This window comes from Streptomyces sp. WM6372 (assembly GCF_001279655.1).
Classification (GTDB): domain Bacteria; phylum Actinomycetota; class Actinomycetes; order Streptomycetales; family Streptomycetaceae; genus Streptomyces.
On sequence record NZ_LGDB01000115.1, the window covers coordinates 1 to 208182 of the forward strand.

Sequence of the window (208182 nt, forward strand, 5' to 3'; positions counted from 1 at the left end):
GGCGCCCTGTGGGCGCTGCGCCTGCCGTCCGTCGCCGCCACCGCGCTGGCCGCCGCCGGGGTGGCCGCCGTCGCCCACCGGCTCGCGGGGGAGCGGGCCGCGCTGTGGTCCGGCGCGGCCTACGCCGTGCTGCCGCCCGTGCAGATGTACGCCCAGGAGGGCCGCTCGTACGCCCTCGTCGCGGCGGCCGTGGTGTGGGCGACGTACCTGATGCTGCGCGAGCGGTGGGTCGCGTACGCCGTGGTCATGCTGCTGGGCTGCTGGCTGCACGAGTTCGCCGTACTGGCCCTCCTCGCGCACGGGGTCAGCGCCCGGCGCTCGCGCGGCTGGCGGTGGAGCGCCGCCGCGGTGGTGGCCCTGCTGGTGCCGCTGGCCGTGGTGAGCGCCCGGCAGGCGGAGCAGCAGCTGGGCTGGCTCGGCCGGCCGAGCTGGCGGGACTGGGCGGCGTACGGGGTGGTCGCGGCGGCCTCCCTGCTGCTCGCGCGGGGCCCGGCGCTGCCGCGCGAACTGGTCCGGGTCGCCCTGCCGCTGGCCCTGATCCCGCCCGGCCTGCTGATGGCGGTCTCCCTCGTCCACCCCTGGTACGTGGACCGGTACGTGCTCTACGCGCTCGCCGGGCTCGCCCTGCTCGCCGGGACCCGGCTGGCGGCGGCCCGGGGGTGGTGGCCGTGGCTGCTGGCGGGCGCCCTGCTGGTGCCGTTCGGATGGTGGTCGCTCTGGCTGCGCACCCCCGAGAGCCGCAAGGACGACGTGCTCGCGGTGGCCGCCGCCGTACGGGAACGGGCCCGGCCGGGAGACGCCGTGCTGTTCATGCCGTCGCGGCGGCGCGAATGGCTGCTGTCCTCGCCCGAGCTGTACGCGACCCTGCGCGACCCGGCCCTGGACCGCACCCCGGCGGCTTCGCACAGCCTCCAGGGCACGGAGCTCCCCACGGCGCAGATCTGGGCCCGCCTGGTGGACGCCCCCCGGGTGGTGGCCCTCCGGGACCCGGCGGACCAGCCGCTGGACCCGTACCCCCGCGAGGCGGTCAAACGCCAGACGCTGGCCTCGCACTTCGACCTGTGCTCGGTGGACGAGGTCCGGGGCGCCCGCATCGCCGTCTACGCCCGGCCGGGCCACTGCACGTGAGCACCGCGTTCCGTGCGCGGACCCGCTAGACCCGGCGGAAGTCCAGCATGAGGAACACCTTGTCGTAGCGGCGGTCCCCGACGGCGACGAAGTCGGGGAGGCGGCCGTACTCGGTGAAGCCGAGGGAGCGGTACAGCCGGAGCGCGTGGGTGTTGTCGCCGCGGGCGTCCAGGGTGAGGACCTCGATGCCCGCGGCCCCGGCGTCCGCGACCAGGGCCGCGGTCAGCGCCCGTCCGATGCCGCGCCCGTGGGCGGCGGCGTCCACCGCGACCTTCTCCAGATCGGCGTGCGGCCGGTGCGTCGGCCGGGCGTGGCGCCGCCAGTAGCCCAGCCCGACGAGGCGGCCGCCCAGGCAGGCGACGCGCAGGGCCGCGTCCCCGGCCTCGGCCGCCGACAGCACCTGGTCGAGCAGCTGCGCGACCTCGTCCCGCGAGGGCGGGTCGACCCAGCCGAGGGCCGCGCCGCCGGCGACCAGGTCCGCCAGGACGCGGTGCACCGGCTCCGGGTCGCGGGCCCACTCGCGGCCGTCCAGGACAGTGATCGTTTCCGGCTCCATGGACGCACCCTAACGACCCCTCCCCCTTCGCTCCGCGGCCCTACCCGCCGAAGAGCGCCATCACCCGGCGGACCGCCTCGGCCACCGGGAGGCCGACCTCGCCGACCAGGAGGGCGACCCCGGAGATGCTCCCCAGGGCGCGGCGGAACGCGCCGCGCTCCACGCCGTCCTCGGTCAGGGTGTCCAGGGACTCGTCCAGGACCGCCCGGTCGTCCTCCTGGACCCGCCCCCGCAGCACCTCGACGAGGCTGATCAGTTCCTGGAGCGCCGCCCGCGGGTCCTGCGGCGCGTTGTTCTGCGTACCGATCTTGCCGATGTTGTGCGCCCCGTCGACCTTGAAGTTGTCGCCGACCTGCCCGATCCAGACGTTCTCGTCGCCGGTCAATTCCTCGCCTTTCCGACGTTGCCGGTACCGGAGACGCTGAAGTTGTCCCCGACCTGGCCGATGTAGTTGTTGACCTGCTGGTGGAAGTTGGCCTGCGGGTTGTCGATCGCCTCCATGATCATGCGGACCAGGTCGTGGGCGAGGTCCCGGTCGGTGGTGACGAGCGCCGTGTTCGGCGTACCCGCGGTCTCGATCACCAGCGCGTAGTACGTCTTGCTCAGGATGACGCCGCCCAGTTGCGCCACGAGGAGGCCGAGCAGCACGAGCGCGACGACCACCGCCCCGTCCTGGTAGTCCGACGGGAGCACGACGAGGAGGACGAACGTCAGGACGATCACGGTCACGGCGGATTTGAGGAAGCGCGCGATCGCCTGCCTGCGCGCAGGGTCGACGCTGACGGTCGTCGCCCTCGCGATGTTGTTCAGCGGATACGCCTCCGCGCCGATCCACAGGACTCTTCGACTGACGACGACATCGGTCACGACACTCTTGGCCATACGGCTCCCCCCACGCCCGGATGTAGGGCACAGGATCCTCGCCAACTCCCCTTCCAGCAAGGCGCTTTGCGGGCAATTTCGGCCCTGTAGGAGGATGTGCGGCGGGCCCCTTCGCCTGCGCGGCCCGCCGACCCACTCGGAGGTGCCGTATGACCCGGATGACCACGTCCCGCTCCGCCGCGGACGCTCCCGCCCTGCCAGGACCGCTGGTCGGGGCCGACTGGCTGGCCGGCCGGCTCGGCGAGCCGGGGCTCGTCGTGTTCGACGCCTCCGTCGGCGCCCACCGCGGCGCCGGCCGGCGGATCCCGGGGGCCCGGCCCTTCGACCTCGACGGAGCCCTGTCCGACCACGACGCCCCCGCCCCGCACACCATGCCCGGAGCCGCCGCCTTCGAGGAGGCGCTGCGCGGGCTCGGCGTCGACGGCACCAGCACCGTCGTGGTCTACGACGGCGCCGGCGTCTACTCCAGTGCGCGAGCCTGGTGGATGCTGCGCGCCATGGGCTTCGACCGGGCGGCCGTCCTGGACGGCGGACTGCCCGCCTGGACGGCCGCCGGACTGCCCGTCGAGGAGTGCGGACCCGCGTACGAGGGCCCGCGCGGCTCCTTCACGGCCCGGCCGCGGCCGGGGCTGCTCGTGGACTTCGCCGCCGTCGGGGCGGCCCTCGCCGATCCGGCGGCGCTCGTACTGGACGCCCGTACGCGCGAACGCTTCACCGGCGCGGCCCCCGAACCGCGGCCGGGGCTGCGCGGGGGCCACATGCCGGGCGCGGTGAACCTGCCGTTCGGGGACCTCCTGAGCGGCGCCGGCCTGATGCGGCCCGCCGGGGAACTCCGCGAGGCCTTCGCGGCGGTGACCGGCGACCGGGAGCGTCGGCTGTACTTCAGCTGCGGTTCGGGGGTCACGGCCTGCGTCCTGGCCCTGGGCGCCACCCTCGCCGGCTACTCCGCCCTGGCGGTCTACGACGGCTCCTGGACGGACTGGGCCATGCGCCCGGAGCTGCCGGCGGCGACGGGCTGACGGGACGGGCCCGGACCGGGCGGCCGTGGGATCGCGTGGGCAGCGGCGTAGCCCGCCCGTCGGCCGTGGCCGGCGGGGCGAAAGGTCAGGCGGCCCGACCGGAGTTCCGGACGGTCACCCCGTCCTCGGACCTCCGGTGGCCGCAGCCGGGTCACGGTCCGCCAGGCGGGAGAGGACTTTGGCGTACACGATCGTCGCCGCCGCGGAAACGGTCGCCACGGTCGCCAGCGCGAGGACGCCCAGCAGCGCCGGCCACTGGTGCAGTGCGTCGCGGCACTGCCTGTCCTCGGACAGCGGGCCGACCAGCGGCCCTCGGCACGCGGCCTTGCCCCCGAACTCGGGGCCGTAGTCGGCGAGCATCAGGAAGGCGAACCACCCCCAGATCGCCAGGGCCAGGAGCATCCACGCGATCGACCACGCCTCCATACGGCGTGCGCGCCGGTGTTCCCGTTCGGCACGCGCCGCTGAGGCCTGGGAAGCCTGTGGGGCCTTTGGGGCCTGTGCGGGATCGGGCGCTCGCTGGGCCGCCACGTCGGCCGGCACGTCGGCAGTCATGCTCTCCCCTTCTCAGGCGACGGTGAACGGACGGCAGTTCATCACACCGCGCGGGTCCAGCACGGTGTCGCCCCCCTGCACGGAAGGGGGCAGCAGGACGGTGGCGGGGGTGTTCGCCCCGGGCGAACGGGGAGTGGGGAACATTGGGCGGCGCACATGCATTGAGTCGGCATAGCTCAACTTCACTGCCGGAGGGAAGATCATGGCTTCGACGTCCGTAACGCTCACTCTGCCCGTGCTGCCGCTCGACGACGAGGTCGTGCTGCCTGGGATGGTCGTTCCGCTGGACCTGTCCGATGCCGAGGTGCGGGGGGCCGTCGAGGCCGCCCAGGCGGCGGTCCGCAGCGGCAAGCCCCGGGTGCTGCTCGTACCGCGGGTCGACGGGAAGTACGCCGGCACCGGTGTGCTCGGGACCGTCGAGCAGGTGGGGCGGCTGTCCGACGGTGACCCGGGCGCGCTGATCCGCGGTGTCGGCCGCGTCCGGATCGGGGCCGGGACCACCGGGCCCGGCGCCGCGCTCTGGGTCGAGGGCGAGAGCGTCGACGAGAGGCTGCCCGATCCGCTGCCGGGGTCGGTCACCGAGCTCGTCAAGGAGTACAAGGCGCTCGCCACCAGCTGGCTCAAGAAACGCGGGGCCTGGCAGGTCGTGGACCGCGTCCAGCAGATCGAGGGCGTCTCGGCCCTCGCCGACAATTCCGGGTACTCGCCCTTCCTGACCGTCGCGCAGAAGGTCGAGCTGCTGGAGACCGCCGACCCGGTCGCCCGGCTCAAGCTGGCCATCACCTGGCTGCGCGACCACCTCGCCGAGCAGGACGTCGCCGAGTCCATCGCCAAGGACGTCCAGGACGGCGTCGAGAAGCAGCAGCGCGAGTTCCTGCTGCGCCGCCAGCTGGAGGCCGTCCGCAAGGAACTGCGCGAACTCAACGGAGAGAAGGACGGCGAGGAGTCCGACGACTACCGGACCCGCGTCGAGGGCGCCGACCTGCCCGAGAAGGTACGGGAGGCCGCGCTCAAGGAGGTCGACAAGCTGGAGCGGTCCAGCGACCAGTCCCCGGAGGGCTCCTGGATCCGCACCTGGCTGGACACCGTGCTGGAACTGCCCTGGAACGAGCGGACCGAGGACGAGTACGACATCCGCGGCGCGCGGGCCGTCCTGGACGCCGAGCACGCCGGGCTGAGCGACGTGAAGGACCGCATCACCGAGTACCTCGCCGTGCGCAAGCGGCGTTCCGAGCGCGGCATGGGCGTCATCGGCGGCCGCCGCGGCGGCGCCGTACTGGCGCTCGTCGGCCCCCCCGGCGTCGGCAAGACCTCCCTCGGGGAGTCCGTCGCCCACGCGATGGGCCGCAAGTTCGTGCGCGTCGCCCTCGGCGGCGTCCGCGACGAGGCCGAGATCCGCGGCCACCGGCGTACGTACGTCGGCGCCCTGCCCGGCCGGATCGTACGGGCCATCAAGGAAGCCGGTTCCATGAACCCGGTCGTCCTGCTCGACGAGATCGACAAGGTCGGGTCGGACTTCCGCGGAGACCCGGCGGCCGCGCTGCTGGAGGTCCTGGACCCCGCCCAGAACCACACCTTCCGGGACCACTACCTGGAAGTGGAGCTGGACCTGAGCGACGTGGTGTTCCTGGCCACCGCCAACGTCCTGGAGGCCATCCCGGAGGCGCTCGCCGACCGCATGGAGCTCGTGCGCCTCGACGGGTACACCGAGGACGAGAAGGTCGTCATCGCCCGCGACCACCTGCTGCCCCGCCAGCTGGAGCGCGCCGGACTCGGCGCCGACGAGGTCGTGCTGGAGGAGGACGCCCTGCGCAAGCTGGCCGGGGAGTACACCCGCGAGGCCGGCGTCCGCACCCTGGAGCGCTCCATCGCCCGCCTGCTGCGCAAGGTGGCCTCCCAGCACGAGCTGGGGGAGCGGGAGTTGCCGCTGAGCGTCGGCGCCGACGACCTGCGCGGGCTCATCGGACGCCCGCACCACGTCCCGGAGTCCGCCCAGGACCCCGCCGAGCGGCGCACCGCCGTCCCCGGCGTGGCCACCGGGCTCGCCGTGACCGGCGCGGGCGGCGACGTCCTCTTCGTCGAGGCCTCGCTGGCCGACCCCGAGACGGGGGCCGCGGGACTCACCCTCACCGGCCAGCTCGGCGACGTGATGAAGGAGTCGGCGCAGATCGCGCTCAGCTTCCTGCGCTCGCACGGCGCGGAGCTGGAACTTCCGGTCGCCGACCTGAAGGACCGGGGCGTGCACATCCACTTCCCGGCGGGCGCGGTGCCGAAGGACGGCCCGAGCGCGGGCATCACGATGACCACGGCGCTCGCCTCGCTGCTCTCCGGGCGGCAGGTGCGGACCGACGTGGCCATGACCGGCGAGGTCTCGCTGACCGGGCGCGTCCTGCCGATCGGCGGGGTCAAGCAGAAGCTGCTGGCCGCACACCGGGCCGGTCTGACCACCGTGATCATCCCGAAGCGGAACGAGGCCGACCTGGACGACGTCCCGTCCGAGGTGCTGGAGGGCCTGGAGGTCCACCCGGTGACGGACGTGCGCCAGGTCCTGGAACTGGCCCTCGCGGCGGACGCCGTCCCGGTGACCGCCGCCGCCTGACCGGCCCGTCCGACCGGCAGCCCGACCGGCCCGGCGGCTGCGGCCGCCGGCCGGAGCGTACGGCCCGGAATCCTCCCCCAGACTCCGTCCGGGGGAGGGTCCCGGGCCGGTGGCGCGCCCGCTGCGAAATACTGGTGCCTCGGGACACCATCGATGGGAGCGGACGTGCACGGAAGCGAAGACCAGGAGTTCCTCGCCCTGGAGCGGGAGCTGTCCGTCTTCCTCCGGCGCGCCCGGGCCTCGTCCGGGGAGATGGCGCGCGCGCTCCATCCCGAGCTGGAGCCGGCCGCGTACGGGCTGCTCGTACGGCTGGAGGCCGCGGGCCGTCAGCGGGCCACCGAGCTCGCCGCGTACTTCGGGGTCGGCAAGGCCACCATGAGCCGGCAGCTGCGGGCCCTGGAGGTGCTGGGGCTGGTGGCGCGCGAGCCGGATCCGGCCGACGGCCGGGCCTTCCTCGTCGGCCTCACGGACGAGGGCAGGGAGCGGTTCCTGCGCGTACGGGGGGCCCGGCGCGAGCAGTACATGCGCAAGCTCGCCGACTGGGACCGGGGAGAGGTCGCGGAACTGGCCCGGCTCCTCCATCAGTTGAACCAGGGCGAGGAGTAGCCGCCCGAGCGGCCACGGCGGCCACGGCGGCGGCCACGGCCGCCGCCGCACCTACACCTACAACTCCGCGTACGCCGCCGAGGCGTCGTCGTGGCGCTTGCCGCGCGCGCGGGGGCGGTCCGGGTCCGACTCCAGGGTGCGGACCCGGGCGATCAGGGACTCCGCGCCCTCCTTCCGGAGCACCGCGAGGCACTGGGCCCAGTCGCCCTCCCCGAACGTGTCCGTCCACCGGCTCGCCCCGTCGGTCAGCGCCGCCAGCGCCCGGACCCGCTCGCGCGGGGTCCGGCCCGTCACCGCCCGGGAGGCGACGTCCGGGTCCGCCGCCGCCGTGAAGAAGCCGCCCTCCGCGTTGCGCAGCGCGTCCGCCGAGGCCTGCGTCCGCAGCAGCTCGCGCGGGATCCGGTCCAGCCGGTCGTCGAGCACCGCCGTCACCTCACCGCCGGGCGCTTGGAGGAGCAGTACGGAATCCGAGAGCACGAGGTGCTCCACGTACTCCTCGTCCCACCGCGCCATCACCACCGTCGCCTGCGGGGTCCGTACGTGAGAAAGGTCACAGGTTTCCCGGTGCGCGTCGGCCGTGCCGCGGATGGACTCCGCCAGGATCCGGTCCAGCGGCATGTCCCGCCGCGATCCGGACAGTTCGGTCAATCGGCCTCCGAGCCGGGCCGCGAACCAGGGCACGCCGTGCGAACACCCCACCTCGCCGCCCGGCGGGGTGACCCCGTCCAGGGCGACCAGGACTCCGCCGCCCGCGGCGGGTATCGCCGCCGATAGCCAGTCCTCGTTGGGGCGTTCCGGGTTGCCGGGGGCCGAGGCGAGGTCGATGCGCATACGGACATTCTGCCCGCCCCGCGGGCGCCGGAGTGCCGGAATGGAGCGAAAGGTCCGTACCAATAAAGAGGCCGTCGGATGTACGGCATCCGTGCGGCCGGCGCGGTGCTCGGCGGGCCCGTGGCGGCTGTGGGCGGGCATATTGCCAAAGCCCTCACCGATCTTTCAACCACCCGTCCATGACGGACCCCTGTGGGAGCACCGCCGAGTTGGTCGCCAACTCATCCGTGATGTTCACTCGTTCGAGTGGCCGGGTGGGCGATGTCAGGCTCTCTCCCCAACACACTGCAAAGGTCTGAGGCGGTACGAGGGGGCAGGGGGCGTTTACTTGTTGACCGGCCGTTACCTCGGCCACACGAGTAGACGAGCACGAGCACACGTACAGGATTGCGAGCACCGGTGCAGAAGAAGCGGTCTCGGAAGAACGGCACCGCCACCGACGGACCAGCCCCCGCAGGACGTCCCGTCCGCGTGCGCAGCAGGCTCGTCATCGGCGTAGCCGTCGCCGGCCTCACCGTCCTCGCGGCCGGCGCCCCAGCCGTGGTCTCCGCGACACGGGAGCTGAACGACTCCCAGCAGCTGGTCACGCTCGCCGAGCAGACCCAGCACACCCTCACCCTCGCGCACCTCCTCGGCGACGAGCGCGACGCCGTCGTCGAGTACGTGGCCAAGGGCCGCCCCGGCGCCCAGGCGAAGGGCCCCGTCCAGGAGCGCACCGCGCTCACCGACCGCCAGCTCACCGAGGTCCAGAACGAGGCCGACGAGACGCTCGCCCGCGCCATCGGCCGCGTCCAGGCCGTCCGCACCGAGGCCGTCGACGGCAAGGGCAGCGCCCTCGCCGCCCAGCAGGCGTACGCGGGCGTCATCGCGGAACTGCTCGCGCCGGGGGACCGGCTCGCCGAGCTGACCCCGCCGCGCGCCGTCGCCGCCCTCGCCACCACCCGCCCGCTGGCCCCCCTCGGCCAGGCCGTCGAACAGGCCTCCGCCACCCGCGGACTGCTGCTCGCCGCGCTGGCCGTCCCCCGCGGCGAGCAGCCCTCCAACACGGCCGCCGCGGACGAACTCAGCACCGCCGCCCAGCGGGCCCGCGTACGGGAGCAGGCCGCGCTCGACGACTTCAACCGGGTCGCACGGCCCGACGTACGCCAGATCCTCGCCGCCACCGTCACCGGACCCGACGTCAAGACGGCCGACGACTACCTCAAGCGGCTCACCGAACGGCCCACGCTGTCCACGGCCGACCGCCGGCTCGACGGCGCCGCCGTCGCCCCGTCGCTCACCGCCCGCATCGACCGGATGCGCTCCGTCGAGGCCACCCTCGCCGGGCAGCGGGCCACCGCGCTCGCCACCCTGCGCGACGACGACGTGACCCGGCTGGAGATGCTGGTCGCGGTCCTCGGCCTGCTGTTCCTCGTCGCCGTCGGCTTCTCCACGGCCGTCGCGCGCTCGCTGACGCGGCCGCTGTCCGTACTGCGCCGCGGCGCGGCCCGGCTGGCCACCCCGGAGGGCTCGGTCGAGCCGGTCCGCTTCACCGGCCGCAACGACGAGTTCGCCGAGGTTGTACGCCACCTCAACGCGGTCCGCGACCAGACCGTCTCCCTGCACACCCGGATCGCCGGCCTCGACGCCGACGGCCGCCGGCTCATCGGCCGCAACGAGGCGCTCTCCGCGGCCCGCGATGCGCTGGAGCAGGAACTGACCGCGGGCCGCGAGACGCTGGAGCAGGAGCTGACGCAGCTGCGGGCCCACCTCGAAGAGCACCGCCGCATCATGTCGACGACGTCGGTCTCGCTCTCGCTGCGCACGCTCGGGCTCGTGGAGCGCCAGCTCGCGGTCATCGAGGAGCTGGAGTCCAAGGAGCAGGACCCGGACCGGCTGGCGACCCTGTTCAAGCTGGACCACCTGGCGACGGTCATGCGCCGCCACAACGAGAACCTGCTGGTCCTGGCCGGCCAGGAGCACGGCCACGGCGCCGGTGCCGGGCCCGTCCCGCTGGTCGACGTGATGCGCGCCGCGGTCAGCGAGATCGAGCGCTACGAGCGCGTCGACCTGGCGGCGCTGCCGCCGTTCACGCAGGTCGCGGGGCACGCGGCCGACGACATCTCGCACGTGCTCGCCGAACTGCTGGAGAACGCGACGACGTTCTCGCCGCCCGAGGCGAAGGTACGGGTCTCCGGCTGGCTGCTCGACTCGGGTGACGTGGTGCTCTCCGTCATGGACCAGGGCATCGGTGTCACCGGCGACCGGCTGGAGGCGCTGAACGCCCGCCTGGCCACGCCGGAGGCGTACGACGAGGAGCCGGAGGCCGAACACGGCCTGGGCCTCGGCCTGTACGTGGCGGGCCGCCTCGCGGCCCGGCACGGGGTCACGGCCGAGCTGCGCGCCGGCCGGCACGCGGGCACGGAGGCCCTCGTGGTCGTCCCGGCCTCGCTGCTCCCGGCCACGCCGCCGAGCTCGCCGGTGCACACGTACGCCACGCCGGCGCCGGGTGTGCCGGAACTGCGGCTGCCGGGTGTGATCGCGGAGGCGAACGAGAACACGATCCCGGGGCGGCGGATGCCGGAGCCCCCGGCGGTGGAGCGGGAGGCGGAGGCGTCGGCGCAGGCCGGCCCGGCCCCCGCCCCGGCTGCCGAGCCCTTCCGGGACCCGGGCCCGGAGGCGGACGCCGAGCTGCTGCGGGGCATGGAGTGGGACCCGGACCCGGCCGTAACGGATGTCGCGGACGAGCTGATGGCTGCGGGTACGGACCCGGACCCGGACGCGGATCCGGCTTCGGAGGCGGCTCCGGACGTGGATCCGGCCCCGGACCTCGCGCCGGCCGTGGAGCCGGCCCCGGTCTCGGAGTCGGCCCCCGTCTCGGAGCCGGACCCGGTCTCGGACCAGGACACGGCCCCGGCCCCGTCCCCGGCCCCTGACCCCGCCCCGGAGTCGGACTTCGCGCCGGGCGCGAGCCTGGCTCCGGACTTCGGGCCGGACCTGGCCGGGGGGCTGGAGCCCGACGCGGACCGGCACGCCCTGGCGGAGGTCGGCCAGCTGCCGCCCGCCGACCAGGTGTTCACCGCCGGCCAGGGCTTCGGGGACCCCGCGGACGTACTGCCTCCGGCCGACCAGGTGTTCACCGCGCCCGGCGGACCGGCCCCGGCGGAGGAACTGCTGGCCCGGGTCGTTCCGGACGCCGCCCCGGCGGCGGAGCCCGAGCTTCCGGGCGCCGACCAGGCGCTCACCGCGGCCGGCAGCCCCGAAGAGGTCCCGGGCGAGCCCGATCCCGGCGAGGAACTCCTCGCCCGGGTCGTCCCCGACGCGGGACCGGAGGGTTTCGCCGGGCCCGACCCCGACCCGGCGTCCCCCGACCGGCTGCCCGATGCCGGCCCGCGGGCCGACGTACCGGAAGCAGGACTGCCGCTGCCCGGGGAGTCCGCCACCGCCGTCGCCCCCGACGGCCCGGCGGAGCCCCACCGGCACGCGCCCGACGAGGCCGACTGGGTCCCCCGGCAGGGGAGCCACCCCGACTCCGGGCCGGAGGCGGCCGTCACCGACAAGGGGCTGCCCAAGCGGACCCCGCGCACGGTGGGCGCGAGCCGCCCCGAGGCCGTACGGCCGCCCGCGCCGGCGCGCCGCGTCGACGCCGACGAGCTGCGCCGCCGGCTCGGCGGCTTCTACCAGGGGACGCGGGACGGACGGCGCGTCGTGGCCGCCGAGCTCGCACAGGACACCGACCAGGGGGACACCGCACAGGAGGCACGCACATGACCGCGCCCAGTACGTACGGACTGAGCACCCAGGCCCGCAACCTGCAGTGGCTGCTGACCGACCTGGTCGAGGAGGTGCCCGGCGTCAACTCCGTCGCCGTCGTGTCCTCGGACGGGCTCCTGCTGCTGTCCTCCGACCCCGGGGGAGCGGCCGCGGGCGCGAACCCCGCGCGCACCAAGGGCCCGCGCGGCGCCTCCGCCGACCTGGCGACCATCGTCTCCGGCCTCGGCAGCCTCACCACGGGCGCCGCCGAGCTCATGGAGGGCGGCGCGGTCAAGCAGACGATGGTGGCCATGGAGCACGGCTCCGTCTTCGTCATGGCCATCAGCGACGGCTCGCTGCTCGGCGTGCACGCCACCCCCGACTGCGACATGAGCGTGGTGGCGTACCACATGGCCCTGTTCGTCGGCCGGGCCGGCCACGTCCTGACCCCCGAAGTCCGCAGCGAGCTGCGCCAGTCGATGGAGAAGACCCCGTGAGGAGTACGGCCCCGGCGGCGTCCGCGTCGGCGTCCGACCGCCTGCCGATACGCGGAGCCGACCGCCGGCCCGCCCGCGTCCGTCCGTACTCCCTCACGGCCGGCCGCACCCGCTTCGCGCAGGTCCTGCACGTGGAGACGTTCGTCGCCGCCTGCGACACCCGGGCGTCGGAGCCGCAGCGGCCCGACCCCGACGACCGCATGCCCGAGATGCCGGCGATCGTCGAGGTCTGCCGCCGCATGCGCACCATCGCGGAGATATCCGCGCTGCTGAAGCTGCCGCTCGGGGTGGTCCGCGTCCTGGTCAGCGACCTCGCCGACCAGGGACGGATACGCGTCTACGGGACGGGGCACGGCCCCGGGCGACCCGAACGCGCGCTGCTGGAAAGGGTGCTCAGTGGTCTTCGCAGTCTCTGACCCGCCCGTCGGCACACCCGCCGGCACGCCCGGCCACGCCGGGACCGGCCTGGACGACGAGCCCGTCCAGCCCTGGCAGTACGACCGCTCCCGCGCGCCCGTCGCCGTCAAGGTGCTGGTCGCGGGCGGCTTCGGCGTCGGCAAGACCACCTTCGTGTCCTCCGTCTCCGAGATCACCCCGCTGCGCACCGAAGCCGTGATGACCCAGGCCGGCGCTCCGACGGACGACCTGTCCGGCACCCCGGACAAGAGCACCACCACCGTCGCGATGGACTTCGGCCGCGTCACCCTCGCCGACGACCTCGTGCTGTACGTGTACGGGACCCCGGGCCAGGAGCGCTTCTGGTTCATGTGGGACGACCTGGTGCGCGGCGCCGTCGGCGGCATCGTCCTGGCCGACACGCGCAGGCTGCGCGACTGCTTCCCGGCGCTCGACTACTTCGAGAGCTGCGGGCTCCCGTACGCGGTCGCCGTGAACCACTTCGAGGGCTCGCACGCGTACGAGCCGCAGGACGTGCGCGAGGCGCTGACCGTACCGCCGCACGTGCCGGTGCTGATCATGGACGCGCGGCGCCGCGACACGGTCGTCGAATCCCTCGTGACGCTGGTGGGCCACGCGCTGGACGCGACCCCCGAATAGGTCCCCGCCACCGCCGAAGCGTCGAACCGCCGAATTTCCGAAGCACCGAAGCGCCGAACCGCACACCCGAATCGAGAACGTGAGATGCGCAAGATACTCGTCGTGGGGGCCGGCCAGTCCGGTCTCCAGCTCGCCCTCGGCCTCCAGGCGAAGGGGTACGAGATCACCCTCATGTCCAACCGGACGGCGGACGAGATCCGCACCGGGCGGATCATGTCCACGCAGGTCATGTTCGACACGGCGCTCCAGCACGAGCGCGACCTCGGGCTGAACTTCTGGGAGCGGCACGCCCCGCGGATCGAGGGCATCGGCGTCTCCGTGGCCGCCCCGGACGGCTCGCGCCCCGTCGACTGGCTCGGCCGCCTCAAGGGGTACGCGCAGTCCGTCGACCAGCGCCTGAAGATGGCCGGCTGGCTCGACGTCTTCGTACAGCGCGGCGGACAGCTGGTGATCCACGGCGCGTCCGTCGCCGACCTGGACTTCTTCTCCCGTACGTACGACCTGGTGCTGGTCGCCGCCGGCAAGGGCGAGCTGGTGTCGATGTTCGGGCGGGACGCGGCGCGTTCCCCGTACGACGCACCGCAGCGCGCGCTGGCGGTCTCGTACGTGCACGGGCTCGAACCGCGCCCCGAACACCCGGAGACGGAAGCGGTGCGCTGCAACCTGGTCCCGGGGGTGGGCGAACTGTTCGTGATGCCCGCGGTGACGACGTCGGGGCGGGCGGACATCCTCTTCTGGGAAGGACTCCCGGGCGGCCCGCTCGACGTGTTCCGCGGGGTGAAGGACCCGGCCGAACACCTCGCGCTCACGCTGGAACTGATGGAGAAGTTTACGCCCTGGGAGCACGCGCGGGCGGCGGACGTGGAGCTGACGGACGCGGGCGGCACGCTGGCCGGCCGGTACGCGCCGGTGGTCCGCAACCCGATCGGGCGGCTGCCGGGCGGCGGGCTGGTGCTGGGCGTCGCCGACGTGGTCGTCGCGAACGACCCGATCACCGGCCAGGGCTCCAACTCCGCGTCCAAGTGCGCGGCCTCGTACCTGTCGTCGATCCTGATGCACGGGGACAAGCCGTTCGACGAGGCCTGGATGAAGGCCACCTTCGACAAGTTCTGGTTCGCGACGGGCAAGCCGGTGACCCAGTGGACGAACGCGATGCTGGGCGTCCCGCCGGAGCACGTGCTGAACCTGATCGGGGCGGCCGGGCAGTTCCAGCCGGTGGCGGATCGTTTCGCCAACGGCTTCGACAACCCGGCCGACTTCGACGCGTACTTCTACGACCCCGAGGACGCGCAGGACTACCTGTCGGAGGTCGCGTCGTCGGCCGGAGCCTCCTCGGCGGAGTAGCCGGCGTCGCCGCCGTCCGTCGGCGGGGCCGCGGGGAGCGGCGGTGCGGTGAACTCGGCGAGCGGGGCCGCGTCCGGATCGGGCCGTACGGCGCCGAGCAGCGGATTGGCCGCGATGGGGGACACCTTGACCTTCGCGCCGGGGCGCGGGGCCTGGATCACCTTTCCGTCGCCGACGTACAGGGCCACGTGGGTCGCGGTCGGGAAGTAGACCACCAGATCGCCGGGGCGCAGCTCGTCCAGGGGCACCTTGGGCAGCTGCGCCCACTGTTCCTGGCTGGTCCGGGGGATGGACCGGCCGGCGTGCGCCCAGGCCTGTGAGGTGAGCCCGGAGCAGTCGAAGGACCCGGGCCCCTCGGCGCCCCACACGTACGGTTTGCCGAGCTGCTCGGTGGCGTAGGTCAGGGCGGCGCCGCCGGCGGCCGTGGGCGTACGGGGGGTGTCCGCGAGCCGGCCGGATCCGAGCAGCTCCCGCTGCGCGGTGGCGGTGTTCGCGGCCTCGCGGGAGCCGAGCCCGGCGAGCTGCTCGGGGGTGAGCGAGGCGAGGACCTGCTCGACCTGCCTGAGCTTGAGTTCGGCCTCCTGTTTGTGCCGCTTGCGCTGCGCGGTCAGGGTCTGGCGGGCGTCGAGGGACTTGCGGGCGGCGGTGGCGAGGAGGTCGGCCCGGTGCTCGCTGCGGGTGAGCCGGGTCAGCACCCCGGCCCGCCGGGCGCCCTCGCGGGCGGCGAGCCGCCGCTGGTCCTGGGCGGCCTGGGGGTCGCCGGTGAGCAGCATCCGGGCGTACGGGGAGAAGCCGACGGCGCCCTGGTACTGCTCCCGCGCCACCCGCCCCGCGGCGGCCTTCTCGGCGCCGAGGTCGGTACGGGCCTTCGCGAGCTCGGCACTGAGCCGCCGCTCCTCGTCCTGCCCGGCCTTGAGGGCGAGCTCGGTGGCCTTGTACCCCTCGGCGGCGGCTTCGGCGTCCCGGTAGAGACCCTGCAGCCGCGTGAGCAACTCCCCGACACCGAGCCCCTGAAGGGCGGCGGCCCCTGCACCGCCGGGCCCCTGGGGGGTGGTGGTCCCTGTGGTGCCGGGCCCCTGGAGGGTGGTGGTCCCTGTGGTGCCGGGCGCCTGAGGGGTGGTGGTACCTGCGACGCCGGGTCCGGGCGGCGCGCCGGCGCCTCCGGTGCCGGGGCGGGGAGCGGCGGCGGTGCCTGCGTCGGCGGGGCCCCGTGTGGTGGCTGCGTCCGCGGTGCCGGGGTTCCGGGTGGCGCCTGCGCCCGCGGTGCCGGCTCGCTGCCGGTCGGTGGCATCCGCCGCGCCGGTGGCCCGCGCGCCGGCTCCGTCCCCTGAGCCGGGCCGCTGAGAGGCGGTGGCCCCGCGGGCGCCGGGGGTCCGCCCGGAGGCGCCGTCTCCTGGGTCGGGGTTCTGCGTCGTCTCGGCGGCGTCCGCCGAGCCGTGGGCCTGCCGGGCGGTGGCGCCTCCGGGGGCGGCGGGTTCTGCGGTGGCACGGGGCTGCCGGGTCGTGGCGGCGGCCGAGTCCGCCAGGAAGTCGGGTACGGACCCGGCGTGGGTGACGGGGAGCGGCCCGGCCGACACGAACAGGGCGGCGATACAGGCGGCACGGAGCACGCGGCGTGACATGTGATCACCTCCAGGCCGCCGATGCTGCCATGCCCGGTATGACAAATTCCCCACCCGGAACGGCCAGTTCCCCACACCCACCCGTCCGGCCCACCGCTGCCGGGCCGCTGCCGCCCGTCCGGCCCCCCGGGTACGCCCCGGCCAACACCCCACCCACCCCCGACCCCGGCCGGTTCGGCCCCCGGCGCATCCGGCCCCCTGCTGCCGGAGGCGCCGACCCGTCCGGCCCCTGGGCACGGGTCCGGGCGCAGCCCTGGGGGCACCTCCCAGCGGTGGCCGGGGGAGAAACGGAGAAAGGGCGGGGCGGGGAGAAAGCCCCAAGCGCAGCGGGGCCCGCGCCACCGACCGGTACGGGCATCCGCCCCGGGTGTAGCCCGTGCCGGGCCGTCAGGAGTGGAGGAGGCGGGTTTTGGCCTCCTTGAACTCCTGGGGGGTGAGGAGGCCTTCCTTGGCCAGGTCGGCCAGTTGTGCCAGCTCCGTGGCCAGGCCGGTCGGCGGGGGCGTGGTCCGGCTGCCGCCGCTGGGCATCCGGCTGTCCGGAGCGGCCGACTTGGCTGGAGCCGTTTCGGGTCCTGACGTCCCCCGTCCCGCCGCCTGTGGGCCGGCGGGCTCGGCTCCCGGGCCCCCGGGGCCGGAGGACCCGGCGCCGGGCGCGTCGGAATCGGCGGACTGCGCCACCGGCGGCCGGCCCGCCGCTCGGGCGAGGAGGCCTTGGAGGAGGGGGCGGCCCGTGGGGCGGCGGGCCGGGTCCACTCTCGTGCCGACCGGGCGGATGAACATCAGGCCGCCTCCGTCCGCTCCGGCGGGATCCGGACCGAGCCCACGATGCGCCCGCCCGCCGCCCGTACGGCGATCGCCGCGTCCTCGGCCCACACGTGCTCCACGAGCAGCAGCAGCGCGCAGCTGCCCCGCTCCAGCAGCTCCGCCGACTCCTCGACGTCCTCCGCCCCGATCAGCTGCGCGGCCTCCCGGTGCCGCAGCAGCCCCTGCAGCTCCATGAACTCGTCGAACTCCGCCGCCAGCACCGAACCCGCCGCCGTCTTGGTGACCACGAGCCCGTCGATCAGCCGTACGACCCCCGCCTTGCGCAGCCCCATCACGGCCTCGACCGCCGGCACCCGCAGCTGCTCCTCCGGGAAGGCCAAGACGATGAATTCCACTGGTCCCATGTCTCGCCGCTCCCACTCGTGACCGATTCTGACTGCTCCTCGGCACTCTATGACATAAGCGGACATACCATCCGTCCGCTTGCTACGTTTCCGATATGACCGCTCTGACGGCAGAGGTGGCGGAGCCCGCGCCGCCCCCGCCCCCCGACGGCTCCGCGTCCGCGCGCAGAGGCGTCGAGCTGACGCTCCTCGTGGGGGCCGTCCTCATCTGCGTCCTGGGCCACCTCTACGTCGGCCTCGCCACCACCGGCCGCGCCCCCGGGTCCGCCGGCCGCTACGCCGCCGGGCTCGGGGGCGCGGCCCTGCTCGCGCACCTCGCCGTCCGCTTCCGGGCCCCGTACGCCGATCCGCTCGTCCTGCCCATCGCCGTCCTGCTCAACGGACTCGGCCTGGTCCTGATCCAGCGACTCGACCTCGCCACTCCCGCCCACCTCACCGCCGGTGACCAACTGCGCTGGTCGGCGCTGGGCGTGGTCCTGTTCGTCCTCGTCGTCGTGCTGCTGCGCGACCACCGGGTGCTCCAGAAGTACGCGTACCTCTCCGTGGCCGGCGCCCTCGTCCTGATGCTCGTCCCCGTCTTCTTCCCGGCGGTCAACGGGGCGCACATCTGGATCCGGTTCGCCGGACTCTCCTTCCAGCCCGGCGAGTTCGCCAAGATCCTGCTCGCCGTCTTCTTCGCCGCCTACCTCGCCGCGAACCGCACCGCCCTCGCCCTCACCGGCCGCCGGCTCTTCTGGAAGCTGCGCCTCCTGCCCGGCCGGGTCCTCGGCCCGATCCTCGCGATCTGGCTGCTCAGCGTCGGCGTGCTCGTCCTGGAGCGCGACCTCGGGACCTCCCTGCTCTTCTTCGGGCTCTTCGTCGTCATGCTGTTCACCGCCACCGGCCGGATCGGCTGGATCGCGATCGGGCTGCTGCTCGCCGCGCTGGGCGCGTACGCCGTCGGCGCGCTGGAGCCGCATGTGCACAGCCGCGTCGAGGACTGGCTGAATCCCTTCGCCTCCATCGAGAGGGGGGAAGGACCGGGCCAGCTCGCCCAGTCCCTCTTCGCCTTCGCCGCCGGCGGGCTGCTCGGTTCCGGGCTCGGCCACGGGCAGTCCTTCCTCATCGGCTTCGCCGCCAAGTCGGACTTCGTCCTCGCCACCGCCGGCGAGGAGCTCGGCCTCGTCGGCATCACCGCGATCCTGCTGCTCTACGGACTCCTCGTCCACCGGGGATTCCGCGCCGGGCTCGCGCTGCGCGACCCCTTCGGCCGGCTCCTCGCCACCGGGCTCGCCTCGATCGTGGCGCTCCAGGTGTTCGTCATCGCCGGGGGAGTCACCGGGCTGATCCCGCTCACCGGCATGGCCATGCCCTTCCTCGCCCAGGGCGGCTCCTCCGTCGTCACCAACTGGGTCATCGTCGCGCTGCTCGTCCGGCTCGGCGACAGCGCCCGCCGGCCCCGCCCGGCCGAAGGGGGCGGCGCGTGATCCGGTACATCCGCTGGTGCGCGTACTTCTGCGCGCTGCTGCTCGCCGCCCTGCTCGTCAACGTGGCCCGGGTGCAGGTCTGGGAGGCCGCCGCGTACGGGGCGAACCCGGCCAACAAGCGCCCCGCCATCGAGCGCTACGCCGAGCCCCGCGGGGACATCCTGGTCGACGGGCGGCCCGTCACCGGATCCCGGGACAGCGGGCAACTGCTGCGCTACGAGCGGACGTACGCGAACGGGCCGCTGTACGCGCCGGTCACCGGGTTCTCCTCGCAGACGTTCGGGACCAGCCTCCTGGAGCGGGCCGAGGACGCGATCCTCTCGGGCACCGATCCGGGGCTCTCGGCCTTCCCGCTCTGGTACGACCTGGCCCGCGGCCGTCCGTCCGGCGGCAACGCGGAGACCACCGTACGGTCCGGCCCGCAGCTGGCCGCGTACACCGGGCTGGCGGGCCGGCGCGGCGCGGCCGTCGCCCTGGAGCCCGCCACCGGCAGGATCCTCGCGCTGGTCAGCAGCCCCTCCTACGATCCGGCGGCGCTCTCCGGCACCGGCGGGCCCGTCAAGACGGCCTGGGCCCGGCTGAACACGGACCCCGCCCGGCCGATGCTGAACCGGGCGCTGCGCGAGACGTACCCGCCCGGCTCCACCTTCAAGATCGTGACGGCGGCCGCGGCCCTGGACGCGGGCGTGGTCACCGATGTGGACGCGCCCACGCAGACCCCCGACCCCTACCCGCTGCCCGGCACCAGCACCCTCCTGCCGAACGCGGCCACCGGCTGCCAGGACGCCTCGATGGCGGAGGCGGTGCAGTGGTCCTGCAACACGGTGATGGCGAAGATCGGGGTACGGGTCGGACTGCGCGCGATGGTGGACGCGGCGCGCCGGTTCGGGTTCAACGAGGAGGGGCTGCGGGTGCCGGCCTGGGTGTCGCGGTCGAACTTCGACACGGACATGAGCCCGGACCAGCTGGCGCTGTCCTCGATCGGGCAGTTCAACACGACGGCGACGCCGCTCCAGATGGCGATGGTCGCGGCGGCGGTCGCGAACGGCGGCGAGCTCAAGTCCCCGTACCTCGTCGAGCGGACCACCCAGGACGACGGGGACCAGGTCCGGCGCGGGCAGCAGCACGGCCTGGGCCGGGCGATGAACCCGGCGACCGCGCTGCGGCTGCAGGAGATGATGGTGCAGGTGGTGGAGAACGGCACCGGGCGCAACGCCGGTTTCCCGGGTGCGGTGGTCGGCGGCAAGACCGGCACCGCGCAGCACGGCGTCGGGAACGCGGGGACCCCGTACGCGTGGTTCATCGGCTGGGCGAAGGCCGAGGACGCGCCGCAGCCGGGGGTGGCGGTGGCGGTGGTGGTCGAGGACGCGGAGGCGCACCGCGGGGACATCAGCGGCAACGGCGCGGCCGCCCCGATCGCCCGGGCGGTGATGGAGGCGGCACTCGCCGCCCGCTGAGCCCGGGCCGGTTGAGCCCGGCCGGTCGAGCCCGGCCGGTTCCTGCGGATCCGCCCCTGCGCGGAATCCGCCCCTATGCGGGATCCGCTCCCTCCGCGGGATCCGCCCCCTCCGCGATCGTCGCCTCCACCTCCGCCACCCGGTCCGCCTCCTCCGCCGCGAAGCGCTCGCGGTCCAGTGCCTCGGCGATCTCCTCGTCCTGGCCCATCAGCAGGTCCAGGTTGGAGTCGCCCATCTCGAAGACGCCCATGTCCAGGTACGCCTTCTGCAGCCGCTCGCCCCACAGCCCGATGTCCTTCACGCACGGCACGATCCGGCTGAACAGCAGCTTCCGGAACAGGTGCAGGAACTCCGACTGCTCGGTGAACTCCGCGGCCTCCTTGCGGGAGATGCCGAAGTTCTCCAGCACCTCCACCCCGCGCAGCCGGTCCCGCATCAGGTAGCAGCCCTCGATCACGAACTCCTCGCGCTCGCGCAGCTCGGCGTCCGTCAACTGCTTGTAGTAGTCCCGCAGCGCCATCCGCCCGAACGCCACGTGCCGGGCCTCGTCCTGCATCACGTACGCCAGGATCTGCTTCGGCAGCGGCTTGTCGGTCGTATCGCGGATCATCCCGAACGCCGCGAGCGCCAGCCCCTCGATGAGCACCTGCATGCCCAGGTACGGCATGTCCCAGCGGGAGTCGCGCAGGGTGTCGCCGAGCAGCCCCTGGAGGCTGTCGTTGATCGGGTAGAGCATCCCGACCTTCTCGTGCAGGAAGCGGCCGAAGATCTCGGCGTGCCGGGCCTCGTCCATCGTCTGCGTCGCGGAGTAGAACTTCGCGTCCAGGTCCGGCACCGACTCCACGATCCGCGCCGCGCACACCATCGCGCCCTGCTCACCGTGCAGGAACTGGCTGAAGTTCCAGGCGGCGTAGTGCCGGCGCAGCTCCCCCTTGTCCTTCTCGGTGAGTCCCGCCCAGTGCCGGGTGCCGTAGAGGGTCAGCGCCTCGTCCGGGGTGCCGAGCGGGTTGTACGGGTCCACCTCCAGCTCCCAGTCGATGCGCTTGGCGCCGTCCCACTGCTTGTCCTTGCCCTTCTGGTACAGCGCGAGGAGCCGCTCGCGGCCGGAGCCGTTCTCCTGGCCGACAAACATGGCCTCCCAGCTGAAACGGGCCGCGCCGGAGGCCGGAACCTGCCAGACGTCCGCGCCCGGGTCCTTGGTGTAGAGCTCGTGCGTCGACACTGACGCCCCCTCGGCTCGTGTACTTCCGTACAGGACTGGATGGTTGGCAGCGTCACACGTTGGTAGACGCGGGGTCAACAAGTCGTGCGCAGGGGATTGACGGTCTTGCTGACAAGCAGTCTCATAACTACTGACCGCCGGTAACCCGATGAGCGAGGTATCCGAAGCCATGACGACCGTGACCGATCGAGGCGCGCTGCATGACGTGCTCGGCCTCCTCAAGGACCGCGAAGAGATCGCCGCACGACTGCTCGAATCCTCGGCCAAGCACTCCTTCGACCCCGACAAGGAACTCGACTGGGACGCCCCGCCCGTCGACGGCGCGTACTACTGGCCGCCCGAACTGCTCTCCCTCTACGACACCCCGCTCTGGAAGAAGATGGGCGAGGAACAGCGCATCGACCTCTCCCGCCACGAGGCCGCCGCGCTGGGCTCCCTCGGCATCTGGTTCGAGATCATCCTGATGCAGCTGATGGTCCGGCACATCTACGACAAGTCCCTGACCAGCAATCACGTCCGGTACGCGCTCACCGAGATAGCCGACGAGTGCCGCCACTCCATGATGTTCGCCCGCATGATCCAGAAGGCCGGCGCCCCCGCCTATCCCGTCTCCCGCACCAACCACAACCTCGCCCGCGTCCTCAAGACGATCTCCACCACCCCCGGTTCCTTCGCCTGCACCCTCCTCGGCGAGGAGATCCTCGACTGGATGCAGCGCCTCACCTTCCCGGACGAGCGCATCCAGCCCCTCGTCCGCGGCGTCACCCGCATCCACGTCATCGAGGAGGCCCGGCACGTCCGCTACGCCCGCGAGGAACTGCGCCGCCAGATGCTGACCGCCCCGCGCTGGGAGCAGGAGCTGACCCGCGTCAGCTGCGGGCAGGCCGCCCGCGTCTTCTCGCTGGCCTTCGTCAACCCGAAGGTCTACGAGAACGTCGGGCTCGACCGGCGCGAGGCCCTCGCCCAGGTCCAGGCGAGCGGACACCGGCGCGAGGTCATGCAGACGGGCGCCAAGCGCCTCACGGACTTCCTCGACGACATCGGCGTCCTGCGCGGAGTCGGCCGCAGGCTCTGGAAGAGCTCGGGACTCCTCGCCTGAACCGGCTGTTTCGGGGCTACCCTGCGGGCATGACGACCGTACGCGCGTACCGCAGGCTGAGCGTCGAGGAGCGGCGGGCCCAGCTCCTCGACGCCGCCTTGTCGCTGTTCGCGCACCGGGCCCCGGAAGAGGTCTCGCTCGATGACGTCGCCGAGGCGGCGGGCGTCTCGCGGCCCCTGGTCTACCGCTACTTCCCGGGCGGCAAGCAGCAGCTGTACGAGGCGGCCCTGCGCTCGGCGGCCGACCTCCTGGAGCAGTGCTTCGCCGAACCGCAGGCCGGTCCGCTCACCCAGCGCCTCTCCCGGGCCCTGGACCGCTACCTGGCCTTCGTGGACGAGCACGACGCGGGCTTCTCGGCCCTCCTCCAGGGCGGCAGCGTCGTCGAGACCTCCCGTACGACGGCCACGGTGGACGGCATCCGCCGGGCCGCGGCCCAGCAGATCCTCTACCACCTGGCCGTCCCGGCCCCCGGCCCGCGGCTGCGGATGATGGTCCGCACCTGGATCACGGCGGTCGAGGCGGCCTCCCTGATCTGGATCGACGAGGGCAAGCAGCCGGAGGTCTCGGCCCTGCGCGACTGGCTGGTCGACCAGTTCATAGCCCTCCTGACGGCGACGGCCGCCACCGACCCCGAGACCGCCGCCGCGGCGCGGGCCGCGCTGGCCCTGGAATCGGCGGACGGTCCCGTCGGGGTCCTGGCCCGCCGCGTGATCCCGGTGGTCTCCGAGGCCGCCCACCTGCTGTGACACTGGTGGGGTGAGAAGCGAATCCACGCCCTTCGAGGGCGGCCCGATGGACGGCCGGGTCCTGCCGATCCTCGTCGGCCCGACCGGCCACCCGCCGAAGTGGTACGAGATCCCGGTCCCGTCGGCCGACGGCGGCCCCGCGACGGTCCTGCTGTACGAGCGGGTCCCGGCGGGCTATTCCAAGCGGCTGCACCTCCAGAAGGGCTGGAAGTACACGTACTCCCCGTCCGGCCAGAAGCCCAGGCTCCGCTGGCCCTGGACGAAGCCGACCCCGCCGCAGAAGGACACCCCCTAACGGGACACCCGCGACAGCAGGACACCCCTGGCGCAACTCCGCTGGCGGAACACCCCTGGCGGGACATCCCTCGCAGGACATCCCTGGCAGGGCGCGCCTCCCTAGAGTGAGTTTGGCGGGGGCTCCGGGAGCGTCAGGACGGCCAGCGCCCCGCCGCCCTCCACCTCCCGGAACTCCAGCCGCGCGCCGATGACCTCCGCCTGCCCCACCGCGATGGTCAGCCCCAGCCCGTGCCCCTTGCCCGTCCCCGCGCCACCGGTCCGGAACCGCTGCGGGCCGTGCGCCCTCAGGTACTCCGGGAACCCGTCCCCGTGGTCCCGTACGGTCACCACCGGACCGTCCACCGTCAGCACCACCGGTGCCCGCCCGTGCTTGTGGGCGTTGGCCACCAGGTTCCCGAGCACCCGCTCCAGCCGGCGCCGGTCCGTCTCCACGTGCGCGTCCCGGAGGACCACCAGCTCCGTCTCCGTCCCGGACGCCCGGACCACCCGCCGTGCCAGGCGCCCCAGCTGGTGCAGATCCGTCTCCACCACCTCGCGCCCCGAGTCCAGCCGCGAGATCTCCAGCAGGTCCTCGGTCAGCCCGCGCATCGTCCGGACCCGCTCCTGCACCAGCTGCGTCGCCCGCCCCTCCGGCAGCAGCTCCGACGCCGCCTGCAAACCCGTCAGCGGCGTGCGCAGCTCGTGCGCGACGTCCGCCGTGAACCGCTGCTCGCTCAGCAGCTTCGCCTGCAGCGTCCCGGCCATCGTGTCGAGCGCTCCCGCCACGGTCGCCACCTCGTCCTGGTGCCGGGTGGGGTCCTTCGTCCGCGGATCGTCCACGCGCGCGTCGAGATCGCCCTGCGTGATCCGCCGGGCCACGGTCGCCGTCTGGTGCAGCCGCCGCGTCACCCGGGTCACCGCGAAGGCGCCCACCAGCAGCGTTCCGCCGATCGCCAGCACGGACGATCCGATGATCGCGTTGTCCAGGCCGCTGATCGTCCGTGCGCTCTGCGAGTAGTCCACGGCCGTGGCCAGGGCCCTGCCGTCCGCCGGGGCCGCGGCCCACATCGTCGGCCGGCCCTCGTACTCGGCCACCATCGTCGCGCGCTGCCCGGACAGCGCCAGGGCGCGCAGCTCCGGGGGCAGCCCCACCGGGTCGATCCCCGCGTCGGGCGGGAGGGCCTCGCCGGCCTCGTACTCGCGGGACACGTCGTGCAGCTTCTCCAGCGCCTTGTCCCGCGCCGCCGCGACGGTCTGCCGGGTCACCTCCACGTGCACCAGCGCGCCGAGCACGGCCGCGAGCGAACAGCACATCACGACGATGAACAGCCCGGACTTCCAGGTCAGCGTGGCCGTCCACGCGGGCAGCCGCCCCTGCACCCGCTTCACGGGGTCCCCTCGGCGGACGGCTTCAGGGGCGGGGACGGGGAAGGGCTCTGCGCCGTCCCCGGCAGCCGTACGATCTGCTCGCGCGTCGGCAGCATCGTGCGCTGCTTCTCGTCCCAGGACCACGCGGTGATCAGCTCGTAGCCCGGATTGCCGCTCGGGACGCGCAGGATCACGTCCTGCCCGGCCAGCTCCACGGTGACGACGGTCTGCGTGGTCGCCATGATCCGGTTCAGGCGTCCGTCCGGGTCCGCCGTGTACGCCCGTACGGACATCATCCGGTCCGGCATCTCGATGCCGATGACGAGCTCGTCGCGGCCGTTGCCCGTCAGGTCCCGGTAGTACGGGGACAGCACCGGGCACTTCCCGCGCGGCTGCCCTCCCTGCTCCGCCGGCCCGCACGCCTTGATCGCCGCGACGGTCTCCGGGGGCATCCCGTCCGGGCCGACGTCGGTGTTCGGGTGGGCGGCCAGCTCCGCCTGGACGAGGGCCACCGGATCGACCCCGTGCACGTTCTGGTCCGTCACGGGAGCCAGCCCCTGCACGTACTCCGGCGGCGCGCCGCCGGGATCGGCGGGCGGTACGGAGGCCCCTTTGCGCTCCGGCCACAGGTGTACGGGCCCGCTCGCGGTCGGGGTCGGGCCGGCGCCCACCGGACCGCCGGTGTCACCGCAGCCGGCGAGCAGGGCCAGCAGCGGGATGAGCGGCAGGGCGAACAGGGCGGCGCGGGCACGGGCACGGGGGGAGCGGCCGCGGGCACGGGCACGGGAGGCGGCGGCCGGGAAGGACATCGCATGCACAGCCGGCTGGGCCTCCTCTCCACGGGCACGACGCCTCATCGGCGCATCTTAACCTTATGAGGAGATATGACCGTTTCCGGATGCTCCCGAGGGGTCCTCGCGGATCAGCCCTCGGTGCGGCCGCGGCGCAGCATGGCGAAGCCCAGCCCGGCCGCGCCCACGGCTGCGATCCCGCCGCCCGCGGCGAGCAGCAGCACCCCGTCGCCCGGCCCGTCGGCCAGCGTGTCCAGGGTCCCGCCGGCGAGCGTGCGGGCGTGCCCGGCGGAGGCCTGGACGACCCTGCCGTCGCGGACCCCGGTCTTGTACCCGTCGGCGACGGGCGTGGCGGTCCGGCCGTCCGCGTCGCCCGTCTCGCCGACCCAGGAGGAGAGTCGGCCGTCGGGCTGCAGGGCCGTGTGCAGCGGGCCCGAGCGGCCGATGCCGGCGACGCCGTCACGGCTGGTCAGGGTGGCCGACTTGGTGCCGTCGGCAGCCAGGATGTCGGCCTGGAAGCCGCCCTGGGCGATCCGGTAGACGTTCGCCTTGGACACGCCGTCCGCGAGGGCGAGGCTCTTGACCAGGGTCCGGGGCGCGCCCGCGGACCGCGCCGCCGACGCGGCGGGCACTCCTTCGGCGAGCGCGGCCGCGGCGGGCAGCGCGAGGAGGGTTCCGGCGCAGGCGGTCACTGCGGCGGCTCGTACGAGAGTGCGGCGGTCGACGGTGCTCACGGGAAATCCTTCGGTCCGGTCCAGGTGCGACCAACCTAGGAGCCCGCTGTGTCGGTACCGCGATGAGCTTGTAACAGACACCCGGCGGAGTCCCGTAGAAGCTGTTACACGGCCGAGAACTCCACCGGGGGATTGCCGCGAGGCGTCCGGGCTGCTCCCATGTACGGCGGGGGGTGAGGTCCATGCGTGGACTCAAGGTGCTGCCGAGCGGCCGCCCCGGCCGCGGCCGGCTCTACGTCAACCTGCCCGACGGCCGGGCGGTGGCCTGGTACGACCGGCAGACCAACCGGATCAGCGTGCTCGCCGACCAGCACCGCGAGGCGGTCGTGGCGGCGTTGCGCCCGTACCTGGCCGGCCCGTTCACGGTCGGTCCGCCGCCGGTGCCCACACCGGCGGACCTGCGCAGACTCGCCCTTCCGCCGGACGAGGACCTGGCTCCGAACCGCCCCGGCGAACTCCTGCTGGGGGAACTGGAACACGGCTCGGCGGGCAGCCGGACCCGGCACCGGATCCGCCAGGACCTGACCGCTCAGCAGCGCATGGGCGACCTGCTCGACGCCCTCGAACCGGACGGCTGGCGGGTCCTGCACGGCGTCCCGCTCCCGGGTCTGGGCGGCGTCGACCACCTGCTCATCGGCCCCGCGGGGATCTTCTGCGTCCGTACGCTCCCGGGCCGCCGCCAGCGTGCGGCCGTCGGGGACCTGCTGCTGACGGTGGGCCGGGCCGAGCCGCGCCCGGACCCGCGCTGGATCCGGCGGGCCGCCGCCGCGGCCACCCGGGCGCTCGCGGCCCCGGTCCTGCCGGCCCTGGCCCTGGTCGACGCCTCCCGCGTCGAGGTGGCCCCGACGGTCCGCGACATCCGCGTCCTGGAGCCGGCCACGGCCCGGGCGCACCTCGCGTCGGCCCCGACCACCCTCAAACCCCCGGACACGGAAGCCCTGTTCACCCAGGCCCGCGACGCCCGCACCTGGCTCCCGCCCCTGCCGCACCGGCCCCGGTCGCGGTCCTTCCCGGTCCGCAAGCCCCGCGGCGCCACTTAAGGCCGCAGTGCGCGCGGGCCCTTGCCCACGCGGCGGCGCAGGAGCGCCCGCAGGGCGCCCGGGCTCCCGTACCCGACCCGGCGGGCGACGACCGCCAGCGGCAGGCCGGTGGTGCGCAGGAGGTGCTCCGCCTGCTCCACCCGCAGGTCCTGCACCAGCCGGATCGGCGGGCAGCCGAGCGTACGGGCGACCGTGCGCTGGAGGGTGCGCTCGCTGACCCCGAGGTCGCGGGCCGCCTCGGCGATGGACAGCGGCTCCGCGATGCGGGCGCGCACCCACTGCTCGAAGGCGGCCACCAGCGGGTCGTGCCGGGCCAGGGCGCTGGGGATGGCGTACGCGGCCTGGGAGGCCCGGTCGTCCACCACGAGGTAGTGCCGTACGAGGTCGGCGAGGGCCGGGCTGCGCATGCCCACGATCGCCAGCGCGAGATCGAGGTGGCTGAACGCCGCCCCGGCGGTGGTCATCCCGTCCGAGGTGGTGACCATCCGGGTCTCGTCCACGGTGACTTCGGTGTAGCGCTCCCGGAAGACCGGGGCGAGCCACCAGCTGGTGGTGGCCCGGTGACCGTCGAGCACCCCCGACTCGGCCAGCAGGAACGTTCCGGTGCAGGCGGTGGCGAGGGGGGTGCGCCGCTCACGGGCCTCGGTGAGCAGTCGGCGCGCGGTGCGGTGCGCGGCGCTGGACACGGTCTCCACCAGGACCTCGGGGCGGCGCTCCATGAGGGCGGGCACGACGAGGAGGTCGGCGTCCTCGGCGGTGCGGGCGGCCTCGGTGTCGATCCGGTGCCCGAGGCCGGTGCGGACCGTGCGACGGACGCCGACGGTACGGATGTCGAAGGCGGGCGGCGGGGCTCCGGGCAGCCGGCCGCGCAGGGCGTTGGCCGTGTGCAGGACGTCGAGGACGGCCGAGACGCCGGAGTCGAACGCTCCGTCAAGGACCAGGACGGCGGTTTTCACCCGCCCACCCTACGGGGCGACGCGTGTCGGAATCGGTGTGGAAGGTGCCGGATCCGTCACTCCCGCGGCGGGTGGGGCCCGCCTAGGCTCGGGGCCATGACCACGACCACCCCGTACGCCGCCGCTGCCGCCGACCGCTCCCGCACCCACACCTGGCATTCGCGCCCCGAACCCACCCCGGAGATCCTGGGCATGAGCGGGCTCGAAATCCTCCGGGCCTGCATCAAGGGCGCCCTGCCCGAGGCATCGATCATGAGCACCCTGGGCTTCCGGCTGGTGGAGGCCGAGGAGGGCTTCGTCGTCTTCGAGGGGGATCCGGGCGACCACCTCCTCAACCCGATGGGCACGGTGCACGGCGGGTTCCTTGCCACGCTCCTCGACTCGGCGCTCGGCTCGGCCGTGATGAGCCGTCTTCCGGCCGCCACCGCGTACACGACCGTGCAGTTGGGCGCGCACATGATCCGCCCGGTGCTGGCGGAAACGCCGACGCTGCGGTGCGAGGGGACGGCCCTGCACGTGGGGCGGACCACCGCGACGGCCGAGGCGCGGGTGATCGGCGCCGAGGACGGCAAGCTGTACGCGCACGGCACGACCACCTGTGTGGTCCTCAGGCCCTGAAGGGTGTCGCCCACGCGGCCGATCGGCTGACCGACCCGTCGAAGGGGCTCCCCCCGGGGCGCCTCAGGCCGAGGCCCGCTTGCGCGGGGCCGCCTTCTTCGGCGCAGCCGCCGTCTTCTTCGCCGAGGCCGCCTTCGAGGCGGACTTGGCGGTGGACTTGGTGGCCGTGGACTTGGTGGCCGTGGATTTCGTGGCCCTCGACTTGTCCGCAGTGGACTTGGCCGAGGTCGACTTGGCCGACACGGTCTTCCTCGTACCGGCGGCCGCCGTCTTCTTCGTCGCGGCCGTGGACTTCTTGCCGCCCACCGCCTTCGGCGCGGCCGCCGCAGACTTCCGCCGGATCGGGGTGACCTCCGCCTCCGGGCCCGCCTCCCCCCGCGAGGCCTTCGCCGCGCTCACGCTCTTCTCCAGCGCCGCCATCAGGTCGATGACCTTCCCGCCGGCCGGCTCCACCTCGGCCTCCGCCGGGGGCTCGAACGCGCCCTCCGACTTCGCCGAGACCATCGCCTCCACGGCCTCCCGGTACTCGTCCGTCAGCGAGTCCATCTCCACCTCGCCCAACGTCGCCATCAGCGCGTCCGCCAGGTCCAGCTCGGCCTCCCGCACCGACACCTTCCCCTCCGGAGCCACCCCCTCCGGCACCCGGATCTCGTCCGGCCACAACAGGCCGTGCATCGCGATCACGTCGTCGACCACCCGCAGCATGCCGAGCCGCTCCCGCCCCCGCAGCGCGTACTTGGCGATCGCGACCTTCCGGCTCCGCTTCAGCGCCTCCCGCAGCAGCGTGTACGGCTTCGCCGACGTCGGCCCGTTGGCCGCGAGGTAGTACGCCGCGTCCATCTGCAGCGGGTCGATCTCGTCCGCCGGTACGAACGAGACGATCTCGATGGTCTTCGCCGTGGCGATCGGCAGCTGCGCCAGGTCCTCGTCCGTGATCGGGATGATCGACCCGTCCGCCTCCTCGTACCCCTTGCCGATCTCGGCGGTCGCCACCTCCTCGCCGTCCAGCTCGCACACCTTGCGGTAGCGGATCCGGCCGCCGTCGTTCAGATGGATCTGGCGAAAGGAGATCGAGTGGCTCTCGGTGGCGTTCACCAGCTTGATCGGAATGCTGACCAAGCCGAAAGAGATTGCCCCGTTCCAGATGGATCGCACGGTTCCTCCCGTTTCATGGCAATCTCATCGTATGACGCCGATCACCATGGTGGAGGGGCGTCGCATCCCGCTCTCCAACCTGCACAAGGTCCTGTATCCCGAGACCGGCTACACCAAGGGCGAGGTGCTGCACTACTACGCCACCGTCGCCGGTCCGCTGCTGGCCCACGTCCACGACCGGCCGGTGTCGTTCCTGCGCTACCCCGACGGCCCCGACGGCCAGCTCTTCTTCACGAAGAACCCGCCGCCCGGCACACCCGCCTGGGTGAAAACCACCCCGGTGCCCCGCTCCGAGGACGCCTCCGCGCAGCAGGTGGTCATCACGGACCTGCCCTCCCTCATGTGGGCCGCCAACCTCGTCGTCGAGTTCCACACCCCTCAGTGGCCCGCCGGCAGCCCGGCCGTCGCCGACCGGCTGATCATCGACCTCGACCCCGGCGCCCCCGCCACCGCCGTCGAGTGCTGCGCCGTCGCGCTGTGGCTGCGCGAGCGCCTCGCCGCCGACGGGCTGGAGGCGTACGCCAAGACCTCCGGCTCCAAGGGCGTGCACCTGGCCGTGGCCCTGGAGCCGACCCCGTCCGACCGCGTGTCGGCGTACGCGAAGGGCCTCGCCCAGGAGGCCGAGCGCGCGCTCCCCGACCTCGCCCTGCACCGCATGGCCAAGGCCCTGCGCCCCGGCAAGGTCTTCGTCGACCACAGCCAGAACGCCGCCGCCAAGACCACCGCCGCCCCCTACACGCTGCGCGCGCGGGCCCGCCCGACGGTCTCCGCCCCCGTCTCCTGGGAGGAGGTCGCGGCCTGCCGCGCCCCCGCCGACCTGGTCTTCCTCGCCGACGACATCCCGCCCCGGCTGGAGCGCGACGGGGACCTCTTCGGCCCGCTGACCGACCCCGACCGCGCCCACCGGCTGCCCGCACCCCCCGGGGCCCGGCCGTGATCCGCGTCGCGCTCGCCGCCACCGTGCGCACCCTCCCGCGCGGGGCGGGCCTCGCGTACGAGCCGAAGTTCGACGGCCACCGCCTCGTCGTCGTGCGCACCGCCGAGGGCGTGGCGCTACAGGCCCGCTCGGGCCGCATCGTGACCGCCGCCTTCCCCGATCTGGCGGCCGCGGCCCGGCAGTTGCCCGCCGGGACCGTCCTCGACGGCGAGGTGGTCGTCTGGCACGCCGGCCGTACGGACTTCGCCCTCGTCCAGCGCCGGGCGGCGGCCACGGCCGCGCGGGCCGCCGTACTCGCCCAGAGCCTGCCGGCCTCGTACGCGGCGTTCGACGTGCTGGAACTGGCCGGGCTGGACCTGCGGGGGCGCACGTACGAGCGGCGTCGGGCGCTCCTGGTCGATCTGTTGCTCCCGCTGGGGCCGCCGCTGCAGCCGGTCCCGATGACGACCGATCCGGAACTGGCCGCCACCTGGTACGAGACCCTGCCCGCCAGCGGCATCGAGGGGCTGGTTGTCAAGCGGATGGACCAGACGTATCCGGCGGGCCGGCGCGGCTGGCAGAAGCTGCGGCACACGGAGGTGCGGGACGCGGCGGTGGTCGGGTACACCGGCACCCCGCGCCGCCCGCTCGCGCTGGTCCTGGTACTGCCGGTCGGGGACGAGACCCCGCTGGTGTCAAGCCCGCTGACGGCGGCGCTGCGCGCGGACGTGGTGGCGGCGGTCGCGGAGCGCGAAGCCCCCGCCCGCACCCCGGCCGGGTCCCGGGCCGGCGGGGCCACGGTCACCGCGATCGGGCTCGGCGAGGTGCCGTACCGCCCGCTCGACCCGCCGCTGACGGCCGAGGTCCGCCACCCCTCGACGGCCCGGCATCCGCCGCCGGAGGTGCTCAGGCTGCGGACGGAGCTCTGACCCGCGCCGTGGGGCGGCGCAGGTCAGAGGGGACCGGCCCGTCGGGGTCCGGGTTCAACTGTGCGCGCCGCGCCCCGCGTCGGGGGGAGCGCCGGGCTGTACGTGCGGATGCGGCCCGTCCACCTGCTTCCAGCCGGACTCCCGCTCGGCCCGGACGTCCTCCGGATGGCTGGAGGTCGTGGAGCCGAAGTTCCCGTAGCCCTGCATCTCGTGCGGGCGCAGCCCGCCCTCCGGGATCTCCACCTGGTCGCGTTCCTCGCGGACCTCGTAGACGGCGCCGCCGGCGGGCAGGTGCGGCTGGCTCTCCGCGGTGGGCGGCGGGGGCTCCTTGGCCCGGACCCGCTGGCCGAGCTTGAAGCCGGCGAGCAGGAAGCCGACCACAGCAATCCCGACGACCAGGAACCACACGATGTGCGTCACTGTCTGGTCCAGACTCAGGGTCATGTCCATACGTACTATTTTCCCTGAAAGGTGCCGATTCGGCGTGGGGCTGGGAAGATCCCCTCATCCGACCCACGGGTGACTACCGGGCCGAATCCAGGGCAGGTGCCGGGGACGACCGCCTCGAAGGGAGCCGCAAAATGCCCCGCGGATCTTCACCCAAACGAGAACGCCAGTACGAGCACATCAAGGAGAGCGCCGAGCAGCGCGGCGCATCCGAGCAGCGGGCCAAGGAGATCGCGGCCCGGACCGTCAACAAGGAACGGGCGCGGGCCGGCGAGTCCGAGACCGCGAGCCGGGAATCGCTGGAGGACATGTCCTCCGGCCGGCGCGGCGGCCTGCACTCCCGTTCGGGCGCGCAGGGGCCGACGTACGAACAGCTCTACGCGGAGGCCAGGCGCCGCAACATCCACGGCCGCTCCGACATGAACAAGACGCAGCTCAAGCGCGCCCTCGGCAGCTGAGTCGGGCTGAGTCGGGCTGAGTCGGGCTGCGCCCGGCCGCGTCCGGCCGGGCGCAGCCCGACGCCCCGGCGCCTACCGAAGCGGCCCGTCCGAATCCCGCAGCGCCCGGACCTCGTACCCCCCGAGCACGGCCAGGATCTCCGCGCAGATCGCCAGCGCCGTCTCCGGGGGCGTCCGGGCCCCCAGGTCCAGCCCGATCGGCCCGTGCACCCGCGCCAGCTCCGCCTCGGACGCCCCGGCGGCGATCAGCCCCTCGCGCCGCCGCGCGGTGGTCTTGCGGGAGCCGAGCGCCCCGACGTAGGGAACCCCCAGCGCGAGCGCGCCGCGTACGGTCGGCACGTCGAACTCCGGGTCGTGACTGAGCATCACCAGGCAGGCGGCGTCCCGGCGCGCTTGCAGCAGCTTTTCGGCCTCGGCGACGGAACCGACCAGTCCGGCCCCCCAGCCCAGCAGCAGGGCCTGCGCCTCGATGATCTCGGCGAGCTCGCCGCCCCCACCGATGACCACGTACGGGGCGGACGGGTAGGCCTCCACGAACACCAGCCCGCGCTGCCCGTACAGCGCGTCCCGGCCCGGCCGGCGCGTGGCCAGCAGCTCGCCGGCCCGCCGCTCGGCGTCGTCGGCCGGCACGTCGACGGCCCGGACCACCTCGCTCACCGCGTGCTCGGCGTTCTCGTCGAGCCGGGTCACGAGCGCGACGCCGACGCCCTCCCCGAGCAGGTCCCACCACGCGGCGGGCACGGCCGACAGCGGCTGGAGCAGGATCTCGGCCCGCCCGCCGCAGGTCAGCTTCGACGCGACGGCCTCGTCCGCCCCCACCGAGACCTCGCACACCCGCGCGGTGGCCCCGGCGGCCACGGCCCCGGCCTCGGCCACCAGCTCGGCGTCGAAGACCCCCCGGTACAGGGCCCCGACGCACTCCCCGCGCGCGTCCACGAGCAGGGCCCCGGCCGGGTCCCGCGGCCCGAACCCCTGCTCGGCCACCGGCCGGGCCAGGAACGCGGCCCGCCCCTCGGCCGCCCACCGCCGCGCCGTCTCCACCAGCTCACGCATCGCGCTGCCCCATCCTCGTCGTCAGAGCCCGCCCCATGGCACCAGGTCAGCGGCGCACCGCGGCCTCACGGCCAACCTACGCACGCACCGCACCCCTACCCATCCCTCAAAACCCACAGACCCGGACCCACCTCCCTCGTACGGACCACCGGACCTGACTTGCGCGCGGGCGCCGGGAGGCGTTGTTTCGAAGTACGGCAGGGAACCGTCGGGGACGACCCTTGGGGATGACCCGCAATGCTCTTCACGGACCGCGACGACGCAGGCCGAAGACTCGGTACGGAGCTCGCGAGGTACGCGGTGGACGACCCCGTGGTCCTGGGGCTGCCGCGCGGCGGGGTCCCGGTGGCCTTCCACGTGGCCCACGCCCTCGGCGCCCCGCTCGACGTGATCGTCGTCCGCAAGCTGGGGGTCCCGTACCAGCCCGAGCTGGCGTTCGGTGCCATCGGGGAGGGCGGCGTACGCGTGATCAGCGAGGACATCGTCCGGCGCGGGGGACTCCGCCCGCAGGACATCGCCGCCGTCGAGGAGGCGGAACAGGCGGAGCTGACCCGCCGGGCCGCCCGCTACCGGGCGGGGCGGCCGCAGGAGGAGCTCCGCGGCCGGACCGTGATCGTGGTGGACGACGGCATCGCGACCGGCGCCACGGCGGCCGCCGCCTGCCAGGTCGTACGGGCGCAGGGCGCGGCCCGGGTCGTCATGGCGGCCCCGGTGGCCCCGCCGGACGCGCTGGGCCGGGTCGGCGCGGTGGCCGACGAGGTGGTCTGTCTCTCCGCGCCGCCGGGGTTCTCGTCGGTCGGCCAGTGGTACCGGGACTTCTCCCAGACTCCGGACGAGGAGGTCGTCTCCCTGCTCGCCCAGTCGCCGCGCCGCCCGGCCCCGGCGGAACGGGCCGGGACGGAGGTGGAGGTGGCCGTGGAGGCGGCGGGCCTGCACCTGCCCGGCGACCTCACCCTCCCGCCGGGCGCGGGCGCGGTGGTCGTGTTCGCGCACGGCTCGGGCAGCAGCCGCCACAGCACCCGCAACCGCCAGGTGGCCGCGGTCCTGAACCGGGCGGGCCTGGGCACCCTGCTGTTCGACCTGCTCACCCCGGCCGAGGCGGCGGACCGCTCGAACGTCTTCGACATCGACACCCTGGCCGCCCGCCTCGCCGCCGCCACGACCTGGCTCGGCACCCGGACCGGAGCCCCGCCGGCCTACTTCGGCGCCAGCACGGGCGCGGCGGCCGCCCTCGCGGCCGCGGCCTCCCCGGACTCGCCGGTCTACGCGGTGGTCTCCCGCGGCGGCCGCCCGGACCTGGCCGGATCCCGCCTCGCCGGGGTGCGGGCCCCCACGCTCCTGATCGTCGGCTCGCAGGACCACCAGGTCCTCACCCTCAACCGCGAGGCGCAGACCCGCCTGCGCTGCGAGAACCGCCTGGAGATCGTCCCGGGCGCCACCCACCTCTTCGAGGAACCCGGAGCGCTCCACCAGGTGTCTGCCCTCGCCGAGCGCTGGCTCACCGCCCACCGCCCGCGGCCAGAGACGGGCTCAGGAGCGGGGCCGCTCGGGTGATCGTTTACCGAGACATGGGCCGCAGAGTAATGATTTGATCGCAGAGAGTTAACAATGGCTTCGTTCGTAGCCAGAGGCGCGCGCTTGCGGGCGCGACCCCTCCCAGTCCCGTGAGGACGGTTCTCTTGAGTCATCGAACGATCCGAACCAGACGCCTGAAGTCCGCCACCATGGTCGGGGCCGGTGTGCTCGCCGTGGCGCTCAACGTCGTCCCGACCACGACGGCCATCGCCGACGCGATCCACCGGTCCGGCACCGACAGCGCCGTGGCACTGCCCGGCCCCGCCGGCGCGGTCACGGGCGGTGACCACGGGGGCAAGGGCCGTGGCCCGCAGGGCCCCCAGGGCAAGCCGGGGCGGCCCGGCCACCCGGGCCGGCCGGGCCACCAGGGCCCGCAGGGCTACCAGGGAGTCCCGGGTGAGCAGGGCAACCAGGGCTCCCAGGGCAACCAAGGCAACCAGGGCTTCCAGGGGAACCAAGGCAACCAGGGCTTCCAGGGTGTGCCGGGCACGGGAAACCAGGGCAACCAGGGATTCCAGGGCAACCAGGGCTTCCAGGGCAACCAGGGGTTCCAAGGCTTCCAAGGGAACCAGGGATTCCAGGGCAACCAGGGCTTCCAGGGTGAGACGGGCACGGTGACCACCTACGTCAACGTCTCCGACCCCGTCACCAACGGCACGTCGACCGTCTTCTGCAACCCCGGAGACCAGGCCACCGGCGGCGGCTTCCAGACCGCCAACGGCATCGTGCGCCAAAGCCAGCCCGTTGCTCCCAACGGGTGGCAGGCCACCACCGTCACCATCGGGGCCAGCCAGCCGATCACCACGTACGTGGTGTGCGTCGACACGACGCCGTAACCCTCCCCGCAGAACGGCGGCGCCCCGGGGCTTCGGCCCCGGGGCGCCGCCGTTTCCGTGGCGGGGCGCCTACACGAGCAGCGGTCCGCCGCACCGGGCGGCGCCCTCCTTCATCGCGATGAGGTTGGCCACCACGTACGAGATGTCGTTCCTCGAGTGCCAGTCGGTCGGGAAGTAGGTGACCAGCCGCGAGGACTGGAACCTGGCCTCGATCGTCGGCACGAAGGTGCGGTACTGGTCGTCCGTGTAGTACCAGAACGAGTTCTCGTTGTAGTACGCGACGTGCGTCGGGTCCTGGTAGGCGCCGCGCCCGTCCGAGCTGGGCGTCATCGTGAGGAGCATGCCGCCGGGTGCCAGCAGCCGGTACAGCTCGTTGATCAGCGGCACCTTCGAGGGCACGTGCTCCAGGAAGTCCACCGCCCGCATCAGACCCACCGAACCGTCGGGCAGGTCCAGCTTCCCGGGCAGCGTCGCGACGATGTCGACGCCCTGGCCCGGGTACTGGTCCACGCCCAGGTAGCCGGGCGGCTTGCGGTGGGCCGCGCCGAGGTCCAGCGCGAGCAGTCCGCGCCGCTGGGTCCACGCGAGGGCGTTGGCCTCGATGTACTTGTCGTACAGGACGACCGTCTCGCGCTGGATGTGCGCGTTGATCTCCGGGTCGCTCTGGGTGTTCGCCGGGTGCACCCGCTGGAGGTACAGGCAGCGGTTGATGTGGTGGAAGTCCCCGATGTGGAAGAGGCGGCACATCAGGTCCTGGTCGTCCAGGACCGTCCGCGCGGCGTCGTACCCGCCGGCCTGCTCGTAGCTCTCCTTGCGGAAGGCCCGTACGTGGTTGGGCGCGTACCAGATGTAGGAGACGTTGTGCGGGGTCGGCGCCATCGAGATGATCTGCTGCAGCTTGCGGCCGTCGACCTCCACCTCCTCGTACTGCCAGCCGCAGGATTCGTCCCACCGGCTGTCGTCCCGGCTCCCGTCCTCGGCGATCTGCGCGGTGTTGCTGTAGACGAACACGGCCTCGGGGTGCTCGTCGAAGGCCGTGCCGAGTTCCGCCAGGCAGGACTTCGCCAGCAGGTCGTCGTGGTCGAGTTCCACGAGGATCTCTCCGCGCGCGAGTTCGCAGGCCCGGCGCTTCGCCGCTCCGACGCCCTGGACCTCGTCCGCGATCACCACGCGGACCCGGTCGTCGGGGCGCTCCGGCCGCCATCGGGCGCCGCTGTTGAGAAGAACGATCCACTCCCAGTCCTGGCAGGTCTGCGCCTGCAAGGTCGTCAGGCACTCGTCGAGGAAACGAGGGCGGTGGCTGGGCGTGAAAACGGAGAACCTCGGGGTCGCGGTCGACGTCATCTGGTGCTCCCGGCTGGGGGTGTCTTTCCGCGCGACGTTACGAGGGCGCCCGGGTGCTGCCGCCGAATGGCAGGCGGTCGGGGCGCAAGACCACTCGAATGTACGTTGAGACGAGCCGGCCGGAGTCCAGGCCGGCCGGCGTCTAGACCAGCCAGCCGGCGTCGCGGGCGATGCGGATCGCGTCGACGCGGTTGCGGGCCTTCAGCTTCATCACGACCGTCGTCAGGTAGTTCCGTACCGTCCCGGTGGACAGGTGGAGTTCGCCGGCGATCTCGGCGGCCTCCGAGCCCTGGGCGGCCATGCGCAGCACCTCGGTCTCGCGGTCGGTCAGCGGGCTCTCCAGACCGTTCCAGGCGGCCACGGCCAGCTTGGAGTCGATGACCCGCTGGCCGGCGACCACCCGGCGGATGGCGCTGGCCAGTTCCTTCGGGGAGTCGTCCTTGAGGAGGTACCCGGAGACCTGGGCCGCCAGGGCCCGGCGCAGGGTTCCGGGGCGGCCGAGGCTGGTGAGCATCAGCGTCCGGCACTCCGGGAGGTGCTCGTGGATCTGCATGGCCGCGCTCAGCCCGTCGAGCCCGGGGAGGTCGATGTCGATGATGGCGATGTCCGGCCGGACGTCGAGGGCGGCGGCCAGGATCTCGTCCCCGCGCGACAGTTCGCTGACGACCTCCAGGTCGTCCTCCAGGTCGAGCAGGGCGACCAGCGCACCGCGCACCATGTGCATGTCTTCGGCCAGCAGGATTCTGATCACCGTGACGAGCCCCCCGTCCGCGCGGTCGATCTTGTACTTCCGATCATAGCAACCGGGCCGGTCCGGCAGCCGGTTGGCCGCCGGTGTGCGCCGTCACGTCAGGCGACGAGCCACGACCGTTCGCCCTCCGCCGGTTCGTCCGACTCGTCGAGGTCCGGGTCGACGTCCCCGTGCGCGGGAACCTGCGCGACCACCCGGAACAGGGTGCCGGGGCCCCGTTCGACCGTCAGTTCCCCGCCGACCGCCCGCAGCCGCAGCCCCAGGTTGCCCAGGCCGCTGCCGCTGTGCGGCGAGGTGTCGCGGTAGCCCTCGGTGACGCCGTCGTTGGTGACCGACAGCGTCATCAGGCCGTCCTCCTCGACGGCGGTGATCTCGCAGTGCACGGCGCGGCTGTGGCGCAGCACGTTGGTGACGGCCTCCCGCAGCACGGTCGCGAGCACCGTGTCCACGGGTGAACTGACCTCTCCCATGCGGATGTCGGTCACCGCGTCGACCTCGGCGGCGCCCAGCACCGACTTGGCCGAGGCGATCTCCTCCTCCAGCGACATGTCCCGGTATCCGCTCGCCACCCGCCGCACGTCGGCCAGCGACTGGCGGGAGATGGCCAGCACGTCCTCGATCTCGTCCATGGCCCGGGCGGGATGGGCCGGGATCAGGCGGTGGATGAGCTCGCCCTTGAGCTGGATCGCGGAGAGGCTGTACCCCAGCAGGTCGTGCAAGTCGCGCGCGAAGCGGAGCCGTTCGCGGGTGACCGCGGCGCGCGTGAGCTCACCGCGGCTCTCGTGCAGGACGCGGACCAGCTCCGACAGCCTGGTCAGCCCGAAGGTGACCAGCCCGGTCAGCAGGGTGCTCTGCGCCAGGTAGATGCCGTCGAGGACGGGCCGCCCTTCCAGCAGCGGGGGCAGCAGCATGCTGATGCCCACGAAGCCGTACAGGATCCAGCCCAGCCGCGGGGGCAGGAGCAGCAGCAGGGAACCGGCGAGGAAGCCCGCCATGGCGCCCCACTGCGATTTCAGGGCGATGAGCGGCAGGTAGGTGAAGGCGACCTGGGCGCCGAGCGTCAGCGCCCTGCGGGGGGTCGGGACGCGCTGTGTGCTCGTCCGGGAGTGCAGGAGCTGGAGGGCGAAGACGGCGCCGAGGCAGCCGAAGGCGGCTGCCAGGGCGGGCCCCTCGACCCCGGCGCTGAGGATGTTCAGGGCGGTGATGCCCACGTAGCAGAGGAGTGCGGCGACGAGGATGACCTGGGCCATCCGGGGCGCGGGTAAGTCCCGGCTACGTCGCAGAATGCCCTCGACCAGGACCGCCTCGGACGGTCCATCCGAGGACTTGAGGCGGCCAGGCATGTCAATCCCCCTTAAGCGTTCCTCTGTTACATGCCAGGTGTGAGCATAGGGGAGGGGCGTGGGCAAGGGGCGCGAATCGTTCCCTCACACGAACAGCGGGACCGGGTTGAGCTGGTCGTACGGAGTGGGTTCGGCCAGTCGGCCGAGGCCCACGGGGACGTCGAAGAGGCGGCCGGACCCGTACCGCGCCCAGAAGTGGCGCAGTCCCGGTACGACCACTTTCGTCACGGGAAGTCCGAGGTCAGGTCGGCTCTGGTCGAGGACCAGCAGGTCCATACCTTTACCCCGGACCAGCTCGGTGATCAAGCGTACGTCGTCGAGCAGATCGGCGCTCCGGACCGACGGCCAGTGGCCCGGCGTGCGGGTCTGCGCCGTCGGATCGGCCGCCAGATATGGCTGGTTGCCGATGGTGGCCCCCCGCCACCAGGACAGCGGCTCCGGGTCGGTGATCCGGTATCCGAGGCCGTCCGGCCGTGCGTCGCCGACGGCGGGGAGCAGCTGCCCCAGCTCCGACACGGCCCGGGACAGCGCCACCCGGGGGTCGAAGTGGGCGCCGAAGCCGAAGATCACGTCCTCGCTGGGCTTGTCGGTCCGCCGGGACAGCGCCGCGAACACCGGAATGCCCAGGTCGGAGGTGAGGTCGAGCGCCCACACCTCCCGGTTGGCCCGGCGCAGTCCGTGGCGGACCCGCTCGACCCACTCGTCCTCGAAGGAGCCGAGGTCCACCCCGGGCTGGCGGGTGCGGTTGTACCACCACAGGGCCACCGCGTCCCGTTCCACCAGCTCCAGGAAGCCCTGCACCAGCGCGTCCTCGGGGCTGCTGCCCGCCGCGTTGCCGTTGGAGTCGGCCAGCGGAGCGTCCCCGGCACGGCCGCCGGCGCGATCGCCGGAGGAATCCGCTCCCCGCCCGAAGTACAGCATCGAGGTGGGGAGCAGCCGCTGGACGCCCCCGGTGAGCGACCACACCGGCGTCCAGTCGGTCGGGCGGGTCTCGTCGAACGGCGCCGGGACGTGGTGGAAGCGGGAGTGCCGCGCGTTCCACCGCTCCCGCTCCGCGAACTGGCGGGGGCTGTAGAGCTGGCAGTCGTTGGGGTGCACGGCCGCCCCGCCCAGGCCGCGCAGGGAGTCGCGGACCACCGGCTCGTCACCGTGCCGCGTACCGCTGTAGCGCTCGACCGCCTCGCACAGCGCGCTCGTACGGGCTTCCTCGGCGGTGCGGCCCTTGCCGCCGCTGAGCGCGCGCAAGCCCGAGCTGAGACCGGCGAAGGACGCCGACTCCATCGCCAGGTTGTGCCCGGAGGTGTACGCGTGGACGAAGTCCGGGGCGCCGGAGGCCTGCCGGATCTCCTTGACCACCCCGGTCACCGGGTCCACGAGGTGCCCGTACGCACGCAGCACCTGCGCCGGGGTCAGGGCGCGGTCCCCGCCCCCGGTCGCGGCGGCCTTGGGCCGGGACACGGGGACGAAGGGGGCGCCGACCCGGCGGGCCACCAGACCGGGGTCCCCGCAGCCCGCGCACTGCGGGAGCCGGCTCACCGGGTGGCTGGCGGTGCGCAGGCGCAGCGTGTCGAAGGTACGGATGTGGGTCTGCTCGGGATGGCGCAGCCCGGCCAGCCACTTGGCGGCCTCCAGGACGGCGAGGTTCACCGCGAGCGCCGTCCCGGCGGCCAGCCCGGCGGGCGGCCGCGGTACGGGACCGTCCAGGCCGAGCGCGCGCCGTACCGGCACCTCCGAGTGGCGGTGGCCGCGCAGCCGTACGGCCAGGCAGTGCCAGCAGGGGCCGGAGCCGGGCCGGAAGAACGGGCCCACCCAGGGGTCCGTCCCGCACAGCTTGGCCGGCACCCACGGCCGGCCCGCGGCGCGGTGGCGGGCGTCGGCGTCGGCCAGTCCGGGGGAGAGGTAGTCCTCGCACAGGACGAGGACCAGGTCGGCGGCGCCGGGGTCCGCGGCGACCGCGATGCCCGACTCCCGGCAGGCCTCGGCCACCGGCCGCGGGTCCAGGCCGGGCAGCGCCTCGATGGCGACGGCGGCCCGGGCCAGCCCGGCGGCGGCCATGCCGCCGTCCAGCCCGGCCAGATCCCAGTACGCCTCGGCCTCGGCCTCCGCCTCGGCGGGTGCGGCCGCCGGGGCGGTGGAGCGGATCAACCCGGCGTCGGCCAGGGAGAGGAGGGCCGCCTCCGCGTCCTCGGCGCCCAGGACCCGCGAGGCCTCCTGCCGGACCGCCAGGGCGGTCCGGGTGCCGTCGAGCAGCGGTACGAGGACCTCCGCCTCGCTCCCGCTCAGGGCGGTCACCCCGCGCCGGGACACCAGGTAGGCGGCGTCGCCGGGGACGACCGTCGGCCGCAGATGGGACTTGAAACCCACCAGCGCCTCGGCGGTGGCCGGCGGCGGAGTGAGCGCCGCGGCGGGCCACTCGCGCTCGGCAGTGCTCATGCTCCCAGCCGTCCGGCGATCGGCGCCGCCGGGCCCGTGACCTGCGTCTGGCTGCAGACGCTGAACAGGGCGTACGCGGTGTCCGGCAGGGCGTCGAGGTTCTCGATCACCAGGCCGGGCTTCGAGGGGCGGGCGGGTATCGGTACGGATCCGGTGCTGGGGCTGATGCGGGCGTTGGCCGAAAGGCTGGTCATGGCGGTGGAGTTCCCTCTGCGTCGTCGTGGCGCGGGTCGGTCCGTTCACTGACGATTCTGCGAGGATCCGGTGATCGCGGGACAGTGCCCCGGTCACCAGCGCAAGGTGAAGTTTTCACATGGTGCGCTGCCGCCGGCACGGCTGAACGTTCAGGCCGGCCAGCGGACGGGCAGCTGCCGGGGACCGCGGATGAGGAGGCCCGTGCGCCAGGCGAGGTCACGGGGGTCGGCGTCCAGGGCGAGGCCGGGGCAGCGGGCCAGGAGCGCGGTGATGGCCGTACGGGCCTGGAGGCGGGCCAGCGGAGCCCCCAGGCAGTAGTGGATGCCGTGGCCGAACGCGATGTGCCCGCCCGCGGGCCGGCGGATGTCGAAGCGGTCCGGATCGGGGAAGCGCGCGGGGTCCCGGTCGGCGTCGGCGAGCGCGACCAGCACCAGTTCGCCGCCGCCGGGTATCGGGGTCCCGGCGATCTCCACGGGCCCGGTGGTGAACCGGTACGTGGTGGTCTCGACCGGCCCCTCGTACCGCAGCATCTCCTCCACGGCGTTGTCGATGAGCGAGGGGTCGGCGCGCAGCGCGGCGAGCTGGCCGGGGTGGCGGAGCAGCGCGAGCACGCCCGTCGAGATCAGCTGGACGGTGGTCTCGAACCCGGTGACGAGCAGGAGCCAGGCCATGCCGATGAGTTCGTCGGGCGAGAGCCGGCCGCCGTCCTCGTCGGTGGCACGGATGAGGGCGCTCATCAGGTCCTCGCGGGGCCGCTCGCGCATCTCGTCCACCATGGCGACGAGGTAGCGCGTCATCGCCGCCGTGGCGGCGGTCCTGGTGGCGTGGTCCGGGGAGCTCAGGGCCTGTTCGGCCCAGTCGCGGAAGGCGGTGCGGTCGAGGGCGGGCACCCCGAGGAGTTCGCAGATGATGCCCATGGCCAGCGGGAACGCGAGGGCCTCGACGAGGTCGGCCGCGCCGGCGGGCCGGGCCAGCATGGCGTCGAGGAGCTCGCCGGCGAGGGCCCGTACCCTCGGGGCGAGTGCCTCGACGCGGCGCGGCGTGAACTCCTTCACCACCAGCTTGCGCAGCCGGGTGTGGTCGGGCGGGTTCGAGCTCAGCAGGTTCTCGCCCGCGGAGAGCCGCGCCAGCGGGAGCGCGGGGGAGGCGTCCCGCCAGGACTTGGACAGCAAGGGCTCGGTGAGCGCGGCGCGACAGGCCTCGTAGCCGACCACGAGCCAGGCCTCGGCGCCCTCCGGCACGCGGATGCGGTGCACCGGGCCCCGGGCGCGGAGCGCGGCGTACACCGGGTGGGGATTCCTGGTGAACTCCTCGCCGAGCGCCCCGAAGTCCGCCGCGACGTCCACTGAGTTGTCCGCCGAGTTGTCCGCCGAGATGTCCGGCGCGATGTCCGTTCCCACGGATCAGCCCTCCTGCCGTCGTACGTCCGGTGGTCCTGACGTTCCGTCCCCCTACCGCACCGGGGCGTTCCGCTTCTCGAACACCTCCCTGGCCACCCCGATGGCGTTCAGCACCCGCGGGAAGCCGGCGTACGGCACCACGTGGATCAGCGTCTCCACGACCTGCGCCGGACTCAGGCCGACGTTCAGGGCGGCGCCGATGTGCACCCGCAGCTGGGGAGCGGTGTCACCGAAGGCCGTCAGGGCGGCGACGGTGACGAGCTGGCGCCGCCGCGGCGACAGCCACGGGCGGTGGTAGACGTCCCCGAAGGTGAATTCGACGATGAACCGGCCGAGGTCCGGGGCGATGTCCTTGAGCGACTCGATGACTTCCAGGCCGTGGTGCCCGTCGATCTCGACGAGCTTCTCGGTCCCGCGCATGGAGCGGTCGCGCGTGTCGTTCATGACCGGCGGCTCGAAGGTGACGCCCCGGTTGGCGAAGACCGTCCTGGCGACCCCGACCGCGTTGAGCGCCCGCGGGAATCCCATGAAGGGCACGATGTGGATCAGGGCCTCGATGACCTCCTCGGGCCGCACGCCGACGTGCAGCGCCGCGTCGATGTGGAAGTCCAGCTGCGGGGCGGTGTCCCCCTGGGCGGCCAGCGCGGCCACCGTCGACAGCTCCCGTTCGCGCAGGTCGAGTCCCGGCCGGGCGTAGACGTCGCCGTACGCGAACTCGACGACGTAGCGGCCCAGGTCCGGGGCGATGTCCCGCAGCGACTCGATCACGGACACTCCGCGCTCGCCCGAGGTGTCGTGCAGGACGGCCAGCCCCCGCTCGTAGCGGGAGTCGCCGCCGGAGGTGGCCGCGGCCGCGACCGAAGTCGGGTTCAGGAGGCCCTCGGCGAGGCCGATGCCGACGAGGGCGCCCCCGGTGAGGGTGGCCCGGCGGGTCATTTCGGCGGTGCTCCGTACGTCGTTCATGGTGTGTCGTCTCCGTCCATCGGTGCGAGGGGTGCGAGGGGTGCAAGAGGAGTGAGGGGTGCATGAGCTGTGAGAGGTTCATGAGGCGCGCGAGGTCCGTGCGGCGCGATGCGGGGGCCCGCGGGCACCGTGCCGACCGCGATGACGTTCCCCTCGCTGATGTATCCGTCCGGGTCGCGCAGCGGGCAGGCCGGATCGTCGGGGTCGAGGAAGGGGGCCCAGTTCCCCGGGATGCCCTCGTCCGCCGCCTGCCGGGCGAAACGCGCGCACGCGTTGGCGTAGAACCGGAGGGCGGCCGGGGTCAGCGGGGCGTGGTGCTCCATGAGGATCGTGCGCTGCCGTACGTCCGTCAGACCGGCAGCGCGCAGCCGGCGGTACAGATCGCGGCCGCGGAGCAACTGGCGGGCGTAGCCCGGGGAGGCGGCGGACGCCCGGAAGAAATCGGTGATCAGGAACGGGTCCGCCGGGCGGACGGTGCTCAGCGAACCGTCCACGTCCTTGACCGCGACGAGCCCGCCGGGCCGGGTGACCCGGCGCAGTTCCGCCAGCGCCCGCGCCAGCTCCGCGTCGTCCAGGTACTGCGTCGTGTTCGCGCACCAGACGGCGTCGAACATGCCGTCCGCGTACGGCAGGTCGAGGACGCTGCCCCTGCGTACCACCAGCGGCGCGGCGCCCGGCCGGCCCCGCAGCCGTCCGGCGGCGCGCTCCACGTTCTCCCCGGCCAGGTCGATGGCCGAGATCCGGCCCGCCGCGCCGACGAGCTCGGCGATCCGGGGCAGGAACGCACCGCTGCCGCAGCCCGCGTCCAGTACGTGCCACCCGGGCCGGATGCCCACGCCGTCCAGGGCGTCCCGGTAGTACGCGGCGCAGGCCTCGAAGTGCGGGTCCACGATCTCCTCGTGGGTGAACGGCAGCCCGGTGGACGTCGTGTACCCCCACGCCGCGTGATCCGCCGTCAGCATGCCGCGGCCCCCGCCCCTGCCCGTACGACGGCCTCCGCGGCCGTGGTTTCCGCATGGGCCAGCAGGTCCGTCAGGATCTCCGCCGTCGCCTCCGGCGCCTCCAGGGGAGCGAGGTGGCCGACCCCGGGAAGGACGACGAGCCGGCCGCGCGGCAGCGCCTTCGCCGTCCGGCAGGCCTCGTCGAGGGAGACGAGCTCGTCCTCGGCGCCGATCACCACCACCGCGGGCATGTCCGCCGCCCGCAGGGTGGCCGTGGAGTCCGTACGGGCCGCGATGGCCCGCTGCGCCCAGGCGACGGACCGCGGCCGCGCCGCCAGGGCCAGGCCCGTCACCCGCGCCGTCAGGTGCGGCCGCCGGGCGCGCGTGGTGGCGCCCAGCAGGGAGGGCGTGGTCGCGGCGACGAGCCCGGCGCGCGCCGAGTCGTCGAGGACCGCGTCGGCGAAGCGCAGGCGCTGCCCGGCCGCCGCCGCGGAGTCGGCCGTACCCCGGGCCGCCAGCAGGGCCAGTGCGCGGACCCGGTCCGGGTGGCGGCGCAGGAAGGCCATCGCCACGTAGCCGCCCATGGAGCAGCCGGCGAGGGCGACTTCGCCGATGTCCTGCCGGTCGAGTTCCCGGGCCAGGCCGTCGGCCACGAGATCGAGCGAGGGCGAGCCGTGGGGCAGCGGCGCGGCGCCGAAACCGCACTGGTCGGGGGTGAGGACCTGCCGGCCACGGGCGCGCAGGGCCCCGGCCGTTCCGTCCCACAGGGAGGAGTCGAGGGGCAGGGCGTGGAGCAGGACGAGGGGGAGGCTCATCGGCGCGCCGCCCTTTCCGAGTCGGCGACGAACCGCCGTACGTGCTCGGGCGGTTTGCCGCCCCGCAGCCAGGCGAAGGCCACCGGCGAAGGCGGCAGGTCGTGCACCGGCACCACCTTGACGTCCGGCGGAACCACCGCGTCCAGGGACTGGAACGAGAGGTGGATCGCGTACGTGCTCCTGAGCAGCTCCGCCATCGCGGTGAGCGTCGTCATGGCGTGGATCCGGCGGATCGGCCGGCCCAGCGGGGTCCGCGGCGGCACCACCAGGTCCCAGACGTGCCCCGGGAACTCCCCGGGGCACCGGAAGCCGCCGTACTCCGCGACCTCCTCTACCGATACCGAGGCGCGGCCGGCCAGCGGGTGGTGGGATCCGACGAGGACGGCCCGCCCGTCGAAGCCGACCGGCTCGCTCACGGCGAGGTCCGGCTCCAGGGGGTCGTACTTGACGATCATGATGTCCATGGATCCGGCCCGCAGCGGGGCGAACGGCTCGGTGACCTCGTACGGGACGTACTCCACCGACCCCGGCGCATGGCCGGCGGCCGCGACGAGACGGGACGCCAGGTGCGTCGAGCCGTGGACGCCCAGGCGGACGGTGCGCGGCGCGGCGCCGGCGCGGGCGGGTGTGCGGGTGTGGGTACGGGCGGGCGTGGGGGTGGGGGTGGGGGTGGCGGTGGGGGCTGGCATTTCAGACCTCCGTGGTCAGTCCGGCATAGGCCTGGAGCTCGTCCGGGCGGTGGACATCGGTGTCGACGCGCAACATGGCGAGCTGCGCGCCCAGCCCGGTCAGGCGCGGTACGAACCGCAGCGTCAAGCGGTCTCCGGGACCGATCAGCCCGTCCAGGACGGCCTCGGCGAGCAGGTGGTTGACGTGCACGAGCGCCTCGGTGACCGACACCTTGGCGGTGGCGATGTACAGCTCGCGGCGGGCCGCGGGACGGGCGCCCGGACGGCCGGGCACGGTCACGGTGGCCGACCGCTGCGCGGTCAGCTCGTCCGCCGCCTCGAAGGCCTTGAGCAGCCGGCGCAGCGTGGCCGTCCGCGCGCCGGGCGCGGGCCCGGCCCAGGCCACCGAATCGTCGCCGGCGACGTGGTCGAAGGAGAACCGCTCGCGGAGGTTGGACGGGCTGCCGGCCAGGTAGACGGTACGGGTGAACGAGCGCCGCCACGCCTCCCGTTCCCCGGGGGCCAGGGCGAGGGCGAAGGCGCAGGTCTCGCGCACCCACCGGGGCAGGTCGAGCCGGCCGATGACGACCACGGCCAGCACCTCGTCGGCCGGGGCGGCGCGGTCGCCGTGGAGTCCGGCCCGGACGGCGCGCAGTGCCTGCGCACTGGACAGGTCGAGCCCGTCCGCGAGCTCCGGGCGGGCGGACCGGACGCGGTCCGCGGCCGACTTGAGCAGGGCCGCGGAGGACAGGGGGAAGGGGGTCACAGGAACACCGCCGACAGGAGTGCGGGATCGGGAGCGGGTCGGCCCTTGCCGAGGAGCGAGGAGACCAGCCGGTAGGGGTCGACGTACGCGTGGCCCCGCCGGTGCCGCTCCAGCGCGTCGGCCAGATCGCAGGCGCCGGTCGCGGACCCCGAGCGCCTCAGGAGCCGGGCGGCCACGGCCAGGCAGTGGCGCAGCAGGTCGTGGCGGAACGACTGCTGCTCGCCCGGGCCGAGGGTCGCGATGAAGTACAGGCGCATGCCGAGCCGGAGCGCGTCGTCGCCGCCTCCGCCGTCCGCGGCGCCGCCCGCCTCGGCCCAGGCCCGCAGCAGGGCGCCCGCCGTGTGGTCGCGCCAGCCGCCGTGCCGGGCCGAGGTGATCTTGCCGTCGATGGGCACCCGGCCGATGGGCACCCGGCGCACCGGCGGCCCCAGGCCGGTCAGCACGCGGTGCAGCAGCCGGTAGTCCGCGTCGAGTTCGCGGTCGTACAGCAGGACCACTTCGTCGTACCAGGGCACCAGCGGCAGCAGCTCGCGCAGCGCGCAGGCGAGGTAGTTGGGACGGCCGTCCGCGGTGACGATCCGGCGCAGCGGCATCCCGTGCCGGGTGAGGTCCAGGTAGACGGGGCCCCCGCAGTGCCGCTGGTCGAGGACCAGGCCCACGGCGGCGAGCCGTTCGATCATCTCCTCCAGCCCGAGGCCGGGCGGCTGGTGCTCCCGCAGGCCCGGGTCGTGCATCCCCAGCCGCTCGTAGTGCCCGGCCCACAGCCGCAGCATCCGCTCGCTCGCGGGGTGCACCCAGCCGCTGTGCTCGACGGCGTCCCGGTAGGGCCGCAGGACCTCGGCGCCCTGGCGCTGCTCCTCGGAGCGGTAGCGGACGTACAGGTCGCCGATCTCCTCCTCGGAGAGCTGTGTGTAGTCGGTCTCTCCGTGGGTGCGGTCGAGGAACTCCCAGAAGCCGACAGTCTGCTCGGTGACGTGGTAGGTGGTGTGGCTGTAGCGGTACGTCACCGCGGCGAGCGGGGCGGTGGCCCGGAACATCACGTCCGTCCACAGCAGGCCCTTGAGGTGGCTGGGGGTCAGCGGCTTGGTGGGGGTGATCGTGACCGGTGCCAGCAGGACGTTCTTGCGGGGCAGCACGTTCATCCTTCCTCCCGGTCCGGGGCGTGGGCGTGGGCGTGGGCGGTGACGGTCTGACGGAGTTCGGCGTACGTCGGCGGACGCGGGCCGGACGGTAGGGAGGTGTCCGGCGCGGCCGCTCGTACGCGGGCCAGGAACTCCGGGTCGGCGAAGACCTCGGCGGGGGTGGCGAGGCCCGTCCCGACCCGGGTGGTGCCCCGCCATACGGCGCGGTCGGTGGCCGACGCCGCGCTCGCGGCCTCCCGGACCGGCACGGGCACGGGTGGTGCGGGTGGTGCGGGCGCTGCGGGCGACCCGGGTTCGGGGAGCGACGGGGTTCCGGCGGCGGCCCGCCACCGTTCGGCACGCGACCAGGAGTCGTGCGCCCCCTGCTCGTACCAGGGCCGCAGCACGCGGTCGGCGAGTTCCGTGGCGGCCAGGCCCAGCCACTCGTCCACCGCCGGGTGTTCCTCGATCAGGTCCGCGAGCCGGAAGGCGTGCATGAGCGCGAGGGACAGACCGCGGCCGAACATCGGATCGGTGACGCAGGCGGCGTCCCCGGCCCGCACGAGTCCGGCGACCGGACGCTGCCGGCCGGGCCCCGCCCCGCGCAGGACGTTCGGCGGCATCGCGATGGCCCGGACTGGGCCGAGCGGCTCCGCCGCGCCCCCGTCGACCCAGTCGGCCAGGTACGGGGAGAGCCGGCAGGCGGCGGTGAAGGCGGCGGGCGTGCGCAGGGCCGCCAGCGCGCGGTCGCCGGGCAGGGCGCCGAAGGTGATGGCGAAGACCTCGTTGTCCGCCGGGTGCAGGACGGCGGAGTAGTGGTCCCAGATGCCGCCGGCCGCGTTGCCCCGGTTGAGCGGGCCCGGCGGCGGCCCGCCGGGGTCGCGCAGCCGGTAGAAGCGGCCGAAGGCGTGCAGCCGGCTGGGGCCGGTCAGGTCGCCCGCGGCCGGGATGCCCGCCGCGGTCAGCCAGGACCGGGACGCGGACCGGCGGCCGGAGGCGTCCACCACCAGATCGGCGGGGATCCGCTCGCCGCCGTCCGTGACGACTCCCGTCACCCGCAGGCCCGTCGGCCCGGACGGGGCGGTCAGCACCCCGGCGACCGTGGTCCGGTGGCTGAAGGCCACCCCGGGCAGGGCCTCGACGGCCCGGTGCAGTACGAGGTCCAGGACGGCGCGGCGGACGAGCAGCGTGACGAGCTCCTCGTCCCCCGGCTCCACGGGACCCGGCGGCGCCGCAGCGGTGAGATCGGCGAGCCGGGCCCCCTCCGCCAGCGCCGCGTCGAGGACGGCCGGAGCGTGGGAGCGCAGCACGCGCACGCCGAGCGCGTTCAGAATGTGGTCGTGGCCGGCCTGGGGGACCGAGAGCCGCTCCCACAGCTCGGCGCTCTTGACGACCGGCCCGTCCGGAGGCGGTTCGCTCCGCTCCAGGACCCGCACCCGGTGGCCGCGGCCGCCGAGTGCCAGGGCCAGGGCGAGGCCGGCGGTGCCGCCGCCCGCGATCACGATGCTCGCCATGGTCAGCGACGCCTGCCGTGCACGAAGAACACCCGCCGTACGTCCTCCACCTCGCGCGCGGGCACCGGGTCCGGCCACCGCCCGAAGTCGGCGTCGGGCTCGCCCGGCTGGACGGCGCGCACGTCGAACCCGTACTGCTCGAACAGGGCCTCCGGCTCGTCGGTGCCGAACACCCACGGGCACCCCCAGCCGGCGAAGACGTCCAGCAGGCCGCGCATGTGGGGGAGGGTCAGGGCGGCCCGGTTGACGATGTCGGCGGCGATCCGGCTGCCGGGCGCGGAGATCGCGGCGACCCGCTCCAGCATCCGGTGCGCGTCGGCCTCGGGGATGTAGTAGAGCAGCCCCTCCAGCAGCCACGCCGACGGGACGGCGGGGTCGTAGCCGGACGCGATGAGGCGCTCCTCCCAGTCGTCGGCGGTGAGGTCGACGGCGACCGTACGGTGGTCGACCCGCGGCCGTGCTCCCCGCAGCCGCTCGGCCTTGAAGTCGAGCACCGCCGGGCGGTCCACCTCGAAGTAGCGGATGTGCCCGGGCCACGGGAGCCGGTAGGCGCGCGAGTCCATGCCGGCCGGGGCCAGCACGAGCTGGGTCGTCCCCGGGTCCTGGGCCGCATCCTGGAGCAGGTCGTCGAAGAACCGGGTGCGGATGGCGTTGTAGTCCGGGGTGCTGGGCAGGGTGCGCGGCCGGTCGGGCGGGAAGGTCGCCGCCCGGATCTCGGCGAGCAGTTCCGGGCCCGCCTCGCCGACCAGGCCGGCCGCGTACGGGTCCTCGTACAGCCGGTCCTCGCGGCGGGTCTCGGCGGCCCGCAGGGCGGCGGTGAGCAGGGCGGTCCGTTCGACGGGGTTGAGCACGGGCATGGTGGCTCCTTGTACGGGGGGTGCGGGTGCCGGACGGCCGAGGTGCGGTGGGGTGGGGTGGGAGCGGTGTCAGGCGAGCGGGTCCCGGGGGTCCCGGGTCAGGCGCTCCCAGAGGACGTCGTCCTGCCGGAAGAGGCGGTCCTTGACCTGCGTCGGGCGGATGCCCCCGGCGACGGCCTCGTGCCAGTCGCGGTCGAACGCCTCGGCGTCCAGCAGGCGTACGGCGGGGGCGGCCAGCCGGCCGTCCGCCCGGGCCCGCGCGTACCCGGCGGACCGCGCCGCCAGGGAACGGTCCAGGGCGGCGGTGAAACGTACGGTCTCGGCCGCGTGCCAGGGGCTGCGCGGGGCGATCGCGAACACGTAGCGCGGGGCCCCGGGCTCCGCCGGAGCGGTCGCCGGGCCGGCCGTCGCACCGGCCGCGGCACCGGCCACCGGGCCGGCCACCGGCTCGACCCGGCACGCCACGTTGCGCAGCGCGAGTCCGCCTGAGTCCAGGGCCGTGCGCAGGGCCCGGACCACCTCCGCGTCCCGCAGCCGTTCACCCGCCGCGTCGGACCGGCCGCCCCGGCCCGCGTACTCCAGCCGCGGGACCCCGCCGGACGTGTCCACGACGCGAACCACGTCACCGACGGCGTACCGGTACAGCCCGCCGACGTGGCTGAAGACCACGTGGTAGTCCTGGCCGGCTTCGAGCTCGTGCGGCAGCAGCGTGGCCGAGTCCGGGGCGAGGTCCTCATCGGCCGGTACGAACTCGTACACCGAGGCCGACGCGACCAGGCTGCCGGCCGAGGCGTGCCGGTCCAGCGCCACGCCGACCGGGCCCTCCGAAGCGGCCACCGGCGCGGGCAGCACCGTGACGCCGGGGCCGAACTCCTCCCGCAGCGCGGGCAGGTACAGCGAGGCCACCCCGGTCGTCCAGCAGAAGATCGCCCGCAGCCGCGGCCACACCTGCGCGGGCCGTACGGTGCCGAAGTACTCAGCGAGGTGTTCGAGCTCGGCGGCCCGCTCGGGGTCCGGAGCCCGGTGCGGCAGACCGCCCAGGGTGCCGTCGCGCACCTCCTTCACGATCCGCGGCCACCACAGGTTCAGCTGGTACGGGACGGCGGCGACCATCGCCGGGTTGATGCCGATCAGCGCGCGCAGATCGCTCTGCACCGCCAGCCGGAGCCGCAGGTACGCCCGCTCCAGGTGGTCACCGGGCTCGGTGGGGACCGGAAGCGCCGCCCACGGTGCGCCCGTGCCGGGTTCGGCCGAGAGGGGTTCGCCGAAGCGGGCCCCGAAGTCCACCTGGCTGGCGCCCACATGGGGCCGGCCGTCGCCCGTGGTGGGCGGGGCGCTCAGCGGATCGTGCTTGAGGTTGAGGACGGCGTCGGGCCGGTCCAGCACGTCCGGGAAGTGCTCGATCAGCGGGGCCCAGGCCGCGAAGTAGAACGGCATGAAGGTCGTCCGCATGAAGCGCGGGGTGACGGGCACCTTCTTGTGCGCTCCGGTGCTGCCGCTGCTGGTGAAGTAGACGGCGGGCGCGTCGGCCGACAGCAGGTTCCGCTCCCCGGCGGCCGTCCGCTCGATGAGGGCGGCGTGGTCGGCGTAGTCGCGTACGGGGACGGCCTCCCGGAAGTCGTCCACCGTGAGGACGCGGCCGAGGCCGTGCCGCCTGCCGAACCGGGTGGAGGCGTTGAAGCCCACCAGGTCGGTCAGGACGCGCTGCTGCGTGCCGCGCAGATCGGCGTGCTCGGCGGCCAGCCGCTCGCGCGCGGCGAACACCCGCTCGCGGTAGCGGCCGGTGTGGCCGGGGGCGTGCCAGACGGAGTCGGCGTTCACGGGGCCAGCACCTCCCGTACGGCTTCGGCCGCCCGGTCGGCGTCGGGCTGCTCCGGCAGCATCGTCACCGGCAGCTCCCGCACCTCCTCCAGCAGCAGCTTGCGCAGGTTGCGCTGGTAGCCCTCGAACTCCGCCCAGCTGCCGTCCTGCCCGTCGTGCTCCAGGGCGTTGAGCCGTGCGCCGTCTCCCCTGCGGCGCCAGGCGGAAGCGGGCGGGACGTCGAGGAAGACCACCCCGCTGGGCTGCGGGAAGGAACGCCACCAGGAGTACATCCGGCTGTCCCGGACCCCTGCCATCCGGCACTTCGCCAGGATCTTGTAGTAGTACGAGTCCACGAGCACCGGAACCCGCGGGTCCGTCTCCCGCACCTGGTCCCGGAGGTGGACCACGGCCGTCTGGAGCACGCTGGCCATGAAGTCCACCGAGTACGCGGTGGACAGGCCCGGCAGCAGGTGGTCGTGCACGTCCCGCCGCAACCGGGTGATCAGGGCGTGCTCGGGGGCGACGAACGCGCGGTCCGTCGACACCATCCGCCACTCGGGCAGCATGGACACCAGGCGCCCCATGACCGAGGACTTGCCGGCCCCGTCGGGACCCAGCAGTACGTGGAACCGGCGCCCGCTCACCGGACGGCGATCGTCTCGGAGCGCCGCCGGGAGAGCAGCGCCAGGCGCTCGCGCAGCTCGGCGTCCTCGCCCACGGCCACGGGGTGCCCCACGAGCTCCAGCATCGGCAGGTCGGAGACGTGGTCCCCGTACGCGAAGCAGTCGCGCGGGTCGACGGCGGGCCGCGCCGCCAGATCGGCGAGGACCGCGGCGCGCTTGCCCTCGCCGATGACCGGGACGCCGACCTCGCCGGTGTAGCGGCCGTCCTCGATCAGGGGGCGGGTGCAGAGGACCGTCTCCGCGCCCAGCTCGCGCGCCAGCGGCTCCAGGAGGGGCGGGAACGAGCCCGAGACCAGGACCAGGGGCGCCCCGGCGGCCCGGTGGCCGCGCAGGGCCCGGCGCGTGGAATCGATGTAGAAGCCCCGGGTGGAGGCGGTCCGTTCGGCGAACCAGTCGTCCGCCAGCCGCGTGACCGTCTCCACGGACTCGCCCGCGTAGTGGCTGTAGTAGAAGCGGTTGATCTCCTCGCGGGGCGCCCCGCCGGCGGCCCGCCGGCCGATCACCGCCGTGATCCGCTCGTACTCCTCCTCCCCGGCCGCGCCGTGCCGGCGCACCAGCTGGTAGTGGAGGAAGTCGAACATGCTCTTGACGCTGATCAGCGTCTCGTCGACGTCGCTGAAGACGACGTAGGGCCTGGGCCCGGGCCCGGGCGTGTGGTCGCTCATGACGTACGGACCTCCGCGCGCGCCGGAGCCGCAGCCTCCGCGGCGGCCGCAGCCGCGGCCAGCGCCACCCCGTCCTGGAGGGACCGCTGCGCCGCCCGCGTCTCCTTGGCGTGGGAGACCTGGGTGTCGAAGGCCGTGAACCGGACCTCCATGCCCGCCGTCTCCGACCCGCCCTGGCTCACGGACAGTTCGCAGTGGAAGGTCATGCGGGTGCGGTGCGGGGTGCGGTGGGCGAGGACGCGGCAGCGCACCACCGCGGGGAGCGGGAAGAGGAAGTTGCGGTACCGGGTGGCGAAGGAGTCGATGACGAAGTAGCTGCTCCCCACCGCCTCGGCCGGCAGGTAGAACTGCTCGGCGACCGCGATGAACATCTGCCGGCCGGCCTCGGTGGCCAGCATCCCCTGCATGTGCTGTCCGGTGAGGTGGTCGGACATCACCTCGTTGTCGCCGTCGACCAGCAGGTCCGCCTCGTACCAGTCGGCGCCGACCGGCCGCGGCGCGGAGATCAGCACGTTCTCGGGACGGTGTTTGTGGGCGATCTCCCGGCCGGCGCGGGTGTGCAGCGCCTGGTCGTCGATGACGACCAGCTCCGCGAGCCCGCGCCGGGCCAGGGTGTCGCGTATGAACTGGACGTCGAACAGGGAGACGCCCTGCCCCACGCTCACGCGGACCCCGTCGGCGCTCTCGGCGCCGTCGGTGCTCTCGGGGAACGTCCCGTTCCTGATCAGGCGGGCCAGCTGGGAGACGGTGAACACGCCTTCGTGGTGGGCGAACTCGGCGAACACGTCGCCCACGAGGAACAGCGTGCCGGGCTTGGCATCGGTGGCCTGGGACGACTCATGGGGCATGGGCACGGACATGGCATTCGGCCTTTCCTGTTCGGGTGGTGGAGGGGGTCACGTCATTCGGTCAGGCGCCGGCTCAGCACCGGGAACTCCGGGTCGCTGCCCAGGGCGCCGCCCTCCGTCCAGCGGTTGCGCGGCACCTCCTGGACGTAGACCGTGATCTTGTCCAGGGGGGCTCCCGTGACCTTCCTGACGGTCCGGGTCAGCTCTTCCATGAGCTCCCGGCACTGGGCGTCGTCCTGGCCGTCCCAGGTGGTGACGGAGATGATGGGCATGGGATGGGACCTCTCAGGCTGTGGTGCGCAGGTCCTGGAAGGACGGGCCGCGCAGTTTGAGGTGGGCGTGGATGTCCCCGCCGAGGCCGAACTCCCCGATGGCGCCGCCGTAGCTGCGCTGGTAGCTCATCCACAGCACGACGACGTTGATGATCCGGTTGGCGCCGGGCAGCCCGGGGTCCGGGAACGGGTCCGGCATCGTGGCGTGGTACCGGCCGGAGCCCTCCGCGTCCGTGACGAACACGTTCGGCACTCCGAGCGGTCCCGGCCGGGTCGGGCCCGCCGGATCCAGGTCGCGGGCGCGCAGCGACATCACCGTGTAGACGCTGTTCGGTACGAGACGGGAGAAGTCGAAGTCGAACGTCCCGGACCGGCCGTCGGGGGTGACGGCGACCTCCAGGCTGCCGCTCGCCTCCATCCACCGGCCGAAGGTCACCGGCGCGACGACCTTGGGCCCGTCCTCCGCCCGCAGGTCCGGGATCGGCACCTGGTGGAAGGCGTGGCTCGGCCGCTCGACCCGGGCGGCGTCCGGCAGCTGCTCCGGCGCGAACACCATGGGGTAGTTGTTGCACGGCAGGGGCAGCGGCAGGGTGTGGAGCACGAGGTCCCGGTCCGCCCCGCCGGGGTCGGTGTCCAGTTCGCGCACCACCGTGTACGGGGCGAGGCGGCCGAACTCGGGAACCGGGCTGGCCGGTGAGACCACGGCCGCGCCCCACTCGGGCGCGGCCCCGCCGGCGGCGGTGGGCCGGTTGACCATGCCCACCACCACGAAGTTGCCGTCGCCGTCCATGACCTCGCTCGGCGGGTACAGCGGACCCTGGGTCGTGAGCGCGAGCTCGTACGTCTCCCGGCGGTTCGGGGTCGCGAGCCCGGCCGGGGCCGGGGGGCGGGTCGCCGTACGGGTCGCCGTACCGGTGGTCGTACCGGCCGTCGTGCCGCTCGTCGTGCCGATCTCAGACATCGGCGCGCTTGTAGACGCGGGTGTAGAGGCCGCCCTCGCCGCCCACGATGTAGCGGTCGCCCGCCTGGCGGACGATCTCCTGGTACTCCGGCGACGTGAACACCGCCTGGTACTCGGCCGGCTCGACCTCGAAGCCGGACACGAACATCACGCCCGGCTGCGAGCTGATCAGCGAGTGGTACGCCAGGAACGTCTTCACCTCGTCCGCGCGCCGGACGACGTCGAAGATGGTGTTCTCGCGCCACTCGCGGTAGGCGGCGTACTCGCGGGGCTTGACCTCGATGTAGCGCAGCTGCACGTACGGGGTCTGCGGCAGCGGGTCGGCGGTGTCCTTGGGCGCCTCGACGAACTCCAGGAGGTGGCGCCGGAAGTCCGTCACGAGGTCGGCCGACACGGCCTCCCAGAGCTGCTTCCAGCCCGTGTTCAGACCATCGAGCTCGGAGAGCTCCTTGACCGGCGTGATCTCCAGGACGTTGCCGTCGTCCACGCTGACGTACAGCGCGCGGCCGGCCACCGGCTCCTTCTGGTTCAGCCGGCTCCACTCGGCGAGGACCTGGTCCAGCCGGCCGGGGGCCACGGCGACTTCATTGAGGACGAGCAGGGTGGAAGACATGGGTGTGCCCTTTCGATGAATGCGTGAATGCGTGATGCGTGAAGGTGTGCATACGTGAATGCGGAAATGTGTGGTGGGGGGATGGTGCGTGGGGGGGAATGCGTCAGGCGACGGTGACGCCCTTGGCCGCGATCACCGCGGCCGCCTCCGCGACGGTCTGCTCGGGGACGAGTTCACCCATCTCGATCTCGACGCCGAACGTCTTCTGCAACCGCAGGGCCAGTTCCTCCAGCAGCAGCGAGTCGATCTCCATCGCCTCGAACGTGGTGTCCGGCGTGACATCCGCCGTCGGCACGTCCAGCTCGCCCAGGACCGTGACCACCCGGCTGACGATCGAAACATCCATGAGAATCCTCCGTGAATCACTTGGAACGCCGACTTTCGCGTTGCGGGATCGGAGCTGGTGAATTCAGCGGATCGAATTCCGTCCGCGTCCCACGGATTCATCATGGGATCCGGGAACGGGCGGAGGAAGTGTCTCCTGATCATGGTGGTGCGAACACCACCGGCATGGGAATCAGGCGGCCTCGGCATGGCAGCCGACGAGTTCGCGCGGACGCGCGGCCGATTCCGCCCCGGGCCGGGCGACATACAGGGTCAGCAAGGACTCGGGGCTCTCCGGCACGCTCATCACCACGCGGTCGAAGACCCGCACCCCGGCCTGCGGGAGCACGATCTTGCGCCGGCTCTGGTTCGGGCCGACCACCTCGTGACAGTCCCACAGCGTGGCGAAGCGCGGGCTGCGCTCGCTCAGCCGTTCCGCGATCCGGCCGAATTCCCGGTCCTCCGGGAAACGGGCCGACTGCGCCCGGAACTGGGCGACCAGACCGCGCCCCACCTCGTCCGCCTCGGGGTACTTCTCGCGCGTCGACGGCTCGGTGAAGAACTTCAGCACGCAGTTGTCGCCACGGGCGTCGATACGGAACAGGGAGCGGGCCGAACGGCTGGCCAGTTCGATCCGCCCGTACCGGTCGGTGATGTACGCCGGATTGCGCGACCACCCCTCGACGAGCGCGTTCATCCGCGCGTACTCGCTGTCCCACCGGCGGCCCGCCGTCGGCTGCGGCGGATTGTGGCCGGCCAGCCGGTAGAAGTACGTGCGCTCCACGTCCCCGAGCCGCAGCGCGTTGCTGACCGCGTTCACGATGCCTTCGGACACGTTGATGTCCCGGCCCTGTTCGAGCCAGGTGTACCAGGACACCCCGACCCCGGCGAGAGCCGCGACCTCCTCGCGCCGCAGCCCCGGCGTACGTCTGCGCTCCACGTTCACCAGACCGACTTCCTCCGGCGTGATCTGCTCCCTGCGCGCCCGCAGGAAATGCCGCAGCCGCGTCCGCCGTAAAAGTCCTGATACCGGAGGGGATGCAGTCGTCTGCATTCCTCGACCTCTTTCTCTTTCCGACTGAAGAAAACCTCGGTGCGGTGCGCCCGGCCGGCAGGCCCACCGATGGTGGTGGCACCACCCCGTTCGACAGACACTCCCTCCCGCCGGAATCCCCCGCCACACTGGCGGCATGTTCCACACAGCGGCGAACATCCCGGTTTCCAGGGCGGCGGGTACGGCGGAGAGCATCCCGGCGAAGAACGAATCGACCCGGCTGCGCCTGTTCTGCTTCCATCACGCGGGCGGCAGCGCCTGGTCCTTCTCGGGCTGGGGGCAATGGCTGGGCCGCGGAGTGGAGGTGGTGCCGGTGTCCATGCCCCCCAGGTCGGCGCCCGCGGCCGGCGTCCCCGGTGCCGTCAGCACGATGGACGACCTCGTACGCGAGGTGACAAGTCAGCTGACCCCCTTCCTCGACGAGCCCTACGCCTTCTACGGACACAGCATGGGAGCGCTGGTCTCCTACGGCGTGGCACAGCGGCACATCGCCGCGGGACGGCGCCCGCCCGCCTGTTTCGTGGCCGGGGCCCACCGCGCGCCGCATGTCCAGGCTGCGCCCGACCTGACCGTAGGGCTATCGGATCGAGCCTCCCTAGAGCTGCTGTTGGGCCTGGGTGGAGCCGGTCGGCTGCTGCGGGAGAACCCCGTCCGCATGCGGACCGTCGTGCAACGGCTCCGCGATGACCTGCGGGTTTGCGGTACCTACCGGCATCCGGAGGCGGGCCACCGGCCGCTGCCCTGCCCGGTCCACGTCCTGCGGGGCAGCGGTGATCCGCTGGTGCCGGCGGCGGACGCCGAGGCGTGGCGCGTGCACGCGGGCGGGCCGTTCTCGTTCCGCACCCTCCCCGGGGGCCACTTCTTCAACCGGGAGCACAAGGACCTGTTCTTCGCCGAGTTGGGGCACATCCTCGGGGCGGTCGAAAAACGAACCGTGTGATTCCCGCCGCTGACACCGCGTGGGGGTGTGACCTACCTTCGGGCGGTATGGACGCCATGCCGTTAGGGACCGACCGCAACGACCGTAACGACCGCATCGAGAGCAACGACCGTACGAAGAAGAAGCGCACCGAGCTGGCGCACTTCCTGCGGAGCCGCCGGGCGGCACTCTCCCCCGAGGACGTCGGACTGGCGACGGCCGCCCGGCGCGCCCGGGTCGGGCTCCGCCGTGAGGAGGTCGCGGTCCTGGCCGGGGTGAGCGCGTCGTGGTACGCGTGGCTGGAACAGGGCCGCCCCATCAAGGTCTCGGACGGGATACTCGACGCGATCAGCCGGGCCCTGCGCTTCAGCGAACGCGAGCGGGTGCACCTGTACCGGCTCGCGGACGCCAACCCCCCGCTGCCGCTGTCGGCTCCGGACCTCCCGGACTCCGGACTCTTCCAACGGATGGTGGACACCCAGCTGTTGGGGCCCTCCTGCGTCATCGACCGGTACTGGGAGATCCTCGCGGCCAACGAACCGGCCGCGGAGGCGCTGCGCCTGGGCCGCGACGGCAACGACAACTTCCTGACCAGCCTGTTCAACGGATCACACGGCGAGCGCTACCTCAACCGGCCGCAGCTGGCCCGCCGGATGACGGCCCGCTTCCGCCTGCAGTCCTCGTACGGGGCCGACGATCCGCGGTACGAGGAGATCGCCGGAGAACTGGCCGGGAGCGACCCGCGGTTCGCCGAGCTGTGGGAGCGCCACGAGGTCGAGGAGTTCGTGCCGACGACCGTGGAGGTGGACCACCCCCACGAGGGCCGCGTCTCCTACGTGCTCTTCACCCTGGACCTGGACGAAGCCGTCGGCACCCGCCTCCTGGTGTACCTCCCGCCGGGCGCCGCCGGGCCCGTGTCGGCCTGGTCGTAGGCGTAGGCGTAGGCGCAGTCGTAGGCGAAGGGGGCCGGCGGCGAGGGTGGTGGTCCCACCACCACCGGCGGCACGGTCTGGATGGGTTCCGGCCGCCGCCGCAGAATCGTCGGGTGGCCTGCCCCCGCGCGGAGAGCGGCCCGTTCCACCGTGCCCGGCAGCGGCGTCCCGCACCGGCGACTATGGAGGCCTCCCTTGACTCATGCGACTGAAGCCCTCGATGCCGTTGACGCGTTGGGCCACGGCCGGACAGCGGTCCTCACCGGGCTCGGGACGTTCGTCCCGCCCCGCGTCGTGACCAACGAGGAGCTGTCCCGGACCATGGACACCTCGGACGAGTGGATCCGCACCCGTACGGGCATCACCCAGCGGCACTGGGCCGACCCGGGCACCGCCACCGGCGACCTCGCGGTGGCGGCGGGCGAGCGGGCGCTGAAGTCGGCCGGCTCCGGGGACGTCGACCTGGTGGTGCTCGCCACCACCACCCCGGACCACCCGTGCCCGGCGACGGCTCCCGAAGTCGCCTCCCGGCTGGGCCTGGAGGGCGTGCCCGCGTACGACGTGGCCGCGGTGTGCAGCGGCTTCGTCTACGGGCTCGCCTCCGCCGCGGGCGCCATCGCCGCCGGCATCGCGGAGCGCGTCCTGGTCATCGGCGCGGAGACGTACTCGACGATCCTCAACCCGCAGGACCGCACGACGTCGGTCATCTTCGGCGACGGCGCCGGAGCGGTGGTGCTGCGGGCCGGCGACCCCACCGAGCCCGGTGCGCTGCTGGGGTACGACCTGGGCAGCGACGGCTCGCTGAAGGACCTGATCATCGTCCCGGGCGGCGGTTCACGGCAGCGCTCGGCCGCGGCCGCGGCCGACGGGCCCGAACCGGACCCCGCCGACGCGTACTTCACCATGCAGGGCAAGTCGGTCTTCCGGCACGCCGTGACGCGGATGGCGGCCTCCTCCCAGGCCATGCTCGACCGCGCCGGCTGGGCGGCGGATTCGGTGGACTGGTTCGTGGGCCACCAGGCGAACGTACGGATCCTGCACGCCGTGGCCGACCAGCTCGGCATGGCGCGGGAGCGGACGGTCGTCAACCTCGACCGGGTCGGCAACACCTCGGCCGCCTCCATCCCGCTGGCCCTCTCCGACGCCGTCGCCGCGGGTCAGGTCACACCGGGCGACCGCGTGCTGATGAGCGCCTTCGGCGGCGGCGTGACCTGGGGCTCTACGGCCCTGGTCTGGCCCGACATCACCGCGTACTGAACCAGCCGACCAGCCGACCAGCCAACCAGCCAACCAGCCAACCAGCCATCGAATCAGCCAACGAACCAACCCCCTTCGTCGGCCGCCGGTCACCGTGACCGGCGGCCGACGTCCGTTTGAGAGAGCGAGGACTTCCAGATGACCGGATCGGCACCAGCGGCCATGACGACCCCCCTGACCATCGCCATCCTGGGCGCGGGCAACATCGGCCGCCCGCTCGGCCGGCACTGGGTGGCGGCCGGGCACCGCGTGACGTTCGGCTCCCGGGACCCGGGCCGGCTCGCGTCCTTCGCCGAACCGCTGGGCGAGCGGGCGCGGGCCGCGACGTTCGCCGATGCGGTCGAGGCGAGCGAGGTCGTCCTGCTGTCCGTCCCGCACCCGGCCCTCGACGGCCTCCTGGAGCGGCTGGCGGGCCCGCTGGCCGGAAAGACCGTCATCGACGCCACCAGCCCGATCGGCCTCTCGGAGGAGGGACTGTTCGTCTCGGTGCTCGGACCGGGCGTCACCCGGGGGAGCCGGACCGCCGGGCTGCTGCCCGACAGCCCGCTCGCCCGCGCGTTCTGCCACTTCCCGGACGAGCTGCTGTGGTCGCGCGGCACCGGGCAGCGGCACTTCTGGGGCATGGGCACCGCCTCCGACGACCCCGCGGCCCGGGCGGTCACCGAGACCCTGGTGCACGACGCCGGTTTCGTACCGGTCCATCTCGGCGGGCTGGAGGAGTCGGCCGCCCTGGATCCCGGCGGCGCCCTCTTCGGCCTCGCCTCCACGGCCGCGGGCCTGCGCGCCGCGGCCGGTCTCGGAACGTAGGGCCTCGGAACGTACGGCCTCTGACGTACGACGGGGACGGCCCGCCCCTCCGGCCGGAGCCGGAGGGGCGGGCCGTCCCGTTTCCCACGGGCCTTCGGTCACGCGGTGGGGGAGGATCCGACCTTCTCGCCCGCTCCGCGGACCGCGAGGGGCCGGGGCCCGGCGGCGGGGAGGGTGGCCGCCACGAGCTTCTTCTTCGGGTTCGACCAGCGCCGCGTGATCGGCCGTTCGACCAGGGTGTACAGCGCCCACGAGACCAGGATCGCGACGCCCATGGCCAGCGCCATCAGCCCGACGGCTGCCGCGTTCGCGTACGAGTGGCTGCCGAGCAGCTTCCACACCGCGACCATCACCGTGTAGTGCACCAGGTAGAAGGCGAACGAGATGTCGCCGAGCCAGACCATCGCGCGGTTGCGGAAGAGCGTGAACCTGCCCTCGTCGTCCGCGATGGCGCCGGCCGCGATGAGGAGGGCGGCGGGGACGACGCAGACCGCGCGCGTCGCGTAGAGGGGAGGAACGAGGTAGCCCAGGGCGAAAGCGGCGGCGAGCAGGACGCCGGACCAGACCATGCCGATGTTGCGCCAGCGTCCCGCCATCACGGAGCGCGCCACGAGGATGCCGAGGGCGAAGTCCAGTACCCGGGGCAGCGGCAGGATGTAGGAGAAGAAGTACTGGTTGATCGAGGTGTCGGGCTCGGTGGGCATCATCGCCCCGGCCGGGACCAGCAGCGTGGAGAGCAGCGGCGTCGCGATGATGCCGGCGACCACGCCCACGACCCAGAGGTTCAGCCGGCGGGCCGGGATCTTCTTGATCCAGTGGAGCAGGACGGGGAAGAGGAGGTAGAAGACCGCCTCGACGCCCAGCGACCAACCGGCCGGGTTCACCCCGAAGTTGATCGCGAAGTCCGGGTACCAGACCTGGACCATGAAGAGGTTGAGCAGGCCGATCGTCATGTCCGTGATGGGCGCCGCGAACACCAGCATGGCCAGCGCCCAGACCACCACGTAGTTCGGGACGATCTTGAGGAAGCGGCGCCGCCAGAAGCGCGGCGCGGTGTCGGTGTCCCGGGCCGACCAGGTCAGTACGAAGCCGCTGAGCACGAAGAAGAACGTGACGCCGAGGGCGCCGGCGTGGGCCACGGCGTCGTAGTACGTCGTGACGGCCGAGCTGCTGCTCAGCCAGGGGACGCCCAGGAAGCCCAGGAGTGCCGCGTGGTAAAGGAACACCACGAAGGCGGCGGGAAAGCGCAACCCGGTCAGCGTGTCGAGGCGGGTCACCCGGGTACGCATTCTGTCCGTCGACACGATGCTGCTCCTTCAGAAGAGGGATGCTGGGAAAGACGCCAGGAAAGCTACCCGAGATACGGCCCAATTGCCGGGGCGCACTTATCCGGTTGGTCCCACCACCAGGAGCCGGAGGCACTTCCTCCGCAGGCGCGGGCGCGGGAAAATTCATCAGCGGACCTTTTCCGCCTTTTCGAATCCGAGCGTCACCTGGCGCCATTTCTCGCTTCGCGCATATTCCTCGACCCGGGAGCAACCATGTCCACCAGCGTGACCAGTCAGAGCAGCACGACGCCCCCGGTGACGGAAGTCCCGACCCCCGCGGCCGCGCCACCGGGATCGCCCTGGCGGTCCTGGCTGGCCGTGGTCGGACTGGCCCTCGGCGTCTTCTCGTTCGTCACCACAGAGACCCTGCCCATCGGCCTGCTCCCGTCCATCGCCGAGGGCACGAACGTCTCCCTCGGCTCGGCGGGATTCCTCGTCACCGGCTTCGCGGTACTCGCCGCGGTGACCGCCGCACCCCTGACCGCACTCACCGGCCGCGTGGACCGCAAGTGGCTGCTCGTCGCCCTGATGGTCCTCTACGTCGCCGGCAACTTCATGGCCGCAGCCGTCTCCGGCTACGCGCTGCTCCTGACCGCCCGCCTCATCGTGGCCCTGGCGCACGGGGTGTTCTGGTCCATCGCCGTGTCGATCGCCGTACGGCTGGTCCCCGAGCGGCACGCCGTCCGCGCGACCTCGGTGGTCCTCGGCGGCATCTCCCTCGCCTCCGTCGCGGGCACCCCGCTCGGCACCGCCGTCGGCCAGTCCGCCGGCTGGCACGCGGCCTTCGTCTGCGTCGGCTTCCTCGGCTTCCTCGTCCTGGCGGCGAGCCTGCTGTTCATGCCCGCCCTGCCCGCCAAGGGCACCGGCAGCCTGGCCGCGCTCCTGCACGTACTGCGCCACCGCGCGCTGCGCGTCGCGGTCGGCGTCACCGCGCTGATCATGAGCGGCCACTTCCTCGCCTTCACGTACGTGGCCCCCTTCCTCCAGGAGGTGACCGGCGTGCGGCCGTCCCTCGTCGGCGCGCTGCTGCTGGTCTTCGGCGCGGCCGGACTGGCCGGGAACTTCGCGGCGGGCGCCGTCGTCGGCCGGGCCCTGCGGACGAGCATCATCGGCTGCACCGGACTGCTGGCCGTCGTCATGGGCGTGATGTACGCGGGCGGAGCGAGCGGCCCGCTCGTCATCACGATGCTGGTGTGCTGGGGCGTGCTCTACGCGGCGCTCCCGGTCGCCCTGCAGACCTGGGTCATGCGGCTGGTCCCCGAGGAGAGCGAGGCCGCCTCGTCGCTGTACGTCGCCGCCTTCAACGGGGCCATCGGCGTGGGCTCGTTCATCGGCGGCCTGATCATCGACTCCGACGGCCCGCGCCTGGCGATGGCCGTGGCCGGCGCCTTCGCGCTCGCCGCGATGCTGGTGACCGCTGCTTTCGGCCGGAGCGGGGGAGAGGCGCGGACGTCCGCCCGCTCCTGATCACGACGCTTCCACATGTCCCGCCCGGGCCCGCGTGAGGGGTCCTCGGGGGCGGCGTGAGGAATTCATGGTGGCCGTATGGCGCACGACCTGTCGTGAGGCTCGGGCGCGCGGCCATACTCGTGAAACCCTCCGCCCGGCAAGAGAGGTGCAACATGCGGTATTCGACCGGGGGTGTCCAGACCTTCCATCTCTGGTCGCTGTCCGAGGACGTGATCGTCGATCAGGGGGCCGGCGCGGACGTACTCCTGCTCACCAGCCGCTGGGGCCAGGACCGGCTCGACCGGCCCAGCCCGGCGGTGCGCGAGGTACTGCGGAGGATGGAGCTCGGTCCGGTCCTGCTGGCCAATGCCCTGAGCGAGCCCGAGGACCAGTGCCCGTTCACCCTGCCGGCGCTCAGCAAGCTGTCGCACCTCGTGGTGCGCACGCTCGGCGTGGACGACCTGAAAGGGCCGCTGCTGTCCGTGGTCCCGCTGTCGTCGGCGGCCTCGTTCGTCCTGATCCGGCCGGCCGGTGAGCGGCGCGTGTGCCTGCCCCGGCACGTGGCCTTCACCGTGCCGGAGTCCGGCACCGGATGCGTCCTGGAGTCCGAGCGTTCCCCCCACCGCGTCGTCCTGCACCGGCAGGAGGCGGCGTGGGTGGCGATGACCCTCGCGTGGCCGACCACGCTGACCGCGGTCTCGGCCGCGCTGCCGCTGCCGCCGCAGGTGACCGAGGACATCGTCGGCTATCTGGCGGCCGCCGGACTGGTGACGTCCGTGGACGAGCCCGCGTAGCGGCTCGGCGGCTCGGCGGATCCTTGGCTCGGCGGATCCTTGGCTCGGTCGCTCGGTCGCTCGGTCGCTCAAGGGACGCTGGTGTTCCGGCCGAGTTCCCGTCCAGACGGTTTCAAGCCACTTGCCCGATAGTGCGGCGCATGCAGCGGGAAAGTCCCGTAACTGACTCGACGGAGTGGCCATCATGCTGGACACGGATACCTTCCGTAAGGTTTTCGGTTCCTTTCCGACGCCTGTCGCGATCGTCACCGCACTCGGCGAGGGCGGCGAACCGACCGGCTTCACGTGCAACGCGTTCTCCGCCGTCTCGGCGGCGCCGCCCCTGCTCCTGCTGTGCGTGGGCAAGGGCTCCAGGACCCTGCCCGCGATCCTCGCCTCCGGGGCGTTCGCGATGAACTTCGTGGCCCACCGGGGCCGGGACGCGGCCCGGACCTTCGCCGGGAAGGCAGTGCGCAAGTTCGACGGAGTGGCCTGGCGCGGCGGGCTGGCGGGGGTTCCCGTACTCACCGAGGACGCCGTGGCCTACGCGGGCTGCACGCTCGTGGAGACGGTGGAGGCCGGCGACCACCTGCTGCTCATCGGGCGGATCGACGAGAGCGAGACCTTCCCCGGTGCGGCCGCCCTGTACCAGCAGGGCGAGTTCGGCCGCTGGGAGCCGGACCGCCGGCTGGCCGTCCAGTACTGACGCGACGACGAAGCTCCTGGCGGACACGGTGTCTGCCAGGAGCTTCGTCGTTCGTACGGCGCGGCCGTATCGCCTTGTGCGTGGGGGGCGGCGACGGCTAGGCGGAGAGTGCATGCAGGGTGGAGGAAGGGACTTGCAGGCCGGTGTCGTTGGCCAGGATGGCCTGGTGCAGCCGCTGGATCCGCGGCGACGGTTCGACCCCCAGCTCACTGATGAGCGCGTGGCGCAGCGCCTGGAAGGCGTCGAGCGCACGCCAGGGGTGCCCGGCCCGGTACAGGGCGGTCATCAGCTGGGCGGACAGGGTCTCGTGCAGGGGCTGCCGGCTCACGAGCATCCGGAGCTCGCCGATGATCTCCGCGTGCCGGCCGAGGCTGAGGTCGGCTTCGAGGCGCATCTCCAGCGCCCAGTCGCGCTCCTCCTGCATGCCGATGACCTCCGTGCCGAGCACCTCCCCGACCGGGACGTCGGTGAGGGCCGGCCCGCGCCACAGGTCCAGGGCGCGGCCGAGCTGCTCGGAGGCCGTCCTGGGGTCGTTCTCGGCCATCGTCCGGCCGCCGGCGCGCACCAGCTGCTGGAACGTCAGCAGGTCGAGGGAGAACTCCTCGGGAGCGAGCCGGTAACCCCCGTAACAGGTCGCCAGTACGTCCTTGGCGCTCCGGCCGGATTGCTGCTGCACGCCGGCCTGCGTGAGTTTCCGGCGTAATTGGAGGATGTAGGTCTGGAGCGTGGTGGCGGCACTGCGGGGAATTGCATCGCCCCACAATTCGGCCATCAGCGTTTCCACTTGTACGACACGTCCCGCGCGGATGGCGAGCAGCGCGAGGATCTGGCGCGGTTTTCCGGCGGTCGGTGCGATGGACATGCCGTGCATACGGGCTTCGAGCGGTCCGAGAACTCCGAATTCCATGGACTCAGCATCGCAGCCGCCTTGAGCGGGCGACCAGTGACGAGCGCACGGGCGGACATGAAGTTCTCATACGCGTCCGCCCGCCTGCTGAGGAGCAGGCGGGCGGAGGGGGAACGGGCGGAACCCGCACGGTGGGCTCAGCCGTTGACGAAGGTGAGACCGGTCGCGTCGTAACGGGTACCCGCGATCTCGCCGGGCGGGGCCGCGGCCTCGATCGCGGCGAGGTCCTCGGGGGAGAGCTCGACGGACAGGGCCGCGAGGTTCTCCTCCAGGTAGCGCCGGCGCCGCGTGCCGGGGATCGGCACCACGTCCTGGCCCCGGTGCTGCACCCAGGCGAGCGCGAGCTGGCCGGCCGTGATCCCCTTCGCCGCGGCGAGCTCGTCCAGCTCGGCGACGATCGCCAGGTTCCGCTCGCGGTTGCCGTCGGCGAAGCGCGGGTGCCCGCGCCGTACGTCGGTCTCCGCCAGCTTCTCCACCGAGCCGTACCGGCCGGTCAGGAACCCGCGCCCGAGCGGGGCGTACGGGACCACCCCGACGCCGAGCTCGCGGCACACCGGGAGGATCTCCGCCTCCAGGTCCCGGGACCACAGCGACCACTCGCTCTGCAGCGCGGCGATCGGGTGCACCGCGTGCGCCCGCCGGATGGTCTGCGCACCGGCCTCGGACAGGCCGAGGTGGCGTACCTTCCCGGCCCGCACCAGCTCCGCCATGGCGCCGACGGTCTCCTCGATCGGAACCTGGGGATCGACCCGGTGCTGGTAGAAGAGGTCGATGTGGTCGACACCGAGCCGGCGCAGCGACGCCTCGCAGGCCTGCCGTACGTACGCGGCGTCGCCCCGTACGAGGGTGGGCTCGCCGAGCCGGTTGGCGAAGCCGAACTTGGTGGCCAGCACGACCTGGTCGCGGCGCCCGGCGACGGCCCGGCCGATCAGCTCCTCGTTGTGGCCGCTGCCGTAGAAGTCGGCGGTGTCCAGCAGGGTCACCCCGAGGTCGAGGGCGCGGTGCAGGGTCGCGACCGACTCGGCGTCGTCGGTGGCGCCGTAGCCGTGGCTCATGCCCATGCAGCCCAGGCCCTGAGCGGAGACCGCCAGTTCGCCCAGGTGACGGGTGGGGACGTTGGTCATGCTGCCTCCAAGGCGAACGGGCGGGACGAGAAGAGAACGGCGGCCGGATCGAAGGTCAGGGCGATGTGCGTGGCGATGGAATTGACGTCCCGCCAGGCCCGCTCCAGCGGACTCCCGGTGCTCTGCCCGGAGGTGCCGGAGGCGGCGAACATCCGGTTGACGGCGTTCACCAGAAGCTCGGTGGACAGCGCGTAGTCGCGCACGTTGCGGGCGATCTCCTCCTCGCTGATCCGGGCGCCCCGGTCGGCGACGGACGCGGCCCGCTCCAGCAGCAGCATGGCGGCGTCTATTTCACCGGAGCTGCGGGTCAGGACGGCTTCGTACGTACTGAGGGAGGGCCCGGGACCACCCGCCCGGCCGCCGCCGCGCGCGAGCCGCTGCGCGGTGTCGCCGGTCCACAGCTCGAGCGCGCCGCGCGCGGCCCCGAGGGCGGCGGGCGCGCACGACAGCCCGTTCACGGCCTGGACCGGCACGGTGTGGCCGTCGGACAGCCGCTGCCGGTCCACGCTCCGCGACTCGGGAACGAACACGTCATCGACGATGACCGTGTTGCTCCCGGTGCCCCGCATCCCGGACCCGGTCCAGGTGTCCTTGACGGCGTAGGCACCCCGGGGCAACGCGAACAACCGCGCACCGCCCGCGCCGGGCAGAGCGGCACACAGCACCACCCAATCCGCATAGTCGACGCCGCTGATGTAGGCCCAGCTCCCGGACAGCTGCCACCCACCCGGGGCCGGCACGGCCTTGCCCACGGGCGAGAGCGACCCGACGACGAAGACATCGGCCCCGCCGCCCCAGACATCGGCCCGCCCCTCCTCCGGCAGGCAGGCGGCCACCCGAGCCAGACTGGCCGCGACGGAAGCACACCAAGCAGTAGCGGCACACCCCTCGGCGACGACGGCCACGGCGCGGGCGAACTCGCTGAAGCCGCCCTCCACCCCACCGAACCCGACGGGCACGAAATGCCGGGCGAACCCGCTCTCCAGCATCAGCGCCACCACATCGGGGGTCAGCCGCCGCTGCTCCTCCGCATCGGCAGCCCGCCGCCGCCCCAACGCGCGCAACCCCCCGGCCCGCTCAACAAGCCCGGTCCCCGTAACCATCCTGCCTCCTCGAACGACACCGATGAGCGGCCGGACCATCCCACACCCCCCTCAACCCCCACTCGCACCCCCCTAGAGCGACAATCAGCCTTGCAGCTGATTTGCATCTCCATCTGGGATGGCGAGTTCTCGGTGCTCGAGTACGTCACGCCGGCGGTTCGCTCATACATCCGCCCCCATGGCCCGTCTCAGCGAGTCTCTCGGCCTCCGAGGTGCGGCCATGTGTGCCCGGTCGTCCGGTACACGGATTCGCGAGACGTCCTGGCGGAGGCAGCGCAGGCGGCCGCGCTGGGTTACACCGGCCGGCCCAAAGCCGGCGGTGGAACGGAGCGGCGGGCGTGGGTGACCTCGCATCACCTGGCGGTGGTGACGTCCGATCTCAACGCGTCGGGGCACACAGGTCTGTGACAGCGGTCCCCTGGTGGGGGACCGCTTCGTCCCAAATCAATGCGTAGACGCCGTCCGGCTGCTGTCTGCGGGGGTCAGGACACGTCGGCGCGTACCGCCTTGCCGATCAAACCGTCCGTGTACGCCACCGTCTTCGCGGTGAACGTACCCTTGCCGGTGATCGCACCGGTCACGTTCTCGCCCGGGGCCAACTCCACCGTGGCGATCTGGTTCTCGTCGGCGCCGAGTTCAGCCGTGTGCTTGGTGCCGTTCGTGTCGGTGACCGCAAAGTAGAGCGGGTTCACGTTGATCGGCTTGCTGCTGTTGTTCGTGATGGTGACGGACACGCTCGTGTAGTCGTCACCTTGCGCGATGATGCTCTTTTTGAACTCCGTCTTCTTGGCGACAACCTCGACTGCGGCCTTCCTCTCCGGCTCGGCGGAGGGAGGCTTGGACTCGGACGCCTTCGCCGACGCGGACGTTGCAGCGGCCGGCGGCCTGGACTCCTTGGCGGTCTTGTCGCTGCTCTCACCGCCGAGGGCCGCCCCGACGACTCCGAGGAGCACGACGAACCCCACGATGCCCAGACACGAGAAGCCGACGATCTTCCCCGTGTTGGACTTCTTCGGAGGCGGGGGCGGGTAGCCGTACCCGGGCTGTGGCTGGCCGGGCGGCGGGAATTGCTGAGACATGGAGACCCCCACGGTGAGTGCGAATCCGGTCACCGTACGGAGATATGTGCGCGCGGGTGCGGCAATGTCCAAACCGTGACAATCGAGAGTTCAACTACCCGCCACCTGCCACACTGGAGGCCTCCCGAAGGAGGGGACGCCCGTGAGTGCTGACCTCGTCCGCCTGGCCGTGACGGATACGGTCGCCGGCCAACCTTGCGTCGTGTCGATGTCCCACGCGCGTGAGCTGTGGGACGAGGTGACGGAGCAAGACCGTGAGCAGCTGAGACTGATCGCCCGCTACCGGTTCGCCAACTGGGTGCGCAACGAGTACGGGATCACGCTGTCGGAGGAGCACCTCGACGCCCTGCCGGTGGCTGCGTACATGGCTTGATCAAATCAACGCCGCGTAGGCTCCGCCTGTCAGACCCCACGTCCCAGATCTCAGTCCGATCCGACATCCCCCCAGCCTGCCGCCGGGCACGTGCAGACACATCCGGACAGCCTCAGGCCAGGTCTGGTCATCCCGCACCGACGCCCGCATGAAGACCCGGAAACGTCCGCGTGGCAGCCGACGTTGCCGATCCGCCAGGTAGGTGTTGCGGAGTGACGGATCATGCGCCGGACGGGGGTGCGAGACCCATGCGCCACTCACGCGAGAACAGCGGGAGCCAACGAGAAAGCCCCGGACTCAGTGGGACTGAGTTCGGGGCTTCTTCTTTGGCACTTCAGCTGGTCAGCGACACTTGCACACTGCCTAGCTGGAGTGCCCCCGGCAGGATTCGAACCTGCGCACACGGCTCCGGAGGCCGTTGCTCTATCCCCTGAGCTACGGGGGCGTGTCGTTCGCGTTGCGGCGACGGGTTGAACACTACCAGCTTCCGCGGGGTGATCAGGAACCGATTACGGGCCCGGGGGACGCGGGTCGCTCGGAGGGGGTGGAAGTGGCAAAAACCCGGACGCGGGGGCTTAGGCGGACCTACTCTCGAGTTGTGCCAGGCGCCTCGGGCCGGGTGCTTGTTGTCGACGACAACAAGGTCATCCGGCAGCTGATCAAGGTCAATCTCGAGCTGGAGGGCTTCGAGGTCGTGACCGCGAACGATGGTGCCGAGTGCCTGGACATCGTGCATCGCGTGTGCCCCGATGTGATCACCCTTGATGTGGTTATGCCCCGGCTGGACGGGTTCGCGACCGCCGCGCAGCTGCGTGCCGATCCGCGGACGCGGCACCTGCCCCTCGCCATCGTGAGCGCCTGTACGCAGCACGAGGTGGAGTCCGGGATCGAGGCCGGGGTGGATGCGTTCCTCGCCAAGCCCTTCGAGCCCGCCGAGCTCGTACGGGTCGTACGCCGGCTCGCCGAGCGCAAGGACCGGCGCGAGCGGAAGGGCGCGCCCGCCGGGCGCGGCAGAGGGTAACGCCGGTCGCCTGTTCACATGGCGAAACCGTTCGCGGGATGGGAGGGCTTCTCCCCTAGGCTGGTCCCGTGACCCCCGCCGACCTCTCCAGCACCGTCGCACGCGCCGTGCGCCGCGCCGTCGAGGACGGGGAGCTGCCCGCCGGGACGGGTGTGCCCGAGCGGGTCGTCGTCGAGCGGACCCGGCCCGGGGGAGTGGGCGATTACGCCACCCCCGTCGCGTTCCAGGTCGCCCGGGCCGCCGGACGGCCCCCCGCCGAGGTCGCCAGGGTGATCGCCGAAGGCCTGGCCGCGGAGCCCGGGCTCGAGCGCGTCGAGATCACCGGCGCCGGGTTCCTGAACTTCACCCTCGCCGCCCGCAGCGCCGCCGGGCTCGTCCGCGAAGTGCTGTCGCGCGGACCGCGCTACGGGTACGCGGACGACGCCGGCGAAGCCGAGCCCTTCTGCTGGGCCCCCACCGCCGGGTTCCGACAGCGCGCCGTCCACGAGGCCGTCGTACGCATCCTGCGCAGCCAGGGACGGGAAGACGGCGGCGCGCCGCCCGGCGTCGCCCCCGTCGCGCGCCGCGACGGGGACGTGGTCGCCACCTACGGGCGGGACGCCGCCACCTGGGCCGTGCTCTCCGTTCCGGCCCGCGAGACCCCCCAGTTCGGGGCCCCGCTCCTGGTTCAGGACGAGTCCAGCGAGTTCTTCCTCGTGCGGTACGCCCACGCCCGCGCGAAGGCCCTCGGCCGCGGCGCCGCCCGCCTCGGCTTCCACGCCGACCCCGCCGCGTTCGCCGGCCCCGCCGACCCCGCCGCGTTCGACGGCCCCGGCGCGGCCGGCGCCCCCGCACTGCTGCGGCTGCTCGCCGAGTACCCCCTCGTACTGGAAGCCGCCGCGCACCGGCGGGCGCCGGAGCAGGTCGTCCGGTTCCTCGTCCGCACCGCCGACGAGCTGCTCGATTTTCAGCACTGCGTCCTGCCCAAGGGGGACGAGAAACCCTCGGCCGCCCACCGCGCCCGGCTGGCCCTTGCCGAAGCCGCCGGGACGGTGCTGGCCGGCGGCCTGGCCCTTCTCGGCATAGACGCACCTGACTGCCTGTGATCTGCGAAGAGAGATACCGATGAGCCGTTCCGCGCACCCCGCCGGGCCCCGCCACGCCGACGTCCTGCCCGAGGGGCACTACTCCCCGCCGCCCGCCGACCTCAACGCGCTCGACGAGAAGGTCTGGGCCCGGACCGTGCGCCGGAACGACGACGGGGAAGTGACCGTGGGCGGGGTGGCCGTCACCGCCCTCGCCGAGGAGTTCGGGACGCCCGCCTACTTCCTCGACGAAGAGGACTTCCGGGCCCGCTGCCGGGCCTGGGCGCACGCCTTCGGGCCGGACGCCGACGTGTTCTACGCGGGCAAGGCCTTCCTCTCCAAGGCCGTCGTGAAGTGGCTGCGGGAAGAAGGGCTCAACCTCGACGTCTGCTCCGGCGGCGAACTGGCCACCGCCCTCGCCGCCGGCATGCCCGCCGAGCGGATCGCCTTCCACGGGAACAACAAGTCCGTGGCCGAGATCACCCGGGCCGTCACCGCAGGCGTCGGCCGGATCGTGCTCGACTCCTTCCAGGAGATCGCCCGCGTCGCGCACATCGCCCGCGAGCTGGGCGTACGCCAGCCCGTCCAGATCCGCGTGACGGTCGGCGTCGAAGCCCACACGCACGAGTTCATCGCCACCGCGCACGAGGACCAGAAGTTCGGCATCGCCGTCGCCGACGGCTCCGCCGCCGAGGCGGTACGGCGCGCCCTCGGACACGACAGCCTCGACCTGCTCGGCGTCCACTCCCACATCGGCTCGCAGATCTTCGACATGGCCGGCTTCGAGGTCTCCGCGAAGCGCGTCGTCCAGCTGCTGGCCGCCGTACGGGACGAGCACGGCGTCGAGCTGCCCGAGATCGACCTCGGCGGCGGGCTCGGCATCGCGTACACCCCCTCCGACGACCCGCGCGAGCCGCACGAGATCGCCAAGGCCCTGCACGAGATCGTCGCCCGCGAGTGCGAGTCCGCCGGCCTGCGCGCGCCCCGCATCTCCGTCGAGCCCGGCCGCGCCATCGTCGGCCCCACCGCCTTCACCCTCTACGAGGTCGGCACGATCAAGCCGCTGGAGGGGCTGCGCACGTACGTCTCCGTCGACGGCGGCATGTCCGACAACATCCGCACCGCCCTCTACGACGCCGAGTACGCCGTCACCCTCGTCTCCCGGGTCTCCGACGCCGAGCCCATGCTCGTCCGCGTCGTCGGCAAGCACTGCGAGAGCGGTGACATCGTCGTGAAGGACGCCTTCCTGCCGGCCGACCTGGCCCCGGGCGACCTCCTCGCCGTACCCGCCACCGGGGCGTACTGCCGCTCCATGGCCAGCAACTACAACCACGCCCTGCGCCCGCCCGTCGTCGCCGTGCGCGACGGACAGGCCAGGGTGATCGTCCGGCGCGAGACGGAGGAAGATCTCCTGCGCCTCGACCTCGGATGATCCGGTTATTTCAGGGAGAAGCCCCCATACCCCCAAAATAGGTGTCTCACTCAATGGACCGAGGATGGAAAGTGCTGTCCATTGAGTGAGACTGGTTGAGACCCGGCGCGCAATACCGCACGCCGGGTGGTGATGGAAGATCGAAAGGCGTAGGTCGAATGATGCGTACGCGTCCGCTGAAGGTGGCGCTGCTGGGCTGTGGAGTGGTCGGCTCAGAGGTGGCGCGCATCATGACGACGCACGCCGACGACCTCACGGCCCGCATCGGTGCGCCCGTCGAGCTCGCCGGCGTGGCCGTGCGCCGTCCTTCCAAGGTGCGCGAGGGCATCGACCCCGCCCTGGTCACCACCGATGCGACCGCCCTCCTCAAACGCGGCGACATCGACATCGCGATCGAGGTCATCGGCGGCATCGAGCCCGCCCGCACCCTCATCACCACCGCCTTCGAGCACGGCATCTCCGTCGTCTCGGCGAACAAGGCGCTGCTCGCCCAGGACGGCGCCGCCCTGCACGCCGCGGCCGAGCAGCACGGGCTGGACCTGTACTACGAGGCCGCCGTCGCCGGCGCCATCCCGCTGGTCCGCCCCATGCGCGAGTCCCTCGCCGGGGACAAGATCAACCGGGTGATGGGCATCGTCAACGGCACGACGAACTTCATCCTCGACAAGATGGACTCCACCGGCGCCGGGTACCAGGAGGCGCTCGACGAGGCCACCGCCCTCGGGTACGCCGAGGCCGACCCCACCGCCGACGTCGAGGGCTACGACGCCGCCGCCAAGGCCGCGATCCTGGCCGGCATCGCCTTCCACACCCGGGTCCGCCTCGACGACGTCTACCGCGAGGGCATGACCGAGGTCAGCGCCGCCGACTTCGCCTCCGCCAAGCGCATGGGCTGCACCATCAAGCTCCTCGCGATCCTGGAGCGCGCCGCCGACGGCGAGTCCGTCACCGCCCGCGTGCACCCGGCGATGATCCCGCTGACCCACCCGCTCGCCTCCGTCCGCGAGGCGTACAACGCCGTCTTCGTCGAGGCGGAGGCCGCCGGGCGGCTCATGTTCTACGGGCCCGGCGCGGGCGGTTCGCCGACCGCCTCGGCGGTCCTGGGCGACCTCGTCGCCGTCTGCCGCAACAAGCTCGCCGAGGCAACGGGGCCCGGCGAGTCGGCCTACACCCAGCTGCCGGTCAGCCCCATGGGCGACGTCGTCACGCGGTACCACATCAGCCTCGATGTGGCCGACAAGCCGGGCGTCCTCGCCCAGGTGGCGACGACGTTCGCGGAGCACGGTGTCTCCATCGATACCGTACGACAGCAAGGACGTCCGGACGGGGTCGGCAATGAGGCCTCCCTCGTCGTCGTCACCCACCGCGCGCCCGACGCCGCCCTCTCCGGGACCGTCGAGGCACTGCGGAAGCTGGACACCGTGCGCGGTGTCGCCAGCATCATGCGTGTTGAAGGGGAGTAAGGACCCATGAGCAGCAATCGCACCCACCAGTGGCGCGGCATCATCGAGGAGTACCGGGACCGCCTGCCGGTGACGGACACGACTCCCGTGGTCACGCTCCGCGAGGGCGGCACTCCCCTCGTCCCCGCGCAGGTGCTCTCCGAGCGCACCGGCTGCGAGGTACACCTCAAGGTCGAGGGCGCGAACCCCACCGGGTCCTTCAAGGACCGCGGTATGACCATGGCGATCACCAAGGCCAAGGAGGACGGCGCCAAGGCCGTCATCTGCGCCTCCACGGGCAACACCTCGGCCTCGGCCGCCGCGTACGCGGTGCGCGCCGGGATGGTCTCGGCCGTCCTCGTGCCCCGCGGCAAGATCGCGCTCGGCAAGATGGGCCAGGCGCTCGTGCACGGCGCCAAGATCCTCCAGGTCGACGGCAACTTCGACGACTGCCTGGACCTGGCCCGCGCGCTGTCCGACAACTACCCGGTCGCGCTGGTCAATTCCGTGAACCCGGTGCGCATCGAGGGCCAGAAGACGGCCGCGTTCGAGATCGTCGACGCGCTCGGTGACGCCCCCGACATCCACGTGCTGCCCGTCGGCAACGCCGGCAACATCACCGCGTACTGGAAGGGCTTCAAGGAGTACAAGGCCGACGGCCTGGCCTCCCGTACGCCCCGCGTGTGGGGTTTCCAGGCCTCCGGCTCCGCGCCCATCGTGCGCGGCGAGGTCGTCAAGGAGCCGCACACCATCGCCACCGCGATCCGCATCGGCAACCCGGCCTCCTGGGAGTACGCGCTCGCCGCGCGCGACGAGTCGGGCGGCTTCATCGACGAGGTGACGGACCGCCAGATCCTGGCCGCCTACCGCCTGTTGGCCGCACAGGAGGGCGTCTTCGTCGAGCCCGCCTCGGCGGCGTCCGTGGCCGGCCTGCTCAAGGCCGCCGAGCTGGGCCTGGTCGACCCCGGCCAGACGATCGTGTGCACCGTGACCGGAAACGGCCTCAAGGACCCCGACTGGGCCGTCGCCGGCGCCCCGCAGCCGGTCACCGTCCCGGTGGACGCCGAAGCCGCGGCCGTCCGCCTCGGCCTGGTCTGACCGCAGTACCCCAGTTGCCGGATTCCGGAACGCCTCCGGAAGGCCTCCGGAATCCGGCAACTCAGGCCGTACGGCACAAAAGTCGGCGGCATTCAGCGGAATCCACCGGAAGACACCGACACGCATCGTGCGCCTCCTGTGCGCCCTATGTCGCGAGAGAACCTTCCTTCGATACGCTGTACTTACATCCGCCACCGCGCATATGACCGTGGTGCTGCCCAGAGGGCCTTCGGGTGTCGTACGTTCTCCAGTACATTCGCAGCGAGCCAGCGAAGATCTCGTCTCGCACAGTCACAAGGAGTGTCATCGGACGATGGCCGGTCCAGCGTTCCGCGCCGCCGCCGTACGGGTGCGCGTTCCCGCCAGCAGTGCCAACCTCGGCCCGGGCTTCGACGCCCTCGGCCTGGCCCTGGGGCTCTACGACGACGTCGTCGTCCGGGTGGCCGACTCCGGCCTGAACATCGACATCGCGGGCGAGGGCGCCGACACCCTCCCGCGGGACGAGAGCCACCTGCTCGTACGCTCCATGCGCACCGCCTTCGACCTGCTGGGCGGGCAGCCGCGCGGCCTCGAGGTCGTCTGCGCCAACCGCATCCCGCACGGCCGCGGCCTCGGCTCCTCCTCCGCCGCCATCTGCGCCGGCATCGTCGCCGCCCGCGCCGTGACCATAGGCGGAGAGGCCAAGCTGGACGACGCGGCCCTGCTCGAACTGGCCACTGAGATCGAGGGCCACCCCGACAACGTCGCCGCCTGTCTCCTCGGCGGATTCACCCTCGCCTGGATGGACGGCGGCAGCGCCAAGGCGATCCGTATGGAGCCTGCCGATTCCATCGTTCCGGTGGTCTTCGTCCCCTCCAAGCCGGTCCTGACGGAGACCGCGCGCGGCCTGCTGCCGCGCAACGTCCCGCACGTGGACGCGGCCGTCAACGCGGGTCGCGCGGCCCTGCTCGTCGAAGCCCTGACCAGGCGTCCCGAGTTGCTGCTGCCGGCCACCGAAGACCGGCTCCACCAGGAGTACCGGTCCCCGGCGATGCCCGAGAGCGTGGCACTCGTCAACCGGCTGCGGGCGGACGGCATCCCCGCGGTCATCTCCGGCGCGGGCCCCACGGTCCTCGCGCTGGTCGACAACGGCGCGGCCGACAAGGTCGCGCAGCTCGCGGGCGAGGGGTGGGCGGCGAACCGGCTCGCCCTCGACGCCGCGGGCGCGAGCGTCCTGCCGCTGGGAACCCAGGGCGGCTAGGCCGTAGGGGCAGACCCGCCAGGGGCGGGCGGCCAGGGCAGGCCGCCCGCGCTGTAGGCGCGATTGCCGGTGATTGAGAGGGGGAATATCTGTTGGATCCGGTAGTGTTAGTCTCAAGTGCGCAGCCGAAGCCGCCATGGCTCGGTGCTCAGTGTCCCCATCCGGGACCACCTTTCTTCCGGGAGCCTCCCCGACTGCTTTGATCGCATCCAGCAGTTTCGAGCACGCTCCGGAATCGGCGTGACATTCCCACGCTTCCAGCTCGGGGGCTTCTCGCCGGAACCACCCACGCACGTTTCTCTCCGCCGTTCCTCTTTCGGCGGACCACCGCCCCGGCCGCGGTCCATGACCCATCAGATCATGGTCCGTTGTCGGACAGCACAACCGGTCGCCGAGCCAGACAGGCCGACGTCCGCTCCAGGGAAGGACCCTTCGTGAGCGACACCACCGATCTGATGGGCGCTGCCGACACCACTGTCGACACCAGTGCCCCCGCCGCGGGCACCGCCCCCAAGCGTCGCCGCTCCGGCACCGGCCTTGAGGGCATGGTCCTGGCCGAGCTCCAGCAGGTCGCGTCGGGCCTCGGCATCAGGGGCACCGCGCGGATGCGCAAGAGCCAGCTGATCGAGGTCATCAAGGAGGCGCAGGCGGGAAGCAGCGCCCCCAAGGCCGCGGCTCCCGCCGCCGACGCCGCCGAGGCCAAGCCGAAGCGCCGCGCCACCAGCAAGGCCCGTACGGGTGAGGCCGCCGCCACGGCGCCCGCCGAGAAGCCTGCCGCGCAGGCGCAGATCGAGATCCCGGGTCAGCCGGCCTCCGACGACGCCCCGGCCGGCGAGCGCCGCCGCCGTCGTGCCACGGCCCCCTCCGGCAGCCCGGAGACCGCGGCCCCCGCCGCCGCCGTGCAGGTCGAGGCGAAGACCGAGACCGCCACCACCACCGCGACCGCTCCGGCCGAGGTCAAGGCCGAGGCCGCCACCGCCGTCTCCGCGCCCGCCCAGGAGGGCGAGGGCCGCGGCCGGCGCGACCGCCGCGACCGCGGTGACCGTACCGAGCGCGAGGGCGGCCGCCGAGACCGCCGTGACCGCGGCGCCAAGGCCGACGACCAGGGCCAGGGCGCCCAGGGTCAGGCCCAGGCCGGCCCGGGTCAGGGCGGCCAGGGTCAGGGCGGCCAGGGCGCCGGCCAGGGTGGTCAGGGCGGCGGCCGCGGCGACCGTCAGGACCGCCAGCAGCAGGGCGGCCGTCAGGACCGCCAGGACCGCCAGCAGCAGGGCCGCCAGGACCGTCAGGGCCCCCAGGGCAACGGCCCCGAGGACGACTTCGACGACGAGGGCGGCCGTCGTGGCCGTCGCGGCCGCTACCGCGACCGCCGTGGCCGTCGCGGCCGCGACGAGTTCGCGCCGAACGAGCCGCAGGTCGCCGACGACGACGTCCTGATCCCCGTCGCGGGCATCCTGGACATCCTCGACAACTACGCGTTCATCCGGACCTCGGGCTACCTGCCCGGCCCCAACGACGTGTACGTCTCCCTCGCCCAGGTCCGCAAGGCGGGTCTGCGCAAGGGCGACCACACCACCGGTGCCGTGCGCCAGCCCAAGGACGGCGAGCGCCGCGAGAAGTTCAACGCCCTCGTGCGTCTGGACTCGGTGAACGGCATGGCGCCCGAATCCGGCCGCGGCCGACCGGAGTTCCAGAAGCTGACGCCCCTGTACCCGCAGGACCGGCTCCGTCTGGAGACCGACCCGGGCGTGCTGACCACCCGCATCATCGACCTCGTGTCGCCGATCGGCAAGGGCCAGCGCGGTCTGATCGTGGCCCCGCCGAAGACCGGCAAGACCATGATCATGCAGGCGATCGCCAACGCGATCACCACCAACAACCCCGAGTGCCACCTGATGGTCGTCCTGGTCGACGAGCGTCCGGAAGAGGTCACCGACATGCAGCGGTCGGTCAAGGGCGAGGTCATCTCCTCGACCTTCGACCGCCCGGCCGAGGACCACACCACCGTCGCCGAGCTGGCCATCGAGCGCGCCAAGCGCCTCGTCGAGCTGGGTCACGACGTGGTCGTCCTGCTGGACTCCATCACCCGTCTGGGCCGCGCGTACAACCTCGCGGCGCCCGCCTCCGGCCGCATCCTGTCCGGTGGTGTCGACTCGACCGCGCTGTACCCGCCGAAGCGCTTCTTCGGTGCCGCGCGCAACATCGAGGACGGCGGCTCGCTGACCATCCTGGCCACCGCGCTGGTCGACACCGGCTCGCGCATGGACGAGGTGATCTTCGAGGAGTTCAAGGGCACCGGCAACATGGAGCTCAAGCTCGACCGGAAGCTCGCCGACAAGCGCATCTTCCCGGCCGTCGACGTCGACCCGTCGGGCACCCGCAAGGAGGAGATCCTCCTCAACAGCGAGGAGCTCGCCATCGTCTGGAAGCTGCGCCGGGTGCTGCACGCGCTCGACTCGCAGCAGGCCATCGAACTGCTCCTCGACAAGATGAAGCAGACGAAGTCGAACGCCGAGTTCCTGATGCAGATCGCCAAGACGACCCCGTCGGGCAAGAACGACGACTGATCCGTCGATCCGTCGCCGTACACGGCATCACCGGGACCGCCCCCGCCGCATCCGCGGCGGGGGCGGTCCCGTCTTTTCCGCAGATGCGAGCTTCGCCACACCCGCGGCTTTCGCAAACCCCCCCGCCGCGCCCTGCGTCCCCCCGGGAAACCGCAGGTGGGAGCGGTGCGCCCGACGGCGGACCGGCCACCGGTCCCGCCGGGATCGCCGCAGTGCCCCCGTACGGGTGCCCCTTTCCGCCGTGGAACCCTGGACGGCATTCGTCCGTCTGTGTTCAGAGGGAACGTACTCAGGACTGAGGAGAGCATGAGCGAGGACAGCAGGGACGGCGGCAGGCGTGCCGCGGGCCGGCGCCGACGGAAACCGCCGAAGCGCCGCGGGGCCCTGGTCATCGCCGCGTGGAGCGCCGCAGGCGTGGTCCTGCTGGGCGGGGCCGGCCTCGGCTGGTTCTACTTCCACCTGAACGGGAACCTCAAGACGGTCGACATCGACCAGGCGCTCGGCACCGACCGCCCCCAGAACGTGGACAACGGCTCGATGGACATCCTCGTCCTCGGCTCCGACTCCCGCGGCGGCGCCAATTCCGAGTACGGGCGGGACGACGGCGGCTCGGCACGCTCCGACACGGCGATGATCGTCCACCTCTACGAGGGCCACAAGAAGGCCACCGTGGTCTCGATACCGCGCGACACCATGGTCAACCGGCCGTCCTGCACGCTGAGCAACGGCAAGACCGACCGCGGCAGCGCGCGCTCCCAGTTCAACGAGTCGTTCACCATCGGCGGGGCCGCCTGCGCGGTCAAGACCGTCGAGAAGATGTCGGGGATCCGCATGGACCACTACATCGAGGTCGACTTCACGGGCTTCAAGAAGATCATCGACAACCTCGGCGGCGTCGAGCTGACGACCACCAAGCCGATCAAGGACGGATCGAGCCACCTCGACCTCCCGGCCGGTGCCAACAAGCTCAACGGGGAGCAGGCCCTGGGCCTCGTACGGACCCGCAAGAGCGTCGGCGACGGCTCCGACCTGGGCCGAATACAGCTCCAGCAGGCGTTCATGAAGGCCCTGATCAAGCAGGTCAAGGGCATCGGCGTCTTCGACAACCCCAAGCGGCTGCTCGACCTCGCCGACACCGGTACCAAGGCGCTCACCACCGACAAGTCGCTCGGCGACGTGAAGTCCCTGATGGGCTTCGCGCAGAGCCTCCAGGGCATCGACGCCCAGGACATGAAGATGATCACCCTGCCGGTGGGTCCGGACCCCCGCGACAACGACCGGGTCGTCCCGCTGACCAAGGAGTCCAAGATGGTCTGGGACGCCCTGCTGGCCGAGCAGCCGGTCCCCGCCGAGGCCACCGCGAACTCCATGGGCGACAAGGGCACCGCCGGTCAGATCGTGCAGTAAACCGCAAAATGCCTGGTCAGGCGCTTTCCGCAAGGGAGCGGAATAGATACCGGACCGCCCTCGTTGAGGGAGGCGTCCTCAGAATTTTGACAGGCAGCCCGGTCCTGGCAGACTGGTCTGTCGGCCCCGGTTCACGCAGTGCGCAATTCGGCTCCTGCGACCCGGCGCCCTCCCGAATCTAGGAGACACCTTGAAGCGCGATGTTCACCCCGAGTACGTCGAGACCCAGGTCAGCTGCACCTGTGGCGCGTCGTTCACCACCCGTAGCACCCTGACCGAGGGCACCATCCGTGCCGAGGTCTGCTCCGAGTGCCACCCGTTCTACACGGGCAAGCAGAAGATCCTCGACACCGGTGGCCGCGTCGCCCGCTTCGAGGCCCGCTTCGGCAAGGCTGCCGGCTCGAAGTAGCGAGCCCCCGGCGCCGGACCCCGGCTGCACCCTGTCCACACGGGGGCAGCCGGACCGGCGCCTTTGTCGTCCCGCAGCCCTTTTTCGTACTTTTCACTTCAGGAGCCCCCGATGTTCGAGGCGGTCGAGGAACTGGTCGGCGAGCACGCCGATCTTGAGAAGAAGCTCGCCGACCCTTCGGTCCACTCGGATCAGGCCAACGCGCGCAAGCTCAACAAGCGCTACGCGGAGCTGACCCCGATCGTCGCGACCTTCCGTGCCTGGAAGCAGTCCGCCGAGGACATCGAGACGGCGAAGGAGTTCGCGGCCGACGACCCGGACTTCGCGGCCGAGGTGAAGGAGCTGACCGCGCACCGCGAGGAGCTCACCGAGAAGCTCCGCCTGCTGCTGGTCCCGCGCGACCCCAGCGACGACAAGGACGTGCTCCTCGAGGTCAAGGCGGGCGCGGGCGGCGACGAGTCGGCCCTGTTCGCCGGCGACCTGCTGCGCATGTACCTGCGCTACGCCGAGCGCGTGGGCTGGAAGACCGAGATCATCGACGCCACCGAGTCCGAGCTCGGCGGTTACAAGGACGTCCAGGTCTCCGTCCGCACCAAGGGCGGCAACGGCGCCACCGAGCCCGGCCAGGGCGTGTGGGCCCGCCTGAAGTACGAGGGCGGCGTGCACCGCGTCCAGCGCGTTCCGGCCACCGAATCCCAGGGCCGCATCCACACCTCCGCCGCGGGCGTGCTCGTCACCCCGGAGGCCGAGGAGGTCGAGGTCGAGATCAACCCGAACGACCTCCGCATCGACGTGTACCGCTCGTCGGGCCCCGGCGGCCAGTCCGTCAACACCACCGACTCGGCCGTGCGCATCACGCACGTCCCGACCGGTGTGGTCGCCTCCTGCCAGAACGAGAAGAGCCAGCTCCAGAACAAGGAGCAGGCGATGCGCATCCTCCGGTCGCGCCTGCTGGCCGCGGCCCAGGAGGCCGCCGAGCAGGAGGCCTCCGACGTGCGCCGCAGCCAGGTGCGCTCCGTGGACCGCTCCGAGAAGATCCGTACGTACAACTTCCCGGAAAACCGGATCTCGGACCACCGGACGGGCTTCAAGGCGTACAACTTGGACCAGGTGCTCGACGGCGACCTCGATCCGATGATCCAGGCCTGCGTCGACGCGGACTCGGCCGCCAAGCTGGCGTCCGCGCACTGATCCGCGTCCGACCGCACCACCCCGCACCACCCGCTTCACCGTGTACGCCCCGCACCACCCCCGTACGACAGCAGCCCGGAGGACCAGCGTGAACTTGCTGCTTGCCGAGGTGGCCCAGGCCACCCAGCGGCTGGCCGCCGCCGGCGTGCCCTCACCGCGCTTCGACGCGGAGGAGCTCGCGGCCTTCGTGCACGGCGTCAAGCGGGGGGAACTGCACCACGTCAAGGACGCGGACTTCGACGCCCGCTACTGGGAGGCCGTCGCCCGCCGCGAGGCGCGCGAGCCGCTCCAGCACATCACCGGCCGCGCCTTCTTCCGGTACCTGGAGCTCCAGGTCGGGCCCGGGGTCTTCGTGCCCCGGCCCGAGACCGAGTCGGTCGTGGACTGGGCCATACACGCCGTACGGGCGATGGACGTCGTCGAACCGCTGATCGTGGACCTGTGCACCGGGTCCGGCGCCATCGCGCTGGCCATGGCCCAGGAGGTGCCGCGCTCGCGCGTGCACGCCGTCGAGCTGTCCGAGGACGCCCTGCGGTGGACCCGCAAGAACGCGGAGGGCTCCCGGGTCACCGTCCACCAGGGCGACGCGCTGAGCGCCCTGCCCGAGCTGGACGGCCAGGTCGACCTGGTGATCTCGAACCCGCCGTACATCCCGCTCACCGAGTGGGAGTACGTGGCCCCCGAGGCCCGGGACCACGACCCCGAGATGGCCCTGTTCTCCGGCGAGGACGGACTCGACACCATCCGCGGCATCGAGCGCACCGCGCACCGGCTGCTGCGGCCCGGCGGCATCGTCGTGATCGAGCACGCCGACACCCAGGGCGGCCAGGTCCCGTGGATCTTCGCCGAGGAGCGGGGCTGGGCCGACGCCGCCGACCACCCCGACCTGAACAACCGCCCCCGCTTCGCCACCGCCCGCAAGGCCATGCCGTGACGGGCGCGACCCACCCCTCCACCCCCCTGCTGCACGAGGAGTCCCGCTGATGGCCCGGCGATACGACTGCAACGACGCGACGGACCGCAAGACGGGTCTGCGTGAAGCCGCATCCGCCGTGCGCCGCGGCGAGCTTGTCGTGCTGCCCACCGACACCCTCTACGGGATCGGCGCGGACGCCTTCAGCGCGGAGGCGGTCGGCGACCTGCTCGCCGCCAAGGGGCGCGGCCGCAACATGCCGACCCCCGTGCTCATCGGCTCCCCGAACACCCTGCACGGGCTCGTCACGGACTTCTCCGAGCAGGCCTGGGAGCTCGTCGACGCCTTCTGGCCGGGCGCGCTGACGCTCGTCGCCAAGCACCAGCCCTCGCTGGCCTGGGACTTGGGGGAGACCCGCGGGACCGTGGCCGTACGGATGCCCCTGCACCCCGTCGCGATCGAGCTGCTGACCGAGGTCGGTCCGATGGCCGTGTCCTCGGCGAACCTGACCGGGCACCCCGCGCCGGAGGACTGCGACGCGGCGCGCGAGATGCTGGGCGACTCCGTGTCCGTGTACCTGGACGGCGGTCCGACCCCGGGGATCCAGCCGTCGTCGATCGTCGACGTCACCGGGAAGGTTCCCGTCCTGCTGCGCGAGGGGGCGCTGACCGCCGAGCAGCTGCGGGAGGTCGTACCCGACCTCGAGGTGGCCCCGTGAGCCCTGAGGGGCGTGGCATAGCAAGCGGGCACACCTCCGGCGGCAGCCACGGCTGGGGGGACCCCCACCCGGCGGGCGCCGGCGGGGACACGTTCCGCATCCTCCACGTCAGCACCGGCAACGTGTGCCGCTCGCCGATCACCGAGCGGCTGACCCGGCATGCGCTGGCGCACCGGCTGGGCGGTATTCCGGCCACTGACCTGATCGTGGAGAGCGCGGGGACGTGGGGCCACGAGGGGGCCCCGATGGAGGCCAACGCGGCGGCCGTGCTCGCCGACTTCGGGGCCGACGCGTCCGGGTTCACCGGGCGGGAACTGCTGGACGAGCACGTCATACGGGCGGACCTGGTGCTGACCGCGACGCGGGACCACCGGGCACAGGTCATCTCGATGGGGCATTCGGCGGGGCTGCGGACGTTCACGCTGAAGGAGTTCACGCGGCTGGTGCGAGCCATAGATCCGGCCACGCTGCCGCCGCTGGACGACGGGGTCGCGGAGCGGGCCCGGGCGCTGGTGCGGGCCGCGGCCGCGCTCCGGGGATGGCTGCTGGCACCGTCGCCCGACGCGGACGAGGTGTACGACCCGTACGGGGCGCCGATCACCTTCTTCCGCTCGATCGGCGACGAGATCAACCAGGCGCTGGACCCCGTGGTCACGGCCCTGACGGGCGTCACGGCTTCCCGCTGACGGCAGCCGGCCGGAGGCCGGCGCAGCGCCGCGAAGCCTGAGAGGCCCCCTGGGGCCGAGCAGTGCGAGGGGCGCGATCGAGAAGGGGCCAACCAGGCGCTGGACCCCGTGGTCACGGCCCTGACGGGCGTCACGGCTTCCCGCTGACCCCTGCGGGTGGCCGGGCCGGGCCCCGCGGGGCTGGTCCCGGGCCCGTCTTTCGCCCGTTCCCCGGGGCTGCGCCCCTGACCCCGCGCCTCCAACGCGGCGGGGCTGAAACGGGCTCGAAACGGGCAGAGCGGGCCGGGGCGACCTAGAGTGGGCGTATCCGGGACCGCCACTGGGAGTCGCGCCATGAGCGTCATCACCCCGCCCTCCGACCTGCTGCGGCAGCAGGATCCGCAGATGGCAGACGTGCTCGCGGGGGAGGCGCAGCGGCAGGCCGTCTCGCTCCAGCTGAGCGCGGCCGAGAACTTCACCTCGCCCGCCGTACTGGCGGCACTCGGCTCGGCGCTCGCCAACAAGTACGCCGAGGGCTATCCCGGCCACCGCTACCACGGCGGCTGCGAGTACGCCGACCTCGCCGAGGGGCTGGCCGTCGAGCGGGCCCGGGCGCTGTTCGGGGTGGAGCACGCCAACGTGCAGCCGCATTCCGGTTCCGCCGCCGTGCTGGCCGCGTACGCCGCGCTGCTGCGGCCCGGGGACACCGTCCTCGCGATGGGGCTCCCGTACGGCGGCCACCTCACCCACGGTTCGCCCGCCAACTTCTCCGGCCGCTGGTTCGACTTCGTCGGGTACGGGGTCGACGCCGAGACCGGCCTGATCGACTACCAGCAGGTGCAGGGCCTCGCCCGGATGCACCGGCCCAAGGCCATCGTCTGCGGCTCGATCTCCTATCCGCGCCACCCCGAGTACTCCGTGTTCCGGGAGATCGCCGACGAGGTCGGGGCGTACCTCATCGCGGACGCCGCCCATCCGATCGGCCTCGTCGCCGGCGGAGCCGCGCCCAGCCCGGTCCCGTACGCCGACATCGTCTGCGCGACGACGCACAAGGTGCTGCGCGGCCCGCGCGGCGGGATGATCCTGTGCGGGGCCGAGTTCGCCGAGCGGATCGACCGGGCGGTCTTCCCCTTCACCCAGGGCGGCGCCCAGATGCACACCATCGCCGCCAAGGCCGTGGCCTTCGGCGAGGCCGCGGCGCCGGCGTTCACCAGGTACGCCCATCGGGTGGTGGCCAACGCGCGGGTGCTGGCCGATGCGCTCGCGGCCCACGGTTTCGCGGTGACGACGGGCGGCACCGACACCCACCTGATCACCGCCGACCCGGCGCCGCTCGGCGTGGACGGCCCGACCGCGCGCGGCCGGCTCGCCGCCGCCGGGATCGTGCTGGACACCTGCGCCCTGCCGTACGGGGACCAGCGCGGGATCCGGCTCGGTACGGCGGCCGTCACCACCCAGGGCATGCGGGAGCCCGAGATGGCCCGGATCGCCGTGCTGTTTACCGCCGCACTGCGCGGGGCAGGCGCGAACACCCGCGCGGAAGTGGCCGAGCTGACCAGCGGATTTCCCCCGTACGGGGAGTAAGCAGGACAAGAAGGGCGTACCGCAACCGGGATACCGCCCCCTCGCGTCCTCGATGAGGGGTACATCGCAGCTAATGTGTGGGGCTGAGATGGCCGGCGATACATCTGGGGCAGCCCGTGCGTGAATATCTGCTGACGCTTTGCGTCACGGTCGCGGTGACCTACCTGCTCACCGGGCCCGTGCGGAAGTTCGCGATCGCGGCCGGTGCGATGCCGGAGATCCGCGCCCGCGACGTGCACCGCGAGCCCACTCCGCGGCTCGGCGGCATCGCCATGTTCGGCGGACTGTGCGCGGGGCTGCTGGTCGCGGACCACCTGCGCAACCTCAACGGCGTCTTCGAGCTGTCGAACGAGCCGCGGGCACTGCTCTCCGGAGCCGCCCTGATCTGGCTGATCGGCGTGCTCGACGACAAGTTCGAGATCGACGCCCTCATCAAGCTCGGCGCGCAGATGATCGCCGCCGGTGTGATGGTCATGCAGGGCCTGACCATGTTGTGGATCCCCGTCCCGGGGATCGGGACGGTCGCGCTGACCCAGTGGCAGGGCAACCTGCTCACCGTGGCCCTCGTCGTGATCACCATCAACGCGGTGAACTTCGTGGACGGGCTCGACGGCCTGGCCGCCGGCATGGTCTGCATCGCCGCCGCCGCGTTCTTCCTCTACTCGTACCGGATCTGGTTCGGGTACGGGATCGAGGCAGCCGCTCCCGCCACCCTGTTCGCGGCGATCCTGATGGGCATGTGCCTCGGCTTCCTGCCGCACAACATGCACCCGGCCCGGATCTTCATGGGCGATTCCGGATCGATGCTCATCGGTCTGGTGCTGGCCGCCGCCGCGATCTCGATCACCGGGCAGGTGGACCCGGACACCATGGCCCTGTTCGCCGGTGGTGAGCGCAACGCGACGCACGCGATGCTCCCGGTCTTCATTCCGCTTCTGCTCCCGCTGACGATCATCGCGATCCCGATGGCGGACCTGGTCCTGGCCATCGTGCGGCGTACGTGGAAGGGCCAGTCACCGTTCGCGGCCGACCGCGGGCACCTGCACCACCGGCTGCTGGAGCTCGGGCATTCGCACAGCCGCGCGGTGCTGATCATGTACTTCTGGTCCGGGCTGATCGCGTTCGGTGCGGTGGCGTATTCGGTGCATTCCGCGTCCATGTGGATCGTGCTCGCCATCGTCGGGCTGAGCGCGCTGGGCCTCGTCCTGCTGCTCCTGCCGCGCTTCACCCCGCGTGCCCCGCGCTGGGCCGAGGGTCTGGTCCCGCCGCGCTACCGGCACCGCGAGCGCGCCGCCGAGGCGGCCGCGCTCGACGCCTCGGGCCGGGAGCCGGAGCCCGCCGGGCCGATCCGGGTCGGCGTCTCGGGCGTCAACGGAGCGACCGCGGTAGGCCCCCGTTCGCGCTTCCCCGACCGGCGTAAGGCCGAGTCGGCGCGCTGACGCCCGCGGTACATGTCGGACATGAACCGCCTTTACCACACACAACGACGGCTTGTCGCGCACACACGGGCGGGTTAGCTCTCATGTGTGACAGTCGGCACACTCCGTGGGTAAAGCTCTCATCAAATAGTTTGTGATACCGTTCACTAAACCCGGCGACAGAGCCGAAGGACCGTAGTGCGACGGTCCATTGGCCCGAGGCTCGATCTCGGACCGGGTCTACGCTCGTCCCGTACGAGTCCCGTACGAGTCCGTGCCCCCACCACCACGCGGAGCAAACCGCCATGCGGTCAGATGACGTCCGATCCCTTCTGCACGCCGCTGTACCCACAGCTGCCGCCGGCGCTCTCGCCGCCGTCATCAGCGCCGTGGTCGCAGGCGGCAAGGGGGCTCTCGGGGCCGTCATCGCCACGCTGCTGGTGATGCTGTTCATGGGCATCGGATTCGTCGTTCTGCAACGCACAGCGAAATCACTGCCGCACTTGTTCCAGGCCATGGGGCTGATGCTCTACACGGCCCAGATCCTGCTGCTCTTCGTCTTTGTCGCCGTGTTCAAGAACACGACGCTGTTCAACCCCCGGGCATTCGCGATCACGCTCGTCGCCACCACCCTCGTGTGGATCGGCGCTCAGACGCGTGCTCACATGAAGGCCAAGATCCTGTATGTCGAACCGGACTCGACGAAGGGCGACAAGCCCGAAAATTCGGGGCCGAAGTCGTGAGGGGTAGGGCCGGGATAAGCGGGCGTTCGAGATGCTGCTATCGTCCGGTTCCAACTGCGGCATTGCGGGCGCGGGCATCTGAGCTGACGCCTGTTCCATCGCGAGGCTCGATGCCTGATCGCCGCCCCCACACCCGTAACACCAGTCCAGTGCCGAACAGCGGCTGTGCGCCGCGCCGACACAACGAGGTTGCCGTACCTATGCGCCACGCTGAAGGAGCCCGCGGTGAGTGCTGACCTGACGCAGGTGCTCGCTTTCGAGACCGACTGTCACATCTTCGACGGATGTGGCTTCCCCGGTCCGGGCCTGCACTCGTTCCTCTTCGAGCCGCTGTGGGGCGAGCCCGGCACCACCAGTGTGTACTTCAACAAGCCGATGCTGCTGGCCCTCCTGGGCTCGCTGATCATCGTCGCTTTCTTCTGGGCCGCGTTCCGGAAGCCGAAGGTCGTACCGGGCAAGCTCCAGATGGTCGCCGAGGCCGGCTACGACTTCGTGCGCCGCGGCATCGTGTACGAGACGCTGGGCAAGAAGGAGGGCGAGAAGTACGTCCCCTTCATGGTGTCGCTGTTCTTCTTCGTCTGGGTCCTGAACGTCTGGTCGATCGTCCCTGTGGCCCAGTTCCCGGTGACCGCGATCATCGCCTACCCGGCGGTGCTCGCGATGATCGTCTACTTCATCTGGATGTCGGTGACGTTCAAGCGTCACGGCTTCGTCGGCGGACTCAAGAACCTGACGGGCTACGACAAGTCGCTCGGCGGCGTCCTGCCCCTCGTCATGGTCATCGAGTTCTTCTCGAACGTCCTGGTGCGCCCGTTCACCCACGCGGTCCGACTGTTCGCGAACATGTTCGCCGGTCACACCCTGCTGCTGCTGTTCACCATCGCCAGCTGGTACCTGCTGAACGGGATCGGCATCGCCTACGCGGGCGTCTCGTTCGTGATGGTCATCGTGATGACCGCCTTCGAGCTCTTCATCCAGGCTGTCCAGGCGTACGTCTTCGTGCTTCTGGCTTGCAGCTTCATCCAGGGCGCGCTCGCCGAGCACCACTGAGTCAGGCCCACCCCCCGCTCAGCCCCCATTCGTCCGGTGGCCAACCCCCACCGGTCCGTGAAAGAGAAGGAAGAACTGGCATGTCCCAGACCCTTGCCGCCGTCACCGGCTCCCTCAGCTCCGTTGGTTACGGTCTCGCGGCCATCGGCCCCGGCGTCGGCGTCGGCATCATCTTCGGTAACGGCACGCAGGCTCTCGCTCGTCAGCCCGAGGCTGCCGGTCTGATCCGCGCCAACCAGATCCTCGGCTTCGCCTTCTGTGAGGCGCTCGCCCTCATCGGTCTGGTCATGCCGTTCGTCTACAGCTGACGAACCGCGACCACTAGTCCGATTAGACGAAAGGCACTGATGTGAACCTCCTGGTTCTCGCGGCCGAGACGGAAAACCCGCTCGTTCCGCCGATCCCCGAGCTCGTCATCGGTCTGATCGCCTTCGTCATCGTCTTCGGTTTCCTCGCGAAGAAGCTCCTCCCGAACATCAACAAGGTTCTGGACGAGCGCCGCGAGCAGATCGAGGGCGGTATCGAGAAGGCTGAGGCCGCTCAGACCGAGGCCCAGAGCGTGCTGGAGCAGTACAAGGCCCAGCTCGCCGAAGCCCGGCACGAGGCCGCGCGCCTGCGCCAGGAAGCGCTGGAGCAGGGCACTGCGCTCAAGGAAGAACTGCGCGCAGAGGGCCAGCGGCAGCGTGAGGAGATCATCGCTGCCGGCCACGCCCAGATCGAGGCCGACCGCAAGGCCGCCTCTCAGGCGCTGCGTCAGGACGTGGGCAAGCTCGCCACCGACCTGGCCGGCAAGCTCGTCGGCGAGTCCCTCGAGGACGCCGCCCGGCAGAGCCGCACGATCGACCGCTTCCTCAGCGAGCTTGAGGAGAAGGCCGAGGCAGCCCGATGAACGGAGCGAGCCGCGAGGCGCTGGCCTCCGCGCGCGAGCGTCTCGACGCGCTGATGGACAACACGTCCGTCGACGCGGCGAAGCTCGCCGGTGAGCTGGCAGCCGTCACCGCGCTGCTCGACCGTGAGGTCTCGCTGCGTCGGGTCATCACGGACCCGGCGCAGTCCGGCGAGGCCAAGGCCGAGCTGGTCGGTCGGCTGCTGTCCGGCCAGGTGGGCGGGGAAACCCTCGACCTGCTGTCCGGCATGGCGCGGTCGCGCTGGTCGCAGTCCCGCGACCTGGTGGACTCGCTGGAGGAGCTGGCGGCCACCGCCGACCTCACGGCGGCCCAGCAGGGTGGCGCGCTCGACAACGTCGAGGACGAGATCTTCCGCTTCGGCCGGATCGTCGCCTCGAACACCGAGCTGCGTGCCGCGCTGACCGACCGCGGCGCCACCGCCTCCGCCAAGAGCGAGCTGCTGCGCAGCCTGCTCGGCGGCAAGGCGAACGCCGTCACCGAGCGTCTGGTCGCGCGTCTCGTCACGCACCCGCGTGGACGTAGCCTGGAAGCGGGACTGGAGTCCCTTTCCAAGCTCGCCGCCGAGCGCCGTGATCGCATGGTCGCCACCGTGACCACCGCGGTTCCGCTCAGCGACGTGCAGAAGCAGCGTCTCGGCGCGGTGCTGGCCAAGCTGTACGGCCGCCAGATGCACCTGAACCTCGACGTGGACCCCGCGGTCCTCGGCGGGATCACGGTGCGGGTCGGCGACGAGGTCATCGACGGCACCATCGCGGACCGCCTCGCAGAGGCGACCCGCCGCATGGCCGGCTGACCTCAGCCAGCAATAGAACAAAAGCATTCCTAGCGGCCCGGTTGGGCCGTGCAGAACTTGCAGAAGATTCCTGGGGGTCGCCCCCAGACCCCTAAGAAGCTTCAGGCCCAACAAGGAGAGCAGGGAACCCAGATGGCGGAGCTCACGATCCGGCCGGAGGAGATCCGGGACGCACTGGAGAACTTTGTCCAGTCGTACCAGCCGGACGCGGCCTCGCGCGAGGAGGTCGGAACGGTCAGCGTTGCCGGCGACGGCATCGCGAAGGTGGAGGGCCTGCCCTCCGCCATGGCGAACGAGCTGCTGAAGTTCGAGGACGGCACCCTCGGTCTCGCCCTCAACCTCGAGGAGCGCGAGATCGGTGCGGTCGTCCTCGGCGAGTTCAGCGGTATCGAGGAGGGCCAGCCGGTGCAGCGCACCGGTGAGGTGCTCTCCGTCGGCGTCGGCGAGGGCTACCTCGGCCGTGTCGTCGACCCGCTCGGCAACCCGATCGACGGTCTCGGCGAGATCGCGACCGAAGGCCGTCGCGCCCTGGAGCTTCAGGCTCCGGGCGTCATGGTCCGCAAGTCGGTGCACGAGCCGATGCAGACCGGCTACAAGGCCATCGACGCCATGGTGCCCGTCGGCCGTGGCCAGCGTCAGCTGATCATCGGTGACCGTCAGACCGGCAAGACCGCTCTGGCCGTCGACACGATCATCAACCAGCGCGACAACTGGCGCTCCGGCGACGTGAACAAGCAGGTCCGCTGCATCTACGTCGCCATCGGCCAGAAGGGCTCGACCATCGCGTCCGTGCGCGGCGCCCTGGAAGACGCCGGTGCGCTCGAGTACACGACGATCGTCGCCGCCCCGGCGTCCGACCCGGCCGGCTTCAAGTACCTGGCGCCGTACACCGGTTCCGCCATCGGCCAGCACTGGATGTACGCCGGCAAGCACGTCCTGATCATCTTCGACGACCTGTCGAAGCAGGCCGACGCCTACCGCGCCGTGTCGCTGCTGCTGCGCCGCCCGCCGGGCCGTGAGGCCTACCCGGGTGACGTCTTCTACCTGCACTCGCGTCTGCTGGAGCGCTGCGCCAAGCTCTCCGACGACATGGGCGCCGGTTCGATGACCGGTCTGCCGATCGTCGAGACCAAGGCGAACGACGTGTCGGCGTTCATCCCGACCAACGTCATCTCCATCACCGACGGCCAGTGCTTCCTGGAGTCCGACCTGTTCAACGCGGGCCAGCGCCCGGCGCTGAACGTCGGTATCTCGGTCTCCCGCGTCGGTGGCTCGGCCCAGCACAAGGCCATGAAGCAGGTTTCCGGCCGTCTGCGCCTGGACCTCGCCCAGTACCGTGAGCTGGAGGCGTTCGCCGCCTTCGGTTCCGACCTGGACGCCGCTTCGAAGGCTTCGCTGGAGCGCGGCAAGCGCCTGGTCGAGCTGCTGAAGCAGGGCCAGTACCAGCCGATGCCCGTCGAGGAGCAGGTCGTCTCCGTCTGGGCCGGCACCACCGGCAAGATGGACGACGTTCCGGTCGGCGACATCCGTCGCTTCGAGTCGGAGCTGCTGGAGCACCTGCGCCGTGAGCGCAAGGACCTCCTGACCTCCATCGCGGACGGCGGCAAGATGTCGGACGACACCCTGTCCTCCATCGCGGACGCCATCGCCGGCTTCAAGCGCCAGTTCGAGACCTCGGACGGCAAGCTCCTGGGCGAGGACGCACCGGCCGTCAACGTCTCCAAGTGACGACGGAAGGGACCTGACTCATGGGAGCGCAGCTCCGGGTCTACAAGCGTCGCATCCGTGCCATCACGGCGACCAAGAAGATCACCAAGGCGATGGAAATGATCGCCGCCTCGCGCATCGTCAAGGCGCAGCGCAAGGTGGCGGCGTCGATGCCGTACGCGACCGAGCTCACCCGTGCGGTGACCGCGGTGGCGACCGGTTCGAACACCAAGCACGCCCTGACGACCGAGGTCGAGCAGCCGACCCGTGCCGCGATCGTGCTCATCACGAGCGACCGCGGTCTGGCCGGCGGCTACTCCTCCAACGCCATCAAGCAGGCGGAGCGGCTCACCGAGCGGCTGCGCGGCGAGGGCAAGGAGGTCGACACCTACATCGTCGGCCGCAAGGGTCTGGCCTACTTCGGCTTCCGCGAGCGCAAGGTCGCGGATTCGTGGACCGGCTTCACCGACAGCCCGACCTACGCCGACGCCAAGCGCGTCGCCGGGCCGCTGATCGAGGCCATCCAGACGGAGACGGCCGAGGGTGGCGTCGACGAGCTGCACATCGTCTACACGGAATTCGTGTCGATGATGACGCAGAACCCGGTCGACGGCCGGATGCTGCCGCTCAGCCTCGACAAGGCTCCGGAAGAGGACGGTGCGAAGGGCGAGGTCCTTCCGCTGTTCGACTTCGAGCCGTCGGCGGAGGACGTCCTCGACGCCCTTCTGCCGCGCTACGTCGAGAGCCGTATCTACAACGCACTGCTGCAGTCGGCCGCTTCCGAGCACGCCGCCCGCCGCCGCGCGATGAAGGCGGCGACCGATAACGCCGGAGACCTCATCAAGAGCCTCTCCCGGCTTGCCAACGCGGCCCGCCAGGCCGAAATCACCCAGGAAATCAGCGAGATCGTCGGTGGCGCCAGCGCCATGGCCGACGCGACCGCGGGGAGTGACAAGTAATGACGACCTCTGTTGAGACGGCCGCCGCCACGGGCCGCGTCGCCCGGGTCATCGGCCCGGTCGTCGACGTGGAGTTCCCCGTCGACGCGATGCCCGACATCTACAACGCGCTGAAGGTCCAGGTCGCCGACCCGGCCGAGGATGGCGCGCTGAAGACCCTGACCCTTGAGGTCGCGCAGCACCTGGGTGACGGCCTCGTCCGTACCATCTCGATGCAGCCGACCGACGGCCTGGTCCGCCAGGCCGCGGTGACCGACACGGGCGAGGGCATCACCGTCCCCGTCGGTGACTTCACCAAGGGCAAGGTGTTCAACACCCTCGGTGAGGTGCTGAACTACCCCGAGGCGAACGCCGAGGTCACCGAGCGCTGGCCGATCCACCGCAAGGCCCCTCGCTTCGACGAGCTCGAGTCGAAGACCGAGATGTTCGAGACCGGCGTCAAGGTCATCGACCTTCTCACCCCGTACGTCAAGGGTGGAAAGATCGGTCTGTTCGGTGGTGCCGGTGTCGGCAAGACCGTTCTGATCCAGGAAATGATCTACCGCGTCGCCAACAACCACGACGGTGTGTCGGTCTTCGCGGGCGTCGGTGAGCGTACCCGTGAGGGCAACGACCTCATCGAGGAAATGGCCGACTCGGGCGTCATCGACAAGACGGCCCTCGTCTTCGGCCAGATGGACGAGCCCCCGGGCACCCGTCTTCGCGTCGCGCTCGCCGGTCTGACCATGGCGGAGTACTTCCGCGATGTGCAGAAGCAGGACGTGCTCTTCTTCATCGACAACATCTTCCGTTACACCCAGGCCGGTTCGGAGGTGTCGACCCTTCTGGGCCGCATGCCGTCCGCCGTGGGTTACCAGCCGAACCTGGCTGACGAGATGGGTCTGCTGCAGGAGCGCATCACCTCGACCCGCGGTCACTCGATCACCTCGATGCAGGCGATCTACGTCCCCGCGGACGACCTGACCGACCCGGCGCCGGCCACCACCTTCGCCCACCTCGACGCGACGACGGTTCTCTCCCGTCCGATCTCCGAGAAGGGCATCTACCCGGCCGTGGACCCGCTGGACTCGACGTCCCGCATCCTCGACCCGCGGTACATCGCGGCGGACCACTACGCCACCGCGATGCGCGTCAAGGGGATCCTGCAGAAGTACAAGGACCTCCAGGACATCATCGCGATCCTCGGTATCGACGAGCTGGGCGAGGAGGACAAGCTCGTTGTCCACCGTGCCCGTCGCGTCGAGCGCTTCCTGTCGCAGAACACCCACGTCGCCAAGCAGTTCACCGGCGTGGACGGTTCGGACGTTCCGCTCGACGAGTCGATCACCGCGTTCAACGCGATCTGCGACGGTGACTACGACCACTTCCCCGAGCAGGCGTTCTTCCTGTGCGGTGGCATCGAGGACCTGAAGGCCAACGCCAAGGAGCTGGGCGTCTCCTGATCCGGCGCGCTCCTCGCGGAGCGCTCCCGGTTCGAAGGCCCTCCGGCTGTGCCGGCAGGTGTCTCGACGGAGAGGGGCGGGTGTGTCCCGTCCCTCTCCCCACGCCCATTAGAATTTGACCCAACACCCGGCTGACCCGCCGGGTGGTGACCCGAGGAGCCACCTTGGCTGCTGAGCTGCACGTCGAGCTGGTCGCGGCGGACCGCAATGTCTGGTCCGGCGAGGCCACCCTTGTTGTCGCCCGCACCACGTCCGGCGACATCGGCGTCATGCCCGGTCACCAGCCGCTTCTCGGTGTGCTGGAATCGGGCCCGGTGACCATCCGTACCAGCGAGGGCAACACTGTCGTCGCCGCGGTGCACGGCGGTTTCATCTCGTTCGCGGACAACAAGCTGTCCCTGCTGGCCGAGATCGCCGAGCTCGCTGACGAGATTGACGTCCAGCGGGCGGAGCGGGCACTGGAGCGCGCGAAGTCGGAGGCCGATGCGGCCGCCGAGCGTCGCGCCGATGTCCGGCTGCGCGCGGTCACGGGGCACTGAGCCCCGTACCGAACAGGTTTGAGACCTCAGCCGCGGTCCGGTCTGGAATTTTCCAGACCGGGTCGCGGCTGAGGCGATGCGGGTCGTTTTTCGTTTGAGGTATTCGATGAGCGAGGAGGTCGGTGAAGATGCTCCTCGCTCTGCTTGTGAGCGGCCTGGTCGTAGCCCTGGTGGTGATCGGGCTGTTTGTCTTCGGGCTGCGCCGCAGACTGATCCAGCGTTCCGGCGGTACGTTCGACTGCAGCCTGCGCTGGGGCGTGTCCGAGGAACCCGACATCTCCGGCAAGGGCTGGGTGTACGGGGTCGCCCGCTACAGCGGTGACCGCATCGAGTGGTTCCGCGTCTTCTCGTACTCGCCGCGGCCGCGCCGGCTGCTGGAGCGCTCCTCCATCGAGGTGGTCGCCCGCCGCGCCCCCGAGGGCGAGGAGGAGCTCGCGCTGCTGTCCGACGCCGTCGTGCTCGGCTGTCTCCATCGCGGGACCCGCCTGGAGCTGGCGATGAGCGAGGACGCGCTGACGGGTTTCCTGGCCTGGCTGGAGGCGGCGCCTCCCGGGCAGAGGGTGAACGTGGCCTGAGGGCCCCATGTCGTGACGGAGCCGGGAGACGGGGGGCGGACCCCGTCTCCCGGCTCCGTCGTTCACCGGGGCCGTCCGTGCTACTGGAGACCGGTGTGGATCGCGTTGGCCAGCTCGCCGTTGGCCGTGTCGCCGCTGAACTCCCAGAAGAAGGCGCCCTTGAGGCCCTGCTGCTTGGTCCAGTTCATCTTCCCGGCGATGGTGGCGGGGGTGTCGTAGCTCCACCAGTTGCTGCCGCACTTGGCGTAGGCCGTGCCGGCGACGGTGCCGGTCGCCGGGCAGCTGCCCTTGAGCACCTTGTAGTCCTCGATGCCCTGCTCGTACGTGCCCGTGGCCGGTCCGGTGGCGGTCCCGCCGGGGGCGTCCTGGGTGACCCCGGTCCAGCCGCGGCCGTAGAAGCCGATGCCGAGGTTCAGCTTCGAGCCGGCGATGCCCTTGCCCTTGAGCTTGGTGATCGCGGCCTCGGAGTTGAAGCCGGCGATCGGGATGCCGGCGTACGAGGTGAGCGGGGAGTGCGGGGCGGTCGGGCCCTTGGCGTCCCACGCGCCGAAGAAGTCGTACGTCATCACGTTGTAGAAGTCGACGTACGGGGAGGCGCCCGCGTAGTCCGCGAGGTCGAGCTTGCCGCCGTTGGATCCGTCGGCGGAGATCGCGGCGGTCACCAGGTTGCTGCCGCCGAACTTGGTGCGCAGCGCGGACAGGACGTTCTTCAGGGAGGCGGCGCCGCTGGTGTCGCAGGACAGGCCGCAGGCGTTCGGGTACTCCCAGTCGATGTCGATGCCGTCGAAGACGTCCGCCCAGCGCGGGTCCTCGACCAGGCTGTAGCAGGAGTCGGCGAAGGCGGCCGGGTTGGCCGCGGCCTGGCCGAAGCCGCCGGACCAGGTCCAGCCGCCGAAGGACCACAGCACCTTGACGTTCGGGTACTTCGCCTTGAGCTTGCGCAGCTGGTTGAAGTTGCCGCGCAGCGGCTGGTCCCAGGTGTCGGCGACGCCGTCGACGCTCTGGTCGGCGGTGTAGGCCTTGTCGTAGTCGGCGTAGGCGTCACCGATGGTGCACTTGCCGCCCTGGACGTTGCCGAAGGCGTAGTTGATGTGGGTGATCTTCGCGGCGGAGCCCGAGGTGACCAGGTTCTTCACGTGGTAGTTGCGCCCGTAGACGCCCCATTCGGTGAAGTAGCCGAGCTTGACCTTGCCGCCCGGGTCCGGGGGAGTGGTGCCGCCGCCGGTCGTGGTGACCGAGACGGAGCCGGAGGCCGGGCCCGTCTGGTCGGCGGTGTCGCGGGCGATGACGCTGTACGTGTACGTCGTGCCCTTGGTCAGGCCGGAGTCGGAGTAGCTCGTACCGGTGACGGTCGCGACCTTGGCACCGCCGCGGTAGACGTCGTAGTTCTTGACGCCCTTGTCGTCGGTGGCCGCGGCCCAGCCGATGGTCAGCGAGGTGTCGGTGACCCCGCTCGCGGTGGGGGTGCCGGGGGCCGACGGCGGGCTGTCGGTGGGGGTCCCGCCGCCGTCGCAGGAGCCGCCGTTGACCTTGCAGCCGCCGGGGGCGCCGGAGCCGGCGCCGTTGAAGCCGAAGCTGATCGTGGCACCCGGGGCGAGGGTGCCGTTCCAGCCGACGTTCTTGCCGGTCCAGTGGGTTCCGGAGCTGGTGACGGTTGCGTCCCAGGCGGAGGTGACCGTCGTGCCGGAGGGGTAGTCCCATTCCACGGTCCAGCTGGTGAGGGTGGTGGTGCCGGTGTTCTTCACCGTCCACTTGCCCTCGAAGCCGGTGCCCCAGTCGGAGACCTTGGTGTACGTGGCCGTCGCGGAGGCGGCGGCCTCGGCGGGACCGGCCAGGGCCACGAGGCCGGCGATGGGCAGGGCGAAGGCGGCCACGGTCGCGGCGAGCCTTCGCAGCAGTCGCATGCGGGGTGGGGGTGCCGTGCCTGTTGCGCGTGCTGTGCTCAAGGGTGTTCCTCCGTAGGTCCGTCGCGGCCGTGGGGCCGACCGCGACTGGGGATGGGACCTGCGCCGCCCGTGAGCACGCTTGTCATGGCACGCTCACCACAGTTGCCGCGAGCGTAGAAAGGTCTGGACCAACCGTCAAGAGGTCCAGACCTTCGCTCCGGTGTGCCTCTAGAGGCCCAACTCCTGGGCCAGTACCGCCGCCTGGACCCGGCTGCGCAGCTCCAGCTTCCCCAGCAATCTGCTGACGTGCGTCTTCACCGTCGCCTCCGCCATCTCCAGCCGCAGCGCGATCTCCGCGTTAGAGAGCCCCTCGCCCAGACACCCGAGCACCTCCCGCTCCCGCCGTGTCAGCGAGGCCACCGCCGCGGCCGTCTCCGGCGCCACCGGGGCCTTCACCGGCCGCGGAGCCGCGAACTCGGCGATCAGCCGCCGCGTCACCGCCGGGGCGATCAGGCCCTCCCCGCGCCCGACCGTCCGTACCGCCTCGATCAGCTCCGCCGCGTCCGCGTTCTTCAGCAGGAAGCCCGCCGCCCCCGCGCGCAGGGCGCCGAACACGTACTCGTCCAGGTCGAAGGTGGTGAGGACGAGGACGTCCGCCAGCCCCTCCGCGACCACCTGGCGGGTCGCCGACACCCCGTCGAGCCGCGGCATCTGCACGTCCATGAGGACGAGGTCCGGGCGCAGCTCCCGCGCCAGGCGCACCGCCTCCTCCCCGTCCGCCGCCTCACCCACGACCTCGACGTCGCCCGCGCTGCGCAGGATCAGCACCAGCCCGGCCCGTACGGCCCTCTGGTCCTCGGCCACCACCACCCGGATGCTCATCCGGTCACCGCCTTCTCCTCCGCGGGCAACTCTGCCCGCACCAGCCACACCGATCCCGTACGCCCCGCCGTGAACTCCCCGCCCAGCAGTTCCGTCCGCTCCCGCATGCCGATCAGCCCGGCCCCCGAGCCGGGGGCGCGCGGGCCCGGCCGGTCACCGTACGGGGATTCCACCCGTACGGTCAGCAGCCCGTCCGCGCGCGTCACGCGGACCCGGACCGTGCCCGGGGCCGCGTGCTTGAGGGTGTTCGTCAGCGACTCCTGGACGATGCGGTACGCCGCCAGCTCCACGGGCGCCGGCAGCGGCTCCCCGGGCGGCCGGTCGTCGAACAGTACGAAGTCCAGCCCGCTCGCGGCGCCGTTGACACGGGCCTGCTCCAGCAGGGCGTCGAGCCCGTCGAGGGAGGGCGTGGCGACCGCCTCCTGCTCGGCGCCCGCCTCCCGCAGCAGTCCGATCAGCCGGCGCATTTCGGCCAGCCCCTGCACGCTGTTCTCCCGGATCACCCCGAGGGCCTCGCGGCTCGTCGCGGGGGAGTCGATGGACAGCGCGGCCGTGGAGTGGATGGCGATGGCGGAGAGGTGGTTGGCCACCATGTCGTGCAGCTCGCGGGCCATCCGGGCGCGCTCGGCGACGACGGCCTGGCTGCGGTCCATTTCGGCCAGCAGCGCGGTCTGCTCGGCGCGCAGCCGGGCGGCCTCGGCGGCCTCGCGGTGGTTGCGCAGGGTGGCGCCGGTCAGGGCCGGGCCGAAGCACACGATGCCGGTGATCACGCCGATCATCAGGGCCTGCGGGGTGCGCAGCCAGGCCACCGAGGCGATGGTGACGGCGATGGTGACCAGGCCGGTGGTGACCGGGAGCCGCCGGGCCATGGCGGGCTTGCCGTAGACGACGGCCGCGTACATCAGGTCGGTGAAGATCAGGACGGTGCCCAGGTTCCCCACGGTGAACTGGTCGGCGACCACACCGATCGTGCCGACGGCCAGGGTGACGTTGGGCGCGGTGCGGCGCAGCAGTTCCATCGGGCCGAGGGCGAGGAGCGGGACGAGGGCGGCCCACGCGGGGAAGAAGTGCCGGTTGTTCGTGCTGTAGATGCCGAGCGACCAGAGCAGCAGGCCCGCGAGCACGCTGAACACCGCGAGGAGGACGTCGTCGCGGTGGGGGCGGAAGGTCCTGGCGGGCGTCGCGGGGGCGATGGGCGGGGTCACGGTCCCATCCAACAGGGTGGGGGAGGGCCGGGCGTCGCCGCCGGGGTGGATGCCGGGCGGTGCGGCACTACACCGAAGGATGCAGTCACGGTTCGTCACCGGCGACGACGAGGCGGTGCGGATCGCGCGGGAGGCTGGATCCCGTGGTTGTCGAAGCGCCAACGGAAGGGAGAATCCAGTGCTCGTCGCACTGATCATCGCCTGCGAGGTCGGCTTCTGGGTGCTGCTGGCCGGCGGACTGGCGCTGCGCTACCTCGCGAAGCTGCCGAGGCTGGGGGCGGCGGTCCTGCTGTGCGAGCCGCTGCTGGAGCTGGTCCTGCTGGTCGCCAGTGCCGTGGACCTCAAGAACGGGGGCGAGCCGAGCTGGACGCACGGCCTGGCCGCGCTGTACATCGGCTACACCGTCGGCTACGGCCACTACACGGTGAAGTGGCTCGACCGGCACGCGGCGTACCGCCTCGCCGGGGGCCCGAAGCCGCCCGGCCCGAAGTACGGCAGGGCCAGGGCCGTCCACGAGTGGCAGCTGTGGATCCGCACGCTGGTCGCGGCGGCCGTCGCGCTCGGGCTGCTCCAGGGCGCGATCTGGTACGTGGGCGGCGCGGCCGACACCGGCAGCCTGCAGAGCTGGCAGTACGTCGCCCTGCGCGTGCTCGGCATCCAGGCCGTGATCGCCGCCACGTACACGTTCTGGCCGCGCAAGCCTCCCGCGGACCGGCCGCGGGAGGAACGGGCCGCGGCCGAGCGCTAGGCCGGGGTGTCCGCTAGCGCTCGCCGCCGGGCACCCAGAGGACGTCGCCGACCTCCTTGTTGGCCGTACGGGCCAGGATGAAGAGGAGGTCGGAGAGGCGGTTGAGGTAGGTCGCGGTCAGCGGGTTCATCACCTCGCCGTGCACCTCCAGGGCCGCCCAGGTGGAGCGCTCGGCGCGGCGGACCACGGTGCAGGCCTGGTGCAGCAGGGCCGCGCCGGGGGTGCCGCCGGGAAGGATGAAGCTGCGCAGCTTCTCCAGCTGCTCGTTGTAGGTGTCGCAGTCGGCTTCGAGCTTGTCGACGTAGAACTGCTCGACGCGCAGCGGCGGGTACTCGGGGTTCTCGACGACCGGAGTGCAGAGGTCGGCGCCGACGTCGAACAGGTCGTTCTGTACCCGTACCAGGACCTTCACGACATCCTCCGGCAGCCCGCCGAGGGCGATCGCCGTGCCGATGGCCGCGTTGGCCTCGTTGGCGTCGGCGTAGGCGGAGATCCGCAGGTCGGTCTTGGCCGTCCGGCTCATGTCGCCGAGAGCGGTCGTGCCCTTGTCGCCGGTGCGGGTGTAGATGCGCGTGAGGTTCACCATGCGGCCAGCCTAGTGAGCCGCCCGCAGAAAGGGCAGGCGGTCCTGCCCGCCGAGACGTCCGCTGCATCGCTGCCCGCGCCTGGACGGCCCTGGATCCGGGGCACCTGGAGGCCGCCGAGTGGCGGTTGGGCCGGCCGGAGGCCATCGACGAGCGGTACCGCTCCGGCGCCGGTGCGTGAACTGGCTGCGGTCGGGGGGATGCTGGGCCGGATCGGTGTGATGTCCGTCAGTTGAGACGTGACGCGTGTTACTTCGCGGTCACACGAACCCCCGCTGGCGCTAGTCTCCGCCGGAGAGGCTACGAGACTGGGCCGTATGGAAGAACGTGGGGTGTGCAGTGGCTGGGAAGCTCGCCGTCATCGGTGCCGGACTGATGGGTTCCGGAATCGCTCAGGTCTCCGCTCAGGCGGGGTGGGACGTCGTACTGCGTGATGTCACCGACGCCGCGCTGACCCGCGGCACCGACGGCATCAAGGCCTCGTACGACAAGTTCGTCTCGAAGGGCAAGATGACGGCCGAGGACGCCGAAGCCGCGCTCGCCCGCATCAAGACCACCACCGACCTCGACGCGGTCGCCGACGTCGACATCGTCGTCGAGGCCGTCTTCGAGAAGCTCGAGGTCAAGCACGAGATCTTCCGCGCGCTCGACAAGCTCGTGCGCGACGACGCGATCCTCGCGTCCAACACCTCCGCCATCCCGATCACCAAGATCGCGGCCGTGACGGAGCGTCCGGAGCGCGTCGTCGGCGCGCACTTCTTCTCGCCCGTCCCGATGATGCAGCTCTGCGAGCTCGTCCGCGGCTACAAGACGAGCGACGAGACCCTCGCGACCACCCGCGCGTTCGCCGAGTCCGTCGGCAAGACCTGCATCGTCGTCAACCGCGACGTCGCCGGCTTCGTGACGACCCGTCTGATCTCCGCGCTGGTCGTCGAAGCCGCGAAACTGTACGAATCGGGCGTGGCTTCCGCCGAGGACATCGACATCGCCTGCAAGCTGGGATTCGGCCACGCCATGGGGCCGCTCGCCACCGCCGACCTCACCGGCGTCGACATCCTGCTGCACGCCACCAGCAACATCTACACCGAGTCCCAGGACGAGAAGTTCGCGCCGCCGGAGCTCATGCGCCGCATGGTGGACGCCGGCGACATCGGCCGCAAGAGCGGTCAGGGCTTCTACAAGCACTGAAGCGACACTGAGCGCCAGTTCGAATATCCGCACCCGCACGGGTGAATTAGGTATCGGTTCGCTCACGGTCGGCAACCTCGCTGCCCGAACGGCAGTCAGATGCAGTGAGAGTTGCCGACCGCGGACCAGTCGGATCCCTACGTACCCGTACCCAGGACTGCCGGGAGCACATATGCACATCAGGGGCGACCACGCCGAACTCGCTGTCGGGGGCCGCCTCGACGTGCGCAGCGCGGCGGACGCCCGTACGGCCCTCCACACCGCCCTCGACGACGGCCACGGCGACCTCGTGCTGGACCTCACCGGTCTCGACTCCTGGGACGCGACCGGGCTCGGCGTGATCATGGGAGCCCACCGGCGGGCCGGCCGGACCGGCCGCCGCCTCGTCCTGCGCGGAGTGCCGCCGCAGATGCAGCGCCTCCTCGTCGCCACCCGGCTGCACCGCATCCTCGCGATCGAGGGCGGACTGGAAGCGGAATCCCTCCCGAGGGTCTGACACGGTCACCGTCCACCCTTCCTGCGGAAACGTAACGGTCCGGTGGTGATGGCACCCCTGCGGTTCCGTGCACGACCGGGCACCGTCTAGGGTTCGGGCGGAAACCGGACCCGTAGCGACAGCGGAATGTGCGAAGGCCGGACGGTACGACACGACGGCGACGGCGCAGGGCGCGATCGGGGGACTAGGTCATGGACCGCACGCAGGGGCAGCCCGAACCGGTGGAGCAGCCCGCGACGGCACCCGTGCCTCCGGGCGCGGCGTCCGCGCCTTCGGCGACGGCTTCGGCGGCGCCCGCACCGGCAGCCGCCGGCCCCGCCGTCGCGCGCGTCGTCACCCTCACCGCCGGGGACTTCACGCTCACCGTGAACCCCGTCGACGGCAGCGAGATCGAACCGCGCCGGCCCGGCACCGGCGGCAGCGCCCCCGCCAAGCGCGACGCCGCCGGCCGCGCCGCCCGGGACGCCGCCGGGCGGCCGCCCCTCCTGCCCGGACCGGCCGCCCCCGCCCCGCCGCTCCTCGCCCGCGAGGAGGAGCGCGAGCGCCTCGTACGGCTGCTGGGCCGCGGCCGTTCCGTACGGCTGACCGGACCCGCCGGCTCCGGCCGCAGCGCCCTGCTCGACGCGGTCGCCGCCGACTGCGCGCGCCTGGCGCCCGACGGCGTCGTACGGCTCAGCGGGTACGGGCACCAGCAGCCCGGCGAGCTGCTGCACGCGCTGTACGCCGCCGTGTACGAGGCCTCGCAGGAGCGCCCCGAGCGGACCCAACTCCTCGCCCGGGTGCGGGACATCGGCGCCATCGTGCTCCTCGACGACCTGGAGATGGGCGGCGCCGCCCTCGACGAGCTGCTGCGCGCCACCCCGGAGTGCGCCTATCTGCTGGCCGCCACCCCCGACACCCGCGCCCCCTCCGACGACTCGCACCTGGAGGAGGTCTTCCTCGCCGGGCTCGGCAAGGCCGACTGCGTGCAGCTGCTGGAAGCGGGCATAGGCCGGGCGCTGACCGAGGACGAGACCGCCTGGGCCGGCGACCTGCGGTTCGCGTCCGAGGGACTGCCGCTGCGCTTCGTCCAGGCGGCGGCGCTGCTGCGCCAGCGCGATGGGCGAAACCTTTCCTCAGCGGGGGACGAGGACGAGGAACCCGGAGTCTTCGAGGAGCGGCCGCGCGACGCCGCGTTCGTGGCGCTGCCGACGCTGGCCGAGGGCGCGGCCCCCGCCGAGCTGCTGGCCTCCCGGGTCAGCGAGTCGGCGCGGGCGGCGCTGCGGATCGCGTGCGCGCTGGGCGGGGAGCTCCCGCACCACGCCCACCTGCCGGCGCTCGTGGGGGACACCCACGCCGACGCGGCGGTCGCGGAACTGCTGGGCTGCGGACTGCTCACCCCGGTCGGCACCCGCTACCGGCTGGCCGCCGGGGTCGCGCGGCAGCTGGAGGAGGCCGGGTACGGGGACACCGCGGCGGAGGAGGCCCGTACGGCGGCCCGCCACTACGCCTGGTGGACCGGACACGCCTCGGTGACCCCGGAGCGGGTCGCGGCGGAGGCCGACGCGGTGCTGGCGGCGCTGGCCGGCGCGGACGTGGTGGCCGCCGTACTGCTGGCCAGGACCGCGGCCCCGGCGTTCGCGGCCGCGCGGCACTGGGAGGCGTGGGAGCGGGTGCTGCGCTCGGGGGCCGAGGCCGCGCGGAAGGCGGGAGAGGTCGCGGAGCAGGCGTACTTCCACCACGAGCTCGGCGTACTCGCACTGTGCGAGGGGCGCCTGGACCGGGCGCGGGCCGAACTGGAGGCCTCCATAGGCCTGAAGGGCGCGCTCGCCGACAAGCGGGGCACGGTGGCGGGGCGGCGGGCGCTCGCGCTGGTCGCCGACCGCGAGAAGGCGGGGGTGGAGGTGTCACCGCCGCTGCGGCTGGAGCCGCCGGCGCCTGCGGGTCCTGAAGGGACGGCGGGGGCCGCGGGGGCCACGGGTGCTGCGGAGGCCGTGACGGCGGCGCTGCCGGCGGCCGCGCCCACGGCGCCGCTGGGGGTGCCGGTGGCGCAGGTGGCGCCGGCGGCACCTGTGGCACCCGTCGTGCCGGTGATCGGCCGCTCGCAGGCCCCGACGACCCTCACGGAGGTGTTCGAGGAGGCCTTCCCCCTCACCCCCAAGCCGGCGCCGCCGGTGGCGCCCGTGCCCGCGCCGGCGCCGCGCAAGCAGCCGCGCCGCAAGCCGGTGCTGCTGGCGGCGGCGGGAGCGCTGACGGTGGCGGCCCTGGGCACGGTGATGGCCCTGGCGATGACGGGCTCGGACGGCGACCCGCAGACCCCGGCGGGCGGGGACGGCCCGGCGGTGTCGTCGACGCCGACGTCCGGGGCGACGGTGCCGGGCGTGCCGGGCACGAGCGGGAACGATCCCGTGGCGGACCCGGGAACTCCGGCCCCCGAAGCCTCGGATCCGGGTTCCCCGGAATCGGCCGTCACCCCGGACCCGAACCAGCCGCCGCGCCCCCCGTCGCGCAAGCCCGTCTCGCCGCCGCCGTCGCAGAAGCCGTCCTCGACCGGACCGAAGCCCCCGTCGCCGGACCCCTCGCCGACGCCGCCGACCACGGAGCCCACGCCGCCGGCCCCGACTCCGACACCCACCGCGACGGCCACACCGGCCAGCCCGTCGGCGACGGCGTAGACCGCGCGGGGCGGGCCCGGGCAGGCCCGGGCAGGCCCGCCCGGGGCCCGGCCGGGCGCGGCGCGGCCGTCAGAACAGGCGGAGCTTGTCGTCCTCGATGCCGCGGAGGGCGTTGTAGTCCAGCACCACGCAGTCCATGCCGCGGTCCGTGGCCAGAACGCGGGCCTGGGGCTTGATCTCCTGGGCCGCGAAAACGCCGCGCACCGGTGCCAGATGCGGGTCCCGGTTCAGGAGCTCCAGGTAGCGGGTCAGCTGCTCGACGCCGTCGATCTCGCCGCGCCGCTTGATCTCCACGGCCACCGTCGCGCCGGAGGCGTCCCGGCACAGGATGTCCACCGGCCCGATCGCCGTCATGTACTCGCGGCGGATCAGGGTGTAGCCGTCGCCCAGCGTTTCGATGCGGTCCGCCAGGAGCTCCTGGAGGTGTGCTTCCACGCCGTCCTTGATCAGACCCGGGTCGATGCCCAGCTCGTGGGAGGAGTCGTGGAGGACTTCCTCCATGGTGATGATGAGCTTCTCGCCCGCCTTGTTGACGACCGTCCAGACGCCGGCCTCGTCCCCGCTCCCCTCCTTGAGGGTGCAGGGGGGCGACATCCAGTTGAGCGGTTTGTACGCCCGGTCGTCCGCGTGGATCGAGACACTGCCGTCGGCCTTCACGAGGATCAGACGGGGTGCCGAGGGCAGATGGGCGGTGAGCCGGCCCGCGTAGTCGACGGAGCAGCGGGCAATGACGAGACGCATGGTCGGCAACGCTACTCGACGAGAAGGCCTCCACGCGATTCGCCCCCGAAAGCCCCGTTCGCGGATGGCGCGTTGTATGCGCATTCTCCTGGTGCGGCACCCACGGGGCGCCTACCGTGGTGAGCGGGAGGTGGCGGAGCGTGCACTCTGCGTCGCGGCCTCCTTCCCTGCCCGTAAGACTCCGGCAACCCAAACGGCCGGGGTCGCGAGAGGAGAACCCATGTCGCTCGACGTCTCACCGGCCCTACTCGAACAGGCCGAGCGAGGCGAGGTCGACGAAGCCGCTTTCGTCGACTGCGTCCGGACCTCCCTGCCCTTCGCATGGGAGATGATCAGCTCGCTGGTGGCACAGCTGAAGGTGGACGGCGGAGAGTTCGCCGACAACCAGACGCCGCCGCCCGACGAGCAGGCGCGTGGGCAGCTGCTGCGCGCTCTCGCGAGTGACGCGATACGTGGTGCGCTGCAGCGGCACTTCGGGGTGCGCCTGGCGTTCCAGAACTGCCACCGGGTGGCCGTGTTCCCGCTGGATCCCTCGTCGGACGACCGGCTCGCCAAGTTCACTTCGATCCGTGGCCAGCTGCTCAACCAGTCGCCCGAGCTCCGGGACTGCTGACCGACCGTACTCCGCTGCCGCTCCGTATCGGGGGAGGTGATACCGGGGCGGCAGCCTCAGCCGAGACGGGGCAGGACCTCGGCGCCGAGGCGCCGTACGTTCTCCTCCGTCGCGGCGAGATCCCCGGAGCCCTCCGCCAGCAGCGCGAACCGCGTGATGCCCGTCCGCTCCGAGGTGGCCGCCAGCCGGTTCGCCGCCAGCCGCGGGGTGCCCACGGGGTGCAGATCGCACAGCAGCTCGGTATAGGCGACGGGATCCCGCATCGCGCGCACCCGGCCGTCCACCGTCACGTGCGCGTCCAGCCCCTGCTTCAGCCAGCCCGGCATCGCCTTCAGCAGCGCCTCGCGGGCGTCCGCCGTACGGTCCGCCAGCTGGCACACGCCGGCCGACACGTGCGGGGCGTGCGGGTCGTGGCCCGCCGCCGCTGCCGTCCGCCGGTACAGCGCGACCATCTCCGCCTTGTCCTCGTCCCCGCAGTGCATGCCCAGCAGCATCGGCAGCCCCCGCTCCGCGGCCAGCCGCACCGACGCCGGGGAGGTGCACGCGACGATCACTTCCGGCCCTGATCCGTCCCCGTCCAGCGCCTCCGACGGACGCGGTACGACGGCCACTTCGCGGAACCCGTACCGCTCGCCGGCGGCCGCCACCCGCGGCTCGGCCAGCCAGCGCCGCAGCAGGTCCAGCCCCTCCGGGAACTCCTTCTCGTAGGCGTCCAGGCCGCCGCCGAACACCTCCAGGTCCACCCAGGGCCCGCCCCGGCCCACCCCCAGCGTGAACCGGCCGCCCGAGGTCAGGTGCAGCAGCGCCGCCTGCTCCCCGAGGGCCACCGGGTGCGTGTTCGGCAGCACGCTGACCGCCGTTCCCACCCGCAGCCGCCGCGTCCGCCCCAGCAGCAGTGCCGCCAGGGTCACCGCCGACGGGCAGACCCCGTACGGGACGAAGTGGTGCTCGGCGAGCCACACCGAGTCGAGCCCCGCCTCCTCGGCCACCTCGGCGGTCCGCACCGCCCGGTGCAGCGCCTCCCCCTGCCCCTGGCCCGGGAACTGGGCCGCCAGTACAAACGCTCCTACGCGCATCGCCTTTACCCTCCTCGTGGCTGACGCGGCCTCCCCCAGGTGGACCGGTTCATCTGATGACAACAACGTCTGACACGTGCCAAAGGCACGGCCTGACACGAAAGTTATTGGGATAGTCAGGCCGGCCGGCTGCGAGCGCGTCGCCGTCGGCCTGCCTCTGTCAGCCACCCTGCGGGTACCCGGCCTCGCTGCGCGTAGTCTGGGAGAAAGTCACTTCGGTCCGCCCCTACGTGAGGTATACGTGTCACCGCGCCACAACCGCCCCAGGGGCGGCGAGACTCCGGAAGAACGCCCTTACACCGGCCTCGACCGCTTCGGGCTGGAGAGCACGGAGGAGTACCAGGGCGAGCAGTGGAAGGTCCGGCACGTCGCGGGCGCCAGCGCGGCGGGCAAGCGCTACCGCTGCCCGGGCTGCGACCAGGAGATCCCCTCGGGCACCCCGCACCTGGTGGCCTGGCCGGAGTACGGCGGCGTGGACGACCGCCGGCACTGGCACAAGGCGTGCTGGAACGCGAAGGACCGCCGCACCTCTCGGGTGCAGCGGTCCAGGAACGCTCCCAAGTACTGACTCCCGCGTACGGGATCAGACGTCGCGGCGGCCGACCACCGCGTACGAGCCCGCCACCGAGGCTCCCGTCACCAGCACGATCAGCAGCACCTGGGCCGCGCTGCCGGGCGAGTTCCCGGTGTCGGCGCCCGACAGGCCGAACAGCCTCATGAGGGCGACCGGGGCGTTGTAGCGGAGCACGGTGCTGCCGATCGGGGCCAGGGTCTCCCACATGCTGAGCATCGCCCCTATCACCGGCGGCAGCGTGACCAGCCCCAGCATCACGGCGATCGCCCCGGCGGAGTGCCGCAGCATCGCCCCGACCGCGAGTCCCAGCACCCCGAGCAGGGTGACGTAGAGGCAGCCGGCCAGCGCGTGGGTCCACTCGGAGGCGCCGTGCGGCCCGGCGGCCGAGCCGCCCCGCAGGATCGCGGAGGCCAGTCCCACGACCGCCACCGAACCGGAAATGGTGAGGAAGGCGGTGGTGGCGAACACCAGGTACTTCGCGGTCAGCACCCGCGCCCGATCGGGGGCGGCGGTCAGGGTCGTACGGATCATCCCGGTGCCGTATTCGGAGGTGATCGTCAGGACGCCGAGCACCATCACGGGGATCTGGCCCACCAGCAGCCCGAACAGCGCGGGCGCGGTGAGCGGCACCTCCCGGTAGTCGCTGGAGCGCGTCTCGGAGACGGCGAGCAGCCCGATGCCGACGACGAGCAGCACCAGCGAGCCGAGCGTCCACACGGTCGAGCGCACCGAGATCAGCTTCGTCCACTCGGAGGCCACGGCGTGCCCGAGGTGCGGCCGGGGCGTCTCCAGCGGCGAGCTGTAGCTCTTCGGCCGCGCCGCCGTGCTCGTAGGGCTCGCGGGGCTCGCGGGCGTCGTGGGGCCGGTCATCGGGTGTCCTCGCGGGTGTCCTTGGGGGTGTTCTGTGCGGTCCCGGCGAGCTGGCCGGGGTCGGCGGGCATCAGGAAGGGCTGGCCGCCCGCCCCGGGCGGCGGGGGAGCGAAGAAGGAGCCCCGCGGCACCTCCGGCGCCTGGAGCTCGTCCTCCCAGGCGGGGACGGTGAGCGGCTCCGGCTCCCACAGCTCGGCGCGCGGGTCCTCGGTGGAGGTGTACTCCACGTCGGCCTGGGTCATCCGCATGTAGGCCTCCTCCAGCGAGGCCCGGTGCGGGGACAGCTCCCACAGCCGTACGCCCGCCTCGTGGGCGAGGTCGGAGATCCGCGGCAGCTCCAGGCCGGTCACGCGCAGTGCCCCGTCGGGCTCCTGGAGCACCCGGCCGCCGGCCTTGGTCAGGGCTTCACCCAGTGCATCCCGGCCACCGTGATCATTGTCGGCCGCGCGCACCCGCGCGAATCCGGCCGAGTTGTGCGCGATGAATTCCTGGGTGCCCATGTCGGCCAGCAGCCGCCCGCGGCCGATCACGATGAGGTGGTCGGCGGTCAGCGCCATCTCGCTCATCAGGTGTGAGGAGACGAACACCGTGCGGCCCTCGGCGGCGAGCCGGCGCATGAGGGTGCGGACCCAGAGGATGCCCTCGGGGTCGAGCCCGTTGACCGGCTCGTCGAACAGCAGCACCTGGGGGTCGCCGAGGAGTGCGGCGGCGATGCCGAGCCGCTGGCCCATGCCGAGCGAGAAGCCCTTCGTACGCTGCCGGGAGACGCCCTGGAGGCCGACGACCGCCAGCACCTCGTCCACGCGCTTCTCGGGGATGCCGGAGAGCTGGGCGAGGGAGAGCAGGTGCCTGCGGGCCCGGCGGCCGCCGTGCACGGCCTTGGCGTCGAGCAGGGCCCCGACGTGCCGCTGGGCGTTCGGCAGCTGCCGGAAGGGCAGGCCGTTGATCGTCACGCTGCCCGCCGTGGGCCGGTCCAGGCCGAGGATCATGCGCATGGTGGTGGACTTCCCGGAGCCGTTCGGCCCCAGGAATCCCGTCACGTGACCCGGCCTGACCTGGAAGGACAGCTGGTCGACGGCGGTCTTGGCGCCGTAGCGCTTGGTCAGGCCGACAGCCTCGATCATTGCTCTGCCTCTGCTCTGCCCCTTGCCAGGACCGGACGGCTTTCGTCCGCGTAAGGGTTAAGAGGATATCGAGTCGCCTACGGTTCCACCCCGGGCCGGATCCCTGAGCTCACCCTGACTCGACCCGGGGATGACCCGTAGTACCTGCGGCCGTCCGTCGCACGACGGACGGCCGCAGGCCCGTACGGCTCAGGCGTCGCGCTTCTTCAGCACCAGGTAGCCCCCGAGTACGGCGGCCAGCACCCACAGGGCCATGATCCCGAAGCCGCCCCACGGTCCGTAGGGGGCCTCGCCGCTGTCCATCGCACCCGGGACCACCTGCATGATCTTGGATCCGGCCTGGTCCGGGAAGTACTGGGCGATCTTCCGGGTGGCGCTGACCGCCCCGAGGATCGTCGAGACCAGGAAGAAGAACGGCATCAGGATGCCGAGCGACAGCATCGAGCTGCGCAGGATCGTCGCCACGCCCATCGAGAAGAGGGCGATCATGGCCATGTAGAGGCCGGCGCCGATCACGGCGCGCAGCACGTTCGGCTCGTCGATGCCGATGCTGCGGTCGCCCAGGATGGCCTGTCCCAGGAAGAAGGACAGGAAGCTGGTGACGAGGCCCACGGCCAGCGCGAGGCCGGTGGCCACGATGAGCTTGCCGGCCAGGAAGTTCGCCCGGCGCGGTACGGCGGCCAGCGAGGTGCGGATCATGCCCGAGCTGTATTCGGTGCCGACCACCAGCACACCGAAGACGATCATGGCGAGCTGGCCGAGGGTCATGCCCGCGAAGCTGGCCAGGGTCGGGTCGAAGGTGACCTGCTGCTCCTTCGGCATGTCGTTGAAGGTGGCGTTGAAGACGGCGCACAGGCCGGCGCTCACGCCGACCGTGACCACCAGCGCCGCGACCAGGGTCCAGGTGGTCGAGGCGACGGTGCGGATCTTGGTCCACTCGGACCGGAGAACGGCGGGGAAGGAGGACATGGTCACTGCCCGCCCTTGCGCGTCGCCTCGTACCCGGCGCCCCACGCGGGGGCGTCGGCGGCGGGGCCGGGCCCCGGGGGCAGCCCCGGCTCTCCCGGTGCGTGGGCGTGGTACTCGACGGAGTCCGCCGTCATGCGCATGAACGCTTCCTCCAGTGAAGCCCGTTGCGGGCTGAGTTCGTGCAGCACGATCTGGTGCTGGGCGGCCAGTTCGCCGAGCTGCTCCGGGCCGACCCCGTCGATCTCCAGCACGCCGGTGGCCGGGACGCTGATGGCGTCGATACCGGCTTCGTGCAGGACGTCCTTGAGCCGCTCCTGCTGCGGCGAGCGCAGCCGGACGTAGCTGCGCGAGTTCTTGTGAATAAAATCAGCCATCGACATGTCGGCCAGAAGCTTTCCCTGGCCGATGACGATCAAATGGTCCGCGGTCAGCGCCATTTCGCTCATCAGGTGGGACGAGACGAAGATCGTCCGCCCCTCGGACGCCAAGCCCTTCATAAGATTTCTGATCCAGAGAATTCCCTCCGGGTCCAGACCATTGACGGGCTCGTCGAACATGAGGATCTCCGGGTCGCCCAGCAGCGCGGAGGCGATTCCCAGCCGCTGGCCCATGCCCAGCGAAAATCCTTTCGACTTCTTCTTCGCCACCGGCGTCAGCCCGACAAGATCCAGTACCTCCGCGACCCGGCGCTCCGGGATGCGGTTCGACTGGGCAAGGCAGAGAAGGTTGTTGTAAGCGCTGCGCCCGCCGTTCATGGCTTTCGCGTCCAGCAGCGCACCGATGTGCTTCAGCGGCTCCGGCAGGTCCCGGTAGTGCTTCCCGTCGATCCGGACCGTGCCGCTGGTCGGGTTGTCGAGGTCGAGCATCATGCGCATGGTCGTGGACTTCCCGGCCCCGTTGGGGCCGAGGAAGCCGGTCACCACCCCCGGTTTGACCTGGAAGCTGAGGTGGTCCACGGCGGTCTTCGCGCCGAATCGTTTCGTAAGGCCCTCAAGCTCGATCATGCCGCTTACGCTAGAACGCCCGAGGGCCCCACGCCACCTCAAACAGGTGACATAGGGCCCTCGGGCAGGACGTTCGTCCACGGACCGGTAGACGGCGGCCGTCCGACCGGTCGACCGCCGGTGAACTGCCGTACGTACCAGTGCGCGTACTAGCGGCTCTGCTGCGCCGGAACGCCGCGCGTGACCGGCTCGTCGTCGACGATCGGGTTGGCCGCCGCGACGGCCGCACCGGTCAGCGTCGCCAGCATCTCGCGGACGTTGGTGAGCTGGGCGTTGATGGAGTCGCGGCGGTTGGTGAGCGCCGCCAGCTCGCGCTCGGACTCGCTGCGGATGCGGTCCGCCTTCGCGTTGGCGTCGGCGACGATGTCCTCGGCCTGGCGCTGCGCGGTCTCGACGGTCTGGCGGGCGCGGCGCTCGGCGTCCGTACGGAGCTTCTCGGCCTCCAGGCGCAGCTGCTCGGCGCGGTGCTCGATTTCCGCGAGGCGCTTCTCGGCCTTGGCCTGACGCGAGGCCAGGTCGCGCTCGGACTGCTCGCGGCGCTTGGCAAGGTTGGTCTCGAAGTCCGCGGCGGCCTGGGCGGCCTTGGCGCGGGTCTCCTCGAACAGGGCGTCGGCCTCCTCGCGCTTGGAGGCCGCGTCCTTCTGGGCCTCGGCGCGCAGGGTGGAGGCGTCGCCCTTGGCCTTCTCGACGATGCGGACGCCCTCGTCCTCCGCCTTCGACTTGCGGTCCGCGGCGAACGACTCGGCGTCGTTGCGCACCTGCTGGGCAGCCGACTCGGCGAGCTCGCGGTGCTGCTCGGCCGCGCGACGGGCCTCCTCGCGCAGGTCCTTCGCCTCCTCCTCGGCCAGGCGCAGGATCTTCTCGACCCGGGCGCCGAGGCCGGCGTACGACGGTTCGGCGTCGCTCACCTGGGCCTGGGCGTTCTGCGTCTCGAGGTGTAGCTCCTCGATCCGCTTTTCCAGAGAGTTGATACGTCCAAGGGCGCTGTCGCGGTCGGAGACCAGCTTGGTAATGCGGTCGTCCACCTGACCGCGGTCGTAACCACGCCGCACGAGCTCGAAGCCGAAGGGGGAGGAAGTGTCGCTCATGGGGTTCCTGTCGAATGAGACCGATGAGGTGCTACGTGAGGTGTTAGGGGAATCCTAGGCGCCCGAGCGGCGTGTCATCGAGTCAATCCACGTTTGATCTGGACAATGACACCCCTTTTGAGTGGCAAGGCGGCAGAATGCTTGTCACTCGTTCGGCTGAATCTTCATCAGGAACACACATCCTGATCGATTGCTAGCCCTCCGACGCCTTGCCACCTGAACGAGTGGAACCGGCTGCGGCTCCCGCCTTCACGCCCCCTGCGCCCTGACCGCCGACCGCCGGCTTTCCGCCGCCCGAAGGCGCCTCGAATGATTCCAACGCCTCAAGAACGTCCTGGACACGGGAGATCTCCGCCTGAATGTCCTCGCGCCTGCGCACCAGGACCTCCAGCTCGCGACGCCCCTCGTCGACCAGCCGCTCCGCCTCCGCCTTCGCCTCCGCGAGGGCCTTCTCGGCCTCCCGCGTCAGCTCGGCCTTCTTCTGTTCGGCCTCCTTGAGCAGCGCCTCCGCCTTGCGCACCGCGGCGATCCGGACCTTGCTCGCCTCGCTGCTCGCGTCCGACACCAGCGCCTTGGCCTTCGCCTCGGCCTCGACGCTCTGCTCGGTCGCCGCCCGCACCAGCTTGTCCACGCGCTCGCCGGCCGACTTCATCTGCTCGGCGGACTCCCGGCGGGCCCGCTCGTGCAGCTCCTCGACCTCGCCCTCGACGCGGGAGCGCAGCTCCTCCGCCCGCTCCCTTATGGCGGCCGCGTCCGTGCGGGCGCCGACCAGCAGCTCGTCCGCGTCCGTACGGGCCTTCTCCACCAGGGAGTTGCCCTCGACCGTCGCCTCGGACGAGATCCGCGCGGCCTCCTTGCGGGCCGCGTCGACCATCGCGTCGGCCTGCTCCTCGGCCGCCGTCGTCGCGGCCAGGGCCTGCGCCTGCGCGTCGGTGGTGAGCTTGTCCGCCTCGGACGCCGCCTCGGTGATGAGCCGGTCCACCTGCTCCGCGGCTTCGCTGCGCCGCTTGTTGGCGGCTTCGCGGGCCTCGTCCAGCAGCCGCTCGGACTCCGTACGGGCCTCCGTACGCGTGCGCTCCGCCGCCGTCGCGGCCGCGGCCTTGACGCGCTCGGCCTCCGACCGGGTACGGGTCGCGTGCTCCTGCGCCGAGGCCAGGGCCTCCGAGGCCTCCGCCCGCAGCCGTTCGGCCTCGGCCTGCGCCTCGCCGACCGTACGCTCGTTGTCCCTGCGGGTCTGCTCGGTGAGCTTGTCCGCCTCGGACGCCGCCTCCGTGATGAGCCGGTCCGCCTGCTCGGCGGCCTCGCCGCGCAGCCGGCCCGCCTCCGCGCGCGCCTCGTCGAGGGTCTGCTCCGACTCCCGCTCGGCGCTCGCCAGCGTCTCGTTCGCCGCGACCGTGACCCGGTCGGCCTCCGCGGTGGCCTCGCCGATGATCCGGCCGCCCTCCGCACGGGCGTCGTCCAGGGTCCGCGCCGCCTCGGCGCGCAGCCGTTCGGCCTCGGCCGCGGCCTCGCCGACCGTGGCCTCGTTGGCCGCACGCGTCTCGTCGACCAGCCGGTCGCCCTCGTTGCGGGCGTCGACCAGGACCCGCGCCGCGTCCCGCTCGGCCGCGGCCAGCATGTCGGACGCCTGCCGGGTGAGCCGCTCGGCCTTCGCCGTCGCCTCCCCGACCGCGGCCTCGTTCGCCGCGCGCGTCTGCTCGGTGAGCTTGTCCGCCTCGGAGGCGGCCTCGGTGATGAGCCGGTCCGCCTGCTCGGCGGCCTCCGTACGCAGCCGGTTGGCCTCGGAGCGGGCCTCGTCCAGGGTGCCCGCCGCCTCGGCGCGGGTGGCGTCGGCCGCCAGGACCGCCTCGGTGGTGAGCCGGTCGGCCTCCGCCGCGGCCTCGCCGACCGTCACCGCGTTCGCGGCCTCGGTCTCGTCGGTCAGCCGCTTGGCCTCCGCCGTCGCCTCCGCGACGATCCGGCCGCCCTCGGCACGCGAGGCCTCCAGGGCCTCCGCCGCCTCGCCGCGGATCCGGTTCGCGTCGTTCCGGGCATCGGCCTTGGTACGGGCCGCGTCGCGCTCGGCCGCGGCCAGCGCGTCCGTCGCCTCCGTACGCACCCGCTGGGCGTACTCGGCGGTGTCGCCGCGCAGCTGCTCCGCCTCGGCGATCGCGTCGCCGACCGTACGCTCGGCCAGCGCCTTCGCCGCGTCCGTCTCCGCCCGCGCCTCGGTACGGATCCGGTTGGCGTCCTCGGTGGCCCGCTCGCGCTCGTCGTAGGCGTCCGCGCGGACCCGCGCGGCCTCCTCCTCGGCCTCCGTCTTCGTACGCTCCGCCACGTGCTCGGCGGCGCTGCGCAGCCCGGTGATCTCCTCCTCGGCCTCCTCGCGCAGACCGGCCACGGAGTCCCGCACCTGCTGGGCGGTGGCCTCCGCCGCCGACACCAGCTCCGCGGCGCGCCGCTCCGCCTCCTCGGTCAGGCGGGCCGCCTCGGCCTGCGCCTCCTCGGAGCGCTTGCGGGCCGAGGCCAGCAGCTCCTCGCTCTGCTCGCGGGCCTGGGCCCGCTCGCTGTCCGCGTCCGTACGGGCCGACGCGAGGGTCTCCTCGGCCTCCCGGCGGCGCCGGGCGGCCTCCTCCTGCGCGGCGGCCAGCGCCTCGGCGGCCTCCGCGGCGACCCGCTCGGCGGCGGCCTTCGCCTCCGCGCGCAGCCGGTCCGCGGTCTCCTTGGCCTCCGAGCGCACCCGCTCCGCCTCGGACTCCGCCTCGCTGCGCAGCCGTACGGCGACCTGCTCGGCCTCCGCGCGGGTACGCCCGGCGTCTTCCGCCGCGTCCGTGCGCAGCTGGTCGGCCTCCGCCTCCGACTGCGCCTGGAGGCTGCGGATCCGCTCCGCCGACTCGGCGCGCAGCCGGTCGGCCTCCTCGGCGGTCTCCCGGCGGATGTTCTCCGCCGCACCGCGGGCGTCGCGCAGCGTCTGCTCGGCCGTGCCCAGCCGGCTCTCGGCCTCCGTGTGGAGGCGTACGAGCTCCTCCTCGGCCTCCGCACGCTTCGCCGCGAGGGCCTGCTCGGTCTCCTCGCGCCGCGCCCGCGCCGCCGCGTCGGCCTCGGCCCGTACCGACTCCGCCTGCTCCTCGGCCTCGCCGCGCAGCCGCTCCGCCTCGGCGCGGGTCCGCTCCAGCGTCTCCTCGGCCTGCTTGCGCAGCGTGGTGGCCCGCTCGACGGCCTCGGCGCGGACCCGCTCGCTCTCGGCGCTCGCCCCGCCGCGCAGCTCGTCCGCGTCCGACTTGGCCTTGCCCAGCAGCTCCTCGGCGGTCCGGGCCGCCTCCTCGATCTGCTGGACGGCCTCGCGGCGCGCCTCGCCGCGGATCCGCTCGCCCTCGGCGACGGCCTCCGCGCGCAGCTGCTCGGCCTCGCCGCGCAGTCGCCGGGCCTCCTCCTGGAGCTCGACGGTCCGGGCCCGGTACTCCTCGGTGTCGTCCTTCGCCGCGCCCTTGAGCTCGTCGGCCGTGGCCGCCGCCTGGGCGCGCAGCCGCTCCGACTCGGACTCGGCCTCGCGGCGGATCCGCTCCGCCTCCTCGGACGCGGCGCGGGTGGTGGCCCGCGCGTCCTCGGAGGCCTTGTTCAGTACGTCCTCGGCGGTGCGGGCCGCCTTCGCCAGCTGGGCGGCCGTGTCCTCGGCCGCCGCCGCGCGGGCCTGCTCCGCGGCCTCCGCGCGCAGCCGCTCGACGCCGGCGCGGGCGTCGGCGAGGGTCTGCTCGGCCTCGGCCTTGAGGACCTCGGCCTCCTTCGTGGCCTCGCCGACCAGCCGGGCCACCTGCTCCTTGGCCGTGCGGGTGCGCTGCTCGTTCACCGACTCCGCCGAGGCGAGCTGCCGGGCGGCGCTCTCCTTGGCGTCCGCGAGGAGCTTCTCGGCCTCGGTGCGCGCGGTGCGCAGGGCGCCGTCGGCCTCCTGGACCCGCTGCTCGGCCACCCGGCCGAGGTCGAGGGTCTGCTGCCGGGTCTGCTCGGCCTCGGCGGTGGTGCTGCTGCGCAGCCGCTCGGCGTGCTCGGTGGCCTCCTGGGCCTGCGCGGAGGCGGCGGTCAGCAGCCGCTCGGCCTCCTTGCGGGCGCGCAGCAGGGTCGCCTCGGTCTCCGCACGGGCGGCCTCGGCGTCGGCGGTCAGCCGGCGGCGGGTCTCCTCGGCGATGCGGGCGGCCTCGGCACGGGCGGCGTTCAGGGACTGCTCGGCCTCGGCGCGGGACTCGTCCATGAGCCGGCGGGCCTGGGACTCCGTACGGGCGCGCAGCTGCTCGGCCCAGGCCACGTTCTCGTTGACGTGCGCCTCGACGGTCTGGCGGCGCTCGTTGAGCTCCTGGTCCAGGCGCTGGCGGCGGTTGACGGCCTCGGCGTGCAGCTCGGCCTGCAGGCGCGCCTGGTGCTCGGCGTGCTCCTGGAGGATGCGCTGCGTCTGGGCCCGGGCGTCGCGCAGTTCGCGCTCGGCGTCCGAGCGCATCTGGTCGGCCTGAATCTGGGCATTGCGGAGCAGCTGCTCCGCCTGGTAGCCCATGTCCGCACTGTCGTAGGCGGGGCGGGACGCCAGATTGCGGCGCACCTCGTGGAGCTTGGCGCGCAGCACCTCGACTTGGTAGCCGAGGTCTTCGGCGTGCTGGACGGCCTTCCCGCGCTCCTTCTTCAGCCGCTCCATCTCGGCTTCGAAGCGCGAGAGATGGTCGGCTTCAGCCTGATGGCTCTCCTGGCTTTCGTAGCCCCGCACAGCGCGGTCCCATCCGTCCCCTGGTCGCAAGCTCACTCCCAATTGAGCATCGCTCGCCCGCTGAACGACGCCCCCGGGGAATGGTGTCAGATACCGGGGCAGGGGTCACAGGCCCCGACCCCGTCTCCGCACCGAACCCCGGCCGAGCCATGGCCACTCTACCGGCCGGGGAATCGGGCCATCAGTGGTCCATCAATGGTCGGGGTTGGAGGTGACCAGTTCGGTGAGGACTCCGTGGCAGTCCTTGGGGTGCAGGAAGGTGATCGAGGAGCCCATGGAGCCCGTGCGGGGCTGGTCGTAGAGGACCCGGACGCCCTTGCCGCGGATGGCCTCCGAGTCGCCGAGGACGTCCTCGGTGCCGAAGGCGATGTGGTGCACGCCCTCGCCGTTCTTGGCCAGCCACTTGCCCACCGCGGAGTCCTCGCGGGTGGGTTCGAGGAGCTGGAGGTAGGAGGCGCCGCCGTCGGAGGTCTCGTTGATCTTGAGCATGGCCTCGCGGACGCCCTGCTCCTCGTTGACCTCGGTGTGGAACACCTCGAAGCCGTACGTGGCACGGTAGAACTCGACAGTCTTGTCCAGGTCGAAGCAGGCGATCCCGATGTGGTCGATTCTTGTCAGCATGGGACCAGTGCACCGCTGCGGAGGGTGGTCACGCAACGTGCCAGCGATCACACCGACTGCCCGGTGACGGCGCGGGTACCGCTCAGTACATTCATGTAAACCCTCGTTCACCCTCATCTTCAAGGGGCTGTGCTCCATGTCCGGAACGAACAACACCACGTCAGTGATCGTCGCCGGGGCCCGCACCCCCATGGGGCGGCTGCTCGGCTCGCTGAAGTCCTTCTCGGGCGCCGACCTCGGCGGCTTCGCCATCAAGGCCGCGCTGGAGCGGGCCGGCATCGCCGGCGACCAGGTGCAATACGTGATCATGGGCCAGGTGCTGCAGGCCGGCGCCGGCCAGATCCCCGCCCGCCAGGCAGCGGTCAAGGGCGGCATCCCCATGAACGTCCCGGCGCTCACGATCAACAAGGTGTGCCTCTCCGGCCTCGACGCGATCGCTCTGGCCGACCAGCTCATCCGTGCGGGCGAGTTCGACATCGTGGTCGCGGGCGGCCAGGAGTCCATGACCAACGCCCCGCACCTGCTGCCGAAGTCTCGAGAGGGCTTCAAGTACGGCGCGATCGAGATGCTGGACGCGATGGCCTACGACGGCCTCACCGACGCCTTCGAGAACATCGCGATGGGCGAGTCCACCGAGAAGCACAACACACGCCTGGGCATCGAGCGCGCCCCGCAGGACGAGTTCGCCGCCGCCTCGCACCAGCGGGCCGCCGCCGCGCAGAAGAACGGCGTCTTCGAGGCCGAGATCACCCCGGTCGAGATCCCGCAGCGCAAGGGCGAGCCGGTCCTCTTCTCGCAGGACGAGGGCATCCGCCCGGAGACCACGGTCGAGTCCCTCGGCAAGCTGCGCCCGGCGTTCGCCAAGGACGGCACGATCACGGCCGGCACCTCCTCGCAGATCTCCGACGGCGCCGCCGCCGTGGTCGTGATGAGCAAGGCGAAGGCCGAGGAGCTGGGCCTGGAGTGGATCGCCGAGATCGGCGCCCACGGAAACGTGGCCGGTCCCGACAACTCGCTGCAGTCGCAGCCGTCGAACGCGATCCTGCACGCCCTGAAGAAGGAGGGGCTCCAGGTCTCCGACCTGGACCTCATCGAGATCAACGAGGCCTTCGCGGCGGTCGCCGTGCAGTCAATGAAGGATCTCGGCGTGACCCCGGAAAGGGTGAACGTCAACGGTGGCGCCATTGCCCTGGGCCACCCGATCGGCATGTCCGGCGCCCGCGTCGTGCTGCACCTGGCGCTGGAGCTGAAGCGCCGGGGCGGCGGGGTCGGCGCGGCCGCGCTGTGCGGTGGCGGCGGCCAGGGCGACGCCCTGATCGTCCGCGTTCCCTGAACGGCGCGGTCCGAAGAAGCAGGACCGCCCCGTACCCGTACCCGAGAAGCCGTATCCGCAGCGAGAACCGAGGAGCGCAGCACGTATGACGGTGGACGTCCCCCAGCTGGTGGCCCAGGCGCGTGAGGGCAGGCCGAGAGCGGTGGCCCGGCTGATCTCGCTGGTCGAGGGGGCGTCCCCGCAGCTGCGCGAGGTGATGGCGGCCCTGGCCCCGCTGACGGGCGGGGCGTACGTGGTGGGCCTGACCGGCTCCCCGGGCGTCGGCAAGTCCACGTCCACCTCGGCGCTGGTCTCCGCGTACCGCAAGGCAGGCAAGCGGGTCGGCGTCCTCGCCGTCGACCCGTCCTCGCCGTTCTCCGGCGGTGCGCTGCTCGGCGACCGGGTCCGGATGTCGGACCACGCCTCCGACCCGGGGGTCTACATCCGCTCCATGGCCACCCGCGGCCACCTGGGCGGCCTGGCCTGGGCCGCCCCGCAGGCGATCCGGGTGCTGGACGCGGCCGGCTGCGAGGTGATCCTGGTCGAGACGGTCGGGGTCGGGCAGTCGGAGGTGGAGATCGCCTCGCAGGCCGACACCTCGGTGGTGCTGCTGGCCCCCGGGATGGGCGACGGGATCCAGGCCGCCAAGGCGGGGATCCTGGAGATCGGCGACGTGTACGTGGTGAACAAGGCGGACCGGGACGGCGCCGACGCCACCGCCCGGGAGCTGAACCACATGCTGGGCCTCGGGGAGTCCCGGGGCGCGGGCGACTGGCGGCCGCCGATCGTCAAGACGGTCGCGGCGCGCGGCCAGGGCATCGACGAGCTGGTCGAGGCCCTGGAGAAGCACCGGGCGTGGATGGACGAGCGCGGGGTGCTGGCCGAGCGGCGTACGGCCCGGGCCGCGCGCGAGGTGGAGACGATCGCGGTGACGACCCTGCGGGCCCGGATGGCGGACGTGCGCGGGGACGCGCACCTCGACGCCCTCGCGGCCCGGGTCGCGGCCGGTGAGCTGGACCCGTACGCGGCGGCGGACACCCTGCTGGCGACGCTGACGGAGTCCTGAGCGGCCGTACGGCGTACGCACGCGAGAGCCGCGCCCCGTTCCTGCGGGGCGCGGCTCTCGTACGTCTGCGGACGGAACGGTCAGGCGTTGGGACGCTTGCCGTGGTTCGCCTTCTTCTTCTTGCGTGCTCGCTTCTTGTTGCCGCGCTTGGCCATGACGCCACTCCCTCGAAGATCGGGGTAATCCGGGCGTTCGCCAGTCTAGGGGCGCCCGATCCGGTCCGCACGGGAACCCGCGGACCGGCGCGTGTGCGTGTCAGTTGCCGTCGTTGCCGTCGTTGCCGCCGCCGTCGTCGTTGCCGTCGCCGTCCGAGTCCGATCCGGACACCGTCGCCTTGCCCGACGCGGCGTCGACGTGGACGTTGGTGGTCTTGTCGCCGGACTTGACCTGGACGTTCCAGTAGCGGGAGCCGTTGTCGTCATCGTCGTCCCATTCCACGGACCAGACCTGGCCGGAATGGGCGGCGACGGCCGCCTTCATCGCCTGCTGGGCGGTCACCTTCGCGGCGACCACCGCCTTGTTCCCGCCGTCGTCGTCGCTGTTGTCGTCCGCGTTCTCGGTGAACACCTTGCCGCTGCGGGTGTCGACCGTCAGTTCCGCGTGCTTGCCGTTCTTGGCGATGACGTCGACGTGCCAGACGGCGCCGTCCTTGTCGACGGACTCCACGACACCCGGGTACTTCTTCAGCGCCGCGGCGACCGCGCCCGCGGCGTCCACGTCGGCGCGGGCCGGGGCGGCCGCGGGGGCGGTTCTCGCCGCGTCGGCCGTGTGCGCGGCGGCGGCCGCCGCCGGGCCCCCGGCCAGCAGGACCACGGCCGCGGCCGTGGAAACGTACGCCGTGTGCTTGCGGTGCATGGCTGACCTCCTCTGGCCGGCCATGCGCTTACGGTGGCTCGGCGGGCGGCCGGCGAGCGAGCGTTACCACCCATTCTCCGGGCCGCCGCCCCGGACGGCACCCCGGATCGGGTGCCGTCCGGCCGGTGCCGGTGCCGGTGCCGGCACCGGGCCGTGTCGGGCCGGCGCCGGGCCGCTGTCAGGCCTTGCCGCGCTGGTCCCGCAGGTGCGTCGCGACCGGCTCCAGCGAGGCGCGCAGCGCCGCCAGGGCCTCCGGCGGCAGCAGGTCGATGAAGTGCCGGCGGACGGACGCCACGTGGTGCGGGGCGACCTTCCGCATGAGCTCCATGCCCTCGTCGGTCAGGACGGCGTACAGCCCCCGGCGGTCGGACTCGCAGTTCACCCGGACGACCAGGCGCGCCGTCTCCATGCGGGTGATCTGGTGGGACAGCCGGCTCTTGGACTGGAGCGTCGACGTCGCGAGATCGCTCATCCGCATCCGGTGGCCCTCCGACTCCGAGAGGTTCACCAGGATCTCGTAGTCGTTGTTGGTGAGTCCGAACGGCTGGAGATCCTTTTCCAGCTGGTGCATCAGCAGTCTGCTGACGTCCAGGTGGGTGCGCCAGGTGCACTGCTCGGCCTCGGTCAGCCAGCGTGTGGCCGTCTCGGTCTCCATGGTCTCCATGAATGAACTCTACCTAAGAAGTTGAATTACGTACAAAAAATGTCAAGTCGAAGATCGGATCACAGTCCGAGGCGCCGCTGGATGTCACCCAGCTGTCCCGGCATCCGCGGCACGCCCAGCTGTCCCAGCGGGCCCTGCTGTCCGTGTCCGCCGCCGTACCCGGCCCCCGGGACGCCCGCCGACTCCGCGCCGGCGCCGACGGTCCCGATGGCCTGCTCCGCCATCAGCATCTCCGAGGACTGCAGCAGCACCGTCCCGGCCCCGACGAACTCGAACTGGTGCTCCTCGCCCGAGCTGCCGCCGATGCCCGTCAGCGAGCGCAGCCCGCCGATGACCCCCGACATGTAGCCGTGGTCGTAGTGGTGGCAGGGGGACGGGCAGTCCGCCCAGCCCACCAGCGCCTGCGGGTCCACGCGCAGCGGCGGCTCCATGAACACCACCGGCCCGTTGGACGCCGCCACGAACTTCCCCGTTCCGATCAGGGTCAGGAACCCCGGCACGATCGACTGCTTGAGGGCGAGCGAGGGCTGGAAGGCCAGCAGGTTGCCCGACCGGATCGTCAGGTTGCCATTGTCCAGGTCGTACGAGTTCACGTCGAATGCCCGGTCGGCCAGCAGCATCTTGCCCTGGCCTTCGGCCACCACCCAGTCGGAGGCGTGCATCGGCGAGTGGAAGCTGGTGCGCAGCAGCCGGTCGAAGCGGCCGTTGCCGACGCCGTTGAAGTCCATGCGCCCGTAGTAGGCGATCATCTTGCCCTTCTGCAGGAACCACTGGCTCCCCTTGAGCTCCACGCAGAAGGTGTACGCGTTCACGTTGTCGTCGGAGGGCAGGGTGTGCGGGTCGAAGACCGTCGGGCCTCCCGGCCCGCCGATGACGGGACCAAAGTTCACAGCTTCTCCTCCGAGGCCTGCACGTACACGGCGCCCTGGCCCGACAGCTCCAGCTGGAACGCCTCGCCCGAGCCGCGCCCCACCATGTCCCGCCAGCCGAGCGCGGTGGAGAGCTTGTTCCTGACGTCCCCGTGGTGGGCCACGTACGCCTGCGGGTCGACGTGGATCGGGCGGTTCGGGGTGATGGGGAGCTCGATGACCCCGCCGTGGGCCATCACGGCGACCGAGCCGTGCCCCTTGAGGGTGGTCGTGAACAGGCCCTGGCCGGTCACCTGACCGCGGACCATGCCCATGACACCCCCTTGCGAGCCCATGAACATCGTGCCCTGCTGGAGCGTGCCGTCGAAGGCGAGCAGCCGGTCGGCCTCGACGTACAGGGTCTCGCCGGTCAGGTTGATCACCTGGATGTGGTGGCCGCCGTGGCCGAACATCACGGTGCCGCTGCCCTCGACCGTCATCAGCGGGGTCTGCTCGTTCGCCACGCGGCGCCCGATCATGCCCATCACCCCGCCCTGACCGCCGGTCAGGCTCGGGGTGAAGGAGACGTCGCCGCGGTACGCGAGCATCGCGCCGCGCTGGCTGAACATCCTCTGCCCCGGGATCACCTGGGCCTCGACCATCTTCGAGTTGATCTCACGGAACGGCATCAGATGTCGCCCCCGATGGTGTTGCGCTCGCTGGGCTGCACGTAGACCAGGCCCTCGCCCTCGAAGCGGATCTGGAACGCCTCGCCCGAGCCCTCGCCGATCAGGGTGCGGAAGTTGATCCCCGACTGGAAGGACTGCTGGAGGTTCCCGGTGTGCGCGATGTACGCCCCCGGGTCGACGGAGAGCGGGTACTGGGCGCTGACGCGCAGCACCACCGCCGGGCCGTCGGACATGATCGCCGCCTGCCCGGAGCCCTCGACGGTGGTGGTGAACAGGCCGTTGCCCGTCGCCCCGCCGCGCAGGCCGGTGAAGGTGGTGCCGGTGCGCAGGCCGGCGTCGGTGCACAGGAGGTTGCTGGACTCCACGTACAGCTTCTCGCCGCGCAGGTTGACCAGATTGATTTCGCTCGCGCGGTCGGCGAAGAAGCAGGTGCCGTGCCCCTGCACTTCCATCACGGTCATCTGTTCACCCGTCAGTCGACGGGTCACCATGCCGCGCAAACCTTCGCCGCCGCCGGTCATCTTCTTGAAGGCCATCTGACCGTCGTACGCGACCATGGAGCCGTTTTTCGCTTTGACGGCATCCCCGGTCAGGTCGACGGCCAGCACCTTGCTGCCTTGGAGTCGGAACTGAGCCACGGGATGACGTTATCGGCAGCGGGCGGAGGCGAACAGGGCCCGGTGGCCGATATCCGGCGACTGCGGCATCTCGCACACCCGGGACACCGCGCCGCCCGCCCCCCCGCCGCGGCCCCGCCTCAAGATCGGGCTGGGCGGCTGAGAGACTGGAACGGACCCCCGGCCACCACCCCGAAGGCTCATCGTGGACATCAAGACCGCTTCCGCCCTGCACCGGCTGCGCCTCATCTCCGTACCGGAGGCGCTGTCGTTCCCGGCCCTGCTGATCTTCGGATCGGTGCTGAGCCGGATCTCCGACATCGACTACCTGATGATGCCGCTCGGCATCCTGCACGGGATCCTGTTCGTCATCTACGCGGTCTTCCTGCTGGACGTGTGGAACAAGGCGAAGTGGCCGGTCAAGAAGGTCGCCCTGTTCTTCCTGCTGGCGCTGCTGCCCTTCGGCGGCCTCTACGGCGACAAGATGCTCAAGCGCGAGGAGGCCGACAGCGTCATGGCGGCCCGCGCCCGGCGCGAGGCGGCGAACGCAGCGTGATCGTCGCGTTCTCGGTGACCCCGCTGGGGGTCGGTGAAGAGGTCGGCGAGTACGTGGCCGACGCGGTGCGCGTCGTACGGGAGTCGGGACTGCCGAACCGCACGGACGCCATGTTCACCTCGATCGAGGGGGAGTGGGACGAGGTGATGGACGTGGTCAAGCGCGCGGTGGCGGCCGTGGAGGAGCGGGCGCCGCGGGTGTCCCTGGTCCTCAAGGCCGACATCCGCCCCGGGGTGGTCGACGGGCTGACGTCCAAGGTGGAGACGGTGGAGCGCCACCTGGCCTAGTCCGGCCCCCCGTTCCCGCCACCCGGACGGCCCTGTCCGGGGGCGGGTGTGCGGAACCCCTCGTTCGGCGGCGCCCCGTTCGACACGCCCAGGGTTTGTCACCTTTTGTGGTGATATCAAACCCTGGGCGTCGAGCACTGGAGGGGCCGTGCGGCCGGAAGGCTTCGACTACGAGACCCACAGCCGCCTCGCCGGCCCGTTCGCGGATCCGGACCGCACCTCCTCCGCCTCCGCCTCCTCCGTCTCCTCCGCCTCAGGCACACCCGACCCCTACCGGGTGGGCTACCGCTCCCTGTTGTCGCGCGAGCAGCTCCGCACCCGCATACGCGCCGTCCTCCTCATGGCCCTGGCCCCCCTCGCCGCGGCCGGGCTGCTGCTCTACCTCGTCTGGCCCACGCACTGGACCGTCCGCGAGGGCGGCGAGCGCTGGCTGGTCCGGCTCGACGCCGTGATGCTCGGCTCCATCGCGCTGATCATGCTGTTCATGCTGGTCAACGTCCTGTCGGTGGCCCACGCCACGATGGTCGCCCGCGACCCGGTCCCGGTGCCGCCCCAACCCGGCACCAAGGTCGCCTTCCTGACCACGTACGTCCCCGGCAAAGAGCCGCTCGCCATGGTGCGGGGCACCCTCCTGGGAGCCGTCGCCCTCCGGCACGACGGTCCGCTCGACGTATGGCTGCTGGACGAGGGGGACGATCCCGAGGTCCGGGCCCTGTGCGCGGACCTCGGCGTACGGCACTTCACCCGCAAGGGCATCGCCGGCTGGAACACCCGCAAGGGCCCCCACCGGGCGCGGACCAAGCACGGCAACTACAACGCCTGGCTGGCCGCGCACGGCGACGACTACGAGTTCTTCGCCTCCGTCGACACCGACCACGTCCCGCTGGCGAACTTCCTGGAGCGGATGCTCGGCTACTTCCGCGACCCGGACATCGCCTTCGTCGTCGGCCCGCAGGTCTACGGCAACTACACCGGGGCCGTCACCAAGGCCGCCGAATCCCAGCAGTACCTCTTCCACGCGCTGATCCAGCGCGCCGGCAACCGCTACGGCGCCCCCATGTTCGTCGGCACCAACAACGCCGTGCGGATCAGCGCCCTCAAGCAGGTGGGCGGGCTCTACGACTCCCTCACCGAGGACATGGCCACCGGCTTCGAGCTGCACCGCCGGCGCAATCCGGCCACCGGACGGTTCTGGCGGTCCGTCTACACCCCCGACGTGCTCGCCGTCGGCGAGGGCCCGGCTTCGTGGACCGACTTCTTCACCCAGCAGCTGCGCTGGTCGCGCGGGACGTACGAGACCCTCTTCCGGCAGTACGGGAAAGGCTTCCTCCGGATGCCCCCGGGACGGGCGCTCAACTACACCCTGATGCTCGTCTACTACCCGATGACGGCCGTCAACTGGCTCCTCGGCATCCTCAGCTGCGTCCTGTTCCTGTGGTTCGGCGCCTCCGGCACCCAGGTCTCCTCCGAGGTGTGGCTCATGCTCTACACCGACGCCGCCGCCCTCCAGGTGGGCCTGTACCTGTGGAACCGCCGGCACAACATCTCCCCCCACGAGCCCGAGGGCTCCGGCGGCCTGGCCGGCATGGCGATGTCCGCGATCTGCGCGCCGGTCTACCTCGCGTCGCTCGCCTCGGCCCTGCTGCGCACCCGGGGCGCCTTCGTCGTCACCCCCAAGGGCGGCGACGCCAGCCCCGACCGGCCGGCGACCTTCCGGATCCACCTCGGCTGGGCCGCCGTCCTGGCCCTCTCCCTCGCGGCCTCGGTCCGGCTCGGCCACACCCACGCGGCGATGCGCATCTGGGCGGTGCTCGCCCTGCTCATCGCCCTCGCGCCGGTGGCCGTATGGGCCTGGACCCTGCTGCGCGAGCGCCGGTCCGCGGCCGCAGCCACTGCGGCCCGGGCCGCCGGACCGCTGGACCTCGGGCTCGGCCACGGGCCGGGCGAGGAGCCGGAGCCGGCGTTCGCCACGCCTGCGGGAGGGAACTGAACCCATGGCGTACCAGCCGTCGAAGCAGTTCAAGAACACCGTGCTGGGCACCGGGGCCGTGGTGGTGCTGGCCGCGCTCAACGCGCCCGCCGCGCTCTCCTTCGCGCAGGAGCGCTACCACTCGTACAAGATCGGGCAGTCCAGCTACAAGATCCAGTACGGCTCGTGGGAGCAGGTCCGCCTCCCCGAGGAGTACCGGATCAACGCGATGCACGCGGCCCTGCTGCGCACGGGCAAGGTGCTGCTGATCGCCGGCTCCGGCAACAACCAGAAGAAGTTCGACGAGGGCACCTTCGACACCGTCCTGTGGGACCCGAAGGACGACAGCTTCAAGAAGATCCCGACGCCGGAGGACTTCTTCTGTTCGGGCCACAGCCAACTGCCGGACGGCCGGCTGCTGGTGGCGGGCGGCACCGCCCGGTACGAGGTCCTCGACGGCAAGGTCACCCGCGCGGGCGGCGGCATGCGGGTCAAGAACGAGGACCCCGACAAGGCGGCCCGGCTGAAGAAGGGCACCCGGTTCCGGTCCCCGTCCGGGGTCGAGTACGTGTCGAAGTTCGACGTCACCGTGCCGAAGGCCACGCGCGAGTTCGAGATCACGTACGGGCGCAAGGGGCACCTGAAGCCCTGGCGGAGCAAGGTGGTGGCCTCGGAGGCGCGGGTCTTCGTCGAGGCCGCCGAGGCGGGCGCCGAGGGGCTGACGACCGAGGCCGCGCAGTACCGGATCCTCGGCCTCAAGGGGAAGGACGCTGACAACGTCTACGGGCTCGCGGAGCGGCTGAGCGTCGAGAAGCAGGACTTCCAGGGGATCAAGTCGGCGTACGAGTTCGACCCCGGGGCCGAGAAGTACGTCCCCGTCGACCCGATGAAGGACGCCCGCTGGTACCCGACGCTGGTGGCCCTCCAGGACGGGCGGGTCCTCGCGGTCTCCGGGCTCAACGACGTGGGGGACGTGGTCCCCGGCGACAACGAGTTCTACGACCCGAAGACGAAGAAGTGGACCCGGGGCCCCTTCCGCTACTTCCCGACCTACCCCGCGCTCTTCCTCATACAGGGCGGCAAACTGCTCTACACCGGCTCCAACGCGGGCTACGGACCGGCCGACAAGGGACGCGAGCCCGGCGTGTGGGACCTGAAGACCGACAAGTTCACGCAGGTGGCGGGGCTGGCGGACCCCGACCAGCTGGAGACCTCGTCCTCGGTGCTGCTGCCGCCGGCCCAGGACCAGCGGGTGATGGTGCTGGGCGGCGGCGGGGTCGGCGAGTCGAAGCTGTCGTCGAGCCGGACGGCGATCGTGGACCTCAAGGAGGACAACCCGGTCTTCCGCTCCTCGGCGCGGCTGCCACAGGGCACCCGGTACCTGAGCAGCGTGCTGCTGCCGGACGACTCCGTGTTCACCACCGGCGGCTCCCGCGACTACCGCGGCCGGGGCGCCAGCGACGTCCACAAGGCGCAGTTCTACTACCCGCGCACCGACTCCTTCGTGGCCGCCGCCGATCCGGCGGTGGGCCGCAACTACCACTCCGAGGCGCTGCTGCTGCCCGACGGGCGGATCGCGACGTTCGGCTCCGACCCGCTCTTCGGGGACAAGGACAACACCCGGCTCGGCAAGTTCGAGCACCGGCTGGAGGTGTACTCGCCGCCCTACCTGTACCGGGACCCGGCGCTGCGGCCGGTCCTGGGGGCCGGGCCGGCCGAGGTGGGACCGGACGGGCGGGCCACCTTCACGTCGCCGCACCCGGAGCGGATCCGGCGGGCCCGGCTGATGCGGCCGAGCGCGGTCACGCACACCACGGACGTGGAGCAGCGCTCGATCGAGCTCGGGCTGGCGCGGGCGGCCGGGGCGGTGACGGTCGACGTGCCGAAGGACCCGACGCTGGTGCCGCCGGGCTGGTACATGCTGTTCGTGACGGATGCGGACGGGACGCCCTCGGAGGCCAGGTGGCTCCGGGTACGGGAGCCGAAGCGGCCGTCGGAGCCGAAGCCGCCGTCGGAGCCGGTGCGGGCGCCGGACGAGTAGCCCCTCGCGGGGCCTACTCCTTGGCGCGGGCGGCCAGCCCGAGCGCGTAGTCCGGCCACCACCGGCCGGCCGCCGGGCCGCCGCGGCAGGGCCCGTCGGACTCGCCGGGCCGCTTGATCCAGAGGTACGCGTCGACGAGCGGGTCGCCGGTCCTGTCGGTCGGCGCGACCCCGAGGGCGCGGCCGGGCGGGTTGCACCAGGTCTCGTGGCCGCCGCCCGGGAGCGGGCCCTCGCCGTTGCGGCTGGTGTCGATGACGAAGTGCTTGCCGTGGGCGGCACCGGAGATGCGGGCGCCGTACGCGCGGCCGGCCGTTTCGGGCTGGAAGTTGGAAACGTTGAGGGAGAAGCCGTCGGCCCGGTCGAGCCCGGCCTTGTACAGGGGTTCGACGAGCTTCATCGGGTCGGGGATCCAGGCCGGATTGCCGGCGTCCAGGTAGACCTTCGTGTTCCGGTTCTTCTTCAGCCGGGTGACGGCCTCGGAGAGGAGCCGGAGGCGCTCCTCGTGGTGGGCGGCCGGGGTACAGCCGTCCACGATGTGCGGGACGGCGTCCGGTTCCAGGACCACCACGGCCCTGGCGTCGCCGACGGCGTCGGCGAAGGCCCCGATCCAGTTGCGGTACGCGGTGGCGCTCGTGGCCCCGCCCGCCGAGTGCCGGCCGCAGTCGCGGTGCGGGATGTTGTACGCGGCGAGCACCAGGACCCGGCCCGCCGCCCTGGCGCCCTTCGCGGCCCGGCGGATCGCGGGACCGGGGTCGTCGCCCGGTCCCCACAGGGCCATGGGCCGTTCCGAGATCCGGCGCAGCAGCTGGGCCTCGCTGTTGCGGCCCTGCGCCTCCCAGGCGGCGACCTGCCGGGCGGCGTCGCTCTCCGGGTCCACCCAGTACGGGGATCCGGCGGGCGCGGCCTGCGCCGCGGCCTCGCGCGGAGCCTCCGCGGGCGAGTGCGACGGGGCGGACTCCTCGCTCCCGCAGCCGGGGGCCGCGGCGAGCAGCAGCGCGAGGCCGAGCGCGGCGGCGAGGGCTCTGGGGCGGGGGCGACGGGGACGCGGGCGGCGTCGGGACCGGGGTCGGCCTGGCATCCGGGTTCCTCGGGACGAAGGGTCGGTGCGCGGAAGTGCGGAATCACAGACCGGCATATCGTGACATGACGGTCAGTCACCCCCGTCCCGCGACACCGCACGCCGCCTACGCCGGGGGCGCACCGCCCGTCGTGAGGGCGATGGCGAGCGGGGTGCGCTCGTAGAGGATCCGGTGGCCGTGCCGGGCCGAGATCAGCAGACCCGCCCCGTGCAGGGCCTTCAGGTGCGCCGACACCGTGGCCGGGGCGAGGCCGAGCCGGTGGGCCAGCTCCGTCGTGGAGGCCGGCTCGACGAGCGCGCACAGCACGTCGGCCCGGCCGCGGCCCAGCAGCCGCGCCAGCGCCCGCGGGGTCGGACCCGCCGACGCCGTCCACAGTGCGCCGATGCCCCGCGCCGGGTACACCAGCGTCGGCTGCCAGGGCGGGTCGTACCCGCCGACCACCTCCGGCCACACGAACGCGCTCGGCATGAGGAGCAGGCCCTGCCCGTCCAGGGAGCGGTCGTGGTGGTGCGCGCGGTCGATGGAGAGCGTCCCCTCCGACCACCGGAGGTCCGGGTGGAGGCCGTCGAACAGCGCCTCCAGCCCGCCCGCCGCCAGCCGCCGCGAGTGGAACAGGATGTCGGCCTCCAGCAGGGCCTGCAGCCGCGGCCAGTGCGGGGCGATGAGCGCGGCCCAGGCCTGCTCGTAGAGGTCGGCCAGCTCCCGTATGGCGCGGGCCGGGTCGGCGAGCATCCGCCGCCCGAGGTCGCTCTCGGCGGCGCCCGGGGTGCAGACCAGGGCCCGCCGCAGGTCCTCCCGTACGGCCTGCGGATCGGCGGCCGCGGACCGGACCCGCGCCAGCTCCTCCTCGAAGGTGACGGAGGGGCCGACCGGCGGCGGGCTCAGGAAGTCCGGGTTGTGGCCGGCCCGCGGCATCAGCAGCCACAGCGGCCGCAGGTCCAGCCCGGCGGCGGCCGCCCGGACCTGCCGGAGCCAGGGCAGGTGGTACGCCTGCCGCTTCGGCCGCAACAGGGTCCGCACCGCCTCCTGCGTCTCCCAGCGGGGCGATATCGAAAACCGGCACCGCAACAGGTCCCCGGCCCCGAAACGGAAGTGGAACGCCATGCCTCTCCCTCCGGGCTCCGGGCCGACGTGATTCGGCGTACGGCGAATCACTGCCGCACCCCCACCGTAGTCCCGCAGGGTCGCCGTATGTCCTTCACCGTCAACGAGGCCGCCGGCGGATACCGGTCCGTATTCCGGGTCCGCGAGTTCCGGCCCGTGTTCGCCGCGCACCTGCTGTCCGTCCTCGGCATCGTCGTCGCCGAGATCGCCCTCACCGTCCTCGTGTTCCGCGCCACCGGCTCGCCCCTGATGAGCGCGCTCACGTTCGCCCTCGGTTTCCTCCCCTACGCCCTCGGCGGCACCCTCCTCGCCGGGATCGCCGACCGCAGGCCCGCCCGCCGGGTCCTCGTCGGCTGCGACCTCGTCTGCGCCGCCTGCGCGGCGGCCATGGTCCTGCCCGGCACCCCCGTCGCCGCTCTGCTCGTCCTGCGCTGCGCCATGGCCTTCGTCGCCCCCCTCTTCCAGGGCACGCGCAACGCCTCCCTCGCCGACATCCTCGGCTCCGGCGACGTCTACGTCCTCGGCCGCTCCCTGATGCGGATGGTCTCCCAGAGCGCCCAGCTCATCGGCTTCGGGCTCGGCGGGCTGCTGCTCACCGTCCTCGCCCCGCGCGCCGCCATCGCGCTGACCGCCGCCGGATTCCTGTGTTCGGCCCTGCTGCTGCGCTTCGGCACCGCGGCGCGGCCGGCCCGGGCCGGGGCCGGGCGCACCTCCCCGCTCGCCGGGATGCGGGCCGTCCTCGGCGATCGCCGGCTGCGCGCCCTGACCCTGCTGTTCTGGCTGCCGCCCGTCTTCGTCATCGCCCCCGAGGCGCTGCTCGTCCCGTACGCGGACGGCATCGGCGCCGGCACCGCGGCCCTGGGAGTGATGATGTGCGCGCTGCCCGTCGGCACCATCGCGGGTGAACTGTGGGCCGGCTCGGTGCTCGGCCCGCGGGCCCGTTCCCGGCTCGTGGCCCCGCTCGCGGCCGCCTGCCTGCTGCCGCTGCTCGTGTACGCCTTCCGGCCCGGGGTGATGGTCGTACTGGCCGTCCTGGTGCTGGCCGGTCTGGCCCACGCCTACACCCTCGGCCTCGACCAGTGGTACGTCGACGCCGTCCCGGACGCGCTGCGCGGCCGGGCGATGACCCTGCTGAGCACCGGGCTGATGACCCTCCAGGGCGTCGGCATGGCCCTGGCCGGGCTGGCCGCCGAGTTCCTGCCGGTGCACTTGGTCGTCGCGGGCGCGGCCGTGGTCGGCACGGTGGTGATCCTGCTCCTCCTCGCCGAACTGCGGGCCGCGGGGCGGCAGGACGGCCGACCGAAGAATGAGACGGCGCCCGCCGCCAAATGACCGCCCGGTAGGGTCGGGTGCGTGTCCAAGCCGCTCAGCCTCCCCTTCGACCCCATCGCCCGCGCCGACGAGCTCTGGCAGCGCCGCTGGGGACCGGTGCCCTCGATGGCCGCCATCACCTCGATCATGCGCGCGCACCAGATCCTGCTCGGCGAGGTCGACGCGGTGGTCAAGCCGTACGGGCTGACCTTCGCGCGGTACGAGGCGCTGGTGCTGCTCACCTTCTCCAAGGCCGGCGAACTGCCGATGTCGAAGATCGGAGAGCGGCTGATGGTCCACCCGACGTCGGTGACGAACACGGTGGACCGGCTGGTCCGGTCCGGGCTGGTGGCCAAGCGGCCGAACCCGAACGACGGCCGCGGCACGCTCGCGTCCATCACGGACAAGGGCCGCGAGGTCGTCGAGGCGGCGACGAAGGACCTGATGGCCGTCGACTTCGGGCTCCGCGCCTACGACGCCGAGGAATGCCAGGAGATCTTCGCGCTGCTGCGCCCCCTGCGGGTCGCCGCCGCGGACTTCGAGGAGTAGCGGACCGCGGTCGCCGGGCCCCCCTCAAGATCGAGCAAAACGGACGGTTAGGCTCATCGGCATGAAGAAGAGCGTGCTGACCCGCTACCGGGTCATGGCCTACCTGACCGCGGTCATGCTGTTGATCCTCTGCACCTGCATGGTTTTCAAGTACGGCTTCGACACCGGCGCCGACCTGACCCTCGCGGTCTCGCAGGTGCACGGCGTGCTGTTCATGATCTACCTGGTGTTCGCCTTCGACCTGGGTTCGAAGGCCAGGTGGCCGTTCCCGAAGCTGCTCTGGGTGCTGGTCTCCGGCACGATCCCGCTGGCCGCCTTCTTCGTCGAGCGCAAGGTCCGCGCCGAGGTCGAGCCGCTGGTCGAGGGCAGCCTGGCCACCGCCGACGCCTAGAGCGCCGCTCGCGTATCGGCACCCCGGGGATACTCCCCGGGGTTTCCCATCGACATTTACTAGGACGTCCTAGTAAATTCATGGGTATGGACGCTGACGCCATCGAGGAGGGCCGCCGCCGCTGGCAGGCCCGCTATGACAAGGCCCGCAAGCGCGAGGCCGATTTCACCACGCTCTCCGGGGATGACGTCGATCCCGTCTACGGGCCCCGGCCCGGCGACGCCTACGAGGGATTCGAGCGCATCGGCTGGCCGGGGGAGTACCCGTACACCCGCGGCCTGCACGCCACCGGATACCGGGGCCGGACCTGGACCATCCGCCAGTTCGCCGGGTTCGGCAACGCCGAGCAGACCAACGAGCGCTACAAGATGATCCTGGCCGCCGGCGGCGGCGGGCTCTCCGTGGCCTTCGACATGCCGACCCTCATGGGGCGCGACTCCGACGACCCCCGCTCGCTCGGCGAGGTCGGCCACTGCGGGGTCGCCATCGACTCCGCCGCCGACATGGAGGTCCTGTTCCAGGACATCCCGCTGGGCGACGTGACCACCTCGATGACGATCTCGGGCCCCGCCGTGCCCGCCTTCTGCATGTACCTGGTCGCGGCCGAGCGGCAGGGAGTGGACCCGGCCGTCCTGAACGGCACGCTCCAGACCGACATCTTCAAGGAGTACATCGCCCAGAAGGAGTGGCTCTTCGAACCCGAGCCGCACCTGCGCCTCATCGGCGACCTCATGGAGTACTGCGCGAAGGGCATCCCGGCGTACAAGCCGCTGTCCGTCTCCGGCTACCACATCCGCGAGGCCGGTGCCACGGCCGCGCAGGAGCTCGCGTACACCCTCGCCGACGGATTCGGTTACGTGGAGCTGGGCCTGTCCCGCGGTCTCGACGTGGACCACTTCGCGTCCGGCCTCTCCTTCTTCTTCGACGCCCACCTCGACTTCTTCGAGGAGATCGCCAAGTTCCGCGCCGCCCGCCGGATCTGGGCGCGCTGGATGAAGGAGGTGTACGGGGCGCAGAGCGAGAAGTCGATGTGGCTGCGCTTCCACACCCAGACGGCCGGCGTCTCGCTGACCGCGCAGCAGCCGTACAACAACGTCGTGCGCACCGCCGTCGAGGCCCTCGCGGCCGTCCTCGGCGGCACCAACTCGCTGCACACCAACGCCCTCGACGAGACCCTCGCGCTGCCGAGCGAGCAGGCGGCCGAGATCGCCCTGCGCACGCAGCAGGTGCTGATGGAGGAGACCGGGGTGGCCAACGTGGCCGACCCGCTGGGCGGTTCCTGGTACGTGGAGCAGCTCACCGACCGCATCGAGGCCGACGCCGAGAAGATCTTCGACCAGATCAAGGAGCGCGGCCTGCGCGCCCACCCGGACGGGCAGCACCCGATCGGGCCGATCACCTCGGGCATCCTGCGCGGCATCGAGGACGGCTGGTTCACCGGCGAGATCGCCGAGTCGGCGTTCCAGTACCAGCGCTCGCTGGAGAAGGGCGACAAGCGGGTCGTCGGCGTCAACGTGCACCACGGGTCGGTGACCGGGGACCTGGAGATCCTGCGCGTCAGCCACGAGGTGGAGCGCGTACAGGTGGAGCACCTGGCGGAGCGCAAGGCGCGGCGCGACGACGCGAAGGTGAAGTCCTCGCTCGACGCGATGCTGGCGGCCGCCCGTGACGGGTCGAACATGATCCCGGCGATGCTGGACGCGGTGCGCGCCGAGGCCACGCTCGGGGAGATCTGCAACGTGCTGCGCGACGAGTGGGGCACGTACACGGAGCCGCCGGGCTTCTGATCCCCGCCGCAGACGCGCAAGGCCGGTCGTGGGCGCCCCTTTCGGGGCCGCCGCGGCCGGCCTTCGCCGTGTCCGGGCACGAGGGGGCGCCGGGGGCGTGAGGGGCGCCGGGCGTGACGCGTGTCAGGCGTGGGCCGGGCCCCGGAGGCCGTGCATCAGGAGGGCGGTGAACGTGGACACCCAGAGTTCGTCCACCGGCTCCGAGCTGACCAGCGCCCGGTGCACCACCGTGCCGGCGATCACGTCGAAGATCAGGTCCGTGGTGCGGCAGGCGAGCTCCTCGTCCTCCTCGTACGGGAGTTCGCCGCGGGCCTGCGCCCGTTCGCGACCCAGTACGACGAGACGTTTCTGCCGGTCCACGATCGCCGACCGGATCCGGTCGCGCAGGGCCTCGTCCCGGGTGGACTCGGCGACGACCGCCATCAGGGCCGTACGGGCCTCCGGCCGCCGCAGCAGCGCCGCGAACTGGAGGACCACGTTCTCTACATCGGCTTCGAGGGAGCCCCGGTCGGGGAGTTCGAGGGAGTCGAAGAGCTCCGCGACGGCGTCCACGACCAGCTCGTTCTTGCCGGCCCAGCGGCGGTAGAGGGTGGTTTTGGCGACCCCGGCCCGGGTCGAGACGTCGCCCATCGTCAGCTTCGACCAGCCCAGCTCGACCAGCGCGTCCCGCGTCGCGGCGAGGATCGCGGCGTCCGCGGCAGCGCTGCGGGGGCGGCCGGTGCGTCCGGTCGGGGAGCTGGGGTTGCGCATGGCCGAGACCATACCCGCCGGTAGCCAAAGCGGCGGGTCCCGAAATGCTGTGCTTCAGATCACGGGGCGCGAAGGGGCGCGGGGAGTTACGCTACGGCTCGTAGCGTAAGAGCGACGACCACGCGAAGAGCTACCGGCGCCAGGTGGGGACCCGGCGCCAACACCGCACCACCGAGGGTACTCAAGAAGGCATTTCGGCCGATCTTTTTCGTCGGCGCGCGCACACGGGGGAGGATGTACGCATGCAGCCCAGAAACATGTCCATGAGCGGCGTCGTCGACCTCGCCGCTGTGAAGGCGGCCGGCGAGGCCAAGGCGAAGGCCGAGCAGGCCCGTGCCGAAGCGGCCCGGCAGGCCGCCCAGGGCGGCGCGCCCGCCTCCGCGGGTGCCCTGCCGCCGTCCGCGCTCGTGATCGACGTCGACGAAGCCGGCTTCGAACGCGACGTCCTCCAGCTCTCCGCCGAGGTCCCGGTCGTCCTGGACTTCTGGGCCGAGTGGTGCGAGCCGTGCAAGCAGCTCAGCCCGCTGCTGGAGCGCCTGACCATCGAGGCGAACGGCCGCCTCCTGCTGGCCAAGGTCGACGTCGACTCCAACCAGATGCTGATGCAGCAGTTCGGCATCCAGGGCATCCCGGCCGTGTTCGCCGTGGTCGCGGGCCAGGTGCTGCCGCTGTTCCAGGGCGTGGCGCCCGAGCAGGAGATCCGCGCGACCCTCGCGCAGCTGGTCCAGGTCGCCGAGGAGCGGTTCGGGATCATCGGCATCGAAGTGGACCCGAACGCGGAGGGCGGCTCCGCGGGCACCCCGGCCGCCGGTGAGGACCAGATCCCGGCGGGCCCCTACGACGCGCTGCTGGAAGCGGCCGTCGTCGCGCTCGACGCCGGTGACCTGGGCGGCGCGGTGCAGGCGTACAAGAACGTACTGGCGGACGACCCGGCGAACACCGAGGCCAAGCTGGGCCTGGCCCAGGCCGAGCTGCTCTCCCGGGTCAAGGACATGAACCCGCAGGCGGTGCGCGCGGCGGCGGCCGAGGACCCGAAGGACCCGGCGGCCCAGATCGCCGCGGCGGACCTGGACCTGGTCGGCGGTCACGTGGAGGACGCCTTCGGGCGCCTGGTGGACACGGTCCGGGTGACGGCCGGCGCGGACCGGGACGCGGTACGGGTCCGGCTGCTGGAGCTGTTCGAGGTCATCGGGGCGGACGACCCCCGGGTGGCGGCGGCCCGTACGGCGCTCGCGCGGGTGCTGTTCTAGCCGCCGACGATTTATTGACAGATAGAGAAACAGCGGCTGCGCTTTGCCAAAACTTGGTAATCGCAGCTGCTGTTACTCGCAGTAAGTGGAACCCCGTGAACTGTCCGGTGTATCCGCAAATCCGCCACTCTGTCGTGGCCTTTGGTGACACCCAGCGTCGTCACCCGATGGCACCGGGTCGATCCCCGGTTATCTTGCCGTTACCCGCCAGTAACGAACCCCCTTGTGTCCCGGCCTGGAATGGACCACGATCGGCGACGCTCGGTCCTTCCCGCAGCCCCGCTCATCCGGAGCCGCGGCGGAGGGTCCCCACCGGGCCGGCCGGTGCCAGGGGCGCCGGCTGCTGGACAGGGGGGTCTTCGCCGCACCGGCGGAGCCTGTCCTCCTGGTTGCGCGAACGCGTGACCCAGTGGTTGTCGCTCGGGGGTGGACGCCGGTGTATCGGACGCGGCTCTGCCGCGGCTCGGCCGCCTGCGCTCCTTCCCGAGGACGTAGCACTTCTCCCATCCCAGGACGGGTACGGCCCGGACCGGAGATGTACGTCCGAGAAGGAGGAACGAATAATGAGTTCTCAGGTTCGTGGCGGGACCAGATGGAAGCGCTTCGCGCTCGTCATGGTGCCGAGCATCGCGGCCACCGCCGCGGTCGGTGTGGGTCTGGCGCAGGGTGCCCTCGCGGCGTCCTTCAGCGTCTCCGGCCAGGACTTCAAGGTCTCGGCCGACAAGCTCGACGGTGACGACCTGCTCCAGTACGGCAGCGTCGCCAAGGGCAAGGGCCTCGACGGCAAGGACGCGGCGCACCCGGTCACCATCTCCGGGTTCCGCCACGCCGAGATCACCAACATGTGCCAGTCGCTGGTGACCCCGATTCCCGGCCTCGGCAACATCACGATGCAGCTGCGCACGGGCAACAAGGGCAAGCCGGCGGTCGCGGACAACATCTACCTGGATGTTGCCGAGCTCGACACCGACGCCACGTTCACCGACCTGGACATCGGTGTCGCGGTCGGCTCCGCGGCCGACGACAAGCACCCCACCGCGCCGCAGGCCGGCACGGTGGCGAACGGCGCCCTGTTCTCGCAGCGCGCCAAGAAGGCCGTGCTGACGAACGTGCGTCAGAAGGCCTGGGCGACGACGGCGGGCACCTTCACGCTGCCCGACCTCAAGCTGCGCCTGCTCGGCGGCGACCAGCCGTGCTACCAGGACGAGAAGTAGTCCGTCCCGGGGCGTGACCGGTAGAGGCGGGTGGCGGCCGTGGCCGCCGCCCGTCCCACCGGGCTCCCCCAGTTTTCCGTACCACCGTTTCCAGGGAGCTGTTGTCCATGAACCCCCAGGCCCCGGTTCGCGCCGCAGACGACGCTTGGCTCACCGCGGTGTACTACCGCTTCCGCGCCTGGAGTGGTGGCCGGCCCTTCTGGGCGGGCCTCTTCACTCTCATCGGCGGCATTCCCATCGCGTACTTCCCGTACGCGGACCTCCGGCTGGGCAACGTCACCATCGCCATGGCGACGACCGCGGGCGCGGGATCGCTGATCATCGGCGTCCTGCTGATCACCCTCGGCATTGCCCTCTGGTTCCAGCAGAGCATCCGGGTCTTCGCCGGAGTGGCGTCGATCCTGCTGGCCCTGGTCTCCCTGCCGGTGTCCAACCTGGGCGGCTTCTTCCTCGGCTTCCTGTTCGCGCTGGTCGGCGGAGCCCTCGCGCTGTCATGGGCGCCGGGCAAGCCGCAGGACGCGCAGGACGACGCGGCGGCGGCCAAGGCGGAGACGTACGGGGGCGGTCCCCTGGGAGTGCCCGGCCCCCGCGACACGGAAACGGCTTACGCGACCGAGACGACTGCCCACGCCGATGGCGGGAGGAACAGTGCGGGGTGACGAGACGCAGCGGGACGTGACCCCGAGCGCAGAGTCCCGTGAACGAAGGGGTCCGCGGCACGCCGCCCCCCGGAAGTCGCTGCTGAACAAGATCCAGATACCCGTCGGCAAGACGATGGCGCTGGCGGCCATGCCGACCGCGGTCTTCGTCGGGATGGGCATGGCGCCGAAGCTGGCGCTCGCCGACGAGGAGATCCCCTTCGCGCCCGGACCGTGTGTGACGCGGTCCGACGAACCCGCGGAGTCGGCCTCTCCGAGCCCGTCGACGTCGGCGTCGCCCTCGCCGAGTTCGTCGCCCTCCGCGAGCCCCTCGCCGGGCGCGTCGAAGGCCGCGAAGTCCCCGAAGGCGCCGCAGCCGTCCGCCAGCAAGTCGGCGGAGACCACCACCCAGTCGCAGCAGACGGCCCCCTCGGTCCCGGCCGCCGCGCCGTCCGCGTCCAAGACGCCGAACCCGCTGGACCCCCTGGGCATCGGCGACAAGGTCAAGGGCATCGTCGACGGCATCACCACCCCCGTCCTGGGCGCGCACCCGTCGGCCACCCCGACCCCGACGCCCACGCCGACCAAGCCCGCCACGACGACGCCTCCGGCGACGAAGCCCGCCCCGGCGCCGGACCCGGCCGCGGACGCGATCCGCGACGCCGCGAAGAAGGCCGGTGTCGACGTCAAGGAGCTGTCCGAGGACGTCAAGGACACCGAGAAGACGCCGAAGGACGAGACGGGCAAGGCGGCCGACGAGGACAAGTCCAAGACCGAGGAGACGAAGGACGCGGACGGGAAGCAGCCCTTCCCCTGCCCGACCTACGACGCCAAGGCGCTGGCCGACGCCGAACTGGAGCCGGGGATCCCGCTCCTGCCGGACGAGCCCTGGTACCTCGACAGCTCGCTGCTGACGCTCTACGGCCTGGATTACCACGGCATAGTCGAGGTGAAGACGGCGGGCGGCAAGACGAAGAAGGTCCTGAAGTTCACGGCGGACTCGCTGGACATCAAGGACCTCTACCAGACGGTCGGCAAGACCGGGAACGTCGCCCACCTGAAGTCCCGCCCGGGCTCCACCTCCAAGATCCGCGGCGGCACGGTGACGATGTACACCGAGAGCCTCAAGGGGAACCTCTTCGGCCTGATCCCGATCGAGTTCACCCCGAACAGCCCGCCGCCCCTGAACGTCCCGTTCGCGTTCTTCTCGAACGTCAAGGTCGTCCAGGCCGGCCAGTTCGGCGGCACCCTCACGGTCCCGGGCCTCCACAACTACGTCGGCCCGCCGGAGTAGTCCGTACGGCACCCCGCACCGCGCGCAACGCACCGAGGGCGGCACCCCGGTCCTGACAAGGATCCGGGGTGCCGCCCTCGGTCTCTGTGCGGCAGAGGTGCGGCGGGCGTCAGGCCTGGGGCTGGCCGCCCAGGTGGTGGACGCGGACCATGTTGGTCGTGCCCGGGACGCCGGGGGGCGAGCCGGCCGTGATGACCATCGTGTCGCCGGCGTTGTGGCGGCCCAGCTTCAGCAGTTCGCCGTCCACCAGGTCGACCATCGCGTCCGTGGTGTCCACGTGCGGGACGATGTACGACTCGACGCCCCAGCTCAGCGTGAGCTGGTTGCGGGTGTTGACGTCGGTGGTGAAGGCGAGGATGGGCTGCGTCACGCGGTAGCGCGACAGGCGGCGGGCCGTGTCCCCGGACTGGGTGAAGGCGATGAGCGCCTTGCCGTCGAGGAAGTCCGCGATCTCGCAGGCCGCGCGGGCGACGGAGCCGCCCTGGGTGCGGGGCTTCTTGCCCGGGACCAGCGGCTGGAGACCCTTGGAGAGGAGCTCCTCCTCGGCCGCCATGACGATCTTCGACATCGTCTTGACGGTCTCGATCGGGTAGGCGCCGACCGAGGACTCGGCCGACAGCATGACCGCGTCCGCGCCGTCGAGGATCGCGTTGGCGACGTCGGACGCCTCCGCGCGGGTCGGGCGGGAGTTGGTGATCATCGACTCCATCATCTGGGTCGCGACGATCACCGGCTTGGCGTTGCGGCGGCACATCTCGATGAGCCGCTTCTGGACCATCGGGACCTTTTCGAGCGGGTACTCGACGGCCAGGTCGCCACGGGCCACCATGACCGCGTCGAAGGCGTCCACCACGGCGGCCATGTTCTCGACGGCCTGCGGCTTCTCGACCTTGGCGATGACGGGGACCCGGCGGCCCTCCTCGTCCATGACCTTGTGGACGTCCTTGACGTCGTCGGCGTCGCGGACGAAGGACAGGGCGACCATGTCGCAGCCCATCCGCAGGGCGAAGCGGAGGTCGTCGACGTCCTTCTCCGACAGCGCGGGGACGTTCACGGCGGCACCGGGCAGGTTGATGCCCTTGTGGTCCGAGATGACACCGCCCTCGATGACGATGGTCTTGACCCGCGGGCCCTCGACCTCGGTCACCCGCAGCTCGACGTTGCCGTCGTTGATCAGGATCTGGTCGCCCTTGGCGACGTCGCCCGGCAGGCCCTTGTAGGTGGTCCCGCAGATGGACTTGTCGCCCGGGACGTCCTCGGTGGTGATGGTGAACTCGTCACCGCGCACCAGCTCGACGGGGCCCTCGGCGAAGGTCTCCAGACGGATCTTGGGGCCCTGGAGGTCGGCGAGGACGCCGACCGCGCGCCCGGTGTCCTCGGAGACCTTCCGGACGCGGTCGTACCGCTCCTGGTGTTCTGCCTGGGACCCGTGGCTGAAGTTGAATCGGGCCACGTTCATACCTGCCTCGATGAGCGCTTTCAGCTGCTCATACGAGTCGACGGCGGGGCCCAGCGTGCAGACGATTTTGGAACGGCGCATGACTGGATCCTATCGGTTTGTTTCGTAGCGGAATATTCCGTCTGGTGGAAAGTCCAAGTGACTACTGAGTAACCAGCGCGTACGCCTGGGTGGCGATCTCCAGTTCCTCATCCGTCGGGACCACGGCCACCGCCACCCGCGCGGAGGCCGGCGACACCAGCCGCGGCTCGGAAGAGCGCACGGCATTGGCCTCCGGGTCCAGCGCGAGCCCCAGCTCCGCGAGGCCTTCGACGGCAGCTTCCCGGACCTGGTGCGCGTTCTCGCCGACCCCCGCCGTGAACGCCACCGCGTCCACCCGGCCGAGCACCGCCGAGTAGGCGCCGATGTACTTCTTCAGGCGGTGGACGTACGCCGCGAAGGCGAGCCGCGCCGACTCGTCGCCCTCGCCCGCCCGCCGCAGCACCTCGCGCATGTCGTTGTCGCCGCACAGGCCCAGCAGACCGCTCTTCTTGTTCAGGAGCGAATCGATCTCATCCACCGAGAAGCCGCCCACCCGCGCCAGGTGGAAGACGACCGCCGGATCCAGGTCGCCCGAACGGGTTCCCATGACCAGGCCCTCCAGCGGGGTCAGGCCCATCGACGTCTCCACGCACACCCCGCCCCGGACCGCCGAGGCCGAGGCCCCGTTGCCCAGGTGCAGCACGATCACGTTCACGTCCTCCACCGGCCGGCCGAGCAGGGCGGCCGTCGCCCGCGAGACGTACGCGTGGGAGGTGCCGTGGAACCCATACCGCCGGATGGCGTACTTCTCCGCCGTCGCGGCGTCGATCGCGTACCGGGCCACGTGCTCCGGCATCGTCGAGTGGAAGGCCGTGTCGAAGACCGCCACCTGCGGGATGTCCGCGCGCAGCGAGCGCGCCACCTCGATGCCGGTCACGTTCGCCGGGTTGTGCAGCGGGGCGAGCGGGATCAGGCTCCGGATCTCCGCCAGCACCTCGTCGTCGATCACCGTCGGCTGGGTGAACCGGGTCCCGCCGTGCACCACCCGGTGCCCGACCGCCGCCAGTTCGGGGGAGTCCAGGCCCAGCCCGTCGGCGGCGAGCTCCGCCGCGACGGCCCGGAGCGCGGCCTCGTGGTCCGCGATCGCGCCGAGCCGCTCGCGCTTGCCGCCGCCCGCGCCGAGGCCGGTGAGCGGCTCGTGCACGAGGCGCGAGGTCTCCTCCCCGATCCGTTCCACCAGGCCGACGGCGAGGCGGGCGGAGTCCGCCATGTCGAGCAGCTGGTACTTCACCGACGAGGAGCCGGAGTTGAGGACGAGTACGCGCGATGCGGTGGTCACGATGGGCGTCTTTCCTTGTCTCGGGAGGGAGGGGGACCGGGGAGGGGCGGGCGGGTCAGGCGGTGGGTGCCGGCGCGGGCCGCGCGCCCTGCGCCTGGATCGCGGTGATCGCCACGGTGGTGACGATGTCCTGCACCAGCGCGCCGCGCGAGAGGTCGTTGACCGGCTTGCGCAGACCCTGGAGCACCGGTCCGACCGCGACGGCGCCCGCCGAGCGCTGCACGGCCTTGTACGTGTTGTTGCCCGTGTTGAGGTCGGGGAAGATCAGCACGCTCGCGCGGCCGGCCACCTCCGACCCGGGCAGCTTGGTCGCGGCGACCGAGGGCTCGACGGCGGCGTCGTACTGGATCGGTCCCTCGATCAGCAGATCGGGGCGCTGGTCGCGGACGATCTCGGTGGCCTTGCGGACCTTGTCCACGTCCGCGCCGCTGCCCGAGGTGCCGGTCGAGTACGAGAGCATCGCGATCCGCGGCTCGACCCCGAAGGCGGCCGCGGTCGCCGCCGACTGCACCGCGATGTCGGCGAGCTGCTCGGCGCCGGGGTCCGGGTTGACCGCGCAGTCCCCGTAGACGAGGACCCGGTCGGCCAGGCACATGAAGAAGACCGACGACACGATGGAAGCCTCGGGCTTCGTCTTGATGATCTCGAAGGCGGGCCGGATGGTCGCGGCGGTGGAGTGCACCGAGCCCGAGACCATGCCGTCCGCGAGGCCCTCCTGGACCATCAGGGTGCCGAAGTAGTTCACATCGGCGACCACGTCGAGGGCCAGCTCGACGGTCATGCCCTTGTGGGCGCGGACCTGCGCGTAGTACTGGGCGAAACGTTCCCGCAGCGGGGAGGTCGCCGGATCGATGAGCTGCGCGGCGGAGATGTCGATGCCCAGGTCGGCGGCCTTCTTCAGGATCGCCTGCTCCTCGCCCAGCAGGGTCAGGTCGCAGACCCCGCGGCGCAGCACCACGTCCGCGGCGCGCAGCACGCGCTCCTCGGTGCCCTCGGGGAGCACCACGCGGCGGCGCTCGGCACGGGCCCGCTCCAGCAGCTCGTGCTCGAACATCATCGGCGTGACGCGCTCGGAGCGGGCCACCGACAGCAGCCCGCGCAGCTCGGCGGTGTCCACGTGCCGCTCGAACAGGCCGAGCGCGGTCTCCAGCTTGCGCGGGGTCGCGGAGTTCAACCGGCTCTGCAGCGAGAACAGTTCGGCGGCCGTCGGGAAGCTGTTGCCGGCCACCGAGACCACCGGGGTGCCCGGCGCCAGCTTCGAGGCCAGGGTCAGGATGTCCGGGCCCGGACGCTCGTTCAGGGTCAGCAGCACGCCGGCGATCGGCGGGGTGCCCGAGGCGTGCGCGGCCAGCGCCCCGATGACCAGGTCGGCGCGGTCCCCGGGCGTGACGACCAGGCAGCCGGGTGTCAGGGCGTTCAGGAAGTTCGGCAGCATGGCTCCGCCGAAGACGAAGTCCACGGCGTCGCGGGCCAGCCCGGCGTCGTCGCCGAGGAGCACCTCGGCGCCGAGTGCCCGGGTGATCTGGGCGACGGTGGGGGCGGAGAGCGACTTGTCGTCCGGCAGCACGTAGCAGGGCACGGGCAGGCGGGCGGCCAGCCGCTCGGCTATGCCGTCGCGGTCCTCCGCGTTCACTCGGTTGACCATCATTGCGACGACGTGGCAGCCCAGGCTCTCGTACGCACGGAAGGCGCTCTGGGTCTCGGCGCGCACGGCCTCGGCGGGGTGCTTCGTGCCGCCGACGACGGGCACCACGACGGCCCCCAGTTCGTTGGCGAGGCGGGCGTTGAACGCCAGCTCGTCGGGGAGGTTCGTGTCGGCGTAGTCGGTGCCGAGGACGAGCATGACCTCGTAGTCGCGGGCCACCCGATGGTAGCCGTCCACCAGGCGGGACACGAGCTCGTCGATGCCCTTCTCGGCCAGGATGGCGGAGGCCTCGCGGTACTCCATGCCGTAGGCCGTCGCGGCGTCCTGGTCGATCCGGTAGCGGGCCTTCAGGAGGTCGAAGAGCCGGTCAGGTCCGTCGTGGAGCAACGGCCGGAAGACGCCGACCCGCGCCGTCTGGCGGGTCAGCAGCTCCATGATCCCCAGCTCGACGACCTGGCGGCCGTCCCCCCGCTCGATACCGGTCACGTACACGCTGCGCGTCACGCGTGGTCTCCGTCCCATCGTGTGGATGTCGTGGATGTAGTGGAAGTGGTGGTTTTTTCCCCGTTAGGGTGGGCCTGACCTCTTGACAATACCTCGGCGGACAGATAGGGCGCCCGCCGGGAAAGGCCTCTCCGCAGGGGCCGAAAGGCCTGGTGGGCGGAGCAGCGCAGAACGCGCCGCACCCCCCGCCCGTGGAACAATCGGACACGCTTCACCATGACGAACACGACGCCCTTCAGATGTACGGCTGTCCGCCCGCACGCGTACGGCCCGGTACGACCAGGAGCAGGAGACACAGCACGATGCGCATCGGAGTTCTCACCGCAGGCGGCGACTGCCCGGGGCTGAACGCTGTCATCCGTTCGGTCGTACACCGCGCCGTGGTCGGCCACGGCGACGAAGTCATCGGCTTCGAGGACGGTTTCAAGGGCCTCCTGGACGGCCACCACCGCCCCCTCGACATCAACGCCGTCAGCGGCATCCTGGCCCGCGGCGGCACGATTCTCGGTTCGGCCCGCATGGAGCGCGCGCGGCTGCACGAAGCCGCCGAGAACGCGCATGAATTGGCGGAGCGCTACGGCATCGACGCCCTCATCCCGATCGGCGGCGAGGGCACCCTGACCGCCGCCCGGATGCTGTCGGACGCCGGGATGCCGGTCGTCGGCGTGCCGAAGACCATCGACAACGACATCTCCTCCACCGACCGCACCTTCGGCTTCGACACCGCCGTCATGGTCGCCACGGAGGCCATCGACCGCCTCAAGACCACCGCCGAATCGCACCAGCGCGTGATGGTCGTCGAGGTCATGGGCCGGCACGCGGGCTGGATCGCCCTGGAGTCCGGCATGGCCGGCGGCGCGCACGGGATCTGCCTGCCGGAGCGCCCCTTCGAGGTGGACGCCCTGGTGAAGATGGTGGAGGAACGATTCTCCCGCGGGAAGAAGTTCGCCGTCATCTGCGTCGCCGAGGGCGCCCACCCGGCCGAGGGCTCCATGCCGTACGAGAAGGGCGCCATCGACCAGTACGGTCACGAGCGCTTCGCCGGCATCGGCAACCGCCTGGCCGTCGAGCTGGAGCACCGCCTCGGCAAGGAGGCCCGCCCGGTCATCCTCGGCCACGTCCAGCGCGGCGGCGTCCCCACCGCCTACGACCGCGTCCTCGCCACCCGCTTCGGCTGGCACGCGGTGGAGGCCGTCCACCGCGGCGACTACGGCAACATGACCGCCCTGCGCGGCACCGACATCGTGATGGCCCCGCTGGCCCACGCGGTCACCGAACTGAAGACGGTCCCGGACGACCGCATGTACGAGGCCGAATCGGTCTTCTGACCCACCCGTCCCCGGGCCCTCCGCCCACCCCACCCCGGGGCCCTCCGCCCCACCCGTCCCCGGGCTCTCCGCCCCACCCGGGCGGGACCTTCGGCCCGAATCTCCCGCCGAAAGCCCCCACCGCCCGCCGCGCCGGTCCGGCCGATCCCCGTGCCACGGCGCCATCCGGCCCCGGAGACCGTTCTCCGGGGCCTTCTCGTGAGCTCACGCCCGACCGTTATGATCCCGAATCGGGGGTTGGGTTGGGTGGCCGAGTCGTGCGGACGGATCGGGACGTGATCTTCGTGCCCCGTCATCCGTTCCGACTTTCCGATGGAAGGTGTCCGTCCCCGTGGCGACCCGCTCTGCCGTTTTGACAGACAAGCCTGCCGAAGACCGGCCGGTGCGACAGACCGACGGATCGGCCGGGGGCGCGAGGCGGTGGCCCGTACTCGGCGCTGCCGTGGCCCTCTCCTGGGCCCTGCCGCTCCTGCTCCACGCGCTCCGCCTGGACCTGGTGCTGATCCCCGTCCTGGTACTGGCGACGGCCTCCCTGATCCGGGTCGGCGGAGGACTCCTCGACCGCCTGGTGATCGCGGCCTTCCTGCTCTCCGGTGCGGTGATGGGCTTCGGCCTGCTCTTCTCCGTCTGGCCGTGGGGACTGGCCCCCGTCCCCGGAGCGGGCCTCCTGCTGACCGTCCTGTCCGTCTCGGGCTGGCTCGCCCGCCGAAGACCCCGCATCCCGCTGCGCCTGCGCGGCTCGGACGCGATCGTGCTCGGCACCGTGGCCGTGGTCTGGCGCTACTTCCACCACCCGCTGGCCGGCAAGTCGGCCGCCGACCGGCTGGCCTCGTTCGTCACCTCCGAGGACCGGCTCGGGCACTTCTCGTACTTCGACGGCATCCACCAGGTGGGCGGCTACGCCTTCCTCCACCAGGACGCCGCCAAGGCGTACATGATGACCCCGGCCGAGGCGGTCTACCCGCAGGGTTCCCACTTCCTGCTCGCCTGGACCGACGTCCTGGTGAAGTCCTCGACCGACGGCGGCTCCGCCCTCGACATGACGCACCGCTACCTCCTGTACGTCATCGCGGCCTACGCGCTGTTCTGTGGCGCACTCGTCTGGGCCGCCCGCTGGATCGGCGGCCCGCGCCTGCGCGGCTGGCGCGCGGCGGCGGTCTGCGCGACCGTCGCGGCGGTGATGATGTCCGGTTCGATGGCGCAACTCGTCGACCGCGGCTTCGACTCCGAGACCATCGGACTGCTGTTCCTGGCGATCGCCCTGGCGCTGCTCGTGCGGCCGGCGATGGGCCGCGCCGAGTTCGTGCTCGTCGCCGTGGCCGCCCTGGTCTCCGTGACCTTCGTCTACAACCTCTACGGCGTCCTCGTCGGCATCACCCTGGCCGCCGTCCTGATCGTCCACCGGCGGCGCTTCGCCCGGCACCGCCTCCTGGTCCTCGGCGCACTGGCGGCCGGCACCCTGATCGCGGGACTGCCCAGCGTCTTCTCGGTCCTGACCAAGCTCGACGTCGCCAAGACCTCGAACCTCGCCGGGCCGATGGTCATCCCCGACCGCCCGGTGTTCATCGGCTGCGGGCTGCTCGCCCTGGTGGTCGCCACCCTGCCGGTCAACCGCAGGACGGGCACCGGGCAGATGGTCTTGGCCCTCGTCCTGAGCGCGACCGCGGTGATCGGTGTCTTCGGGGCCTGGCAGAAGCACACCATCGGCTACTACTCGTACTACTTCGAGAAGCTGACCGCCGCCGGCCTCGTGGTCGCGCTGATCTCGCTGGGCCTGGCCGGCCTGGTCCTCCAGCCCGCCGTGCGCACCACGACGGCCGGCTCCCCGCTGCGCCGCCGGGCCGGGCTGCTGCTGCGCTCCGGTCTCGCGACCGCCGCCGCGCTCGCGCTGTTCGGCAACGTCCAGTGGGGAGTGCCGTCCGGGTGGGGCCACCCCTCCGCCTGGTACGACAGCTCGATGATGAAGTGGGCCAAGGGCGAGGCCAAGAGCAACGACATCGGCCCGCCGGCGACCGCCCTCACCCAGCGCGACCTGAAGGGCGTCACCTCGCCCGTGATCGCCCTCTACGGCAACGACGCGTACCTGAACCTGAGGTCGACGTTCCTCGCCCAGATCCTCACGCACCAGGCCGGCCGGATGGTCGGGCTCTACGACGTCTTCTACGTCAAGATCGGCGGGCCCGTCGCGGTCGACGAGAAGGAGTACCAGGCGTCGCTGGGCCGCCTGAAGGGCGCCATCGCCACCTGCCCCGAGCCGCCGACCGTCCTGGTGGGCGACCGGAAGACGGCCGACCGGATCAAGCGGGACCTCGCCGACGCGGGCAGCGCCGCGACCGTGGTGTACGCGCCGCTGAAGTGACGGCGCCCACGGGGCCCCGACGGCGCCCACAGGCCCCGACAGCGCCCCGACGGCGCCCACGGCCCCCGACGGCGGCTCGGGCCCGCCGGCTAGCGGGGGCCGGAGGCGTAGGACCAGAAGTGGGCCACGATGTCGGCCAGGAACTGGCGCCCCGCGTCTCCCGCGCCGGCATCGCCCGAGGCGCCGCCCCAGCTCAGGGTGGCCACCATCTTCGACTGGTAGTCCCCGTGCAGCCGCTCCAGGACCGGCTCCAGGTGCTGCTTCGGCACCGGCAGCAGCTTGGCCAGCGGCTTCACGTACGCCTGCCAGCGGGTGGTCACCGCGTTGCGCAGGAGCTCGGCGAGCTCGTCCTGCTTGCCCGTCGCCGCCACGAACTGGGCCAGCGACAGCCCGAGCACCTGCGCCAGGGCCACGGACTGCCGTTCGTTGCCCTTCCAGCGCCCGGTGTCCTCCATCTTCTGGTACGAGGCCGTCTCCATCCCGATCCGCCGGGCCAGCTCGTCCGCCGCCATGCCGCGGGCCATCCGGTGTTCCCGCAGGGTCACGGGCTCGGCGAGCAGTTCGCCGGGTGCGCACCACAGGACGCCGGCCAGCGCCGTGAGCTCGGCGGAACTCGGCGATATCTCACCGCGCTCCCACGCCATCACGGTCTCGGGCTCGACGATCAGTCCGTACTGGGCGCGCAGGCCATAGGCGACATGACCGGGAGCCATGCCCAGGGCTGCGCGGAGGCGACGCGCGGCGGGGGCATTGAAGGGAGGGCTGGAGTGCACAGGGCACACCGTAGGAGTGCCCAAGGGGTGGCGACTACAGACCGTTCAAACAAGCCCAGAACTCGTAGGAACGTCCTAGGGAGTTCAACGTCGGGGGCGAGCTTCCCGGCGACTGTCCGGTAATCGGACCGGTGCTAGATCCACTTCCCAGCGTACGGTTCCGGCCGACGGTGCGAAACCCCTGCGCAGGATGTTCACGGATCTTCCGCACCCCCTCCTGAACCGGCCCCGCACCCCCTGCGTGATCCATGTCGGGGCCCTCGCATACGGGGGTGGCGAGGGCCCCGCCCCTCACCCCGGATCCGCTCCTTGCCTTGACGTCGGCGTCAAGCCTTACGGTCGGGGCATGCGAATCGGCGAACTGGCGGAGCGGGCCGGGACCAGCACGCGGACCCTGCGGTACTACGAATCGCGCGGACTGCTGCCCGCGCGCCGCGCCGGCAACGGCTACCGCACGTACGACGAGGACGACCTGCGCCTGCTGCGCCAGATCCGCATGCTCCAGGACTTCGGCTTCGAGCTGGAGGAGACCCGCCCGTTCGTCGACTGCCTGCGCGCCGGTCATCCCGCCGGGGACTCCTGTCCCGCGTCCCTGGCCGTGTACCGGCGCAAGCTCGCCGAGCTCGACGGGCTGATCGGCCAGCTGGCCGACGTACGGGAGCAGGTCGCGCGGCAGCTCGCCGCCGCCGAGGACGCCGCCGGGGAGGCGGCGTCGCCGCGCTGTGAAATGACCGGACCGTAAGAGAGGGTGAACGAGATGATCCATGCCCAGGGTGTCGCCGAGGTGACCGACCAGGACTTCGAGGCGGAGGTGCTCGCCGAGCGGGGGCGTCCGGTCCTCGTGGAGTTCACCGCCGACTGGTGCGGGCCGTGCCGGCAGCTCGCGCCCGTGCTGTCCGCCGTCGCCGCCGAGGAGGCCGACCGCCTCAAGGTCGTGCAGATCGACGCGGACAGCAACCCCGCCACCGTCGTCCGGTACGGGGTGCTGTCCATGCCGACCCTGCTCGTCTTCCGCGACGGCGAGCCCGTCAAGCAGATGGTCGGCGCCCGTGCCAAGCGCAAGCTCCTTCAGGAGCTTGAGGAGGTCACCGGCGCCACCACCGCCACGGCCGCCACCGCCGTCACGGCCGCCACCGCCGTCACGGCCTGAGCCAGACCGTCGACAGTGGCGGGAGCGTCATGCGCAGGCTCGCCGGGCGGCCCTGCGCGGGCACGGGCTCGGGGCGCAGCGGCTGCGGATGGCGCACGCCGCTGCCGCCGTACTCCTCCAGGTCCGTGTTCAGGACCTCCCGCCACCACGGCACCTCCTCCGGCACGCCGATCCGGTAGCCGTGCCGCACCACCGGCGAGAAGTTCGAGACGCACAGCAGCTGCGAGCCGTCCTGGGCGTACCGCAGGAACGCGAAGACGTTGTCCTCCGCCGCGTCCGCCTCCACCCAGGCGAAGCCCTCCGGCACGGTGTCCCGCTCCCACAGCGCCGGCGCCGCCGAGTACGTGCGGTTCAGGTCGCGCACCAGATCGCGCACGCCGCGGTGGTCACCGGCCGCCGAGTACGAGGAGTCCAGCAGCCACCAGTCCGGCCCGTGCGACTCGGACCACTCCGCCCCCTGCGCGAACTCCTGCCCCATGAAGAGCAGTTGCTTGCCCGGGTGGGCCCACATGAAGCCCAGGTACGCACGGTGTATGGCCCGCTGCTGCCACCAGTCCCCGGGCATCTTCGACACGAGCGAGCCCTTGCCGTGCACCACCTCGTCGTGCGAGATCGGCAGCACGTAGTTCTCGCTGAAGGCGTAGATCATTCCGAAGGTCATGTCGTGGTGGTGGTATTTGCGGTGCACCGGATCCTTCGACGCGTACCGCAGCGTGTCGTGCATCCAGCCCATGTTCCACTTCAGCCCGAAGCCGAGCCCGCCCGCGTCCGTCGGCCGGGTCACGCCCTCCCAGGCGGTGGACTCCTCCGCGATGGTCACCACGCCCGGACAGCGCCGGTACACCGTCGCGTTCATCTCCTGGAGCAGCGCCACCGCGTCCCAGTTCTCCCGCCCGCCGTGCTCGTTCGGCGTCCACTCGCCCTCGCCGCGCGAGTAGTCCAGGTAGAGCATCGAGGCGACGGCGTCCACCCGCAGCCCGTCGACGTGGAACTCCTGGCACCAGTACACGGCGTTCGCGACGAGGAAGTTGCGGACCTCCTTGCGGCCGTAGTCGAACTCCAGCGTCCCCCAGTCCGGGTGCGCGGCCCGCCGCGGGTCGTGGTGCTCGTACAGCGGCCGCCCGTCGAACTCCGCGAGCGCCCACTCGTCGCGCGGGAAGTGCGCCGGGACCCAGTCGACGATCACCCCGATCCCGGCCCGGTGCAGTGAGTCCACCAGGAACCGGAAGTCGTCCGGACCCCCCATCCGCGAGGTCGGCGCGTAGTACCCGGTGACCTGGTAGCCCCACGAGCCCCCGAAGGGGTGCTCGGCGACGGGCATCAGCTCCACGTGCGTGAAGCCCAGCTCCTTGACGTACGGCGGGAGCTGCTCGGCCAGCTGCCGGTACGAGAGCCCCGGCCGCCAGGAGGCCAGGTGCACCTCGTACACCGAGAACGGGGCCTGGTGCGGCGGACGGCTCCCGCGCCGCGCCATCCACTCCGCGTCCTGCCACTCGTAGTGGGACGCGGTGACCACCGAGGCGGTGGCCGGCGGTACCTCCGCCGCGCGGGCCATCGGGTCGGCGCGCAGGGTGTGGCTGCCGTCGGGCCGCGTGATGTCGTACTTGTAGAGCGCGCCCTCGCCCACCCCCGGCAGGAACAGCTCCCACACGCCGCTCGCGCCCAGCGAGCGCATCGGGTACGCGACCGAGTCCCAGTACGAGAAGTCCCCGGTGATCCGCACCCCCTGGGCGTTCGGCGCCCAGACCGTGAACCGGGTGCCGGTCACGCCCTGGTGCTCCATCGGCCGGGCGCCGAGCGCCGTCCACAGCTCCTCGTGCCGGCCCTCCCCGATCAGGTGCAGGTCCAGCTCGCCGAGCGCGGGCAGGAACCGGTAGGGGTCGTGCACCTCGATCTCGTCGCCGTCGTACGCGACCAGCAGCCGGTAGTCCGGCACGCCGGTCAGCGGCAGCAGCCCCGAGAACAGCCCGTCGCCGTCGTCGTGGAGCTCGGTCCGCAGCCCCTTGGCGATGATCGTGACCGCCTTGGCGTACGGGCGCAGCACGCGGAAGACCACCCCGTCCCGCCGGGTCCGGGCGCCCAGTACCCCGTGCGGGTCGTGGTGGCGGCCCTCCAGCAGCCGGGCCCGTTCCCCGGCGTCGAGCGCGGGCGCCGGCCGTACCCCGTGTGAGGGAGCCCGCCGGGCGCGCGGTGCCTGGGCTCTGCGCGGCGCCGCCGCGGCCGGAGCCGGGGACGGGGGCGGCGGGGTGGTGGCAGGTGACTGACGGGCGGGGCTCACGTGAGCGGCCTCCTAGGCGGCTGCGGGCGGGGGTGGGGGGAGAGGGAGGGGAAGCCTTCGCCGGGGGCGGGACCGCCGCCCGGCTGCGCCCGGCCGAATCCCCGGTCCGCGCCGGCGGCCAGCCGCCGGATCGCGGCCATCGGCACGTGCAGCCAGTCGGGGCGGTGCCGGGACTCGTAGCGCGCCTCGTACACCGCCTTGTCGGTCTCGTACGCGCGCAGCAGGACGAGGTCCTCGCGCGGGTCGCGGCCGGTGGTGCGGGCGTAGCCCTCGCAGAAGGCGGCCCGGCAGGCGTCCGCCCACGCGGGGGCGAACGGGCGGTGGGAGCGGGCCGCGTAGTCGAACGAGCGCAGTATCCCGGCGATGTCGCGGACGGCGGGTTCGGGGCGGCGGCGGTCGGCCAGCGGCCGGGCCGGCTCGCCCTCGAAGTCGATCAGCGCCCAGCTGCCGTCGGCGGTGCGCAGGGTCTGGCCCAGGTGCAGGTCCCCGTGGATCCGCTGGGCGGGCACCCCGGCCCCGCGGGACACGGCCAGCGCGTCGAACGCCCCGCGCAGCCCCGTCTCGTACGGCCGCAGCGCGGGCACCTCGCGGGCGGTGGCCGCCAGCCGGGCCGTCATCCCCGAGGCGAGCCGGGCGGTCTGCTCCGGGCCCAGCGCGAGGGTGGGCAGCGCGGCGGCGAGCGCGCTGTGCACCTCGGCGGTGGCCCGGCCCAGCGCGTGCGCCTCGGTGGTGAAGTCGGCCCCGGCGCGCAGCCGGCCCAGCGCGAGCTGCCAGCCGTCGTGGGAGCCGCGCAGGTAGGGCTGGAGCACGCCCAGGGTCAACGGTTCTCCACCGGGCAGCGCGGCTTCGTACCAGGCGACCGGCGCGGGAACGCGCGCGCACCCGGCGGCCGCCAGCGCTCTCGGCAGCTCCAGGTCGGGATTGACCCCGGGGCCGACCCGGCGGAACACCTTCAGGATGTACGAATCCCCGTAGATCAGCGAGGAGTTGGTCTGCTCCCCGGACAGCGGCCGGGGGGTGAGGGCCGCCGGGATCAGCGCCATCGGGTCGCGGTCGAAGCGCAGCGGGCCGACGGTGCCGGGAGCACGCAACCGTTCCAGCAGCAGCGCCGCCAGCCGCGGGTCGCCCAGCCCCTCGTACACGCACTGGCCGGCGTACGGGCCCTGCTCGGCCCGTCCGATCAGCGCGGGCGCCAGGGCGGGTGGCAGTGCGGGGCGGACGCCGAGCAGCAGCTGGTAGCAGTCGCCGTCGACGTCGAGGAGCAGGTGGACGAGCCGGGGGGAGGAGCCCGGCGGCAGCAGGTCCGCCGCCGAGATCATCCGGAGCCGGCCGATGCGCCGCCCCTTGCCGGCGAACCAGCGTTGGAGCGGCAGCCAGTCCCGGAGCATCGGCTCCAGCGGACTGAGTCCGGTCGTGCTCGTCGTCCCGGCGGATGCAGCCTCCGACATGGCGTCGCGTCCTTTCCCCGGGCCGTCACAGAATGCGGAGAGTGTCCCGGATCGCGTCAGTTGCTTCTCCGGTGGTGTACGAGTGTCGGGTCAGGATGATCCGTACAGGGGCGGGCGATTGACCCATTCGCGCGCCCACCCCGTACTCGGCGGCTACTCGCTGCGCAGGCGGAACCAGTAGAAGCCGTGCCCCGCGAGCGTGAGCAGGTACGGCCATTCGCCGATCGGCGGGAAGCGCACGTCACCCGTGAGCTCCACCGGGACCCGCCCGTTGAACGACCGAAGGTCCAGCTCGGTGGGCTGTGCGAAGCGGGAGAAGTTGTGCACGCACAGCACCAGGTCGTCCCCGTACTCGCGCAGGAACGCGAGTACCGCCGGGTTGGACGAGGGCAGTTCGGTGTACGAGCCGAGGCCGAAGGCCGGGTTCGCCTTGCGGACCTCGATGAGCCTGCGGGTCCAGTGCAGCAGTGAGGAGGGCGATGCCATCGCGGCCTCGACATTGGTGACCTGGTACCCGTAGACCGGGTCCATGATGACCGGCAGGTTCAGCCTGCCCGGATCGCAGGAGGAGAAACCGGCGTTGCGGTCCGGGGTCCACTGCATCGGGGTGCGGACGCCGTCGCGGTCGCCGAGCCAGATGTTGTCGCCCATGCCGATCTCGTCGCCGTAGTACAGCACCGGCGAGCCGGGCAGCGACAGCAGCAGGGCGGTGAACAGCTCCATCTGGTTGCGGTCGTTGTCGAGGAGCGGGGCGAGCCGGCGCCGGATGCCGATGTTGGCCCGCATCCGCGGGTCCTTGGCGTACTCGGCGTACATGTAGTCGCGCTCTTCGTCGGTGACCATTTCGAGGGTGAGCTCGTCGTGGTTGCGCAGGAAGATGCCCCACTGGCAGCGGTCCGGGATCGCCGGGGTCTTGGCCAGGATTTCGGAGACGGGATAGCGCGACTCTCTTCGTACGGCCATGAAGATGCGCGGCATGACGGGGAAGTGGAACGCCATGTGGCATTCGTCCCCGCCGCTCGCGAAGTCGCCGAAGTAGTCGACGACGTCCTCGGGCCACTGGTTGGCCTCGGCGAGCAGCACGGTGTCGGGGTAGTGCGCGTCGATCTCGGCGCGGACCCGCTTGAGGAGCTGGTGGGTGCGCGGCAGGTTCTCGCAGTTGGTGCCCTCCTCGGCGTACAGGTAGGGCACGGCGTCGAGCCGGAAGCCGTCGATGCCGAGGTCGAGCCAGAACCGCAGCGCCGAGACGATCTCCTCCACGACGGCCGGGTTCTCGTAGTTGAGGTCCGGCTGGTGCGAGAAGAAGCGGTGCCAGTAGTACTGCTTGCGGACCGGGTCGTACGTCCAGTTCGAGGTCTCGGTGTCGATGAAGATGATGCGGGCGTCCTGGTACTGCTTGTCGTTGTCGGCCCACATGTAGTAGTCGCCGTACGGACCGTCGGGGTCCTTGCGGGACTGCTGGAACCACTCGTGCTGGTCGCTCGTGTGGTTCATGACGAAGTCGATGATCACCCGCATGCCGCGGTGGTGCGCGGCGTCCACGAACTCCACGAAGTCGGCGAGGTCGCCGAACTCGGGCAGCACGGACGTGTAGTCGGCGACGTCGTAGCCCCCGTCGCGGAGCGGCGAGGCGAAGAACGGCGGCAGCCAGAGGCAGTCGACGCCGAGCCACTGCAGGTAGTCGAGCTTGGCGGTGAGCCCCTTCAGGTCCCCTACGCCGTCGCCGTTGCTGTCGTGGAAGGACCGTACGAGCACCTCGTAGAAGACCGCCCGCTTGAACCAGTCGGGATCGCGGTCCTTCGCGGGGGTGTCCTCGAACGTGTCGTGGACGGGGTCGTTGATCATCATGTGGTGGGTGACCCTCCGGTGGGCGGGGACGGTCGCAGGGCCGCGAGTACGTGGGCGGGCGTTCGACCCGGCTCCAGGCGTACGTAGTTGGCCCTGCCCCAGTGGTAGGTCTCGCCGGTGAGCTCGTCGCGCACCGCGAGGGACCCGTGCCAGTCGAGGCCGAGTGCCGGCATGTCCAACGAGACCGTCGCCTCCTGGGTGTGGTGCGGATCGAGGTTGACGACCACCAGTACGGAATTGGCGCCCGCGTGCTTCGAATAGGCGATCACCTGTTCGTTGTCGGTCGTGTGGAAGTGGAGGTCGCGCAGCTGCTGGAGCGCCGGGTGGCGGCGGCGCAGCCGGTTCAGTGCGGTGATCAGCGGGGCGATCGTGCGGCCCTCGCGGTCCGCGGCCGCCCAGTCGCGTGGCCGGAACTCGTACTTCTCGGAGTTCAGGTACTCCTCGCTGCCCTCGCGGACCGGGGTGTTCTCGCAGAGCTCGTACCCGGCGTAGACGCCCCAGGTGGGGGAGAGGGTGGCGGCGAGGACGGCGCGCACCTCGAAGGCCGGGCGGCCGCCCTGCTGGAGGTACTCGTGGAGGATGTCGGGCGTGTTCACGAAGAAATTCGGCCGCATGACGGAGGCGGAGCGCGTGTCCGCGAGCTCGGTCAGGTACTCGGTCAGCTCGGCCTTCGTGTTGCGCCAGGTGAAGTACGTGTACGACTGCTGGAAGCCGATCGCGGCGAGCGTGCGCATCATGGCGGGCCGGGTGAAGGCCTCCGCCAGGAAGATCACGTCGGGATCGGACTTGTTGATGTCCGCGATCACCTTCTGCCAGAAGACGACCGGCTTGGTGTGCGGATTGTCCACCCGGAAGATGCGGACGCCGTGGTCCATCCAGTACCGCAGGATGCGGACCGTCTCCTCGACGAGCCCGGCCATGTCGGTGTCGAAGTGGATCGGGTAGATGTCCTGGTACTTCTTCGGGGGGTTCTCGGCGTACGCGATCGTCCCGTCGGCCCGGTGGCGGAACCACTCGGGGTGCTTCTCCACCCAGGGGTGGTCCGGGGAGCACTGGAGCGCGAAGTCGAGCGCGATCTCCATGCGCAGCTCGCGGGCGCGGGCGACGAAGGCGTCGAAGTCCTCGATCGTGCCGAGGTCGGGGTGGACGGCGTCGTGGCCGCCCTCGGTGGAGCCGATGGCCCACGGCACCCCCGGGTCCCAACTTCCAGCCGAAAGGGTGTTGTTCGGGCCCTTGCGGTACGTACTCCCAATGGGGTGGATCGGTGGCAGGTACACCACGTCGAATCCCATCGCGGCGACGGCCGGCAGCCGCTCGGCGGCCGTGCGCAGCGTTCCGCTCACGGGCTCCTCGCCGGGCTCGACGACGGCGCCCTCGGAGCGCGGGAACATCTCGTACCAGGAGCCGTAGAGGGCCCGCTTGCGCTCGACGACCAGCGGCAGGGCCTTGGAGGCGGTGACCAGCTCCCGGTACGGGCGCCGGGCGAGGGCGGCCTGGACCGGGGGCGCGAGGGCGGCGGCGTACCGCAGCGAGACCGGGCGGTCCTCGTCGCGCATCGCCTCGGCGGCGGCCAGGACGTGCTCGCGCCCGTCCTTCTTCGGGATCCGGGAGCCGGCCCGCTCGTAGAGCTCGGCGCCTTCGAGCAGCGTGAGCCCGGGGTCGATGCCCGCGGGGATCTTGATGGCGGCGTGGGCCTGCCAGGTGCCGACCGGGTCGCTCCACGCCTCGACCGTGTACGTCCACCTCCCCTCGGCCTCGGCGGAGACGCGCGCGCCCCACCGGTCGGTGCCGGGCGCCAGCTCGCGCATCGGCACGGGGGGCCGCAGCCGCCCGCTGGGGTCGCGGAGCACGACATGGGCTGCGACGGCGTCGTGGCCCTCGCGGAACACGGTGGCGGAGATCTCGAAGACCTCTTCCACGACCGCCTTGGCGGGTCTGGCCCCGCAGTCGACGGCGGGGCGGACGTCCAGGACGGGAATGCGACCGATCATGATGGGATCACCTGGGGGCAGTTCGCAGGGCTCGGTGACAACAGCCCAGCCGGAGCACCGGCTGGTCGTGCACGCGCTGTTCGCTCTGTTTCTAGCCGCTCGGAAGACGGCTGGGCTGCGGGCATGGCCGCTCCTGTCCGCGTTCACTCGGGTGGCGGGAGAGGTGGTGGGGCGGGGTGCCGTGCGTGTACGCGGGGAGCCCTGCCCACTCTCACCCCGCTCAATCCGTGCGCTCGGTTAACTACTCGTACGTAGTCGAGAGGCCCGGACCAAGGTCTTGGCCGACATCCGCCGAGGCTCAGTCAAGTCGGTTGGGACTAACGGATGTACGTCGTGAAACCCCCGCCCCACGAGCACCGCAGGCATCATCTGTGACCGGGGATTTGGGGCGGTGAGAGTGGAATATCCGGAGTGACAGCGCTCTCCGGAGGAGGGATCATGGAGCCCGCCTCGGTGGATTCCGCGTACGTTTCCGACCGCCGGAATGTCCTGAATTCACATCACCTTTTTCGAAGGAACGTTTCTGTTGCGTCCCACTCGTACGGTGGTCCTGCTCGCCGCGGGCCTCGTCACTCTTTTCGGTGTCCCCGGCGCCGCCGCGGCCGATACGCCGGCCTCGCTCTACGTCGACAACGCCGACGCCCACTGCTCCGACGCCGGCTCAGGCGCACAGGCGGCCCCGTTCTGCACGATCTCGGCGGCCGTCAGGATCGTGAAGCCGGGCCAGACCGTGCGGATCGCACCGGGTGAGCCGTACGACGAGGCCCTCACCATCGACCGCTCCGGCGAGCCGGGCCGGCCGATCGCCTTCGTGTCCGGCGCGGCCGACGGCTACGGCCGGGTGGACCTCGCCAAGGGCCTGACCGTCAGCGGTGCGGGCCACGTGGTGGTGCGCGGGATGTACATCGGCGACGGCATCCGCGTCTCCCGGTCCACCGACATCGAGTTGGACCGGATCGACAGCGGCGGGGGTGAGCTCGACGGCCTCGTCGTCGGGGAAGCGAGTGCGGACGTGCGCTTCACCCGCAGCTCGGTGTGGGGGGTCCGGATCGAGGGCGGCGCGCGGGGCACCGTCCTCAGCCGCAACGAGCTCAACGGAACCCTGGGGTCGAGCAACGTCGCGGTGGTGGACGCGCCCGGCACGGTCATCACCAACAACGACTTCTCCGCCCTCTGCGGGGCGACCGTGTCGTTCAGCGGCGCCTCGACCGGCTCCGCACTGTTCAACAATGTGATCTTCAGCGAGTCCACCCACAGCAGTTGCCGGTCGGCGGGTCCGCGGGGCGGCCTCGACGTGTCGCAGAGCGCGGCCGAGGGCACGCGAGTCGACTACAACGTGTTCAGCGGTCACGGAACGCCGGCGGTGAACCCGTACACCTGGGCCGGCAAGGCCTACCCGGGCCCGGCGGCCTTCCAGGCCGCCACCGGCCAGGGTGCGCACGACCTCCTGGCCCCCGACGGCTACAAGGTCGGCCCGATCGACGGCTCGCCCACCGTCGACTCCGCCGATCCGACGGCTCCGGGCGTACTGCCGAGCGACAAGGCGGGGAAGCCCACCGCCGACGACCCCCGCGTCCCGAACACCGGCAAGGACGGCGGATACCTGGATCGCGGCGCCTACGAGACCCAGGACCAACTGAGGGGCGTCCGGCTGGACCTCGACCAGTACTGGGCGCCGGTCGGCACCACCGTGAAGGCGACGGCCGATCCGGACAACCGGTGGCCGGGCGCGCTCACTTACCACTACGACTTCGGTGACGGCACGGCCCCCGTCGTGACCCGGGCAAACACGGCCGAGCACGTCTACGGCGCACCGTGCGAGTGGTGCCGGGTCACAGTGACGGCGGTCTCCGGCAACGGGCAGACGGCCTCCGCCGGACTGTCGACGAACGTCACCCCCGCCGGTCCGCTCACCGCCGCCCTCACCGTGAATCCGGAGCTGCCGACCTCGGATTCCCCGATCAGCCACGCGGGCCCGCTGTCCGTGGGCGTCGACCTCTCGGCCTCCGCTGCGCCGTGGCCCGTGCAGAGCGTGGACTTCGACTTCGGTGACGGCACCACCGGGCAGCAGACCTCTCTGTCCGGCACGAGTCACGCCTACGCCCGGCCCGGTGAGTACAAGGTCACGGTCACGGTCCGCGACACCAAGGGGGCCACCTCCACGGCAACCCGGAGCGTGAAGGTCGACTACGCGCCGTCCGGCTACGTCGCCACGGCTCCCTTCCGGCTGCTGGACACGCGGAGCAACGGCACCGTCCTCCGGGGCGGGAGCCCCACCGCGGTGACCCTGCCGGTCGGGCTGTCCGTTCCGGATCACGTCCTGTCCGGCAGCATGGCCGCCGCCGTCCTCAACGTGACCGTCACCGGGGCCTCCGAGGACACCCACCTGAGCGTGTGGCCCTCCGGCCAGCCGCGCCCGGCGACCTCGAACGTCAACGTCCGCAAGGGCGGGACCTCCTCCAACACGGTCACCGTCCCGGTCGGCGCCGACGGCAAGGTCTCGGCCCAGCTCAACTCCGGCAGTGCCGCGCTCGTCGTCGACTTCGTCGGCTACTACCAGCCCGGCATCGGCCAGCGGTTCAGCCCGATCGCCCCGACCCGCCTCGCCGACACCCGCGCCGCCGGCGGAGCGCTCGGCGGCGGGCAGACGCGGACCGTCAAGGTGGCCGGGACGGGCGGGATCCCCGCCGACGCCACCGCCGTCGCGCTCAACCTGACCGGCACCGGCTCCACCGAGAACGCCCACGTCATCGCCTACCCCGACCCGGCGAAGCGGCCCGCGACCTCGAACCTCAACCTGGAACCCGGCAAGGACAAGTCGAACCAGGCCATCGTCCCGGTCGGCCCCGACGGCACCATCACCCTCTACACCAACACCGGCTCCACGCACCTGATCCTCGACGCCGTCGGCTGGTACGGCAAGGACGGCAAGGCCCTGTTCACGCCGACCGTGCCGCGCCGCCTCGCCGACACCCGCGCCACCGGCAAGCTCGCCCCCGGCGCCACCACCACCGTCACCGGCCTGCCCGTCGGCGCCGTCGGCGTCGCGCTCAACGTCACCGCGACCGACTCCACCGGCCCCGGGTTCCTGACCGTCTACGGGTACGGCACCGCCCGGCCGGAGGCCAGCAGCCTCAACACCCGTCCCGGTGACACCGTCCCCAACCACGTCACCACCCCGGTGGCCGACGGCCGCGTCAGCATCTCCAACAGCTACGGCGGCAGCACCCACGTGATCACCGACCTGCTCGGCTACTTCACGCAGCCCTGACCCGTACCGACCGACCCGCGACACCCGGCCGCCCGCCCTGGCCGCCCGCCCCGGCCACCCGCCCCGGCCACCCGTGCACCGCACGCGGTGGCCGGGGCGGCGGCGTTCGACGGCCGAGGCACCGTGGCAGGGCGGGGCCGGGTGAGGCTAGCCTTCCCGGGGTGATGCGCGGACGCACAGCGTGGTGCGACCGCTTCGATCCGCAATCGCCTGCGAAGGTAGAACGTGTGAAGGCTATCCGTCGATTCACCGTGCGCCCCGTCCTCCCGGAACCATTGCTTCCGCTTGCCGATCTCGCGCGCAATCTGCGCTGGTCCTGGCATGCCGAGACCCGTGAACTCTTCCAATCCGTCGACCCCGAGGGCTGGCAGGCCGCCGGCGGCGATCCCGTCCGGCTGCTGGGCGCGGTCTCCGCACCCCGGCTCGAGGAACTGGCCGGCGACCGGCGGTTCCTGCGGCGGCTCGCCGTCGTCGCCGCCGACCTCGACGACTACGTCCACGGCGGGAGGTGGTACCAGAGCCACGAGGACCATGCCGAGCTGCCCGCCGGGATCGCCTATTTCTCCCCCGAGTTCGGGATCACCGCCGCCCTGCCGCAATACTCCGGCGGGCTCGGGATCCTCGCCGGGGACCACCTCAAGGCCGCCAGCGACCTCGGCGTCCCCCTCATCGGAGTGGGACTGCTCTACCGGCACGGCTACTTCCGCCAGTCCCTCTCCCGCGACGGCTGGCAGCAGGAGCACTATCCCGTCCTCGACCCCAACGAACTCCCCGTCTCCCTGCTGCGCGACGGCGAGGGCGCACCGGCCCGGGTGACCCTGAGCCTGCCCGGCGGCCGGGCCCTGCACGCGCACATCTGGCAGGCCCGCGTCGGCCGCGTACCGCTGCTGCTCCTCGACTCCGACGTGGAGGACAACGACTCCGGCGCCCGCGAGGTGACCGACCGGCTCTACGGCGGCGGCAGCGACCACCGCCTCCTCCAGGAGATGCTGCTCGGCATCGGAGGCGTGCGCGCGGTGCGCGCGTACTGCCGGATCACCGGGCATCCCGACCCCGAGGTGTTCCACACGAACGAGGGACACGCCGGCTTCCTCGGGCTCGAACGCATAAGGGAACTGGAAGGGGAGCAGGGGCTCGGCTTCGAGGCCGCCGTCGAGGCCGTGCGCGCCGGGACCGTGTTCACCACGCACACGCCGGTGCCCGCCGGCATCGACCGCTTCGAGCGCGCCCTGGTCGCCCGGCACTTCGGACCCGGCGCGGAGCTGGCCGCCCTGCCGGTCGACCGGATCCTGGAACTGGGCGCCGAGTCCTACCCCGGCGGCGACCCCGGGGTCTTCAACATGGCGGTGATGGGGCTGCGCCTGGCCCAGCGGGCCAACGGCGTCTCCACCCTGCACGGGGCGGTCAGCCGCGGCATGTTCGCCGGGCTGTGGCCGGGCTTCGACCCGGCCGACGTGCCGATCACCTCCGTGACCAACGGTGTGCACGCCCCGACCTGGGTGGCCCCCGAGGTGGTCCGCCTCGGCGTGCGCCAGATCGGCGCCGGGCGGACCGAGGACGCGCTGTCGGTGGGCGGCTCCCAGCGCTGGGACGCGGTCGCCGACATCGCCGACCAGGACATCTGGGACCTGCGGCGCGTGCTGCGCGAGCAGCTGGTGCAGGAGGTGCGCGACCGGCTGCGGGCCTCGTGGCTCCAGCGCGGGGCCGCGGAGGCCGAACTCGGCTGGGTGGACTCCGTACTCGACCCGGACGTGCTCACCATCGGGTTCGCCCGGCGCGTGCCCTCGTACAAGCGGCTCACGCTGATGCTGCGCGACCCCGAGCGGCTGCGCGCGCTGCTGCTCCACCCGGACCGGCCCGTGCAGATCGTCGTCGCGGGCAAGGCGCACCCGGCCGACGACGGGGGCAAGCGCCTCGTGCAGGAGCTGGTGCGGTTCTCCGACGATCCGCGGGTGCGGCACCGGATCGTCTTCCTGCCCGACTACGGCATGGCCATGGCGCAGAAGCTCTACCCGGGCTGCGACGTCTGGCTGAACAACCCGCTGCGGCCGCTGGAGGCCTGCGGCACCAGCGGGATGAAGGCGGCGCTCAACGGCTGCCTCAACCTGTCCGTGCTGGACGGCTGGTGGGACGAATGGTTCGAACCGGACTTCGGCTGGGCCATCCCGACGGCCGACGGGCTCGGGACGGACGAGGACCGGCGCGACGACCTGGAGGCGGGCGCTCTCTACGAGTTGATCGAGGACCGGGTCGCGCCGCGGTTCTACGACCGGGCCGGCCGCAGCGGACTGCCGGTGCGGTGGATCGAGATGGTCCGGCGCACCCTCGTCTCGCTGGGACCCAAGGTGCTCGCGGGCCGCATGGTGCGGGAGTACGTGGAACGGCTGTACGCGCCGGCCGCGCGCGCCCACCGGGGCCTGGACGCCGACGCGGCACGGGACCTCGCCTGGTGGAAGGGGCGGGTCCGGGCGGCCTGGCCGCGGGTCGTCGTCGAGCACGTGGAGGCGCTGGCCGCGGCTCCGGTGAACGGCACCGCGGAGCTCGGGGCCACCCTCACGCTGCGCGTGCGGGTGGCGCTGGACGCGCTCACGCCGGAGGACGTCGAGGTGCAGGCCGTCGCCGGGCGGGTGGATCCGCAGGACGTGATCCGCGACGGGCGGACCTTCCCGCTCAAGCCGACCGCCGGGCCCGACCTGGAGGGGCGCTGGATGTACGAGGGCCCGCTGGCCCTCGACCGTACGGGGCCCTACGGGTACACCGTCCGGATCCTGCCCGCGCACCCGATGCTGGCGACACCGGCCGAACTGGGGCTGGTCGCGGCCCCGGTGGACACCGAATCGCCCGGTGACGCGGGCGCCGGGGGCGGCGTGCTCCTGCGCTAGCGGTCCGGAGCCGACGGGGCTCGGGCCCCGGGCTCCGGGGCAGGGGCTCGGGCTCCCGGGTCAGGGGGCGGGCGGCGGATCGACCAGCCGCCCGCCCTCCACCAGCATGCCGGCCCGCTTGATGTTGCGCAGGGTCGGGATCACCTCCACGTGCTGGATGCCGGGCACCGCGCCGATCCGCTCGGTCATGTACGTGTACAGGGCGTCGGTGTCCCGGCACACCACCACGGCCATCAGGTTGGCCGTGCCCGTCACCGCGGCCGCGAAGGGCACCTCCGGGTGCGCGGCGAGCGCGGCGCCCGCCTCCGCCAGCCGGGCCGGGGCCGCGGTCAGCAGCAGCGTCGCCTCCGCCTCGAAGCCCAGGGCCGACGGGACGAACTCCACGTCGAAGTAGAGCGCCCGCAGCTCCCGCAGCCGGTCCAGCCGGCGGCGGGCGGTGGATTCCGACAGGCCCGAGGCGCGGGCCAGCTCCGGATAGCCGGCCCGGCCGTCCTGGGCGAGCACCGCCAGCAGCGCGAGCTCGGCCTCGTCCAGGGCGTACCGCTCTCGCTCCGGCCCGTGCACCACGGGGGTCCGCGCGGGCGGCCGGTCCAGCGCCGCGATCTGCCCGGGCCGCAGGACGTCCAGCCCGCACCACTGCGCCGGGCCGCCGATGTAGACCCGCAGGATGGTGTGCGCGCTGACCCCGGTCACCCGGCGGGTGCGGGGGAGCTTGTCCAGCAGCAGGACGTCGCGGTCCTGCCGGGTCCGGGCCTTGGTCAGACAGTTGATCTCGGTGCCGCCGGAGCCGAGCTTCACCCAGGAGATGTCCGGCCGCCGGGCCAGCGCCTCGGCCACCGCGAGCGCGGCGTCCGGCGCGCACTGCACCCGCAGCCAGGATTCGAAGAGCCCGACCCGGTTGCCCAGGGGCATCCCGACCACCCGGAGCAGGCCCGAGGTCCGCAGCCGGCGGTAACGGCGCACCACCGTCTGGTCCGAGACCCCCAGCACCTCGGCGATCCGGCTGAAGGCGGCCCGGCCGTCGATCATCAGGGCCTGCATCAGGGCGCGGTCGAGGTCGTCCAGCTGTACGGGCGTGGTCATGGTTTCCATCATGACAGGGGCTGCGATGGGTGGAATCCGGCAGCGAGGAGGGTCTGGGTGGGGGACCTTCCGCCCGGATGGGAGTTTGGAGTCACCGACGATCTCACCCACCCCCTGCCGGGCCTCCGGGTCCCGAGGAGTTCTCCCATGCGCAAATGGCTCCCGCTCACCGCGGTGTGCCTCGGGGCGTTCATGCTCCTGGTCGACGTCACGATCGTGATGGTCGCCCTGCCCGACATGGCCGCTGACATGCACACCGGCTTCGCCGGACTCCAGTGGGTCATGGACGTCTACGCCCTGGCCCTCGCCGCGCTGCTGCTCGGCGCCGGCTCCCTCGCCGACCGGATCGGCCGCCGCCGCGTCTACCTCGGCGGGCTCGGGATCTTCGCCGCCGCCTCGCTCGCCTGCGGGCTGGCCGGCGGCCCCGCCGCGCTGATCGCCTTCCGCGCCGTCCAGGGCATCGGCGGCGCCGCGATGTTCGCCACCACCATGGCCCTGCTCAGCAGCGCCTACCAGGGCCGCGACCGCGGGGTCGCCTTCGGCGTCTGGGGCGCGGTCAACGGCGCCGCCGCCGCGGCCGGCCCCATCATCGGCGGGCTGCTCACCGAGCACTTCGGCTGGCGCTGGATCTTCTTCATCAACCTCCCCGTCTGCGCCCTGGCCGTGTACGTGACGCTCCGGTCGGTCGCCGAGTCCCGCGACCCGCGGGCCAAGGGCCTCGACCTGCCCGGCATGGCTGCGTTCACCACGGGCGCGGCGGCCGTCACGTACGCCCTGATCCGGGTCGGCGAGAACGGCTGGACCGGCGCCGCCACCCTCGGCCTGCTGGGCCTCGGCGTGGCCGCCTTCGCCGCGTTCGTCCTCGTCGAACTGCGCAGCTCCCGCCCGATGCTGGACCTCTCGCTGTTCCGCAGCCGCTCCTTCGTCGGCGTGATGGCCGGGGCGCTGCTGCTGTCCGGCGCGGCGTTCTCGTACCTGATGTACGTCTCCCTGTGGCTGCAGTCCGCGGAGGGGATGGGCCCGGTCTCCGCCGGGCTGGTGCTGGTGCCGCTGAGCATCTCCTCGTTCGTCGTCTCCGCGGTGGCCGGGCGGCTGCTGCACGGGGCTCCGGCGCGGCTGACCATCGGCGGCGGGCTGCTGCTGATCGGCTCCGGCGCGCTGCTCCAGGCCTGGATGACGGACGCGGGCGACGGCTGGCCGGTCCTGGTCCCGGGGCTGGTGGTGACCGGGCTCGGCGTGGGCATGGCGACCCCGGCGCTGGCGGCCGCCGCGATGGGGGCCGTGGCCCCGGCCCGGGCCGGCATGGCCGGCGGGGCCCTGAACACCGCGCGGCAGCTGGGCATGGCGCTCGGCATCGCGGTGCTCGGCGCGGTCTTCCAGGCCGGGCTGCGGGACGGTCTCAGCGGCTCCGGCCAAGGGCACGGCACGGCCGAGGCGTTGGCCTCCGGGCGGGCCGGGCAGCTGCTGGCGGCGGGACCGGCGGCCAGGGTCTGGGTCGAGGAGGCCTTCGCGAGCGGGCTGCGGGGGACGTTCCTGGTCTCGGGGCTGATGGGGCTGGCGGGAGCGCTGGTGGTGCTGGCGCTGGTCCGTACGAAGACCCCGGGGCAGGCACCGGCCCCGGCACCGGCCCCGGCACCGGCCCCGGCATCGGCGCCGCTCCCGGGTCCGGCCGCCGCCGGTGCTCCGGCGTCCGAACGCGCGTCCGTGTAGCGGGTGCGGGCGGGTGAACCTTCGAACGTGCTGCGCATGCCGAAACGTTCCTGCGTGGGCCGTCGCTCCTACGCTGCCCGCTGGATGCCACCGGACCGGCATCCACATGCCCACAGAACGGACTGCCCCCCATGCGTCTTCGCCCGACCGCCTTGGCGTTCCTCGGCGCCCTCGCACTCGTCCTGCCGACCGCCGGCCCGTCGCTGGCCGGCGGCAACGACGACCTCGGCCGGCTGCAGTACATCATCGACAACGACGAGCGCGCACAGATCCGCCCGTCGGACAACGACACCTGCTACGAGCTGACGGACACCTCGCGCAACCGCCCCGCGACGGCGGTGCACAACGGCACCGAATCGCGGGCCCTGCTTTACCCGAACCACGGGTGCGGCGGCCGGGTGGAGCGCGAGCTGCAGCCGGGCGACACGGTGTACAACGTCGAGGTCCTGTCGGTGAGCTTCGTGCCGACCCGCGTCCGCCACGACGACTGGGGCGACAACCGTCGTGACGACTGGCGTGACGACGATGACGACTTCCGCTCGCACCGGACCCCGATGGACCAGCCCGAGCAGGCGCAGGGCGAGCAGCAGGAGCAGGGCCGGCAGCAGGAGCACGGCCAGGGCCAGGGCCAGGGCCAGGAGCAGGGCCAGGACCAGGGCCAGGACCAGGGCCAGGACCAGGGCCAGGAGCAGGGCCAGGAGCAGGGCCGGCAGCAGGAGCAGGGCCAGGAGCAGGAGCACGGTCAGGACGAGGGCCGGCACCAGGAGCACCACAAGGGCGGGCACGACCTCTTCGACTCCATCTTCCACGGCAGGGGCTGACCTCCGGACCCGCTGAGCGCGAGGGCCCGGCACCCACGAGGGTGCCGGGCCCTCGCGGGTTCCCCCTCAGGGCCGGACCCCCGCCGCCGGCCACCGCACCACGTCCGCCGGGTCGCCGCCCGTGCGGACGTACACATGGAACAGGGCCGTCCGGGAGGGTTTCTCCCGGACGGCCCCGCGCTTTCATGGGGTCAGCCGTGTGGCTTCATCTGCCCCGGTCGGGTCAGAAGGTGAGCTTCCAGCTGTTGATGTAGCCGGTGTCCAGCGTGGCGGCGTCCCGGACGCGGAGCTTCCAGGTGCCCTGGGCGACCTCGGAGGAGGCGTTCACGGTGAAGCTCTGGACGATGTTGTCCGCGCTGCCGCCGGTGCGGTTGCGCAGGTTGTAGACGGAGCCGTCGGGGGCGACGAGGTCGACCACGAGGTCACCGACGTAGGTGTGGACGATGTTCACGTCCACCTTGAGGGTGCTCGGGGCGTTGCCCGTGCGGGTCACGGCGATCGGGGACTCGACGGTCGCGTTGTCCGCGATCTGGTAGTCGTTCGTGTTCTCGAACACGTTCTGCTGGGACGTGCCGACGGCCCAGGTGAAGGACGCCGTGCCCGTCTTGCTCGCCGAGTCGGTCACCGTCACGGTCACGTTGTACGTGCCCGCGGTGGTGGCCGTACCCGAGATCAGACCGGTCGAGGAGTTGATCGACAGGCCGGCCGGCAGGCCGGTCGCCGCGTAGCTCAGCGCACCCGGGTTGGTGCTGGTCGCCTGGACCTGAAGGCTCACGGCGGTGTTGATCTGGGTGTTCTGGGTGGCGATCGGGGTGACCGAGACGCCGGAGACGATGCGGGCGCCGACGTTGATGCCCGCCCAGGCGTTGGCCACGTTGTTGTACGTGGTCGAGCCCTGGCCGTAGAGGTCGGCGGCGGCCTGGAGGGTCGCCGTACGGGCGGCCGCGTAGTTGGTGTTCGACTTGAAGTAGCCCACCGTCAGCGCGCGGAACCAGATCTTCGCGGCGGCGTCGCGGCCGATCGCGGTGACCGGGAGGTTGTCCGAGGTCGGCGAGTTGTAGCTGACGCCGTTGATGACCTTGGCGCCGGAGCCCTCGGACATCAGGTAGAAGACGTGGTTGGCCGGGCCCGAGGAGTAGTGGACGTCGATGCCGCCGATGCCCGAGTACCACGCGTCCTTGGAGCCGCCGTCCTTGCTCGGCTTGTCCATGTAGCGCAGCGGGGTGCCGTCGCCGTTGATGTCGATCTTCTCGCCGACCAGGTAGTCGCCGACGTCCTGCGGGTTGTTGGCGTAGAACTCGACGTTCGCCGCCATGATGTCGGAGGTCGCCTCGTTCAGACCGCCGGGCTCACCGCTGTAGGTCATGTTGCCGGTGACCGAGGTGAGGCCGTGGGTCATCTCGTGGGCGGCCACGTCGATGGACGTCAGCGGGTGCGTGTTGCTCGTACCGTCGCCGTACGTCATGCAGAAGCAGGAGTCGTCCCAGAACGCGTTCACGTACGCGTTGCCGTAGTGGACCCGGCTGTACGGGGCCACGCCGTCGTTGCGCAGGCCGTTGCGGCCGTGCACGTTCTTGTAGTAGTCCCACGTCAGCTGTGCGCCGTAGTGCGCGTCGGCGCCGGCGGTCGCGCGGTTGGACGCGGCGCCGTTGCCCCACACGTCGGTCGTGTTGGTGAAGAGGCTGCCGGTGCCGGAGCTGCCGCCGTTGAGGTCGTACGTCTTGTGGTTGCCGCGCCCGGCGTCGGTCAGCGTGTAGTTGCTGCCCGACTGCGACGTGCCCATCGTGACCTGGCCGCTGTACATGGTGTTGCCGGTGCCGGTCTCGATGGCCTGCCACTGGGTGATCTTCGCGCCGGTCTTGGCGTCGGTGACCACGTGCAGTTCGCTCGGGGTGCCGTCGTCCTGGAGGCCGCCGACGACGGTCTCGTAGGCGAGGACGGGGGCGCCCTCGGCGGCCCAGATCACCTTGCGGGCGTTCTTGGACGCCTTGGCGTCCTTGGAGCCCGCGGCGTTCGCCGCCGAGACGGCCTGGCCCTCGGCACCCGCCGGGGTCACGGTCGCGGTGGTGTCCGCGACCTTGATCTCGTGGTTGGTCGCCTTGGTGATGCTCTTGGTGACGCCGCCCTTGGCGTGGACCGTCAGGTCACCGCCGAGCACGGGGAGTCCGCCGTAGGTGCGCTCGTACGTGGTGTGCGTGGTGCCGTCGGCGTCCTTGACGACGTCGCGTACGACCAGCTTCTCCTGCTCGCCGAGGCCGAGGGCCTTGGCCGCCTGGACGGTGGTCGAGTTGGCGTCGGATATGAGCGTCGCACGCTCGGACGGGCTGAGATTGACGGCGGCCGCGCCCGGGTTGGGCTGAGCGGCGTTGCGTGCCTGCGACGCGGTGGCGTCGGCGCTGGCGGTGCCGGCCTGGATGCCGACGGCAAGCAGTGCGGCGGCGGCGACGAGAGCGCCGGCCGCGGTGGCACGCCTGTGGGGGGTGTGACTCAACGCAGACTCCTTCTGCAAGGGGGGTTCCGGATGGCTGGGTGGGCCTCCGGGCAGAGCAGGCTGGTGCGAAGAACGGATCGAAGAGTGCCAGCTGCAGCCGTCGATGTCAGGGCCGCGTCAAAAGGTTGGCTGGAAACGGTTCGTTGACCGATGAGACGTATCCGGTATCCGAACCATTCACCTTCGCGTGCGAAAGAGGGCTCCGATATCTGGAACGGTTGGTACCGGTTGCTAACACTTGCGCAACAAGAGGTCTCGTTCAGGCAATCGGCATTTGTCGTACGGGTGTTTGTCGTACTGTTTCCCGGTGCGCCAGTTGTCCGAAGCCAGGGGAAGCCGCGGGCACGCGCCACTGTCATAGACCACGTGCCAGGGGGGCCCATGAGGCATGTCCATTTTCCTGCGCAAAGACTGGCCGGAGCGGCAGCAGCGACCGCGGGGCTCGCGGCCGCCCCGGCGAGGCGGATCGGCGACAAGGCCCGCTGGTACCTGCCCGCTGCCCTCACGGCCGACTTCCTCGGCGCCGCGATCCCTGTAGGACTGGTCTTCCAGGCGGCGCAGCAGGTCCGGCCGGTGTACTGCGCCCTCGGCGCCGCGCTCGCCTGGACCGGGGTGCAGGCGGTGCGCCGGCGCTACGCCTCCCGCGCGCTGGGAGAATCCCGCGGAGTGCTGCCCGTCCTCCATGACTGGCTGATTCTCATCGGTGTTCTGGCCGTGGCCCGCGTGGTGACCGGCGAGAGCACCCCGCGGCTGTCCGCGCTCGGCGCCCTGCTGCCCGCCCTCCTCGTCACCGTGGCCTGCCACAAGCTGACCTACCGCCACCTCTCGGCGGCCCGCCGCGAGGCGCACGCCGTCAGCCGGGTGCTGGTCGTCGGCGAACCCGGCGCGGCCGGGGCCGTCATCGAACACCTGGCCGCGCGCACCGACCACCCCTACGTGGTCGTCGGCGTGGTGCCCGTCGGCGCCGGCCCGCTCGAAGGCGGGGTGCCCGTCGCGGCCCGGCTCGAAGAGGCCGTGCCCGAGGCCCCGAACGCGGACTCCGCCGCCGTGCTCGGCGCCGTCCGCAGCCACCACGCGGACCTCGTCCTGGTCGCCCCGGGCGCGCGGATCGCGGGGGAGCGGCTGCGCAAGGTCGCCTGGGCGCTGCACGACGCGGGGCTGGAACTCGCCGTCTTCCCCGGGCTCGTGGAGGTCTCCGTCAAGCGGCTGGAGACCGTGTCCGCGGGCGGCCTCGCCGTCCTGCGGGTGGCGCCGCCGGTGGGCCGGGGCGTGCAGACCCTGCTCAAGTCGGTCCTCGACCGCACCGGGGCGGCCGTCGGGCTGCTGCTGCTCTCGCCGGTCTTCCTCGGCATCGTCCTGGCGATCCGGCTCGGTTCGCGCGGCCCGGCGTTCTACCGCCAGCGGCGCATCGGGCGCGACGGGGTCCCGTTCGTCATGTGGAAGTTCCGCACCATGGTCGTGGACGCGGACCGGCTGAAGAACGAGCTGTCCGGGGCCAACGAGAACGACGGCCTGATGTTCAAGATCCGCCGCGACCCCCGGGTGACCCGGGTGGGCCGGCTGCTGCGCCGCACCTCGATGGACGAACTGCCGCAGCTGTTCAACGTGCTGAGCGGGCACATGTCACTGGTCGGCCCGCGCCCGCCGCTGCCGGAGGAGGTGGCCCAGTACGACGAGGTCGAACTGCGCCGGCTCACCGTGCGGCCGGGCATGACCGGGCTCTGGCAGATCAGCGGACGCTCGGACCTCTCCTGGGACGAGACGATCCAGCTCGACCTCCAGTACGTCGACAACTGGTCCTTCACCAGCGACGTCGACGTCATGGGCCGTACCCTCCGCGCCGTCGTCGACGGCCGCGGAGCGTACTAGGAGGTACCCGGCGCGTGCGCTCAGCCCTGCTCGCGCCACCACCGGTAGGTGGCGGCGATCCCGTCCCGCAGCCCGATCTCCGGCTTCCAGCCCAGCGAGGTCAGGCGGGTGACGTCGAGGAGCTTGCGCGGCGTGCCGTCCGGCTTGGACGTGTCCCAGGCGAGCCGGCCGCGGAAGCCGGTCACGTCGGCGACGGTCTCGGCGAGGGCCTTGATGGTGAGGTCCTCGCCGCAGCCGATGTTCACCGGCTCGTCCCCGTCGTAACTCCCCAGCAGCACCGCGCAGGCGGCCGCCAGGTCGTCCACGTGCAGGAACTCGCGGCGCGGCGTGCCGCTGCCCCACAGCGTGACCTCCTCGCGGCCCTCGGCGGCGGCCTCGTGGAAGCGCCGGATCAGGGCGGGCAGCACGTGCGAGGTCTCCAGGTCGAAGTTGTCGCCCGGGCCGTAGAGGTTCGTCGGCATCGCCGAGATGTACGAGGCCCCGTACTGCTTGCGGTACGACTGGACCTGGACGATCCCGGCGATCTTCGCCAGGGCGTACGCCTCGTTCGTCGGCTCCAGCGGGCCCGTCAGCAGGGCGTCCTCGCTGATGGGCTGCGGGGCCAGCTTCGGGTAGATGCAGGAGGAGCCCAGGAACAGCAGCCGGCCGACCCCGGCGGCGTGTGCGCCGCCGATGACGCTGAGCTGGATCTTGAGGTTGTCCTCCAGGAACTGCACCGGGTAGGTGCTGTTGGCCATGATCCCGCCGACCTTGGCCGCCGCCAGCACGACGGCGTCGGGGCGGACGTCCTTCAGGTACGCCTCCGTGGCGGCGGCGTCGCGCAGGTCGAGGTCGGCGCGGCCCCGGGTGAGCACCTCGTGGCCGTCGGCGGTGAGCCGGCGGGCGACCGCGGAGCCCACGAGGCCGCGGTGGCCCGCGACGAAGACGCGGGCGTTCGGGGGCAGGAGCGGCAGCGAACTTGTCATACCGCCGATGATGCCAGTCCGCCACCGCAGGGTGCGGAGGAGGTCCGGCCGCCGGACGGGGCCGCCTGCCCGCCGCCAGCGGAATCCGGGCGAAGGGGGCGGGCGCGGGCCGTGTACGGTACGCATCCAGCCTCGTACGGGTGGGGCGGCTGGGGCGGGGCCCCGCTCACCAGAACAGACCGACACGATCCCCAGGGGGACCCCAGATGGGCAAGACCGCACTCATAACCGGCGTCACCGGGCAGGACGGCTCGTACCTCTCCGAGCTGCTGCTCTCCAAGGGCTACACGGTGCACGGCCTGGTGCGGCGGTCCTCCAGCTTCAACACCGAGCGGATCGACCACATCTACCAGGACCCGCAGACCGCCAACCGGTCCTTCGTCCTGCACCACGCCGACCTCTCCGACGGCGTCGCGCTCGTGAACCTGCTCCGCGAGATCCGGCCCGACGAGGTCTACAACCTCGGCGCCCAGTCGCACGTGCGGGTGTCCTTCGACGCCCCCCTCTACACCGGGGACGTGACCGGCCTCGGTGCCCTGCGCCTCCTGGAGGCGATCCGGGCCAGCGGTGTGGACACCCGGATCTACCAGGCCTCGTCCTCCGAGATGTTCGGGGCCACCCCGCCCCCGCAGAACGAGAAGACCCCGTTCCACCCGCGCAGCCCGTACGGCGCCGCGAAGGTGTTCGCGTACTGGACGACGGTGAACTACCGCGAGGCGTACGACATGTTCGCCGTCAACGGGATCCTCTTCAACCACGAGTCCCCGCGCCGCGGCGAGACCTTCGTGACCCGCAAGATCACCCGCGCGGTGGCCCGGATCAAGGCCGGCCTCCAGGAGCACCTCTACCTGGGCAACCTCGACGCGGTCCGCGACTGGGGTTACGCCCCCGAGTACGTGGACGCCATGTGGCGGATGCTCCAGCAGGACGAGCCGACCGACTACGTCGTCGCCACCGGCGTGGCCGCCACGGTCCGCGAGTTCGTCGAGTCCTCCTTCGCCCACGCGGGCCTCGACTGGGCCGAGCACGTGCGCTACGACCCGAAGTACGAGCGCCCCAGCGAGGTCGACGCCCTCATCGGCGACGCCTCCAAGGCCAATGAACTGCTTGGCTGGAAGCCGACGGTCCTCGTGGCCGAGCTGGCCCAGATCATGGTCGACGCAGACATCCGGCAGGTCGAGGACCAGCTGGCGGGCGCGACGGTCCGCATCGACCGCTGAAGGCCTTATATTTCCCCTACGATTTGCCGTGTCCCGGTCATCTCCACTGGTATCGGTGGGTGTGGCCGGGGCAAACCTGTCGTATGTCCGCTGTGCGCCCTCCCACCTGAACCGTTCATTCCAAGTTGGTATGCAATGGGTCAAGGGAGGTGACCGGGTCCTCGCAGGAGCCCTAGTCTGCGCCAGTACATATGGCTGTTCGGATAGTTCAAGCCATCAAACCGGGCGATTGCCCTGGGGGGCTCATGCGTAGATCCAGAGGGCTGACTGCTGCCCTCGTCCTGTCACTGGCCGGCGCCGGCACCGGCATAGGTCTGGTGCTGATGCCCGAGGCGTCCGCCATCACGCCTCCCGTGGCATTCACCGCCGACGAGCTGCCCACCTGGCAGCCCAACGGCGTCGTCTTTGCGATGGCCGAGGCCAACGGCACCGTCTTCGCCGGCGGCACCTTCTCCGCCGTCCGCCCGCCCGACGGCGCCAGCGGCGCGGAGCAGGAAGCGGTCAACTTCGTGGCGCTCGACGCCGCGACGGGCAACCCGACCTCGTGCAAGCTCGCCTTCACCATCGGCGACGGCAGCGCGACCGTGCGCGCCCTCGAGGTCTCCAAGGACAAGAAGACCCTGTACGCGGGCGGCTACTTCGGCGCCGTCAACGGCACCCCGGTCTCCAGCATGGCCGCGATCGACATCGCGACCTGCACGCCCAAGGCCGCCTTCCACCCGGGCTTCCCCGCCACCGTGCGCGGTCTCGCCGTCTCCGACGACACCGTGTACGCGGCCGGCGACTTCGGCACCGTCGAGGGCCAGACCCGCGAGCGGTTCGCCGCCGTGGACGCCGGCTCCGGTGCGCTCAAGCCCTTCACCGCCAACGCCGACGAACCCGGCCGCGCGGTCGAGGTCACCCCGGACGGCAAGAACGTCCTGCTGGGCGGCGACTTCTTCGACGTCAACGGCAAGAGCACGCACGCCCTGGCCGTCGTGAACGCCACCACCGGCGCGGTCACCAAGACGTACAGCAACATCCCGTCGAACTCCGTGGTCAAGGACATCGCCACCGACTCGACCGGCTTCTACACCGGCAACGAGGGCTCCGGCGGCGGCGTCTTCGACGGCCGCATCGGCCTGAACCTCAGCGACTTCAGCGAGAAGTGGCGCGACCGCTGCCTCGGCGCCACCCAGGCCGTCCTGCCGTACGACGGAGTGCTCTACAGCTCCTCGCACGCGCACGACTGCTCGCTGGAGGGACAGTTCCCCGACGGCAAGCGGAACTTCTTCAACGCGCAGCTGACCGACTACGAAGGCGCCGCCCCCGCGCCCGTGGACGGCTTCGTGCGCAGCCCGCGCAAGCTCGGCTGGCACCCCACCGCCAACGACGGCATCGGCGAGGGCATCGGCCCGCGCGCGATGACCATCGCCGAGAAGAACGACGTCAAGTACATGTGGGCCGGCGGTGAGTTCACCGCCATCAACGGCAAGCCGCAGCAGGCGCTCACCCGCTTCGCCTCCACCGGCGACGTCGGCGCGCCGACCACCCCGGTCGCGAGCGCCGGCAGCGTCAAGCCCGGCGAGGTCCAGGTCCGCTGGCGCACCAGCTACGACGCCGACGACAGCAAGCTGACGTACCGGATCTACCGCAACGGCTCGTCCAGCCCCATCGCCACCGTCGCCGCCGATTCCCTGGAGTGGCAGCGTCCGCAGGCCTCCTGGACCGACACCACGGTCAAGGCCGGCCAGTCGTACACCTACCGCGTGACGGCCACCGACGCGGCGGGCAACACCAGCGCCCTGTCGGCCAACGCCGCGGTCACGGTCCCGAGCTCGGTCCAGTCGTACCCCAACCAGGTCCGCGCCGACGGCGCCACCCTGTACTGGCGCTACGACGACACCGTCAGCCCGTACGTCGCCGACTCCTCGGTCTCCGGCAACACCAGCGGCGTGCAGCTCAACGCCCCGGCCCTGCGCCAGACGCCCGGTGCGATCAGCGGCGCCAGCACGGCGATGGGCTTCAACGGCACCAGCCAGCAGGTGTACAGCGACCACCGCCAGACGGTGGGCAGCGCGTTCGCGGTCGAGACCTGGTTCAAGACCAACACCACGCGCGGCGGCAAGCTGATCGGCTTCGGCAACAACACGGACCGCACCAGCGGCTCGTACGACAAGCAGATCTACATGACCAACACCGGTCGTCTGGTCTTCGGCGTCAGCAACGGCTCGGCCCGCACCATCACCACCGGCCTGTTCGACACGTACAACGACAACAAGTGGCACCACGTCGTCGGCAGCATGGGTGCCGGTGGCATGGAGCTGATCGTCGACGGCCAGAGCAAGGGCACGCTGAACAACGTCACCAGCTCCGTCTCGTACGAGGGCTTCTGGCACGTCGGCGGCGACAACCTCAGCGGCTGGACGTCCAGGCCGACGAGCAACTTCTTCGCCGGCCAGATCGACGAGACGGCCGTCTACCCGAAGGCGCTCACCGCGGCCCAGGCCAAGAGCCACTACGACCTGGCCAAGGCGCCGACCGACTCGGTCTCCAAGGTCTCCGCGACCGAGGACACCTACGTCAACCAGGGCGCCCCGAGCGCCGCCAACGGTGCGACCACCTCGCTGGCCGTCCGCGGCACGTCGGCGTACGAGACGTACCTGCGCTTCAACCTGCCGGCCGCGCCGGCCGGGCAGGTGCTGAAGTCCGCCTCGCTCCAGATCAAGACGTCGACCCAGGCGAACGCCGGTACGGCCGACAAGATCTCCGTGGTCCCGGTCACCGGCACCTGGAGCGGCGCGAGCACGACGTTCAACACCAAGCCGGCCCTCGGCACCACCGAGCTCGGCGCGTTCGCGAGCGTGCCGGACGGCTCGGCGATCCAGAGCACCCCGCTGGACACCGCCGCGCTCACCCCGGTGCTGGGCAGCGGCTACAGCCTGGCCCTGACGAGCACGGGCACCGACCCGCTGTGGATCTGGTCCATGGAGTCGACGGCGGCGGACGCCGCTCCGCAGCTCGTCCTCACCTTCGGCCCGAAGTAACCGCGTAGACGGATGCGGGGCCCGGCGTGAAACACAGCCGGGCCCCGCACCCCTATCCCACGTAACAACAGGAGCCCCAAAGATGTACCGACGCTCCGCTGCGGCTGCTGTTCTGCTGGCCGCGGCTCTGACCCTGACCGCCTGCAGCTCGGGCGGCGACGGCAAGGCCGACGCCGAGGCCGCGAAGCCGAAGCCGCCGGCCGCGTCCTCGGTCCCGGACCCGGCGGACGCCTCGGCGGCGCCGGTCTCTCCCGACGCGAAGCCGACCGGCCCGGTCCTGCCGGACGCGAAGCTCACCCCGAAGACGGGCAGCTTCAAGCCCAACGAGAAGCAGTACCTGAGCGGTCGGGTCCCGGAGAAGATGGACCCGGCGGCGGTCCTCCAGACCGGCCAGGAGGCCTGCCAGCGGGTGGAGCGCACCGCGAAGCGCGACAAGGACGCGGCGACCGGGGCCATCGTGGCCGGGGAGATCCCGGGGGCGAAGGACGCGATCACGTACCTGTGCCCGGAGCAGAAGCCGATCCTGGACGCGGCGTCCAAGGGCTTCGCCGACGGCACCCGCCAGTCGCCCGCGGCGGGCACGTACCGGGCGCTGACCCAGGCCACGACGTGCACCTGGGAGGCGAAGGGCAAGGACGGCGCGGTCCTGGCCTCGGGCCCGGAATCCGCCCCGAAGCCCGGCGACAAGATCACCGCCGCGATCCCCGCGGGCACCGCGACCTTCACCTCGACGGCCTGCTACGCCTGGATCCCGGCGTAACCTCCCCGCCGCACACGCGAACGCCGCCCCCAGCCCGAACTCCGGGCCGGGGGCGGCGTTTTCGCATCCGCTTCCCGGGTAGCCGCGCCGTCAGACGACCACGACTGCGGAGGCGAATCACATGGGAGGCATCGGCGGCTGCATCGCGCTGATCGTGGTGGGGGCCATCCTCACCTTCGCGACGGACTGGAAGATGGAGAGCGTCAACCTCGACGTCGTCGGGCTGATCATGATGGCGGCGGGCGCCATCGGCCTCGCCGTCTACGCGAGCGTCTTCAAGCGCCGCCGCGCGGCGGCCCTCCCGGTGGTGGACGAAACCCACCGCGAGCTGTAGCCCGTCAGCGCAGGGCCTTCTCGTAGACCGGGAGGAGGGTGTCGAGGACGGCTTCCATCGAGAAGGAGTCCGCGGCCAGCCTGCGGGCCGACTCCCCGGCCTTGGCGTTCTCGGCGGGGTCCAGGAGGGACAGGACGGCCTCCGCCACGCCCGCGGGGCCCGGGGTGACCGCTCGGCCGGCGCCCGCGGTGGCGATGTCGCGGGCCAGGCCGTTCGAGTGCGTGACCACGGACGGGACGCCGACCGAGAGGGCTTCCAGGACCGACATCGGGAACGGCTCGTCCACCGACGGGAGCACGTAGACGTGGGCCCGGCGCAGCTCCGCCAGGACCTCGGCGGTCGACAGCGCGCCCGGGACCGTGAAGCGGGACGTGAGCCCCAGTTCGGCGATCCGCGCCCGGACCGCCGCGAGCTCGCCCTCGTCCGGGCCGGCCACCACGAACTCCGCGTCCGGGTGGGCCGCCAGGACGGCCGGGGCCGCGTCCACGAAGTCCACCGGGCGCTTACGGGCCTGCAGGCGCGCCGAGTACAGGAGGCGCGGGGGACCGGCCGGGGCGGGCCGCTCCTCCTGTGCGGGCGTGCCGTTCACCAGCCGGACGGCCCCGGCGAGCGGGCCGCCCACCACCGCGTCGAGGCCCTCCCGTTCGTGCGGTGTCAGGTACAGCACCGCGTCCGCGCCGCGCAGCAGCCTCCGTACGGCCACCGCATCCAGCACCTTGGCCAGCGCCTTCTCGCTCGGGTCCACCATGCCGTGGGTCTGCAGCACCAGCGGCTTGCCGGCCCGCAGGGCCGCGAGGGCCACCGGCAGGGTCACCAGGTCCCGCGCCAGGTGGACGTGGACCACGTCCGCGTCCCGGACCAGCCGGCCCGCCGAGGCCAGCAGGGCCGGCGAGGTCATCCCGCTGAAGCCCAGCGGGAGGATGCGGCGGGCCGGGAACAGCTTCGCCGGCACCCCCTCCACCGAGGTCGGCCACGGATCGGGGAAACCCTCGCCGAGCGCCAGCAGACCGGCCTCGTGGCCGCGCGCCCGCAGCCCCTTGGCCAGGTTCAGCGCGACCCGGACCGGCCCGCCGAACGCGTGCGAGGGGGAGTGGAGCGTGACGGCGTGCAGGACTCTCACTTGGGCTCCTCGGCCTTGGACTCGCCGGCCCGGGTCTGGTCGGCCTTGGGCTCCTCGACCGGGCGGCGCTGTCCGTCCATCGTCTGCAGGGTCAGTGCAGGAAGGTTTCTGTGGACCACCGATCCGGCGCCCGCCACCGCGCAGCGGCCCACCGTGACCCCGGCCAGCACGGTCGCCCGTACGGCCACCCACGCACCGTCCTCGACCACGATCGGCGCGTTGCGGTAGCGGAAGTCGGCGGCCCGGTGGTCGTGCGAGCCGGTGCAGAGCATGGCCTCCTGCGAGATGCAGACGTTCGCCCCGATGGTCACCGGCTCCAGGTTCAGCAGCCAGGCGCCCTCGCCGATCCAGGTGTGATCGCCGACGGTGAGCTTCCACGGCCACAGCACCCGTACCCGGTGCCGGATCAGCACGCCCTCGCCGATCCGCGCGCCGAACGCGCGCAGCAGCGCCACCCGCAGCCGGGCCGGGCAGAACCACGCCATGAACAGCGTGTTCATGACGGCGAACCAGAGCGCCTGCGTCAGCAGCCCGCGCCCCTTGTCGTATCCGGCCAGGGTGAAGGCAGGAAGATCACGCAACTGTCGCCCCTCATCGTGCGCTGCGGGCTCGTCGCGCTCCGCAGGCGCGCCTCCCCGGGCGCCGCCCGCTCAGACTAGACTGCGCGCGGACCAGGCACATGGGGTGGGGGCAGCAGTGGCAACGGACATACGCAAGCCCTCGGTGACCCCGCCGGTTCCGCCCGTCCCCGAGCCGGAGGACGTCCACCGGTGGGGCCGGGTCACCACCCCGCGCACCCTGCTCTCGCGCGCCCTGTCCGTCCCGCTCATCCTCGGCTTCACCGTCTTCCTGCCGCTGATCGTCGCCGTCCAGTCGGGCGACGGGCAGCGCGACGCCGCCTTCTGGCTCCAGCTCCTGCTCACGATGTACGCGGGAGCCCGGCTCTCCGCGATGGTCCTGACCAGCCGGCGCAAGCTGCTCCAGGGCTCCTTCTGGCTCTTCGTCTACATGGCGATGGGCGTGGCCCCGCTCGCGCAGGCCGTCCTCGGCCGGGTCCCGACCCCCGTGGTCGGCCCCCGCTCCGACCTCACCGTCGCGATCGGCCTGGTCCTGCTCGGCTGCACGGCGTTCGACGTCGGCGTCCTGCTCGCCCGCCACCGGCCGACCGGGCGGGCCGGCGGCTCCCCGAGGGAGCCGCGGCCGGTCATGGCCCACCGGCGCCGCCTCCAACTGCTCACCGCGATCTCCTTCCTGTGCAGTGCCGCGTTCATCATGAAGCTCGGCGGCCCGGCGGTGTTCTTCTCCAGCCGCCAGGAGATCATCGCGGGCATCGAGGAGGCGGGCGTCTCCAACGGCGACGGCCAGGCCGGCCAGGCCCTGCTGCGCGGCTTCGGCACGGTCCCGGCGCTGCTCGCCCTGCTGCTGTACACGCGCTGGCTGATCACCTCGACGTACGCCCGCCGCAAGGTGTCGATCATCGTCACCTGGGGGGCGCTGGCCCTGCTCAACCTGGTGGTCAACAACCCGATCTCGAACCCGCGGTACTGGTTCCTCACGGTCATGTTCGCGCTGCTGTTCACCGTCTTCCCGGTGAGCGCCGCGATGTACCGGGTGGCGCTGTCGATGGCCGTGGTGATCGCCCTGCTCGTGTTCCCGTTCGCGGACCGCTTCCGGTACGACGAGAAGAACTACAAGCCGGTCGAGACGACGTCGTTCCTGGAGCCGATGGCGCTCAAGGACTACGACCAGATCGGCATGTTCGCGAACACCATCACGTACTCGAACTCCGGGCCCGGGCACCTGTACGGGCGCCAGCTCGCGGGATCCGTCTTCTTCGCGGTGCCGCGCTCGGTCTGGCCGGGCAAGCCGAAGGACACGGGCGTCATGGTCGGCGAGTGGATGGGGACGGTCAACACCAACCTCTCGTCGCCGATCTGGGCCGAGCTGTGGCTGGACTTCGGCCCGCTGGGCATGGGCGCCGGGCTCCTGGGCGTGGGGTACGCGGCGGCCCGGGTGGACCGCCGCTACGCGAAGCGCGCCACGCGGCGCTCGCCTCCGGGCAGCCTGATCTCGGTGGTGGTCCCGCTGGTCGCGGGCTACTCGTTCATCCTCCTGCGGGGCCCGCTGCTCCAGGCCTCCGGCCGAGTGGCGATCGCGGCCCTCTGCCTGGCGCTGGTCGCGACGTACCGCCAGGACAAGACCACCGTCCTGCGCTAGACGTCGTCGCTGAGCGAAAGCCCGGCAGGTCAGGCCGCGGTCGTCACCGGCGGCTCCGGCGCGCGGGCCGGGATCCGCGAGACGCGGTGCCAGGCCGCCGCGGCCTTCAGGGCCGAGCCCGCCGCCAGGCCCCAGGCGGCGCCGGCCACGCCGGCCACGGCGTAGCCGCCCAGCAGCAGCGCCACCGACAGCAGCGAGAACACCACTTGCAGGGAGAGCGTCGCCTTCGGGTTCAGCACCCGCAGGGTCAGCAGGGCGCACGTGCCCAGGCCCATCACCGCGTACTGGGCCCCCGTGGCGGGGAGCAGGGCGGACGCCGCCGCCCACGTGTCGCCCAGCAACTCCCGGCCCAGGCCGTCGGGCAGCGCGTACAACGCCGTTCCCCAGCCGGCGCCCAGCGCCGCCAGCGCGCCGCCCATCGCCGCCGTCAGCCGGACCACGCCGCGCTTGCCCGACGCCCGCCCCACCACGGGCGGGCCGAACGCGTTCGCCGAGTTGAACAGCACGTTCAGCGGCCCGAACAACGTTGTCGCGCCCCGCAGCGCGCCCACGGCCAGCGGGGTCGCGAACAGGCCGAGCCCCAGCACCGCCAGCTGGCTGGAGCCGTTGCCCACCGCGAACTCGACCACGAACCGCTGCCCCAGGTGCCCGCGCCGCAGGTACGGCCGCAGGTCGGCCACCGAGCCCCGGACGTACGGACGCAGGAGCCAGAGCCCCAGCGCGAGCGCCGGAAGCGCCGAGACCCCCCACACCAGCACCAGCCGCCCCGCCGAAGCCCCTTCGGGCTGGAGGAGCAGCGCCGCGACGACGCACACCAGCCGCAGCGCGTCGGCGGCCAGCGCCCGCTCGGGGGTGCGCAGCGCGGAGAAGCAGTACCGCAGCCCGTCCTGGACGAGGACCAGCGGCAGTACGAGGCCCAGCGCGAGGAAGGCCCAGCCGCCGGCGCCGGGCACGGCGAGGCCGACCACGGCCAGCGCCGCGCCCGCGGCCGCCGAGGCGGCCCCGGTGAACGCGAGGCCCGAGCGGCAGACCGCGCCGAGGCGGTCCTCGTCCTTCTCCAGCACCACCGTCTGGCCGACGTACGCCATGTTCAGCCCGAGGAGCACGCTGAACGTCACGTACACCATCGAGAAGTCGGCGAAGCCGGACGCCGAGGAGAGCCGGGCGGCCAGCACCAGCACCAGGATGTTGGTGGCGCTGGACGCGGCCTGGTCCAGGACCGAGGAGACGGCGGCGAGGCCGCGCCGGCTCACCTGCGGCCCATGCGCACCGTGCGCAGGGCCACCGTGTCCGTCCCGTCGCCCGGGATGTGCTGCTCGGGCTCGGCCTGGCGGTGCGTCTGCTGCCCCTGCTGCCCCTGGTTCGGCTGCCGCGTGAGCGGCTGCGCCTGCGGCGGGGACGGCCGGGAGGCCTGCGCCGGGGCGGCGGACGCGCCCTTCGCCTTGCCGCCGCGGCCGCCCCGGCCGCGCTTCTCGCCCGGCAGCGGAGCGTGCAGCACCGCGCCGAGCACCGTGCCGCCGGCGCCGCTGATCAGCTCGCGGATCCGGGACAGGTCGCTGCGGTGGACGGCGCGCGGGTCGCAGACGACCAGGACGCCGTCGACGCGGTCGACGAGCGCGAGGGCGTCGGCGTACGAGAGCACGGGCGGCGCGAGCACGACGACCGTGGAGTTGGGGGAGTCGGCCTCGGAGATCAGCCGGGTGGCGCGCGCGGAGGTCAGCGCGCGGGGCACGTTGCGCACCGGCTCGCCCGGGATCAGGTCGAAGGCGCCCGACTCCCCGGCGTCGACGACGAGCTGGCGTCCGTCGGGCCACTCGGAGTCGCCGTGGGCCGCCGGGCCGCCGGCCGCGCCGCCCTGCGCCTGGCTCCAGCGCGGCCGCCCGCCGGCGCCGGTCGGCAGCTGGCTGGCCAGGACCGGCGTGCGCAGATCGGCCTCGATGAGCAGGACGTCCTTGCCGGTCTCCGCGAAGGAGGCGGCCAGGTTCACCGCCGCCGCGGCGGCGGTCTCGCTGCTGCCGCGCGGGGCGACGACCAGCAGGCGGCGCCGGTCGGCGAAGCGGGAGTCGTAGGCGAGCCGGAAGGCCACCGAGCGGAACTCCTCGGCGAGCCGGGGGTCCTCCTCGCCGGCCGCGAGCAGCGGCCCGCCGCCGGTCTTGGAGCGCGGGAGGTAGCCCAGTACGGGCGCGCGCAGGGCCCGCGCGACATCGCCCTCGGAGCGCGGCGCGGGGTCGAACACGAGCCGCACCCATGCGGCGAGCAGGCCCAGGGCGAGGCCCACGGCCGCGCCGAGCGCCAGCGACATCACGAGGCCCGGGCCGTCGGTGTCGGACGGCGGTGTCGCGGGGCTGGTGACCCGGCCCGGGCTCATGTCCAGGGCCTGGAGCTTGGCGATGTTGCTGTTGAGGGTGTTGACCTTGCTCTGCAGGTCGGTCTTCGAGGCGTACGCGGCGTCGCGGCCCGTGCCGGCCGGCATGGCGTTGATCTGCTTGACGAGCTCGTCCAGGTTCTTGGCGACCGGGTCGCGCTGGTCCTGGTAGCCCTTGACCATCTTGTCGCGCGTGACGTCGAGGGAGTCCTGCCGCTTGAGCAGGTACGCCTCGGTCATCGCGTTGGCGCGGGTGGCGGCCTCCTTGGCGGAGGACGCGGTGTACGTGAAGCGCAGCACCATCGTCTGCGGCGGGTTGGTCACCTGGAGGCCGCTGCGCAGGCCGGCGAAGTCCTTCGCGGTCACGCCGAGCTTCTTCGCGGCCTCGTTGGCTATGGAGGAGCTGAGCGCGACCTGCCGCTCCGAGCCGATGTTGATCGCCTTGTCGGGAGCGAGGCTCGGGTTGAACGGGTCGTCGGTGGGCGCGCGCAGCACGATGTCCGCGGTGGCGACATAGGTGTCGGACGTGGATATGCCGAGGTAGACGCCGCCCAGCAGGCCGATGCCGACACCCGCCCCGAGGAGGCGGCGGTAGCGCAGGAGCTGTTTGAACTGGTCCCTGAGGAGGTCCGGTTCGTCCTCCGCCGGGACCGACGCGGGGCGGTTGGTCTCGATCACGGCTGCGGACCCCCAAGTGCTTCGTCTATCAGTGCGTCGATGCGGGCCAGACCCGCGTCACGGCTCAAGTGGGCCGCCACGTGCCGCGGCCCGGCCGCCCCGAGCGCATCCGCGCCCTCGGGGTCCTCGGCGAGGGCCCGTACGGCCTTCAGCAGGGCGTGGGGGTCCTCCGGTGGTACGAGCACCCCCGCGCCCGAGCGTTCCACTTCCTGGGCCGTGCCGCCCTCCGCCGCCACGGACGCGATGACGGGCCGGCCCGCCTGGAAGTAGGAGGTCAGTTTGGACGGCACGCTCATGTCGAGCACGGCCGCGTGCTGCGTCACGGCGAGCACGTCCGCCGCCGCGAGGATATCCGGGAACTCTCCGTCGGCGGCAGGGGGGATGATGTCCAGATTCGGCACGTCCGCCGCGAGGTCGGCCAGGGCCGAGCGCTGACTGCCGTCGCCCATGAGGACGAAACGGACACCCGGATCCAGGCGGGCGGCGCCCACGAGCACTTCGAGGCCCTGCTTGAGGCCCATGTTCCCGGAGTGCAGGACGACCGGCTCGCCGGGAGCCCAGCCGAGGTGGCGCCGGGTCTGGCCGCGCGGCCGGGTCGGCTGCGGGACGTGGGACCAGTTGGGCACGAGGCGGATCTTCTCCGGGTCCACGCCCATGCCGACGACCCGGTCCACGAAGGTCTCGTGGATGACGCCGACCAGCGTGGCCCGCTTCAGGGCGTACGCCTCCGCGCGCCCGGCGACCGCGGCCGCCTTGTCGCCGCCGCTGATCCCGCTCTGCGCGGCGGCCGCGCCCATCAGGTCCTGGACGACGGGGATGAACGGGACCTTCCAGCGGGCGGCGAGCCGGGCCGCGAGGACCCCGCCGGCCAGGCTGGGCATCTGGGCCATGACCGCGTCCGGGCGCGGCATCCGGGGCGGGGCCACGGCCCCGTGCAGCAGAATCGATCCTTCAAAAAGGGCCCGCTTGACGGCGGTCTGGCGGGGCGGCACGGTGTGCGCACGCCGGTGCACTGTGACCCCCGCGCGCCGTTCCGTGCGCCGGAGCGCCCCCTTGTACTCCGGCTCCAACGACCACGACGGGTAGTGCGGCATGCCGGCGAGCACATGGGTGTCGTGGCCGAGATCCGCCCAGTGCTCCGCGATCTGGGTGGCGTACGGCCCAATCCCCGCGTGCTCGGGAGCGTAGTTGGTGGAAACCAGCAGTAGGCGCCGGTGACCGGATCTCGACACTGAACGTCCCCTTCTCCCCAGGATGATGCGCACGTCACCCTATTCGTTCACCGACAGCCTGCGGAACGTGCACGCTATTGTCTGCTAATCCGCCACACCGGGGGGTGTGGTCGCTGGGGGGTAACTCATGACGGAGCGCGACATGTCCGACCTTGGCGCACCTGCGCACAGACCGTACCGAGTGGGGTACGCCCCAGGTGCGTACGATCTGTTCCATATCGGACATCTCAATATCCTTCGGCACGCCCGGAGTCAGTGCGACTACCTGGTCGCCGGAGTGGTCTCCGACGAGATGGCGGAACTGGCCAAGGGACGGCGTCCGATGATCCCGCTCGTGGAGCGGCTGGAAATCGTCCGCAGCGTCCGTTACGTGGACGCGGCGTTCGTCGAAACGGTCCCGGACAAGGTGGAGACCTGGAAGCAGGTCCGCTTCGACGTGATCTTCAAGGGCGACGACTGGAGGGGCACTCCCAAGGGCGACAAGCTGGAGAAGGACTTCGCCGCCGTCGGCGTCGACGTCGTCTACTTCCCCTACACGGTGCACACCTCCAGCACCCAGCTGCGCCGGGCCCTCGACGCGCTGTCCGAGCCGCTCAGCGCGGAGCGGCGCTGAGCGGACGGGCGCCGAGCGGACGGGCGCCGAGCGGGCTCGGGAAGCCGGTCGCGTACGGGGCCGCTCAGCGCGGTACGGCGCTGAGCTCCCGGAACCACTTCACGAGGAACGCGGCCAGGAACAGCGCGGCGACCGCGCCGAGCCCCGCGTACGCCCAGCGGAACAGCCCCCCGCCCCCGAGCGCGAGGAACACCAGGCAGAACACGCCGTAGTCCACGGGCAGCAGGGCCACCGCACGCACGGTCGAGGGCGCGGCGGCGGGGCTCCCCGGCGCCGGCTTCGGCTTGAGCTTCTCGGTCAGCAGCCCGCCGAAGAAGGTGACGACCGAGGCGAACTGGAAGCCCAGCGGCACCAGCAGCCAGCCGTCCCCGCCCGCCCCGCCCGTCCCGTACTCCTCGGGGAAGCGGTAGAACGCGATCAGCACGCAGCTGTGCAGGGCGGTCAGCTTGGCGCAGTCCACGACGTGGTCCAGCCACTCGCCCGCGGCGCTGCCGCCCCCGCGCAGCCGGGCCAGCTGCCCGTCGGCCGAGTCGAAGGCGAAGCCGACGGCGAGCGCGGCCCACACGGCGACGCCCAGCCCCCACGAGGGCGCGGCGAGCGCCACGGCGGCCGCGGCGGCGAAGCTGAAGGCGGCGCTGACCAGCGTCACCTGGTTCGGGGTCAGCCCGAGCGCATACGACACGGCGGCCAGATACCGCCCCGCGGGCCGGTTGACGAACCGCGAATAGAGCGACACCCCCTTCGCCGACTTCTGCGCCCCGCGCAGCTCCCGCAGCGCGGTCCCCACTCTCGCCATGCGTACCCCTGATCCCTGCCGGTGTGGCACACGTGTACGGGTCGGGTGCACGTGTGTACGAGGCCACATCATCGCAGGACGCATGAGGCCTCCTGCTCCGGTTCGGCCGACCACCCGCCTCAGCCGAACGCCCGCCTCGGCCCGCCACTCGCCCGAGCCCGCCGCCTGCCACCCCCTCAGCCGACCACCCGCAGCAGCAGCACCGACCGGGCCGGCACCGTCAGCGTCTCCCCGCCCCGGTGCCGGGTGCCGGGCGGCGCGGCCTGGTCCTCCCGCGCGGTGTCCAGCACCAGCTCGTAGACCGCCGCCCACGGAGCGCCCGGCAGCACCCACGCCACCGGCCGGTCCCCGGCGTGCAGCAGGGCCAGGAAGCTGTCGTCGGCGACCTGCCGCCCCCGCTCGTCGCGGCCCGGAATGTCCCGCCCCGACAGGTACATGCCGAGCGCGGCGGCCGGGGCGTACCAGTCCCGCTCGGTCATCTCCGTGCCCGCCGGGGTGAACCAGGCCAGGTCCCGCAGCCCGTCCGCGCCCTGCGGCCGCCCCGAGAAGAAGGCCCGCCGGCGCAGCACCGGATGCTCCTGGCGCAGCGCCACCAGCCGCGCGGCCAGCGCGAACAGCTCCCGCCAGGCCGGATCCTCCAGCAGCGACCAGTCCACCCAGCCCGTCTCGTTGTCCTGGCAGTACGCGTTGTTGTTGCCGCCCTGCGTCCGCCCGAACTCGTCCCCGGCCACCAGCATCGGCACCCCGGTCGACAGCAGCAGCGTGGTCAGCAGATTGCGCAGCTGCCGCCGCCGCAGCACCCCGATCCGGGCATCGTCCGTCTCACCCTCCACCCCGCAGTTCCACGAGCGGTTGTCGTTGGTCCCGTCGCGGCCCGCCTCCCCGTTGGCCTCGTTGTGCTTGCGCTCGTACGACACCAGGTCGCGCAGGGTGAAGCCGTCGTGCGCCGTCACGAAGTTCACCGAGGCGTACGGTCGCCGCCCGCCCCACGCGTACAGGTCGCTGGAGCCCGACAATCGGTACCCGAGGTCCCGTACGTCGGGCAGCGCGCCCCGCCAGAAGTCCCGTACGGCATCGCGGTACCGGTCGTTCCACTCCGTCCACAGCGGCGGGAACGCCCCCACCTGGTAGCCGCCCGAGCCCACGTCCCAGGGCTCGGCGATCAGCTTGACCCGCCGCAGCACCGGGTCCTGGGCGATCACCGCGAGGAACGGCGACAGCATGTCCACGTCGTGCATCGAGCGGGCCAGTGCCGCCGCCAGGTCGAAGCGGAACCCGTCCACCCCCATCTCCGTCACCCAGTAGCGCAGCGAATCCGTGATGAGCCGCAGCACGTGCGGGCGCCCGGCGTGCAGGGTGTTTCCGCAGCCCGTGTAGTCGGCGTACCGGCGCTGGTCGGACTGGAGCCGGTAGTAGCCCCGGTTGTCGATCCCGCGCAGCGACAGCGTCGGGCCGAGCTCGCCCGCCTCCGCCGTGTGGTTGTAGACCACGTCGAGGATGACCTCGATCCCGGCCGCGTGCAGGGCCCGCACCATCCGCTTGAACTCGCCGACCTGCTGGCCGGCCGTACCGGACGAGGAGTAGCCGGCGTGCGGGGCGAAGTAGCCGATCGAGTTGTAGCCCCAGTGGTTGCGCAGGCCCCGGCGCAGCAGGTGGTCCTCGTGCGCGAACTGGTGCACCGGCAGCAGTTCGACCGCCGTCACGCCCAGCTTCACCAGGTGCTCCACCGCCGCGGGATGGGCCAGGCCCGCGTACGTGCCGCGCAGCTCCTCGGGAACACCCGGATGGCGCATCGTGAACCCGCGCACGTGCAGCTCGTAGATCACCGAATCGGCCCACGGGGTCTTCGGCCGGACGTCGTCCGCCCAGTCGTCGTCATCGTGGACGACGACCCCCTTGGGGACGTACGGCGCCGAGTCGCGGTCGTCGCGCACGGTGTCCGCGATGTACTGCTGCGGCCAGTCGCGGACGTGCCCGTACACCTCCGGCGGCAGCGCGAAGTCCCCGTCGACGGCCCGGGCGTACGGGTCCAGCAGCAGCTTGGCCGGATTGAACCGGGCTCCCGTCCAGGGGTCCCAGCGGCCGTGCACCCGGAACCCGTACCGCTGACCGGGGCGCACCCCGGGCAGGAAGCCGTGCCAGATCTCGTGCGTCAGCTCGGTCAGCGCGCACCGGGTCTCGGCGCCCTCCGCGTCGAAGAGGCACACCTCCACCGCCTCCGCGCCCTGGGCCCACAGCGCGAAGTTGGTGCCGGCCGTCCCGTCCGGGCCGGTACGGAACCGCGCCCCCAGCGGGTGCGAGGACCCCGGCCACACCGGGGGCCCCGAGCGCGTGACGGCCCGTAAGGCCGACTCGCGACCCTGTACCAGCGGCCCGCTCCGCTGACCGTTGACGTGCGGGGCGGGCGACTCCACTGAGGTCACTGAGGTCACTGACTCCATGGCGGCGGTATCCACCGCCTCTTGCTCGGCTGCGCTCGACACTGCCCGCCTCCACGGCTCCTGGGTACCGGCGGGGGAAGGGAGTGCGGCCCCGGCGTCCCTGCCCGGGCCCGCCCCCGTCTGGTCCTTCCCACTGTTCTGCCCGGAGAGATCTGCCCGGAACGTGGCCCGCGCTCACGTTTCCCCCGGAGGGGGCCGGTCGTTGGAGGGATCGTGACACTTCTGACGAGGCGGGCAGGGGCGGGCTTGGCCGCCGTGGCGGCATGGGCGGGCCTGCTGGGCGGCCTGGCCGGATGCACCGCGAGCGGCGGTTCCCCCGTCGAGATCCAGCTTCCCGGCAAACCCCGGTCGCCCGACGAGGCCATCCGGATCACCCCGGAGGACAACGCCAAGGGGGTCCCGGCCGAGGGTCCGCTGACCGTCAGAGTGCCCGAGGGCCGCCTCGAACGGGTCGTGGTGACCAAGGTCGAGGACGCCCAGGAGGAGCGCGTGCCCGGCTCCATCGCCCCCGACGGACTCAGCTGGAGCCCCGACACCGAGGGCGGGCGGCTCGCGCTCGCCGCCAAGTACACCGTGGACGCGGTCGCGCTCGACGGCCACAACCGCCGCCAGGCCCGGCACACCACCTTCACCACCTACGTCCCCGAGGAGCGGTTCATCGGCTACTTCAAGCCGGAGAACCGCTCCACCGTAGGCACCGGCATGATCGTCTCCTTCAACTTCAACCGGTCGATCGCGAACCGCGCCGACGTCGAGCGGGCCATCACCATCACCTCCAAGCCCCCGGTGCAGGTCGTCGGCCACTGGTTCGGCAAGGAGCGCCTCGATTTCCGGCCCAAGGCGTACTGGAAGCCCGGCACCGAGGTCACCATCACGATGAACCTGCGGGACGTGCAGGGCGCGCCCGGCTCGTACGGCATCCAGGACAAGTCCGTCACCTTCACGGTCGGCCGCTCCCAGGTCTCCCTCGTGGACGCGGAGGCGCACACGATGGAGGTCCGCCGCGACGGGAAGCTGGTCCAGACCCTCCCGATCAGCGCCGGAGCGCCCAAGAACACCACCTACAACGGCAAGATGGTGGTGCTGGAGATGTTCGACGTGACCCGGATGAACGGCCAGACCGTCGGGTTCGGCGGCGAGTACGACATCCCCGACGTCCCGCACGCCATGCGGCTCACCACCTCCGGGACCTTCCTGCACGGGAACTACTGGGCCAGCCCGGACACCTTCGGCTCCACCAACACCAGCCACGGCTGCGTGGGGCTGCGCGACGACAAGGGCGGCGGCTCGGACACCCCGGCCGGCTGGTTCTTCGACCGGACCCTGGTCGGGGACGTGGTGGAGGTCGTGAACTCCCAGGACAAGACGGTCGCCCCGAACAACGGGCTGGGCGGCTGGAACATGTCCTGGGCGGACTGGGTCGTGGGCTCCGCCATCACCTGAGGTCCGCCGGGCGCCTGCCGGAGGCGCCCGGGGCACCGAACCGGGTACCGAGGACTCAGTCCGCCCCGGTCCGCCGGGCGTTCCCCCCTCTTGGGACGGAACGGTGACAAGACCGTTTCTCTTCGTGATCCCCCCGTGTGATTTCCTGTCGACATGCGCGCGACTGTCCGCGCGCGGGGGACATGGGGAGAAGAAGAGTGAACCTGCAGCCGATACGCGGCCGCGCCCGCCGCACCGGCCTGCCGGCCCTCCTGCTCGGAGCGGCACTGCTGCTCACCAGCGCGTGCAGCGGAGGCGGCAACACGGGTGGGGGAGGCGGCGACAACGGCGGCGCCGGCGGAGGCGGCAAGAACGGCACCGAGGCGTCCAAGGCCGTCGTCAACGTCAAGCCGGACGACGGGGCCAAGGAGGTCGCGACCAGCGGCATCCTGAAGATAACCAGCACCGGCGGCAAGCTCACCACGGTGACCGTCGCCGACACCAAGGGCAACGCCGTCGACGGCAAGCTCGCCGAGGACGGCGCGAGCTGGGAGCCCGCCCGCAACCTGGCCGCCGCCACCGAGTACAAGGTGCACGCCGTCGCCAAGGACGAGGCCGGCCGCGAGTCCGCCAAGGACACCACGTTCACCACCCTCACCCCGACCAACACCTTCGTCGGCCACTACACGCCCGAGGACGGCGAGACCGTCGGCGTGGGCATGCCGGTGTCGTTCAACTTCACCCGCGGCATCACCAACACCGAGGCCGTCGAGAAGGCCATCTCGGTGACGGCCGAGCCGTCGGTCCCGGTCGAGGGCCACTGGTTCGGCAACGACCGCCTCGACTTCCGCCCCGAGAAGTACTGGGCGGCGGGCACCAAGGTCACCGTGAAGATCGCCCTCGACGGCGTCGAAGGCCGTCCCGGCGTCTACGGCAAGCAGACCCGTACGGTCACCTTCACCATCGGCCGCTCGCAGGTCTCCACGGTCGACGCGAGCGAGCACACGATGCAGGTCGTCCGTGACGGCCAGGTGTTCAAGGACCTCCCGATCACCGCGGGCGCCCCGTCGACGACCACGTACAACGGGCAGATGGTCATCAGCGAGAAGTACAAGGTGACCCGGATGAACGGCGCGACCGTCGGCTTCGGCGGCGAGTACGACATCTCGGACGTCCCGCACGCGATGCGCCTGTCGCAGTCGGGCACCTTCGTCCACGGCAACTACTGGGCCTCCTCGGGCACGTTCGGCTCCGAGAACGTCAGCCACGGCTGCGTGGGCCTCAAGGACGTCCGCGGCGCGGGTGACGGCAACCAGCCGGCCGCCTGGTTCTTCAACGAGTCGCTGATCGGCGACGTCGTCATCGTGAAGAACTCCAAGGACAAGCAGATCGCCCCGGACAACGGCCTCAACGGCTGGAACATGGACTGGGCGGAGTGGATCAAGTAGTCCTCCCCCGTACGTAGTCGAGTGGCCCGGTGCTGTGACCCACGGCACCGGGCCACTCGCGTTAGCCACCGCTAACCTTCCGCGTATGACCCTCTCTCTCGAAGTCTCCGAAGGCGTCGGCACCCTCCGCCTGGACCGGCCGCCCATGAACGCCCTGGACATCGCCACCCAGGACCGGCTGCGCCAGCTCGCGGTGGAGGCCACCGACCGGGCCGACGTACGCGCGGTGATCATCTACGGCGGCGAGAAGGTGTTCGCGGCCGGCGCGGACATCAAGGAGATGCAGACGATGGACCACGCGGCGATGGTCGCCCGGTCCCGCGCGCTCCAGGACGCGTTCACCGCCGTCGCCCGGATCCCCAAGCCCGTCGTGGCCGCCGTCACCGGCTACGCCCTCGGCGGCGGTTGCGAGCTCGCGCTGTGCGCCGACTACCGGATCGCCGCCGACAACGCGAAGCTCGGCCAGCCCGAGATCCTGCTCGGCCTGATCCCGGGGGCCGGCGGCACCCAGCGGCTGTCCCGGCTCATCGGCCCGTCCAAGGCCAAGGACCTGATCTTCACCGGCCGCATGGTCAAGGCCGAGGAGGCGCTCGCCCTCGGCCTCGTGGACCGCGTCGTGCCCGCCGCCGAGGTGTACGAGCAGGCGCACGCCTGGGCCGCCAAGCTGGCCCAGGGCCCGGCGATCGCGCTGCGCGCCGCCAAGGAGTGCGTGGACGCGGGCCTGGAGGCGGACATCGACACCGGCCTGACCATCGAACGCAACTGGTTCGCGGGCCTGTTCGCCACCGAGGACCGCGAGCGCGGCATGCGCAGCTTCGTCGAGGAGGGCCCGGGCAAGGCGAAGTTCGTCTAGCCGGAAAGCCGTTGGTCCTCCCTAGGGGTGGATTAGCCAGGCCTTAAGGGAGCCTTAAGGAGCGGTGGAGATCCACTCCGGGTGATCTTCCGGGAGCGGTGGGTCACCGCAGATCAGGGTGGTCCCACGGCTCTCCGGTTGCCCCGCGCATATGACGGAACGCCCCCTTGGAATCAATGATTCCGGGGGGTGTTTTCCTGAGGAACGGCCCGTGCGGGCACATCGGCCGTCCATGATGGGTCCATGGCGGGCCTGGAGGGTGTGGAACAGCCGCGGCAGCGCAACAGCGCTTCCGCCGTACGGCTGACGGCGGCTCTTGAGGACGAACAGGGTCTCAAGGCACTGGAGTTGTACGGGAACCCGGCTGAGGTGGAAGTGAACCTGCCGTCCATGCCGGAGTCGGCGAGCACGGCCCGCCGGCTCGCCCAGTACGTGGTGATCCGCTTCTGGGGTTTCTCCCCGCAGGTGTCCGAGCACACCGTCCTGCTGGTCTCCGAGCTCGTCGGCAACGCGGTGCGGCACACCGGCGCCCGGTCCTTCGGCTTACGGATGCACCGGCGGCGCGGCTGGATCCGGATCGAGGTGCGCGACCCCTCGCGCGGGCTGCCCTGCCTGATGCCGGTGCACGAGCTGGACACCACCGGGCGGGGGCTCTTCCTCGTCGACAAGCTCTCCGACCGCTGGGGCGCCGACCTGCTGCCGCGCGGCAAGATCACCTGGTTCGAGATGCGGGTCGCCGACCGCTGACCGCCCCCGTGCGGGCGCTGTCCCCCTGCGGGCGCCGTCCCCCGAAACGCCTGAAGCCCCCGGTCGCCGTGGTGGGGCGTCGTGGGGGCTTCATGGGTGCGCCGAGGATCGAAGGGGGTGTGATCCTCGGCGTGGCGACTTCGCTCGGGTCAATGGGGAAGCCGTGATTCCGACTATGGCAGACGGGCGACCAAACGCCAAAAGTCCCAACCTGGACATAAGTGTGCAAATAGTAAGAGTTTCGGGTTGAATCCTAGGTGAGGTGGGCCACTCACCTCGCATTCGATGAATAACTATCCACCGCTCCGTGTGATTCATTGATCGGATACCGGACGCTCCCTCGTCCGGGTGCACTCCGATGAAGGTCCCGAAATGGGTCAATCGTTATCTTCCACAGCATCCACCCCTTAAATGGGCGGGTGCTCTGCTACCCGGACCGCCGATCCGCCCTCCGCGCCGGCGCCGCGGCCGCCGTCGGCGCCCTCACCGCCGCCTGCGGCACGGACGCCCGTACGCCCGCCGGCCCGCCCGCCGTGGCGCCCTCGGCGAAACCCGCGCCCGTCCGGGCCGCCGCCGCCCCGCGCCGGTTCCCCGGCCAGCCCGACGAGATCGCGCACGGTCCGCGCGACCGCCCCCGGGTCGCCCTCACCTTCCACGGCAACGGGGACCCCGCCATCGCCCGGGCCGTACTGGCCGAGGCCGAGAGGGCGGGCGCGCGGGTCACCGTACTGGCGATCGGCAGCTGGCTCGACGCCCACCCGGACATGGCCCGCCGGGTCCTGGACGGCGGCCACGAGCTCGGCAACCACACCCAGCGCCACCTCGCGATCAACGACATGCCCGAGGCGGAGGCCTACGCCGAGATCACCGGCTGCGCCCAGCGGCTGAAGCGGCTCACCGGCTCCATCGGCACCTGGTTCCGCCCCTCCCAGACCCAGTACGCCACCCCGCTGGTCAAGGAGCTGGCCCGGCGGGCGGGCTACCCGCACGTCCTCTCGTACGACGTGGACTCCCTCGACTTCACCTCGCCCGGCGCCGCGGCCGTCATCCGCACCGTCACCGGGACGATCCACGGCGGATCGGTGGTGAGCCTGCACTTCGGCTACGCGGACACGGTCGACGCGATGCCGCCCCTCCTCGAAGAACTCGCGCGCCGGAAGCTGCGCGCGGTGACCACCACGGAGCTGCTGACCTCATGACGACCACCCGCCTTCCCCGGAAGGCCACCGTGCTGCTGGCCGGTCTGGTCCTCGCCGCCCTGGCCGGCTGCGGATCGGCCGACAAGGAGCCCTCCGAGGCGCTCGGCTCCGCGGCCCCGGCCCGGCAGCCCGTCAAGGCCGTCCCGGCCGTACCGCCCGGCCTGGCCGGCATGCCGCCGCTCCTGGACCCGAAGGACGTGTACGCGGCCGACCGGCCGAACAACCTCTCGCCGCTGGTCAAGGACTTCCCGTCGCGGGTCTACGTGCCGAACACCACCTCCAACACGGTGTCCGTCATCGACCCGAAGACGTACAAGGTCATCGACACCATCCCGGTCGGGATCCAGCCCCAGCACGTCGTCCCGTCCTGGGACATGAAGACCCTGTGGGTCAACAACAACCGCGGCCACACGCTCACCCCGATCAACCCGGCCACCGGCGAGGCGGGCGAACCGGTCGAGGTGCACGACCCGTACAACCTGTACTTCACGCCGAACGGCACGTACGCGGTCGTGATGGCCTCCATGGACCGCGAGCTGGTCTTCCGCGATCCGCACACGATGAACCGGGTGAAGACGGTCCCGGTGACCTGCTTCGGGGTCAACCACGCGGACTTCTCCGCCGACGGCCGGTACTTCATCGTGAGCTGCGAGTTCTCCGGCGAGCTCCTCAAGGTCGACACCGAGAAGATGGAGGTCATCGGCCAGCAGAAGCTGCCGTTCGAGGGCGCGATGCCGCAGGACGTGAAGGTCTCCCCGGACGGGAAGACCTTCTACGTCGCGGACATGATGGCGGACGGCATGTGGGTGCTCAGCGGGGACAAGTTCGACATCCCCAAGCTGCTGCCCACCGGGAAGGGCACGCACGGCCTGTACGTGAGCCGCGACTCCAGGGAGATGTACATCTCCAACCGGGGCGAGGGCAGCATCTCCGTCTTCGACTTCAAACAGAACAAGCTCACGAAGAAGTGGGAGCTGCCGGACGGCGGCAGCCCGGACATGGGCGGTGTCTCCGCCGACGGCAAGGTGCTGTGGCTGTCGGGGCGCTACAACTCCGAGGTCTACGCGATCGACACGGCGACCGGTCGGCAGCTCGCCAAGATCCGGGTGGGCGGCGGCCCGCACGGCCTGGCCGTCTACCCGCAGCCGGGCCGCTACTCGCTCGGCCACACGGGGATCTTCCGCTAGGCCACGGCGCCGGGACCCGCGGGAGGGGCGGGGCCCGGCTGCCGCTACCCTTGGCCGGTCAACAAGCACCGAGAAGGGGTGGATCCCAGTGGCTGACATCGAGAGCGCGCGGGCGACGTTCGGCAAGTTCGACGCGGACGGTGACGGCTTCGTCACGGCGGACGAGTACAGCGCGGCCATGAAGGCGATGGGCGACGCGTTCGTCACCGGCGCCGTCGCGGACGCCGTGATCGCCGCCAAGGACGCGAACGGCGACGGCCGCATGAGCTTCGACGAGTTCTGGGCCGCCCTGAACAAGTAAGAGCCAGCCAGCCCTTGCGCAGAGCCCCCGCACCGCCCTCCTGTCGGGCGGGCGGGGGCTCTGCGCCGGTCAGCCCATGTCCTCGACCTCGGCCAGGGCCTCCTCCAGCCAGCGCAGCCAGAACGTCTCCAGGCCGGTGCCGCCGTGCAGGACGAGCCGCCGCAGCCGGTCCTCGTCGGAGTCCCGCCCCGGCGGGAAGTCCTTCTCCTCGATGGCCTCGTAGACCGCCAGCTGCCTCCGGTGCAGCTCCAGGTGGCGCCGCAGCTCCGCGGCCAGCCCGTTCGGCCCCACCACGGCGGCCGCCCGGATGCGCAGCAGCAGCGGATCCCGGATGGCCTTCGGGTCCTGCATCTCGCCGACCCACCGCGCCAGCTCCGCGCTGCCGGCGTCCAGGACCTCGTACTGCTTCTTCTGCCCCCGTACGGGCACCTCGCTGGGCAGCGCCCGGATCAGCCCCGCCTCCTCCAGCCGGCCGAGCTCGCGGTAGATCTGCTGGTGCGTCGCGGACCAGAAGTACCCGATCGACTTGTCGAACCGCCGCGTCAGCTCCAGCCCCGACGAGGGCTTCTCCATCAGGGCGGTGAGGATGGCGTGCGGCAGCGACATGCCGCCATCCTAGGGATGGAGACCCGGGGCATGGAGAACCGAGGCATGGAGACCCCTACTGCCAGGCGGACAGGGCTTCCGGGGTCTTCGGGCCCGGGGCCTGCGGGGCCAGGAGGGCGCGGGCGCGGAGGAAGGACGCCACCGCCGGGGACCAGGCCTGGCGCAGTCCCGCCGCGGCCAGGAGCCGCGGATCCGACAGGAGGGTCTCCGCCGGGCCCGTGCGGATGCCCGACGGGGTCAGGACCGCCGCGTCGTCGGCCCAGCGGACCGCCAGGTCCACGTCGTGCGTGGCCATCACCACCGTGGTGCCGGCCGCGCGCAGCCCCGCGAGGACGTCCAGCAGGCGCTCCTGTCCGTCGGGGTCCAGGCCCGCCGTCGGCTCGTCCAGGATCAGCACCCGCGGGGCCATCGCCACCGCCCCCGCGATCGCCGCGCGCTTGCGCTGGCCGTACGAGAGAAGGTGCGTCGGGCGGTCCCGCAGCGTCGTGATGTCCAGCGCGGCGAGCGCCGAGTCCACCCGGGCGCGGACCTCGTCCGCCGGCAGCCCCAGGTTCATCGGGCCGAACGACACGTCCTGCTCCACCGAGGCCGCGAACAGCTGGTCGTCCGGGTCCTGGACCACGAGCTGCACCGCCGTGCGCAGGCGGGTCAGCCCCGCCCGGTCGTACGAGACCGCCGCGCCGTCGAGGCGCAGCGACCCCGAGCCGGGCCGCAGGCCCCCGCTCAGCAGCCGCATCAGCGTGGTCTTCCCGCTGCCGTTGCGGCCCAGCAGGACCAGCGCCCGGCCCCGCGCGATGGAGAAGTCGACGTCGGCGAGGACCATCGGGCCGTCCTCGTACGCGTAGCCGGCGCCGGCCAGTTCGACCAACGGGTTCAACCGGTCCAACGGGTTCACGGGTAAAGCCCCTTCAGGGTGAGGGTCAGGGTGATCAGTGCCGCCAGGAGGGCCCCCGACGCCGCCAGGAACCGCCACGACAGGGCCGCCTCCGGTACGAGGACCCGCAGCGAGCCGTCGTAGCCGCGGCCGGCCAGCCCCTCCTGGAGCCGCGCCGCGCGGTCGAAGGCCCGTACGAAGGAGGTCGCGGCGAGCCCGGCCAGCGAACGCCACACCGCCGCCCGCCCGGACTGGCCCAGACGGGCCGCCTGGGCGCGCCGTACCTGGGCCATCGAGTCCAGCAGCAGGAAACCGATGCGGTACATGACCAGGGCCACGTCCACCACCGGCGCCGGGACCCCGGCCCGGACCAGCCGGGGCAGGACGTCCGAGACGGGCGTCGTGAAGGCGAACAGCAGCACCCCGAGGGAGGCCGCCGAGGTCCGCAGCAGCAGCTCCGCGGCGTGCCGGGGGCCGTCGGGCGCGAGTGAGACGAACCCGGCCGGGCCGCCGACGGCGACGAGCAGCGGCAGCGCGCCGGTGAAGCAGAAGCCCAGCGGGATCCGGAACGCCCGCCACAGCTGACGCCCGGCCACGCCCGCCGGGCCGAGGAGCACGGCCAGCGTGGCGGCGGCGACCAGGGGCCCGCCGGGCCAGGGCGGCAGGCACACGGCGGTGACCGTCAGACCGAACCCCAGCAGGGCTTTTTCCAGCGGATGGCGGCGGCGCCACCGACTGCCGTGCGCCGCCACGTCGATCGGCAGCACCGCCTACGACTCCGCGGTGGGGCCGGCGGCGGCACCGGCGGCACCAGTGGCACCAGCGGCACTCGCGGCGCCCGCGGCAGTGGCACCAGTGGCAGCGGCGGCAGCGGCAGCGGCCTGGCGGCGGCCCTTGCGGACGCCGAAGTAGTACGCGAGAACGCCCGCGCCCAGTGCCGCCTGGAGGGCGAACAGCGCCGACTCCACCTCCCCGGAGGGGGGTTCGTACAGCGGCGAGAACCAGGGCTCGTAGTCCGGTTTCAGCTCGGTGATCGCCGTCTCCGCCTGCGCGTCCGCGCCCGTGAACGGCTCCTCCTTGCCCTCGCCCATCCCCAGTGCGATCGGCAGTACCGCCAGTGCCGCCACCAGGAGCAGCAGCAGGCCGTTGATCTTCGTGTTCCGGCTCATGCCCATCAGACCGCCGCCTTCCGCTCGCTGCGACCGCTCAGCTTCGCGACGCCCAGCCGGACCAGGTCCGACTTGCTCGACTGCATCAGCAGCCGCATCACGAGCACCGTCAGCAGCCCCTCGCTCACCGCGAGCGGGATCTGGGTCACCGCGAAGATGCCCCCGAACTTCGCGAGGGCGCCCGGGAACCCGCTCCCCGGGTCAGGGAAGGCCAGCGCCAGCTGCACGGAGGTCACGCAGTAGGTGACCAGGTCGGCGAAGAAGGCGCCGAAGAAGACGGTCACCATCAGCGGGACGTCGAAGCGCTTCAGCAGCAGGTACACCCCGTAGCCCGCCCAGGGCCCGGCGATCGCCATCGAGAAGACGTTCGCGCCGAGGGTGGTCAGCCCGCCGTGCGCCAGCAGCAGCGCCTGGAAGAGCAGGGTGATCGTGCCGAGCACCGCCATGATCGGCGGCCGGAACAGGATCGCCCCGAGTCCGGTTCCGGTGGGGTGCGAGCAACTGCCCGTCACCGAAGGGATCTTCAGGGCGGAAAGGACGAAAGTGAACGCTCCGGACGCCCCGAGCAGCAGCGTGCTCTCCGGGTTCGCCTTCACCTCGCGGGTGAGGGCGCGGACACCGTGGACGACGAACGGAGCGGACGCGGCGCCCCAGGCGACCGCGTGCAAAGGGGGCAGGAACCCCTCGGCTATATGCATGAGTGGGGAGACCTCTCCAGCACCTCGTGGATGGACAACGCGCCCCGGCCGGTCTCCTGGCTCACGGGTGCTGATGCCCTGGCTCCGCCTTCCCGGGCGGTGCGGAACTTCCCGCGCCGCCCAGTGGCCTCCCGCGGGATGGAGCCGGACTTCCCGTTCACAGTGGCGAGGGCCGCACCGGTTCTCCACCGGTTTCCCGAACACCAAGGCCAGATGACCTTAGTCGGACGGACGGACCGGCACCAACCCGGCCCGAACGGTTCCGAACGGGTGCGGTCCGGCGGCGGCGCCGCCCGGGCCCGTACGAGGCTCCGGCCCGAGCGGCGGCCACGACCTAGCGGCAGACGTTGCGGTGCGCGACGTCCAGTACGAACCGCTCGGGCCCGTGCAGCGTGAAGGAGCTGACGGAGGGTTTGGCGCCGAAGGCGGCGCCGAAGGTCACGTACCCCTCGAAGTCGCCGGTCAGGGCGAGGCCCTTCAGTTGCGGCAGGTGGATCCTGACCAGCTTCGGCCCGCGGTACGTGCCGGCGCCCGTGCGGTCGTGCGCCGCGGCGGGATGCAGCCGGATCTCCAGGAAGTACTTCCCCGTCAGCGGGACGGGTGCGCCGGACCCGTCGTGGACCAGCCGGGGGACGCGGGTGACGGTGGCCCGGGGAACGTATCCCCGCAGGTCGATGACGATGCGGTCGTACGTGCAGTGTCCGCCCCAGCGGGCGTTCACGACGAGCGGCGTGGGCCGGACGGCGGCCGAGGCCGGCGCGGCGAGGGTGATCCCGGCGGTGAGCAGCGCACCTGTGGCGAGTGCCACGAGCTGCCGGCGGTGGAGGTGATTCATGACGTCCCCCTGATTCTTCGGAGGCGGGGACCGGTGTCACTGCTGAGGACACTCCCGGCGGGCTCATGGTTGCACCCAAACCGGAGCAAACCAAAAGAAACAGCCCTGAATCCTCCGCTACCGGGGGAGGAGGGTGCTGAGCTCGGCGTCGAGGTCGTAGTGCCGCCGCTCCTCGCCCCGCGGCACCAGCCCGACCAGCCGCCGGCACAGCGCCCGTACGTCCTTCGCCCGGGCGGACACCACGCAGCTCTGCGCGCCGTTGCTGAAGGCGAGGAAGACCCGAGGCTCCCCGCCCCGCCACCGCGGCCACACCTGGACGTCCCCCTCGCCCGTCGCGCAGATCTCCCCGTCGAGCAGCAGGTCCCGGGAGAACACCCAGCGCGCCAGGTGCATCCCGGCCCCCCGGAAGTCGAGCGCCAGCTCGTAGGGCCGGTCGCGGCGGTACGTGAAGGCCCCGCACACCGGCACGGGCTCGGGCGAGGCCTCCAGCCGGAGCGGGAGGACGCGGTACTCGATGCCGTCCATGCGCTGCGCCTCTCTGTCGTGTCCCGGCCGGGCGGCTTGCGGGCCCTCCCGGGCAAGCTAGCCCACCCCCCGGCCGCCCCGGCGGGCCGAAGGTCCCGACCCCGGGGGCCGCTGGGCCCGTCTTCTCACAGGAACGGGGACGGGAACGCGAAGGGGCCCGCCCTCCGGGGGGAAGGCGGGCCGCCGCGTCACCGGTCCGTTACGGGACGGGGTTGAACACGAACGAGCCGTTGGACTGCCCGATGGCGGTGAAGCCGGCGCCGTTGGCCTGGGCGCCGTTGCTCTGGTTGGACGCCCCGGAGCCCGTGGCGACCTGCTGGGTGGTGGAGGAGTTGCCGAGGTTGCCGCCGGCGACCCCGCTGCCGAGGATCTCGGCGACGGCGGCGTCGGACGAGACGCCCGCACCGGCTCCGTTGTCGGCCTGGGCCGTGCCGGCGAAGAGCGCGACGGCGAAGGGGAGCGCTGCGACGGCCGCCAGGACGCGGATGCTGCGGTTGCTTGCCATGATGAGGTCCTCCAGTGCACAAAAAGGCTGCGGTCCAAGGCGGTTGGCCGACCGCCGGGGGTGTGGCCGCGACGTCACGTGATCACCATGGCGCATGTGATCATCGAGAAACCAGCCCGCAGCGGAGGGTTCGCCCTCAAGCGTGATCAACTCCCCGCAAACCTCAATTGGCCTGCGATTTCACCGTGTTGTGGAACGCCGGAGGGGCCCGGCGCGCACCGCGCCGGGCCCCTCCTCCGTCATGCGTGCCGGATCAAGGCATCAGCATTCGATGACGTTGACGGCCAGGCCGCCGCGGGCGGTCTCCTTGTACTTGACCTTCATGTCGGCGCCGGTCTCCTTCATGGTCTTGATGACCTTGTCGAGGGAGACCTTGTGGCTGCCGTCGCCGCGCATGGCCATCTTGGCCGCGGTGACGGCCTTGACCGCCGCCATGCCGTTGCGCTCGATGCACGGGATCTGGACGAGGCCGCCGACCGGGTCGCAGGTCAGGCCCAGGTTGTGCTCCATGCCGATCTCGGCCGCGTTCTCCACCTGCTCTGGGGTGCAGCCCAGGACCTCGGCGAGGGCGCCCGCCGCCATCGAGCAGGCCGAGCCGACCTCGCCCTGGCAGCCGACCTCGGCGCCGGAGATCGAGGCGTTCTCCTTGAAGAGCAGGCCGATCGCACCCGCTGCCAGCAGGAAGCGGACCACGCCCTCCTCGTCGGCGCCGGGCACGAAGTTCACGTAGTAGTGCAGGACCGCCGGAATGATGCCCGCGGCGCCGTTCGTCGGAGCGGTGACCACCCGGCCGCCGGCCGCGTTCTCCTCGTTCACGGCCATCGCGTAGAGGGTGATCCACTCCATCGAGAGCGCCTGCGGGTCACCCTCGGAGCGGAGCTTGCGGGCGGTGTTCGCGGCCCGGCGCCGGACCTTCAGCCCGCCCGGCAGGATGCCCTCGCGCGACATGCCGCGCGCGACGCACGCCTGCATGACCCGCCAGATCTCCAGCAGGCCCTCGCGGATCTCCTCCTCGGTGCGCCAGGCCTTCTCGTTCTCCAGCATCATCGCGGAGATCGACAGGCCGCTCTCCCGGGCCATGCGCAGCATCTCGTCGCCGCTGCGGAAGGGGTACTTCAGCACCGTGTCGTCGAGCTTGATCCGGTCCTCGCCGACCGCGTCCTCGTCCACCACGAAGCCGCCGCCGACCGAGTAGTACGTCTTCTCCAGCAGCGGGGCGCCCGCGGCGTCGTACGCGAAGAGCGTCATGCCGTTCGCGTGGTACGGCAGGGACCGGCGGCGGTGCAGGATCAGCTGGCTCGGCTCGTCGAAGGCGATCTCGTGCGCGCTCCCTATCTCGGTGCCGAGCAGGCGCAGGCGGCCGGTCTTGCGGATGCGCTCCACCTCGTCGTCGGCGCTCTCCACGTTCACCGAGCGGGGGGAGTGGCCCTCCAGGCCCAGCAGCACCGCCTTGGGCGTGCCGTGGCCGTGGCCGGTCGCGCCGAGGGATCCGTACAGCTCGGCCCGGACCGCCGCCGTCTGGGCGAGTACGCCGTCCTTCTTCAGCCGGGTCACGAACATGCGGGCGGCCCGCATCGGGCCGACCGTGTGGGAGGAGGAGGGGCCGATGCCGATGGAGAAGAGATCGAAGACGGAGATGGCCACGGTGGCGGTCCGGGCCGAGCTGTACGGATCCCTCGGCGCGACCGGCCACGGCCACGGCACGCCCAAGGCGGTGCTGCTGGGCCTGGAGGGCCACCCCC

Annotated in this window: 191 protein-coding genes, 1 tRNA gene and 1 riboswitch; of the genes, 97 read left to right on the forward strand and 95 right to left on the reverse strand. The window is 72.1% G+C overall.

Annotated features, from left to right (window positions below; all coding sequences use genetic code 11):
• The coding region (locus tag ADK52_RS09700; protein WP_053689361.1) for a hypothetical protein at positions 1–1128 on the forward strand (1128 nt) is incomplete at its 5' end.
• 25 nt (positions 1129–1153) lie between these two features.
• Here ADK52_RS09700 and ADK52_RS09705 read toward each other — a convergent pair.
• From ADK52_RS09705 to ADK52_RS09715, 3 genes are read right to left on the reverse strand one after another with little or no spacing between them, the layout of a single operon-like run.
• Positions 1154–1684 carry a GNAT family N-acetyltransferase gene (locus ADK52_RS09705; RefSeq protein ID WP_053689362.1) on the reverse strand — a complete coding sequence of 177 codons (531 nt, stop codon included), beginning with the start codon at positions 1682–1684 and terminating at the stop codon, positions 1154–1156.
• Positions 1685–1724: 40 nt separating this feature from the next.
• Positions 1725–2069 carry a hypothetical protein gene (locus ADK52_RS09710; protein WP_053689363.1) on the reverse strand — a complete coding sequence of 115 codons (345 nt, stop codon included), beginning with the start codon at positions 2067–2069 and terminating at the stop codon, positions 1725–1727.
• Positions 2066–2566: a DUF6232 family protein gene (locus ADK52_RS09715; protein ID WP_053689364.1), complete on the reverse strand. Its 501-nt coding sequence runs from the start codon at positions 2564–2566 to the stop codon at positions 2066–2068. The genes ADK52_RS09710 and ADK52_RS09715 overlap by 4 nt, the downstream gene beginning before the upstream one ends.
• Positions 2567–2724: 158 nt before the next feature.
• Here ADK52_RS09715 and ADK52_RS09720 point away from each other — a divergent pair, with 158 nt between their 5' ends.
• Positions 2725–3585: a sulfurtransferase gene (locus tag ADK52_RS09720; RefSeq protein ID WP_053689492.1), complete on the forward strand. Its 861-nt coding sequence runs from the start codon at positions 2725–2727 to the stop codon at positions 3583–3585.
• A 114-nt stretch (positions 3586–3699) separates the two neighbouring features.
• On the opposite strand, the gene ADK52_RS09725 is transcribed toward ADK52_RS09720, so the two are convergent.
• Both ADK52_RS09725 and ADK52_RS44420 read right to left on the reverse strand, forming a co-directional pair.
• A complete protein-coding gene (locus ADK52_RS09725) occupies positions 3700–4140 on the reverse strand; it encodes a hypothetical protein (RefSeq protein WP_159045899.1) in 441 nt (146 codons plus the stop codon).
• A gap of 12 nt (positions 4141–4152) precedes the next feature.
• Positions 4153–4284, reverse strand: a complete 132-nt coding sequence (locus ADK52_RS44420) for a hypothetical protein (RefSeq protein ID WP_267887248.1) — start codon at positions 4282–4284, stop codon at positions 4153–4155.
• 58 nt (positions 4285–4342) lie between these two features.
• Between ADK52_RS44420 and lon the strand changes: the two genes are divergently transcribed.
• Entirely contained in the window at positions 4343–6739 is a 2397-nt protein-coding gene (lon, locus tag ADK52_RS09730; RefSeq protein WP_053689366.1) for an endopeptidase La, read from the forward strand.
• A 153-nt stretch (positions 6740–6892) separates the two neighbouring features.
• Positions 6893–7345 (forward strand): MarR family winged helix-turn-helix transcriptional regulator, encoded by a 453-nt coding sequence (locus ADK52_RS09735; RefSeq protein ID WP_053689367.1) that lies wholly within the window; start codon positions 6893–6895, stop codon positions 7343–7345.
• A 57-nt stretch (positions 7346–7402) separates the two neighbouring features.
• Here the strand turns inward: ADK52_RS09735 and ADK52_RS09740 are convergent, their stop codons facing one another.
• Positions 7403–8176, reverse strand: a complete 774-nt coding sequence (locus tag ADK52_RS09740; RefSeq protein ID WP_053689368.1) for a protein phosphatase 2C domain-containing protein — start codon at positions 8174–8176, stop codon at positions 7403–7405.
• A 471-nt stretch (positions 8177–8647) separates the two neighbouring features.
• On the opposite strand from ADK52_RS09740, the gene ADK52_RS09745 reads away from it, so the two are divergent.
• The 5 genes from ADK52_RS09745 to ADK52_RS09765 all read left to right on the forward strand — a co-directional run bounded on the left by ADK52_RS09745 (position 8648) and on the right by ADK52_RS09765 (position 14805).
• The gene (locus ADK52_RS09745) at positions 8648–11926 is read left to right on the forward strand and encodes a nitrate- and nitrite sensing domain-containing protein (protein WP_053689369.1); all 3279 of its coding nucleotides are present in this window, start codon (positions 8648–8650) and stop codon (positions 11924–11926) included.
• Positions 11923–12405: a roadblock/LC7 domain-containing protein gene (locus ADK52_RS09750; RefSeq protein WP_053689370.1), complete on the forward strand. Its 483-nt coding sequence runs from the start codon at positions 11923–11925 to the stop codon at positions 12403–12405. The genes ADK52_RS09745 and ADK52_RS09750 overlap by 4 nt, the downstream gene beginning before the upstream one ends.
• On the forward strand, positions 12402–12821 hold the full coding sequence (locus ADK52_RS09755) for a DUF742 domain-containing protein (RefSeq protein ID WP_053689371.1): 420 nt from the start codon (positions 12402–12404) through the stop codon (positions 12819–12821). Before ADK52_RS09750 ends, ADK52_RS09755 begins: the two co-directional genes overlap by 4 nt.
• 49 nt (positions 12822–12870) lie before the next feature.
• The gene (locus ADK52_RS09760) at positions 12871–13461 is read left to right on the forward strand and encodes a GTP-binding protein (protein ID WP_053689493.1); all 591 of its coding nucleotides are present in this window, start codon (positions 12871–12873) and stop codon (positions 13459–13461) included.
• Between the two features lie 84 nt (positions 13462–13545).
• Entirely contained in the window at positions 13546–14805 is a 1260-nt protein-coding gene (locus ADK52_RS09765; RefSeq protein WP_053689372.1) for a styrene monooxygenase/indole monooxygenase family protein, read from the forward strand.
• On the opposite strand, the gene ADK52_RS44425 is transcribed toward ADK52_RS09765, so the two are convergent.
• From ADK52_RS44425 to ADK52_RS09775, 3 genes are all read right to left on the reverse strand, one after another.
• Positions 14757–16427 (reverse strand): C40 family peptidase, encoded by a 1671-nt coding sequence (locus tag ADK52_RS44425; RefSeq protein ID WP_267887249.1) that lies wholly within the window; start codon positions 16425–16427, stop codon positions 14757–14759. The genes ADK52_RS09765 and ADK52_RS44425 overlap by 49 nt on opposite strands.
• Before the next feature lie 387 nt (positions 16428–16814).
• Positions 16815–17207 carry an SHOCT domain-containing protein gene (locus ADK52_RS42245; protein WP_159045900.1) on the reverse strand — a complete coding sequence of 131 codons (393 nt, stop codon included), beginning with the start codon at positions 17205–17207 and terminating at the stop codon, positions 16815–16817.
• Positions 17207–17596 carry a DUF6325 family protein gene (locus ADK52_RS09775; RefSeq protein ID WP_053689373.1) on the reverse strand — a complete coding sequence of 130 codons (390 nt, stop codon included), beginning with the start codon at positions 17594–17596 and terminating at the stop codon, positions 17207–17209. Before ADK52_RS09775 ends, ADK52_RS42245 begins: the two co-directional genes overlap by 1 nt.
• 95 nt (positions 17597–17691) lie before the next feature.
• Here ADK52_RS09775 and ADK52_RS09780 point away from each other — a divergent pair, with 95 nt between their 5' ends.
• Together ADK52_RS09780 and ADK52_RS09785 are read left to right on the forward strand one after the other, a co-directional pair.
• Positions 17692–19062 (forward strand): FtsW/RodA/SpoVE family cell cycle protein, encoded by a 1371-nt coding sequence (locus tag ADK52_RS09780; protein WP_053689374.1) that lies wholly within the window; start codon positions 17692–17694, stop codon positions 19060–19062.
• Positions 19059–20519, forward strand: coding sequence for a penicillin-binding transpeptidase domain-containing protein (locus ADK52_RS09785; protein WP_053689375.1), 1461 nt, complete (start codon positions 19059–19061; stop codon positions 20517–20519). The genes ADK52_RS09780 and ADK52_RS09785 overlap by 4 nt, the downstream gene beginning before the upstream one ends.
• A gap of 73 nt (positions 20520–20592) precedes the next feature.
• On the opposite strand, the gene ADK52_RS09790 is transcribed toward ADK52_RS09785, so the two are convergent.
• Positions 20593–21741 (reverse strand): ferritin-like domain-containing protein, encoded by a 1149-nt coding sequence (locus ADK52_RS09790; protein WP_053689376.1) that lies wholly within the window; start codon positions 21739–21741, stop codon positions 20593–20595.
• Between the two features lie 169 nt (positions 21742–21910).
• On the opposite strand from ADK52_RS09790, the gene ADK52_RS09795 reads away from it, so the two are divergent.
• The 3 genes from ADK52_RS09795 to ADK52_RS09805 are packed head-to-tail and all read left to right on the forward strand — an operon-like array spanning position 21911 to position 23881.
• Positions 21911–22840, forward strand: a complete 930-nt coding sequence (locus tag ADK52_RS09795) for an AurF N-oxygenase family protein (protein ID WP_053689377.1) — start codon at positions 21911–21913, stop codon at positions 22838–22840.
• Positions 22841–22869: 29 nt separating this feature from the next.
• The gene (locus tag ADK52_RS09800; RefSeq protein ID WP_053689378.1) at positions 22870–23586 is read left to right on the forward strand and encodes a TetR/AcrR family transcriptional regulator; all 717 of its coding nucleotides are present in this window, start codon (positions 22870–22872) and stop codon (positions 23584–23586) included.
• Positions 23587–23596: 10 nt separating this feature from the next.
• On the forward strand, positions 23597–23881 hold the full coding sequence (locus ADK52_RS09805; RefSeq protein ID WP_053689379.1) for a hypothetical protein: 285 nt from the start codon (positions 23597–23599) through the stop codon (positions 23879–23881).
• 101 nt (positions 23882–23982) lie between these two features.
• On the opposite strand, the gene ADK52_RS09810 is transcribed toward ADK52_RS09805, so the two are convergent.
• The 3 genes from ADK52_RS09810 to ADK52_RS09820 form a co-directional block, all read right to left on the reverse strand.
• Entirely contained in the window at positions 23983–25251 is a 1269-nt protein-coding gene (locus tag ADK52_RS09810; protein ID WP_420714835.1) for an ATP-binding protein, read from the reverse strand.
• Positions 25248–26039: a hypothetical protein gene (locus tag ADK52_RS09815; RefSeq protein ID WP_053689380.1), complete on the reverse strand. Its 792-nt coding sequence runs from the start codon at positions 26037–26039 to the stop codon at positions 25248–25250. The genes ADK52_RS09810 and ADK52_RS09815 overlap by 4 nt, the downstream gene beginning before the upstream one ends.
• 113 nt (positions 26040–26152) lie before the next feature.
• Entirely contained in the window at positions 26153–26755 is a 603-nt protein-coding gene (locus ADK52_RS09820; RefSeq protein ID WP_053689381.1) for a hypothetical protein, read from the reverse strand.
• A gap of 182 nt (positions 26756–26937) precedes the next feature.
• On the opposite strand from ADK52_RS09820, the gene ADK52_RS09825 reads away from it, so the two are divergent.
• The gene (locus ADK52_RS09825; protein WP_063783805.1) at positions 26938–27795 is read left to right on the forward strand and encodes a nuclease-related domain-containing protein; all 858 of its coding nucleotides are present in this window, start codon (positions 26938–26940) and stop codon (positions 27793–27795) included.
• On the opposite strand, the gene ADK52_RS09830 is transcribed toward ADK52_RS09825, so the two are convergent.
• Positions 27792–28751 carry a GlxA family transcriptional regulator gene (locus tag ADK52_RS09830; RefSeq protein ID WP_053689382.1) on the reverse strand — a complete coding sequence of 320 codons (960 nt, stop codon included), beginning with the start codon at positions 28749–28751 and terminating at the stop codon, positions 27792–27794. The two genes, ADK52_RS09825 and ADK52_RS09830, sit on opposite strands and share 4 nt — an antisense overlap.
• A gap of 96 nt (positions 28752–28847) precedes the next feature.
• Here ADK52_RS09830 and ADK52_RS09835 point away from each other — a divergent pair, with 96 nt between their 5' ends.
• Entirely contained in the window at positions 28848–29369 is a 522-nt protein-coding gene (locus ADK52_RS09835; RefSeq protein ID WP_053689383.1) for a PaaI family thioesterase, read from the forward strand.
• A gap of 63 nt (positions 29370–29432) precedes the next feature.
• On the opposite strand, the gene ADK52_RS09840 is transcribed toward ADK52_RS09835, so the two are convergent.
• Positions 29433–30524 carry a Ku protein gene (locus ADK52_RS09840; protein ID WP_053689384.1) on the reverse strand — a complete coding sequence of 364 codons (1092 nt, stop codon included), beginning with the start codon at positions 30522–30524 and terminating at the stop codon, positions 29433–29435.
• 31 nt (positions 30525–30555) lie between these two features.
• On the opposite strand from ADK52_RS09840, the gene ligD reads away from it, so the two are divergent.
• On the forward strand, positions 30556–31461 hold the full coding sequence (gene ligD / locus ADK52_RS09845) for a non-homologous end-joining DNA ligase (RefSeq protein ID WP_053689385.1): 906 nt from the start codon (positions 30556–30558) through the stop codon (positions 31459–31461).
• Positions 31461–32369: a hypothetical protein gene (locus tag ADK52_RS09850; protein ID WP_053689495.1), complete on the forward strand. Its 909-nt coding sequence runs from the start codon at positions 31461–31463 to the stop codon at positions 32367–32369. Before ligD ends, ADK52_RS09850 begins: the two co-directional genes overlap by 1 nt.
• A 54-nt stretch (positions 32370–32423) precedes the next feature.
• Here the strand turns inward: ADK52_RS09850 and ADK52_RS09855 are convergent, their stop codons facing one another.
• A complete protein-coding gene (locus tag ADK52_RS09855) occupies positions 32424–32819 on the reverse strand; it encodes a DUF6479 family protein (RefSeq protein WP_053689386.1) in 396 nt (131 codons plus the stop codon).
• Between the two features lie 131 nt (positions 32820–32950).
• Here ADK52_RS09855 and ADK52_RS09860 point away from each other — a divergent pair, with 131 nt between their 5' ends.
• A complete protein-coding gene (locus tag ADK52_RS09860; RefSeq protein WP_053689387.1) occupies positions 32951–33274 on the forward strand; it encodes a plasmid stabilization protein in 324 nt (107 codons plus the stop codon).
• 72 nt (positions 33275–33346) lie between these two features.
• On the opposite strand, the gene ADK52_RS09865 is transcribed toward ADK52_RS09860, so the two are convergent.
• Positions 33347–34327 (reverse strand): XdhC family protein, encoded by a 981-nt coding sequence (locus ADK52_RS09865; RefSeq protein WP_053689388.1) that lies wholly within the window; start codon positions 34325–34327, stop codon positions 33347–33349.
• A 237-nt stretch (positions 34328–34564) separates the two neighbouring features.
• Here ADK52_RS09865 and ADK52_RS09870 point away from each other — a divergent pair, with 237 nt between their 5' ends.
• Together ADK52_RS09870 and ADK52_RS09875 are read left to right on the forward strand one after the other, a co-directional pair.
• A complete protein-coding gene (locus ADK52_RS09870) occupies positions 34565–35881 on the forward strand; it encodes a phosphoribosyltransferase family protein (RefSeq protein WP_053689389.1) in 1317 nt (438 codons plus the stop codon).
• A 125-nt stretch (positions 35882–36006) separates the two neighbouring features.
• The gene (locus ADK52_RS09875; protein ID WP_199828478.1) at positions 36007–36738 is read left to right on the forward strand and encodes a collagen-like protein; all 732 of its coding nucleotides are present in this window, start codon (positions 36007–36009) and stop codon (positions 36736–36738) included.
• A 69-nt stretch (positions 36739–36807) separates the two neighbouring features.
• Here ADK52_RS09875 and ADK52_RS09880 read toward each other — a convergent pair whose 3' ends face one another.
• The 23 genes from ADK52_RS09880 to ADK52_RS09990 all read right to left on the reverse strand — a co-directional run bounded on the left by ADK52_RS09880 (position 36808) and on the right by ADK52_RS09990 (position 59072).
• Positions 36808–38082, reverse strand: a complete 1275-nt coding sequence (locus ADK52_RS09880; protein ID WP_053689391.1) for a glycosyltransferase — start codon at positions 38080–38082, stop codon at positions 36808–36810.
• A gap of 142 nt (positions 38083–38224) precedes the next feature.
• Positions 38225–38833 (reverse strand): response regulator transcription factor, encoded by a 609-nt coding sequence (locus ADK52_RS09885; protein WP_078621836.1) that lies wholly within the window; start codon positions 38831–38833, stop codon positions 38225–38227.
• Between the two features lie 98 nt (positions 38834–38931).
• Positions 38932–40176 (reverse strand): sensor histidine kinase, encoded by a 1245-nt coding sequence (locus ADK52_RS09890; protein WP_078988197.1) that lies wholly within the window; start codon positions 40174–40176, stop codon positions 38932–38934.
• An 84-nt stretch (positions 40177–40260) separates the two neighbouring features.
• A complete protein-coding gene (locus ADK52_RS09895) occupies positions 40261–42609 on the reverse strand; it encodes a TOMM precursor leader peptide-binding protein (RefSeq protein WP_053689392.1) in 2349 nt (782 codons plus the stop codon).
• On the reverse strand, positions 42606–42803 hold the full coding sequence (locus tag ADK52_RS09900; RefSeq protein WP_053689393.1) for a hypothetical protein: 198 nt from the start codon (positions 42801–42803) through the stop codon (positions 42606–42608). The genes ADK52_RS09895 and ADK52_RS09900 overlap by 4 nt, the downstream gene beginning before the upstream one ends.
• Before the next feature lie 150 nt (positions 42804–42953).
• Complete coding sequence (locus ADK52_RS09905; protein WP_078988226.1) at positions 42954–44150, reverse strand: cytochrome P450 family protein; 1197 nt, start codon at positions 44148–44150, stop codon at positions 42954–42956.
• A 105-nt stretch (positions 44151–44255) separates the two neighbouring features.
• Positions 44256–45167: a carboxymuconolactone decarboxylase family protein gene (locus ADK52_RS09910; RefSeq protein WP_234343617.1), complete on the reverse strand. Its 912-nt coding sequence runs from the start codon at positions 45165–45167 to the stop codon at positions 44256–44258.
• Entirely contained in the window at positions 45164–46129 is a 966-nt protein-coding gene (locus ADK52_RS09915) for a class I SAM-dependent methyltransferase (protein ID WP_063783807.1), read from the reverse strand. The genes ADK52_RS09910 and ADK52_RS09915 overlap by 4 nt, the downstream gene beginning before the upstream one ends.
• Entirely contained in the window at positions 46123–46923 is an 801-nt protein-coding gene (locus ADK52_RS09920; RefSeq protein WP_053689394.1) for an alpha/beta fold hydrolase, read from the reverse strand. The genes ADK52_RS09915 and ADK52_RS09920 overlap by 7 nt, the downstream gene beginning before the upstream one ends.
• Positions 46920–47612, reverse strand: coding sequence for a LysR substrate-binding domain-containing protein (locus tag ADK52_RS09925; protein ID WP_053689395.1), 693 nt, complete (start codon positions 47610–47612; stop codon positions 46920–46922). Before ADK52_RS09925 ends, ADK52_RS09920 begins: the two co-directional genes overlap by 4 nt.
• Position 47613: 1 nt before the next feature.
• Entirely contained in the window at positions 47614–48357 is a 744-nt protein-coding gene (locus tag ADK52_RS09930) for a DUF6182 family protein (RefSeq protein WP_053689396.1), read from the reverse strand.
• Entirely contained in the window at positions 48354–49499 is a 1146-nt protein-coding gene (locus ADK52_RS09935) for a hypothetical protein (RefSeq protein ID WP_053689397.1), read from the reverse strand. Before ADK52_RS09935 ends, ADK52_RS09930 begins: the two co-directional genes overlap by 4 nt.
• Positions 49496–50992, reverse strand: coding sequence for an FAD-dependent oxidoreductase (locus ADK52_RS09940; protein WP_053689398.1), 1497 nt, complete (start codon positions 50990–50992; stop codon positions 49496–49498). The genes ADK52_RS09935 and ADK52_RS09940 overlap by 4 nt, the downstream gene beginning before the upstream one ends.
• Before the next feature lie 2 nt (positions 50993–50994).
• The gene (locus tag ADK52_RS09945) at positions 50995–51849 is read right to left on the reverse strand and encodes a class I SAM-dependent methyltransferase (RefSeq protein ID WP_053689399.1); all 855 of its coding nucleotides are present in this window, start codon (positions 51847–51849) and stop codon (positions 50995–50997) included.
• A gap of 69 nt (positions 51850–51918) precedes the next feature.
• On the reverse strand, positions 51919–53670 hold the full coding sequence (locus ADK52_RS09950; protein ID WP_053689400.1) for a GH3 auxin-responsive promoter family protein: 1752 nt from the start codon (positions 53668–53670) through the stop codon (positions 51919–51921).
• The gene (locus ADK52_RS09955; protein ID WP_053689401.1) at positions 53667–54296 is read right to left on the reverse strand and encodes a hypothetical protein; all 630 of its coding nucleotides are present in this window, start codon (positions 54294–54296) and stop codon (positions 53667–53669) included. Before ADK52_RS09955 ends, ADK52_RS09950 begins: the two co-directional genes overlap by 4 nt.
• Positions 54293–55000, reverse strand: coding sequence for an HAD family hydrolase (locus tag ADK52_RS09960; protein ID WP_053689402.1), 708 nt, complete (start codon positions 54998–55000; stop codon positions 54293–54295). The genes ADK52_RS09955 and ADK52_RS09960 overlap by 4 nt, the downstream gene beginning before the upstream one ends.
• A complete protein-coding gene (locus ADK52_RS09965) occupies positions 54997–55848 on the reverse strand; it encodes an AfsA-related hotdog domain-containing protein (RefSeq protein WP_234343619.1) in 852 nt (283 codons plus the stop codon). Before ADK52_RS09965 ends, ADK52_RS09960 begins: the two co-directional genes overlap by 4 nt.
• 53 nt (positions 55849–55901) lie before the next feature.
• Positions 55902–56120, reverse strand: a complete 219-nt coding sequence (locus tag ADK52_RS09970; RefSeq protein ID WP_030857091.1) for a tautomerase family protein — start codon at positions 56118–56120, stop codon at positions 55902–55904.
• Positions 56121–56133: 13 nt separating this feature from the next.
• Positions 56134–57081, reverse strand: coding sequence for a hypothetical protein (locus ADK52_RS09975; RefSeq protein ID WP_234343620.1), 948 nt, complete (start codon positions 57079–57081; stop codon positions 56134–56136).
• The gene (locus ADK52_RS09980) at positions 57074–57694 is read right to left on the reverse strand and encodes a hypothetical protein (protein ID WP_053689404.1); all 621 of its coding nucleotides are present in this window, start codon (positions 57692–57694) and stop codon (positions 57074–57076) included. Before ADK52_RS09980 ends, ADK52_RS09975 begins: the two co-directional genes overlap by 8 nt.
• A 103-nt stretch (positions 57695–57797) precedes the next feature.
• Entirely contained in the window at positions 57798–58040 is a 243-nt protein-coding gene (locus ADK52_RS09985) for an acyl carrier protein (RefSeq protein ID WP_053689405.1), read from the reverse strand.
• A 171-nt stretch (positions 58041–58211) separates the two neighbouring features.
• Entirely contained in the window at positions 58212–59072 is an 861-nt protein-coding gene (locus tag ADK52_RS09990; protein WP_053689406.1) for a helix-turn-helix transcriptional regulator, read from the reverse strand.
• A gap of 136 nt (positions 59073–59208) precedes the next feature.
• Between ADK52_RS09990 and ADK52_RS09995 the strand changes: the two genes are divergently transcribed.
• The 4 genes from ADK52_RS09995 to ADK52_RS10010 all read left to right on the forward strand — a co-directional run bounded on the left by ADK52_RS09995 (position 59209) and on the right by ADK52_RS10010 (position 62987).
• On the forward strand, positions 59209–60012 hold the full coding sequence (locus ADK52_RS09995) for a thioesterase II family protein (RefSeq protein ID WP_078988199.1): 804 nt from the start codon (positions 59209–59211) through the stop codon (positions 60010–60012).
• Positions 60013–60059: 47 nt separating this feature from the next.
• On the forward strand, positions 60060–60923 hold the full coding sequence (locus tag ADK52_RS10000; RefSeq protein ID WP_078988201.1) for a helix-turn-helix transcriptional regulator: 864 nt from the start codon (positions 60060–60062) through the stop codon (positions 60921–60923).
• A 195-nt stretch (positions 60924–61118) separates the two neighbouring features.
• Positions 61119–62180, forward strand: a complete 1062-nt coding sequence (locus ADK52_RS10005) for a beta-ketoacyl-ACP synthase III (RefSeq protein ID WP_234343622.1) — start codon at positions 61119–61121, stop codon at positions 62178–62180.
• A gap of 162 nt (positions 62181–62342) precedes the next feature.
• Positions 62343–62987 (forward strand): NADPH-dependent F420 reductase, encoded by a 645-nt coding sequence (locus ADK52_RS10010; RefSeq protein ID WP_107090018.1) that lies wholly within the window; start codon positions 62343–62345, stop codon positions 62985–62987.
• Positions 62988–63085: 98 nt separating this feature from the next.
• On the opposite strand, the gene ADK52_RS10015 is transcribed toward ADK52_RS10010, so the two are convergent.
• Positions 63086–64291, reverse strand: a complete 1206-nt coding sequence (locus tag ADK52_RS10015) for an acyltransferase family protein (RefSeq protein WP_063783808.1) — start codon at positions 64289–64291, stop codon at positions 63086–63088.
• A 237-nt stretch (positions 64292–64528) separates the two neighbouring features.
• Between ADK52_RS10015 and ADK52_RS10020 the strand changes: the two genes are divergently transcribed.
• From ADK52_RS10020 to ADK52_RS10030, 3 genes are all read left to right on the forward strand, one after another.
• Positions 64529–65782, forward strand: coding sequence for an MFS transporter (locus ADK52_RS10020; protein ID WP_078988205.1), 1254 nt, complete (start codon positions 64529–64531; stop codon positions 65780–65782).
• A 155-nt stretch (positions 65783–65937) separates the two neighbouring features.
• Positions 65938–66558, forward strand: coding sequence for a hypothetical protein (locus ADK52_RS10025; RefSeq protein WP_053689411.1), 621 nt, complete (start codon positions 65938–65940; stop codon positions 66556–66558).
• A gap of 184 nt (positions 66559–66742) precedes the next feature.
• Positions 66743–67243, forward strand: a complete 501-nt coding sequence (locus tag ADK52_RS10030) for a flavin reductase family protein (RefSeq protein ID WP_119095249.1) — start codon at positions 66743–66745, stop codon at positions 67241–67243.
• Between the two features lie 97 nt (positions 67244–67340).
• On the opposite strand, the gene ADK52_RS10035 is transcribed toward ADK52_RS10030, so the two are convergent.
• The 4 genes from ADK52_RS10035 to ADK52_RS10050 form a co-directional block, all read right to left on the reverse strand.
• Positions 67341–68150: an AfsR/SARP family transcriptional regulator gene (locus ADK52_RS10035; protein WP_053689413.1), complete on the reverse strand. Its 810-nt coding sequence runs from the start codon at positions 68148–68150 to the stop codon at positions 67341–67343.
• A gap of 137 nt (positions 68151–68287) precedes the next feature.
• Positions 68288–69274, reverse strand: a complete 987-nt coding sequence (locus tag ADK52_RS10040; protein WP_053689414.1) for an aldo/keto reductase — start codon at positions 69272–69274, stop codon at positions 68288–68290.
• Entirely contained in the window at positions 69271–70377 is a 1107-nt protein-coding gene (locus ADK52_RS10045; RefSeq protein ID WP_053689415.1) for an acyl-CoA dehydrogenase family protein, read from the reverse strand. Before ADK52_RS10045 ends, ADK52_RS10040 begins: the two co-directional genes overlap by 4 nt.
• Before the next feature lie 482 nt (positions 70378–70859).
• Positions 70860–71456, reverse strand: coding sequence for a DUF4352 domain-containing protein (locus ADK52_RS10050; protein ID WP_053689501.1), 597 nt, complete (start codon positions 71454–71456; stop codon positions 70860–70862).
• 142 nt (positions 71457–71598) lie between these two features.
• On the opposite strand from ADK52_RS10050, the gene ADK52_RS10055 reads away from it, so the two are divergent.
• Positions 71599–71829 carry a hypothetical protein gene (locus tag ADK52_RS10055; RefSeq protein WP_053689416.1) on the forward strand — a complete coding sequence of 77 codons (231 nt, stop codon included), beginning with the start codon at positions 71599–71601 and terminating at the stop codon, positions 71827–71829.
• A 373-nt stretch (positions 71830–72202) separates the two neighbouring features.
• Here ADK52_RS10055 and ADK52_RS10060 read toward each other — a convergent pair.
• Positions 72203–72274: transfer RNA gene (locus ADK52_RS10060), tRNA-Arg, on the reverse strand.
• Between the two features lie 105 nt (positions 72275–72379).
• On the opposite strand from ADK52_RS10060, the gene ADK52_RS10065 reads away from it, so the two are divergent.
• The 25 genes from ADK52_RS10065 (at position 72380) to ADK52_RS10185 (ending at position 98711) form a co-directional block, all read left to right on the forward strand.
• Complete coding sequence (locus ADK52_RS10065) at positions 72380–72850, forward strand: response regulator (RefSeq protein ID WP_234343624.1); 471 nt, start codon at positions 72380–72382, stop codon at positions 72848–72850.
• Between the two features lie 68 nt (positions 72851–72918).
• Positions 72919–73935 carry an ArgS-related anticodon-binding protein NrtL gene (gene nrtL, locus ADK52_RS10070; RefSeq protein ID WP_053689418.1) on the forward strand — a complete coding sequence of 339 codons (1017 nt, stop codon included), beginning with the start codon at positions 72919–72921 and terminating at the stop codon, positions 73933–73935.
• Positions 73936–73954: 19 nt separating this feature from the next.
• Positions 73955–75346 carry a diaminopimelate decarboxylase gene (gene lysA / locus ADK52_RS10075; RefSeq protein ID WP_053689419.1) on the forward strand — a complete coding sequence of 464 codons (1392 nt, stop codon included), beginning with the start codon at positions 73955–73957 and terminating at the stop codon, positions 75344–75346.
• Positions 75347–75504: 158 nt separating this feature from the next.
• A complete protein-coding gene (locus tag ADK52_RS10080) occupies positions 75505–76809 on the forward strand; it encodes a homoserine dehydrogenase (RefSeq protein ID WP_182508553.1) in 1305 nt (434 codons plus the stop codon).
• A gap of 6 nt (positions 76810–76815) precedes the next feature.
• Entirely contained in the window at positions 76816–77886 is a 1071-nt protein-coding gene (gene thrC / locus ADK52_RS10085) for a threonine synthase (RefSeq protein ID WP_053689420.1), read from the forward strand.
• Between the two features lie 313 nt (positions 77887–78199).
• Positions 78200–79126, forward strand: coding sequence for a homoserine kinase (thrB, locus tag ADK52_RS10090; RefSeq protein ID WP_030295292.1), 927 nt, complete (start codon positions 78200–78202; stop codon positions 79124–79126).
• 434 nt (positions 79127–79560) lie between these two features.
• Positions 79561–81690, forward strand: a complete 2130-nt coding sequence (rho, locus tag ADK52_RS10095) for a transcription termination factor Rho (protein WP_053689421.1) — start codon at positions 79561–79563, stop codon at positions 81688–81690.
• 306 nt (positions 81691–81996) lie between these two features.
• Positions 81997–83097, forward strand: a complete 1101-nt coding sequence (locus ADK52_RS10100) for an LCP family protein (RefSeq protein ID WP_053689422.1) — start codon at positions 81997–81999, stop codon at positions 83095–83097.
• A 190-nt stretch (positions 83098–83287) separates the two neighbouring features.
• The gene (gene rpmE, locus ADK52_RS10105) at positions 83288–83506 is read left to right on the forward strand and encodes a 50S ribosomal protein L31 (protein WP_030153765.1); all 219 of its coding nucleotides are present in this window, start codon (positions 83288–83290) and stop codon (positions 83504–83506) included.
• A 111-nt stretch (positions 83507–83617) separates the two neighbouring features.
• Positions 83618–84697 (forward strand): peptide chain release factor 1, encoded by a 1080-nt coding sequence (gene prfA, locus ADK52_RS10110; RefSeq protein WP_030153767.1) that lies wholly within the window; start codon positions 83618–83620, stop codon positions 84695–84697.
• Positions 84698–84785: 88 nt separating this feature from the next.
• On the forward strand, positions 84786–85631 hold the full coding sequence (prmC, locus tag ADK52_RS10115; protein ID WP_030153768.1) for a peptide chain release factor N(5)-glutamine methyltransferase: 846 nt from the start codon (positions 84786–84788) through the stop codon (positions 85629–85631).
• 49 nt (positions 85632–85680) lie between these two features.
• Complete coding sequence (locus tag ADK52_RS10120) at positions 85681–86328, forward strand: L-threonylcarbamoyladenylate synthase (protein WP_030153769.1); 648 nt, start codon at positions 85681–85683, stop codon at positions 86326–86328.
• Entirely contained in the window at positions 86325–87014 is a 690-nt protein-coding gene (locus ADK52_RS10125) for a low molecular weight phosphatase family protein (RefSeq protein WP_053689423.1), read from the forward strand. The genes ADK52_RS10120 and ADK52_RS10125 overlap by 4 nt, the downstream gene beginning before the upstream one ends.
• 333 nt (positions 87015–87347) lie before the next feature.
• Entirely contained in the window at positions 87348–88577 is a 1230-nt protein-coding gene (glyA, locus tag ADK52_RS10130; RefSeq protein WP_053689424.1) for a serine hydroxymethyltransferase, read from the forward strand.
• 116 nt (positions 88578–88693) lie between these two features.
• Positions 88694–90016, forward strand: a complete 1323-nt coding sequence (locus ADK52_RS10135) for an MraY family glycosyltransferase (protein WP_182508552.1) — start codon at positions 88694–88696, stop codon at positions 90014–90016.
• Between the two features lie 284 nt (positions 90017–90300).
• Complete coding sequence (locus ADK52_RS10140) at positions 90301–90738, forward strand: hypothetical protein (protein WP_053689426.1); 438 nt, start codon at positions 90301–90303, stop codon at positions 90736–90738.
• Between the two features lie 225 nt (positions 90739–90963).
• Positions 90964–91788 (forward strand): F0F1 ATP synthase subunit A, encoded by an 825-nt coding sequence (gene atpB, locus ADK52_RS10145; RefSeq protein ID WP_053689427.1) that lies wholly within the window; start codon positions 90964–90966, stop codon positions 91786–91788.
• 80 nt (positions 91789–91868) lie between these two features.
• Entirely contained in the window at positions 91869–92096 is a 228-nt protein-coding gene (gene atpE, locus ADK52_RS10150; protein ID WP_030386954.1) for an ATP synthase F0 subunit C, read from the forward strand.
• 41 nt (positions 92097–92137) lie between these two features.
• Positions 92138–92677 (forward strand): F0F1 ATP synthase subunit B, encoded by a 540-nt coding sequence (locus ADK52_RS10155; protein WP_030857149.1) that lies wholly within the window; start codon positions 92138–92140, stop codon positions 92675–92677.
• Positions 92674–93489, forward strand: coding sequence for a F0F1 ATP synthase subunit delta (locus ADK52_RS10160; RefSeq protein ID WP_053689428.1), 816 nt, complete (start codon positions 92674–92676; stop codon positions 93487–93489). The genes ADK52_RS10155 and ADK52_RS10160 overlap by 4 nt, the downstream gene beginning before the upstream one ends.
• A gap of 132 nt (positions 93490–93621) precedes the next feature.
• Entirely contained in the window at positions 93622–95217 is a 1596-nt protein-coding gene (gene atpA / locus ADK52_RS10165) for a F0F1 ATP synthase subunit alpha (RefSeq protein WP_053689429.1), read from the forward strand.
• A gap of 20 nt (positions 95218–95237) precedes the next feature.
• On the forward strand, positions 95238–96155 hold the full coding sequence (locus ADK52_RS10170; protein WP_053689430.1) for a F0F1 ATP synthase subunit gamma: 918 nt from the start codon (positions 95238–95240) through the stop codon (positions 96153–96155).
• Positions 96155–97597, forward strand: coding sequence for a F0F1 ATP synthase subunit beta (gene atpD / locus ADK52_RS10175; RefSeq protein ID WP_053689431.1), 1443 nt, complete (start codon positions 96155–96157; stop codon positions 97595–97597). Before ADK52_RS10170 ends, atpD begins: the two co-directional genes overlap by 1 nt.
• Positions 97598–97761: 164 nt before the next feature.
• The gene (locus ADK52_RS10180; protein WP_008738187.1) at positions 97762–98136 is read left to right on the forward strand and encodes a F0F1 ATP synthase subunit epsilon; all 375 of its coding nucleotides are present in this window, start codon (positions 97762–97764) and stop codon (positions 98134–98136) included.
• Positions 98137–98264: 128 nt separating this feature from the next.
• Positions 98265–98711, forward strand: coding sequence for a DUF2550 domain-containing protein (locus tag ADK52_RS10185; RefSeq protein WP_030153784.1), 447 nt, complete (start codon positions 98265–98267; stop codon positions 98709–98711).
• Between the two features lie 80 nt (positions 98712–98791).
• Here ADK52_RS10185 and ADK52_RS10190 read toward each other — a convergent pair whose 3' ends face one another.
• From ADK52_RS10190 to ADK52_RS10200, 3 genes are all read right to left on the reverse strand, one after another.
• Entirely contained in the window at positions 98792–100615 is a 1824-nt protein-coding gene (locus ADK52_RS10190; protein ID WP_053689432.1) for a glycoside hydrolase family 18 chitinase, read from the reverse strand.
• A gap of 210 nt (positions 100616–100825) precedes the next feature.
• Positions 100826–101479, reverse strand: coding sequence for a response regulator (locus tag ADK52_RS10195; protein ID WP_053689433.1), 654 nt, complete (start codon positions 101477–101479; stop codon positions 100826–100828).
• On the reverse strand, positions 101476–102696 hold the full coding sequence (locus ADK52_RS10200) for a sensor histidine kinase (protein ID WP_420714838.1): 1221 nt from the start codon (positions 102694–102696) through the stop codon (positions 101476–101478). The genes ADK52_RS10195 and ADK52_RS10200 overlap by 4 nt, the downstream gene beginning before the upstream one ends.
• Before the next feature lie 166 nt (positions 102697–102862).
• On the opposite strand from ADK52_RS10200, the gene ADK52_RS10205 reads away from it, so the two are divergent.
• The gene (locus tag ADK52_RS10205; RefSeq protein ID WP_053689434.1) at positions 102863–103432 is read left to right on the forward strand and encodes a hypothetical protein; all 570 of its coding nucleotides are present in this window, start codon (positions 102863–102865) and stop codon (positions 103430–103432) included.
• 13 nt (positions 103433–103445) lie between these two features.
• Here the strand turns inward: ADK52_RS10205 and ADK52_RS10210 are convergent, their stop codons facing one another.
• Complete coding sequence (locus ADK52_RS10210) at positions 103446–104018, reverse strand: cob(I)yrinic acid a,c-diamide adenosyltransferase (RefSeq protein WP_053689435.1); 573 nt, start codon at positions 104016–104018, stop codon at positions 103446–103448.
• A 337-nt stretch (positions 104019–104355) separates the two neighbouring features.
• On the opposite strand from ADK52_RS10210, the gene ADK52_RS10215 reads away from it, so the two are divergent.
• From ADK52_RS10215 to ADK52_RS10225, 3 genes are all read left to right on the forward strand, one after another.
• A complete protein-coding gene (locus tag ADK52_RS10215; RefSeq protein WP_053689436.1) occupies positions 104356–105204 on the forward strand; it encodes a 3-hydroxyacyl-CoA dehydrogenase family protein in 849 nt (282 codons plus the stop codon).
• Positions 105205–105376: 172 nt separating this feature from the next.
• The gene (locus tag ADK52_RS10220) at positions 105377–105700 is read left to right on the forward strand and encodes an STAS domain-containing protein (protein WP_030153791.1); all 324 of its coding nucleotides are present in this window, start codon (positions 105377–105379) and stop codon (positions 105698–105700) included.
• A gap of 191 nt (positions 105701–105891) precedes the next feature.
• Positions 105892–108354 carry a hypothetical protein gene (locus tag ADK52_RS10225; protein WP_053689437.1) on the forward strand — a complete coding sequence of 821 codons (2463 nt, stop codon included), beginning with the start codon at positions 105892–105894 and terminating at the stop codon, positions 108352–108354.
• Between the two features lie 69 nt (positions 108355–108423).
• Here the strand turns inward: ADK52_RS10225 and nucS are convergent, their stop codons facing one another.
• Complete coding sequence (nucS, locus tag ADK52_RS10230; RefSeq protein WP_030857179.1) at positions 108424–109095, reverse strand: endonuclease NucS; 672 nt, start codon at positions 109093–109095, stop codon at positions 108424–108426.
• Positions 109096–109315: 220 nt separating this feature from the next.
• On the opposite strand from nucS, the gene ADK52_RS10235 reads away from it, so the two are divergent.
• Positions 109316–109708 carry an SCO5389 family protein gene (locus tag ADK52_RS10235; RefSeq protein ID WP_030153794.1) on the forward strand — a complete coding sequence of 131 codons (393 nt, stop codon included), beginning with the start codon at positions 109316–109318 and terminating at the stop codon, positions 109706–109708.
• Positions 109709–109764: 56 nt separating this feature from the next.
• Here ADK52_RS10235 and ADK52_RS10240 read toward each other — a convergent pair whose 3' ends face one another.
• On the reverse strand, positions 109765–110784 hold the full coding sequence (locus ADK52_RS10240; RefSeq protein WP_053689438.1) for an LLM class flavin-dependent oxidoreductase: 1020 nt from the start codon (positions 110782–110784) through the stop codon (positions 109765–109767).
• Between the two features lie 241 nt (positions 110785–111025).
• On the opposite strand from ADK52_RS10240, the gene ADK52_RS10245 reads away from it, so the two are divergent.
• Complete coding sequence (locus tag ADK52_RS10245) at positions 111026–111352, forward strand: hypothetical protein (protein WP_053689439.1); 327 nt, start codon at positions 111026–111028, stop codon at positions 111350–111352.
• Between the two features lie 15 nt (positions 111353–111367).
• Here the strand turns inward: ADK52_RS10245 and ADK52_RS10250 are convergent, their stop codons facing one another.
• The 7 genes from ADK52_RS10250 to mce form a co-directional block, all read right to left on the reverse strand.
• Positions 111368–112228: an ABC transporter permease gene (locus tag ADK52_RS10250; RefSeq protein ID WP_053689504.1), complete on the reverse strand. Its 861-nt coding sequence runs from the start codon at positions 112226–112228 to the stop codon at positions 111368–111370.
• Positions 112225–113352 carry an ABC transporter ATP-binding protein gene (locus tag ADK52_RS10255; protein WP_063783809.1) on the reverse strand — a complete coding sequence of 376 codons (1128 nt, stop codon included), beginning with the start codon at positions 113350–113352 and terminating at the stop codon, positions 112225–112227. Before ADK52_RS10255 ends, ADK52_RS10250 begins: the two co-directional genes overlap by 4 nt.
• 189 nt (positions 113353–113541) lie before the next feature.
• Complete coding sequence (locus ADK52_RS10260) at positions 113542–114321, reverse strand: ABC transporter permease subunit (protein WP_053689440.1); 780 nt, start codon at positions 114319–114321, stop codon at positions 113542–113544.
• A gap of 2 nt (positions 114322–114323) precedes the next feature.
• On the reverse strand, positions 114324–115325 hold the full coding sequence (locus ADK52_RS10265) for an ABC transporter ATP-binding protein (RefSeq protein WP_053689441.1): 1002 nt from the start codon (positions 115323–115325) through the stop codon (positions 114324–114326).
• Positions 115326–115474: 149 nt separating this feature from the next.
• Complete coding sequence (locus ADK52_RS10270; RefSeq protein ID WP_030153801.1) at positions 115475–116413, reverse strand: cellulose-binding protein; 939 nt, start codon at positions 116411–116413, stop codon at positions 115475–115477.
• Positions 116414–116606: 193 nt separating this feature from the next.
• The gene (gene scy, locus ADK52_RS10275; protein ID WP_053689442.1) at positions 116607–121142 is read right to left on the reverse strand and encodes a polarized growth protein Scy; all 4536 of its coding nucleotides are present in this window, start codon (positions 121140–121142) and stop codon (positions 116607–116609) included.
• A 192-nt stretch (positions 121143–121334) separates the two neighbouring features.
• The gene (gene mce, locus ADK52_RS10280; protein WP_048476381.1) at positions 121335–121763 is read right to left on the reverse strand and encodes a methylmalonyl-CoA epimerase; all 429 of its coding nucleotides are present in this window, start codon (positions 121761–121763) and stop codon (positions 121335–121337) included.
• 136 nt (positions 121764–121899) lie between these two features.
• Between mce and ADK52_RS10285 the strand changes: the two genes are divergently transcribed.
• Together ADK52_RS10285 and meaB are read left to right on the forward strand one after the other, a co-directional pair.
• On the forward strand, positions 121900–123096 hold the full coding sequence (locus tag ADK52_RS10285; RefSeq protein WP_078988207.1) for an acetyl-CoA C-acetyltransferase: 1197 nt from the start codon (positions 121900–121902) through the stop codon (positions 123094–123096).
• A gap of 85 nt (positions 123097–123181) precedes the next feature.
• The gene (gene meaB, locus ADK52_RS10290; RefSeq protein WP_030857200.1) at positions 123182–124141 is read left to right on the forward strand and encodes a methylmalonyl Co-A mutase-associated GTPase MeaB; all 960 of its coding nucleotides are present in this window, start codon (positions 123182–123184) and stop codon (positions 124139–124141) included.
• Positions 124142–124221: 80 nt separating this feature from the next.
• On the opposite strand, the gene ADK52_RS44980 is transcribed toward meaB, so the two are convergent.
• From ADK52_RS44980 to ADK52_RS10315, 6 genes are all read right to left on the reverse strand, one after another.
• Complete coding sequence (locus tag ADK52_RS44980; RefSeq protein ID WP_099895366.1) at positions 124222–124296, reverse strand: 50S ribosomal protein bL37; 75 nt, start codon at positions 124294–124296, stop codon at positions 124222–124224.
• 100 nt (positions 124297–124396) lie between these two features.
• The gene (locus ADK52_RS10295) at positions 124397–124996 is read right to left on the reverse strand and encodes a PepSY domain-containing protein (protein ID WP_053689444.1); all 600 of its coding nucleotides are present in this window, start codon (positions 124994–124996) and stop codon (positions 124397–124399) included.
• A gap of 178 nt (positions 124997–125174) precedes the next feature.
• Positions 125175–125651 carry a MarR family winged helix-turn-helix transcriptional regulator gene (locus ADK52_RS10300; protein ID WP_053689505.1) on the reverse strand — a complete coding sequence of 159 codons (477 nt, stop codon included), beginning with the start codon at positions 125649–125651 and terminating at the stop codon, positions 125175–125177.
• A gap of 68 nt (positions 125652–125719) precedes the next feature.
• On the reverse strand, positions 125720–126550 hold the full coding sequence (locus ADK52_RS10305; RefSeq protein ID WP_053689445.1) for an AIM24 family protein: 831 nt from the start codon (positions 126548–126550) through the stop codon (positions 125720–125722).
• Entirely contained in the window at positions 126547–127197 is a 651-nt protein-coding gene (locus tag ADK52_RS10310; RefSeq protein ID WP_030153809.1) for an AIM24 family protein, read from the reverse strand. The genes ADK52_RS10305 and ADK52_RS10310 overlap by 4 nt, the downstream gene beginning before the upstream one ends.
• Complete coding sequence (locus tag ADK52_RS10315) at positions 127197–127835, reverse strand: AIM24 family protein (RefSeq protein WP_053689446.1); 639 nt, start codon at positions 127833–127835, stop codon at positions 127197–127199. The genes ADK52_RS10310 and ADK52_RS10315 overlap by 1 nt, the downstream gene beginning before the upstream one ends.
• Positions 127836–128019: 184 nt before the next feature.
• On the opposite strand from ADK52_RS10315, the gene ADK52_RS10320 reads away from it, so the two are divergent.
• The 4 genes from ADK52_RS10320 (at position 128020) to ADK52_RS10335 (ending at position 132667) form a co-directional block, all read left to right on the forward strand.
• Positions 128020–128370: a DUF3817 domain-containing protein gene (locus ADK52_RS10320; protein ID WP_053689447.1), complete on the forward strand. Its 351-nt coding sequence runs from the start codon at positions 128020–128022 to the stop codon at positions 128368–128370.
• The gene (locus ADK52_RS10325; protein ID WP_053689448.1) at positions 128367–128657 is read left to right on the forward strand and encodes an MTH1187 family thiamine-binding protein; all 291 of its coding nucleotides are present in this window, start codon (positions 128367–128369) and stop codon (positions 128655–128657) included. Before ADK52_RS10320 ends, ADK52_RS10325 begins: the two co-directional genes overlap by 4 nt.
• 148 nt (positions 128658–128805) lie before the next feature.
• Complete coding sequence (locus ADK52_RS10330; RefSeq protein WP_078988210.1) at positions 128806–130647, forward strand: glycosyltransferase family 2 protein; 1842 nt, start codon at positions 128806–128808, stop codon at positions 130645–130647.
• A 4-nt stretch (positions 130648–130651) separates the two neighbouring features.
• The gene (locus ADK52_RS10335; RefSeq protein ID WP_053689449.1) at positions 130652–132667 is read left to right on the forward strand and encodes a kelch motif-containing protein; all 2016 of its coding nucleotides are present in this window, start codon (positions 130652–130654) and stop codon (positions 132665–132667) included.
• A gap of 13 nt (positions 132668–132680) precedes the next feature.
• On the opposite strand, the gene ADK52_RS10340 is transcribed toward ADK52_RS10335, so the two are convergent.
• On the reverse strand, positions 132681–133745 hold the full coding sequence (locus ADK52_RS10340; protein ID WP_053689450.1) for a glycoside hydrolase family 6 protein: 1065 nt from the start codon (positions 133743–133745) through the stop codon (positions 132681–132683).
• 106 nt (positions 133746–133851) lie between these two features.
• Positions 133852–134850 (reverse strand): ArsR/SmtB family transcription factor, encoded by a 999-nt coding sequence (locus ADK52_RS10345; RefSeq protein WP_053689451.1) that lies wholly within the window; start codon positions 134848–134850, stop codon positions 133852–133854.
• 87 nt (positions 134851–134937) lie between these two features.
• Here ADK52_RS10345 and ADK52_RS10350 point away from each other — a divergent pair, with 87 nt between their 5' ends.
• The 4 genes from ADK52_RS10350 to ADK52_RS10365 all read left to right on the forward strand — a co-directional run bounded on the left by ADK52_RS10350 (position 134938) and on the right by ADK52_RS10365 (position 138888).
• Positions 134938–136182 carry an MFS transporter gene (locus ADK52_RS10350; RefSeq protein WP_078988212.1) on the forward strand — a complete coding sequence of 415 codons (1245 nt, stop codon included), beginning with the start codon at positions 134938–134940 and terminating at the stop codon, positions 136180–136182.
• A 21-nt stretch (positions 136183–136203) separates the two neighbouring features.
• On the forward strand, positions 136204–136710 hold the full coding sequence (locus ADK52_RS10355) for a MarR family winged helix-turn-helix transcriptional regulator (RefSeq protein WP_030153818.1): 507 nt from the start codon (positions 136204–136206) through the stop codon (positions 136708–136710).
• Between the two features lie 61 nt (positions 136711–136771).
• Positions 136772–137101 carry a DUF3817 domain-containing protein gene (locus ADK52_RS10360; RefSeq protein WP_053689452.1) on the forward strand — a complete coding sequence of 110 codons (330 nt, stop codon included), beginning with the start codon at positions 136772–136774 and terminating at the stop codon, positions 137099–137101.
• An 86-nt stretch (positions 137102–137187) separates the two neighbouring features.
• Positions 137188–138888 (forward strand): acyl-CoA mutase large subunit family protein, encoded by a 1701-nt coding sequence (locus tag ADK52_RS10365; RefSeq protein ID WP_053689453.1) that lies wholly within the window; start codon positions 137188–137190, stop codon positions 138886–138888.
• A gap of 123 nt (positions 138889–139011) precedes the next feature.
• Here the strand turns inward: ADK52_RS10365 and ADK52_RS10370 are convergent, their stop codons facing one another.
• Positions 139012–139638: a TetR/AcrR family transcriptional regulator gene (locus ADK52_RS10370; protein ID WP_053689507.1), complete on the reverse strand. Its 627-nt coding sequence runs from the start codon at positions 139636–139638 to the stop codon at positions 139012–139014.
• A 242-nt stretch (positions 139639–139880) separates the two neighbouring features.
• Here ADK52_RS10370 and ADK52_RS10375 point away from each other — a divergent pair, with 242 nt between their 5' ends.
• The 4 genes from ADK52_RS10375 to ADK52_RS10390 all read left to right on the forward strand — a co-directional run bounded on the left by ADK52_RS10375 (position 139881) and on the right by ADK52_RS10390 (position 144034).
• Positions 139881–140888, forward strand: a complete 1008-nt coding sequence (locus ADK52_RS10375; RefSeq protein WP_078988214.1) for a tetratricopeptide repeat protein — start codon at positions 139881–139883, stop codon at positions 140886–140888.
• Positions 140889–141451: 563 nt separating this feature from the next.
• Positions 141452–142102 (forward strand): DUF6230 family protein, encoded by a 651-nt coding sequence (locus tag ADK52_RS10380; protein WP_053689455.1) that lies wholly within the window; start codon positions 141452–141454, stop codon positions 142100–142102.
• Between the two features lie 107 nt (positions 142103–142209).
• On the forward strand, positions 142210–142761 hold the full coding sequence (locus ADK52_RS10385) for a DUF6114 domain-containing protein (RefSeq protein WP_053689456.1): 552 nt from the start codon (positions 142210–142212) through the stop codon (positions 142759–142761).
• Complete coding sequence (locus ADK52_RS10390) at positions 142751–144034, forward strand: hypothetical protein (protein WP_053689457.1); 1284 nt, start codon at positions 142751–142753, stop codon at positions 144032–144034. The genes ADK52_RS10385 and ADK52_RS10390 overlap by 11 nt, the downstream gene beginning before the upstream one ends.
• 109 nt (positions 144035–144143) lie before the next feature.
• On the opposite strand, the gene pyk is transcribed toward ADK52_RS10390, so the two are convergent.
• The 3 genes from pyk to pta all read right to left on the reverse strand — a co-directional run bounded on the left by pyk (position 144144) and on the right by pta (position 149002).
• Entirely contained in the window at positions 144144–145574 is a 1431-nt protein-coding gene (gene pyk, locus ADK52_RS10395; RefSeq protein WP_053689458.1) for a pyruvate kinase, read from the reverse strand.
• A gap of 61 nt (positions 145575–145635) precedes the next feature.
• Complete coding sequence (locus tag ADK52_RS10400) at positions 145636–146853, reverse strand: acetate kinase (protein ID WP_053689459.1); 1218 nt, start codon at positions 146851–146853, stop codon at positions 145636–145638.
• 55 nt (positions 146854–146908) lie between these two features.
• Positions 146909–149002 carry a phosphate acetyltransferase gene (pta, locus tag ADK52_RS10405; RefSeq protein WP_053689460.1) on the reverse strand — a complete coding sequence of 698 codons (2094 nt, stop codon included), beginning with the start codon at positions 149000–149002 and terminating at the stop codon, positions 146909–146911.
• Between the two features lie 302 nt (positions 149003–149304).
• Here pta and ADK52_RS10410 point away from each other — a divergent pair, with 302 nt between their 5' ends.
• Complete coding sequence (locus ADK52_RS10410) at positions 149305–150330, forward strand: ATP-dependent 6-phosphofructokinase (protein ID WP_053689461.1); 1026 nt, start codon at positions 149305–149307, stop codon at positions 150328–150330.
• Between the two features lie 382 nt (positions 150331–150712).
• On the forward strand, positions 150713–152689 hold the full coding sequence (locus ADK52_RS42250; protein WP_159045901.1) for a hypothetical protein: 1977 nt from the start codon (positions 150713–150715) through the stop codon (positions 152687–152689).
• An 89-nt stretch (positions 152690–152778) separates the two neighbouring features.
• On the opposite strand, the gene ADK52_RS10420 is transcribed toward ADK52_RS42250, so the two are convergent.
• Positions 152779–153471, reverse strand: coding sequence for a helix-turn-helix domain-containing protein (locus tag ADK52_RS10420; RefSeq protein ID WP_078988216.1), 693 nt, complete (start codon positions 153469–153471; stop codon positions 152779–152781).
• 337 nt (positions 153472–153808) lie between these two features.
• Here ADK52_RS10420 and ADK52_RS10425 point away from each other — a divergent pair, with 337 nt between their 5' ends.
• Positions 153809–154204: a MerR family transcriptional regulator gene (locus ADK52_RS10425; protein ID WP_053689464.1), complete on the forward strand. Its 396-nt coding sequence runs from the start codon at positions 153809–153811 to the stop codon at positions 154202–154204.
• 15 nt (positions 154205–154219) lie between these two features.
• Positions 154220–154612: a thioredoxin gene (gene trxA, locus ADK52_RS10430; protein ID WP_053689508.1), complete on the forward strand. Its 393-nt coding sequence runs from the start codon at positions 154220–154222 to the stop codon at positions 154610–154612.
• On the opposite strand, the gene glgB is transcribed toward trxA, so the two are convergent.
• From glgB to ADK52_RS10450, 4 genes are all read right to left on the reverse strand, one after another.
• Positions 154602–156890: a 1,4-alpha-glucan branching enzyme gene (gene glgB / locus ADK52_RS10435; protein WP_234343633.1), complete on the reverse strand. Its 2289-nt coding sequence runs from the start codon at positions 156888–156890 to the stop codon at positions 154602–154604. The genes trxA and glgB overlap by 11 nt on opposite strands.
• Positions 156887–158338 carry a maltokinase N-terminal cap-like domain-containing protein gene (locus tag ADK52_RS10440; protein ID WP_063783810.1) on the reverse strand — a complete coding sequence of 484 codons (1452 nt, stop codon included), beginning with the start codon at positions 158336–158338 and terminating at the stop codon, positions 156887–156889. Before ADK52_RS10440 ends, glgB begins: the two co-directional genes overlap by 4 nt.
• A gap of 153 nt (positions 158339–158491) precedes the next feature.
• Positions 158492–160186, reverse strand: coding sequence for a maltose alpha-D-glucosyltransferase (gene treS, locus ADK52_RS10445; RefSeq protein WP_053689465.1), 1695 nt, complete (start codon positions 160184–160186; stop codon positions 158492–158494).
• Positions 160183–162177, reverse strand: coding sequence for an alpha-1,4-glucan--maltose-1-phosphate maltosyltransferase (locus ADK52_RS10450; RefSeq protein WP_053689466.1), 1995 nt, complete (start codon positions 162175–162177; stop codon positions 160183–160185). The genes treS and ADK52_RS10450 overlap by 4 nt, the downstream gene beginning before the upstream one ends.
• 526 nt (positions 162178–162703) lie before the next feature.
• On the opposite strand from ADK52_RS10450, the gene ADK52_RS10455 reads away from it, so the two are divergent.
• Together ADK52_RS10455 and glgP are read left to right on the forward strand one after the other, a co-directional pair.
• Entirely contained in the window at positions 162704–165448 is a 2745-nt protein-coding gene (locus tag ADK52_RS10455) for a PKD domain-containing protein (protein WP_159045902.1), read from the forward strand.
• Positions 165449–165675: 227 nt separating this feature from the next.
• The gene (gene glgP, locus ADK52_RS10460) at positions 165676–168330 is read left to right on the forward strand and encodes an alpha-glucan family phosphorylase (protein ID WP_053689468.1); all 2655 of its coding nucleotides are present in this window, start codon (positions 165676–165678) and stop codon (positions 168328–168330) included.
• A gap of 60 nt (positions 168331–168390) precedes the next feature.
• Here glgP and ADK52_RS10465 read toward each other — a convergent pair whose 3' ends face one another.
• Positions 168391–169413 carry an Lrp/AsnC family transcriptional regulator gene (locus ADK52_RS10465; RefSeq protein ID WP_107090020.1) on the reverse strand — a complete coding sequence of 341 codons (1023 nt, stop codon included), beginning with the start codon at positions 169411–169413 and terminating at the stop codon, positions 168391–168393.
• A 147-nt stretch (positions 169414–169560) separates the two neighbouring features.
• Here ADK52_RS10465 and ADK52_RS10470 point away from each other — a divergent pair, with 147 nt between their 5' ends.
• On the forward strand, positions 169561–171123 hold the full coding sequence (locus ADK52_RS10470; RefSeq protein ID WP_053689469.1) for an MFS transporter: 1563 nt from the start codon (positions 169561–169563) through the stop codon (positions 171121–171123).
• A 131-nt stretch (positions 171124–171254) separates the two neighbouring features.
• Positions 171255–171944, forward strand: coding sequence for a hypothetical protein (locus ADK52_RS42255; RefSeq protein WP_159045903.1), 690 nt, complete (start codon positions 171255–171257; stop codon positions 171942–171944).
• A gap of 223 nt (positions 171945–172167) precedes the next feature.
• On the opposite strand, the gene ADK52_RS10480 is transcribed toward ADK52_RS42255, so the two are convergent.
• Positions 172168–174435, reverse strand: coding sequence for a M4 family metallopeptidase (locus tag ADK52_RS10480; protein ID WP_053689471.1), 2268 nt, complete (start codon positions 174433–174435; stop codon positions 172168–172170).
• A 381-nt stretch (positions 174436–174816) separates the two neighbouring features.
• Between ADK52_RS10480 and ADK52_RS10485 the strand changes: the two genes are divergently transcribed.
• Entirely contained in the window at positions 174817–176304 is a 1488-nt protein-coding gene (locus ADK52_RS10485) for a sugar transferase (protein ID WP_078988220.1), read from the forward strand.
• 20 nt (positions 176305–176324) lie between these two features.
• Here the strand turns inward: ADK52_RS10485 and ADK52_RS10490 are convergent, their stop codons facing one another.
• Complete coding sequence (locus tag ADK52_RS10490; protein ID WP_053689472.1) at positions 176325–177269, reverse strand: GDP-L-fucose synthase family protein; 945 nt, start codon at positions 177267–177269, stop codon at positions 176325–176327.
• A gap of 206 nt (positions 177270–177475) precedes the next feature.
• Here ADK52_RS10490 and gmd point away from each other — a divergent pair, with 206 nt between their 5' ends.
• The 4 genes from gmd (at position 177476) to ADK52_RS10510 (ending at position 182609) form a co-directional block, all read left to right on the forward strand.
• A complete protein-coding gene (gene gmd, locus ADK52_RS10495) occupies positions 177476–178489 on the forward strand; it encodes a GDP-mannose 4,6-dehydratase (protein WP_030159241.1) in 1014 nt (337 codons plus the stop codon).
• A gap of 245 nt (positions 178490–178734) precedes the next feature.
• Complete coding sequence (locus ADK52_RS10500) at positions 178735–181515, forward strand: DUF7594 domain-containing protein (RefSeq protein WP_053689473.1); 2781 nt, start codon at positions 178735–178737, stop codon at positions 181513–181515.
• Positions 181516–181597: 82 nt separating this feature from the next.
• Positions 181598–182275, forward strand: coding sequence for a hypothetical protein (locus ADK52_RS10505; protein WP_053689474.1), 678 nt, complete (start codon positions 181598–181600; stop codon positions 182273–182275).
• A gap of 121 nt (positions 182276–182396) precedes the next feature.
• Positions 182397–182609 carry a DUF6458 family protein gene (locus tag ADK52_RS10510; RefSeq protein ID WP_030857282.1) on the forward strand — a complete coding sequence of 71 codons (213 nt, stop codon included), beginning with the start codon at positions 182397–182399 and terminating at the stop codon, positions 182607–182609.
• A gap of 4 nt (positions 182610–182613) precedes the next feature.
• On the opposite strand, the gene ADK52_RS10515 is transcribed toward ADK52_RS10510, so the two are convergent.
• Complete coding sequence (locus tag ADK52_RS10515) at positions 182614–183729, reverse strand: glycosyltransferase (RefSeq protein WP_053689475.1); 1116 nt, start codon at positions 183727–183729, stop codon at positions 182614–182616.
• Positions 183726–184310, reverse strand: coding sequence for a WcaF family extracellular polysaccharide biosynthesis acetyltransferase (locus ADK52_RS10520; RefSeq protein WP_053689476.1), 585 nt, complete (start codon positions 184308–184310; stop codon positions 183726–183728). Before ADK52_RS10520 ends, ADK52_RS10515 begins: the two co-directional genes overlap by 4 nt.
• Before the next feature lie 115 nt (positions 184311–184425).
• Between ADK52_RS10520 and ADK52_RS10525 the strand changes: the two genes are divergently transcribed.
• Positions 184426–185946 carry a hypothetical protein gene (locus ADK52_RS10525; protein ID WP_420714839.1) on the forward strand — a complete coding sequence of 507 codons (1521 nt, stop codon included), beginning with the start codon at positions 184426–184428 and terminating at the stop codon, positions 185944–185946.
• 29 nt (positions 185947–185975) lie between these two features.
• Here the strand turns inward: ADK52_RS10525 and ADK52_RS10530 are convergent, their stop codons facing one another.
• Genes ADK52_RS10530 through ADK52_RS10540 form a run of 3 tightly spaced genes read right to left on the reverse strand, consistent with a single transcriptional unit; the run spans position 185976 to position 190191 of the window.
• Positions 185976–187199, reverse strand: a complete 1224-nt coding sequence (locus tag ADK52_RS10530) for a hypothetical protein (RefSeq protein ID WP_053689477.1) — start codon at positions 187197–187199, stop codon at positions 185976–185978.
• Positions 187196–188989, reverse strand: a complete 1794-nt coding sequence (locus tag ADK52_RS10535; protein WP_053689478.1) for a lipopolysaccharide biosynthesis protein — start codon at positions 188987–188989, stop codon at positions 187196–187198. Before ADK52_RS10535 ends, ADK52_RS10530 begins: the two co-directional genes overlap by 4 nt.
• Positions 188986–190191 carry a glycosyltransferase family 4 protein gene (locus tag ADK52_RS10540; protein WP_053689513.1) on the reverse strand — a complete coding sequence of 402 codons (1206 nt, stop codon included), beginning with the start codon at positions 190189–190191 and terminating at the stop codon, positions 188986–188988. Before ADK52_RS10540 ends, ADK52_RS10535 begins: the two co-directional genes overlap by 4 nt.
• A 172-nt stretch (positions 190192–190363) precedes the next feature.
• On the opposite strand from ADK52_RS10540, the gene ADK52_RS10545 reads away from it, so the two are divergent.
• A complete protein-coding gene (locus ADK52_RS10545; protein ID WP_030857296.1) occupies positions 190364–190834 on the forward strand; it encodes an adenylyltransferase/cytidyltransferase family protein in 471 nt (156 codons plus the stop codon).
• Between the two features lie 64 nt (positions 190835–190898).
• On the opposite strand, the gene ADK52_RS10550 is transcribed toward ADK52_RS10545, so the two are convergent.
• Positions 190899–191630 (reverse strand): CDP-alcohol phosphatidyltransferase family protein, encoded by a 732-nt coding sequence (locus ADK52_RS10550; protein ID WP_053689479.1) that lies wholly within the window; start codon positions 191628–191630, stop codon positions 190899–190901.
• Between the two features lie 176 nt (positions 191631–191806).
• Positions 191807–194113 (reverse strand): glycogen debranching protein GlgX, encoded by a 2307-nt coding sequence (gene glgX / locus ADK52_RS10555; RefSeq protein ID WP_078988224.1) that lies wholly within the window; start codon positions 194111–194113, stop codon positions 191807–191809.
• A gap of 180 nt (positions 194114–194293) precedes the next feature.
• On the opposite strand from glgX, the gene ADK52_RS10560 reads away from it, so the two are divergent.
• From ADK52_RS10560 to ADK52_RS10590, 7 genes are all read left to right on the forward strand, one after another.
• Positions 194294–195514, forward strand: coding sequence for a L,D-transpeptidase (locus tag ADK52_RS10560; RefSeq protein ID WP_053689515.1), 1221 nt, complete (start codon positions 194294–194296; stop codon positions 195512–195514).
• A 182-nt stretch (positions 195515–195696) separates the two neighbouring features.
• The gene (locus ADK52_RS10565; RefSeq protein WP_053689480.1) at positions 195697–196941 is read left to right on the forward strand and encodes a L,D-transpeptidase; all 1245 of its coding nucleotides are present in this window, start codon (positions 195697–195699) and stop codon (positions 196939–196941) included.
• Between the two features lie 85 nt (positions 196942–197026).
• Positions 197027–197794, forward strand: coding sequence for an enoyl-CoA hydratase/isomerase family protein (locus ADK52_RS10570; protein WP_053689481.1), 768 nt, complete (start codon positions 197027–197029; stop codon positions 197792–197794).
• 243 nt (positions 197795–198037) lie between these two features.
• Positions 198038–198541 (forward strand): ATP-binding protein, encoded by a 504-nt coding sequence (locus tag ADK52_RS10575; RefSeq protein ID WP_053689482.1) that lies wholly within the window; start codon positions 198038–198040, stop codon positions 198539–198541.
• Positions 198542–198960: 419 nt separating this feature from the next.
• A complete protein-coding gene (locus ADK52_RS10580; protein WP_053689483.1) occupies positions 198961–199740 on the forward strand; it encodes a polysaccharide deacetylase family protein in 780 nt (259 codons plus the stop codon).
• On the forward strand, positions 199737–200927 hold the full coding sequence (locus ADK52_RS10585) for a YncE family protein (RefSeq protein ID WP_053689484.1): 1191 nt from the start codon (positions 199737–199739) through the stop codon (positions 200925–200927). The genes ADK52_RS10580 and ADK52_RS10585 overlap by 4 nt, the downstream gene beginning before the upstream one ends.
• An 88-nt stretch (positions 200928–201015) precedes the next feature.
• Entirely contained in the window at positions 201016–201228 is a 213-nt protein-coding gene (locus ADK52_RS10590) for an EF-hand domain-containing protein (protein WP_030159204.1), read from the forward strand.
• 69 nt (positions 201229–201297) lie between these two features.
• Here the strand turns inward: ADK52_RS10590 and ADK52_RS10595 are convergent, their stop codons facing one another.
• From ADK52_RS10595 to ADK52_RS10635, 9 genes are all read right to left on the reverse strand, one after another.
• Positions 201298–201834, reverse strand: coding sequence for a PadR family transcriptional regulator (locus ADK52_RS10595; protein WP_053689485.1), 537 nt, complete (start codon positions 201832–201834; stop codon positions 201298–201300).
• A 55-nt stretch (positions 201835–201889) separates the two neighbouring features.
• On the reverse strand, positions 201890–202720 hold the full coding sequence (locus tag ADK52_RS10600; protein WP_420714841.1) for an energy-coupling factor ABC transporter ATP-binding protein: 831 nt from the start codon (positions 202718–202720) through the stop codon (positions 201890–201892).
• Between the two features lie 5 nt (positions 202721–202725).
• Positions 202726–203475 carry a cobalt ECF transporter T component CbiQ gene (gene cbiQ, locus ADK52_RS10605; RefSeq protein ID WP_053689486.1) on the reverse strand — a complete coding sequence of 250 codons (750 nt, stop codon included), beginning with the start codon at positions 203473–203475 and terminating at the stop codon, positions 202726–202728.
• A 3-nt stretch (positions 203476–203478) separates the two neighbouring features.
• Positions 203479–203877, reverse strand: a complete 399-nt coding sequence (locus ADK52_RS10610) for an energy-coupling factor ABC transporter substrate-binding protein (RefSeq protein WP_053689517.1) — start codon at positions 203875–203877, stop codon at positions 203479–203481.
• Positions 203878–203882: 5 nt separating this feature from the next.
• Positions 203883–204575: an energy-coupling factor ABC transporter permease gene (locus ADK52_RS10615; protein ID WP_053689487.1), complete on the reverse strand. Its 693-nt coding sequence runs from the start codon at positions 204573–204575 to the stop codon at positions 203883–203885.
• Between the two features lie 28 nt (positions 204576–204603).
• A riboswitch (cobalamin riboswitch) is annotated at positions 204604–204798 on the reverse strand.
• A gap of 111 nt (positions 204799–204909) precedes the next feature.
• Positions 204910–205410 carry an AMIN-like domain-containing (lipo)protein gene (locus ADK52_RS10620; protein ID WP_053689488.1) on the reverse strand — a complete coding sequence of 167 codons (501 nt, stop codon included), beginning with the start codon at positions 205408–205410 and terminating at the stop codon, positions 204910–204912.
• A gap of 117 nt (positions 205411–205527) precedes the next feature.
• Positions 205528–205935, reverse strand: coding sequence for an SsgA family sporulation/cell division regulator (locus ADK52_RS10625; RefSeq protein WP_053689489.1), 408 nt, complete (start codon positions 205933–205935; stop codon positions 205528–205530).
• A gap of 199 nt (positions 205936–206134) precedes the next feature.
• Positions 206135–206440, reverse strand: coding sequence for a hypothetical protein (locus tag ADK52_RS10630; RefSeq protein ID WP_053689490.1), 306 nt, complete (start codon positions 206438–206440; stop codon positions 206135–206137).
• Positions 206441–206701: 261 nt separating this feature from the next.
• The gene (locus ADK52_RS10635; RefSeq protein WP_053689491.1) at positions 206702–208084 is read right to left on the reverse strand and encodes an L-serine ammonia-lyase; all 1383 of its coding nucleotides are present in this window, start codon (positions 208082–208084) and stop codon (positions 206702–206704) included.
• Here ADK52_RS10635 and ADK52_RS39785 point away from each other — a divergent pair.
• A partial coding sequence (locus ADK52_RS39785) for a serine dehydratase beta chain (protein ID WP_324615899.1) occupies positions 208047–208182 on the forward strand: 136 nt, incomplete at its 3' end. The genes ADK52_RS10635 and ADK52_RS39785 overlap by 38 nt on opposite strands.

Excerpts from the sequence above, each read along its gene's own strand:
- ADK52_RS09705 (WP_053689362.1), bottom strand. The coding sequence starts at position 1,684 with ATGGAGCCGGAAACGATCACTGTCCTGGACGGCCGCGAGTGGGCCCGC.
- ADK52_RS09715 (WP_053689364.1), bottom strand. The coding sequence starts at position 2,566 with ATGGCCAAGAGTGTCGTGACCGATGTCGTCGTCAGTCGAAGAGTCCTG.
- ADK52_RS09720 (WP_053689492.1), top strand. The coding sequence starts at position 2,725 with ATGACCACGTCCCGCTCCGCCGCGGACGCTCCCGCCCTGCCAGGACCG.
- ADK52_RS09725 (WP_159045899.1), bottom strand. The coding sequence starts at position 4,140 with ATGACTGCCGACGTGCCGGCCGACGTGGCGGCCCAGCGAGCGCCCGAT.
- ADK52_RS44420 (WP_267887248.1), bottom strand. The coding sequence starts at position 4,284 with ATGTTCCCCACTCCCCGTTCGCCCGGGGCGAACACCCCCGCCACCGTC.
- lon (WP_053689366.1), top strand. The coding sequence starts at position 4,343 with ATGGCTTCGACGTCCGTAACGCTCACTCTGCCCGTGCTGCCGCTCGAC.
- ADK52_RS09735 (WP_053689367.1), top strand. The coding sequence starts at position 6,893 with ATGGGAGCGGACGTGCACGGAAGCGAAGACCAGGAGTTCCTCGCCCTG.
- ADK52_RS09740 (WP_053689368.1), bottom strand. The coding sequence starts at position 8,176 with ATGCGCATCGACCTCGCCTCGGCCCCCGGCAACCCGGAACGCCCCAAC.
- ADK52_RS09750 (WP_053689370.1), top strand. The coding sequence starts at position 11,923 with ATGACCGCGCCCAGTACGTACGGACTGAGCACCCAGGCCCGCAACCTG.
- ADK52_RS09765 (WP_053689372.1), top strand. The coding sequence starts at position 13,546 with ATGCGCAAGATACTCGTCGTGGGGGCCGGCCAGTCCGGTCTCCAGCTC.
- ADK52_RS44425 (WP_267887249.1), bottom strand. The coding sequence starts at position 16,427 with ATGTCACGCCGCGTGCTCCGTGCCGCCTGTATCGCCGCCCTGTTCGTG.
- ADK52_RS42245 (WP_159045900.1), bottom strand. The coding sequence starts at position 17,207 with ATGTTCATCCGCCCGGTCGGCACGAGAGTGGACCCGGCCCGCCGCCCC.
- ADK52_RS09775 (WP_053689373.1), bottom strand. The coding sequence starts at position 17,596 with ATGGGACCAGTGGAATTCATCGTCTTGGCCTTCCCGGAGGAGCAGCTG.
- ADK52_RS09780 (WP_053689374.1), top strand. The coding sequence starts at position 17,692 with ATGACCGCTCTGACGGCAGAGGTGGCGGAGCCCGCGCCGCCCCCGCCC.
- ADK52_RS09795 (WP_053689377.1), top strand. The coding sequence starts at position 21,911 with ATGACGACCGTGACCGATCGAGGCGCGCTGCATGACGTGCTCGGCCTC.
- ADK52_RS09800 (WP_053689378.1), top strand. The coding sequence starts at position 22,870 with ATGACGACCGTACGCGCGTACCGCAGGCTGAGCGTCGAGGAGCGGCGG.
- ADK52_RS09815 (WP_053689380.1), bottom strand. The coding sequence starts at position 26,039 with ATGTCCTTCCCGGCCGCCGCCTCCCGTGCCCGTGCCCGCGGCCGCTCC.
- ADK52_RS09825 (WP_063783805.1), top strand. The coding sequence starts at position 26,938 with ATGCGTGGACTCAAGGTGCTGCCGAGCGGCCGCCCCGGCCGCGGCCGG.
- ADK52_RS09835 (WP_053689383.1), top strand. The coding sequence starts at position 28,848 with ATGACCACGACCACCCCGTACGCCGCCGCTGCCGCCGACCGCTCCCGC.
- ligD (WP_053689385.1), top strand. The coding sequence starts at position 30,556 with ATGACGCCGATCACCATGGTGGAGGGGCGTCGCATCCCGCTCTCCAAC.
- ADK52_RS09855 (WP_053689386.1), bottom strand. The coding sequence starts at position 32,819 with ATGGACATGACCCTGAGTCTGGACCAGACAGTGACGCACATCGTGTGG.
- ADK52_RS09860 (WP_053689387.1), top strand. The coding sequence starts at position 32,951 with ATGCCCCGCGGATCTTCACCCAAACGAGAACGCCAGTACGAGCACATC.
- ADK52_RS09865 (WP_053689388.1), bottom strand. The coding sequence starts at position 34,327 with ATGCGTGAGCTGGTGGAGACGGCGCGGCGGTGGGCGGCCGAGGGGCGG.
- ADK52_RS09870 (WP_053689389.1), top strand. The coding sequence starts at position 34,565 with ATGCTCTTCACGGACCGCGACGACGCAGGCCGAAGACTCGGTACGGAG.
- ADK52_RS09880 (WP_053689391.1), bottom strand. The coding sequence starts at position 38,082 with ATGACGTCGACCGCGACCCCGAGGTTCTCCGTTTTCACGCCCAGCCAC.
- ADK52_RS09890 (WP_078988197.1), bottom strand. The coding sequence starts at position 40,176 with ATGCCTGGCCGCCTCAAGTCCTCGGATGGACCGTCCGAGGCGGTCCTG.
- ADK52_RS09895 (WP_053689392.1), bottom strand. The coding sequence starts at position 42,609 with ATGAGCACTGCCGAGCGCGAGTGGCCCGCCGCGGCGCTCACTCCGCCG.
- ADK52_RS09900 (WP_053689393.1), bottom strand. The coding sequence starts at position 42,803 with ATGACCAGCCTTTCGGCCAACGCCCGCATCAGCCCCAGCACCGGATCC.
- ADK52_RS09910 (WP_234343617.1), bottom strand. The coding sequence starts at position 45,167 with ATGAACGACGTACGGAGCACCGCCGAAATGACCCGCCGGGCCACCCTC.
- ADK52_RS09915 (WP_063783807.1), bottom strand. The coding sequence starts at position 46,129 with ATGCTGACGGCGGATCACGCGGCGTGGGGGTACACGACGTCCACCGGG.
- ADK52_RS09920 (WP_053689394.1), bottom strand. The coding sequence starts at position 46,923 with ATGAGCCTCCCCCTCGTCCTGCTCCACGCCCTGCCCCTCGACTCCTCC.
- ADK52_RS09925 (WP_053689395.1), bottom strand. The coding sequence starts at position 47,612 with ATGCCAGCCCCCACCGCCACCCCCACCCCCACCCCCACGCCCGCCCGT.
- ADK52_RS09935 (WP_053689397.1), bottom strand. The coding sequence starts at position 49,499 with ATGAACGTGCTGCCCCGCAAGAACGTCCTGCTGGCACCGGTCACGATC.
- ADK52_RS09940 (WP_053689398.1), bottom strand. The coding sequence starts at position 50,992 with ATGGCGAGCATCGTGATCGCGGGCGGCGGCACCGCCGGCCTCGCCCTG.
- ADK52_RS09945 (WP_053689399.1), bottom strand. The coding sequence starts at position 51,849 with ATGCCCGTGCTCAACCCCGTCGAACGGACCGCCCTGCTCACCGCCGCC.
- ADK52_RS09960 (WP_053689402.1), bottom strand. The coding sequence starts at position 55,000 with ATGAGCGACCACACGCCCGGGCCCGGGCCCAGGCCCTACGTCGTCTTC.
- ADK52_RS09965 (WP_234343619.1), bottom strand. The coding sequence starts at position 55,848 with ATGCCCCATGAGTCGTCCCAGGCCACCGATGCCAAGCCCGGCACGCTG.
- ADK52_RS09970 (WP_030857091.1), bottom strand. The coding sequence starts at position 56,120 with ATGCCCATCATCTCCGTCACCACCTGGGACGGCCAGGACGACGCCCAG.
- ADK52_RS09975 (WP_234343620.1), bottom strand. The coding sequence starts at position 57,081 with ATGTCTGAGATCGGCACGACGAGCGGCACGACGGCCGGTACGACCACC.
- ADK52_RS09980 (WP_053689404.1), bottom strand. The coding sequence starts at position 57,694 with ATGTCTTCCACCCTGCTCGTCCTCAATGAAGTCGCCGTGGCCCCCGGC.
- ADK52_RS09985 (WP_053689405.1), bottom strand. The coding sequence starts at position 58,040 with ATGGATGTTTCGATCGTCAGCCGGGTGGTCACGGTCCTGGGCGAGCTG.
- ADK52_RS09990 (WP_053689406.1), bottom strand. The coding sequence starts at position 59,072 with ATGCAGACGACTGCATCCCCTCCGGTATCAGGACTTTTACGGCGGACG.
- ADK52_RS09995 (WP_078988199.1), top strand. The coding sequence starts at position 59,209 with ATGTTCCACACAGCGGCGAACATCCCGGTTTCCAGGGCGGCGGGTACG.
- ADK52_RS10000 (WP_078988201.1), top strand. The coding sequence starts at position 60,060 with ATGGACGCCATGCCGTTAGGGACCGACCGCAACGACCGTAACGACCGC.
- ADK52_RS10010 (WP_107090018.1), top strand. The coding sequence starts at position 62,343 with ATGACGACCCCCCTGACCATCGCCATCCTGGGCGCGGGCAACATCGGC.
- ADK52_RS10020 (WP_078988205.1), top strand. The coding sequence starts at position 64,529 with ATGTCCACCAGCGTGACCAGTCAGAGCAGCACGACGCCCCCGGTGACG.
- ADK52_RS10025 (WP_053689411.1), top strand. The coding sequence starts at position 65,938 with ATGCGGTATTCGACCGGGGGTGTCCAGACCTTCCATCTCTGGTCGCTG.
- ADK52_RS10030 (WP_119095249.1), top strand. The coding sequence starts at position 66,743 with ATGCTGGACACGGATACCTTCCGTAAGGTTTTCGGTTCCTTTCCGACG.
- ADK52_RS10035 (WP_053689413.1), bottom strand. The coding sequence starts at position 68,150 with ATGGAATTCGGAGTTCTCGGACCGCTCGAAGCCCGTATGCACGGCATG.
- ADK52_RS10040 (WP_053689414.1), bottom strand. The coding sequence starts at position 69,274 with ATGACCAACGTCCCCACCCGTCACCTGGGCGAACTGGCGGTCTCCGCT.
- ADK52_RS10045 (WP_053689415.1), bottom strand. The coding sequence starts at position 70,377 with ATGGTTACGGGGACCGGGCTTGTTGAGCGGGCCGGGGGGTTGCGCGCG.
- ADK52_RS10050 (WP_053689501.1), bottom strand. The coding sequence starts at position 71,456 with ATGTCTCAGCAATTCCCGCCGCCCGGCCAGCCACAGCCCGGGTACGGC.
- lysA (WP_053689419.1), top strand. The coding sequence starts at position 73,955 with ATGAGCCGTTCCGCGCACCCCGCCGGGCCCCGCCACGCCGACGTCCTG.
- ADK52_RS10080 (WP_182508553.1), top strand. The coding sequence starts at position 75,505 with ATGATGCGTACGCGTCCGCTGAAGGTGGCGCTGCTGGGCTGTGGAGTG.
- thrC (WP_053689420.1), top strand. The coding sequence starts at position 76,816 with ATGAGCAGCAATCGCACCCACCAGTGGCGCGGCATCATCGAGGAGTAC.
- thrB (WP_030295292.1), top strand. The coding sequence starts at position 78,200 with ATGGCCGGTCCAGCGTTCCGCGCCGCCGCCGTACGGGTGCGCGTTCCC.
- ADK52_RS10100 (WP_053689422.1), top strand. The coding sequence starts at position 81,997 with ATGAGCGAGGACAGCAGGGACGGCGGCAGGCGTGCCGCGGGCCGGCGC.
- prfA (WP_030153767.1), top strand. The coding sequence starts at position 83,618 with ATGTTCGAGGCGGTCGAGGAACTGGTCGGCGAGCACGCCGATCTTGAG.
- ADK52_RS10120 (WP_030153769.1), top strand. The coding sequence starts at position 85,681 with ATGGCCCGGCGATACGACTGCAACGACGCGACGGACCGCAAGACGGGT.
- glyA (WP_053689424.1), top strand. The coding sequence starts at position 87,348 with ATGAGCGTCATCACCCCGCCCTCCGACCTGCTGCGGCAGCAGGATCCG.
- ADK52_RS10140 (WP_053689426.1), top strand. The coding sequence starts at position 90,301 with ATGCGGTCAGATGACGTCCGATCCCTTCTGCACGCCGCTGTACCCACA.
- atpE (WP_030386954.1), top strand. The coding sequence starts at position 91,869 with ATGTCCCAGACCCTTGCCGCCGTCACCGGCTCCCTCAGCTCCGTTGGT.
- ADK52_RS10160 (WP_053689428.1), top strand. The coding sequence starts at position 92,674 with ATGAACGGAGCGAGCCGCGAGGCGCTGGCCTCCGCGCGCGAGCGTCTC.
- atpA (WP_053689429.1), top strand. The coding sequence starts at position 93,622 with ATGGCGGAGCTCACGATCCGGCCGGAGGAGATCCGGGACGCACTGGAG.
- ADK52_RS10170 (WP_053689430.1), top strand. The coding sequence starts at position 95,238 with ATGGGAGCGCAGCTCCGGGTCTACAAGCGTCGCATCCGTGCCATCACG.
- atpD (WP_053689431.1), top strand. The coding sequence starts at position 96,155 with ATGACGACCTCTGTTGAGACGGCCGCCGCCACGGGCCGCGTCGCCCGG.
- ADK52_RS10185 (WP_030153784.1), top strand. The coding sequence starts at position 98,265 with ATGCTCCTCGCTCTGCTTGTGAGCGGCCTGGTCGTAGCCCTGGTGGTG.
- ADK52_RS10190 (WP_053689432.1), bottom strand. The coding sequence starts at position 100,615 with ATGCGACTGCTGCGAAGGCTCGCCGCGACCGTGGCCGCCTTCGCCCTG.
- ADK52_RS10195 (WP_053689433.1), bottom strand. The coding sequence starts at position 101,479 with ATGAGCATCCGGGTGGTGGTGGCCGAGGACCAGAGGGCCGTACGGGCC.
- ADK52_RS10210 (WP_053689435.1), bottom strand. The coding sequence starts at position 104,018 with ATGGTGAACCTCACGCGCATCTACACCCGCACCGGCGACAAGGGCACG.
- ADK52_RS10220 (WP_030153791.1), top strand. The coding sequence starts at position 105,377 with ATGCACATCAGGGGCGACCACGCCGAACTCGCTGTCGGGGGCCGCCTC.
- ADK52_RS10225 (WP_053689437.1), top strand. The coding sequence starts at position 105,892 with ATGGACCGCACGCAGGGGCAGCCCGAACCGGTGGAGCAGCCCGCGACG.
- nucS (WP_030857179.1), bottom strand. The coding sequence starts at position 109,095 with ATGCGTCTCGTCATTGCCCGCTGCTCCGTCGACTACGCGGGCCGGCTC.
- ADK52_RS10235 (WP_030153794.1), top strand. The coding sequence starts at position 109,316 with ATGTCGCTCGACGTCTCACCGGCCCTACTCGAACAGGCCGAGCGAGGC.
- ADK52_RS10240 (WP_053689438.1), bottom strand. The coding sequence starts at position 110,784 with ATGCGCGTAGGAGCGTTTGTACTGGCGGCCCAGTTCCCGGGCCAGGGG.
- ADK52_RS10250 (WP_053689504.1), bottom strand. The coding sequence starts at position 112,228 with ATGACCGGCCCCACGACGCCCGCGAGCCCCGCGAGCCCTACGAGCACG.
- ADK52_RS10255 (WP_063783809.1), bottom strand. The coding sequence starts at position 113,352 with ATGATCGAGGCTGTCGGCCTGACCAAGCGCTACGGCGCCAAGACCGCC.
- ADK52_RS10260 (WP_053689440.1), bottom strand. The coding sequence starts at position 114,321 with ATGTCCTCCTTCCCCGCCGTTCTCCGGTCCGAGTGGACCAAGATCCGC.
- ADK52_RS10265 (WP_053689441.1), bottom strand. The coding sequence starts at position 115,325 with ATGATCGAGCTTGAGGGCCTTACGAAACGATTCGGCGCGAAGACCGCC.
- ADK52_RS10270 (WP_030153801.1), bottom strand. The coding sequence starts at position 116,413 with ATGAGCGACACTTCCTCCCCCTTCGGCTTCGAGCTCGTGCGGCGTGGT.
- mce (WP_048476381.1), bottom strand. The coding sequence starts at position 121,763 with ATGCTGACAAGAATCGACCACATCGGGATCGCCTGCTTCGACCTGGAC.
- ADK52_RS10285 (WP_078988207.1), top strand. The coding sequence starts at position 121,900 with ATGTCCGGAACGAACAACACCACGTCAGTGATCGTCGCCGGGGCCCGC.
- meaB (WP_030857200.1), top strand. The coding sequence starts at position 123,182 with ATGACGGTGGACGTCCCCCAGCTGGTGGCCCAGGCGCGTGAGGGCAGG.
- ADK52_RS10295 (WP_053689444.1), bottom strand. The coding sequence starts at position 124,996 with ATGCACCGCAAGCACACGGCGTACGTTTCCACGGCCGCGGCCGTGGTC.
- ADK52_RS10300 (WP_053689505.1), bottom strand. The coding sequence starts at position 125,651 with ATGGAGACCGAGACGGCCACACGCTGGCTGACCGAGGCCGAGCAGTGC.
- ADK52_RS10310 (WP_030153809.1), bottom strand. The coding sequence starts at position 127,197 with ATGCCGTTCCGTGAGATCAACTCGAAGATGGTCGAGGCCCAGGTGATC.
- ADK52_RS10335 (WP_053689449.1), top strand. The coding sequence starts at position 130,652 with ATGGCGTACCAGCCGTCGAAGCAGTTCAAGAACACCGTGCTGGGCACC.
- ADK52_RS10340 (WP_053689450.1), bottom strand. The coding sequence starts at position 133,745 with ATGCCAGGCCGACCCCGGTCCCGACGCCGCCCGCGTCCCCGTCGCCCC.
- ADK52_RS10345 (WP_053689451.1), bottom strand. The coding sequence starts at position 134,850 with ATGGCGTTCCACTTCCGTTTCGGGGCCGGGGACCTGTTGCGGTGCCGG.
- ADK52_RS10350 (WP_078988212.1), top strand. The coding sequence starts at position 134,938 with ATGTCCTTCACCGTCAACGAGGCCGCCGGCGGATACCGGTCCGTATTC.
- ADK52_RS10360 (WP_053689452.1), top strand. The coding sequence starts at position 136,772 with ATGAAGAAGAGCGTGCTGACCCGCTACCGGGTCATGGCCTACCTGACC.
- ADK52_RS10365 (WP_053689453.1), top strand. The coding sequence starts at position 137,188 with ATGGACGCTGACGCCATCGAGGAGGGCCGCCGCCGCTGGCAGGCCCGC.
- ADK52_RS10370 (WP_053689507.1), bottom strand. The coding sequence starts at position 139,638 with ATGCGCAACCCCAGCTCCCCGACCGGACGCACCGGCCGCCCCCGCAGC.
- ADK52_RS10375 (WP_078988214.1), top strand. The coding sequence starts at position 139,881 with ATGCAGCCCAGAAACATGTCCATGAGCGGCGTCGTCGACCTCGCCGCT.
- ADK52_RS10380 (WP_053689455.1), top strand. The coding sequence starts at position 141,452 with ATGAGTTCTCAGGTTCGTGGCGGGACCAGATGGAAGCGCTTCGCGCTC.
- ADK52_RS10385 (WP_053689456.1), top strand. The coding sequence starts at position 142,210 with ATGAACCCCCAGGCCCCGGTTCGCGCCGCAGACGACGCTTGGCTCACC.
- pyk (WP_053689458.1), bottom strand. The coding sequence starts at position 145,574 with ATGCGCCGTTCCAAAATCGTCTGCACGCTGGGCCCCGCCGTCGACTCG.
- ADK52_RS10410 (WP_053689461.1), top strand. The coding sequence starts at position 149,305 with ATGCGCATCGGAGTTCTCACCGCAGGCGGCGACTGCCCGGGGCTGAAC.
- ADK52_RS10425 (WP_053689464.1), top strand. The coding sequence starts at position 153,809 with ATGCGAATCGGCGAACTGGCGGAGCGGGCCGGGACCAGCACGCGGACC.
- trxA (WP_053689508.1), top strand. The coding sequence starts at position 154,220 with ATGATCCATGCCCAGGGTGTCGCCGAGGTGACCGACCAGGACTTCGAG.
- ADK52_RS10440 (WP_063783810.1), bottom strand. The coding sequence starts at position 158,338 with ATGTCGGAGGCTGCATCCGCCGGGACGACGAGCACGACCGGACTCAGT.
- treS (WP_053689465.1), bottom strand. The coding sequence starts at position 160,186 with ATGATGATCAACGACCCCGTCCACGACACGTTCGAGGACACCCCCGCG.
- ADK52_RS10450 (WP_053689466.1), bottom strand. The coding sequence starts at position 162,177 with ATGATCGGTCGCATTCCCGTCCTGGACGTCCGCCCCGCCGTCGACTGC.
- ADK52_RS10465 (WP_107090020.1), bottom strand. The coding sequence starts at position 169,413 with ATGACCACGCCCGTACAGCTGGACGACCTCGACCGCGCCCTGATGCAG.
- ADK52_RS10470 (WP_053689469.1), top strand. The coding sequence starts at position 169,561 with ATGCGCAAATGGCTCCCGCTCACCGCGGTGTGCCTCGGGGCGTTCATG.
- ADK52_RS42255 (WP_159045903.1), top strand. The coding sequence starts at position 171,255 with ATGCGTCTTCGCCCGACCGCCTTGGCGTTCCTCGGCGCCCTCGCACTC.
- ADK52_RS10485 (WP_078988220.1), top strand. The coding sequence starts at position 174,817 with ATGAGGCATGTCCATTTTCCTGCGCAAAGACTGGCCGGAGCGGCAGCA.
- ADK52_RS10490 (WP_053689472.1), bottom strand. The coding sequence starts at position 177,269 with ATGACAAGTTCGCTGCCGCTCCTGCCCCCGAACGCCCGCGTCTTCGTC.
- gmd (WP_030159241.1), top strand. The coding sequence starts at position 177,476 with ATGGGCAAGACCGCACTCATAACCGGCGTCACCGGGCAGGACGGCTCG.
- ADK52_RS10500 (WP_053689473.1), top strand. The coding sequence starts at position 178,735 with ATGCGTAGATCCAGAGGGCTGACTGCTGCCCTCGTCCTGTCACTGGCC.
- ADK52_RS10505 (WP_053689474.1), top strand. The coding sequence starts at position 181,598 with ATGTACCGACGCTCCGCTGCGGCTGCTGTTCTGCTGGCCGCGGCTCTG.
- ADK52_RS10510 (WP_030857282.1), top strand. The coding sequence starts at position 182,397 with ATGGGAGGCATCGGCGGCTGCATCGCGCTGATCGTGGTGGGGGCCATC.
- ADK52_RS10545 (WP_030857296.1), top strand. The coding sequence starts at position 190,364 with ATGTCCGACCTTGGCGCACCTGCGCACAGACCGTACCGAGTGGGGTAC.
- ADK52_RS10550 (WP_053689479.1), bottom strand. The coding sequence starts at position 191,630 with ATGGCGAGAGTGGGGACCGCGCTGCGGGAGCTGCGCGGGGCGCAGAAG.
- ADK52_RS10565 (WP_053689480.1), top strand. The coding sequence starts at position 195,697 with ATGGGGAGAAGAAGAGTGAACCTGCAGCCGATACGCGGCCGCGCCCGC.
- ADK52_RS10570 (WP_053689481.1), top strand. The coding sequence starts at position 197,027 with ATGACCCTCTCTCTCGAAGTCTCCGAAGGCGTCGGCACCCTCCGCCTG.
- ADK52_RS10575 (WP_053689482.1), top strand. The coding sequence starts at position 198,038 with ATGGCGGGCCTGGAGGGTGTGGAACAGCCGCGGCAGCGCAACAGCGCT.
- ADK52_RS10585 (WP_053689484.1), top strand. The coding sequence starts at position 199,737 with ATGACGACCACCCGCCTTCCCCGGAAGGCCACCGTGCTGCTGGCCGGT.
- ADK52_RS10595 (WP_053689485.1), bottom strand. The coding sequence starts at position 201,834 with ATGTCGCTGCCGCACGCCATCCTCACCGCCCTGATGGAGAAGCCCTCG.
- ADK52_RS10610 (WP_053689517.1), bottom strand. The coding sequence starts at position 203,877 with ATGAGCCGGAACACGAAGATCAACGGCCTGCTGCTGCTCCTGGTGGCG.
- ADK52_RS10615 (WP_053689487.1), bottom strand. The coding sequence starts at position 204,575 with ATGCATATAGCCGAGGGGTTCCTGCCCCCTTTGCACGCGGTCGCCTGG.
- ADK52_RS10620 (WP_053689488.1), bottom strand. The coding sequence starts at position 205,410 with ATGAATCACCTCCACCGCCGGCAGCTCGTGGCACTCGCCACAGGTGCG.
- ADK52_RS10625 (WP_053689489.1), bottom strand. The coding sequence starts at position 205,935 with ATGGACGGCATCGAGTACCGCGTCCTCCCGCTCCGGCTGGAGGCCTCG.
- ADK52_RS10630 (WP_053689490.1), bottom strand. The coding sequence starts at position 206,440 with ATGGCAAGCAACCGCAGCATCCGCGTCCTGGCGGCCGTCGCAGCGCTC.